Annotated in this window: 220 protein-coding genes, 1 tRNA gene and 3 pseudogenes (2 of these 224 cut by a window edge); 99 read left to right on the top strand and 125 right to left on the bottom strand. The window is 57.5% G+C overall.

What is annotated here, in order from left to right; genetic code table 11:
* The 8 genes from topA to ALP8811_RS04430 form a co-directional block, all read left to right on the top strand.
* A protein-coding gene (gene topA / locus ALP8811_RS04465; RefSeq protein WP_108855965.1) for a type I DNA topoisomerase crosses the window boundary here: on the top strand, positions 1–2,512 show its 3' portion. The gene continues 41 nt to the left of window position 1, outside the view; the window shows 2,512 of its 2,553 coding nt (coding positions 42–2,553); the start codon falls outside the window, past its left edge; its stop codon occupies positions 2,510–2,512.
* Between the two features lie 135 nt (positions 2,513–2,647).
* Positions 2,648–3,109 carry an MAPEG family protein gene (locus ALP8811_RS04460; protein WP_245924560.1) on the top strand — a complete coding sequence of 154 codons (462 nt, stop codon included), beginning with the start codon at positions 2,648–2,650 and terminating at the stop codon, positions 3,107–3,109.
* A 122-nt stretch (positions 3,110–3,231) separates the two neighbouring features.
* Positions 3,232–3,927: a CoA transferase subunit A gene (locus ALP8811_RS04455; protein WP_108855963.1), complete on the top strand. Its 696-nt coding sequence runs from the start codon at positions 3,232–3,234 to the stop codon at positions 3,925–3,927.
* 3 nt (positions 3,928–3,930) lie between these two features.
* Complete coding sequence (locus ALP8811_RS04450; protein WP_108855962.1) at positions 3,931–4,560, top strand: 3-oxoacid CoA-transferase subunit B; 630 nt, start codon at positions 3,931–3,933, stop codon at positions 4,558–4,560.
* A gap of 133 nt (positions 4,561–4,693) precedes the next feature.
* Positions 4,694–5,830 (top strand): PQQ-dependent sugar dehydrogenase, encoded by a 1,137-nt coding sequence (locus ALP8811_RS04445; RefSeq protein WP_108855961.1) that lies wholly within the window; start codon positions 4,694–4,696, stop codon positions 5,828–5,830.
* A gap of 131 nt (positions 5,831–5,961) precedes the next feature.
* Positions 5,962–6,987 carry a lysylphosphatidylglycerol synthase transmembrane domain-containing protein gene (locus ALP8811_RS04440; RefSeq protein ID WP_245924558.1) on the top strand — a complete coding sequence of 342 codons (1,026 nt, stop codon included), beginning with the start codon at positions 5,962–5,964 and terminating at the stop codon, positions 6,985–6,987.
* Complete coding sequence (locus tag ALP8811_RS04435) at positions 6,968–8,290, top strand: FAD-binding oxidoreductase (protein ID WP_108855959.1); 1,323 nt, start codon at positions 6,968–6,970, stop codon at positions 8,288–8,290. Before ALP8811_RS04440 ends, ALP8811_RS04435 begins: the two co-directional genes overlap by 20 nt.
* Positions 8,287–9,024 carry an SDR family NAD(P)-dependent oxidoreductase gene (locus ALP8811_RS04430; RefSeq protein WP_108855958.1) on the top strand — a complete coding sequence of 246 codons (738 nt, stop codon included), beginning with the start codon at positions 8,287–8,289 and terminating at the stop codon, positions 9,022–9,024. Before ALP8811_RS04435 ends, ALP8811_RS04430 begins: the two co-directional genes overlap by 4 nt.
* A 43-nt stretch (positions 9,025–9,067) precedes the next feature.
* On the opposite strand, the gene ALP8811_RS04425 is transcribed toward ALP8811_RS04430, so the two are convergent.
* The 3 genes from ALP8811_RS04425 to ALP8811_RS16540 all read right to left on the bottom strand — a co-directional run bounded on the left by ALP8811_RS04425 (position 9,068) and on the right by ALP8811_RS16540 (position 11,393).
* Positions 9,068–9,337 (bottom strand): hypothetical protein, encoded by a 270-nt coding sequence (locus ALP8811_RS04425; protein ID WP_108855957.1) that lies wholly within the window; start codon positions 9,335–9,337, stop codon positions 9,068–9,070.
* A gap of 135 nt (positions 9,338–9,472) precedes the next feature.
* Positions 9,473–10,921 carry a UbiA family prenyltransferase gene (locus tag ALP8811_RS04420; protein WP_108855956.1) on the bottom strand — a complete coding sequence of 483 codons (1,449 nt, stop codon included), beginning with the start codon at positions 10,919–10,921 and terminating at the stop codon, positions 9,473–9,475.
* Positions 10,914–11,393, bottom strand: coding sequence for a lytic transglycosylase domain-containing protein (locus ALP8811_RS16540; RefSeq protein ID WP_306418705.1), 480 nt, complete (start codon positions 11,391–11,393; stop codon positions 10,914–10,916). Before ALP8811_RS16540 ends, ALP8811_RS04420 begins: the two co-directional genes overlap by 8 nt.
* Positions 11,394–11,476: 83 nt before the next feature.
* On the opposite strand from ALP8811_RS16540, the gene ALP8811_RS16535 reads away from it, so the two are divergent.
* The 13 genes from ALP8811_RS16535 (at position 11,477) to ALP8811_RS04355 (ending at position 23,127) form a co-directional block, all read left to right on the top strand.
* Positions 11,477–11,647: a hypothetical protein gene (locus ALP8811_RS16535; RefSeq protein ID WP_306418704.1), complete on the top strand. Its 171-nt coding sequence runs from the start codon at positions 11,477–11,479 to the stop codon at positions 11,645–11,647.
* 433 nt (positions 11,648–12,080) lie between these two features.
* Positions 12,081–12,272 (top strand): Flp family type IVb pilin, encoded by a 192-nt coding sequence (locus tag ALP8811_RS04410; RefSeq protein WP_108855954.1) that lies wholly within the window; start codon positions 12,081–12,083, stop codon positions 12,270–12,272.
* Between the two features lie 42 nt (positions 12,273–12,314).
* Complete coding sequence (locus ALP8811_RS04405) at positions 12,315–12,506, top strand: Flp family type IVb pilin (RefSeq protein ID WP_108855953.1); 192 nt, start codon at positions 12,315–12,317, stop codon at positions 12,504–12,506.
* A 297-nt stretch (positions 12,507–12,803) separates the two neighbouring features.
* Complete coding sequence (gene cpaB / locus ALP8811_RS04400) at positions 12,804–13,640, top strand: Flp pilus assembly protein CpaB (protein ID WP_108855952.1); 837 nt, start codon at positions 12,804–12,806, stop codon at positions 13,638–13,640.
* A gap of 235 nt (positions 13,641–13,875) precedes the next feature.
* Positions 13,876–15,294, top strand: a complete 1,419-nt coding sequence (locus ALP8811_RS04395) for a type II and III secretion system protein family protein (RefSeq protein WP_108855951.1) — start codon at positions 13,876–13,878, stop codon at positions 15,292–15,294.
* A 10-nt stretch (positions 15,295–15,304) separates the two neighbouring features.
* The gene (locus ALP8811_RS04390) at positions 15,305–15,967 is read left to right on the top strand and encodes an OmpA family protein (RefSeq protein WP_181363687.1); all 663 of its coding nucleotides are present in this window, start codon (positions 15,305–15,307) and stop codon (positions 15,965–15,967) included.
* 411 nt (positions 15,968–16,378) lie between these two features.
* A complete protein-coding gene (locus ALP8811_RS04385; RefSeq protein WP_108855950.1) occupies positions 16,379–17,623 on the top strand; it encodes a CpaE/TadZ family protein in 1,245 nt (414 codons plus the stop codon).
* A 16-nt stretch (positions 17,624–17,639) separates the two neighbouring features.
* Positions 17,640–19,115 (top strand): TadA family conjugal transfer-associated ATPase, encoded by a 1,476-nt coding sequence (locus ALP8811_RS04380; RefSeq protein ID WP_245924557.1) that lies wholly within the window; start codon positions 17,640–17,642, stop codon positions 19,113–19,115.
* Positions 19,116–19,117: 2 nt separating this feature from the next.
* Positions 19,118–20,086 carry a type II secretion system F family protein gene (locus ALP8811_RS04375; protein WP_181363686.1) on the top strand — a complete coding sequence of 323 codons (969 nt, stop codon included), beginning with the start codon at positions 19,118–19,120 and terminating at the stop codon, positions 20,084–20,086.
* 12 nt (positions 20,087–20,098) lie between these two features.
* Positions 20,099–21,073 carry a type II secretion system F family protein gene (locus ALP8811_RS04370; protein ID WP_108855949.1) on the top strand — a complete coding sequence of 325 codons (975 nt, stop codon included), beginning with the start codon at positions 20,099–20,101 and terminating at the stop codon, positions 21,071–21,073.
* 102 nt (positions 21,074–21,175) lie between these two features.
* Positions 21,176–21,724: a tetratricopeptide repeat protein gene (locus tag ALP8811_RS04365; protein WP_370738898.1), complete on the top strand. Its 549-nt coding sequence runs from the start codon at positions 21,176–21,178 to the stop codon at positions 21,722–21,724.
* A 30-nt stretch (positions 21,725–21,754) separates the two neighbouring features.
* The gene (locus tag ALP8811_RS04360) at positions 21,755–22,621 is read left to right on the top strand and encodes a tetratricopeptide repeat protein (protein ID WP_108855948.1); all 867 of its coding nucleotides are present in this window, start codon (positions 21,755–21,757) and stop codon (positions 22,619–22,621) included.
* Between the two features lie 5 nt (positions 22,622–22,626).
* Complete coding sequence (locus ALP8811_RS04355) at positions 22,627–23,127, top strand: A24 family peptidase (protein ID WP_108855947.1); 501 nt, start codon at positions 22,627–22,629, stop codon at positions 23,125–23,127.
* Between the two features lie 85 nt (positions 23,128–23,212).
* On the opposite strand, the gene ALP8811_RS04350 is transcribed toward ALP8811_RS04355, so the two are convergent.
* Positions 23,213–24,901, bottom strand: a complete 1,689-nt coding sequence (locus tag ALP8811_RS04350; protein ID WP_108855946.1) for a hypothetical protein — start codon at positions 24,899–24,901, stop codon at positions 23,213–23,215.
* Positions 24,902–25,027: 126 nt separating this feature from the next.
* Between ALP8811_RS04350 and ALP8811_RS04345 the strand changes: the two genes are divergently transcribed.
* Positions 25,028–26,341, top strand: coding sequence for a DUF8689 domain-containing protein (locus tag ALP8811_RS04345; RefSeq protein ID WP_108855945.1), 1,314 nt, complete (start codon positions 25,028–25,030; stop codon positions 26,339–26,341).
* Positions 26,342–26,427: 86 nt separating this feature from the next.
* Here the strand turns inward: ALP8811_RS04345 and ALP8811_RS04340 are convergent, their stop codons facing one another.
* Entirely contained in the window at positions 26,428–26,922 is a 495-nt protein-coding gene (locus ALP8811_RS04340) for a DUF4405 domain-containing protein (protein ID WP_108855944.1), read from the bottom strand.
* Positions 26,923–27,027: 105 nt separating this feature from the next.
* Between ALP8811_RS04340 and ALP8811_RS04335 the strand changes: the two genes are divergently transcribed.
* The 4 genes from ALP8811_RS04335 to ALP8811_RS04320 all read left to right on the top strand — a co-directional run bounded on the left by ALP8811_RS04335 (position 27,028) and on the right by ALP8811_RS04320 (position 31,519).
* A complete protein-coding gene (locus ALP8811_RS04335) occupies positions 27,028–29,475 on the top strand; it encodes a ligase-associated DNA damage response DEXH box helicase (protein ID WP_108855943.1) in 2,448 nt (815 codons plus the stop codon).
* Positions 29,476–29,490: 15 nt separating this feature from the next.
* Complete coding sequence (gene pdeM, locus ALP8811_RS04330; RefSeq protein WP_108855942.1) at positions 29,491–30,156, top strand: ligase-associated DNA damage response endonuclease PdeM; 666 nt, start codon at positions 29,491–29,493, stop codon at positions 30,154–30,156.
* A gap of 67 nt (positions 30,157–30,223) precedes the next feature.
* Positions 30,224–30,667, top strand: coding sequence for a PaaI family thioesterase (locus tag ALP8811_RS04325; protein ID WP_181363685.1), 444 nt, complete (start codon positions 30,224–30,226; stop codon positions 30,665–30,667).
* 57 nt (positions 30,668–30,724) lie between these two features.
* A complete protein-coding gene (locus tag ALP8811_RS04320) occupies positions 30,725–31,519 on the top strand; it encodes a crotonase/enoyl-CoA hydratase family protein (protein WP_108855941.1) in 795 nt (264 codons plus the stop codon).
* A 271-nt stretch (positions 31,520–31,790) separates the two neighbouring features.
* On the opposite strand, the gene ALP8811_RS04315 is transcribed toward ALP8811_RS04320, so the two are convergent.
* From ALP8811_RS04315 to ruvC, 20 genes are all read right to left on the bottom strand, one after another.
* Entirely contained in the window at positions 31,791–33,302 is a 1,512-nt protein-coding gene (locus ALP8811_RS04315) for an autotransporter outer membrane beta-barrel domain-containing protein (protein WP_146183988.1), read from the bottom strand.
* Between the two features lie 234 nt (positions 33,303–33,536).
* Positions 33,537–34,226, bottom strand: coding sequence for a c-type cytochrome (locus ALP8811_RS04310; protein WP_245924553.1), 690 nt, complete (start codon positions 34,224–34,226; stop codon positions 33,537–33,539).
* 380 nt (positions 34,227–34,606) lie between these two features.
* Positions 34,607–35,497, bottom strand: coding sequence for a bifunctional methylenetetrahydrofolate dehydrogenase/methenyltetrahydrofolate cyclohydrolase FolD (gene folD / locus ALP8811_RS04305; protein WP_108855939.1), 891 nt, complete (start codon positions 35,495–35,497; stop codon positions 34,607–34,609).
* Positions 35,498–35,514: 17 nt separating this feature from the next.
* A complete protein-coding gene (locus ALP8811_RS04300) occupies positions 35,515–36,408 on the bottom strand; it encodes a bifunctional 5,10-methylenetetrahydrofolate dehydrogenase/5,10-methenyltetrahydrofolate cyclohydrolase (RefSeq protein ID WP_108855938.1) in 894 nt (297 codons plus the stop codon).
* 77 nt (positions 36,409–36,485) lie between these two features.
* Positions 36,486–38,162 carry a formate--tetrahydrofolate ligase gene (locus ALP8811_RS04295; RefSeq protein ID WP_108855937.1) on the bottom strand — a complete coding sequence of 559 codons (1,677 nt, stop codon included), beginning with the start codon at positions 38,160–38,162 and terminating at the stop codon, positions 36,486–36,488.
* Between the two features lie 213 nt (positions 38,163–38,375).
* Entirely contained in the window at positions 38,376–38,963 is a 588-nt protein-coding gene (locus ALP8811_RS04290; protein ID WP_108855936.1) for an MOSC domain-containing protein, read from the bottom strand.
* A 113-nt stretch (positions 38,964–39,076) separates the two neighbouring features.
* On the bottom strand, positions 39,077–40,993 hold the full coding sequence (ftsH, locus tag ALP8811_RS04285; RefSeq protein ID WP_108855935.1) for an ATP-dependent zinc metalloprotease FtsH: 1,917 nt from the start codon (positions 40,991–40,993) through the stop codon (positions 39,077–39,079).
* An 88-nt stretch (positions 40,994–41,081) separates the two neighbouring features.
* Positions 41,082–42,320 (bottom strand): tRNA lysidine(34) synthetase TilS, encoded by a 1,239-nt coding sequence (gene tilS, locus ALP8811_RS04280; RefSeq protein ID WP_503089942.1) that lies wholly within the window; start codon positions 42,318–42,320, stop codon positions 41,082–41,084.
* On the bottom strand, positions 42,317–43,150 hold the full coding sequence (ybgF, locus tag ALP8811_RS04275; RefSeq protein WP_108855933.1) for a tol-pal system protein YbgF: 834 nt from the start codon (positions 43,148–43,150) through the stop codon (positions 42,317–42,319). The genes tilS and ybgF overlap by 4 nt, the downstream gene beginning before the upstream one ends.
* A gap of 27 nt (positions 43,151–43,177) precedes the next feature.
* Positions 43,178–43,687, bottom strand: a complete 510-nt coding sequence (gene pal / locus ALP8811_RS04270) for a peptidoglycan-associated lipoprotein Pal (RefSeq protein ID WP_108855932.1) — start codon at positions 43,685–43,687, stop codon at positions 43,178–43,180.
* A 113-nt stretch (positions 43,688–43,800) separates the two neighbouring features.
* Positions 43,801–45,117: a Tol-Pal system beta propeller repeat protein TolB gene (tolB, locus tag ALP8811_RS04265; protein WP_108857419.1), complete on the bottom strand. Its 1,317-nt coding sequence runs from the start codon at positions 45,115–45,117 to the stop codon at positions 43,801–43,803.
* A 193-nt stretch (positions 45,118–45,310) separates the two neighbouring features.
* Positions 45,311–46,345 (bottom strand): cell envelope integrity protein TolA, encoded by a 1,035-nt coding sequence (tolA, locus tag ALP8811_RS16310; RefSeq protein WP_181363684.1) that lies wholly within the window; start codon positions 46,343–46,345, stop codon positions 45,311–45,313.
* Positions 46,346–46,352: 7 nt separating this feature from the next.
* On the bottom strand, positions 46,353–46,835 hold the full coding sequence (locus tag ALP8811_RS04250) for an ExbD/TolR family protein (protein WP_108855929.1): 483 nt from the start codon (positions 46,833–46,835) through the stop codon (positions 46,353–46,355).
* A gap of 1 nt (position 46,836) precedes the next feature.
* Positions 46,837–47,532 carry a protein TolQ gene (gene tolQ / locus ALP8811_RS04245; RefSeq protein ID WP_108855928.1) on the bottom strand — a complete coding sequence of 232 codons (696 nt, stop codon included), beginning with the start codon at positions 47,530–47,532 and terminating at the stop codon, positions 46,837–46,839.
* A 111-nt stretch (positions 47,533–47,643) separates the two neighbouring features.
* Positions 47,644–48,027 carry a tol-pal system-associated acyl-CoA thioesterase gene (gene ybgC, locus ALP8811_RS04240; protein WP_108855927.1) on the bottom strand — a complete coding sequence of 128 codons (384 nt, stop codon included), beginning with the start codon at positions 48,025–48,027 and terminating at the stop codon, positions 47,644–47,646.
* Positions 48,028–48,052: 25 nt separating this feature from the next.
* Positions 48,053–48,589, bottom strand: coding sequence for an RNA 2',3'-cyclic phosphodiesterase (gene thpR, locus ALP8811_RS04235; protein WP_108855926.1), 537 nt, complete (start codon positions 48,587–48,589; stop codon positions 48,053–48,055).
* Positions 48,589–49,263 (bottom strand): hypothetical protein, encoded by a 675-nt coding sequence (locus tag ALP8811_RS04230; RefSeq protein WP_245924551.1) that lies wholly within the window; start codon positions 49,261–49,263, stop codon positions 48,589–48,591. The genes thpR and ALP8811_RS04230 overlap by 1 nt, the downstream gene beginning before the upstream one ends.
* 56 nt (positions 49,264–49,319) lie before the next feature.
* Positions 49,320–50,381 (bottom strand): Holliday junction branch migration DNA helicase RuvB, encoded by a 1,062-nt coding sequence (gene ruvB / locus ALP8811_RS04225; RefSeq protein WP_108855925.1) that lies wholly within the window; start codon positions 50,379–50,381, stop codon positions 49,320–49,322.
* Positions 50,382–50,399: 18 nt separating this feature from the next.
* Positions 50,400–51,086, bottom strand: a complete 687-nt coding sequence (ruvA, locus tag ALP8811_RS04220) for a Holliday junction branch migration protein RuvA (RefSeq protein WP_108855924.1) — start codon at positions 51,084–51,086, stop codon at positions 50,400–50,402.
* Positions 51,083–51,589 (bottom strand): crossover junction endodeoxyribonuclease RuvC, encoded by a 507-nt coding sequence (gene ruvC, locus ALP8811_RS04215; RefSeq protein ID WP_108855923.1) that lies wholly within the window; start codon positions 51,587–51,589, stop codon positions 51,083–51,085. The genes ruvA and ruvC overlap by 4 nt, the downstream gene beginning before the upstream one ends.
* A 357-nt stretch (positions 51,590–51,946) precedes the next feature.
* Here ruvC and ALP8811_RS04210 point away from each other — a divergent pair, with 357 nt between their 5' ends.
* Positions 51,947–52,141 carry a DUF1127 domain-containing protein gene (locus tag ALP8811_RS04210; protein ID WP_108855922.1) on the top strand — a complete coding sequence of 65 codons (195 nt, stop codon included), beginning with the start codon at positions 51,947–51,949 and terminating at the stop codon, positions 52,139–52,141.
* Positions 52,142–52,275: 134 nt separating this feature from the next.
* On the opposite strand, the gene ALP8811_RS04205 is transcribed toward ALP8811_RS04210, so the two are convergent.
* The 6 genes from ALP8811_RS04205 to rpiA form a co-directional block, all read right to left on the bottom strand.
* Complete coding sequence (locus ALP8811_RS04205) at positions 52,276–53,805, bottom strand: Do family serine endopeptidase (RefSeq protein ID WP_108855921.1); 1,530 nt, start codon at positions 53,803–53,805, stop codon at positions 52,276–52,278.
* Positions 53,806–53,916: 111 nt separating this feature from the next.
* A complete protein-coding gene (locus ALP8811_RS04200; RefSeq protein WP_108855920.1) occupies positions 53,917–54,108 on the bottom strand; it encodes a DUF2065 domain-containing protein in 192 nt (63 codons plus the stop codon).
* The gene (gene hflC, locus ALP8811_RS04195) at positions 54,108–54,977 is read right to left on the bottom strand and encodes a protease modulator HflC (protein ID WP_108855919.1); all 870 of its coding nucleotides are present in this window, start codon (positions 54,975–54,977) and stop codon (positions 54,108–54,110) included. Before hflC ends, ALP8811_RS04200 begins: the two co-directional genes overlap by 1 nt.
* Positions 54,977–56,137: an FtsH protease activity modulator HflK gene (hflK, locus tag ALP8811_RS04190; RefSeq protein WP_108857417.1), complete on the bottom strand. Its 1,161-nt coding sequence runs from the start codon at positions 56,135–56,137 to the stop codon at positions 54,977–54,979. The genes hflC and hflK overlap by 1 nt, the downstream gene beginning before the upstream one ends.
* Before the next feature lie 129 nt (positions 56,138–56,266).
* Positions 56,267–57,634 carry a glutathione-disulfide reductase gene (gor, locus tag ALP8811_RS04185; RefSeq protein ID WP_108855918.1) on the bottom strand — a complete coding sequence of 456 codons (1,368 nt, stop codon included), beginning with the start codon at positions 57,632–57,634 and terminating at the stop codon, positions 56,267–56,269.
* A 137-nt stretch (positions 57,635–57,771) separates the two neighbouring features.
* Entirely contained in the window at positions 57,772–58,554 is a 783-nt protein-coding gene (gene rpiA, locus ALP8811_RS04180) for a ribose-5-phosphate isomerase RpiA (protein WP_108855917.1), read from the bottom strand.
* A gap of 129 nt (positions 58,555–58,683) precedes the next feature.
* On the opposite strand from rpiA, the gene ALP8811_RS04175 reads away from it, so the two are divergent.
* The 3 genes from ALP8811_RS04175 to ALP8811_RS04165 all read left to right on the top strand — a co-directional run bounded on the left by ALP8811_RS04175 (position 58,684) and on the right by ALP8811_RS04165 (position 61,263).
* A complete protein-coding gene (locus tag ALP8811_RS04175; RefSeq protein WP_108855916.1) occupies positions 58,684–59,367 on the top strand; it encodes a glutathione S-transferase family protein in 684 nt (227 codons plus the stop codon).
* Between the two features lie 68 nt (positions 59,368–59,435).
* Positions 59,436–59,789, top strand: a complete 354-nt coding sequence (locus tag ALP8811_RS04170; RefSeq protein ID WP_108855915.1) for a YbaN family protein — start codon at positions 59,436–59,438, stop codon at positions 59,787–59,789.
* Between the two features lie 94 nt (positions 59,790–59,883).
* Positions 59,884–61,263: an L-serine ammonia-lyase gene (locus ALP8811_RS04165; RefSeq protein ID WP_108855914.1), complete on the top strand. Its 1,380-nt coding sequence runs from the start codon at positions 59,884–59,886 to the stop codon at positions 61,261–61,263.
* Positions 61,264–61,280: 17 nt separating this feature from the next.
* On the opposite strand, the gene ALP8811_RS04160 is transcribed toward ALP8811_RS04165, so the two are convergent.
* Positions 61,281–61,964, bottom strand: a complete 684-nt coding sequence (locus ALP8811_RS04160) for a thiamine diphosphokinase (RefSeq protein WP_108855913.1) — start codon at positions 61,962–61,964, stop codon at positions 61,281–61,283.
* Between the two features lie 145 nt (positions 61,965–62,109).
* Here ALP8811_RS04160 and ALP8811_RS04155 point away from each other — a divergent pair, with 145 nt between their 5' ends.
* Positions 62,110–64,173: a hypothetical protein gene (locus ALP8811_RS04155; protein WP_108855912.1), complete on the top strand. Its 2,064-nt coding sequence runs from the start codon at positions 62,110–62,112 to the stop codon at positions 64,171–64,173.
* Positions 64,174–64,225: 52 nt separating this feature from the next.
* Here the strand turns inward: ALP8811_RS04155 and ALP8811_RS04150 are convergent, their stop codons facing one another.
* Positions 64,226–64,504 carry a DUF2842 domain-containing protein gene (locus ALP8811_RS04150; protein WP_108855911.1) on the bottom strand — a complete coding sequence of 93 codons (279 nt, stop codon included), beginning with the start codon at positions 64,502–64,504 and terminating at the stop codon, positions 64,226–64,228.
* 4 nt (positions 64,505–64,508) lie between these two features.
* On the bottom strand, positions 64,509–65,804 hold the full coding sequence (locus ALP8811_RS04145; RefSeq protein ID WP_108855910.1) for an adenylosuccinate synthase: 1,296 nt from the start codon (positions 65,802–65,804) through the stop codon (positions 64,509–64,511).
* Between the two features lie 183 nt (positions 65,805–65,987).
* Between ALP8811_RS04145 and secG the strand changes: the two genes are divergently transcribed.
* The 12 genes from secG to ALP8811_RS04085 all read left to right on the top strand — a co-directional run bounded on the left by secG (position 65,988) and on the right by ALP8811_RS04085 (position 75,996).
* On the top strand, positions 65,988–66,356 hold the full coding sequence (gene secG / locus ALP8811_RS04140; RefSeq protein WP_108857416.1) for a preprotein translocase subunit SecG: 369 nt from the start codon (positions 65,988–65,990) through the stop codon (positions 66,354–66,356).
* A 270-nt stretch (positions 66,357–66,626) separates the two neighbouring features.
* Positions 66,627–68,270: a CTP synthase gene (gene pyrG, locus ALP8811_RS04135; RefSeq protein WP_108855909.1), complete on the top strand. Its 1,644-nt coding sequence runs from the start codon at positions 66,627–66,629 to the stop codon at positions 68,268–68,270.
* Positions 68,271–68,365: 95 nt separating this feature from the next.
* Positions 68,366–68,755: a tellurite resistance TerB family protein gene (locus tag ALP8811_RS04130; RefSeq protein ID WP_108855908.1), complete on the top strand. Its 390-nt coding sequence runs from the start codon at positions 68,366–68,368 to the stop codon at positions 68,753–68,755.
* Positions 68,752–69,429 (top strand): hypothetical protein, encoded by a 678-nt coding sequence (locus ALP8811_RS04125; protein ID WP_108855907.1) that lies wholly within the window; start codon positions 68,752–68,754, stop codon positions 69,427–69,429. Before ALP8811_RS04130 ends, ALP8811_RS04125 begins: the two co-directional genes overlap by 4 nt.
* 14 nt (positions 69,430–69,443) lie before the next feature.
* Positions 69,444–69,737, top strand: a complete 294-nt coding sequence (locus ALP8811_RS04120) for a DUF1330 domain-containing protein (RefSeq protein ID WP_108855906.1) — start codon at positions 69,444–69,446, stop codon at positions 69,735–69,737.
* A gap of 49 nt (positions 69,738–69,786) precedes the next feature.
* Positions 69,787–70,227, top strand: coding sequence for a tellurite resistance TerB family protein (locus ALP8811_RS04115; RefSeq protein WP_108855905.1), 441 nt, complete (start codon positions 69,787–69,789; stop codon positions 70,225–70,227).
* A gap of 230 nt (positions 70,228–70,457) precedes the next feature.
* Positions 70,458–71,261, top strand: coding sequence for an ABC transporter ATP-binding protein (locus tag ALP8811_RS04110; RefSeq protein ID WP_108855904.1), 804 nt, complete (start codon positions 70,458–70,460; stop codon positions 71,259–71,261).
* 39 nt (positions 71,262–71,300) lie between these two features.
* On the top strand, positions 71,301–72,014 hold the full coding sequence (locus tag ALP8811_RS04105; protein WP_108855903.1) for a transporter substrate-binding domain-containing protein: 714 nt from the start codon (positions 71,301–71,303) through the stop codon (positions 72,012–72,014).
* 70 nt (positions 72,015–72,084) lie between these two features.
* Positions 72,085–72,969 carry an ABC transporter permease gene (locus tag ALP8811_RS04100; protein WP_108855902.1) on the top strand — a complete coding sequence of 295 codons (885 nt, stop codon included), beginning with the start codon at positions 72,085–72,087 and terminating at the stop codon, positions 72,967–72,969.
* Positions 72,966–73,772, top strand: coding sequence for an ABC transporter permease (locus ALP8811_RS04095; RefSeq protein ID WP_108855901.1), 807 nt, complete (start codon positions 72,966–72,968; stop codon positions 73,770–73,772). The genes ALP8811_RS04100 and ALP8811_RS04095 overlap by 4 nt, the downstream gene beginning before the upstream one ends.
* A gap of 89 nt (positions 73,773–73,861) precedes the next feature.
* Positions 73,862–74,533, top strand: a complete 672-nt coding sequence (locus ALP8811_RS04090; protein WP_108855900.1) for a type 1 glutamine amidotransferase — start codon at positions 73,862–73,864, stop codon at positions 74,531–74,533.
* Positions 74,534–74,766: 233 nt separating this feature from the next.
* Positions 74,767–75,996, top strand: coding sequence for a DegT/DnrJ/EryC1/StrS family aminotransferase (locus tag ALP8811_RS04085; protein ID WP_108857415.1), 1,230 nt, complete (start codon positions 74,767–74,769; stop codon positions 75,994–75,996).
* 76 nt (positions 75,997–76,072) lie between these two features.
* Here ALP8811_RS04085 and ALP8811_RS04080 read toward each other — a convergent pair whose 3' ends face one another.
* Entirely contained in the window at positions 76,073–77,035 is a 963-nt protein-coding gene (locus tag ALP8811_RS04080) for a LysR family transcriptional regulator (RefSeq protein ID WP_108855899.1), read from the bottom strand.
* A 61-nt stretch (positions 77,036–77,096) separates the two neighbouring features.
* The gene (locus ALP8811_RS04075) at positions 77,097–79,139 is read right to left on the bottom strand and encodes a ComEC/Rec2 family competence protein (RefSeq protein WP_181363683.1); all 2,043 of its coding nucleotides are present in this window, start codon (positions 79,137–79,139) and stop codon (positions 77,097–77,099) included.
* Positions 79,140–79,266: 127 nt separating this feature from the next.
* Here ALP8811_RS04075 and gltX point away from each other — a divergent pair, with 127 nt between their 5' ends.
* Positions 79,267–80,673 (top strand): glutamate--tRNA ligase, encoded by a 1,407-nt coding sequence (gene gltX, locus ALP8811_RS04070; protein WP_108855897.1) that lies wholly within the window; start codon positions 79,267–79,269, stop codon positions 80,671–80,673.
* Positions 80,674–80,728: 55 nt separating this feature from the next.
* Positions 80,729–82,024 (top strand): citrate synthase, encoded by a 1,296-nt coding sequence (gene gltA, locus ALP8811_RS04065; protein WP_108855896.1) that lies wholly within the window; start codon positions 80,729–80,731, stop codon positions 82,022–82,024.
* 133 nt (positions 82,025–82,157) lie between these two features.
* Here the strand turns inward: gltA and ALP8811_RS04060 are convergent, their stop codons facing one another.
* From ALP8811_RS04060 to ALP8811_RS04005, 12 genes are all read right to left on the bottom strand, one after another.
* The gene (locus ALP8811_RS04060; protein ID WP_108855895.1) at positions 82,158–82,934 is read right to left on the bottom strand and encodes an enoyl-CoA hydratase-related protein; all 777 of its coding nucleotides are present in this window, start codon (positions 82,932–82,934) and stop codon (positions 82,158–82,160) included.
* 93 nt (positions 82,935–83,027) lie between these two features.
* Positions 83,028–83,486, bottom strand: a complete 459-nt coding sequence (locus ALP8811_RS04055; RefSeq protein WP_108855894.1) for a cytochrome c-type biogenesis protein — start codon at positions 83,484–83,486, stop codon at positions 83,028–83,030.
* Positions 83,483–85,453, bottom strand: coding sequence for a heme lyase CcmF/NrfE family subunit (locus tag ALP8811_RS04050; RefSeq protein ID WP_108855893.1), 1,971 nt, complete (start codon positions 85,451–85,453; stop codon positions 83,483–83,485). Before ALP8811_RS04050 ends, ALP8811_RS04055 begins: the two co-directional genes overlap by 4 nt.
* Positions 85,454–85,542: 89 nt before the next feature.
* Entirely contained in the window at positions 85,543–85,968 is a 426-nt protein-coding gene (locus ALP8811_RS04045) for a hypothetical protein (RefSeq protein ID WP_146183984.1), read from the bottom strand.
* Between the two features lie 133 nt (positions 85,969–86,101).
* Positions 86,102–86,293 (bottom strand): hypothetical protein, encoded by a 192-nt coding sequence (locus ALP8811_RS04040; protein WP_108855891.1) that lies wholly within the window; start codon positions 86,291–86,293, stop codon positions 86,102–86,104.
* Positions 86,283–86,888, bottom strand: coding sequence for a holin family protein (locus ALP8811_RS04035; protein WP_181363682.1), 606 nt, complete (start codon positions 86,886–86,888; stop codon positions 86,283–86,285). The genes ALP8811_RS04040 and ALP8811_RS04035 overlap by 11 nt, the downstream gene beginning before the upstream one ends.
* Positions 86,879–87,490, bottom strand: coding sequence for a holin-associated N-acetylmuramidase (locus ALP8811_RS04030; protein ID WP_108855890.1), 612 nt, complete (start codon positions 87,488–87,490; stop codon positions 86,879–86,881). Before ALP8811_RS04030 ends, ALP8811_RS04035 begins: the two co-directional genes overlap by 10 nt.
* A gap of 65 nt (positions 87,491–87,555) precedes the next feature.
* Positions 87,556–88,008 (bottom strand): cytochrome c maturation protein CcmE, encoded by a 453-nt coding sequence (ccmE, locus tag ALP8811_RS04025; RefSeq protein ID WP_108855889.1) that lies wholly within the window; start codon positions 88,006–88,008, stop codon positions 87,556–87,558.
* A 27-nt stretch (positions 88,009–88,035) separates the two neighbouring features.
* Entirely contained in the window at positions 88,036–89,064 is a 1,029-nt protein-coding gene (gene argC, locus ALP8811_RS04020) for an N-acetyl-gamma-glutamyl-phosphate reductase (protein ID WP_108855888.1), read from the bottom strand.
* A gap of 54 nt (positions 89,065–89,118) precedes the next feature.
* Positions 89,119–89,931: a glutamate racemase gene (gene murI / locus ALP8811_RS04015; protein ID WP_108855887.1), complete on the bottom strand. Its 813-nt coding sequence runs from the start codon at positions 89,929–89,931 to the stop codon at positions 89,119–89,121.
* A 16-nt stretch (positions 89,932–89,947) separates the two neighbouring features.
* On the bottom strand, positions 89,948–90,820 hold the full coding sequence (locus ALP8811_RS04010; protein WP_108855886.1) for a lysophospholipid acyltransferase family protein: 873 nt from the start codon (positions 90,818–90,820) through the stop codon (positions 89,948–89,950).
* A 69-nt stretch (positions 90,821–90,889) separates the two neighbouring features.
* On the bottom strand, positions 90,890–94,306 hold the full coding sequence (locus ALP8811_RS04005; protein WP_108855885.1) for an indolepyruvate ferredoxin oxidoreductase family protein: 3,417 nt from the start codon (positions 94,304–94,306) through the stop codon (positions 90,890–90,892).
* Positions 94,307–94,473: 167 nt separating this feature from the next.
* Between ALP8811_RS04005 and ALP8811_RS04000 the strand changes: the two genes are divergently transcribed.
* The 5 genes from ALP8811_RS04000 (at position 94,474) to grxD (ending at position 99,266) form a co-directional block, all read left to right on the top strand.
* Entirely contained in the window at positions 94,474–95,367 is an 894-nt protein-coding gene (locus tag ALP8811_RS04000; RefSeq protein WP_108855884.1) for a LysR family transcriptional regulator, read from the top strand.
* 467 nt (positions 95,368–95,834) lie between these two features.
* Positions 95,835–97,994, top strand: a complete 2,160-nt coding sequence (gene purL, locus ALP8811_RS03995; RefSeq protein ID WP_108855883.1) for a phosphoribosylformylglycinamidine synthase subunit PurL — start codon at positions 95,835–95,837, stop codon at positions 97,992–97,994.
* The gene (locus tag ALP8811_RS03990; protein ID WP_108855882.1) at positions 97,995–98,534 is read left to right on the top strand and encodes a hypothetical protein; all 540 of its coding nucleotides are present in this window, start codon (positions 97,995–97,997) and stop codon (positions 98,532–98,534) included.
* Positions 98,535–98,594: 60 nt separating this feature from the next.
* Positions 98,595–98,831, top strand: a complete 237-nt coding sequence (locus ALP8811_RS03985) for a BolA family protein (RefSeq protein WP_108855881.1) — start codon at positions 98,595–98,597, stop codon at positions 98,829–98,831.
* Between the two features lie 72 nt (positions 98,832–98,903).
* Entirely contained in the window at positions 98,904–99,266 is a 363-nt protein-coding gene (gene grxD, locus ALP8811_RS03980; protein ID WP_108855880.1) for a Grx4 family monothiol glutaredoxin, read from the top strand.
* Between the two features lie 121 nt (positions 99,267–99,387).
* Here grxD and ALP8811_RS03975 read toward each other — a convergent pair whose 3' ends face one another.
* The gene (locus ALP8811_RS03975; protein WP_108855879.1) at positions 99,388–99,777 is read right to left on the bottom strand and encodes a cell division protein ZapA; all 390 of its coding nucleotides are present in this window, start codon (positions 99,775–99,777) and stop codon (positions 99,388–99,390) included.
* Positions 99,770–100,273 carry a hypothetical protein gene (locus tag ALP8811_RS03970; RefSeq protein ID WP_108855878.1) on the bottom strand — a complete coding sequence of 168 codons (504 nt, stop codon included), beginning with the start codon at positions 100,271–100,273 and terminating at the stop codon, positions 99,770–99,772. Before ALP8811_RS03970 ends, ALP8811_RS03975 begins: the two co-directional genes overlap by 8 nt.
* A 261-nt stretch (positions 100,274–100,534) precedes the next feature.
* Here ALP8811_RS03970 and tkt point away from each other — a divergent pair, with 261 nt between their 5' ends.
* Positions 100,535–102,559, top strand: coding sequence for a transketolase (gene tkt / locus ALP8811_RS03965; protein WP_108855877.1), 2,025 nt, complete (start codon positions 100,535–100,537; stop codon positions 102,557–102,559).
* A gap of 210 nt (positions 102,560–102,769) precedes the next feature.
* Entirely contained in the window at positions 102,770–103,588 is an 819-nt protein-coding gene (locus tag ALP8811_RS03960) for a DMT family transporter (protein ID WP_245924636.1), read from the top strand.
* On the opposite strand, the gene ALP8811_RS03955 is transcribed toward ALP8811_RS03960, so the two are convergent.
* On the bottom strand, positions 103,585–104,547 hold the full coding sequence (locus ALP8811_RS03955; RefSeq protein WP_108855876.1) for a DUF808 domain-containing protein: 963 nt from the start codon (positions 104,545–104,547) through the stop codon (positions 103,585–103,587). The two genes, ALP8811_RS03960 and ALP8811_RS03955, sit on opposite strands and share 4 nt — an antisense overlap.
* Before the next feature lie 281 nt (positions 104,548–104,828).
* On the opposite strand from ALP8811_RS03955, the gene gap reads away from it, so the two are divergent.
* Together gap and ALP8811_RS16305 are read left to right on the top strand one after the other, a co-directional pair.
* The gene (gene gap / locus ALP8811_RS03950; protein ID WP_108855875.1) at positions 104,829–105,827 is read left to right on the top strand and encodes a type I glyceraldehyde-3-phosphate dehydrogenase; all 999 of its coding nucleotides are present in this window, start codon (positions 104,829–104,831) and stop codon (positions 105,825–105,827) included.
* Positions 105,828–105,957: 130 nt separating this feature from the next.
* Positions 105,958–106,101, top strand: coding sequence for a hypothetical protein (locus ALP8811_RS16305; protein ID WP_181363681.1), 144 nt, complete (start codon positions 105,958–105,960; stop codon positions 106,099–106,101).
* 40 nt (positions 106,102–106,141) lie between these two features.
* On the opposite strand, the gene ALP8811_RS03945 is transcribed toward ALP8811_RS16305, so the two are convergent.
* From ALP8811_RS03945 to ALP8811_RS03935, 3 genes are read right to left on the bottom strand one after another with little or no spacing between them, the layout of a single operon-like run.
* Positions 106,142–106,864 (bottom strand): amino acid ABC transporter ATP-binding protein, encoded by a 723-nt coding sequence (locus ALP8811_RS03945; RefSeq protein WP_108855874.1) that lies wholly within the window; start codon positions 106,862–106,864, stop codon positions 106,142–106,144.
* Between the two features lie 4 nt (positions 106,865–106,868).
* Positions 106,869–107,708, bottom strand: coding sequence for an amino acid ABC transporter permease (locus tag ALP8811_RS03940; protein WP_245924547.1), 840 nt, complete (start codon positions 107,706–107,708; stop codon positions 106,869–106,871).
* A gap of 16 nt (positions 107,709–107,724) precedes the next feature.
* Positions 107,725–108,540 carry an ABC transporter substrate-binding protein gene (locus tag ALP8811_RS03935; protein ID WP_108855873.1) on the bottom strand — a complete coding sequence of 272 codons (816 nt, stop codon included), beginning with the start codon at positions 108,538–108,540 and terminating at the stop codon, positions 107,725–107,727.
* A 181-nt stretch (positions 108,541–108,721) separates the two neighbouring features.
* Between ALP8811_RS03935 and ALP8811_RS03930 the strand changes: the two genes are divergently transcribed.
* Entirely contained in the window at positions 108,722–110,098 is a 1,377-nt protein-coding gene (locus ALP8811_RS03930) for a glutamine synthetase family protein (protein WP_108855872.1), read from the top strand.
* A 103-nt stretch (positions 110,099–110,201) separates the two neighbouring features.
* Here ALP8811_RS03930 and ALP8811_RS03925 read toward each other — a convergent pair whose 3' ends face one another.
* On the bottom strand, positions 110,202–110,564 hold the full coding sequence (locus tag ALP8811_RS03925; RefSeq protein WP_108855871.1) for a YrdB family protein: 363 nt from the start codon (positions 110,562–110,564) through the stop codon (positions 110,202–110,204).
* Between the two features lie 133 nt (positions 110,565–110,697).
* A complete protein-coding gene (locus tag ALP8811_RS03920; RefSeq protein WP_108855870.1) occupies positions 110,698–113,487 on the bottom strand; it encodes a bifunctional aconitate hydratase 2/2-methylisocitrate dehydratase in 2,790 nt (929 codons plus the stop codon).
* A 299-nt stretch (positions 113,488–113,786) separates the two neighbouring features.
* Here ALP8811_RS03920 and ALP8811_RS03915 point away from each other — a divergent pair, with 299 nt between their 5' ends.
* Both ALP8811_RS03915 and ALP8811_RS03910 read left to right on the top strand, forming a co-directional pair.
* Positions 113,787–115,100 (top strand): NAD(P)/FAD-dependent oxidoreductase, encoded by a 1,314-nt coding sequence (locus ALP8811_RS03915; RefSeq protein WP_108855869.1) that lies wholly within the window; start codon positions 113,787–113,789, stop codon positions 115,098–115,100.
* A 14-nt stretch (positions 115,101–115,114) separates the two neighbouring features.
* The gene (locus tag ALP8811_RS03910; RefSeq protein WP_108855868.1) at positions 115,115–115,477 is read left to right on the top strand and encodes a DUF5368 domain-containing protein; all 363 of its coding nucleotides are present in this window, start codon (positions 115,115–115,117) and stop codon (positions 115,475–115,477) included.
* 49 nt (positions 115,478–115,526) lie between these two features.
* Here ALP8811_RS03910 and ALP8811_RS03905 read toward each other — a convergent pair whose 3' ends face one another.
* The gene (locus ALP8811_RS03905) at positions 115,527–116,684 is read right to left on the bottom strand and encodes a cation:proton antiporter (RefSeq protein WP_108855867.1); all 1,158 of its coding nucleotides are present in this window, start codon (positions 116,682–116,684) and stop codon (positions 115,527–115,529) included.
* A gap of 252 nt (positions 116,685–116,936) precedes the next feature.
* On the opposite strand from ALP8811_RS03905, the gene acsA reads away from it, so the two are divergent.
* The 9 genes from acsA (at position 116,937) to ALP8811_RS03860 (ending at position 126,672) form a co-directional block, all read left to right on the top strand.
* Complete coding sequence (acsA, locus tag ALP8811_RS03900; protein ID WP_108855866.1) at positions 116,937–118,676, top strand: acetate--CoA ligase; 1,740 nt, start codon at positions 116,937–116,939, stop codon at positions 118,674–118,676.
* Complete coding sequence (gene pdhA / locus ALP8811_RS03895) at positions 118,673–120,667, top strand: pyruvate dehydrogenase (acetyl-transferring) E1 component subunit alpha (protein ID WP_108855865.1); 1,995 nt, start codon at positions 118,673–118,675, stop codon at positions 120,665–120,667. The genes acsA and pdhA overlap by 4 nt, the downstream gene beginning before the upstream one ends.
* Before the next feature lies 1 nt (position 120,668).
* Positions 120,669–121,835: a dihydrolipoamide acetyltransferase family protein gene (locus tag ALP8811_RS03890; RefSeq protein WP_108855864.1), complete on the top strand. Its 1,167-nt coding sequence runs from the start codon at positions 120,669–120,671 to the stop codon at positions 121,833–121,835.
* The gene (locus ALP8811_RS03885) at positions 121,832–122,080 is read left to right on the top strand and encodes an acyl carrier protein (protein WP_108855863.1); all 249 of its coding nucleotides are present in this window, start codon (positions 121,832–121,834) and stop codon (positions 122,078–122,080) included. Before ALP8811_RS03890 ends, ALP8811_RS03885 begins: the two co-directional genes overlap by 4 nt.
* 180 nt (positions 122,081–122,260) lie before the next feature.
* Complete coding sequence (locus tag ALP8811_RS03880) at positions 122,261–123,595, top strand: 8-oxoguanine deaminase (RefSeq protein WP_108855862.1); 1,335 nt, start codon at positions 122,261–122,263, stop codon at positions 123,593–123,595.
* A 350-nt stretch (positions 123,596–123,945) separates the two neighbouring features.
* Entirely contained in the window at positions 123,946–124,176 is a 231-nt protein-coding gene (locus ALP8811_RS03875; protein WP_108855861.1) for a hypothetical protein, read from the top strand.
* 26 nt (positions 124,177–124,202) lie between these two features.
* Positions 124,203–124,964 carry a LamB/YcsF family protein gene (locus tag ALP8811_RS03870; protein ID WP_108855860.1) on the top strand — a complete coding sequence of 254 codons (762 nt, stop codon included), beginning with the start codon at positions 124,203–124,205 and terminating at the stop codon, positions 124,962–124,964.
* 2 nt (positions 124,965–124,966) lie between these two features.
* The gene (locus tag ALP8811_RS03865) at positions 124,967–125,656 is read left to right on the top strand and encodes a 5-oxoprolinase subunit B family protein (RefSeq protein WP_108855859.1); all 690 of its coding nucleotides are present in this window, start codon (positions 124,967–124,969) and stop codon (positions 125,654–125,656) included.
* Positions 125,653–126,672 carry a 5-oxoprolinase subunit C family protein gene (locus ALP8811_RS03860; RefSeq protein ID WP_108855858.1) on the top strand — a complete coding sequence of 340 codons (1,020 nt, stop codon included), beginning with the start codon at positions 125,653–125,655 and terminating at the stop codon, positions 126,670–126,672. Before ALP8811_RS03865 ends, ALP8811_RS03860 begins: the two co-directional genes overlap by 4 nt.
* A gap of 151 nt (positions 126,673–126,823) precedes the next feature.
* On the opposite strand, the gene ALP8811_RS03855 is transcribed toward ALP8811_RS03860, so the two are convergent.
* The 6 genes from ALP8811_RS03855 to ALP8811_RS03830 all read right to left on the bottom strand — a co-directional run bounded on the left by ALP8811_RS03855 (position 126,824) and on the right by ALP8811_RS03830 (position 132,847).
* Complete coding sequence (locus tag ALP8811_RS03855) at positions 126,824–127,819, bottom strand: ABC transporter ATP-binding protein (RefSeq protein WP_108855857.1); 996 nt, start codon at positions 127,817–127,819, stop codon at positions 126,824–126,826.
* Positions 127,816–128,850, bottom strand: a complete 1,035-nt coding sequence (locus ALP8811_RS03850) for a Gfo/Idh/MocA family protein (protein WP_108855856.1) — start codon at positions 128,848–128,850, stop codon at positions 127,816–127,818. Before ALP8811_RS03850 ends, ALP8811_RS03855 begins: the two co-directional genes overlap by 4 nt.
* Complete coding sequence (locus ALP8811_RS03845; RefSeq protein ID WP_108855855.1) at positions 128,847–129,686, bottom strand: carbohydrate ABC transporter permease; 840 nt, start codon at positions 129,684–129,686, stop codon at positions 128,847–128,849. Before ALP8811_RS03845 ends, ALP8811_RS03850 begins: the two co-directional genes overlap by 4 nt.
* Positions 129,687–129,698: 12 nt before the next feature.
* Positions 129,699–130,613, bottom strand: a complete 915-nt coding sequence (locus ALP8811_RS03840) for a carbohydrate ABC transporter permease (protein ID WP_108855854.1) — start codon at positions 130,611–130,613, stop codon at positions 129,699–129,701.
* Positions 130,614–130,677: 64 nt separating this feature from the next.
* Positions 130,678–131,931, bottom strand: a complete 1,254-nt coding sequence (locus tag ALP8811_RS03835; protein ID WP_108855853.1) for an ABC transporter substrate-binding protein — start codon at positions 131,929–131,931, stop codon at positions 130,678–130,680.
* Between the two features lie 22 nt (positions 131,932–131,953).
* Entirely contained in the window at positions 131,954–132,847 is an 894-nt protein-coding gene (locus tag ALP8811_RS03830) for an N-acetylmuramic acid 6-phosphate etherase (protein WP_108855852.1), read from the bottom strand.
* Positions 132,848–133,006: 159 nt separating this feature from the next.
* On the opposite strand from ALP8811_RS03830, the gene ALP8811_RS03825 reads away from it, so the two are divergent.
* The 4 genes from ALP8811_RS03825 to nagA are packed head-to-tail and all read left to right on the top strand — an operon-like array spanning position 133,007 to position 136,851.
* Positions 133,007–133,903: a glucosamine kinase nucleotide-binding domain-containing protein gene (locus ALP8811_RS03825; protein ID WP_108855851.1), complete on the top strand. Its 897-nt coding sequence runs from the start codon at positions 133,007–133,009 to the stop codon at positions 133,901–133,903.
* Positions 133,890–134,645 (top strand): GntR family transcriptional regulator, encoded by a 756-nt coding sequence (locus ALP8811_RS03820; RefSeq protein ID WP_108855850.1) that lies wholly within the window; start codon positions 133,890–133,892, stop codon positions 134,643–134,645. The genes ALP8811_RS03825 and ALP8811_RS03820 overlap by 14 nt, the downstream gene beginning before the upstream one ends.
* 26 nt (positions 134,646–134,671) lie before the next feature.
* Complete coding sequence (locus ALP8811_RS03815) at positions 134,672–135,715, top strand: SIS domain-containing protein (RefSeq protein ID WP_108855849.1); 1,044 nt, start codon at positions 134,672–134,674, stop codon at positions 135,713–135,715.
* Positions 135,712–136,851, top strand: a complete 1,140-nt coding sequence (gene nagA / locus ALP8811_RS03810) for an N-acetylglucosamine-6-phosphate deacetylase (RefSeq protein ID WP_108855848.1) — start codon at positions 135,712–135,714, stop codon at positions 136,849–136,851. The genes ALP8811_RS03815 and nagA overlap by 4 nt, the downstream gene beginning before the upstream one ends.
* Before the next feature lie 121 nt (positions 136,852–136,972).
* Here nagA and ALP8811_RS16415 read toward each other — a convergent pair.
* The 16 genes and pseudogenes from ALP8811_RS16415 to ALP8811_RS03730 all read right to left on the bottom strand — a co-directional run.
* Positions 136,973–137,125, bottom strand: a pseudogene (locus ALP8811_RS16415) (IS6 family transposase); the annotation flags it as partial.
* Positions 137,126–137,282: 157 nt separating this feature from the next.
* Positions 137,283–138,212 carry a carbohydrate kinase family protein gene (locus ALP8811_RS03800; protein WP_108855847.1) on the bottom strand — a complete coding sequence of 310 codons (930 nt, stop codon included), beginning with the start codon at positions 138,210–138,212 and terminating at the stop codon, positions 137,283–137,285.
* A gap of 68 nt (positions 138,213–138,280) precedes the next feature.
* A complete protein-coding gene (locus ALP8811_RS03795; protein ID WP_245924542.1) occupies positions 138,281–139,747 on the bottom strand; it encodes a mannitol dehydrogenase family protein in 1,467 nt (488 codons plus the stop codon).
* A 29-nt stretch (positions 139,748–139,776) separates the two neighbouring features.
* A complete protein-coding gene (locus tag ALP8811_RS03790; protein WP_108855845.1) occupies positions 139,777–140,550 on the bottom strand; it encodes an L-iditol 2-dehydrogenase in 774 nt (257 codons plus the stop codon).
* Complete coding sequence (locus tag ALP8811_RS03785) at positions 140,547–141,551, bottom strand: ABC transporter ATP-binding protein (RefSeq protein WP_108855844.1); 1,005 nt, start codon at positions 141,549–141,551, stop codon at positions 140,547–140,549. Before ALP8811_RS03785 ends, ALP8811_RS03790 begins: the two co-directional genes overlap by 4 nt.
* Before the next feature lie 9 nt (positions 141,552–141,560).
* Positions 141,561–142,394 carry a carbohydrate ABC transporter permease gene (locus ALP8811_RS03780; RefSeq protein ID WP_108855843.1) on the bottom strand — a complete coding sequence of 278 codons (834 nt, stop codon included), beginning with the start codon at positions 142,392–142,394 and terminating at the stop codon, positions 141,561–141,563.
* A gap of 12 nt (positions 142,395–142,406) precedes the next feature.
* Complete coding sequence (locus ALP8811_RS03775; protein ID WP_442319888.1) at positions 142,407–143,282, bottom strand: carbohydrate ABC transporter permease; 876 nt, start codon at positions 143,280–143,282, stop codon at positions 142,407–142,409.
* 216 nt (positions 143,283–143,498) lie between these two features.
* Positions 143,499–144,785 carry an ABC transporter substrate-binding protein gene (locus ALP8811_RS03770; RefSeq protein WP_108855841.1) on the bottom strand — a complete coding sequence of 429 codons (1,287 nt, stop codon included), beginning with the start codon at positions 144,783–144,785 and terminating at the stop codon, positions 143,499–143,501.
* Positions 144,786–144,903: 118 nt separating this feature from the next.
* Entirely contained in the window at positions 144,904–145,935 is a 1,032-nt protein-coding gene (locus ALP8811_RS03765) for a LacI family DNA-binding transcriptional regulator (protein ID WP_108855840.1), read from the bottom strand.
* A gap of 472 nt (positions 145,936–146,407) precedes the next feature.
* Positions 146,408–147,277, bottom strand: a complete 870-nt coding sequence (locus ALP8811_RS03760; RefSeq protein WP_108855839.1) for a dioxygenase family protein — start codon at positions 147,275–147,277, stop codon at positions 146,408–146,410.
* A gap of 11 nt (positions 147,278–147,288) precedes the next feature.
* On the bottom strand, positions 147,289–148,593 hold the full coding sequence (locus ALP8811_RS03755) for a TRAP transporter large permease (RefSeq protein WP_108855838.1): 1,305 nt from the start codon (positions 148,591–148,593) through the stop codon (positions 147,289–147,291).
* Positions 148,590–149,141 carry a TRAP transporter small permease gene (locus ALP8811_RS03750; protein WP_108855837.1) on the bottom strand — a complete coding sequence of 184 codons (552 nt, stop codon included), beginning with the start codon at positions 149,139–149,141 and terminating at the stop codon, positions 148,590–148,592. Before ALP8811_RS03750 ends, ALP8811_RS03755 begins: the two co-directional genes overlap by 4 nt.
* 30 nt (positions 149,142–149,171) lie before the next feature.
* Complete coding sequence (locus tag ALP8811_RS03745; RefSeq protein WP_108855836.1) at positions 149,172–150,245, bottom strand: C4-dicarboxylate TRAP transporter substrate-binding protein; 1,074 nt, start codon at positions 150,243–150,245, stop codon at positions 149,172–149,174.
* A 39-nt stretch (positions 150,246–150,284) separates the two neighbouring features.
* Positions 150,285–150,722, bottom strand: a complete 438-nt coding sequence (locus ALP8811_RS03740; protein WP_245924540.1) for an OsmC family protein — start codon at positions 150,720–150,722, stop codon at positions 150,285–150,287.
* A 37-nt stretch (positions 150,723–150,759) separates the two neighbouring features.
* Positions 150,760–151,425 carry a malonic semialdehyde reductase gene (locus ALP8811_RS03735; protein ID WP_108855834.1) on the bottom strand — a complete coding sequence of 222 codons (666 nt, stop codon included), beginning with the start codon at positions 151,423–151,425 and terminating at the stop codon, positions 150,760–150,762.
* Positions 151,422–152,303, bottom strand: a complete 882-nt coding sequence (locus tag ALP8811_RS03730) for a fumarylacetoacetate hydrolase family protein (protein ID WP_108855833.1) — start codon at positions 152,301–152,303, stop codon at positions 151,422–151,424. The genes ALP8811_RS03735 and ALP8811_RS03730 overlap by 4 nt, the downstream gene beginning before the upstream one ends.
* Before the next feature lie 83 nt (positions 152,304–152,386).
* Here ALP8811_RS03730 and ALP8811_RS03725 point away from each other — a divergent pair, with 83 nt between their 5' ends.
* Genes ALP8811_RS03725 through ALP8811_RS03710 form a run of 4 tightly spaced genes read left to right on the top strand, consistent with a single transcriptional unit; the run spans position 152,387 to position 156,264 of the window.
* Positions 152,387–152,773, top strand: a complete 387-nt coding sequence (locus tag ALP8811_RS03725) for a YciI family protein (protein WP_108855832.1) — start codon at positions 152,387–152,389, stop codon at positions 152,771–152,773.
* Between the two features lie 32 nt (positions 152,774–152,805).
* Complete coding sequence (locus tag ALP8811_RS03720) at positions 152,806–153,471, top strand: GntR family transcriptional regulator (protein WP_108855831.1); 666 nt, start codon at positions 152,806–152,808, stop codon at positions 153,469–153,471.
* Position 153,472: 1 nt separating this feature from the next.
* Complete coding sequence (locus ALP8811_RS03715; protein WP_108855830.1) at positions 153,473–154,771, top strand: malonyl-CoA decarboxylase domain-containing protein; 1,299 nt, start codon at positions 153,473–153,475, stop codon at positions 154,769–154,771.
* Complete coding sequence (locus tag ALP8811_RS03710) at positions 154,768–156,264, top strand: malonate--CoA ligase (protein ID WP_108855829.1); 1,497 nt, start codon at positions 154,768–154,770, stop codon at positions 156,262–156,264. The genes ALP8811_RS03715 and ALP8811_RS03710 overlap by 4 nt, the downstream gene beginning before the upstream one ends.
* Positions 156,265–156,336: 72 nt before the next feature.
* Here ALP8811_RS03710 and ALP8811_RS03705 read toward each other — a convergent pair whose 3' ends face one another.
* The 4 genes from ALP8811_RS03705 to ALP8811_RS03690 form a co-directional block, all read right to left on the bottom strand.
* Entirely contained in the window at positions 156,337–157,068 is a 732-nt protein-coding gene (locus ALP8811_RS03705) for an IS6 family transposase (protein ID WP_108855828.1), read from the bottom strand.
* Between the two features lie 132 nt (positions 157,069–157,200).
* Complete coding sequence (locus ALP8811_RS03700) at positions 157,201–158,772, bottom strand: sulfatase family protein (protein WP_108855827.1); 1,572 nt, start codon at positions 158,770–158,772, stop codon at positions 157,201–157,203.
* Positions 158,769–160,694, bottom strand: a complete 1,926-nt coding sequence (locus ALP8811_RS03695; protein WP_108855826.1) for a TRAP transporter permease — start codon at positions 160,692–160,694, stop codon at positions 158,769–158,771. Before ALP8811_RS03695 ends, ALP8811_RS03700 begins: the two co-directional genes overlap by 4 nt.
* A 75-nt stretch (positions 160,695–160,769) precedes the next feature.
* Positions 160,770–161,774 carry a TAXI family TRAP transporter solute-binding subunit gene (locus ALP8811_RS03690; RefSeq protein ID WP_108855825.1) on the bottom strand — a complete coding sequence of 335 codons (1,005 nt, stop codon included), beginning with the start codon at positions 161,772–161,774 and terminating at the stop codon, positions 160,770–160,772.
* An 86-nt stretch (positions 161,775–161,860) separates the two neighbouring features.
* On the opposite strand from ALP8811_RS03690, the gene ALP8811_RS03685 reads away from it, so the two are divergent.
* Positions 161,861–162,760: a LysR family transcriptional regulator gene (locus ALP8811_RS03685; protein ID WP_108855824.1), complete on the top strand. Its 900-nt coding sequence runs from the start codon at positions 161,861–161,863 to the stop codon at positions 162,758–162,760.
* A 276-nt stretch (positions 162,761–163,036) separates the two neighbouring features.
* Here the strand turns inward: ALP8811_RS03685 and ALP8811_RS03680 are convergent, their stop codons facing one another.
* The 16 genes from ALP8811_RS03680 to ALP8811_RS03605 form a co-directional block, all read right to left on the bottom strand.
* A complete protein-coding gene (locus ALP8811_RS03680) occupies positions 163,037–163,732 on the bottom strand; it encodes an RraA family protein (RefSeq protein ID WP_108855823.1) in 696 nt (231 codons plus the stop codon).
* Positions 163,732–164,424 carry an alpha/beta fold hydrolase gene (locus ALP8811_RS03675; RefSeq protein ID WP_108855822.1) on the bottom strand — a complete coding sequence of 231 codons (693 nt, stop codon included), beginning with the start codon at positions 164,422–164,424 and terminating at the stop codon, positions 163,732–163,734. The genes ALP8811_RS03680 and ALP8811_RS03675 overlap by 1 nt, the downstream gene beginning before the upstream one ends.
* Positions 164,421–165,545, bottom strand: a complete 1,125-nt coding sequence (locus ALP8811_RS03670) for a cobalamin-independent methionine synthase II family protein (RefSeq protein WP_108855821.1) — start codon at positions 165,543–165,545, stop codon at positions 164,421–164,423. The genes ALP8811_RS03675 and ALP8811_RS03670 overlap by 4 nt, the downstream gene beginning before the upstream one ends.
* Before the next feature lie 20 nt (positions 165,546–165,565).
* Positions 165,566–166,525 (bottom strand): cupin domain-containing protein, encoded by a 960-nt coding sequence (locus tag ALP8811_RS03665; RefSeq protein WP_108855820.1) that lies wholly within the window; start codon positions 166,523–166,525, stop codon positions 165,566–165,568.
* Positions 166,526–166,675: 150 nt separating this feature from the next.
* Positions 166,676–167,650: an ester cyclase gene (locus ALP8811_RS03660; protein WP_108855819.1), complete on the bottom strand. Its 975-nt coding sequence runs from the start codon at positions 167,648–167,650 to the stop codon at positions 166,676–166,678.
* Positions 167,647–168,666 carry a LacI family DNA-binding transcriptional regulator gene (locus ALP8811_RS03655; protein ID WP_108855818.1) on the bottom strand — a complete coding sequence of 340 codons (1,020 nt, stop codon included), beginning with the start codon at positions 168,664–168,666 and terminating at the stop codon, positions 167,647–167,649. The genes ALP8811_RS03660 and ALP8811_RS03655 overlap by 4 nt, the downstream gene beginning before the upstream one ends.
* On the bottom strand, positions 168,663–169,427 hold the full coding sequence (locus tag ALP8811_RS03650; RefSeq protein ID WP_108855817.1) for an SDR family NAD(P)-dependent oxidoreductase: 765 nt from the start codon (positions 169,425–169,427) through the stop codon (positions 168,663–168,665). Before ALP8811_RS03650 ends, ALP8811_RS03655 begins: the two co-directional genes overlap by 4 nt.
* On the bottom strand, positions 169,424–170,470 hold the full coding sequence (locus ALP8811_RS03645) for an ester cyclase (protein ID WP_108855816.1): 1,047 nt from the start codon (positions 170,468–170,470) through the stop codon (positions 169,424–169,426). Before ALP8811_RS03645 ends, ALP8811_RS03650 begins: the two co-directional genes overlap by 4 nt.
* Entirely contained in the window at positions 170,470–171,780 is a 1,311-nt protein-coding gene (gene hisD, locus ALP8811_RS03640; RefSeq protein ID WP_108855815.1) for a histidinol dehydrogenase, read from the bottom strand. Before hisD ends, ALP8811_RS03645 begins: the two co-directional genes overlap by 1 nt.
* A 14-nt stretch (positions 171,781–171,794) precedes the next feature.
* Positions 171,795–172,322, bottom strand: coding sequence for an ester cyclase (locus ALP8811_RS03635; RefSeq protein ID WP_108855814.1), 528 nt, complete (start codon positions 172,320–172,322; stop codon positions 171,795–171,797).
* Entirely contained in the window at positions 172,319–173,836 is a 1,518-nt protein-coding gene (locus tag ALP8811_RS03630; protein ID WP_108855813.1) for a GMC family oxidoreductase, read from the bottom strand. The genes ALP8811_RS03635 and ALP8811_RS03630 overlap by 4 nt, the downstream gene beginning before the upstream one ends.
* Positions 173,833–174,819 carry a hypothetical protein gene (locus ALP8811_RS03625; RefSeq protein ID WP_108855812.1) on the bottom strand — a complete coding sequence of 329 codons (987 nt, stop codon included), beginning with the start codon at positions 174,817–174,819 and terminating at the stop codon, positions 173,833–173,835. The genes ALP8811_RS03630 and ALP8811_RS03625 overlap by 4 nt, the downstream gene beginning before the upstream one ends.
* 175 nt (positions 174,820–174,994) lie before the next feature.
* Positions 174,995–175,876, bottom strand: a complete 882-nt coding sequence (locus ALP8811_RS03620; RefSeq protein WP_108855811.1) for a carbohydrate ABC transporter permease — start codon at positions 175,874–175,876, stop codon at positions 174,995–174,997.
* Between the two features lie 7 nt (positions 175,877–175,883).
* The gene (locus ALP8811_RS03615; protein ID WP_108855810.1) at positions 175,884–176,906 is read right to left on the bottom strand and encodes a carbohydrate ABC transporter permease; all 1,023 of its coding nucleotides are present in this window, start codon (positions 176,904–176,906) and stop codon (positions 175,884–175,886) included.
* An 81-nt stretch (positions 176,907–176,987) separates the two neighbouring features.
* Positions 176,988–178,214: an extracellular solute-binding protein gene (locus ALP8811_RS03610; RefSeq protein WP_108855809.1), complete on the bottom strand. Its 1,227-nt coding sequence runs from the start codon at positions 178,212–178,214 to the stop codon at positions 176,988–176,990.
* A gap of 80 nt (positions 178,215–178,294) precedes the next feature.
* Positions 178,295–179,344 (bottom strand): ABC transporter ATP-binding protein, encoded by a 1,050-nt coding sequence (locus ALP8811_RS03605; RefSeq protein ID WP_108855808.1) that lies wholly within the window; start codon positions 179,342–179,344, stop codon positions 178,295–178,297.
* A 122-nt stretch (positions 179,345–179,466) separates the two neighbouring features.
* On the opposite strand from ALP8811_RS03605, the gene ALP8811_RS03600 reads away from it, so the two are divergent.
* Positions 179,467–180,546 carry a nuclear transport factor 2 family protein gene (locus ALP8811_RS03600; protein ID WP_108855807.1) on the top strand — a complete coding sequence of 360 codons (1,080 nt, stop codon included), beginning with the start codon at positions 179,467–179,469 and terminating at the stop codon, positions 180,544–180,546.
* A 7-nt stretch (positions 180,547–180,553) separates the two neighbouring features.
* On the opposite strand, the gene ALP8811_RS03595 is transcribed toward ALP8811_RS03600, so the two are convergent.
* Positions 180,554–181,261 carry an IS6 family transposase gene (locus ALP8811_RS03595; protein WP_108855806.1) on the bottom strand — a complete coding sequence of 236 codons (708 nt, stop codon included), beginning with the start codon at positions 181,259–181,261 and terminating at the stop codon, positions 180,554–180,556.
* Positions 181,262–181,319: 58 nt separating this feature from the next.
* Between ALP8811_RS03595 and ALP8811_RS03590 the strand changes: the two are divergent.
* The 3 genes and pseudogenes from ALP8811_RS03590 to ALP8811_RS03580 all read left to right on the top strand — a co-directional run.
* Positions 181,320–182,018 (top strand): annotated as a pseudogene (locus ALP8811_RS03590) (BCCT family transporter); the annotation flags it as partial.
* Positions 182,019–182,089: 71 nt separating this feature from the next.
* Positions 182,090–183,226 carry a mandelate racemase/muconate lactonizing enzyme family protein gene (locus tag ALP8811_RS03585; protein WP_108855804.1) on the top strand — a complete coding sequence of 379 codons (1,137 nt, stop codon included), beginning with the start codon at positions 182,090–182,092 and terminating at the stop codon, positions 183,224–183,226.
* Positions 183,227–183,318: 92 nt separating this feature from the next.
* A complete protein-coding gene (locus ALP8811_RS03580) occupies positions 183,319–184,242 on the top strand; it encodes an alpha/beta hydrolase (RefSeq protein ID WP_146183983.1) in 924 nt (307 codons plus the stop codon).
* 775 nt (positions 184,243–185,017) lie between these two features.
* Here ALP8811_RS03580 and ALP8811_RS03575 read toward each other — a convergent pair.
* The 7 genes from ALP8811_RS03575 to ALP8811_RS03545 form a co-directional block, all read right to left on the bottom strand.
* The gene (locus ALP8811_RS03575) at positions 185,018–186,397 is read right to left on the bottom strand and encodes an FGGY-family carbohydrate kinase (RefSeq protein WP_108855802.1); all 1,380 of its coding nucleotides are present in this window, start codon (positions 186,395–186,397) and stop codon (positions 185,018–185,020) included.
* A complete protein-coding gene (locus tag ALP8811_RS03570; RefSeq protein WP_108855801.1) occupies positions 186,394–186,711 on the bottom strand; it encodes an L-rhamnose mutarotase in 318 nt (105 codons plus the stop codon). Before ALP8811_RS03570 ends, ALP8811_RS03575 begins: the two co-directional genes overlap by 4 nt.
* Positions 186,708–187,709 (bottom strand): ABC transporter permease, encoded by a 1,002-nt coding sequence (locus tag ALP8811_RS03565; RefSeq protein WP_108855800.1) that lies wholly within the window; start codon positions 187,707–187,709, stop codon positions 186,708–186,710. Before ALP8811_RS03565 ends, ALP8811_RS03570 begins: the two co-directional genes overlap by 4 nt.
* The gene (locus ALP8811_RS03560) at positions 187,706–188,686 is read right to left on the bottom strand and encodes an ABC transporter permease (RefSeq protein ID WP_108855799.1); all 981 of its coding nucleotides are present in this window, start codon (positions 188,684–188,686) and stop codon (positions 187,706–187,708) included. The genes ALP8811_RS03565 and ALP8811_RS03560 overlap by 4 nt, the downstream gene beginning before the upstream one ends.
* Positions 188,683–190,224, bottom strand: coding sequence for a sugar ABC transporter ATP-binding protein (locus ALP8811_RS03555; protein ID WP_108855798.1), 1,542 nt, complete (start codon positions 190,222–190,224; stop codon positions 188,683–188,685). The genes ALP8811_RS03560 and ALP8811_RS03555 overlap by 4 nt, the downstream gene beginning before the upstream one ends.
* A gap of 87 nt (positions 190,225–190,311) precedes the next feature.
* On the bottom strand, positions 190,312–191,307 hold the full coding sequence (gene rhaS, locus ALP8811_RS03550; protein WP_108855797.1) for a rhamnose ABC transporter substrate-binding protein: 996 nt from the start codon (positions 191,305–191,307) through the stop codon (positions 190,312–190,314).
* A gap of 25 nt (positions 191,308–191,332) precedes the next feature.
* Positions 191,333–192,145 (bottom strand): DeoR/GlpR family DNA-binding transcription regulator, encoded by an 813-nt coding sequence (locus tag ALP8811_RS03545; protein ID WP_108855796.1) that lies wholly within the window; start codon positions 192,143–192,145, stop codon positions 191,333–191,335.
* 186 nt (positions 192,146–192,331) lie between these two features.
* On the opposite strand from ALP8811_RS03545, the gene ALP8811_RS03540 reads away from it, so the two are divergent.
* Positions 192,332–194,434 (top strand): bifunctional rhamnulose-1-phosphate aldolase/short-chain dehydrogenase, encoded by a 2,103-nt coding sequence (locus ALP8811_RS03540; protein WP_108855795.1) that lies wholly within the window; start codon positions 192,332–192,334, stop codon positions 194,432–194,434.
* Positions 194,435–194,456: 22 nt separating this feature from the next.
* The gene (locus tag ALP8811_RS03535; protein ID WP_108855794.1) at positions 194,457–195,695 is read left to right on the top strand and encodes an L-rhamnose isomerase; all 1,239 of its coding nucleotides are present in this window, start codon (positions 194,457–194,459) and stop codon (positions 195,693–195,695) included.
* A gap of 164 nt (positions 195,696–195,859) precedes the next feature.
* Here the strand turns inward: ALP8811_RS03535 and terL are convergent, their stop codons facing one another.
* From terL to ALP8811_RS03520, 3 genes are read right to left on the bottom strand one after another with little or no spacing between them, the layout of a single operon-like run.
* Complete coding sequence (gene terL, locus ALP8811_RS03530; RefSeq protein ID WP_181363680.1) at positions 195,860–197,278, bottom strand: phage terminase large subunit; 1,419 nt, start codon at positions 197,276–197,278, stop codon at positions 195,860–195,862.
* Positions 197,268–197,675: a DUF5681 domain-containing protein gene (locus ALP8811_RS03525; protein WP_108855792.1), complete on the bottom strand. Its 408-nt coding sequence runs from the start codon at positions 197,673–197,675 to the stop codon at positions 197,268–197,270. Before ALP8811_RS03525 ends, terL begins: the two co-directional genes overlap by 11 nt.
* A complete protein-coding gene (locus tag ALP8811_RS03520) occupies positions 197,672–198,988 on the bottom strand; it encodes a site-specific DNA-methyltransferase (protein WP_108855791.1) in 1,317 nt (438 codons plus the stop codon). Before ALP8811_RS03520 ends, ALP8811_RS03525 begins: the two co-directional genes overlap by 4 nt.
* 561 nt (positions 198,989–199,549) lie before the next feature.
* Here ALP8811_RS03520 and ALP8811_RS03515 point away from each other — a divergent pair.
* Positions 199,550–199,960, top strand: coding sequence for a DUF2924 domain-containing protein (locus tag ALP8811_RS03515; RefSeq protein WP_108855790.1), 411 nt, complete (start codon positions 199,550–199,552; stop codon positions 199,958–199,960).
* Positions 199,957–201,642 carry a recombinase family protein gene (locus ALP8811_RS03510; protein ID WP_108855789.1) on the top strand — a complete coding sequence of 562 codons (1,686 nt, stop codon included), beginning with the start codon at positions 199,957–199,959 and terminating at the stop codon, positions 201,640–201,642. Before ALP8811_RS03515 ends, ALP8811_RS03510 begins: the two co-directional genes overlap by 4 nt.
* A 360-nt stretch (positions 201,643–202,002) precedes the next feature.
* Here ALP8811_RS03510 and ALP8811_RS03505 read toward each other — a convergent pair.
* The 8 genes from ALP8811_RS03505 to ALP8811_RS03470 form a co-directional block, all read right to left on the bottom strand.
* Positions 202,003–202,077 (bottom strand) — tRNA-Gln (locus tag ALP8811_RS03505).
* A gap of 141 nt (positions 202,078–202,218) precedes the next feature.
* The gene (locus tag ALP8811_RS03500; RefSeq protein ID WP_108855788.1) at positions 202,219–203,661 is read right to left on the bottom strand and encodes a phosphomannomutase/phosphoglucomutase; all 1,443 of its coding nucleotides are present in this window, start codon (positions 203,659–203,661) and stop codon (positions 202,219–202,221) included.
* A gap of 2 nt (positions 203,662–203,663) precedes the next feature.
* Positions 203,664–204,506 (bottom strand): 3-deoxy-8-phosphooctulonate synthase, encoded by an 843-nt coding sequence (gene kdsA / locus ALP8811_RS03495; RefSeq protein ID WP_108855787.1) that lies wholly within the window; start codon positions 204,504–204,506, stop codon positions 203,664–203,666.
* 1 nt (position 204,507) lies between these two features.
* Positions 204,508–206,220: a KpsE/RkpR family capsule polysaccharide export protein gene (locus ALP8811_RS03490; RefSeq protein ID WP_108855786.1), complete on the bottom strand. Its 1,713-nt coding sequence runs from the start codon at positions 206,218–206,220 to the stop codon at positions 204,508–204,510.
* Positions 206,198–206,857 carry an ABC transporter ATP-binding protein gene (locus ALP8811_RS03485; RefSeq protein WP_108855785.1) on the bottom strand — a complete coding sequence of 220 codons (660 nt, stop codon included), beginning with the start codon at positions 206,855–206,857 and terminating at the stop codon, positions 206,198–206,200. The genes ALP8811_RS03490 and ALP8811_RS03485 overlap by 23 nt, the downstream gene beginning before the upstream one ends.
* A gap of 208 nt (positions 206,858–207,065) precedes the next feature.
* Positions 207,066–208,364, bottom strand: coding sequence for a Na+/H+ antiporter NhaA (locus ALP8811_RS03480; RefSeq protein WP_108855784.1), 1,299 nt, complete (start codon positions 208,362–208,364; stop codon positions 207,066–207,068).
* A gap of 159 nt (positions 208,365–208,523) precedes the next feature.
* A complete protein-coding gene (locus tag ALP8811_RS03475; RefSeq protein ID WP_108855783.1) occupies positions 208,524–209,564 on the bottom strand; it encodes a permease in 1,041 nt (346 codons plus the stop codon).
* Complete coding sequence (locus ALP8811_RS03470) at positions 209,557–209,898, bottom strand: ArsR/SmtB family transcription factor (protein WP_108855782.1); 342 nt, start codon at positions 209,896–209,898, stop codon at positions 209,557–209,559. The genes ALP8811_RS03475 and ALP8811_RS03470 overlap by 8 nt, the downstream gene beginning before the upstream one ends.
* Before the next feature lie 96 nt (positions 209,899–209,994).
* On the opposite strand from ALP8811_RS03470, the gene ALP8811_RS03465 reads away from it, so the two are divergent.
* Together ALP8811_RS03465 and ALP8811_RS03460 are read left to right on the top strand one after the other, a co-directional pair.
* Positions 209,995–210,582: a uracil-DNA glycosylase family protein gene (locus tag ALP8811_RS03465; RefSeq protein ID WP_108855781.1), complete on the top strand. Its 588-nt coding sequence runs from the start codon at positions 209,995–209,997 to the stop codon at positions 210,580–210,582.
* A gap of 12 nt (positions 210,583–210,594) precedes the next feature.
* Positions 210,595–211,383, top strand: a complete 789-nt coding sequence (locus ALP8811_RS03460; protein WP_108855780.1) for an SseB family protein — start codon at positions 210,595–210,597, stop codon at positions 211,381–211,383.
* Positions 211,384–211,610: 227 nt separating this feature from the next.
* Here the strand turns inward: ALP8811_RS03460 and ALP8811_RS03455 are convergent, their stop codons facing one another.
* Positions 211,611–211,853 (bottom strand): accessory factor UbiK family protein, encoded by a 243-nt coding sequence (locus ALP8811_RS03455; protein WP_108855779.1) that lies wholly within the window; start codon positions 211,851–211,853, stop codon positions 211,611–211,613.
* 94 nt (positions 211,854–211,947) lie between these two features.
* On the opposite strand from ALP8811_RS03455, the gene lgt reads away from it, so the two are divergent.
* Genes lgt through pgeF form a run of 3 tightly spaced genes read left to right on the top strand, consistent with a single transcriptional unit; the run spans position 211,948 to position 214,683 of the window.
* The gene (gene lgt, locus ALP8811_RS03450; protein ID WP_108855778.1) at positions 211,948–212,844 is read left to right on the top strand and encodes a prolipoprotein diacylglyceryl transferase; all 897 of its coding nucleotides are present in this window, start codon (positions 211,948–211,950) and stop codon (positions 212,842–212,844) included.
* Positions 212,841–213,935 carry a class I SAM-dependent methyltransferase gene (locus ALP8811_RS03445; RefSeq protein ID WP_108855777.1) on the top strand — a complete coding sequence of 365 codons (1,095 nt, stop codon included), beginning with the start codon at positions 212,841–212,843 and terminating at the stop codon, positions 213,933–213,935. Before lgt ends, ALP8811_RS03445 begins: the two co-directional genes overlap by 4 nt.
* Positions 213,925–214,683: a peptidoglycan editing factor PgeF gene (gene pgeF / locus ALP8811_RS03440; protein ID WP_108855776.1), complete on the top strand. Its 759-nt coding sequence runs from the start codon at positions 213,925–213,927 to the stop codon at positions 214,681–214,683. The genes ALP8811_RS03445 and pgeF overlap by 11 nt, the downstream gene beginning before the upstream one ends.
* A gap of 69 nt (positions 214,684–214,752) precedes the next feature.
* Here pgeF and ALP8811_RS03435 read toward each other — a convergent pair whose 3' ends face one another.
* Complete coding sequence (locus tag ALP8811_RS03435) at positions 214,753–215,253, bottom strand: Lrp/AsnC family transcriptional regulator (RefSeq protein WP_108855775.1); 501 nt, start codon at positions 215,251–215,253, stop codon at positions 214,753–214,755.
* 243 nt (positions 215,254–215,496) lie between these two features.
* Here ALP8811_RS03435 and trxB point away from each other — a divergent pair, with 243 nt between their 5' ends.
* A complete protein-coding gene (gene trxB, locus ALP8811_RS03430) occupies positions 215,497–216,438 on the top strand; it encodes a thioredoxin-disulfide reductase (protein ID WP_108855774.1) in 942 nt (313 codons plus the stop codon).
* 232 nt (positions 216,439–216,670) lie between these two features.
* Positions 216,671–218,746, top strand: coding sequence for a bifunctional sulfate adenylyltransferase/adenylylsulfate kinase (locus ALP8811_RS03425; protein ID WP_108855773.1), 2,076 nt, complete (start codon positions 216,671–216,673; stop codon positions 218,744–218,746).
* 60 nt (positions 218,747–218,806) lie between these two features.
* On the opposite strand, the gene ALP8811_RS03420 is transcribed toward ALP8811_RS03425, so the two are convergent.
* Both ALP8811_RS03420 and ALP8811_RS03415 read right to left on the bottom strand, forming a co-directional pair.
* Entirely contained in the window at positions 218,807–219,913 is a 1,107-nt protein-coding gene (locus ALP8811_RS03420; RefSeq protein WP_108855772.1) for an endonuclease/exonuclease/phosphatase family protein, read from the bottom strand.
* A gap of 90 nt (positions 219,914–220,003) precedes the next feature.
* Positions 220,004–220,417, bottom strand: a complete 414-nt coding sequence (locus ALP8811_RS03415) for an Hsp20 family protein (protein WP_108855771.1) — start codon at positions 220,415–220,417, stop codon at positions 220,004–220,006.
* 162 nt (positions 220,418–220,579) lie between these two features.
* On the opposite strand from ALP8811_RS03415, the gene ALP8811_RS03410 reads away from it, so the two are divergent.
* The 4 genes from ALP8811_RS03410 to ALP8811_RS03395 all read left to right on the top strand — a co-directional run bounded on the left by ALP8811_RS03410 (position 220,580) and on the right by ALP8811_RS03395 (position 223,379).
* On the top strand, positions 220,580–220,798 hold the full coding sequence (locus tag ALP8811_RS03410; protein WP_108855770.1) for a YdcH family protein: 219 nt from the start codon (positions 220,580–220,582) through the stop codon (positions 220,796–220,798).
* 75 nt (positions 220,799–220,873) lie between these two features.
* A complete protein-coding gene (purE, locus tag ALP8811_RS03405; protein ID WP_108855769.1) occupies positions 220,874–221,362 on the top strand; it encodes a 5-(carboxyamino)imidazole ribonucleotide mutase in 489 nt (162 codons plus the stop codon).
* Positions 221,355–222,431, top strand: a complete 1,077-nt coding sequence (locus ALP8811_RS03400; RefSeq protein WP_108855768.1) for a 5-(carboxyamino)imidazole ribonucleotide synthase — start codon at positions 221,355–221,357, stop codon at positions 222,429–222,431. The genes purE and ALP8811_RS03400 overlap by 8 nt, the downstream gene beginning before the upstream one ends.
* 234 nt (positions 222,432–222,665) lie before the next feature.
* A complete protein-coding gene (locus ALP8811_RS03395; protein WP_181363679.1) occupies positions 222,666–223,379 on the top strand; it encodes an outer membrane protein in 714 nt (237 codons plus the stop codon).
* A 43-nt stretch (positions 223,380–223,422) separates the two neighbouring features.
* Here ALP8811_RS03395 and ALP8811_RS03390 read toward each other — a convergent pair whose 3' ends face one another.
* On the bottom strand, positions 223,423–223,908 hold the full coding sequence (locus ALP8811_RS03390; RefSeq protein WP_108855766.1) for a DUF2937 family protein: 486 nt from the start codon (positions 223,906–223,908) through the stop codon (positions 223,423–223,425).
* A gap of 147 nt (positions 223,909–224,055) precedes the next feature.
* Positions 224,056–225,408, bottom strand: a complete 1,353-nt coding sequence (gene proS, locus ALP8811_RS03385; RefSeq protein WP_108855765.1) for a proline--tRNA ligase — start codon at positions 225,406–225,408, stop codon at positions 224,056–224,058.
* A 161-nt stretch (positions 225,409–225,569) separates the two neighbouring features.
* Between proS and ALP8811_RS03380 the strand changes: the two are divergent.
* A pseudogene (locus ALP8811_RS03380) lies at positions 225,570–225,944 on the top strand (FAD-dependent oxidoreductase); the annotation flags it as partial.
* Between the two features lie 11 nt (positions 225,945–225,955).
* Complete coding sequence (locus ALP8811_RS16550) at positions 225,956–226,093, top strand: FAD-dependent oxidoreductase (RefSeq protein ID WP_108855764.1); 138 nt, start codon at positions 225,956–225,958, stop codon at positions 226,091–226,093.
* Here the strand turns inward: ALP8811_RS16550 and ALP8811_RS03370 are convergent, their stop codons facing one another.
* Positions 226,094–226,285 carry a hypothetical protein gene (locus ALP8811_RS03370; protein WP_108855763.1) on the bottom strand — a complete coding sequence of 64 codons (192 nt, stop codon included), beginning with the start codon at positions 226,283–226,285 and terminating at the stop codon, positions 226,094–226,096. It abuts the gene before it with no gap.
* 179 nt (positions 226,286–226,464) lie between these two features.
* Between ALP8811_RS03370 and ALP8811_RS03365 the strand changes: the two genes are divergently transcribed.
* The 3 genes in view from ALP8811_RS03365 to ALP8811_RS03355 are tightly spaced (at most 41 nt apart) and all read left to right on the top strand, a layout consistent with a single transcriptional unit that may run on beyond the window.
* Positions 226,465–227,553, top strand: a complete 1,089-nt coding sequence (locus ALP8811_RS03365; protein ID WP_108855762.1) for an AI-2E family transporter — start codon at positions 226,465–226,467, stop codon at positions 227,551–227,553.
* Positions 227,553–228,236, top strand: coding sequence for a P-loop NTPase family protein (locus tag ALP8811_RS03360; RefSeq protein ID WP_108855761.1), 684 nt, complete (start codon positions 227,553–227,555; stop codon positions 228,234–228,236). The genes ALP8811_RS03365 and ALP8811_RS03360 overlap by 1 nt, the downstream gene beginning before the upstream one ends.
* 41 nt (positions 228,237–228,277) lie before the next feature.
* A protein-coding gene (locus tag ALP8811_RS03355) for an RNA degradosome polyphosphate kinase (RefSeq protein ID WP_108855760.1) crosses the window boundary here: on the top strand, positions 228,278–229,264 show its start. It continues 1,212 nt past the right edge of the window; 987 of the gene's 2,199 nt are visible here — the first part of the coding sequence; its start codon is at positions 228,278–228,280; its stop codon lies off the right edge, out of view.

Below are 229,264 nucleotides of genomic sequence, written 5' to 3'. Positions count from 1 at the left end.
CATCAACAAATATCTTGGGTCGGACTACACGGTGCTCGCCTCGTACGGTCACGTGCGCGACCTTCCCCCCAAAGACGGGTCGGTCGATACCGACAACGAATTTGCCATGAAGTGGGAGATCGGCCGCGACAGTGCCAAGCACGTGCGCGCCATTGCCGACGCCCTGAAAGACGACAACAACCTCATTCTCGCAACCGACCCCGATCGCGAGGGGGAAGCGATTTCGTGGCACTTGGAAGAGGCGCTTCGCAAGCGTCGTGCGGTCAAGAAGGACACACCGGTCAGCCGCGTGGTCTTCAATGCGATCACCAAATCCGCCGTGACCGAGGCGATGCAGAACCCACGCGACGTGGACAGCGATCTGGTCGAGGCTTATTTGGCCCGCCGTGCGCTGGACTACTTGGTGGGGTTCAACCTGTCGCCCGTCCTATGGCGCAAACTGCCCGGTGCACGCTCGGCTGGTCGCGTGCAGTCGGTCTGCCTGCGTCTGATCGTTGAGCGCGAAGAAGAGATCGAGGCGTTCAACGCCCGTGAATACTGGTCGGTGAAGGCCCTGCTTTCGACCCCGCGTGGGAAAGAGTTCGAAGCGCGCCTGACGGTTCTGGGGGGCCAAAAGCTCGACCGTTACGACCTTGAAAACGAAACTGCCGCCGAGCTGGCTGTACAGGCCATCACATCGCGCGATCTGTCGGTGCAGTCGGTGGAAGCGAAGCCTGCGACCCGCAACCCCTCGCCGCCCTTCATGACCTCGACCCTGCAGCAGGAAGCCAGCCGCAAGTTTGGCTTTGGTGCACGTCAGACCATGTCGACCGCCCAGCGCCTCTATGAAGCCGGCTACATCACCTACATGCGGACAGACGGGATCGACATGGCACCCGAGGCTGTGACCGCTGTGCGCGACGCGATCACCGATCGCTATGGCAAGGAGTTCATCCCCGCCAGCCCACGGATCTACAAAAACAAAGCCAAGAACGCCCAAGAAGCACACGAGTGTATCCGCCCGACGGATATGACCGTGTCCGGCAGCGATCTGGCCAAGCTGGAACCCGATCAGCGCAAGCTCTACGACCTGATCTGGAAGCGGACCCTCGCCAGCCAGATGGAAAGCGCACGGTTCGAGCGCACCAGCGTCGATGTCGGCTCGGATGACGGTCAAGTGGTGCTGCGCGCCACGGGTCAAGTTGTCGTTTTTGAGGGCTTCCTGAAGGTCTATGAAGAAGGCCGCGACGATCAGGTGACGGATGACGACGACAAACGTCTGCCCCAGATCATGGAAGGCGAAGCCGCCGAGAAAAAAGGCATCACGCCCGAACAGCACCACACCCAGCCTCCGCCCCGTTACACCGAAGCGACGCTGGTCAAACGCATGGAAGAACTGGGCATTGGCCGCCCGTCGACCTATGCGTCGGTGATCACGACCATTCAAGACCGCGAGTATGTCCGCAAGGACAAGAACCGCCTGTTCCCCGAGGATAAAGGGCGGATCGTGACGATCTTCCTGATGAACTTCTTCCGCCAGTATGTGGGCTATGAGTTCACCGCGAACCTTGAAGAAGAACTTGACGAGATTTCGGCTGGCGACATGGATTACAAAGAAGTGCTGGCGCGCTTCTGGCGGGATTTCTCGGCTGCGATTTCCGAGACGTCCGAGCTGCGAATTTCCGAAGTGCTGGACAAGCTGGACGCCGCCCTTGCGCCCCAACTGTATCCGCCGCGTGAAGACGGAACTGATCCGCGTGTCTGCCCGAAATGTGGCACCGGACAGCTACACCTGAAAACCTCGCGCACTGGCGGGTTTGTCGGCTGTGGGAACTATCCGGAATGTAACTACACCCGCCCGATCGCGGGTGAAGGTGCCGAAGGTGAAGAGAAGCTTCTGGGCACCGATGGTGATGACGAGATCTGGCTGAAGGATGGCCGTTATGGCCCCTATGTGCAGCGTGGGGAAGCCACGCCTGAGAACAAGCGCCCCAAGCGCACCTCGCTTCCACAGGCACGCAATGGCGGCTGGCCGAAAGAGGAAACCGACCTTGAACGTGCGCTGCAGCTTCTGTCGCTGCCGCGCCACGTGGGTGACCACCCGGAAGGTGGGCGGATCACGGCGAACTTGGGGCGTTTTGGTCCCTACCTGATGCACAAGTTCCCGGATGACGAAAAACCTGTTTATGTCAGCCTCAAGCAGTGGGCCGAGATGTTCGACGTGGGCATGAACCACGCGGTCGAGCTTTTGGCCGACAAACGCGCCAATCCGGGACGTCGCGGGGCCGCGACGGCCAAGCCGTTGAAAGAACTGGGCGAACACCCGGAAGATGGCGGGCCGGTGAATGTGCTGGAAGGTCGCTATGGCCCTTACGTGAAATGGGGCAAGGTGAACGCTACGATCCCGAAAGAGGTCGAACCTGCCGACGTCACCATGGAAATGGCCGTAGGCTGGATCGCCGAGAAGGCCGCAAAGAAAAAGCCCGCTCGCAAAAAAGCTGCGCCGAAGAAGAAGGCCGCAGCCAAGAAGTGATGCTGTACAGCCGGAGCCGGGTGACCGGCCCGGTTCGGCACGCCGCGATTTGCCAGACTTGAAAGTTGCCCCTATCGTTGACCCGGCATGTGGCCATTGCGCCATGCGATGCCGTATCTCAGGGATAGATTGAACATGCTGGATTTAACGAACCCGGTCTTCGAGACCTATGTGATCGCGGCCGCACTCATGGTACTAAAAATCATGGGACAGGGCTGGATGACAGTCTATCGCATGATGAAAAGCAACAGCGGCCTTGCCAGCCCGGAAGACGTGCAAAAAGGCATTCTCAACACCGACCCGCGCCCAGAACAGCTGGAGGTGAACGACTATGTCGACCGGTCGCGCAGAATGCATCGCAATGATCTTGAAAACATACCTGGGTTCTGGATCGCTGGCCTTCTCTTCGTGGTGACCGATCCCAGCCTGCTCTTGGCGCAGGTGATGCTGTATGGCTTTGTTGCGGCGCGTCTGGCACATTTCATTGCCTACGCCACCAAGCAGACACATGAAGTCCGGGCGACGTTCTACACGATCGGCTCTCTGATCGTGATCTACATGGCCGCGCACGCGCTTGTCGTGGCGCTTGCGGGCTAGAAATTCGCGCTACGTAGTCTCGTAGGTAGAAATACCTTTGCCCCCTTAAAACCAACGTGTTTCGTTGACTCCGCCCCTCCCCTTCGCCAGAAAAGCAGCGAAATAGACGAGAGGGAACTTTCATGAACAAGGTATATGGCAGCGCCGCCGAAGCTCTAGACGGGCTTTTGACTGACGGCATGCTGATTGCCGCAGGCGGCTTTGGCCTGTGCGGCATTCCGGAACTGCTGATCGACGCACTGGTCGAGAGCGGTGTTAAGGATATCACCATCGCCTCAAACAACTGCGGCGTTGATGGCTTCGGTCTTGGCAAATTGCTGGACACAAAGCAGATCAAAAAGATGATGTCGTCCTATGTTGGCGAGAACGCCGAGTTCATGCGCCAGTACCTCTCGGGTGAGCTGGAGCTGGAATTCAACCCACAAGGCACCTTGGCCGAACGCATGCGCGCGGCGGGTCACGGCATCCCCGGTTTTTACACAAAGACCGGCGTGGGCACTGTGATTGCCGAGGGCAAAGAAGTGAAAACCTTCAACGGCGAAGACTACATCCTTGAAGAAGGCATCTTTGCCGATCTGTCCATCGTGAAAGCCTGGAAAGCCGACGAGACCGGCAACCTTGTTTTCCGCAAGACCGCCCGCAACTTCAACCCGCCGGCTGCCATGTGTGGCAAAACCTGCGTAGTCGAAGTCGAAGAAATCGTGCCGACCGGCTCGCTGGATCCTGACTCGATCCATCTGCCGGGCATCTACGTGCATCGCATCATTCAAGGCGAGCACGAGAAGCGCATCGAACAACGCACCATCCGGGAGGCTTAAGACATGGCTTGGGACCGCAATCAAATGGCCGCTCGCGCGGCACAAGAACTGCAAGACGGTTGGTATGTGAACCTCGGCATCGGTATCCCGACGCTGGTGTCCAACTACATTCCCGAAGGCGTTAACGTAACGCTTCAGTCGGAAAACGGCATGCTGGGCATGGGCCCCTTCCCGACCGAGGACGAGATCGACGCCGACCTGATCAACGCAGGTAAGCAGACCATCACCGAACTGCCCCAAACCGCCTATTTCGACAGCTCGATGAGCTTCGGCATGATCCGTGGCGGCAAGATCGCCATGGCCATTCTGGGCGCGATGGAAGTGGCTGAAAATGGCGACCTCGCCAACTGGATGATCCCCGGCAAGCTGGTTAAAGGCATGGGCGGCGCGATGGACCTTGTGGCCGGCGTTGGCCGCGTGGTGGTCGTGATGGATCACACCAACAAGCACGGCGTCTCGAAAGTGCTGAAAGAATGCACCCTACCCCTGACCGGCAAGTCGGTTGTGGACCGCATCATCACCAATCTGGGTGTACTGGATGTGGTCGAAGGTGGCCTGAAGATCGTCGAGACCGCCGATGGCGTGACCGAAGACGAACTGCGCGCCGCGACCGAGGCGTCCATCGTCAACTAAGCGATCGAACACTTTTCTGAAAAGCCCCCTTAATGGGGGCTTTTTTTGTGCGCTCTCGTCTTTTTGACTTGGGAAGATGGCACATCAGGGTTCATCATTCCCCCAATCGCTTTCCGCTAGCCATTGGTACGATATGAAACGTCTTCTTGCCCTAAGCTCCTACCTACTCTGCCTGATGCTAACGCCAATCACGGCGAAAGCATTTCAGATCGACGGTGATCACGGTGGGCAACTGAAGGCCCGGACCATCACCAGTTTCAATCACCCTTGGGCGATGACATTTCTGCCCAACGGACGGCTTTTGGTGACCACAAAGCCGGGGCGAATGTGGCTGGTCCAACAGGATGGAGCGCGGTTTCAGGTCGCAGGGGTGCCACCCGTACTGGATGGTGGGCAAGGCGGGTTGGGGGACGTGGTGCCGCATCCCGATTTTGCAAATAACGGTCTGATTTACCTGTCTTACGTCGACGAAGGTGATCAACCCGGCACACGGCAAGCTGTAGTGATCCGCGCGCGTTTGGACCTGACCGAGACGCCGAAACTGACACGCCATGAAGAAATCTGGCGCCAGTTTCCAGCCTATCCGGGACGCGGGCATTTCTCGCATCGTTTGGCGTTTGGCCCTGCGGGCGGAGCGCACGCTGGCAAGGTTTTCATTACCTCTGGCGACCGGCAGGAATTGGACCCAGCACAGGACATGGCGCAGGCGTTGGGCAAAATCATTCGACTGAACGATGACGGCACAGTGCCGGCGGACAACCCGTATCAAGACGACGGGGCGCTTGCCCGCAGCTTCTGGACCATCGGCCACCGCAACGCATTGGGCATCGCCTTTGATGCCAAGGGACAACTCTGGGCGCATGAGATGGGGCCGCGACACGGGGATGAGCTGAACCTGATCGAGCCGGGCCGCAACTATGGCTGGCCTCTGGTATCTGAGGGCAACCACTATAGCGGGGTTAAAATCCCCAATCACGACACGCGCCCGGACCTGACCGCGCCCAAAGCCGCATGGGTGCCCAGCATCGCGCCGTCCGGGCTGGTGATCTGGGCAGATGGGCTGTTTCCCGAGTGGCAGGGGCAAGCGCTGATCGGAGGCTTGGTCAGCCGCGCTTTGATCCGGGTGTCCCTCGACAATGGCAACGCGCAAGAAATGGAACGCTACAGCTGGGGCGAGCGTGTGCGCGAGGTGGAACAGGGACCGGATGGCGCAGTGTGGGTGCTCGAGGATGGACGCAGAGGTCGTCTGCTGCACCTGTCGCCACTCTAGACTGCACACGCTTTGTACTGAGACCACACCTAGTGGCGCGCATGCGCGATTGGGCTTACTTTTCCCCTCGTAATTGCTGTGCAGCTTTCATAATCTCGCCTCAATCCCCGGCCATAAGTCGGGCAATGACAATGAGCAGTGCGAATATGGCATCGTCCACACAAGGGAAACAATCAGCCCGCACAACCGCCAACAAACGGTTGCGGGATACGCTTGTTTTGCTGGGTCTTTTCGGGCTGGTGCTGGCTGGCCTAATCGCGCTGGCAGCGGCGACCGGTTGGGAAGAAACCCGCGCGCAATTGATGAAACTCTCTTGGGGCCAATTCGCCATTCTTCTGGCGCTCAGTCTTGTGAACTACCTGTTCCGTGGCCTGCGCTGGCACGTCTTTGCCCGCAAGCTGGGCCTGACCACAGGGCTGATGCAGGATCTGCGCCATTTCCTTGGCGGCTTTGCCATGTCCGTCACGCCGGGTCGTGTGGGCGAGCTGGTACGCATGCGTTGGTTGCGTCGCGAAACCGGCTGGAGCTTTGAGCGCACCGCCCCTCTGGCCTTGATCGACCGGGCGTCGGATTTAACCGCGATGGCCTTGATCCTTGGTCTTGCCTTGGCCTTTTCGACAACAGGGATCGCGGGCGGTCTTCCCGTCACGATACTGGCCCTGATCGCAGCCTTTGCCGCCACCCGCCCCCGCCTTCTGGCGGGTTTTGCGACACTGGGCCACCGTCTGACGGGCCGCCTTCCGCGCCTTTGGGCCAAGCTGCGCCGCGCAGCACAGTCGCTGTCGGCCTTCACCTCGCCCACTCTGATCGCCGTTGCCGCACTGATCGGCGTCGTAGGCTGGATTGCCGAGGGCTATGCCTTCCATCTGCTTCTGATGTGGATGGGCGCCGATATCGGCTTTGCCAAAGCCGTGGCCATCTTCGTCTTCTCGACATTGGCCGGCGGCCTGACAGGGGCACCCGGCGGCGTGGGCGGGGCCGAGGCAGCCATGATCGCGTTGCTCGCGCTCGAAGGCGTACCGCTTGAAGTCAGCCTGCCCGCCACCGCCATCATCCGCGTAACAACACTTTGGTTCGCGATCGGGATTGGGCTTCTGATCTTTCCCCTCGCAGAGAAAATTTCACTGAGACATCATCATGGTTTGGAAAACAACTGAGTATTCAGGCTGGGGCCGCGTGCGCACAGCGACGGCGGAACTGGCACGGCCTGAACGTGCCAGCACGCTGAAAAACGCCTTGGCAGACACCTCTTGTCCGGCGATTGGCAACTGCCGATCCTACGGCGATGCGTCCTTGAATGACGGCGGCCGCGCGATCGACATGACACGCATGAACCGCATTCTGGACTTTAACGGCGACACCGGCGTTGTCACCGTCGAGGCTGGTGTGACCATTGCCACTTTGGCCAAAGTGTTCGCGCCCCAGGGTTGGCTGCCCGCCGTTATGCCCGGCACCGGTTTTGCCACTGTGGGCGGCTGCATCGCGCAAGACGTGCACGGCAAAAACCATCACAACGAAGGCAGCTTTGGGCAGCATGTACTGTCGGTCACGCTGCTGAACGGCGAAAAGCGCACGGTGGCAACACCGGATCGCAACGCCGGTCTTTTCCGCGCCACCATGGGCGGCATCGGCCAGACTGGAGTGATTTCCGAAGCGAAACTGCAGCTGAAACCCTGCCCCGGCGACGTGATGATGGTCACAGAACGCCGCGCCGCGGATTGGGACGAACACCTTGCACATCTCGACGGCAGCCAAGCCACCTATTGTGTAGGCTGGATCGACGCCACCGCGACAGGTGCGAGCCTTGGGCGCGGCATCGTGGAAGAGGCCGAACTGGCCGCTGGCCTATTGCCGAAAGCGAAGCCCGCCAAAAAGGTACCGCTTGATGCACCGAACTTTGCCCTGTCTGGCCCGATCGTGCGCAGTTTCAACAACGCCTATTACCGGCGCGTGCCGACCTCTGGCCGATCATCAGTCAAGCGGATTGACGAATTCTTCTTCCCGCTGGACAAGATCCACGACTGGAACCGCCTCTATGGCAAGCGCGGCTTCTATCAGTTCCAAAACGTAGTGCCACTGGATCAGGCCGACGCGCTGAAAGCGATGTTGAAAGAAATCGCTGGGGCTGGCCTTGCCTCCCCGCTGGCTGTGCTCAAACGCATGGGACCGGGACGCGCGGGCCCTATGAGCTTCCCGATGGAAGGCTATACGCTTGCGGTGGATTTCCCTGCCCGCGATGCCGCACCCGAGCTGATCGCAATGCTGGAAGACATGACCGTCGATGCGGGCGGACGCCTGTATCTGGCCAAGGATGCGCTGGCCACCGGCCCCGCGATCAAGGCGATGTATCCCGAACATGGCGATTGGGTTAAAGCGGTGAATAAGGCCGATCCTGAACATACCCTTGAAACCGACATGGTGCGGCGGCTTGATCTGCGCACAGCAGGAGGTGCGTCATGACACAGAATTGCTGGATCATTTTGGGGGCGACGTCCTCGATGGCGCGGGGCTTTGCCAATGCGGTTGCCGATCAAGGCGCCAGTGTCATTTTGGCGGGCCGCGACATGGAAGATTTGAAACGCTCGGCCGCCGATATGTCAGTGCGCGGGGTAGATGCCGTCCCGATCAAATTCGACGCCCGTGACAGTGCCACGTTTGGCCCAATCATCGCGCGCGCCGAGAAGATGGAGGGCGTGATCAACGCAGCTGTCTTTGTGGGCTCGATGCCGCCACAAGAAGCAATCGACGCCGACCCTCGTCTGATCGACGGCGTTATCCAGGACAGCCACACCGGCCCCGCCACGTTCCTGTCACTGCTCGCCCCGGTGATCGAGGCGCGTGGCGCCGGCACTGTGGTCGGCGTCGGGTCTGTCGCTGGGGATCGCGGGCGGATCGGGAATTACGTCTATGGCTCGGCCAAGGCAGGTTTCGCCACCTATTTGTCAGGCCTGCGCAATCGTCTGACCCGCGCGGGTGGGCATGTAGTGACGGTAAAGCCGGGCTTCGTGGATACTGCCATGACATGGAGCATCGAGGGGATGTTTCTGGTTGCCTCGCCCGAGGCCGTGGCCAAGGATATTCTGAAAGCGGTCGAGAAGCAGAAGAACGTGATCTACACGCCGTTTTTCTGGCGCTACATCATGCTGATCATCCGGCACATACCCGAATTTATTTTCAAGAAGATGTCGATCTAATGTTAAAGCCCCCACTGTTTCGTGGGGGCTTTGCTTTTGAAGCTTAGCGTCCCGATACAGACTTTCCGGGCGTGCCTGTCAGGGTCGATCCGACATTACCCCAGCCGCCATTTCCACCACCGGATACAAACTTGGCGACGCCGCCCTTGCCTTCAAGGCCAAGCGCGTCTTTCAGGGGCGAGTTATTGCCGCCTCCGCCCTTCTTCAATGCCGATGCCATAGCCTTGGCTTCTTCGGGGTTGTTCTTTCCGGCCAGCGCAGGCGAAGTAGCCAGCAAGAGCACAGTCGATACGCAAATCGTCAGGTTTTTCATAGGTTCACTCCAGTTTCTGTTGGTAACTGGGTTACGTGACCAAGTTCAGGTTGGATCAAAAAAATCGGCGGGATCCCTTAGGGATCCCAGCCTGTGTCGATCGGATAATGTTGCTATGGGGTGCGACCGCCATGGTCAGCCAATGGCGCCAAACCACTGCTGCCAAAGACCGGCTGCATAGAACATGATGGACAGCGTCATCAGGATCAGTCCGATGCCGCGCTTGTCCTTCATGGCAAAAACAATCGGGTCGTAATCTTGCTTGCCATGCCAGCCCAACGACACCATGCGAATAAGCCACCAAGCCAGCGGGATTTCAGCCACCCAAATTAGCCAACGCGTTTTGTAAAGACCGATGGCTTGCTCGGTGAAGGAATACAGGAAGAAGGCCACCAGCGCCGCGACAACGCCAAGCGCGGCGACGTTCAGTAAGTCGGGACGGTCCGGACGGCCGTACCCTCGTCCGGGCAGGCGTTCGTCCGAGGTGGCCAATGTCAGCTCAGTCAGCCGTTTCACGCAACCGAGCGCAAGAAAGACCGGGAAAATGAAGACCAGAAGGTATCCCGAGACATAGATCCCAGTCGCCGCCGCGCCCGCGACGACACGCAGGGTATAAAGTGAAGCCAACACGGCAATATCGATCCAGCGCATCCGCTTAAGCTTGAGCGAATAGGCCAACGACAGCGCCATATAGAACGCCACCACCCCAAGAAATGCCCAAGACAGCACGGCGGCTACGCCCAAGGCAATGATGGACAGAAGCACGAAACACAGCATGCCAATCTGGATTGGCACCGCACCCGACGCGAAGGGACGGTTTTTCTTGGTGGCGTGCAGGCGATCCGCTTCCAGATCCAGCAGGTCGTTCACCAGATAGATCGACGAGGCCGCCGCCGAAAAGGCAACAATTCCAAGGAATGCGGCGAGTACTGTTGGCACGTCAAACGCATGGGCTGCGATCATGGGCAAAAGCAGCAGCACGTTTTTGACCCATTGATGTGGACGGAAGCTCCGCATCACATCGGCCATCTGCCAGCCGCCTTCTACGCGGGTAATAACCTGTCCGCGGCCCTCGATCTGGCGGGCTGATGCATCATCGCCTACGACGATAGCGTGATCCGCCATTGACCAAATCGCCCTATCGACCGGCGCGTTTCCAGCATAGTCAAATCCCTGCTCGCCAAACGCGGCTACAAGTGCAGAAGCCTTACGTTCACCTTTCAGATTGGTCTGCCCGTCTGATGCGAACACACGCGGCGATAGATCATGGTCGCGCGCCAGTTGTTCGACCAATGGCTGGTGCGAGGCCGAGGCCAGGATGACTTCGCGCCCGTCAGCCTTGGCTTGGGCAACCAACTCAGAAACCTCGGGCTCGACCGGAAGAAGATCTGTGCGCAGGGTCGCGATTTGGGCCAGCTCAGCCTTCAGACGCGCGGGCTTTTTCAAGTTCAAGAAGCTTGCTTTTATAGCGCGGATTGGGTCTTTTCCCAAAGCGGACCAAAAGCATTCGAACAGGATATCGGTGCGCAAGAACGTACCATCTACGTCCAGAACCAATGGCTTCTTTTGAAGTTCGTCACCCATTTGAGGGGGCTCCCATAACGGTAAACACGCAACCATCTGTCAATAGTTCTGGCGGCGTAATACACAACCCCCGCGCGACATTCCATGCGGCCAAGACTTTGGGCACATAGGCGCGGGTCTCGGGGTAAGGCGGGATCCCGCCATGATCGCCAACAGCGTTCTCGCCGGCGTTATAGCCTGCAAGGGCGAATATCGGATCGCCCCTAAAATGCTTGATCAGCCATTCCAGATACGCCACGCCACCTTCGATGTTTTGCGATGGATCGGAACTGTCCGTGACGCCGAACCGTTCCGCTGTCGCCGGAATCAGCTGCATCAATCCCTCTGCCCCTGCCTCGCTGATGGCCTGCTTGTTCCCTGCACTTTCAACCGAGATCAGAGCGACTACGAGCGCAGGAGAGACCGACGTGCCGACAGTAAAGCGTAGAATATCTGCGCCATGAACACGTGCGATGTCTTGCAGATGCTGCAATCTTGGCTGAGGTAGTCCGTCGCGTTCCGCAATTGCACTGATGGCATTTTGGATATTCGCGGGCCCCGTGTCTGATAGTTTCGGTGACACTTCTTGCCAAAACCAATCCCAAGGGCTTGGTGCTGGCAACGCAAATTCAGGATCAGGCACGGCTTCGGAAACCGGTTTTTCTGGAACCGCAAGGGCCGCCGCCTGTTCTTCAGGATCTATCTGAACCGTCAAACGGCTATTCGTACCCGCTTGCGGGACAGTGACGCGTTTGAATGTAAAGTCCGGGTATGGCGGTGGGGTATCCTGCCCAAAGGCAACACCCGCCAATCCAAGCGCCCAAACCGTTCCGATATACGTTAATAGCCGCATTTTGCGGTTCTCTGCTCTATCTCGTTAACTGATTCACTTCTCGCAGATTGAGGTAAAAAGCGCTAGTTTTTCCTCAATTTCATAGAGTTCGGCCTGATAAGTCACCAAAATCATTCGGAGTTTCCCTTAGGGAACTTTCTAATTTAACAAGTATTAACAATATATTACAAAACGTGCCAAAAAAAATCCACACCAAGCGAGAAATCGTACGAAACCTGCCCAATTCTCGCCCCATTCCAAAGGCTTATTGTTGCCATGTTGAGCGGAATGTAGGAATGAGCCTGCAAACGTTTACAAAATCTGAACGCCCAACCTGAGGAAGAAATTATGAAACTGTTCGAGATGATCAAGACTTTCAAAGCCGACGAAGACGGCGCTGTAACTGTAGACTGGGTTGTACTGACCGCGGCTATCGTTGGCCTTGGTATTGCCGTGCTGACGTCGGTATCCGGTGGTACCACTTCGCTGGCTGACAAAATCTCGTCCAGCCTGTCGGCAATGAGCATCATGTCTCACTAAGACCTCTGGGCTTGGCGTTATTTACTAGTAAAGGATAGTTGAATGAAAATTTTTGATATGATCAAAACCTTCAAGGCCGATGAAGACGGCGCTGTAACTGTAGACTGGGTTGTCCTGACGGCAGCTGTTGTAGGTCTGGGTATTGCGGTGTTGACCTCGGTTTCGGGCGGAACAACGTCGCTAGCCGACAAAATTTCGTCAAGCCTGTCGGCAATGAGTGTGATGTCACACTGATAATGCCGGAACAAGATCACGAAAGCCGCGCCCTCGGGTGCGGCTTTTGTTTTTGGAAGTGTGCTCTGGATCACTTCAGTTACGCGATCAGCCCTCCCCTCCCTCAGTTGAAGGGTTGGCACTCTGAGCACATAGTCGATTAAATTCAGTTACTCATATTTATGGGCTAGAAATTATTGCCGTTTCCTGTGATTTTCGCTCTGACGCAGCGTATTGTCTCTGATCTGGACCAAATCCTCGGATGCATTCGGGTTCAGATACGCAGACGGCTGATTGATATGCACGAAAGGAATTCGGATGCGCTTGATTTTCGGACTGGTCTTGGTGGTCGGAGTCGGCCTGGCTGGCTTTGCTGTTTACATGGCGCGCGATTTCATTGGGGGGTATCAGGCACAATTGGATGCCGAACGCGCGGCGCGCGGAGCAATCGTCCCTACCGTTGATATCTTCGTGGTCAATAGAACCCTGCGGTATGGCCAGCAAATCACAAGCGAAGACATTCGTGTAGTGAGATGGCCCGAAAACGCCATCCCGGAAGGGACGTTCCAAACCATCGAAGAGATTTTCCCTGAAGGCGAGCGTAAGTACCGCACCGTGATCCGCGCGATGGAGAAGGACGAAGCCCTGTTGGCAGTCAAGGTTTCTAAACCCGGTGCTGATGCTGGTGTTTCGTCACGCTTGTCTCAAGGCATGCGTGCTTTCGCCATTCGCGTCGATGTGAGCTCGGGCGTGTCAGGCTTCTTGAGGCCCGGTGACCGAATCGACGTCTACTGGTCGGGCAGCGGCGTGAATGAACTCGGTGCGACCGAGGCTATAACCAAATTGATTCTCGCCAGCGTACACCTGATTGCCGTGGATCAGATCGCCGATAGCGACCGCGCAGCACCCACGATCGCAAGAACTGTCACAGTCGAAGTGACACCTCGACAGGTTGCCGCGTTGGCCCAAGCCCAAAGCAGCGGGCGTTTGTCACTGTCTTTGGTTGGCGCTCAGGATGAAACAACAACATCCGCCGTTGAAGTAGGGCAAGGCGAACTGATTGGTGAGGTAAACGCACCCAAGCAGGAAAGCTGCACGATCCGCACCCGCCGTGGCGCCGAGATCATCGAAACTCCCATTCCTTGCCCTAACTAAGGCAAGTCAAAACGGACCTAGACGGGGCGCAAAACGGAATAAGTGTTGCGTGAGGCACACATAAGCCCCGGCCTTCACGTTATTGAATGTTGATTTTTCATTCAATCCGACGCAGTCTTGCGACTAATAAGCGGTGATTGCCCCAACAAGAGGGCTACATTGTCAACGAGCAAAGGGGAATTCCCGCCTGAAACGGGCTTCCCGGACACATACGTGATCAGAGAGGCAGGATCACATGAAGATCGATCGTTTTATCAAGGCAGCGCTATTGGGCCTGTCATTAGGGGTTGGAACCGCTCCCGCAATGGGCGTAGCGGAAACACTTCGTGTTACTGACACCGGCCCTTCGCGCGCATTAAAGGTTCCGATGAACCGCGCAGTGGTTGTGGAAAGCGACAATCCATTTGCAGAGCTTTCCATTGCAAACCCCGGCATTGCAGACATTTCGACACTGTCTGACCGCACAATCTATGTGCTGGGCAAAACACCCGGACGCACCACGCTGACCCTTCTGGGGCCTGATGGTAAGCTTCTGAGCAACGTCGAAGTGCACGTCACCCCGGACATCAGCGAATTCAAAGAGCGTCTGCGTCAGATCCTTCCCGGTGAAGGGATCGAAGTACGCACAGCCAATGACGGCATCGTTCTGTCGGGCGTTGTCAGCTCTCCGAACCGGATGACGCTGGCACTTGACCTGGCGAACCGCTACGCGCCCGAGCGCGTCTCCAATATGATGAGCGTCGGTGGTACTCAGCAGGTAATGTTGAAAGTACGCTTTGCAGAAATGGGTCGCTCGGTGCGCAAAGCACTGTCCAGCTCGGTAACGCTTGGAAATCCAGTCGGCAGCGGCGTGAATATCGGCGCATCGGCAGGTACTTGGCTGCAAAATGGCAATAACCTCCCTGATTCTGAGGTAATTACCGTCAGCGGCGACCAGGAAGGTGTGATGAGCATCGGCTTCGGTGCCGGCAGCTTCCGTGTAGGTGTTCTTCTTGAAGCCCTTGAAGCAAAAGGTGTCGTCCGCACTCTGGCCGAACCAAACCTGACAGCACTTTCGGGTCAGGAAGCGGCGTTCCTAGCGGGCGGCGAATTCCCGATCCCTGTTGCCCAAGAAGAAGGCGCCATCGCCGTTGAATACAAACCCTTCGGTGTCGAACTTACGTTCACCCCGACTGTGTTGACGGATGACGTGATCAATCTTCAACTTAAGGCCGCAGTATCCGGCTTGGACAGCTCGGTCAGCTACCAGAATGGTGGCTTGATCCTGAACTCGTTCCGTCGCCGCGAGACTTCGACAACAGTTGAGCTGCGTGATGGTGAAAGCTTTGCCATTGCTGGCCTGATCGAAGATGACTTCCAGGACGCCATCGGTTCGGTGCCGTGGCTTGGTGATCTGCCGGTTCTCGGTGCCCTCTTCCGTTCAACGGAATACGAGCGTCGCCAGTCTGAATTGGTCATCATCGTGTCGGCCCATCTGGTTACCCCCACCCGCGGCGAATTCCTGGCTGTACCGACCGACCGCATTCGCCCCCCGTCCGAAAAAGACCTGTTCCTGTTTGGGAAAACCGCTGCATCCTCCACCCCTACGGTTGGAGTTGCCGCAGAAGTCGCCAAGCAAGACTTCTCGGGTTCTTACGGCTACGTGATGGAATAAGGATCGCGACATGAAACGGATCAAACCAATTCTCGCCGCTACGTCGGTTATCGCAGTTCTCTCAGGATGTGCAGACAACCCACAGGCGATGCACTTCTGGCTAAACGAAGCAGGTGGCAGCCTGGACGAAGGTGGCTTCGGCGCACCAACCGCCCACAACATCGGTGTGCATACCGGACAGATCAACGTCGTTCAGGCGCTGGCCGAGCGCTTCAGCCGCGAAGTAGGCGATACGGTGAACTTCGAGTTCAACAAAGCCGACCTGTCGCCAGAAGCACGGAGCATCTTGGACACGCAGGCCAAATGGATCCTGCAGTTCCCGGAAATTCGCTTCCGCGTCTACGGTCACACCGACCTTGTCGGTTCGACCGCCTATAACAATCGCTTGGGTATGCGCCGTGCGCGTACTGTTGTGAACTACTTGGTATCGCGTGGCATTAGCCGCTCGCGCCTTGAGGCTGTCGTAAGCTACGGCGAGACCCGCCCGCTGATCCAGACCGATCAGCGCGAATTGCGCAATCGTCGCACCGTGACCGAGGTCAGCGGTTTTGCCAACAACCGCAAAGCCACTCTGCTCGACGGAAAATATGCCGAGATCATCAACCGCGAGTATATCGAGAGCGCGACGACCGCGACCGAGGTTGCGAACGGAAACGTGGGCACGGTTGAGTAATCTCACGTCAAATCTTTCCGAAAAGGGGCGCAACTTGGTTGCGCCCCTTTTCTTTTGCCACATCGTGGCCAATTCGCCCCAATCGCGATCTGTTTTGCTGCCCAGATTACGCACACATTCTGTTTATTTCATTCGTTATCAATGCTATAGTATGACTTGATGAGGTAAGAGCGGCTCTGCGGAGTTGCCAATTTTAGTTTGCTAAAACGAAACAGATCCTTACAAAAGGGGTCGACCGTCCGTAATATCCGGACAATCAAGCCTTAGGGCCGCATTCTTGCCCAGATTCCCTGCGACGGTTCATTCTTCCAGGGCGCTTTTTATTAGTGTGTTTGCGATTCGCAATTAACGAGAGAACCCGGTCGCCCGATCCTAAAGGAACGCAAAGCCGGATATGAAAGGAACAAGGAAATGAGTGGCAGCGCCGCGCTACAATCTGATCCGGAACCAATCACCGCGTGCACCGTTTCGCGAGATGTGCAGAATTTCGACCTTCTCATTGAAGACATGGAGGCCGAACTGGGCGAAGCATGGGGCGATCTTCCGATCGACGACGCCGTCGCCTTTTTCGAACAGCCCGATGCCAAAGATCTCGAATTCATCGCCATGGCGCTGGACGATCAGGACGAAGCAGATCTAAGCACCGTCGCCTCGGTCATCAAGGCAGCCGTGCAGCGGAACATCAAAGTGATCGTCATCGCCGAAGAGGTCAGTCCGATTGCGTTGCACCAGCTACTTAAACTTGGTGCGGAAGAATTCGTCCCCTATCCCCTTCCCGACGGTGCCCTTCACGACGCGATCAAACGTCTTCGCGTGAAAGAGGTCGAGCCCGTCCCCGTCGCAGCCCCCGAAAACACTCCCCGTAAATCTTCTGGCGGTCGCGAGGCCGTCATTCTGGCCGTTCAACCTATGGCTGGTGGTACCGGAGCGACAACCTTTGCCGTCAATCTGGCATGGGAGCTGACGCAGGTGAACGGCGGCACACCTCCGCGTGTTTGCTTGCTTGATTTCGGCCTCCAGTTCGGTTCGACAGCAACTTATCTAGATCTGCCGCGACGCGACGTGGTGTACGAACTGCTTTCGGACACCGAGATGATGGATCAGGAAATCTTCATGCAGGCACTTCTGACCTATGAAGATCGCCTGAACGTTTTGACCGCCCCACCTGACATCCTTCCACTAGACATGGTTACCGTAGAAGATGTCGAACGGATCGTCGAAATGGCGCGAACGAATTTCGACTACGTCATCATCGACATGCCCAACACTTTGGTGCAGTGGACAGAAACCGTTCTGCACGCTGCGCATGTCTATTTCGTGACCTTGGAGCTTGATCTGCGCTCGGCTCAAAATACGCTGCGGATGATCAAAGCGCTGAAAGCCGAAGAACTGCCGGTAGAAAAGCTGCGCTATGTGCTGAACCGGTCCCCTAAATTTACGGACCTCTCGGGCAAATCGCGCGTGAAACGTCTGGCCGAAAGCCTCGATATCTCAATTGAATTGATGCTACCCGACGGTGGAAAGCAAGTTCCGGAAGCCGGGGATCATGGCGCTCCGCTTGCCAACTCTGCGCCCAAGAACGTCTTGCGCAAAGAGATGCAAAAGCTTGCCAAGTCCGTGCATGAACTGAACCAAGCTGACATAGCAGCCCAGTAAATCTATCGGAGGCGACATGTTCTCGCGTTACAAGAAACCTGCAAAGCCTCAGGAAAAAGGGCCTCGTGAGCTCGCAACGATAGACAGCGGGCGAATTGAGGAAGGCATCATCTCGTCGCCTCCCAAGCAGTCCGCTACTCCGAAGGTGAGTGCGCCCGAGCCTGCCAAGTCTCCAACCTCAACTCCCGCAACTCCGGCGTTGTCCGACAAGGAACGCAAACGCAAAGAGCGGCTATCCGAGATCAAGACAGAGCTTCACAAAGAGCTGCTGGACAACTTGAACCTTGGTGCCCTTGATGCGGCGACTGAAAAGGATCTTCGCGCGGAAATCACTGATATTTCATCAGAATTTCTGACAACGCGCGATGTTGTTCTCACCCGCGACGAACGTCTGATCCTGAACCAGGAGCTTTATGACGAGGTTAAGGGCCTGGGTCCGCTTGAACCGCTTTTAAAAGACGAGACCGTCAACGATATTCTGGTTAACGGACCACAACAGATTTTCATCGAACGCGATGGCAAACTAGAGCTGACCGACGTTACCTTCAAAGATGAACGTCACCTTCTGCGCATCATCGATAAGATCGTGTCGGCCGTCGGCCGTCGCGTCGACGAACAGAACCCGCATGTTGACGCCCGTCTTGCCGATGGTTCGCGTTTCAATGCAATGGTTCCACCGATCGCGGTGGACGGCTCGCTTGTCTCTATTCGTAAGTTCAAAAAAGATAAGCTTGGCATCAACGAGCTGGTGAACTTCGGCGCTTTCTCGGAAGAGATGGCGGCCTATCTGCAAGCCGCCGTGGCCACCCGGCTGAACATCATCGTCTCAGGTGGTACCGGTTCGGGTAAAACGACCACTTTGAATGCCTTGTCTTCTTTCATCGACGACAGTGAACGCATTCTGACGATCGAAGATACTGCGGAACTTCAGCTGCAACAGACCCATGTGGGCCGGATGGAAAGCCGCCCCGCCAACGTCGAGGGCAAAGGTGCAGTCAGCCAACGCGACTGTCTGAAAAACGCCCTGCGTATGCGCCCTGACCGCATCATCGTGGGTGAGACCCGCGGCGAAGAGGTGATCGACATGCTGCAGGCTATGAACACCGGCCACGATGGATCGATGACGACGATCCACGCGAACTCGGCCCGTGATGCTGTATCGCGTCTGGAAAACATGGTGTCGATGGCCGGGATCGAAATGCCGATCAAAGCCATCCGCAGCCAGATCGCCTCTGCTGTGAACCTGATGGTGCAGGCCAGCCGTCTTCAGGACGGATCGCGCCGCATGGTCTCGATCACCGAGATTACCGGCATGGAGGGCGAGGTGATCTCGATGCAGGAAGTATTCCGCTATGAACGATTGGGGCTCGCACCAGATGGCAAGATCATCGGTCGCTTCAACGCAACCGGCGTACGTTCGCACTATGCAGAGCGCTTCCGCCAGTGGGGCTATGACCTGCCCGCATCGATTTATGAGCCCTGGAGCGACTGATCATGACGATCTCTGCCGAACCTATTATCTATGGTTTGATCTTTCTAGCAGTCTTGCTGCTGGTCGAAGGTATCTATCTGACTCTGTTCGGGAAATCTATTAGCCTGAATAGCCGCGTCAACCGACGCCTCGACATGCTTGAAAAGGGCGCTGCCCGCGAAGAAGTACTGGAAAAGCTTCGCAAGGAGATGAGCCAGCACGTCAAGGCTCAGGGGATTCCTTTCTATTCGCTTTTGGCCACCAAGGCGCAAAAGGCCGCGTTGGCCTTCACTCCGGCGCAATTGGTCATCATCATGGCTGGCCTGTCGGTCTTTGCCTTTTTCGGACTGAGCGTCGCGACAGCCGCCGGCCTGCCCGTACGCATTGGTGTTTCAATCGTGATGGGCGTTGGCGGTGTGTTTTTCTGGGTGAGCAACAAAGCCAAAAAGCGGATGTCGATGATCGAAGAACAACTGCCAGATGCCGTTGAGCTTATGGTGCGTTCGCTACGGGTCGGTCACCCGTTCACGTCAGCCGTACAGATCGTTGCCAAGGAAGTTCCAGATCCGCTGGGCACCGAGATGGGCCTGATCGCCGACGAAAGCGCCTATGGGCGCGATGTGGGCGAGGCGCTGGCCAACATGGCCGAACGGATGGACAACCAGGATATGCGCTTCTTGGCGGTCGCTGTAACGATCCAGCAAACCTCGGGTGGTAACCTAGCCGAGATTTTGGACGGTCTGGCCAAGGTGATCCGATCGCGCTTTCGTCTGTTTCGCCGGGTGCGCGCTATTACGTCTGAAGCCAAGTGGTCCGGCAACTTCCTGTCCGGCTTCCCACTTGTGGCGCTGGTCATGATCAATCTGATCCAGCCCAACTATTACGACGACGTACGCGAGACATCCTATTTCATTCCGGCATGCCTTGTCGTTGGCGGCTTCCTAATCGCCAACATCATCGTGATGCGTATGCTTGTGAACATCAAAGTCTAGGTTGGCGAAACTATGCAATCCATTATCGACTTTCTGACTGAACAGCTTGGACCCGCGGGACCAATTCTAGCCCTTGGTGGTGCTGGCATTGTCTTGGTCGTCATCACGTTGCCCTTCGTCCTGCGCAAGCAGGTTGATCCACTGGACAAAATCAAAGAGCTGCGAGAGGGCAACACGAAACGCTCCGAGAAGGCTGACCTGCGTGTTGCTAAGGGCTCAACGAAGCTGGAGAAGTATTCAGCGTTCCTCGAACCTCAAGACGCTGCCGAGTACTCTGCGGTGCAACTTAAACTGCTTCAGGCAGGCTATCCGGGTAAAAACGCGGTTCAGACATACCACTTTTTGCAGTTTGCACTGGGTATTGGCCTTTTGGCGTTTGGCGTGTTCTTGACCATCCTGAAGACTGCCAATGGTCAGGAAATGACCACACAGGCCCGCGTTCTGTGGATCCTGTTGCCGGGCGTCTGCGGATACATGTTGCCGAAATACTGGGTTACCCGCCGTGTAGAAGAGCGCAAGGAAGAGATCATCAACGGTTTTCCCGACGCCCTAGACATGATGCTGGTTTGCGTTGAAGCGGGCCAATCCCTTGATCAGGCAATCTTGCGTGTCGCTAAGGAAATTCGCCCGTCCTATCCTGCTCTGGCAGATGAATTCTCGATCGTTTCGAACGAGATGAAGGCTGGTAAAGACCGTGTTCAGGTTTTGCGAGACATGTCCGATCGTTCGGGCGTGCCGGACGTGGCCAGCTTTGTGACCGTGATGATCCAGTCCTCGACATTCGGTACGTCCATCGCCGAAGCCCTTCGGGTTTATGCCGGCGAGATGCGGGACAAGCGCGTTATGCGCGCAGAAGAAAAAGCCAACAAGCTGCCAACCAAGATGACGCTGGCAACAATGATGCTGACCGTGCCGCCACTGCTGATCATTCTGATCGGCCCTTCTGTTTACGAGATCTACCTAACCCTCAAAAACGTCAGCTTCTGACGCCGCTTCCGAATTGGAAAGGAGCACCAAGTGATCCAGCGCCCTGCCCTTCCGAGGCATACCGGCTTTCGTGCGGGTATGGGGCGCCTGAGTGTGCTGACGATGTTCACATCGGCCATGTTGTTGGCCGCGTGCGAGAACAACGCAACTGGATTTGAGTTCGCTCCTGACAGCCCATATGCCCCTGGTACTTTCGGCGGGCTGGACAACTCGGTCGATGGGTTGACAGTCGGTCACCGACTGACCGCTGCTGGCGAGCACGAACTTGCCTTAAAGGCCTATAAACGTGCCGCGGCTGAGCAAGGCATCACTGTCGATGTGCTGTCAGCCATCGGGTCGGCAAACTTGCAGCTTGGCCGTCTGGGTCAAGCCGAGAAGTTGCTGCGCAAAGCCACACAGATGGATGTGAATTTTGCGCCTGCATGGAACAATCTGGGCGTTGTGTTGATGGAAACCGGTCAGGTCAACGAAGCCGCCCGCGTTTTCCAAATCGCATTTGGTCTAGATCGTGGCCAATCTGCCGAAATTCGAGAGAATTTACGCCTTGCGCTCGCCAATCAAAGCAATCCGGACTATGATCCAGCCAATAATGATACATTTTCGCTGGTTCGGAGAGGTTCGGGTGACTACCTGCTTCTGTCCGAAATCTAGACGGAGAGACGAGCAGCAGAGGACGCGAACATGCGCCACCCCATTCTACTTGTGCTTTGCGTAAGCAGCGCTATAGCCCTGTCGGCCTGTCAAAAACCCAAGGACGAAGGCGAAGACGTCGAACGCGCCATGGCAGATTTGAATGTTATCGACGAAAGCAATCTGAACGACATCATGTTGACCGTCGGAGACGCCGACGAAGCCGCAGCTTATTTCCGCGGTGCCGTTCAAAAAAATCCCGATCGAATTGATCTCCAGCGTGGCTTGGGCCAATCACTGGTACGTGCCAAACGCCCCGCCGAAGCTGTTGGGGTCTGGAAGAAGGTTGTGTCACTTCCTGGTGCCACCAATGAAGACCGCGTTTCACTGGCCGACGCGCTGATCCGCGCCGGTGATTGGGATCAGGCTGAGGTCGAACTAAACAAGGTTCCCCCCACACACGAAACCTTCCGTCGTTACCGTCTGGAAGCCATGATTGCGGACAGCAAAGAGCAATGGAAGAAAGCAGACAGCTTCTATGAAACAGCTGTGGGCCTGACGACAAACCCGGCGACCGTACTGAACAACTGGGGTTACTCGAAACTGACGCGCGCAGACTATGAGGGGGCAGAGGATCTGTTCACCCAGTCGCTAAGCTACGATACCAAGCGCTTCACTACGAAGAACAATCTGGTTCTGGCGCGCGGTGCACAGCGTAAATACGACCTGCCTATTATTTCGATGACTCAGATCGAACGTGCCCAGCTTTTGCATACGTTGGCTCTCTCCGCCATCAAGCAAGGCGACGTCACCATTGGCAAAGGTCTGCTGCAAGAAGCGATCGACACTCATCCTCAGCATTTCGAAGCCGCAACGCGTGCGCTTGAAGCTTTGGAAAGCAACGTGTCCAACGGGTAAGGCGCATGGACATCACCCTGACACAATGGGCAGCGATGTTGTTCCTGCCCCTCGCCCTTCCGGTTTCCGCATGGGTTATGTGGTCTGACTTGTCGCGGATGAAAATCCCGAACAAGGCCGTCATGGTCATGCTGATCGGCTTCGCAGTCCTTGGCTTCTTCGCATTGGACCTGACCGAGTATTTGTGGCGGTGGTCACATTTCGCGGTCATCCTTGTCGCTGGTTTCCTGATGAACATGGCGCGGATGCTGGGGGCTGGGGATGCAAAATTTGCCGCTGCCGTTGCCCCCTTTGTAGCATTGCAGGATACCATTCTGGTGTTGATCATTTTTGCAGCGATGATCGTTGTGGGTTTTACCGCACATCGGATCCTTCGTCGCATCAAGCCTTTGCGCGAACTGACACCGGATTGGGAAAGCTGGTCACGGCGCGACTATCCAATGGGGCTGAGCATCTGCCTGACATTCCTGACGTATCTGATCTGTGGCGTGCTTTACGGCACCTAACAACCACGCATCACGCTATTAAAAAATGGCCCGTAGCATTTCGCTGCGGGCCTTTTTTGTTTTGTTCGTCGGTTTGACATCTAACCTATGATGCTTCGTCCTCGACCTCGCTATCGCGCTTCACAGGCACTGCCTTTTCCCCGGGAAGAGCATAGAGTGTATAAAGCTCGGTCCGGCGCACCTCTTGCACCTTGTCTGACCAGCTTTGGGCCGAGATCTCATCAAGAATGGACTTGCGTGTCGGAGCTGACAGCGGACATTTGGGAACAAGCAGATAATCCGCATTCTCGATCCCTGAGAGTTCGCCATAGTACCAAGGTGCGCCGCGCTTCAGAGGCGCCAGATCGGCATAGAGCCAATAGCTGGACAAAAGATCTGCCGTGAAGATTGCAGCCCCTTCGCCCCCTTCCCAACCAGCGATGTCATTGGCCACGGTTTCGAACCAACCGACCAGCCCCAGCTCTAGCGTGCAGTATGACAGGTCTTCACCTTGAAATGTCACCTCCAGCTTATCCCGATCCGTATATTCGGCGTAGTGCGCAAAGGGCGTTCCCTCGCCATCCATCGCGGCGCGATAGTCCAACTGGAACGCACGCGGAGCATAGGTTTGCAGATCCTCATGCGCGCCTGATCCCGGCATTAACGGCTCGAATTTTTCGACATCGGTGGCCAGATGTCGTAACGGGCTTGCCGCCAAGTTCAAGAAACTTGGGGTCGCAAGTGCAAACGCAGCGATGGCGCAAAGGGTCACGGCTTGCCTCAGATCCCAACCGAACCCATTTCGCAATCCGGCATCTGGAAGGCGCATGAACAGCAACAGTCCCAGCAACCACAACCATTGGGGATCATTGCCGAAATTCTGATAGGTGACATAGAAGAACGCAGGCGCAAGCAAAAGCAGCATCAATCCTTCCTGCTTGCGATCTGCCTGCCGCATCAGGACAACTGACATCAGGATGACAATCGACCCCCCAAGATATGCCGGTGCGCTGATCACATAGCCAAAGTCATGACCCGGTTGAGGACGCACGTCAGATCCTGCGACGTTTAGAAGATCCTGAAGATAGGCTAACCAGAACACTGGCGTGCCAACGGCCAGCGTCGCCAGGCCCGCAGCGATCAGCCCGCTGACAACAGCCCAGAATACCGTGCGCCCTGCCCCACGTGCAAAAAGTCCGATGAGAAGCGGAAAAAAGAACGCTGCAAAATAGGTCACTTTGATCATCGCCATGAAGACCACCATCACACCGATCACAGCCCCATCTGCAACCGAGGACGCCCCCCCGGTTCGTGCAGGCAGCATTGCGGTGGCGATGGCCAAGAACGCTGCGGCCCAAGCCCAGCGATTGTAATGCATTGAGATCGAAACAGAATCCATCGCCTCTCCATGCACCAGTGCAACGCAGAAGATCAGGATCGTGGCCGCGAACAGATAGGCCCAGCCTCCGGAAAACCGGCTTCTTGCGACCCACCACACGAACGGGAAAAACGCTAGCGCCACAAGGAACTGACCGGCCAAGATCGCCTGTCCTGCGCCAAATCCAACCTTCAGGAAGACGACAATCGGGGCGAATGCCAGAATGCCGATTGGGGTTACGAAATCGAAATGAGGCCAGTCTCCGCCCTGCATACGAAACAGCATTTGCAGCAGATGCAGCGTGTCCCCTTCATGCTTGCCGATATAGAACCCACCCTTCAAAAAGGTCAGGGCCGCATAGACCGCCAGAAGCACGGCCATGAAGACCGCCAAAATCTTACCACTATTTGCGCTCATACCTGCCCTCATTCTTTTGTAGCCAGATTAGCGTCAATGCATTCACAGGCAAGGCTTTGTAAGCTGGACAAGTACATATATACACGGGTTAATAGAACCATCTGAACCAAGGATTGGGTAAAGACGATGAATGTGCAACAGTCTGATATGATTGCGCCTCCGGGCCTGAAGACCGCAAGCGACCTTGGGCTGACCACGGTTATGATGCGGGACATTCTGCTGAAGACCATGTTCCGCACCAATCTGGAACGGATCACCGATCTGGAGCGCGTGCTCTGCGTGCCAGCCCGGGTGGTTCAGGAACTGATCGACATGGTCCGCGACCTTAGCTTGGTCGAAGCCATGGGCACCATGCATGCCGGCGCTCAAAGTTCTGAAATGGGCTATCGTCTGTCAGACACAGGCAAAGCGCGCGCATTGGATGCGTTGTCGCAATCCGAGTATTTTGGCGCCATGCCGGTCCCGATGGAAGTTTACGCCAAGCAGGTCAAGCGCCAGTCGATCCGCAACATCACGATGACCCGCAATCAGCTGACCGGTGCCATGGGGCACCTTATCCTGCCTGATAACCTTTTGGACCAATTGGGGCCAGCGGTTGGCTCGGGCCGATCGATCCTGATGTATGGCCCGCCCGGAAACGGGAAGTCGTCCATCTCAAACGGGATCCGGGACGCGCTGGGGGACAAAATCTATGTCCCGAAAGCAATCGAGTATTCCGGCCAGATCATCACGGTTTATGACCCGATCGTGCATTCCTCGGCGGAAGAAGATTTCGAGAACCCAGACTCTTTGCGCCGCAAGGCCAAGAAATATGACCGCCGTTATGTGCTGTGTGATCGCCCAACTGTTATCACCGGGGGTGAACTGACGCTGGACATGCTGGACCTTGTCTATAACCCCACGGCGCGGACCTATACGGCCTCGCTGCAGCTGAAGTCCACCGGCGGCGTCTTCATCGTGGACGACCTTGGTCGTCAGTCCGAGCCTCCTCAGGCGCTGGTCAACCGATGGATTGTTCCGCTGGAAGAAAACAAGGACATTCTGGCCCTGCAATCGGGTGAGAAGTTCGAGGTGCCCTTCGACACGCTGGTCATCTTCTCAACCAACTTCCACCCAAACAAGATCTTCGATAGGGCGGCACTGCGCCGGATCTTCTATAAGATCAAGATCGACGGTCCGGACCAGGAAGACTATCTGAAGATCTTTGCCATGGTCGCAAAGAAACGGAAAATGCCCCTGTCGCAAGAGGCCTTGATCCACCTTCTGAAGAACAAGTACCCGACCATCGACAACATCTATGCGAACTATCAGCCGATCTTCCTGATCGACCAGATGATCTCGATTTGCGAATTCGAAGGCATTCCCAACCAGATGTCGCCCGAGTTGATCGACCGCGCTTGGGAAAACATGTTCGTAAAAGAAGAAGAGATCATTCACTAGGCGAGTGTTCCAAAACCGGGCGGGCTTAATATGTTAGCCCACCCGGCTTTCTTGCCGGTCAGGGACGGAACCGGCAAATTCTGGGCTTAGTGATCATCACCTGATGTAAACAGCGCCGACATGGCAGCCGATTGAAGTCCGAAATCTCCGTCGGTCGCTGCGGCAAGGCTTTGACCCGGTTGCAGATCGACACCAGCCCCGGACAAAAGCGCGCGGCCTTCTTGCAGGTCATGTCCTGACAAGGCCATCAACGTTGCCTCGTCCGCCTGCGCGACAGCCATTACCATGCTGCGGACTGGCGGCTCGACAGCGCCTCCGATCGGAAGCACCGTCGCGATCGTCAAAGCCGCACCAACGCCCATGATCCACTGCGCCAGAGGTCGTTTGAAATAGGTGGTCAGCGCGCGCCAGTTCAACACGATATGCGCGCCAACACCGACCAGCATCAGCCACCCAGCCCATTCATGAATTACCTTCCCCACCATGGTGTTCAGGTGAAAGAACATCAGCGTGCCCGTCACGCCCATCACAAGAAATGATCCCACCGTCAGTGGCGTGGCCCATTTGCGCAGTGTCGACATCGTATTACTCCTTTGGTCGTCCTGAGTGATACGAATTCCCACCGAATTTCCGTCGCGCCAAAATGAGCAATTTCACCCCGCCGCGGAATTTCCTATCCTGCCCTCATGACGCCCCTTCCCGCCGAGTTTCAAAGTTGGTTTTCCGCCCGCAACTGGTCGCCGCATCCGCATCAGGTCGAGATGCTGGAGCGCGCGTCCGATCCCGCCTTGATGCTGATCGCCCCAACCGGAGGCGGTAAGACTCTTGCCGGTTTCCTGCCCAGTCTGGTCGAGCTTGGGTCAGAGCCAGAAGCTGGGCTTCACACGCTCTACATCTCGCCCCTGAAGGCGCTGGCGGCAGACATGCGACGCAACTTGACGACACCGATCAGCGACATGGGTCTGCCCATCCGGGTCGAGGACCGATCAGGAGACACCACCCAGACCCGCAAGAAAGCCCAACGCGCCGACCCGCCGCACATCCTGCTGACGACGCCTGAAAGCTTGGCCCTGCTGCTCAGCTATGAAGACGCGCCGCGTATTTTCGCTGGCCTGAAACGGGTTGTTGTTGATGAACTGCACGCATTGGCGGAAAGCAAACGGGGCGATCAGCTGATGCTGTGCCTGTCGCGTTTGCAGGCGATGTGCCCCGGACTGCGGCGCGTCGGCCTGTCCGCGACGGTCGAGGATCCCCCGGCTCTGGCGCGCTTCATCGCGCCCCACCCTGCCCCCTGCCACATCGTGCAGGCAGATCCCGGACCTGATCCAGACATCGGCATGCTGACCACGGACACTCCGCCCCCGTGGTCGGGCGGCGGCGGGCGCTATGCCATCCCCGAGGTGCTGGAGCAGGTCGCACGCCACAAGACGACGCTGATCTTCCACAACACCCGCGCGCAGGCCGAGATTTTCTTTCACGAACTGTGGCTGGCCAATGCCGAAGGATTGCCCATCGGCATCCATCACGGCTCGCTTGCCCTTGAACAACGCAAAAAGGTCGAGGCAGCGATGGTCGCGGGCCAACTCCGCGCGGTGGTGTGTACCGGATCGCTGGATCTGGGGCTCGACTGGGGCGACGTGGATCTGGTCATTCAGGTCGGTGCGCCGAAGAACGTGAAACGTCTGGTGCAACGCATCGGCCGCGCCAATCACCGCTACAACGCGCCCTCCAAAGCGCTGATCCTGCCCGCAAACCGCTGGGAGGCTATTGAATGCCACGCCGCGATCGAGGCCGTGCTGGCCCATGATCTGGACGGAGATCCGCGCGACCTCGGCCCGCTCGATGTGCTGTGCCAACACATCCTAATTACCGCCTGCGCTGCCCCCTTCGATGCAGACACTTTGTATTCCGAAGTAACCGGCGCTGGCCCCTACTACGACCTGACACGCGCCGAGTTTAACACCTGTTTGGACTTCGTGGCGACAGGTGGCTACGCGCTAAAGGCCTATGATCGCTGGCAGCGTTTGATGCAGCGCGACGACAGGCTATGGCGACTGCGTGATCCGCGACTGGCGCAACAGGTGCGGATGAACATCGGCACAATCATCGACACGGATACGCTTAAGGTGCGGATGAAGGGACGGTCCGGGGCATCTGCTGGCAAACCCTTGGGCGAGGTCGAGGAAAGCTTCGCCGCCTCTCTGGTGCCGGGCGACACCTTCCTGATGGGCGGACAGATCGTCCGGTTTGAAAGCCTGCGCGAGATGGAGGTGCAGGTCAGCCGGGACCGAGGGCGCAAGCCGAAGCTGGCCGTGTTCTCGGGCACCAAGTTCGCTACGTCGACACAGCTTTCCGTCCGCATCCTCGAACTGCTGCACCGCCCCACTCTGCCCGATCTGCCCACGCACACGTTGGATTGGATCAGCCTACAGTCTCAGGTCAGTCAACTGCCGCGTGCGGGCCGCATCCTTGTGGAAAGTTTCGATCACGAGGAACGCGCCCACACCTGCATTTACGGGTTCGCAGGCAAGAACGCGCAGCAGACGCTCGGTCTGATGGTCACGCGCCAGATGGAGGAGCTGGGCCTTGGCCCCTTGGGCTTTGTCGCCACCGATTACGCCACGCTGATCTGGTCCATCGCGCCCGTGACGAACCCCGCGCAGGTGCTGAATGCAGATCAGCTGCAAGACGGGTTGGAAGGCTGGCTGGCGGACAACGCGCTAATGAAACGCAGCTTCAAGGGTGCGGCCACCATCGCCGGGCTGATCACTCGAAACCTGCCGGGCAAAAGATCTTCGGGGCGGCAGGCGACGTTTTCCTCCGACATCCTTTATGACACGTTGCGCAAATACGATCCTGATCACCTGCTGCTCCAGATCACCCGAACCGAAGCGATGCGCGGCCTGATTGGCTTCGGCCGCATCGACGAAATGCTGACACGCACCCAAGGCCGGATAGATCATGTCACGACGCAACAGGTCACACCGTTTGCAGCCCCCCTGTTTCTCGAGGTCGGCAAGGTGCCCGTGGACGGTGCCGGTCGCGAGGCTCTGCTTCAGGCCGAAGCCGATCGCCTGATGGAGCAATCCGGCCTTGCCACGCTGGTCGCAACGGGCCAGAACGCCAATGGATAAGGCGTACGAGGGGCCATGACACAAGGGTTTCAGTTCCATTTCGCAGGCACCCAATTAACCCTGCTTCCCTCTGGCGCACTGTGGTGGCCGTATCGGTCACTTTTGTGCGTGTCGGACCTGCATCTGGGAAAATCCGAGCGGATCGTACGCCGGTCAGGCGACATGCTGCCCCCATACGAAACACGCGATACACTGGGGCGGCTGGAAAAGGATCTACGTTCCACGGGTGCGACCACCGTGGTGTGCCTTGGCGACAGTTTCGATGACCTGCTTGCAGCGCAGAATCTGCCCGAGGCCGAGATGCTGTGGATCACCCGCCTGATGGCCGGGCGGCGCTGGGTCTGGATCGAGGGTAACCATGACCCCGGCCCGGTCGAATTCGGCGGCACGCATCTGGCTGAACTGCACGACCCGCCTTTGACCTTCCGCCACATTGCGCGCGAAGGCGCCAGCGCCGAGATCTCTGGACACTATCACCCCAAGGCACGGTTACAGCTGCGCGGAGGGTCCGTCAGCCGCCCCTGTATGCTGTTTGACGCGGAACGCATAATCCTACCCGCTTATGGGACCTATACGGGTGGGCTGCGTTCGGATGACGCCACCCTATCGGGCCTGATGCGCGACGATGCGATCGCCGTTCTGACCGGCACGCCCCCAAGGCCAATTCCGATGCCCCGCTAAGTCATGACGTGGCGTTTCAATTTCGAAACCAACCCCTAGGGCTATGCTGAACGCAAAAGGAACCACCATGACCGACTTGTCCAATGACGCCGAAACACGCCTGCGCAACAGCTTTGCAGCCCAGTCCTTGATGACATTCGCGGGGGCCGAAGTGGACCGCTGTGCCCACGGGCTGTTTCGCATCTCAAGCCCCATCCCGAATGATATGCGCCAGCAACATGATTTCGGTCACGCCGCGCTGACCTTCGCCTTGGGCGACACGGCGGCAGGCTATGCGGCCATGTCCGTCATGCGCCCGGACCAAGAGGTGCTGACCGCCGAGATGAAGATCCAGCTTCTGGCGCCCGCCAAGGGCCAACGACTGGTCGCCGAAGGGCGCATCATCAAAGCCGGGCGGCGCCTGATCCCAGTCGAGGCGGATGTCTGGGCCGAGGATGGCGACAAGACCACCCACATCGCACGGCTGATCGGCACTATGATCCCTGTCGACATCCCAGTTGCCGCAACGTGACACTTGCCCCTCTCTGACCAGACAGCGCAGGTTTCGACGAACACAAAGGAAGTAGACATGTCAGATCGCGTTTCCATCACCGAAGAAAACCAAGTCGCCACCGTCACGCTGACCCGCGCAGACAAACGCAATGCACTGGATCTGGACATGATCCGCGCCATCGTCGACGCGGGCGAAACTTTGGCGGCACGCAAGGACATCCGCGCGGTGGTGCTGACCGGCGACGGACCTGCGTTTTCCGCCGGGCTGGACCTGAACGCCATGCCCCAAATCGCGCAATTTGCGATGCAGGGCGGCGTGTTTCTGGAACGCACCCACAACAACTCGAACCTCTTCCAAGCCGCCAGCATGGTCTGGGCCGAAATGCCCCAACCGGTGATCGCCGCGGTGCATGGCTATGCGTTTGGGGGAGCCTTCCAGATCATGCTGGGCGCGGACATGCGCATCGCCGCCCCTGACACCCGCTTTTCGATCATGGAGGGCCGCTGGGGCATCATCCCTGACATGGGCGGCATGGTCCTGATGCGCCGACTGGCGCGGGGCGACGTGATCCGCAAGCTGACCTATTCCGCCGAGCAATTCGAAGCCCCTGCCGCGCTGGACTGGGGCTTTGTGACTGAACTGTCCGACACGCCGCTGGAACGCGCCCACGCCATCGCCGCCGAGATCGCATCGAAATCCCCCGACGCCATCCGCGCCGCCAAGGCCCTGATCCGCGACACCGAGTTGCTGGAAACCCGCGAGACGCTGATTGCTGAAAGCAAAGCGCAAGAAAAGCTGATGGGCACGCCCAATCAGATGGAGGCGGTAATGGCCGGAATGCAGAAGCGGACGGCTGAGTTTCAGGATTAACGGGCAGCCGTTGCCAAACGAAAGTCAGCATAGAGCCCTGTCGGGTCCAATACAGCGTCAAACCTAGTCGCTAGTTTCAAAACCCACAGGATTATATCGCATCGTTGCTTAGAGAGCTTTCAAACCAACCCAAGCATCCCGAAGTCGACACAAGCCTTCCTGACAATGCTACAGTTGGCCGCCTTTGATCAACCGAACCAGATAGGCCAAAAAAAATCACCCGAACGCCTGAAAACGTCCGGGTGATTGAATTGGTTTGCGATCAGTTGGGTCAGAACTGGAAGTCTAGCGTCAGGCTTAGACCGTAGCTTTCCAGATCATCTTCGCCCAGACCATCGACAAAGGCGTTCAGTCCCGCGTTCAGGCCTGCTCCATTCGAGTAGTTCAAGCCTGCATCGATCCGGCCACGCCAGCCATTATGATTGCCGATTACGGAGGACGAAGCGACATCACCATCGGTATCCGACCAGATACCTGACAGCCCCCAGGAAAGCACTAGATCACGCGACGGGATCGGTTTTTCAAAGTCCAAACTGAGGGCAACCTCGGTCTGTTCAATGCCTTGCGAAGCGACGTCAACATTACTGCTGTTGGTAAAGGCGTCCTGCATATCACGCACATGGCTGACAGCGACGACCGGGAACATGGTGAAATGCTCCATCTCAACGCGGCCTTTCAGATTCACCATGGCTAGCCAGCGATCACCGTCAAAGCTATCGGTTGCACCACCATCGGGGGTGAACTTGTTGTCGGTTTTACCGTAAAGCAGTCGACCATCCAAAAACAGCGGGTGTTCCGAGATTTGCGCAGCGAAATACGGACCGACCAACCAGCCGGTGCCCTCGACCTTGTCTCCGTTAGAAAACTCTTGCACGGCCTTATCCACCTGCAACATCGCACCAATGATACTGTTGTTGCCAAAGGACAGATGTGTACCAACAGAGCCAAGGAAATAGCTTTGGTCGTTGCCCGCTTCAAGTTTCGTGCTGCTGCCGGTCAGGGTCGCCCAGACAGGACCACGCCCGCCAGTAGCAAAATCAATGCTGCCAGACCCTTGGGATACTTCGACATTAAGCCGCCCACCAGTGCGGCCATCGACAAAACGCATCACGTCGGGCTGGTTTTGAACCAGCGCACGCGCGCGGTTTTCCATGAATCCCGCGATCTGTTCCTCAGCAGCGGGGCCCGTTACGCCATCATAGGTGATGGTGCCACTCACAACGAAACTAACACCGCTAGGGCTTCCATTGTAGGATCCGCAAAAATTGTTTACTGAACTCGACGCTTGATAAGAGACATCAAGCTGACCATCCGCAATAAGCGGCGCAAGTGTCGCCTGATCCACTGCCAAGTTAAAATTCACTGCAGAACCACAATCGATTCCTGTAGGGCCAATCACACCTACATTCACACCATCCACAAACACGGTTAGTGTTTCTGCGGGGGTGCCGCTACCTCCAGACCAACTGAAGTCACCATAAAGACTCAGATCTAGGGTAGCATCCCCATTGGTTTCAGTCGGCAAACCAACGATCGTCGTACTTGCCGAACCTGCGTTGTCTGTGCTGTGAACCTGCTGAATGCTCGTCGTTTGCGCATTCGCTGCTGTTGCAGCCAACAAGAATGGAACCGCAAGCATCCCCATTTTTGCCTTGTTCTGGATGGCATGATCGCCGCGTGTTAACTCATTTTTAAGAATTTTGTGGTAAGTTTTCATTTTTCCCCTCAACGCAAAAAACATTCCCCAAGGGAAACCTACAGACAACTGTGCGTAATTATACAAAAAAGAGAGAAATTAAACTTTTAGAAGATCGAAATGGCACCTGCGCAACATAGAATGTTCGATCCAGACATAGCTCAAGAGGGCAATGTCTAGAATGTCTCACATCCTGCCCCCCCAAAAACAAAACGGCGCCAAGTTCCCCTGACGCCGTTTAAAACTTCAAAACCCGCTAATTTACGCTGTCAGCCCATCCGGTCGGCCAGACCGTTGGCGCGGCAGCAGGCGGCCAGAAGACTACTTAGGATCAGGCAGCGGAGGGATGGTTCGCAGATACATCAAAACGGCCTCAATGTCCTCGGGCGAGAACATCGCGTAGTACCCATATCCCATAGGTGGCAACATGTGACTTCCGTCAGGGCGTTTGCCTGAAGTGATCATGGTTTTCAGCTCATCGTCGGAATACCCAGCCAGACCGTCTTCGTGGCTGGTTATGTTCGGCGCAACGGATACCCCCCATGGTCCATGGAACTTGAAACCCCCAGCACCAAAGTGAGTGTCAAACAATGGACCTTGTGGTCCGAAAGTTGTGTGGCACTCGGTACAATGCGCGACCGGCCCGGCAAGATAGGCACCGTATTCTACAGTCGCGCCACGGGGTGGCGCGGAAACAGTTTCAACCGGTGGGCCGTAGGCCGGAGGAAGTGGGAAATTGTAAGTAGAAGCAGGCGTTTGATTGTCACTGGCAGGTATGGTTCGAAGGAATGCCACAATCGACATTAGGTCGTCATCACCTAGTCCACGATAGAGGCCAATTGGCATAGGAGGGCCGATCACAGAGCCGTCCGGGCGAATGCCTTCGCGTATTGCGCGGGCGAATTCTTCGTCACTCCAATCCGCAACGCGGCTGCCAGGTGTGATGTTCACTGCCCATGATTCCATCATATCGTTTTTCTCGACCATCATTCCGCCAAGCTCGTTCGACATATCAGGTCCGTTTGGACCTTGCGGAGTATGACAATTGCCACATGCAGCCGGTCCGCGTACCAGATATTCGCCGCGCTCCAAACTTGGTTCGGCTATGGCGCAAAATGGAAATGTCACAACTGAAAACGCGAATAGAATTCTATTCATAAATATTCCCCCCAATTCTAAGTGCTAGTATTCCTTCTTAAAAAACAAACCGATCAGCACGCCTCGGACGTGCTGATTTGATATCCTACTATATCTCGCTGAATTCTCAAAACTGGGTGCGAACAACCCACGTTCGCAAACAAGAATTGTCTGCCTTGCCACGTGTCTTGCCGTCCAAAAACAAAAACGGCGCCAAGTTTCCCTGACGCCGCCTCAATGCTTAAGCCCTCAGCTTACGCCGTCAGCCCATCCGGTTCGGCCAGACCATTGGCGCGGCAGCAGGCGGTCAGGGTGTTGGCCAGAAGGCAGGCGATGGTCATCGGGCCAACGCCGCCCGGTACCGGTGTGATGGCTCCCGCCACTTTGGAGGCGCTTTCGAAGTCAACGTCACCGACCAGCTTGTTCTTGCCGTCACGCTCGATGCGGTTGATGCCCACGTCGATCACGGTGGCACCTTCGCGGATCCAGTCTCCGGGCACCATTTCTGGGCGACCTACGGCGGCGACAACGATGTCCGCGCCGCGCACGACCTCGGGCAGGTCTTTGGTGCGGCTATGCGCGATGGTCACGGTACAGCTGTCGCCCAGCAGAAGCTGTGCCATCGGCTTGCCCACGATGTTCGAGCGGCCGATGACGACGGCGTTCAGCCCCGACAGCGACCCGTGGTGGTCACGCAGCATCATCAGGCAGCCCAGCGGGGTGCAGGGCACCATCGACTTCTGACCGGTGCCCAGAAGGCCCACGTTCGAGATGTGGAAGCCGTCCACATCCTTGGCCGGGTCGATCGAGTTGATCACAAGGTCTTCGTTCAGGTGACCGGGCAGTGGCAGCTGCACCAGAATACCGTGTACGGCAGGGTCATTGTTCAGCTTGTCGATCAGCGCCAGCAAATCCTCTTCCGAGGTGTCGGCATCGAGCTTGTGCTCATAGCTGTTCATGCCAACTTCGACGGTCTGCTTGCCCTTCGAACGGACATAGACCTGCGACGCGGGATCTTCGCCCACCAGCACCACGGCCAGACCGGGCGTGATGCCGCTTTCTTCTTTCACACGGGACACATGGGCGGCGACCTTCTCGCGGACAGTTGCCGCAAACGCTTTGCCATCAATGATCTGAGCCGTCATCACGCTCTCCTTATCTGTCAGTCAAACTCGGAACGCGCATAGGCGTCACGATAGTGATTCATCTGCATTTCAGTTGCCAATACCGCGTTGGACATCAGGGTCGCAACCGTCACGGGGCCGACGCCGCCGGGAACCGGGGTGATCCAGCCGGCAACTTGGCTGCAGCTTTCGAAATCCGCGTCGCCTACGGTCTTGCCGTCGACGCGGTTGATGCCAATGTCGATCACCGCGCAGCCGGGCTTCAGCATCTCGCCGGTCACCAGACCGGGTTTGCCGACAGCGACGAACACGGCATCCGCGGCGCGGCTATGCATCGCGACCGAGCGGGTCATGTGGTGGCACACGGTGACCGTCGCGCCCAGCCCCATCAGCAAGAAGGCGATGGGTTTGCCAACGATCTCGGAATGGCCAATCACGGTGACGTTCAGCCCTTCCATGTCCAAGGGCAGGGTTTTCAGGATCTCAACAGCCGCCACAGCGGTACAAGGGCCAAGCGCCAGATCGTTATAAACAATGTTCCCGATCGAGGCCGGGTGCATCCCTTCAACATCCTTCAGCGGATGGACCAGCTTTTGCAGCGTCTTAACCGGAATATGGTCAGGCAGCGGGCGCTGAATGATGATCCCGTTCACGCGTGGGTCGGCATTCAGGCCTTGGATGATACCCGTCAGTTGTTCCAGCGAGGTCTCAGAGGGATAGTTGCGCGCTTCAAACTCGACCCCGGCGCTTTCCGCCGATTTCTGTTGGTTACGCACGTAAAGCTCGGCTGCGGCGACGTCACCGACGGACAGCGACACCAGCTTGGGCGACCAGCCTTTATCAGAAAGCTCGGCTGCACGGGCGGCCACATCCTTGCGCATACCTGCGGCAATAGCCTTGCCGTCGATCAGAGTGGCAGTATTGCCAATCATGGCCTCTCCTTCTTCGCGGGAATTGTTGGGGGTCGTAAAAGTGAAGGGCGGGTAATCCCCGCCCTTCTTGATAGTTCTTAGAACAGGCCTTCGATCTCGCCTTCGGCATTCAGGCCGATGGACAGAGCCGCAGGTTTGCGTGGCAGGCCAGGCATGGTCATGATGTCGCCGCAGACGACAACGATGAAGCCAGCGCCAGCCGACAGGCGAACCTCACGCACCGGAACCGAGTGGCCGGTGGGCGCGCCGCGAAGCGACGGGTCGGTCGAGAACGAGTACTGTGTCTTCGCCATGCAGACCGGCAGATGGCCGTAGCCAGCTTCTTCCCAGTCACGCAGCTGGTTGCGCACTTTGGCGTCAGCCAGAACTTCGTCGGCGCGGTAGATGCGCTTGGCGATGGTCTCGATCTTTTCGAACAGCGGCATGTCGTCCGGATAGATTGGAGCGAACGATGCAACGTCTGCATCGGCGATTTCAGCAACGCGAGTAGCCAGCGCTTCCGAGCCTTCCGAACCCAGTTCCCAGTGACGCGACACGATGGCTTCAGCACCGTGGCCGTCCACGTAGTCTTTGACCGCAGCGACTTCGGCGTCGGTGTCGTTGACGAAGTGGTTGATGGCAACCACAACCGGCACGCCAAAGCCCTTCAGGTTCTCGATGTGACGACCAAGGTTGTCGCAACCGGCGTTTACGGCGTCGACGTTTTCGTCGCCCAGATCGGCCTTGGCAACACCGCCGTTCATCTTCATCGCGCGCACAGTGGCAACCAGTACGACCACCGAGGGGGCCAGACCAGCCTTGCGGCACTTGATGTTCATGAACTTCTCGGCGCCAAGGTCAGCACCGAAACCTGCTTCGGTCACGACATAGTCGGCCAGTTTCAGGGCAGTTGTGGTCGCGATGACCGAGTTACAGCCGTGTGCGATGTTGGCGAACGGGCCACCGTGGACGAAGGCCGGGTTGTTTTCCAGCGTCTGCACAAGGTTCGGCTGCATGGCGTCTTTCAGCAGAACGGTCATAGCGCCATCTGCACCGATGTCGCGGCAGTAGATGGCTTTGCGTTCGCGGGTGTAGGCTACGATGATGTCGCCCAAACGCTTCTGCAGATCTTGCAGATCGTTGGCCAGACACAGGATCGCCATCACTTCCGAGGCAACGGTGATGTCATAGCCAGTCTGACGCGGGAAGCCGTTGGCGACGCCACCCAGCGAACATACGATGTCACGCAGAGCGCGGTCGTTCATGTCGACCACACGACGCCAAGCGACGCGACGCTCGTCGATCTCCAGCTCGTTACCCCAATAGATGTGGTTGTCGATCATCGCCGACAGAAGCGAGTGCGCCGAGGTGATAGCGTGGAAGTCGCCGGTGAAGTGAAGGTTCATTTCTTCCATCGGAACGATCTGCGCGTAACCGCCACCAGCAGCACCACCCTTCATACCGAAGTTCGGGCCCAGCGAGGCTTCGCGGATACAGACCATGGCATTCTTGCCAATGCGGTTCAGGCCGTCGCCCAGGCCTACGGTGGTGGTGGTCTTACCTTCACCGGCCGGGGTCGGGTTGATGGCGGTCACCAGGATCAGTTTGCCGTCCTCTTTGGACTGGACCGAATTGATGAATTCCTGGCTGACTTTGGCTTTGTCGTGGCCATAGGGCAGCAGGTGCTCGGTCGGAATGCCCAGCTTGTCGCCGATTTCCTGAATCGGGCGTTTCTTGGCTTCGCGGGCAATTTCGATGTCAGATTTATAGCTCATGGCAGATCCTTCAGAAACGAGAGCATGTTCAAGGCGGCTGCATCCCTGTTAGCGCTGCAGCCAAATGTCTTCTTCTGCATAACGATCCAAATCCCGACTCACAGGGTGAAATCCGACATGTTTGCCGCCGATTTCGTCGGATCGGTGACGCAACGTTTCTGATCCGCCCCGAAGGTTCTTGAAAGGCTCCAAGATTTCCGCCGTAAAGACCCGTTAGGCTGGCCTAGGGTTCCATGCTGGCTGATCCGGCACGAACAAGCGCAATTGATCCCCAGTTTTCAAGGCTCCGGCGTGCTCAACCCAAGCAGTCACGCCCCGTTTGCCCCGTGCTGCCTGCTTGTATCCGATGCCATGGCCGGGCATGGCGCGCTCTACCTCGCGCCCTGCAATGTTGCAGGGGCGGTTTTCCATGTCGACCACAAGGCAGGTGCCGTTTTCGGACATGAGACGCGAGGATGGCGGTACATGGGTAAAATCAGGAATGCCCTCAATGATCAGCGACGCGCCAAGCCACGCGGGGTCGATCGCATCCAATTGCAGCGTTCTCGCCACATCCGCAAGTTCCTCGGCTGACAGGATCGAGATTTGCCGCGTGTTGCGAATTTCAGTCCCTTGCGGGTACTGGTTGGTCACGCGGGGGCAGGATGCACGCATCAACCCTGCACGCGCCTCGCCCACGATCCCGTCATAGGTCACGTCCACCGCATCACGCGCCATGCTGCGCATTGTCGCGTCGCGGTCGGGTGTAACCCCAAGCCATGTGATCGTTCCAGAATAGTCAGTGGGGACCAAAGCGGGCATGGTTGCTCCTATCGTTTTCAGGAACCCTGCCAATTTGCGCTCTCAGCGGCAAGACACGCCTTGTGTCAGCCTGAAAGAAAAACCCCAGAGCATCGCTTTGGGGTTTTCTCGTTTTATGCGGTGGGTTCTGGTTCCATCCCGCCATCGTCTGAAGACTTCTTGCGCGGTTTGGTCTTCGGGATGGCCGCGACCGACGGGGCGTTGCCTTCGTCCGGCGTATCATCGTCATCGGACGCATGGGGCGGTTCGCCCTTCATCACACGCTCGATTTCCGCACCGGTCAGGGTTTCGTATTCCAACAGACCCTGCGCCAGATTTTCCCATTCCTGTTCATACTCTTTCAGGAGTTTGAACGCAGTCTCATAACCGCTCTGGATGAAGCCTTTTACTTCACCCTCGATCAGCTCTTTCGTATTCGCGGACACCGAGAAGCCAGCGGTGTTGCCCTGATATCCCTCATGCGCTTCGGCATAGTCGATATTACCGACCTTGTCGGACATACCCCAGCGCATCACCATGGCCCGTGCTAGACCGGATGCCTGCTGAATATCCCCAGCTGGTCCGTTCGACACATTCTCTTCGCCGTATTTGATGATTTCTGCCGCCTTGCCCGCCATAGTCATGGCCAGCTTTTCTTCGCATTCCGACTTGTGCCAGTTCAGGCGATCAATCTCGGGCAAGGACACAACCATACCCAGCGCACCACCGCGCGGGATGATGGTCGCCTTATAGACCGGATCACATTGCGGCAGTTTCAGACCGACAACAGCGTGACCAGCTTCGTGATAAGCGGTCTTTTCCTTCTGGTCGTCCGTCAGCACCATCGAGCGGCGCTCGGGGCCCATCATGACCTTGTCTTTCGCGTTCTCGAAATCTTCCATGGTCACGAAACGACGACCAACACGGGCAGCCATCAGCGCGGCCTCGTTCACGAGGTTCGCAAGATCTGCACCCGAGAAGCCCGGCGTACCACGCGCGATGATGCGCATGTCAGCATCGGGGCCCAGTGGCACCTTGCGGGCGTGGACGCCCAGAATTTTCTCGCGACCTTTGATGTCGGGGTTCGGCACGGTGACCTGACGGTCGAAACGGCCGGGACGCAGCAGGGCCGGGTCCAGCACGTCACGACGGTTGGTCGCGGCCAGAATGATTACGCCTTCATTGGCCTCAAAGCCGTCCATCTCGACCAGAAGCTGGTTGAGTGTCTGCTCACGTTCATCATTGCCACCACCATAGCCAGCGCCACGCGACCGGCCAACGGCGTCGATTTCGTCGATGAAGACAATGCAGGGTGCGTTTTTCTTGGCTTGTTCAAACATATCGCGGACACGGGATGCACCCACACCGACGAACATCTCGACGAAATCCGAGCCCGAAATGGTGAAGAAGGGCACGCCTGCTTCGCCTGCAATCGCGCGCGCCAGCAGCGTCTTACCGGTACCCGGAGGGCCCACCAGCAGCGCACCTTTGGGGATCTGACCGCCAAGGCGGCTGAATTTCTGCGGGTTGCGCAGGAATTCGACGATCTCTTCCAGCTCTTCCTTGGCTTCGTCGATGCCGGCCACGTCGTCAAAGGTCACACGGCCTTCGCGTTCCGTCAGCATCTTGGCCTTCGACTTGCCAAAGCCCATGGCACCACCGCCCCCGCGACCTTGCATCCGGTTCATCATAAAGAACCAGAAACCGATCAGCAGAGCCACTGGCAGAAGCAATGTGATAATGCTCATGAAGCCAGATTGCTGTTGCGGTTCGGCAGTCACTTCGACGCCTTCTGTGATCAAATAATCCGTCACAGCCGCATCACGCGGTACAATGGTTTGATAAATCTTGCCGTCGGCTGCCTGATAGACCAGCTTTTCGCCATCAAGCGTGACGGACTTCACATTGTCGCCCTCAACGGCGGCGATAAACTCCGAATAGGTTGCCTGAGACGATGCAAGGCCGGACTGACCGTTCGAAAACAGATTGAACAAGGCCAGGATCAGCACGAACAGTACAATCCAAAAGGCGAAATTTCTCGCGTTGCCCAAGGGGGATCTCCTTTAGATGCCATAGCGACAGAGCGCTAAGCAGGAAGCTTAACGCTGTTTCCTTAAAATAGGGATGATTGGCCAAGGTTCAATGCGATAAAATGGTGTTTAGGAAATCAGCCATTCGCGGCCCATCCAGTTCGACGCCTTTGCAAAAGAAACCAGCTGCTGGGGCAGCCAATAAGGTGTCCCCATCAAACAGCGCGGGCGTGGTCATCAGACGATCACGGGGATGACCCGTCGCACGCCAGTCCTTGCAATCTGTGATGGCCTGCCCCAATGCGCAAACCTGAGCGGTTTCAGGGCCTGTCACAACCCAACGCCCATCCCAACTGTGACCGGGCTGCGCGATTTCGGAACGGATCGCATTCAGTTCCCGCCCAACAATGACTTGCCCTGCCTTCCGGTCCAGAGTGCAGCCCGACAAGGTTCGGCGTTGCCCGTCAAGCACCTGTGCCTCGACCTCTCTCAACGCGTCATAGCGCGGACGATACGTGGCCCCGGACACAAACCGGATAGCTGCAGTCAACAGGCGGTGGCGAGTCTCGGTCGGCAGCGCCACATAGGCCGCGGCGTCAAACACGACGTCCCCCAATGCGACATTGGCACAGGTTTTGGCAGCGTCTACTGCGGCCTGTGTCAAAGCAATGCGCGCCTCGCTCATGCGCTGTGCGGTGCTGACCAGCCGGTCACGGTCCAAGCCCAAACGGGCCAGATCATCCATAGCCTTGCGCACCCGGACCCGTTCAAACCGTGGGTCGGAGTTCGAGGGGTCATCAACCCACCCCACCCCCTGTTCGGTCAGGTACAGTCGCAGGTCATCACGATTTGTTGCCAGCACCGGACGCAACCAGCGCATATTCTGGGCGACCCAGTCATCCCGCATCGACGAAAGGCCGTCCACGCCTGACCCGCGCGCCAGTCGCATCACAAAGGTCTCGGCTTGATCATCGGCGGTATGGGCCATGGCCACGGCGTCCAGTTTGTGGCTACGCGCCCAACTGGCCAACAGGTCATAGCGGGCCGTGCGGGCAGCATTTTGGACATTGCCACTGGGGGCGTCCGCCCAAATCAATGTGTCATGCTGCAAACCAAGCTCGGCGCAGTGGGCCTTGACCCAGTGGGCCTCGTCCGCGGCTTCATTGCGCAGCCCGTGATCCAAAGTGGCAACCCGCAGCTCGCCGCCGTGCGCCTTGGCCCACGCGACTGCCAAAGCCAACATCGCCATGCTGTCGCTGCCCCCTGACACGGCCAGCCCAAGACGCGAAACGGGCCCGCGCTGGCGGGCCCGGTCTAAGGCAGTTTCAAATGTCTGCTCGGGCGTCACGGGCAACCCAGCGCCTGACGCGACGCTGTTGCATCCGCCACAGCGGGTGCGCCCGGGAAGCGTTTGCCGACTTCAGCCAAAGTGGCGCAGGCTTCATTGATTTGCCCAAGCCCGCCCAGCGAATGCCCCAAGCGATACAGCGCATCCGGTGCACGGTCGCTGTTTGGGGCGCCCGAGAAGGCGTTCAGATAGGAACGGGCCGCGTTCTTGATGTCGCCTGATCCGGTCAACGCCTCGCCACGCTGGAAATGTGCTTCTGACGTCAGCGGGCTGCCTGGATAGTTCTCGACAAACTGCGTGAACAGCGTCGCAGCCTGGGCGTAGTCGCCAGCCTCGAGTGCTGCACCTGCGGTGTCGAAATCCTGTTGCTCGCCGACGGCAAGCTCAGTCGCTGGTCCTGTCGACGGCGAAGGAGTCGCCACGGGACCTTCCGGTGCTGCTCCACCCCCAAGGGTCGAGGTTTCGCCCAATTTGGAAATGTCGCCGCCTTCCAGCTCGACCAGACGGAACTCTAGATCACCGATCCGATTGGTGCCGTCTTTGACGATCGAGTTGATGCGGAATTCCAACTGCTCGGTCTTCGAGGTCAGACGCGACAACTCTCCTTCAATCGCAGCCATGCGCTGAGACAGGCTGCCCACACCGGTGGTTACATTTGCGCTTCCGGTGGTCGACAACTCGGTCTTCAGCTTCTGAATCTCAACATAAAGAACAGTCATCTCCTGCCGGATATCCGCCAGCGATTGTGCACGGTCCTGCGCCGACGCCAAAACTGGCGCCCCAACGAGTACCGCACCAAGCAACAAAGCTTTCAAGGATCTTGCAACCATATCTCAGGCCCTCTCAGTCCAGTTGGATCAGCTGGTGATCGCACCAGCGGCCAGCACGGTCACAGCGCGACGGTTCTTGGAATAGCACAGCTCGTCCGAGCAGATCTCGAGCGGGCGTTCTTTACCATAGCTGACGGTCTGCAAACGGTTCGGCGCAACGCCGCGATCAATCAGGAAGTTCTGCACGGCCGAGGCACGGCGTGCGCCCAGTGCAAGGTTGTACTCGCGCGTGCCTTGTTCGTCGGCGTGGCCTTCGATCACAGCGGTATAGCTGGTGTTTTCACTCAGCCATGTGGCCTGCTGGGTCAGCACCTGCACCGCTTCCGGGCTGAGAGTCGACTGGTCAACGGCGAACAGTACGCGATCCCCGACGGTCTGGTTGAAATAGGCCGGCGAGCGCGGGTCAGATGGGCTGCCTGCTACAAAGTCGCCGCCTGCTCCGGCGCCACCAAAGCGGCCATTTCCAAAGCGGTCGTTCGAACAGGCCGACATGGCCAGTGCGCCCACGAACAGCGCAGTCATCGCAATATGTTTCATGGTCTTTCCTGTATTTTTTTGCCCTGTTTGGGCGTGCTCTTTCATGTTCTTTCCGGAAGCTTAGCATTTCACCGTCCGTTTGAAAACGGAGCGCGCTTTTATGCCTCGCTTGGTTAGTTCAGCAAGGGTGACCATGCTGGATCAGATGCGGCCCCTTCGGTCAGAACCCGACGCAGGTTGCGGCCCGTGATGTCTACCGAATACAGCGCCGCCTCGCCCGAGGCTCCTTGGCTTTCGCGGGTAAACATGATGACGCGGCCATTCGGAGACCACGTCGGGCCTTCGTCCAAGAAGGATGCCGTCAGAAGACGTTCTTCGGACCCGTCTGTGCGCATCACGCCGATGTGGAAACGGCCAGCATTTTGTTTGGTGAAAGCAATCAAATCCCCGCGCGGAGACCAGACCGGCGTGCCATAACGACCTTGACCGAAGCTGATCCGCGTTGCCTCGCCGCCTGTGGCGGGCATGACGTACAGCTGCTGGTTGCCCGAGCGGTCGCTTTCGAACACAATCTTCGACCCGTCGGGCGAGAAGCTGGGCGCGGTCTCGATTGACGGCGCTTGTGTCAGACGGCGGGCCTGTCCGCTGGCAATGTCCATTATATAAAGGTCGGTGTTGCCGCCTGCCGACAGCGAATAGACCACGGTGCGCCCATCAGGCGAAAAGCGCGGTGCGAAGGTCATGGTGCCCTCTTGGCTGGACAGAACGCGCCGTCCCACTGTCGCGACATCCAACAGGTACACTTGCGGGAAGCCGGTCTCATAGCTGGTATAGAGCACCCGATCCCCTTGGGGCGAAAAGCGCGGGGCCAGTACAAGGGCCGAGCTGTCGGTCAGGTACTGCACATTCGCGCCGTCATAATCCATGATCGCCAAACGCTTGCGACGGGCGTTTTTCGGGCCGCTTTCGGCGACAAACACCACGCGACTATCAAAATACCCGCTTTCGCCCGTGATGCGGCTGTACACAATATCAGCGACCTTATGCGCCATGCGACGCCAGCCACCTGCTGCGCCCGCGAACTGCAAACCTTCCCCAAGCGGTTGGCCCGAGAACACGTCGTAGACGCGGAACTTAACGTTGATATTGCCGCCTGAACTGCTGACTGCACCGGTGATCAAGGCCTGTGCATTGATCGCCTTCCAATCGGCATAGGCCACAGGGCTGGAGAAATTGGAAACACCCGAGATGAAGGCGTCTTGCGGGATCTCGCGAAACAACCCCGTGCTGGCCAAATCTGCGGCGATCACACGTGAAATGGATCGGGCAATGTCAGAGGATCCACCATCTTCTGCGACGAACTCAGGAATGGCGAAGGGTAAGGGTTCGATGACACCGTCAGTGATCTCGATCCGCAAAGGGCCACCTGATTGCGCAGCCGCCGCCGTCGGGGCTAGCCCCCCCACCGCAAGCAATGCACAGGCTGCCATCAGGCACGAGAGTTTTTTCACACCGGATTTCATCTGTTCAGACGTCCATTTCATTGCTCGAATGCCCCTTTGATTAGGTTTAGCTTAGGCATAGTTTGCGCCCCCCCTTCAACGACAGGGGAAAAATCTGTGAAAACTGGCGTGAAACTGACCATTCGTCCCTTACTGGACTGTAACGCTCTGCTTTTCCGCATCACTTGATCCTCATCTTGTCGGGGTTGAAGGTCATCTCGATTTCACGCCACTGGCCGTATTTCTCGGTGGGCAGGTCAAAGCCACGCGCGCCGCAGCGGATGATGGCACGACGGGCCGCTTGGAACGCGGTGTTCGCCGCCGCTTGGTTTGGGCCGTCCCAACTGTCCAGTTTGATCCCTTCGGGTTTGCCGTCGCGGCTCATCGATACCAGAACGACAACGGTCGTGGTCAGCGCATCGGTCGAGGATGATCCAAGGTTCCAACACTGGCTGACCGCCACACGCAGCCCATCTTTTTCACCGCGCGTCAGCGGCGGGCCCAGAGGGATGTCTTGTGCAGGCGTATCCTGCGTGCCGCCGGCCACCTCGTTTGCAACGGCATTTGCTACCGCATTGGCATCAGCGGCGGGGGGCGTTTCGGCGGGCGTTTCCGGCTGTGCCACCTGCGGGCGCGGGCGGTTGGGGCGCGATTTCGGACGTTGCGAGGTCGCAGGCGCCGCGGATGGTTCGTCCGCTGGCTCTTCTGCCTCGGTCACGATCTCGGTCGTGGCTTCGGGGGGCGCAGCTGGCGTGACCTCTTCCGGGGTCGGCGCTTCCTCGGGCGTCGGCTCGGTCGTCACAGCTTCGACCGGCTCGGGCGCTTCTTCCACCGGGGTTTCGGGTTCTGGTGCGGCCTCGGGGGCGACACGAGGCGCGGCTTCGGGCGGCGCGACTTCGGTGACCGGGGCGGGTTCTTCCACCGGTTCAGGTTCGGGCTCGGGTTCTGGCTCTGGTTCAGGTTCCGGCACGGGCTGAGGCTCAGGCTCAGGGGCAGGCTCAGGCTCTGGGCGCGGTGCAGGTGCTGGGCTTTCCTCGGGCGCATTGGCCTCGCCTGCTGGCGCACTTAGCGCGGCAAACTCATCTTCAGAAATGAACGAGACATCAGACACCTGCACAAGCTCATCGTCGCGGTCCCATTTGAAGACCCCGCCGAAAAGCACCCACAGGATCAGAACCCCATGAGCGGCTGTCGAGATATACAGCCCCTTACGCATCCTGACCTCAGTTCCCCTGCCCGGTCAGCGTCGGGCCACCGCCTTCGGTCACGAAGCCGATCTTAGAGAAGCCTGCCGCGTTCAAAGCACCCATGATCTGGGCCGTGGTGTCCCATTCGACCTGACCGTCGATCCGCAGGAAGATCTTGTCATCCACACGTTCAGCGGCGATGGCGCGAAGACGTGGGATCAGATCGTCACGCGAGATTTCGGTTGTTTGCAGGAAGACTTGGCCGTCGGCGTTGATGGTGATGGCCAAGGGTTCTTCTTCGGGAGCCTCAAGTGATTTGGCCGCCGTCTGTGACAGCTCGACCGGTACGCCGACCACCGACAAGGGGGCCGCCACCATGAAGATGATCAACAGCACCAACATGACATCCACAAAGGGCGTCACGTTGATTTCCGCCATCACGCGGCGATGCTTGCCCCGACGGCGCCCACGACGAGCGCGCCGATCGGCACCCCCGCTGGCTTGCACATTCGCGCCCATCTTAACTGTCCAACTGACGGCTGAGGATGGTTGCGAATTCGTCCGCGAAGGCTTCGTAACCTGAAAGGATGTTGTCGCTGTCCACGCTCAGCTTGTTGTAAAAGACCGCTGCGGGGATCGCGGCCAGAAGTCCTAGACCGGTCGCCAAAAGTGCCTCGGCAATGCCGGGGGCAACAACGGCCAGGTTGGTGTTCTGCTGCTGAGCGATTTCGATAAAGGCGTTCATGATGCCCCAGACGGTGCCGAACAGGCCAACAAAGGGTGCGGTCGCGGCAACCGTGGCCAGAAAACTGAGGCCCTTATTCAGCTCTTCGCCCTCTTTGGCGATCGACACATCCATCGAGCGGTCAATCCGGGATTGCGCGTTGGCAATCAACCCACCATCCGCGCGATGCGACCGCCGCCATTCCAGCATTCCTGCTGCAAAGACCTTTTCTGCCGACCCTGATGGGCTGGGACCGATTTGGTCGAACAGCTCGTCCAGCGGTTCGCCCGACCAGAATTTGCGGTCAAACACATCCGCCTCGGCGCGGGCGCGCCGGAAAGCCATGAATTTCGTGATAATGATCGCCCAAGACCAGATCGACGCAACAATCAGCAGAAGCATCACCAGCTTCACTGTGAATGTCGCACGTAAAAATAGGGCTAAGAAGGAGAAATCAATCTCCGCCGCTGCCGAAAGCGCTTCCGTTTCCATAACTCTGCCTCTGTACCGCCGCCTCTTTGGGCCGCTTTTCTGCACGAATATTAGCCCATGCACAGGATGATGGCTATCAAAACCGCGTCATCGGCAGGATTTGCAGTGATTTCAATGCACCAACAGGCGAATATTTGCCGGAAGGCGCGCGGGCGCACCTGTGTCCGCAATGCAGACAATGGTCACAACCGCCTGAAACAAGGGCTGTTCGTCGCGTTTGACCACCTGCTTCAGCACCAGACGTGCCGCGGTCACTTGCTCAACAGATGTTTCAACCTGTAACTCATCGTCAAATTTTGCGGGCGCGATATAATCCGCCTCGACCCGGCGCACGGCAAAAACCAGCCCCTCGTCCCGCATGGCATTCTGATCAATCCCGATCTCGCGCACCCAATCAGACCGCGCCCGTTCGATATAGCGCAGATAGTTGGCGTAGTAGACAATCCCGGCCATATCGGTGTCTTCATAGTAAACGCGAACGGGGAAATGATGCATGGGGACCTCGTTATTTTTGGGCAGTCTAGGACGTGAGAGGATAGTCCGCCAAGACCTCGTATCGCGCGCCATCTGGATGCAACTCGGATTGATACATCGAAAGGGTGTTCAGCTGGACGGCCGGGAAGCGCACTGCCCCATGGGTTTCCAGCGCATGGCCCAATGCGGTCATGTCATCAGGCAAAGGTTTGCGCGGCAATCTTGCCAATGTCACATGCGCACGAAACCGGCGATGTGGCAGCGTGATCCCTGCCCGACGCGCACAGGACAAGACTTGCTTTTGCACCCCGTCCACGCCCGACACCATCAGACCCAACACCGAAGGCTGCTTGCCGCCCAACGGTTCAAGCCCTGTAAACTCGGCATGGATTGCGGGAAGCGGAGTTGCGTCTAAAACCTCGTGCAAGTCCTGAAGCGCCTCTTGCGGCTGGTCCCCCAGAAAGGCCAGCGTGATATGCAGGTTCTCGAAGGGTTGCGGGCGCCCAAGCTTAAGCCGCGCCGCAAAACGCTCCAACTGATCCGCAAGGTCGTCGGGCAAGGGAAGTGCGATAAAGCTGCGCATTAATGCTGCGTTTCGCCGTCCGGTACAGCAATCTGCATCCGCGCAAACATGCGCAACGCATGAGACGCATCGCCCGCACAAGGCGGCAGGATCGGATCATAAGCCGCTTTGATCAGCGCGGCGATTTCTGGGCGCAGGATAGTCTGACCATCGGGCAGCAAGGCCAAGGGACTTTTCGCGCCAAACGCGCCCTCGCCCCACAAAATCACCGCCTGCACCGCCTGTGCCAAGGCAATGCTTTCGGCGGGTTGCTCGGCCATGTCGCCCGACATGCACACAAAGGTGAAACAGGCCTGAATGGCCCCGTCATTGTCGAACCGGAAGGCGCGGTATTGGCTGGCTCCGGCAGCCTTCAGACGCGACACAAGAGGCTCTAGATCCGGGATCATTTCGCCCAGTTTCGGAACATCCAAAAGTTCGTCCCAATCCCGGAAGAAGAATACCATCAAGTTGGCGCCCAGCTCGGGATCGGTCTCGGCCATTTTGTGACCGGCCAGAACCACAACCGCTTCGATCGCGCCTTTGACGATTTCAAGCGTTTCTTCCTCGACGCCAAAGACCACCGGCACAATTGGACGGCCCCAGCGGGCAAAGGTGAAACTGCCATCGGGCCGCGTGAAATGCGCGGTGACATCTTCGGGGGTCATAAGCGTCATCTGTGGGGCGTCGGTCATGGGCGGTCTCCTTACTCGGCGCTGTGTGTCGCGCAGGCAGCGTCCCGTTGCAAGACTTATCCCTCGAACAATTGCCCTTGAGTCTTCTGCTCGGCCTTCGGCGCCTCAAGACCAAGATGCCGCCACGCGCGCTGCCCCAGCATACGCCCTCGCGGCGTGCGCTGGATCAGGCCTTGCTGCAACAGGTATGGTTCGATCACCTCTTCCAGCGCATCGCGGCTTTCCGACAGGGCAGCAGAAAGGGTCTCAATTCCCACGGGCCCACCACCATAATGTTCGGCCATCAGCCCCATATAGCGCCGGTCCGCACCATCAAGGCCCAGATTGTCCACACCCAATCGGGTCAGAGCGTTATCCGCTATGTCGCGCGTGATACGCCCATCGCCTTCGACGACGGCGAAATCCACAACGCGGCGCAACAGACGACCCGCGATCCGGGGCGTGCCCCGGGCGCGTTTGGCAATCTCGTGCGCACCATCGACATCTGCAGGTGCACCCAACTTCACAGCATTGCGCGAGACGATCTCGTGCAGTTCATCCACGGTATAAAACTGCAACCGTGTCGGAATGCCGAAACGGTCACGCAGGGGCGTGGTCAACAGGCCCAGACGGGTGGTCGCGCCGACCAGCGTAAACGGCTGAAGCTCAATCCGCACGGTGCGCGCGGCAGGGCCTTCGCCAATCACCAGATCCAGCTCAAAATCTTCCAGCGCGGGATAGAGCACTTCTTCCACCACCGGGTTCAGGCGGTGAATCTCGTCAATGAACAAGACATCATTGGCTTCCAGATTGGTCAGGATCGCCGCCAGATCGCCCGCCTTGGCCAACACAGGCCCCGAGGTCATGCGGAAGTTCACCCCAAGCTCACGCGCCATGATCTGCGCCAACGTGGTTTTACCCAAACCGGGCGGGCCGTGGAATAGCACATGGTCCATCGCCTCGTTTCGGCGACGGGCGCTTTCGATGAAAATGCGTAGGTTCGCACGGGCCTCGGCCTGACCGATAAAATCGCCAAGCGCTTGCGGGCGCAGAGCACGATCCACTTCCGCACGCTCTTGCGGCGTAGGCGCGGGACGCAGCGTAGGATCAGGGCTGAAGGCGGGGTCCGAATTCGACATAAGTTAATCCTTCAACCCTTAGCCTTTGGGCGCAAGCAGTTTCAGCGCCGCACGGATCAGCCCGGCGGTGTTCAGCGTAGGTTCATCACCCAAGGCCTGCGCCACGGCCGAGGCAGCCTCGCCGGGGGCGTAGCCCAGATTGGTCAGGGCCGACAGGGCTTCGGCCTGCGCGGCAGGATCCGCATTGGGTGTATCAGGAACGGTAGGTGCAGGCGCGGGCGTTGCGACTTCGATTACGGCGTCGTCTGCATCAACAACCAGTGCAGCACTGGTGCTGCCCCCTGCCCCCGCCAGTGCCATAACACTTGCCGCTTTGTCTTTCAGTTCGTTCACCACGCGCTGCCCGGTTTTGGGACCAATCCCCTTGGCCGCTTTCACCGCGTTCCAATCCCCTAAAGCAATCGCGCGGCTGACGCCATCCGCACCCAGCGTGCCCAGAATGGCCATCGAGGCTTTCGCCCCCACGCCCTGCACGCTCATCAGAAGGCGGTGCCACTCTTTCTCGACCAGCGATGTGAAGCCGAAAAGCTGTAAGTTATCTTCCCGCACCAACAGGTCGGTATAGAGCGCTACGGCCTCGCCATTTCCCGGCAGCGCCGACATGGTCCGGTCCGAGACATAGACCAGATAGCCTACGCCCTTCACGTCGATCAGCACGTGATCCTCGGCCCGATAGTCAATACGTCCTGCGATCCGTCCAATCATGCTGTCGCCCTTTTCACTGCGGCCTCAAGCCGTCCTGCGCTCTGTGCGTGGAAGGAATGGCAAATTGCAATCGCCAAAGCATCCGCCGCGTCCGGCCCGGTAATCTGCACGCCGGGCAATTGCATCCGCACCATATGATCCACTTGCTGTTTGTCCGCGTGCCCCACACCGACCACGGCTTTCTTCACCGCGTTGGGGGCGTATTCTCCGATGCTCAGCCCGGCCTGAGCAGGCACCAGCAGCGCAATCCCGCGCGCCTGCCCCAGCTTCAGGGTGCCAACCGCATCTTTGTTCACGAATGTCTGTTCAACCGCAGCCGTATCCGGCTGAAACTGTGCCACCACTTCGGTCAATTGCTCGTGCAAAGATAAAAGCCGCGACGCCAAGTCACCCGTGCGCGACATGCAAACGCCGTTGGCGACATGAGACAACCGCGTCCCCGCGGTGTCCACCACACCCCAACCCATGTTCCGAAGTCCCGGGTCAATGCCGATGATACGCATGTCCTGCCCTGCTCTGCTGTTTTGCGACCTTTTCGGCGCGTTATTGTTGCGCCTTCAGAATTAGCACGAAACAAGAACATAGACCAGCGGGATTTGCATAGGTAACACCCTACGATCCAGGTCAATGTCCGTGATCGGTAAAATACGAACAAAAAAATTGCCGGGCTGAACGATGATCCGCTCGAAAAATGGTCCAATTCCGACCAATTTCGACCTCGTGTTTTCTGAAAACGACCCGTTGCAAAAATTGCATATGGGACATGCAAAAACCATGCTTGTCGGAAGGGTTTTTCGGTCCTAGATGCCGCTTCAGAGCAATTCAGCTCGCCCAACCTCTTTTTTGTGAAGGACACGAAAATGGCTGCTTTCGAAACCATGACTCCCGTAACCGCCGGTGTCTTCGGGGGCCGTCTGTCCGACGCCATGCGCGGCATTTTTGCCGCCGTGGTCGCCTGGAATGACGCTCGCGAGACCCGCAACGCACTGTCGAAGCTGACGGATCGCGAGCTTGAAGATATCGGGCTTTGCCGCGCCGATATCGAAGTGATCTAAGACCTCGCCACTCGCGTGCGCGTTTGCACTGAACAATCAGATTTAGTGGCAGACATAAAATAAAACCCGCGCTTATCTAGCGCGGGTTTTGTTTTGCCCGCCGGAACCAGTCCGGCGGGATATTTCTTTTCCGCTTACTCTTCCAGCGACAGCGCCACGAAGCGCGGGTTGCCTTCACGACGGACCAGAAGCAAAACCGATTTGCGACCACCATCACGGGCAACCTCGAGGCTTGCCTCAAGGTCTTCGATCGAGGTGACAGGCTGCTGACCTGCTTCCGAGATCACGTCGCCCGCACGGATGCCCTTCTCAAAGGCCTCAGTGTCTTCGTCGATGTCCAGAACGGCCAGACCCTCTTCGCCCGGGTTCAGACCCAAAGCTTCGCGAGTGCTGTCATCCAACGGTGCTAACGACATACCAAGCAGCTTGCTGGGTTCGGCAGGGGCCGAGGGCTCTTCGTCAGTCGTAGTCGACGCGGCAACGGCATCTTCGCGACGACCAAGCGTCACCAAAATGGTTTCGGTCTTGCCATCACGCAGGATCATCACGCGCACGGCGCTGCCGACAGGCGCGTTGCCAACGGTGCGCACCAGCTCGCCCGAATCCGTCACATCTACGCCGTCAAAGCTGAGGATCACGTCATTGACCTGAATGCCTGCCTCTTTGGCGGGACCTTCCGGTACGTCGGTCACCAGCGCACCATCGGTACTTTCCAGCCCAAGCGCTTCAGCAATATCATCCGAGATGTCCTGAATGCGCACGCCCAGCCAACCACGGCGGGTTTCACCGAATTCCTTCAGCTGATCGATCACACGATCGACCACGGCCGAGGACATAGCAAACCCGATCCCGATCGAGCCACCATTCGGGCTGAGGATCGCAGTGTTCACGCCAATCACCTGTCCATCCATGTTGAACAGCGGGCCGCCCGAGTTGCCCCGGTTGATGGCCGCATCGGTCTGGATGTAGTCGTCATAGTTGCCCGATAGCTCGCGGTTGCGCTGCGACACGATCCCGGCCGAAACCGAGAAGCCCTGCCCCAGCGGGTTGCCAACGGCCATCACCCAATCGCCAACGCGCATGATATCGCTGTCACCAAAGCTGACATAGGTCAGTGGCTCGTCGCTTTCGACTTTCAACAGGGCGATGTCAGTATTCGGATCGGTGCCAATCACTTTGGCTTCCAGCTGTTCTTCACGGTCAAAGAACTCGATCAGGATTTCATCCGCACCTTCAATCACGTGGTTGTTGGTGACGATGAACCCGTCTTCGGAGATCACAAAACCCGAGCCCAGCGCTTGACTGCGACGTTGGCGCTGTTGCTGCTGACCACCGTTTGGACCTTCTTGGTTGCGTTCAAGGAAATCACGGAAGAACTCTTCAAAAGGGCTGCCTTCCGGGATCATCGGCTGCGGGCCGCCATCGCGCCCCGCGACGATTGTCGAGGTTGTGATATTCACAACGGCGGGGCTGACCTGTTCTGCCAGATCGGCAAAGCTTTCTGGCGCACCGCGCGCGTCCGCGCGAAGGGATGTTGCCAACAATGTGGCGACCGCAAGGATCAGGGCAACAAACCCCCGATAATACTCTGACTGCCCTTGCCTAAGGGCGTATGCCTGCGCTCTCACACTACTCTCCTTTTCGATAACTATCGGATGAAGCATCCGTTTAAATGATAGTCTCTAGATAGGAGCCGGAAAGCGCAACGCAAAGTTTGAGAGGCGACCTCACCGCTATGTGAACACGCGTAACACAGCGTGAGCGATCTGGCGGGGCTAGAACCCAGCCCCGGACAGCCAAACCAGCACCACGCCAAGTGCCAATGCGACCAATCCGATCAGACGCCTTTGGTCGCGCGTCATGGCAGCCATCATCGCGACCAGATCATCAAGACGCGAAGGGGCCAGTGCGAACACTAGCCCCTCGATCACGAGCACAAGCCCGATACCTAAAAGGATCGTAGACATTACCGTCCCGTATCCGATTTCAGATAGTCAAAGAACTCGCTGTCCGGCGTGATGACCATGGACGAGTTACTGCCACCCAAAGCGTTCTCGTATGCCTCCAACGAGCGGAAGAACGCATAGAACTCTGGGTCACGGCCCAGCGCGTCGGCCAGAATACCGTTGCGGCGGGCGTCAGCCTCACCCCGGATGATCTGGGCCTGCTTGCGAGCTTCAGACACGGTTTCAACAACGGTACGATCTGCGGTCGCACGAAGACGCTGTGCGGCTTCGTTACCGCGGGCGATTTCGTCCGCAGCCAAACGCTGACGTTCTGCACGCATCCGCTCAAAGGTAGCTTCAAGGTTTTGCTTAGGCAGGTCCGCGCTTTTGATCCGTACGTCGACGATATCAACACCAAGCGACAATGCCTGCGATCTGGCCTGATCACGGATCTGGTTCATCAGAACCACACGATCCGCAGACAAGACCACGCCCGAGTTCACTTTACCCAGAACCTCACGCAGCTCGGCGTTCAGGATACGCTCCAGACGCGGGACTGCGCCTGCGATCGAGCTTGCGCCAACCGCACGACGGAACTGTTTGGCATCCGCAATGCGCCAGCGCGCAAATGCATCCACTTCCAAACGACGCCCGTCCGCTGGTGTAACTTCCAACTTGCGGGTGTCCAAAGGCAGAATACGGTCGTCATATTTGATGATCTCATCAAACACCGGCACCTTGAAATAGAAGCCCGGATCACGAACTTCATCTCTCACTTCACCAAATCGCAGTTTAAGAGCCGTCTGACGCTCATCTACGATGTAAACTGCCTGCAAGGCGCCAAAAACGATGGCGATCAGAACGAAAAGACCGATTTGTGATCGTTTCATCAGTTTGACCCTCCGCTGGATTGGTCCGTTTTGCGCGACAGTTCATTAAGCGGCAGATAGGGTACTACGCCCCCACTTCCGCCGACGCCTTCGTCAAGGATGATTTTGTCGACATTGGACAGAACTTTTTCCAGTGTCTCCAGGTACAGGCGTTTGCGCGTGATATCCGGTGCCTTGGCGAATTCATCATAGACGGCGATAAAGCGCGCGGCTTCACCTTCGGCTTCGTTCACCACACGGGCGCGATAGCCCTCGGCTTGTTCCAGTTGCTGAGCGGCTTCACCACGGGCCGCAGCCACAACGCGGTTCGCATAGGCGTCCGCTTGTTTCTGCAGCGTATCGCGTGTCTGCTCGGCGGCCTGGACTTCGCGGAAGCTGTTAATCACTTCGGCCGGCGGGTCAGCACGGTCAAAGTTTACACGAACGATGTTCACGCCAGATTGATACCCATCAAGCGTCGCTTGGATCAGCTCTTCCAGCTCCTGAGCAATCACGCCACGATCTGACGTCAGCACAGGGGCAAGAAGCGAGCGCGCAATAATCTCGCGCATAACCGATTCCGAAACAGCCTGAATGGTGTCTTCAGGTTCGGCAAGGTTGTACACAAAGGCTTCGATGTCCGAGATGTTCCACACCACCTGGAAGTCGATATCGACGATGTTTTCATCACCGGTCAGCATCAGCCCTTCGGACGTGCCGTCGCCAATGTTGATGACGTTTTCGCGGGTGACCGAATAGATCTCTTTGGTCACGACGGGCCAAGGGGCGAAGTTCAAACCCTCTTGCCCAACGCCATACCGCTCGCCGAACAGCAGTTCGACCGATTGTTCGGACGTGTCCACGCGATAGAAGCTGGCATAGACCCAGACCGCTGCCGCCACGAGCGCGATCAGCAGGATCGAGCCGCGCCCAATGCTGGGACCGCTCGCGCCTTGTCCGCCCTGACCGCCGCCTTTGCGACCGTCACCGCGGCCACCCATGAGCACACGCAGTTGCTCTTGGCCTTTTTTCATCAGCTCGTCGATTTCGGGGATCTGCGGGCTATCGCCTCCGGGGCGGTTATTACCGCCGCGATTGCCATCATCGTTCGAGGGGGGACGCCCGCCGGAGCCGCCGCGGTTTCCACCGCCGCCCCAGGGACCGCCATTATCACTGGCCATCTGGTCCATTTCCTTCCGTGTTAAAAACAGGGTTTCGCGGTCATAACTGGCCCTTTGGACGGTGAATTTCAAGGCAAAGGGGACGCATTGCGCCCCCTTTTCATACCTTTGCACCTACAAAAGGCCTGATCAGTCGCTGCGCGCGGGTGACTTCATCAAAACAATTTCCTCTGACATGGTCGGGTGAACGGCCACGGTCCGGTCGAAATCTGCCTTGGTTGCGCCCATTTTGACAGCCACGGCTGCCAGCTGGATCATCTCGCCTGCGCCGTCGCCGACAATATGCACACCCAGCACTTTTTGGGTCTCTTGGCTGACGATCAGCTTGAACAGAACACGTTCATTCGACCCAATGAAGCTTTTTTGCATCGGGCGGAACGCAGCGGCATAAACGTCGATCTTTTCCTGCGCACGGGCGTCTTCCTCGGACAGGCCCACGGTGCCGTACTCCGGCTGCGTAAACACGGCCGAGGCAACGTTTTCATGATCTGGCTTCGTCGGGTTGCCATTGAAGACAGTTTCGACGAACGCCATGCCTTCGCGGATCGCAACTGGGGTCAGAGTGATCCGGTTGGTCACGTCGCCCACCGCATAGATCGACGGAACCGAGGTCTGGCTGTAGTCGTCCACGACGACCTCACCGCCACGACCCAGATTGACACCAGTCTCTTCCAGACCCAGCCCATCAGTGTTCGGCACACGACCGGTGGCAAAGAGCACCTGATCGAACATTTCTTCACGCCCATCGGTGCCTTTGACCCAGATGGCGCCGTCACGTTTCTCCATCTGCTCGACTTCAAGGCCGACATGCAGGTCGACACCACGCTCGCGGATGTGCTCGGCCAAGAAGCCGCGCACTTCGTCGTCAAAGCCACGCAGGATCTGCGCACCGCGATACCATTGGGCAACGTGACTGCCTAGGCCGTTGAAGATACAGGCAAACTCGGTGGCAATGTAACCGCCGCCCACGATCAGAATGCGCTTGGGGAAGTCCTCCAGATTGAACACTTCGTTCGAGGTGATGCCAAGTTCCTGAGCACCCGGAGTGTCAGGAATGAAAGGACGTCCGCCGGTGGCCACAAGGATGTGCTTGGCGGTGAAGGTCTCACCCGTCGACAGCTCGACCGTATGTGCGTCTTTCACAACGGCGCGCGCGTTGTAGATATCCGCGCCCGAGTTGCCAAGGTTGCGGGTATAGATGCCTTCCAGTCGCTCAAGTTCGGCATGAAGTGCAGGGCGGAACGTCCCCTTCCAATCGAAGGTCCCGCGTTCGTTACCCTGCCAGCCATAGGCCGCGGCGTCCGCCGCCGCTGGACCATGTTGCGAGGCAAAAACCATCAACTTCTTCGGCACACAGCCACGGATGACACAGGTGCCGCCCATCCGGAACTCTTCGGCCAGTGCCACTTTCGCGCCACCTTCAGCAGCCACACGGCCAGCGCGCACGCCACCCGAACCGCCACCGATTACAAAGAGGTCATAGTCAAATCCGCTCATATCCATTGCCTTTCACGTCCCACCCGGTCGGGTGTGCATCACATCGGGGTTTGCATCCGCTGAAAGCTAGGGGCTTGCAGCCGGGCTTTCCACCCCCGCAATTGTCACATTGATCACGTTTTCGCGTCTGATCCCAATCAGATATCCGCGAAAATGTTGGCGTCTTGGCCAACATCCACCTGAACCTCTTTCAAGGTGCCATCGCTGAGATCGGTCACTTCGATCCGCCCATCTCCGTGACCCGAGATCACCATGTCGCAAATGTCTATGAACAACCCATTTTCAACGACACCCGGCACTTGGTTCAACGCAAGTGCCAGATGGCGCGGGTCGCCGATCCGTTTCAGGTGTAAATCGATGATGTGGTTGCCTTGGTCCGTCACGAAGGGTTGGTCGTCAATCGTCCGCAAGACCGCTTCCCAGCCCAGCACATCCATCCCATCCAACATCGCCTCGACCATGGCGCGCGTGGTTTGCAGCCCGAAGGGAATGACCTCGATCGGCAAGGGGAACGCCCCGAGATGCGCAACAGATTTCGAGTGATCCGCAATCACGATCATACGATCCGATGCCGAAGCGACGATCTTTTCATGCAGCAAAGCCCCGCCGCCGCCTTTGATCAGGGTTAGCTCGGCGTCGTATTCGTCTGTGCCGTCGATGGTAATATCCAGCCACTTGGCTTCATCCAGCGTGGCAATCCGCAGACCGGCCTCTTGCGCAAGCACGGCAGTTCGACGGCTGGTAGGCACGCCTACAATATTCAGCCCTTCTTGCTGCACCCGTTCGCCAAGATACCTGACCATCCAAGCCGATGTTGAACCCGTCCCCAGCCCAACGCGCATACCATCTTCTACGAACTGAACGGCGTATTTGGCCGCAATGCTTTTTGCCGTATCGATAGGTGAGAGTTCTGCGCTCATAACTACGAATCCCTTAAACCAAGCAACTGTTTCGCATTTTATACGGCTCTGCCCCCATGTTGGCGAGTACCGAGCCCGACACGCATCTTTTTTCTGGTCACTTTGCTTTGCATTTGGTTCTGTCGCTGCATGTTGAAACTTCACTATGCCCCCGATAACGCATCGCTCATCATCCGGCTTGTGCTTGAGGAATTGGGCGTGCCCTTTGAGACCGTTCTGGTAGACCGTGGCAGCAATGCGCAGCAAAGCGCGGCCTATCTGAAGGTCAATCCAATGGGGACGATCCCTGCGCTTGAGACACCCCATGGCGTGATTTTTGAAACCGCCGCTATCTTGCTGTGGCTCGTGGATCGCGCCGGGCGGATGGCCCCCGCAGTGGGCAGCCCGGATCGTGGGGCGTTCCTGTCGTGGATGATGGTGGCCTCGAACGGGTTGCAGATAGATCTGCGCCAGCATTTCTATGCTGAACGTTTCACCTCTGGACCCGTTGAGGATCACCGCCGCATCGTGTCCACGCGCCTTCGCGGGCATCTGGATCGCTATGAGGCGCTGTTGGGCGAAGGGCATGCTTGGTTTGGGTCGCAGGATCCAACCGCGCTGGATTATTATATTGCTACCCCCCTGCGCTGGTTCGCACTTTATCTGCAAGGCGAGCATTGGTTTGATCTAAGCCACTGGCCGCGCCTAAAATCCCTTGCCGAGCGGATCGAGGCGCGCCCAGCGATGCAGGCTGCCATCATCGCAGAAGGGCTTGGGGCCACGCCGCTGAGCAACCCTTCCCCCGCCATTCCTCCTGAAGGTGTGGCGCTTTAGACAAGCGGCATCTGGACAATCTGACCGCGGCACCTGACACTGCGCGTTTAGCAACTTGGGCGCAGGTCATGGGCAAATTCTTCTATCTCGCTCTCGGATGGAGCGCCGTCGCGCTTGGCCTTTTAGGGGTCATTTTGCCTGTTCTACCCACCACACCCTTTTTGCTGGTCGCAGCTTTCGCCTTTGGCAACAGCAGCCCGCGCGCACGGGCCTGGTTAATCGATCATGCCCATTTCGGACCCGCAATTCGAGACTGGGAAGAACGCGGCGCGATCTCGCGACGGGCGAAAACTCTGGCGGTCAGTATGATGACGCTTGTGCTTGTCGTCTCTCTGATCCTCGGCGCCCCATGGTGGGTCGTGTTGGCTCAAGTCTTGTTGATGGGTGCGGGCGCGGCTTTCATTCTGACCCGTCCAGACTGATCCGCAACGCGATTGGCGTAAAAACTGTCGCTTTTTCACGCACCTACTGGCGGAAAATCCGCACAATGGTCTGACGAAACCAAGCGAGGTCAAAATGTTCCTGTCTGTATTTGACATGTTCAAGGTCGGGGTCGGTCCCAGCTCATCCCACACGATGGGGCCCATGGTAGCAGGTGCACGGTTCTTGGATCTGCTCCGCAGCCAGCCTTTCAAGGTGCATGGGCTGAAAGCCTCGTTGCATGGATCGCTTGCTTTTACCGGCGTTGGCCACGCCACCGACCGCGCCACCATTCTGGGACTGGCTGGGTTCTTGCCCGACAGCTATGACCACGCCAAAGCCGAAGCCACTATGGCAAATATCGAGGCGACCGGCACGGTATCCCCGGAAGGACTGGGCACCCTGAAGTTTGCCCCGAAGACTGACCTGATTTTCGACTATGAACATTCCCTGCCCGGCCACGCCAATGGCATGCAGTTGATGGCAACCGATGCTCAGGGCGACATTGTGGTGCGCGAGACCTATTACTCGATCGGCGGCGGGTTTGTCGTGACCGAGGCCGAACAGGCCCAGGAAGCCAAACTGGATGCGCAAGACGCCAAAACCCATCCCTATCCTTTTGAAAACGCTGTGCAGATGCTTGAGATGGCCAAAGCCTCGGGCAAAAGCATCGCGGACATGAAGCGCGCCAACGAACTGGTCCATATGGGCCCCGCCACACTGGCCGAAAAGCTCGACCGGGTTTGGGAGGTCATGCAGGACTGCATCGAGCGCGGACTGGCGAGAGATGGCATCCTGCCCGGCGGCTTGATGGTCAAGCGCCGCGCCAAGGCCATTTATGACAGCTTGGTTGCCGAACAGGGCCTGAACCTGACCGCCCCGCATACGATCAACGACTGGATGAGCGTCTATGCCATGGCGGTGAACGAAGAAAACGCCGCAGGTGGGCAGGTTGTGACCAGCCCGACCAATGGCGCGGCAGGCGTATTGCCTGCCACGATCTATTATTGGCTCAATCACGTGCCGGGTGCATCGTCTTCGCGCATACACGACTTCCTGCTGACTGCCTCGGCCATCGGGGCCATCGTGAAGCACAACGCGTCGATCTCGGGAGCCGAAGCCGGGTGTCAGGCCGAGGTCGGATCGGCCAGCGCCATGGCCGCCGCAGGTCTGTGCGCCGTAATGGGTGGCACCGCCATGCAGGTAGAGAATGCAGCCGAAATTGCGCTAGAACACCATCTTGGTCTGACCTGTGACCCGGTGCGCGGTCTGGTTCAGGTTCCCTGCATCGAGCGTAACGGTCTGGGTGCGATCAAAGCGGTATCTGCCGCATCCCTCGCGCTGCGCGGAGACGGCACGCATCTTGTGCCGCTGGACGCGTGCATCAAGACCATGTTCGAAACCGGTCAGGACATGATGGCGAAGTACAAGGAAACGTCTCTGGGGGGATTGGCGGTCAACGTCCCCAACTGCTGAGACTTCGAACCGCTAAGCTATGGGCAGAGCGCCGGGTCGCCCTGCCACAACACGCGCACAGCTTCTCGCAGGAACGCGCGGGGCAGGATCACCAGAAGCCCGGCCCCTTCAGCTGACAGGGTGACGGGACTGCCCGTCGCCTCGTTCGAGGTCCCAAACTGTCCCCAGGGCGCGAACTCCAATCCGTCGACAGGCCAGCGCAAACCGCTGCAATGCGCCACCACACGGGCCATCGGAAACAAAGACACCCGCGTGCCTGTGGGGAGGTCCAACGAGACGTCATGGGACAGATGAAAACAGATGTCTTCGTCACCCAGAAGAATCGCTGGTTTGCGCGCCTGACGCACTAAAACCGAGTAGCACGCCAACTGATGATCCATGCGTTTGCCTGTGAAGCCCGTACACAGGATTACAGGGGCCTCGATCAGGTCCAAGGCCTTGTCGAAATCTGTTCGATTCTGGTCAGCAGTTTCGATCAAAATCGAGGGGTCCAGTGCCGTGCGCGTGGCATCGGAAATGGAATCGAAATCCCCCGAAACCCCCAACAAATCAAGGCCCAGCGACACAGCACGGTTGGCCCCGCCATCGACGCCAAACAGATTGGGCGCCACTGTTAACGATTCAGCGATGTCTTGCGCGGAAGATTGACCTCCACCAAGCAACGTAACACCCGCGTCCAATCGCAAAACTCGACAACTCATGGTTAGTAAATCCACCTCATTCCACACAATCGCCACATTTCCGCCACAGTAAAATACCAACCGCATCGCGCTTTTGCGCAATTTACGTAGCATATGTAGTTAAATGTATCGTTGTCGTCGTTCTGGTTGAGAAGGTAAGTTTTTAATGGTTAACAACAACAAGATCCTTACGGTTTCCTATGGCACGTTTTCCTGCACGCTGGAAGGATTTGATGATCCATTCGGCGCAATGAAATCCATTGCCGAGTATTTCCGTGGCTTAGCGGAGCATGACCGCTCTTTCGGCGCAGAACCCGTGACGCCTGATGCTGCGATGTTGCACCGGATTGCAGAACGCGAATCCCTGAAACAGGTTGATGCCGAGATCGAGGATCAGGGTATTATCCTGCGCCAAAGCGGCGAAGACTTGAAAGCTAAGGCCGCGAATGCGCCTGAGATGGGCGCAGATGCTCCAACCAAGCCGGGCGGCCTGTCCACCAAATTGGCACCAGAAGACATTCAGACCGACGATCGCGAAGAAGAAGCCGGCGCTGCACATGATCTGAACGAAGATGATGCGCTCTCGAAATTGTCTCGTCTGCGTGCTGCGGCGATGGACGATCAGCAGATCTCGGACGAGTTCTTGGAAGATGAGCACGCCGCTGGCTCGGCGAAGTCGGCCGTGACGGATCTGGATGATCTGGACGAGTTTGAAGAATTGATCAGCAACCATGCGCTGGCAGCTGATACCGAGGCGACTGAAGAATCCGTTTCCGAGACCGCCGATCGCGTGGCCAAGCGCCAGCGCGTGAAAGATCAGATCGCGATGAATGACGATGGAGCGCCGAATGTTGGGGAACCGCTATCGGCCTCCAACCTCCGTGAAGATCGCGCGCCAACTCCGCCCACTGTACTCACCGGTGCTGCTTTGGCTGCCTCCGCGGCCGAAGATGAAAGCAATACTGATAACGCGATCGACGAGACCGCGCAGGTATCACGTGTTCTTCGCGTGAAACGCAAGCGCAGTGACGATGGGCAAGAAAACGTCGTCGTGTCGCAGACCAATACGCTTGGCAGCGACAGCATTGAAGACGCGGCCGAGATTGAAATTGATGCTCATCAGGATGCAGCGCAGGAAGAAATGCCTGTTTTGACCGCCGAGGAAGAGGCTGATCTGGCCGCTGAACTGGCCCTGGTCGAGGCCGAATCCCGCGCCGAACTTGACGCGCAGGCGCAACCCGAACCGGTTACCGAACGCGAATTCGCAGCCGTTGCTCCGATGCCGCCTTTGCCTTTGGACGATTCACTTCGCGTGGCTGTGCAAGAAGTGTCGACCAAAGTTGTCGCTGACATTGCTGGCAAACAGTTGGAAAACGCCCATCAAAGCGAACTTCACCACGAAATTGAGGCGCTTTTATCGACGATGGAGGCTGAAAGCCGCATGGATGCGCGCCGCGAGCGCCGGGCACAGGTCTTCGACGAACAGGAAGCAGCTCGTGACGATACGGCGTTGGAGCGCATTCTGGCCGAAACCAACACCCAGATGGACGACCAGGGCGCCTCGCGCCGTCGTAATTCGATCAGCCACTTGAAGGCCGCGGTACAAGCTACGCGTGCGGACAAATCCAGTGGCTCGGCCGAGTTCGAGGAAGAAGGGCAGGAAACGCCCTATCGCAGCGATCTGGCTCAGGCTGTTAAGCAGCCCAGCCCTGAAGCGACTTCGACCAAATCACCGGAACCGCACCGCGCCTCGCCGTTGGTCTTGATTTCCGAACAGCGGGTCAATGAGACTGAAGCAGAGCAAGACCCCTCTGCGAGTGCGTCGCGCGACCGCTTTGTTCGCCCTCGTCGCGTCAATGTCAGCACAACTCGCAAGCGCCCGGACGCCACCGACGCAGATCCGGACGCAGAGCCTGCCAATGCCGACAATCCCGAGCTGATTGCCTTTACCGCCTTCGCTTCTGATGTCGACCAGAACGATACGGCAGGCTATCTGCGCGCTGCAGCTTCGTTCGTCACGCAGTCATCGGGGCAGTCGCATTTCAGCCGCCCTCAGGTGGTCAAACTGGTGACCAAGATGAATGTTCCCGGTGGCATCTCGCGGGAAGACGCCCTGCGTGCCTTTGGCCGTCTTTTGCGGGAGGGTGACATCATCAAAGTGGCTCAGGGGTGCTATTCGCTGACCAATGTGACTACCAATGTGGATCAGGGCGGGCTGCAAACAGCCTGATCCATCCAAAGCACTGGAAACGAAAAAGGCCCCGATTTCGGGGCCTTTTTCTTTAGTTATCTTTTTTGTCCTTCAGGGCATATTTCCCTGCGGGATCATGGGGATAGCTCGCCTCGTCTTCATCGGGGTCAGCTTTTCCGACCCCCAAAAACACTTGCTTCAACGGCAGCATCCACACGAAACCAAGCACCGCATAGACGATGAACTCGAGCCAAATGGGCGGACGGTTGAACAGGCTGACCACAAACACCGCGGCAACGATGTAAAGCGGCAGCCCGACGACCAGCACCAAAAGTGCCAGCCGCTTGCGAGCCTTATATCCCAGCGCCATCAGATCAATCCGCGAACGGGTCAGTCACCAGAATGGTGTCATCCCGTTCCGGGCTGGTGGACAAAATCGCGACAGGGCAGTCGATCAGCTCTTCCACGCGTTTCACATATTTGATCGCGTTGGCGGGCAGATCATTCCAGCTGCGCGCACCCTCGGTCGTTTCAGACCAGCCGGGCATCTCTTCATAGATCGGAGTACAGCGCGCCTGCTCATTCTCTGCGGTGGGCAAGTAATCCAGGCGCTTGCCATCCAGCTCATAGCCGACGCAGATTTTCAGGGTTTCAAACCCATCCAAAACGTCCAGCTTTGTCAACGAGATACCGGTCACGCCAGATGTTGCGCAGGTTTGACGGACCAAAGCCGCGTCAAACCAACCACAGCGGCGCTTACGCCCGGTGGTGGTGCCAAACTCGTGCCCACGCTCGCCCAGACGCTGTCCGTCCGCATCATCAAGCTCTGTCGGGAACGGGCCTTCACCCACGCGGGTCGTATAGGCTTTCACAATGCCCAGAACATAGTCGATCGAGCCCGGCCCGATGCCCACACCAGTTGCCGCCTGCCCTGCGATCACATTCGACGAGGTCACGAAAGGATAGGTTCCGAAATCAATGTCCAGAAGTGCGCCCTGAGCGCCCTCAAACAGGATTCGTTTGCCGGATTTGCGCTTTTCGTTCAGCACTTTCCAGACCGGAGCGGCAAATTTCAGGATGGACGGTGCGACCTCTTTCAGAAGCGCAACCAGCGCGTCGCGGTCGATCGGTTCAATGCCCAACCCTTTGCGCAGCGGATCATGGTGCTGAAGCGCACGGTCCACGCGCGCCTCAAGCGTTGCATGGTCTGCCAAATCCGCAACGCGGATGGCGCGACGACCCACCTTATCTTCATAACACGGACCGATACCGCGTCCGGTAGTGCCGATCTTGGTGCCTTTCGACGCGGCCTCTTCCCGAGCCCGGTCAAGTTCACCGTGGAACGGCAAGATCAGCGGGGTATTTTCCGCGATCATCAGCGTTTCAGGTGTGATTTCAACACCTTGAGCCGTAACCGTTTCGATTTCTTTCAACAGGTTCCACGGATCCAGCACAACGCCGTTTCCGATCACGCTCAGCTTACCGCCGCGCACAACACCCGAGGGCAGCGCGTGCAGCTTGTAAACCGCTCCGTCAATAACAAGAGTATGGCCCGCATTGTGCCCCCCTTGGAATCGGCAGATCACATCGGCACGTTCGCTGAGCCAGTCAACGATCTTACCTTTTCCTTCATCGCCCCATTGGGCGCCTACGACAACGACATTGGCCATGGTCTTTTTCCTATCTCAAAGAAAACCCGGCCCGGTATAGCTGCACATCTGCCCCAGCGAAAGGAGTATTTGCTGCGAATGCAGAAAGGTCTCGATCCTGCCTGCTGCGGCTTGCACCCTGCGTTCTTTTCGCCTACATACCCCGGCAGATCGAACGAACCCAAATCACGGGAAACGCCCCATATGGAAAACGTCATCCTCGTCATTCACCTGATCTTGGCCCTTGGGCTGATCGGGATCGTGCTTTTGCAGCGCTCTGAGGGCGGCGGCCTTGGCATTGGTGGCGGCGGCGGTGGTGGCGTTATGTCATCTCGCGGTGCAGCCACGGCTTTGGGCAAACTGACCTGGGGCTTTGCGATTGCCTTTCTGGTGACATCGATCTCGCTGACGATCATCTCGGCAAAGAACTCGGCTGACAGCTCGGTCGTGGATGCGTTGGGCCTTGAAGCCCCCGCTGCCGATGAAGAAACCGCGCCTGCGGTTCCTGATGTCAGCAATCTGCTGCCGCCGGTCAACACCGACGACAGCCTGACGCCGCCGCGCGCGGATTGATCAACGGGCAGGTTTGACTGCCCTACATCATGTATCGAACCGGTTTTCGCTTAGATAACCGGGCGATAAACAACCCACACAACACTTAGATGCGGTGCGCTACGTCGCCCCATTATCTAGACGATCCGGTTGCGCGGGAGCCCGGAATCGGTTATGTCTTGAATCCCGTGAGGATCGGATTCGCAGCGGTGCTTTCTGCTTGCTTTTTGCGTATCTACTTACCAGCTTTTTCGGCGCAACGACGCCAGTATCACGGGGGCAGCCAACCACATGGCACGTTACATCTTCATCACCGGCGGTGTTGTTTCATCCTTGGGCAAAGGGCTGACCTCGGCTGCACTTGGGGCTCTGCTTCAAGCGCGCGGATACACCGTTCGTCTGAGAAAGCTTGATCCCTATCTGAACGTCGACCCCGGCACGATGAGCCCGTTCGAGCATGGCGAAGTGTTCGTGACCGATGACGGGGCCGAGACCGATTTGGATCTGGGTCACTATGAACGTTTCACGGGCGTGGCTGCGCGCAACACGGATTCGGTCAGCTCGGGCCGCATTTATACCAACGTGCTCGAGAAAGAACGTCGTGGTGATTATCTGGGCAAAACCATTCAGGTGATCCCGCACGTTACAAACGAAATCAAAGAATTCATCGAAATCGGTGACGACGAAGTTGATTTCATGCTCTGCGAAATCGGCGGCACCGTGGGCGATATCGAAGCCCTACCCTTTTTCGAAGCCATCCGTCAGTTCAGCCAAGAACGCCCACGCGGTCAGTGTATCTTCATGCACCTGACCCTGCTGCCCTATCTGGCGGCATCCGGCGAGCTGAAAACGAAACCAACCCAGCACAGCGTGAAAGAACTCCGTTCGATCGGCATCGCCCCCGACGTGCTGGTCTGCCGTTCCGAGCACCCGATTCCCGACAAGGAACGTGCCAAGATCGGTCTGTTCTGTAATGTCCGTCAGGAATCGGTCATCCCGGCCTATGACCTGAAGTCGATCTATGAAGCGCCGATGGCCTATCACAATGTGGGTCTGGATCAGGCAGTGCTGGACGCGTTCCAAATCGCCCCTGCCCCGAAACCTGACCTGAGCCGCTGGGAAGACGTCGAAGACCGCATTCACAATGCTGAGGGCGAAGTCAAAGTCGCCGTAGTGGGCAAATACACCCAGCTTGAGGACGCCTATAAGTCGATCAAGGAAGCGCTGACCCACGGCGGAATGGCCAACCGGACCCGCGTGAAACTGGAATGGGTCGATGCCGAGCCTTTCGACAAAGAAGACCCTGCCCCGTATCTAGAGGGCTTCCACGCCATTCTGGTCCCCGGCGGCTTTGGCGAACGCGGCACTGAAGGCAAGATCAAAGCGGCACAATATGCCCGCGAGCACAAGATACCCTATCTGGGCATCTGTCTGGGCATGCAGATGGCCGTAGTCGAAGCCGCGCGCAATGTTGCTGGGATTAAAGATGCCGGATCGGAAGAATTCGATCACGAGGCAGGCGAGACCCGTTTCACGCCGGTTATCTATCACCTGAAAGAATGGGTGCAGGGCAACTACAAGGTCAAGCGCAAGGTCGGGGACGACAAAGGCGGCACCATGCGTCTGGGTGCCTATTCCGCGACGCTTGCGGAAGGGTCGAACGTGGCGCGGATCTACGGCGGCACCGAACTGGAAGAACGTCACCGTCACCGGTACGAGGTCGATGCAAAGTACCGCGAGCAGCTTGAAGCCTGCGGGCTGAAATTCTCGGGCATGTCACCGGATGGGCGTCTGCCCGAGATCGTCGAGTGGGAAGATCACCCGTGGTTCATCGGTGTTCAGTTCCACCCAGAACTGAAGTCGAAACCGTTCGATCCGGCTCCGCTGTTCGCCGACTTCGTACGCGCAGCAAAAGACATCGAGCGACTGGTCTAAGCCACGTTAAAGTTCGGAAGACGGGCGGGGTTTTTCCCGCCCTTTTCTTTGCGCAATCCGTGTTCTAGGTTTCTTCCGACCACGAAGGAGCCCCCATGTCGCAAGCTGATAAGATCTGTTGGACAGAAGATGCGCAACGGGCGATGGGCGTTTTGCTGGTGCGTCTGGCGCGCGCGGATGCAGATTATGCCCAGACCGAGATCGCACGGATTGATCGCCTTTTTGCCCGTCATTACGACCTGAATCCGATCAAGGCGGCAAAACTGCGCGCCGTATGCGAGGGGCAGGAAAGGCAGGCTGGCGCGACCGAGGATCTGGCAAAAGCCGTACAAGACATGATGCCCTTAGAGCAGCGGGTGAAAATCATCACGGCCTTGTGGCAGGTATCCTTGGCAGATGGCGTTCTGCGCGACGAAGAGGCCGATCTGGTTTCGCGCGTTGCCGACGCCGCAGGCGTTCCACGCAGCAACATCGCAGTCGAATGAAGCTGAGGGCGCTTTTTGCAGCATGCCTTGGCGTTACGCCGGTATATGCCGAAACCATTACACAAGCGCCCTATGACTTTGTTGCCGAAACCGCTTCAGGCCTGATTGATTTCGAGAGCTTTCCCGTTCTTCCGGAGCCCGGGCAGGTCATTGCAGACACACTCCGCGCGCCCGGTGCGACTTTGGGGGCCGCCCTCGCCGGTCAAACCCGTGGGGCAAACGAAACCTTCGCAACCCTCAACGGTCCGCCGTCAGCACCCGCGCGCGTTGAGCAAAACCCGCCGCTTCCCCCAATGGCCATCGCCTTTCATGCGGGCTTTGGATCGAATGCGGCCTTTCCTTTGGGACCGAAGGGTTTCGCGCAACGATCCGGTCGAGGGGAGGGCTCGTTGGCCTTTAGCTTTGATGCACCGATCCGGTCTTTCGCGCTGCGCCTGCATCTCGACTATGCCGATCCGCTTGGCAGCCGCCCTGCCCCCGGCCCGGTTTGGCTGCACTTCTACGGGTCGGATGCAGCATTGTTGCAGGCCGAAACCCTGACCCCCAAGCAAGGCGTGCAAAGTTTCGGGTTTCTCAGCTCGGCTCCGATCACCGCGATCACCCTTTCGCATCAAGATCCCGGTGGAATTGCAATTGACGACATCCGTTATTCGCTGGACAGTCACACGAACTGAAAAAGGAGCCACTCGTGGCCAAAGGATATTGGATCGGGCGCGTCGATGTGGACGACCTTGAGCGTTATCAGGACTATATCAAAGCCAACGGTGCAGCATTCGAGGCGCATGGCGCACGTTTTTTGATACGGGGTGGTCAATTCGAATCCGTCGAAGGGCAGTCGCGTACACGCAATGTTGTTATCGAATTTCCCAACTATCAGGCCGCGCTCGATTGCTATAACAGCGAAGTCTATCAGGCCGCAAAATCCTTCCGCGATCCGGTTTCAGAGGCGGATATCATCATTATCGAAGGCTATGACGGATAAGTGAAGGGAAAGGGCTTGGCATTCACCGTGTCGCGCCCACATTAGACAAATGCTGCGATCACTTCTTGAGAAATTGACCCAACCCGCACCCCAGCCTCTTCAGGATGGGGATGCCCGTCTAGCCGTGGCTGCCATTCTTGTCCGGCTGGCAAGGGCGGATCACGATTATGACGCCGCCGAAAAGCGCGCAATCGACCGAATTTTAGCGCAGCGGCACACCCTGTCAGACGAGGATGCAGCATCGCTCCGCACCGAGGCGGAAGCCTTGGAAGCCACGGCCCCCGACACGGTCCGCTTTACCAACGCGGTGAAAGATGCGGTGCCGCTGGATGATCGCATTGCCATTTTGGAAGCCGCTTGGACTGTCGTTCTGACCGATGGGGAACGTGCCTCGGAAGAAGATGCGCTTATGCGTATGATTCCGCGTTTTCTGGGGATCAACGATATCGACAGTAATTTGGCCCGACAACGCGCTGCAAAAAGCCTGTAAGGCCTTTGGTCCCCTTCAGTATTTGATTCCACCTCGATCCTGACGCGCCAAGCAAAAAGCGCCCGCGCTCTACCCCGTGTTGATCATCACGACACAAACCGACATTTTGCAGCACGAACCGACCTTCCACCCAGATTTACGTAACTTCCCCGTCATTTCGCCGTTGCAATCCTAATAGATTTGTTTCCTACTCGGGCACCACAAAACCCTGTTTTAAACCGGAACCACTCGTGCCACGCGATATCCCTGACCAGAACCCTATCGACCCTGCGTCGGTGATCGAAATCCGCGACCTGCATAAAAGCTATGGTGCGTTGGAAGTGCTGAAAGGCGTTGATCTGGTTGCGCCGCGCGGGCATGTCGTCTCGCTGATCGGCTCTTCTGGCTCGGGCAAATCCACCCTGTTGCGCTGTGCCAACCTGCTTGAAGAAAGCCAGCAGGGCGATATTCGGTTCGAAGGCGAGCCAATCACGTGGAAGGGTCAAGGGCTGAACCGTCACCCTTCTGATCGTGCTCAGGTGACACGGATCCGCACCAACCTGTCCATGGTATTCCAGCAGTTCAATCTGTGGTCTCACATGACCATTCTGCAAAATGTAATGGAAGCCCCCGTCACCGTCCTTGGCCGCGACAAGGCCGAGGTCGAGGAAAAAGCGCGCGAATATCTGGCGAAAGTCGGCATCGGCGACAAATGTGACGTCTGGCCTGCACAGCTTTCTGGTGGACAACAGCAGCGCGCCGCGATTGCGCGCGCTCTGTGCATGGAGCCGAAAGCCCTGCTGTTTGATGAACCCACTTCGGCGCTTGATCCCGAACTTGAGCAGGAAGTGGTCAAGGTGATCAAGGATCTGGCTGCCGAGGGTCGCACCATGATCATCGTCACCCATGACATGCGCTTGGCCCATGACGTGTCCGATCACGTGGTGTTCCTGCATCAGGGGCTGATCGAAGAAGAAGGCGCACCTGCCGAGCTGTTCGGCAATCCAAAAAGCGAGCGCCTGAAACAATTCCTGTCTCACTCGCATCCCGTGTGAGACCAACTTTAAACCAAAAAAACAACCTGGGAGTAAATCATGAAAAAACTGATCGTCTCGACGGCGGCGCTGGCCCTGACAGCCGGCTTCGCACTTGCCGAGGACACCGTGCGCCTTGGCACAGAGGGTGCCTATGCCCCGTGGAACTTCGTGAACGATGCCGGCGAAATTGACGGCTTCGAGCGCGAACTGGGCGACGAGCTGTGCGTACGCGCCGAGCTGACCTGTACATGGGTGAAGAACGAATGGGACACCATTATTCCGAACCTGGTGTCGGGCAACTATGACGCCATCATCGCGGGCATGTCGATCACTGACGAGCGTGACGAAGTCATCGACTTCACTCAAGCTTACACCCCGCCAGATCCCTCGGCTTATGCTGCCATGTCGGCAGACGTAGACCCCGCTGGTGGTGTTGTGGCTGCTCAGGCGACCACCATTCAGGCCGCTTTCGTGGCTGAACAGGGCTGGACGCTGGTCGAATTCGCAACTCCGGAAGAAACCGTTGCTGCTGTGAAAAACGGCGAAGCTGACGCAGTTCTGGCTGATAAGTCGTTCCTGGACACCATGGTCGGTGCAGACGGTCTGGTGATGCTGGAGCGCATGGAGCAGATCGGCGGCGGCGTTGGCATGGGTATCCGTGAAAGCGACGGCGACCTGCGCGCCAAGTTCGACGCTGCCATCCAGTCGATGAAAGACGACGGCACGCTGAACACCATGATCGCCAAATGGGAAGTTGCTTCTCAGTGGTAATTTAATGGCCGGGCCCGTGTGTAAACACATGCGGGCCCAGCTTTTTTCTAGCGGATAATCTGCACGCGCGATGTTTTCCTATTGCACCGATCCTTCCACGCTTGAGGGCCTGAGCTGGCTCAGCTGCTACCTGACCACAGGGAAGCACATGGCGTTCTATCAATCCTTCGGGATTGTTCTGGTGCTGTTGGCAATCACCGCGCCGGTGGCGTTGATGTTTGGCTTTGCAGGCGCGACTGCCGCCCGGTCCCGTATCTGGCCCATCAGCCTTCTGGGCAAGTCCTATACCGCGATTGTACGGGGCGTCCCCGACATTGCGTTCTTCATGTTCTTCGTGATCGCACTGGATCAGGGGTTCGAATACCTGCGCCACAAAGTGAAATGCTCGGACTGGTCTGAACCAGTGCGTCAAGGCAATGACTTCGTGGTCTGTGCGCAGGCCAAGCTGCCGCTGTCCACCAGCCCGCAATGGGTGCATGAAACTTATGGCTTTGCACTGGCCGTGCTGACCTTTGCCATCGTATTCGGTGCCTTTGCCGCCAACGTGCTGTTCGGCGCCATGAAAGCCGTGCCCCGTGCCCAGCTTGAAACCGCCGAGGCCTATGGCATGTCGACCCGCCAGACCTTCTGGCGCATTTTGGTTCCGCAAATGTGGGTCTTTGCACTGCCCGGCCTGTCAAACCTGTGGATGATCCTGATTAAGGCCACGCCGCTTCTGTTCCTGCTTGGGGTCGAAGATATCGTGTACTGGGCGCGCGAGCTTGGCGCGACAAAAGCCGCCAAGTTCACGGACTATCCGCATGGGAACTGGAACGCCTATTACTTCGGCGGGCTTTTGGTCTTCTACCTGATGCTGACCTCGATCAGTGAACGCGTCTACAAACGGCTGTCCACCCGCCTATCGCACGGTCAGGCCACCGCTGCCGGCGAAGCCCAACGGAAGGCCGCGACATGAGCTGCGTTCAGACCATTCAGGACTATGCCTTTCGTTCAGTCGGGTTCGGAGAACGCCTGCTACCGCGCGAAGATTATACCCTGTGCGAGCACTTCACGCTGATCGGCTCGGGCATGATCTGGAACATCTATTTCGGCCTTGTGGCAATCCTGTTTGGCTTCTTCGCCGCCACGGGACTGGCCATGGCAAAGAACAGCCGCTCGGATAGGCTGCGCAAACCGGCCGAGTTCTTCATCTATGTCTTCCGCGGCTCGCCCCTGTTCATCCAGATGTTCTTTGCCTATGCGGTGTTTCTGTCGATCAAACAGAGCGTCCCGGGCTTTTCGCTTCTGACATCAGCGTGGCTGGGCGCAGCGATCGTTCTGTTTCTGAACACCACCGCCTATTCGGCCGAGATCTTTTATGGCGCGCTGCAATCCATTCCCAAGGGGGATCTTGAAGCCGCCGACGCCTATGGCATCACAGGTTGGACCCGCTTCAAGCGCATTGTCTGGCCGTCGATGATGCGTCTGGCTTGGCCCGCCTATACGAACGAAGCGATCTTCTTGTTTCACGCTACGGCGCTGGTCTTTTTCTCGGGGTTTCCGGTGTGGCAGCAACGCGGCGACGCGCTGTATTACGCCAGCTATTTCGCAGACAAGACCTTTAATCCGTTCGTCCCCTACCCGATTTTGGCGTTCTATTTCATCCTGCTGACGCTGGTCGTCATCACGATCTTTGGCCGCATCGGCAAGCACCTGAACCGGCATCTTCCGCAAGCCATGGTGCGTCGCCCCAGCTTCATGCGCACCTTGTTTCGCTAACTGATCACAAAAAATTGCCCTTGCCCCGGCGTTAAGGCTCGGGTAGGTCAAATATAACTGTGCAATAATTTGATCAAATTTGGTGACGCATGAAAATCGGCATTCTGCAAGCAGGCCATTCCCCCGACGAACTGCGCGACAGCGTCGGCGACTATGGCGAGATGTTCACCCGCCTTCTCGACGGGCATGGGTTCGACTTCCAGATCTTCTCGGTCGTGGATGGTGAATTTCCCTCTGGTACCGAAGACGCGGATGGCTGGCTGATCACCGGCTCGAAACATGGTGCCTATGAAGACCATGACTGGATCCCGCCGCTCGAGACATTGATCCGTGACATTCGCGACGCAGGCCAACCGCTGGTCGGTGTCTGTTTTGGTCACCAGATCATCGCCCAAGCCCTTGGCGGCAAGGTCGAGAAGTTCGACGGCGGCTGGTCCGTAGGCCGGACCGAATATGATTTTGGCGATCAGACTATGGCCCTGAACGCTTGGCACCAAGATCAGGTGGTCGACCTACCGGAAGGGGCCGAGATCATTGCCTCAACCGACTTCTGCGCCAATGCTGCCATGATGATCGGAGACAAGATTCTGACCATCCAGCCCCATCCCGAATTCACCGCCCCGCTTGTCGCAGGTCTGATTGAACATCGCGGACGTGGCAATGTGCCAGATACGTTGCTCAATGCAGCGGAAGATGCGTTGAGTACGGCAACGGACAACGCCAAATTCGCTGATAAAATGGCGGCCATTCTTAAAGGCTGAACCTTCAGGAACTGGAACCTAAACACATTGAGGCCACGCTGATCACCAGCGTGGCTTTTTTCATGTTCGCCCCCATCACACCCCGCAGTTTCGTAACAGCCGTACTACAAATCCGAAAACTAATCCGCGCCAACGGTGCTGAAACCTCTGGCCAGACTCACCTTGCTCTTTTATATTTTCTGAAATGTATTTTCGAGAAAGCCGAAAAGGTGACGCTCGAAAAAGGAGACAGCATGACCCTGGACCAGAACGCCGCGCCGAACGTCCATGACGCCGAACCCATCCCCGAAGCCGCCCGGGCCGAGATCGACCGGCTGCTGCAATCGGGTGATCTGTTTCGCTACACCGCCCCGGAAGACGCCCCTGTCGCACTTCTGGAAGCCGAGTTCGCCGAGATGATGGGCGCGAAATATGCACTTGCCGTGGCCAGCTGCTCGGCCGCGCTGTTTCTATCCCTGAAAGCCCTGAACCTGCCGCGCGACTCCAAGGTTCTAATCCCTGCCTTCACCTTTGCGGCTGTCCCCAGCTCGATCGTACATGCCGACTGCAAGCCGGTTCTGGTCGATGTGCAAGACAACTACCGCATCGACATGGCTGACTTCGCCGCCAAGCTAACACCGGATGTGGGCGCAGTGATCATCAGCCATATGCGTGGTCATACCTCGGACATGGATGCGATCATGCAGCTGTGCGACGCGGCGGACATCCCTGTTGTCGAAGACGCAGCCCATTCGCTCGGCACGCTTTGGCATGGGCGCAAGATCGGTACGATCGGCAAGATCGGCTGTTTCTCGTTCCAGTCCTACAAAATGCTGAACGCGGGCGAAGGCGGCATTCTGATCACCGATGACGCCGAGCTGGCGGCGCGCGCCGTGATTATGTCCGGTGCCTATGAGCACAATTGGAAGAAACACAAATCACCGCGCGGCGAAAACTCGACCGATCTGGCAGACGCCTTTGCGCGCTGGCAGAACAAGCTACCGCTTTACAATACGCGCCTGTCCAACCTGTCTGCCGCCGTCATCCGCCCCCAACTGCCCGAGCTTGAGCGTCGCGTGAACGATGGTCTGCGCAACCACGACTATGTGGCCGCGAAACTGGAACAAAGCCCCTGGATCACCGTCCCGGCACCGCTGGCCCCGGAAACCCGCGCGCCAGATTCCATCCAGTTCAATCTGGTCGGCGTCAGCGACGAAGACACGATCGCCTTCCAAGCCGCTGCTAAAGCCCGAGGCGTTAGCGTTCAGGTCTTCGGGATGAGCGAAGACAATGCCCGCGCTTTCTGGAACTGGCAGTTCATCGACGATCAAGGCCCACTGCCGCAAACTCGTGCGATGCTCTCGCGCGCCTGCGACACCCGCCTGCCCGTGCGTCTAAAACAGCCTGAGCTCGATTTCATCGCCAATGCCATTCTGGGCGCGATTGAAGAGGTTAAAGCCGAAAAGACGGAAACCGCCGCGTAACGCTCTGCGCATTTTCTTGCCATAAGTATCCTGGGGTGAATTGGCCAATGGCCAAGAGGGGCAACGCCCCTCCGCTTCACAACACCCGCAACGCGCCTTTCAGCCACGGATACTCTTGCACCGCAGGCTCAACAATCAGCGAATTCAGGAGGGTCCGGCACTCCGTAGCCAGATCGCGCGGTAGATCCCCCAACATCTCGGCCCGAGCGACCAAGTTGATACGGCGGGTGAAGGGGGCAAAGGGCAACTCGATCAGGTCTGCGGCCTCTCGGAAACGGTGGGCGCGCAGGAACCCCAATGGCGTGATGATCGTCCAGCCAGCCCCGCTTGCTACCATCGCCATGATCGCGTGATAACTGTCCAGCTCGAACCGGTTGTCCAGCTTCAGGTTCTGCCGCGCCAGATGGTCCGAGATTACCCGGCCCATATGATGACGCGCCGTGTATTGCACCAGCGGAAGGTCTTTCAACAGCTCTCTTGGATCACGATCACCGATAAGCCCTTTGGGTACTGCGGCGACAAAGGGCTCTTCCATCAGGGGATGGACCTCCATCCATGGAGCAGAGGCACCAGTATCTGCTGCCACGATCACGTCCAAAGCACGCGCATCCAATTGATCATGCAGCCGGTGCGAGGCGCCGGTCTCCAGCAAAAATCGCGTATTTTCAAACCGTCGCGCGGCCTCGGACAACAGGCGTGGAGTTACGTCTGCGTCGAAATCCTCGATCATGCCAAGGCGTAACCGAGACAACTGAGAGAGCGCGCCCAACGTCAATTCTGCTTTCGCCTGTTCAGCCTCGTTCAAGATGGCTTGTGCGCGTTTCAGGAACAACGCCCCCGCTGCGGTCAACGACACTGGACGGGCCGAACGATCCAGCAAGCTGGTCCCCAACGCGGCCTCTAGATTGGTTAATTGTTGGCTGACCGAGGACGGGCTGACCCCCAAACGCCGCGCAGCCATGGAAATCGATCGCTCATCCGCGATGGCCACGAACACCTCGACCCCCCAAAGTGTGATCCGCCCGGCAGTTTCGACCATGGTGCTCTCCTTTCGTCAGAAGCTATGGGCAAAGCCCGGGCCGAGCAACATCCAATCCCGTCTAACGTGTCCAAAGGCGCGCGCGGTCCTCTGGGCGGGACGGTTCGATGGACCAGCCATCGGGCTCTAGATGCACTGCGACCGCACCGCTTTTGGCAAGCGCCTTGCGATCCAGCACTGCACATCCCTCTGGCAGGGCGTCGTCGCGCCATGCGGCCAGAACGACCAGATCTGCACCCGCACAAACCTCGGCCAAGCGGTCTTCTGCGCCGCGACCTGTCAGGTGAGCCAACGATAGCCCCGAAAGGTCCACCTCCAGCTGACCTTTGCGCCCGTTAAAACCATCACGTTCGAATGCAACCTGTTGCGAGGCAGCATCTCCGTCATTTTCCAGCCAGGATCGGGCGGCAAAGCCCTCGCCCCGCGGCTTAGACAGCACGCGCCCCTGATCTGTCATCACCCCGACCAGCCCGCCAGATGAACTGATCAGAATCTCGGGGCGGTCGACATTGGCCCAGCCGGCAAAGACCACGGCAAAAGGGGCAAGTGCGATCCATCTTTCCCGGCCACGCAACAAGACCAGCAAGATGCCCGCAACAGCCAATACAGGCAGGACGAAACCGGGGGGAGTCGGCACCTTCCCCACGGCCCCATCCAGCGATGACACGGTGTCGGCCACCCAAAGGATCCAACGGATCGGCCAGTCCATCAGCCAGAGCGCCAAGACCTCTAACCGCACCACAGCCAGCAGCGCTGCCAACACCGCAAGCGGCATGATAACGGCCCCCATGATCGGTACGCTTAAAAGATTGGCGACCAGCCCGTAATGGCTGACCTGATTGAAATGTGCCGCTCCTATGGACGCAGTGGCCAGCCCCGCCACGGCCGAGGAGATGACCACCGTCACCACAGGCCGCAGCCAACCGGGCAAACGGCGTGGTGTCTCGTCGCGTGATCGATCTCGGATCCATGCAAACACAGCGACAAGCGCTGTGGTCGCGGCAAATGACATCTGGAACCCCGGCTCGACCAAGGCTTCGGGCGTCAGGATCAGGACGATCATCGCCGCCATGGCAACCGCGCGCAGGGTCAGGGCCCGTCGGTCAAACAGGATGGCAACGAACATCGTGGTCACCATGATAAAAGCCCGCGTGGTCGCAACCGCACCGCCGGACAGCGCCAGATAAAACACCCCGGCCCCAATGGCAGTCACGGCGGCCAGCTTCTTTACCGGGAAGTTTAGGACCAGTCTGGGCCAGAATCCCATCAAGATGCGCATGGCCTGAAAAACAAAGCCGGTCAGCAGCCCCATGTGCAGACCAGAGATCGCAAGAAGATGTGCAAGGTTCGATCCGCGCAGCGCGTCGATTGTGGCACGTTCCATCGAGGATCGGTCACCCGTCGTAATCGTGGCTGCAAACGCCCCACTTACGCCTGGAAGGACCGCACGTACCCGATGTGCAATCACCTGCCTGAGCCGTCCGATGGCCAGCGACAAGTCGCCCGTGGGCGGGGACAACAAAAGCGCGGGGCTGCGTGTATAGCCCACTGCCCCGATTCCGCGAAACCACGCCATGCGCTGGAAATCAAACCCGCCGGGCTCGACCGGGCCGTTGGGACCAGACAGATGTCCCGTCAACGCAATCCGCTGACCGATGGCGGGGGACAGATAGCCCTGTTCCCCGTGAAGTGAGACCCGCACCTGGTCGGGACGCTTCCTTGGATTCACATCACTAAGGCGAACCTGATCCAAGGTCAGGCGCACCGCATCGGACTGCGAGCGGTCCATTGCGATTATCCGCCCTTCGACCGGGCCGTAGTATCGGAAATCCAACACAGGTCCGGCAACCCAATGCGCGCGCACACCGGCAATCCCAAATCCGAGGGCGATGCAAATTACCGCGCGCGCCAGCGGCCCAATGCCCCAGGGCCAGCGCCATGCGATACCGGCGCAAAATAGCCCCAGAATGGCCAGAGCCGTATAGATGCCAATGTCCGGTTCGCGCGACGGCACAAAATAAAGCCCAATGCCTGCACCAAAGAACAGCGGAGCCCAAATCAGGAACCGTCCGCGCTCTTCTTCGATCCGGGACAAGAGTTTCACGGCCAGCACCCTTGTTCAAAACCTCCCTTTTGTTAAAAGCATCTCAACGAAGCTTGTTTTCAGGTCTCGCCTGAAACGCATCCCCTCCTGCGTAACGCGCGCATGGTTTCCAAAAGGTTAATGACCGATGTCTCAGACGCCCCAGATTGTCACCCGTTTCGCCCCCTCGCCCACCGGCTATTTGCATATTGGCGGCGCCCGTACGGCGCTGTTCAACTGGCTCTATGCCCGTGGCCGTGGTGGTAAATTCCTGCTGCGGATCGAAGATACGGACCGCGCCCGGTCGACCCCCGAGGCAACAGCGGCGATCCTGAAGGGCATGGCCTGGCTGGGTCTAGACCATGACGGTGACGTCGTCAGCCAATTCGACCGCGCCGATCGCCACGCCGAAGTTGCGCTTGAAATGCTGGCAAATGGACACGCCTATAAGTGCTTTGCCTCGCAAGACGAAATTCAGGCCTTCCGCGAGGAAGCCCGCGCCGAGGGTCGTTCGACCCTGTATCAAAGCCCGTGGCGCGATGCTGATCCGGCAACCCACCCGGACGCGCCTTACGTGATCCGCCTGAAAGCCCCGCGCGAGGGCAAGACTGTCATCCGCGACGAGGTGCAAGGTGACGTCACCATTCGCAACGACCAGCTGGATGACATGATTTGTTTACGTTCGGATGGCACACCCACCTACATGCTGGCTGTTGTCGTTGATGACCATGATATGGGCGTGACACACGTGATCCGTGGGGATGACCACCTGAACAACGCCGCGCGCCAGACGATTGTCTATCAGGCAATGGGTTGGGACCTGCCGGTTTGGGCACACATCCCACTGATCCACGGACCCGATGGCAAGAAGCTGTCCAAACGCCACGGTGCTTTGGGAGTCGAAGAATACGAGGCGATGGGCTATCCTGCCACCGCCATGCGCAACTATTTGGCCCGTCTTGGCTGGAGCCACGGTGATGACGAGTTCTTCTCGGACGCGCAGGCGCTGGAGTGGTTTGACCTGTCGGGCATCGGCAAAAGCCCCGCGCGGTTCGACTTCAAGAAGCTGGACAACCTGTCGGGACAGCATCTGGCCGCAATGGAAGATGCGGACGTTCTGGCCGCTCTTCAGGGGTATATGGAGGCTGCTGGCGAAATTTCTTTGCAGTCGCAGCAAATTGATTTGGTTTCATCGGCCATGTATGTGCTGAAAACCAGCGCCAAAACCTTGCCGCAACTCCTTGAAAAAGCTAGATTTGCAACGGTTTCACGCCCCATTGACCGGGACGAGAAAGCCGAGAAGGCTCTGGACGAAGTATCCCGTGGTATACTGAAAGAATTGACGCCGCAGCTGCAAAATGGTAGCTGGGATCGCAACACGCTTGAGGACACTCTCAACGGCCTCGCCGAGGCCCATGACCTCAAGTTCGGCAAACTCGCAGCGCCTCTGCGCGCAGCCCTTGCCGGACGGGCCGTCACGCCCAGCGTTTTTGATATGATGCTTGTTCTCGGGCGCGACGAAACCATCGCGCGACTGGAAGACGCAAGCGCCTGAAGCATAAGCGACCGGCCAACCGGGGCGGTCGCTTTCTAACACGAAGGGAAAATACATGGCTGAACAAACCGGAACCGCAAAGCTCTCGTTCGGAGACAAAGAGCTCGAGCTCCCCATGTACTCCCCGACTGCCGGTCCTGATGTGATCGACATCACCAAGCTGTACGCTCAGGGCGGTGTTTTCACCTACGACCCGGGCTTCACGTCGACCGCAAGCTGTGATTCGACCATCACTTTCATTGATGGCGGCAAGGGCGAGCTTCTGTATCGCGGCTATCCGATCGATCAGCTGGCCGAGAAATCGCATTACCTCGAAGTCTGCTATCTGCTGCTGTACGGTGAACTGCCCAGCGAAGCCGAACTGGTGGATTTCGAAAGCCGCGTGACCCGTCACACGATGGTACACGAGCAGATGATCAAGTTCTTCTCGGGTTTCCGTCGCGACGCACACCCGATGGCGATCATCACCGGCGTTGTTGGCGCGATGTCGGCCTTCTATCACGACTCGACCGATGTGAATGACCCATGGCAGCGCGAAGTGGCTGCGATCCGCATGATCGCCAAGCTGCCCACCATTTGCGCGATGGCCTTCAAATACTCGGTTGGTCAGCCGTTCGTTTATCCGAAGAACGACCTGGATTACTCCTCGAACTTCCTGCGTATGTGCTTTGCCGTACCGGCTGAAGAATACGAAGTGAATCCGATCCTTGCCAAGGCAATGGACCGTATCTTCACGCTGCACGCCGACCACGAGCAAAACGCCTCGACCTCGACTGTGCGTCTGGCCGGTTCGTCGGGCGCCAACCCGTTCGCCTGTATCGCTGCCGGCATCGCCTGCCTGTGGGGCCCTGCCCACGGTGGTGCAAACCAAGCTTGCTTGGAAATGCTGCGTGAAATCGGCTCGGTCGACAACATTCCGGAATACGTGGCCCGAGCCAAGGACAAAGACGATCCGTTCCGCCTGATGGGCTTCGGTCACCGCGTCTACAAGAACTTCGACCCACGTGCGAAGGTCATGAAGGAAAGCGCTGACGAGGTTCTGGGCCTGCTGGGCATCGAGGACAACGAAACGCTGAAAGTTGCCAAGGAACTGGAGCGCATCGCGCTGGAAGATCCTTACTTCGTTGACAAGAAGCTGTACCCGAACGTCGACTTCTACTCAGGCATCATCCTCGAAGCGATGGGATTCCCGACCTCGATGTTCACCCCGATCTTCGCGCTGTCGCGCACCGTCGGCTGGATCTCGCAGTGGAAAGAGATGCTGGGCGATCCGGGTCAGAAAATCGGTCGTCCGCGCCAGCTGTACCTAGGCGACACCGAGCGCGACTATATCGACGTCGAAAAGCGCTAAGCCTCACGAAATCAGAGAAAAGCCGCCCAATTCGGGCGGCTTTTTTTCGTTTATGGGTAGCCGTCTTTCAAAGGGGCTAAAGCAACAAAAAAAGGAGCCCGAAGGCTCCTTCCTGATCGCGATCCGTTTGGGATCAGCGGCCTTCGTATTGCGGCGCGCGTTTCTCGAGGAATGCCATGACGCCTTCCTTGAAGTCGCGTGATTTACCGCATTCACCTTGCAGGCTGGCCTCAAGCGCAAGCTGTTCGTCAAGCGTGTTGCTCAGCGAAGCGCGCAGGGCTTTCTTGATGTTCCGATAGGACAGCGTCGGCCCTTTCGCCAGCTGTTCGGCCCGTTTGCGCCAAGTGGCTTCAAACGCATCGTCAGCGACACATTCCCAGATCAGGCCCAGATCAGCCGCTTCTTTCGCGGGCATCTTTTCAGCGAACAGAGCAGCGCCCATCGCCTTAGCAAAGCCCATCTGACGTGGCATCCAATAGGTGCCGCCCGCATCCGGGATCAGTCCAATGCGCGAGAAAGCCTGCATGAAGAACGCGCTTTCCGAAGCGATCACCACATCCGCAGCCAGAGCGATATTGGCCCCAGCCCCGGCAGCCGCGCCATTGACGGCCGAGATCGTTGGGATCGGGCTGTCATAGATGGCGCGCAGCAGCGGTTCGTATTCGTCACGCAAGGTGCGTTCCAGATCGACCTCGGCCGCATTGGCACGGTCGCCCAAATCTTGGCCCGAACAGAAAGCGCGGCCCGACCCGGTGATGACCAAAGCGCGGGCATTTTTGCCAGCTTCTTGCACCGCATGGGCGATCTCGGCGCGCATCTGGGTATTCAGGGCGTTCATTACATCAGCGCGGTCGAAGGTCAGAACCGCCAAGCCATCAGTGATGTCCAATGTGATCGTTTCGTAAATCATGTCATCCTCCCGGAGTTTCGCCCAGTTTATCCGACCAAGCGGTCAGGTAAAGATAAACGCCCCGTCATTTTGGAAGTTTCCTGCTGCCGCGCCTTATTCGTCCAGCAATTCATTCAGCCGATTCTGTTCGTCCTGCGTCAAAACCTGCGCCCCGTCCTGCGCCTGCGCGCGGCGGCGCAGATACAGTCCGCCCGACAGCAGCGCAATCAGGAACAGTGCTGGACCGGTGGCCCATAGAATCAGGTTTGCGCCCGAGCTGTTCGGCTTCATCAGAACATACTCGCCATAGCGTTCGACGATGAAACCTACGACCTCATCATTGCTGTCGCCTTCGACCAACCGCTCACGCACCAAAAGGCGCAGGTCACGGGCAATCGAGGCGTTGCTTTCATCAATATTCTCACCCCGGCAAACCACGCATTTCAGATCAGCCGAGATTTCGCGCGCGCGCTCTTCCAGCATCGGATCCGCAAGCACCTCGTCGGGATTCACGGCGTAAGCAGGCGCGGCAAGGCAGCCCATCACGGCCAGCGATGCAATCAAGCGTTTCATTCGGCAGGCACCCCTTCCATGCGGGTTTTGGCCGCCCCGGCAGCAACGCGGAATCGACGGTCAAACAAGCTGAACATACCTCCAAGCGCCATGATGATCGAGCCGGCCCAGATCCAGTTGGCGAAGGGCTTGATGAAAGTCCGTACAGCCCAGCCGCCGCCCTCTTGCGGGTCACCGATCACCAGATAGATGTCGGTCCAGAATCCGTTCGATATCGCCGCCTCTGTGGTGGGCATAGCCTGCACAGGATAGACGCGTTTTTCAGGATAGAGTGTGGTCAGCTGACTGCCATCACGATCCACCCGAAGTTCAGCCTTGGTCGAGATATAGTTCGGCCCTTGCTCGCGCCCGACGTTCACTAGCGTGATATCGTACTCGGCCACTTGGAAGGTTTCGCCGATCTGAGCGACGCGAATGTCTTCGACTTCCCATGCCATCAGACCGGAAATCCCCATCATCGTGATCCCAAGGCCGGCATGGGCGGCAAACTTGCCCCAGTCAGCACCCGGTAGACGGGTCAGGCGCGACAGGCGACCCGTGATGGCCCCACGTCCCGTACGGCTGAAGATGTCCGTCATGGACCCAGCCACCAGCCACGTCCCAAGGAACATACCAATCGGACCCAAAGCAGACTTGCCCGTCTGCATTGCCCAGACCAGCGCCAGAACGGCAATCGACAAGACCATGGCGGGCACCAGTTGTTTCACCGCGCGCCCGATCTTGGCGCGCTTCCACGGCAGCATGGCGCCGATGGGCATAACCAGTGCCAACACCACCATGAAGGGGGTGAAGGCGGCCTCAAAGAAGGGTGGGCCGACCGAGATCTTGCGGTCAAATGCCTCTCCCACCAAGGGCCAGATCGTACCAACGAAGACGACGAAGGACGACACGGCCAGCAGGATGTTATTCACGACCAAGGCGCTTTCTCGACTGACGAAACCGAAGACGCCCTTGGCCTCCATCGAACCAGCACGGGCCGCGAACAGCGTTAGCGCACCGCCAGTAAAGAACAGAAGGATGAACAGGATGAAGACGCCCCGATCGGGGTCGGATGCGAAGGCGTGGACCGAGGTGATGACACCCGAGCGTACAATAAATGTGCCAATCAACGAGAACCCAAAAGCAAGGATCGCCAAAAGGATCGTCCAGCTTTTGAGGCTTTCACGTTTCTCGACCACGATGGCCGAGTGCAACAAGGCCGCTGCGAACAGCCACGGCATGAAGGATGCGTTTTCAACTGGGTCCCAGAACCAGAAACCGCCCCAACCAAGCTCGTAATAAGCCCACCAACTGCCCAGCCCAATGCCAATGGTCAGGAAAACCCAAGCCGCCAGCGTCCACGGGCGCACCCAGCGCCCCCAGGCAGCGTCAATGCGGCCTTCAATCAGGGCGGCGACAGCGAAGGAAAACGCCATCGAAAGCCCCACATAGCCCAGATACAAAAACGGTGGGTGGAAGGCCAAGCCTGGGTCTTGCAGCAGCGGATTCAGATCCTGTCCGTCAAACGGAGGCTGAGCCAGACGCAGGAATGGGTTGGACGTAAAGATGATGAAGCACAAAAACGCCACCGCGATCGAGCTTTGCACCGCAAGCACGCGCGCTTTCAGCGTTCTGGGCAGGTTCTGCCCAAACCACGCCGCCGTCGCCCCAAATCCAGCAACGATCAGAACCCACAACAGAATCGACCCCTCGTGGTTCCCCCAAACGCCTGAGATTTTGTAAAGCATCGGTTTGGCGGAATGCGAGTTCAGCGTCACCAGCCGGACCGAGAAGTCCGAAGTCACAAACGCGTATGTCAGCGCCATAAACGAGGCGAGGATCAGAAGGAATTGTATGGTCGCGGCAGGTACCGCCATCTCCATCCAGCTGTTCCAGCCCTTGTGTGCCCCAATCAGCGGCACAATGGTTTGCACCACGGCCACGCCCAGCGCCAAGATCAGCGCAAAATGTCCAAGCTCTGTAATCATGCGCGGGACTTTATAGAGAGTCGCCCCCAGTCACTAGCCCTTGCCGCGTGATGCGGCACCGGGTCACGGTCTTTTGTTTGCATTCGGCCCTAGTGCACCAACAGATAAATCGTAGTGGAGCACATGACAGCCCCGAGAACCGGTGCGAGGAACGCCGCCCCATGCAACCCAAAGGATCGGTGAATCACGCCAAAATGCAGTACGGCCCCCGACAAATACACGGCAAGCGGCGCGAAATGCAGCGCGCTTGCAGCCATCGCCTCGGGTGCGCCCAGAAGTGCATAGATCCACCACCAACCCAGCACCAGACTTGCCCCGCACCAGCTGTAGGCCATTCCTAGCGCCAATGGGGTAGCGCGTTGCAAGTACAGCCACAGGAATGTCAGTGCAATCATCAGGCCCATCAACGTGATCGCGCCAAAGCCAATCTGGAAAATCGCTTGATACCCGACAGCCCAGTACCCAGCCTGAAGCATGACGGCCATCACAGCCACTAAAAGAGATGCTTGTTTCATTTCTGCAAGATACTCCTCACAACTGCATCCAATTCTGCTGCAGCTTGTTCGTTTCGTGAAAGTGCATGTTGAAATCGGTCCGCTAGGATAACGTCCTTCAGACGCTGTTTCACACATAGATACAGGCGCCGGATCATCGTCGCGCCCCAGCTGCAGGCAGCCTTTCACGGATGATGGTTGTGATCTCGATCAGGATGGATGAGTTCTTGTCCAGCACCGCCCGCGTGGCCTGATCCTTCTGCAAATCTCGGTAAAGCAAATAGAAGACCAGCAAGACCCATGGGCCATGCTCGGCCACCAGTTTCAGGATCAGATCACTTGTCATCACGACGCCTTACCCAGTCTTCCAGGGCCGCATTGTCGCTGGCATCCACGCGCCCGGTCGAAGAAGACGTGTCCCCTTCAGGCTGCGACCTAAGCTTCATTGGGGTCAGAGCAGCCGAATCTAGCGCTGCTTGCCCGGCAACCAAGGGATCAGAGAGAGCCTGTACTCCGTTCGCTCTAACCAGCACCTCGGCAATCGAGCGCTGGAACTCCTGCCCTTTGACCTGCTGACGCGCACCGAAGTAGAAGCTGACGATCGCGCCCATCAACCACCAAAGCGGCTCAGGCACCAAGGCGACACCTCGCATTCGATCTGCAAACCAAGCCGGGTCCACCATCGCCGCAGCGAACAGCCCCAGTGTCGCCAACGCCAAAGCTGGACGCGGGACGCGGTTCAGCCCATCCATGAAGCGGTCAAACCGCCCTGTGCGCGCATGCGCGAACTCGGCCGCGAAGGCCTCGACTACGGCCATTTGAAATCCGGCTTCACGCGCCGAGGCTGCCTCGGCGTTCTCGCGAAATACTTCCGCCGTCTCGCGCACCACATTCCCGCGCCCGCCGAACAGCACTTTGATCACGTCGCCCATCAGCCCCATGCCCGCACCCGTTGTTTGTGATCTGCATCCGTGAAGTGATAGCGGGGCGTGATGAATTCCTCGGCGCGCGTGATCCAGCCGCCTTTCCCACCATCCCGCCGGCGCGCATATTTGCGCGAGGTCGGTCGGCGATCCGCCAGACGATAGTAATAGTTGCGCCGTTCGATCCCATAGGCATCCACCAGATGATCCGGCGCGGCCTTCATTGCATCGCGTGCAACGCCCAAGGTCTGTGGCCCAAGCGCTCCATCCACAGCCAGCGCATACCCCATCTTAGCAAACAACCGTTGCAAGACCCGCACCGCATTTCCCCCTGCGTTGACATACATGTCAAAGACCGAAGCCTGTAGTGGCTCGGGCAGCTCTCCGATCCGGGGCTTGTGGAAGTAGTGCTTTAGGAAGATATCTCGCGCCTGCGCTTGGGTCAGGCGCTTCACATCGGACGGTGTGACCTTGCCATCACCGTCCAAGTCCAGCCCCAACCGGCGCATGGTGTGGATCGTGACCCCGTATTTGGTCGCCCCGCCGGGATCATCGGGATCGTTCACATAGCCACCTTCACGGGCGACAATCTGATCTGCAATTTCGGTGACACTCTGCATCCGGACCTTCCCCGCGTTTGAAACACGGGGACAAGGCTGCAGAAGTCAGGTTAACAATGTCGAAATCAATAGTCCGGTTCGACGTAGACACCCGTTTCCTTCAAGCTGTCCACGACCTCTTTCGGCATGTATTCCTCGTCATGTTTGGCAAGGATTTCAGTGGCTTCAAAGACACCTTCCACATAAGTTCCCGTGCCAATCATACCTTGGTTTTCGGAAAACAGATCCGGCAATACGCCTGTGTATCGCACCGGTACAGTTTCGGCCCCGTCGGTCACCGAGAAGCTGACCGTTTCCCCCTGCCCACGCACAATCGAGCCGTCAGACACCAGCCCGCCCATGCGGAACACCTCGTCCGCGCGGGGCGGTTCGGCAATCACTTCGGAGGGCGAGCGGTAATAGTTGATCCCGTCTTGCAGCGCATAGCCAATCAACCCCGTCGATAGGGCAAGTGCCACGAACGCCAGAATGATGATCTGGATACGACGAGTTTTCTTCAGGCTTTTAAGACCGGCCATGGGGGGCTCCTTCTTAAGGGCGATGGGTTACGGGAAAACCGGGGGCATCATCAGCCCGGTGGTTTCGTCTTCACCCAGCATCAAGTTGGCGTTTTGCAGCGCTTGGCCCGACGAGCCTTTGCACAGGTTGTCCAAGGCCGACACGACCAGCGCGCGCCCCGGGATGCGGTCGCCAGCGACTCCGAGGTGACATTGGTTTGATCCCATCACCTGTCCCATACCGGGCAACTTGCCGAAAGGCAGAACGGTGACAAAAGGTTCGTCAGCATATTGCTGGGCAAGGGCTGCATGGATCGCCTGCGGATCACCGTCTACATAGCAATCAGCCAGAATGCCCCGGTTTACCGGCACCAGATGCGGCATGAATTGGATACGCACATCACGCCCAGCAAGCATCGAAAACTCTTGGTCGAACTCACCCAGATGGCGGTGGGTGCCGCCCTGCGCGTATCCCAACACATCAGTCGAGCGCTCGGCAAACAGCATGTTCTCCTTCAGCGACCGTCCAGCGCCCGAGATGCCGTTCTTCAGGTCACAGATGATCCGGTCTAGATCAACGAGCCCGCCCGAAATCAAAGGACGCAGCGCATATTGCACTGTCGCAGCATTGCAGCCGGTGCCAGCCACCAGACGCGCACCCTTGATATCATCGCGATAGAACTCGGTCAGACCGTAAACAGCGGTTTTCTGCAGCTCGACCGCCACATGCGGCGCGCCATACCATTTTTCGTATTCGGCCGGATCGCGCAAACGGAAATCCGCGCCTAGATCAACGACTTTCACGCTTTCCGGCAGATCACGTACCAGCGCCTGCGACAGGCCATGCGGCAGCGCTGCAAAGGCAAGGTCTACGTTTGAGAAGTCGATCTCGTCCATCTTGACCAGCTTCGGCAGATCCAGATGGCGCAGATGGGGGTAGACGTCAGACATCTCTTGCCCAGCCTTGCGATCAGCGGACAAGGCAACGATTTCCATCGACGGATGGGTGGCGATCAGACGGACAAGCTCGGCGCCAGTATAGCCGGACGCACCAAGAATGGCGATTTTGTGGGTCATTCAGACCTCCTGCGAATTCGACGGATAGATAGGTGTTTTGTGCGCGCCTTGCAATCAGGCGGCTTCGAAAGCGATCTTTCGTCGCAGAAACTGGGTCGCGCGATTGGACACTTGGGCCGGGTTGCCGGTGGTCAGGAACTTCGACACAGTCCCTGTTCCGCGCATCTTGGGATGGCGATCAAGATAGTCCGCAAGGCTGTCAGCCACCAGATTTGCCTGACTATAGACCTTCACATCGGCGCCCAACGCGTCCTGGAATTCCTTTTCCATCAGCGGATAGTGGGTGCAGCCCAGAATAGCGGCCTCGGGCTTGGGCATTTTACGCTTCAACGCGTCCACATGGCTGCGCACCAAAGCTTCAGCCAAGATCAAGTCACCGTCTTCGATCGCATCCACGACACCGCCGCAGGCCTGCGCCTCGACATCCACGCCGATGGCGCGGAAAGCCAGTTCCCGCTGGAACGCGCGGCTCGAGACAGTGGCGGGCGTGGCAAACAGCGCGACGTGCTTCACCTCGACCTCGCGCGGGGGCGAGTTGTCGCCCCATTGGCGTTCTGTCAGCGCTTCGATCAGAGGGACAAACACGCCCAACACCCGCTTTTCGGTGGGGATCCAGCTTTCCTGCATCCGCCGCAGCGCTGCAGCCGAGGCGGTGTTACAGGCCAGTATGACAAGATCACAGCCCTGATCCCACAAAGCCGAAACAGCCTTGGTTGTCAGGTCATATACGTCATCCGCATCCCGCACCCCGTAAGGCGCGTGCGCATTGTCGCCGTAATATACGAAGTCCACATCCGGCAGACGTTTCGAGACCGCATCCAGAACCGTCAATCCGCCCAGACCACTATCGAAAATACCTACTGCCATCGTCCTATGCCCCGTCCTAAGACCTGTGTTTTTCCTCGAACTCGAACCCATAGGCACCCGTGGCACCGGGGGTCTTGGACAAGGCATAGGTCCGATCGCGCAGGAAATCCATCATGGATTTAGCGTCTTGCGCATATTCGCCCCATTCACCGGGTAAAATCGGCTGACCGATAGACAGGCTTACTGGCTGGTCTGTCCGTTTGCTAAATTCTCGGATCAGAAGCGCCATGCGCAACGTCGTGTGCAAATGACTTGCCACCTGAAAACTGCGCGAGTTGTGACCATGAAAACAAATCGGAACGACGGTCGCGTTGGATTTCGCAATCATCCTTGCCGTAAAGCGTCGCCAACCTGGATCCAACGGCAGTCCGAAGGGTTTTTGCGCGGTCGAGACCGTGCCGCCGGGAAAAACCCCAATAGCACCGCCATCATTCAGGTAAGAGCGCGCGGTGTTGCGCGTCTGAAGATTTACATTCATTGCCGCACGGGTTTCAGCGAAATCGACAGGCAGGATCACCCGGCTCAGGTCCTCGGCCTTGCGAAACACCTGATTGGCCAGAATGCGAAAATCACCACGTTGGCGGCTTAAAATATGCCCCATAACCAGCCCGTCCAGAATGCCATAGGGGTGGTTGGCGACCAAAATCAGCGGACCGTCACGTGGGATCAGATTCAGACTGCCTTCGACTACATCCAACGACAGCCCATAGCGATCCACCATCACCTGCCAGAAGTCCCGCCCATCGGCCACCTCGGCGTCGTAGCCATGGGCGCGTTTGATCAGGCGCAGACGACCCGTTGCGTTTTCCATAGCTCTGATAACGGCGCGGCCCTGACGGGTTTGCGCACTATGGGCATAGGTGAGGTCGCGGGCGACGTGTCTGCTCATGCTCTGGTCCTTGGTCGGAGGTCTTATTTGCCGCCGCTAAGTAACAGCCTTATGTCACAGGTTGAACAGTTACTCTGCCGCCTCCTGAACTTGACCAGATCCGTCAAGCTTCGACCAAAGCGCGCGACCGCGCGTCTCAGCGGCGGCGACGCTGGCCTCTTTCACCGGGCCAAAGCCGCGGATCGACAAGGGCAGCGACGCAATTTCCAGCGCAACTTCGGTATTCGCCTCGGTCAAGCTGGCCGCCAGACGCTGCATGTCGGCTTCGTAATCAGCGATCAGCTTGCGCTCGGTCACGCGTTCATCGGACCGGCCAAAGGGATCAAGCGCGGTGCCGCGTAGCCCTTTCATCTTGGCCAACAGCGGCGCGGCACGTTCGAACCAACCACTGAACCCGCGTTTCTTAGGACGACCATTTGGATCCGTGCCCCCCAAGAGCGGCGGCGCAAGGTGATAGGTCAGCTTCAGATCGCCATCGAACTCGGCTTCAGCCTTTGCACGTGTTTCGCACAGCAGGCGCGCGACCTCGTATTCGTCCTTATAAGCCAACAGCTTGTGATAGCCTTTCGCCACGGGTTCCTGCAGCACTTCCGGCATAGCAGCCACGAATTCGCGGTACTTCCGCGCCAGTGCTTCATTTTGGTATTTCGCCAGATGATCAGCCCGGAAGGCAACGATCTCGGCCAAGGTCTTGGGAAGGTCAATCACATCTTCCTGCGTGAACTTCGCCGCCTCCTCGGGGAAAGCAACCGCCCAGCGCCCCAGTTCAAACGCCCGCTTGTTGCGGTCAGGGGCCTGCCCGTTCAGGTCAATCGCGTGCATCAAGGCTTCAAAGGTCAGCGGCACATACCCCGCCTGCCAAGACGCCCCCAACACCATCATGTTGGAAAAGATGCTGTCGCCCATCAGTACCCGCGCAAGTTCGCTGGCATCGAACATCGCCAGACGATCCCGCAGGCGCGCCTGCAATGACAGCTGCAGCTGATCGCCCGGAATGGTGAAATCCGTGTCCCGGGTGAATTCACCGGTCACGGTTTCATGACTGTCTACTACGGCGCCAGTACGCCCGGTTTTGGTCAGACCCAACGTGGTCGACGCGGCCGAGACCACCAATTCGCATCCGATCAGCGCATCACATTCTCCAGTCGCCACACGAATGGCCGAGATATCCTCTGGCTTTTCAGCCAGCCGCAGATGGACCGTGACCGCGCCGCCCTTTTGGGCCAGCCCCGCCATCTCCATCATGCCGGCACCTTTGCCATCGATATGCGCCGCCTGTGCCATCACGGCACCGATGGTCACAACGCCTGTACCGCCAACACCGGTGATCACCGTGTTGAACGTGCCGTCTATCGTGGGCAGCACTGGCATCGGCAGGTCGGGCAGCTTCACTTCTGCCGTAGCGGCCTTCTTCAACTTCGCACCTTCAACCGTCACGAAGCTGGGGCAGAAGCCGTTCACACAGCTGAAATCCTTGTTGCAGCTGGACTGGTCAATCGCACGCTTACGGCCCAGCTCGGTCTCGACCGGGACGATGGACACGCAGTTTGACTGCACGCCGCAGTCACCACAGCCTTCGCATATATCCGTGTTGATAAAGACCCGCTTGTCGGGATCTGGGAACAGCCCGCGCTTACGGCGGCGACGCTTTTCGGCGGCACAGGTCTGGATATAGAGGATGATCGACACCCCCTTCAAATTTCTGCATTTTTCCTCGATCGGCAACAGCTCGTCGCGTGAATGGAGGCTCACCCCTTTCGGGAAGGCAGCAGGGTCCACATCCTCTTTGTCATCATAGACGACGAAGATGTTCTTGGCCCCCATCGCCAACACTTCACGCGCGATCCGGGGCGCATCCAGATCCCCTTCGTTGGTCTGCCCGCCGGTCATTGCGACGGCATCGTTGTAGAGGATCTTGTAGGTGATGTTCACATCCGCCGCCAAAGCCGCGCGGATCGCCAGAATGCCCGAATGGTTGTAGGTCCCGTCGCCAAGGTTCTGGAATACATGCTCGGTTTTCGAGAACGGTGCCTCGCCAATCCAGTTCACGCCCTCGCCGCCCATCTGGGTCGAACCAAGCGTCGAACGGTCCATCCACTGCACCATATAGTGACAGCCGATCCCGGCATACCCACGGCTGCCATCGGGTAGCTTGGTCGAGGTGTTATGCGGGCAACCCGAGCAGAAATAGGGCAATCGCGCCGCGATATTGGGCGCATTGTCTGCCCCGCGTGCTTGCGCCAGCGCGTCCAACCCGGCTTTTACGGCCTCGGTCCCGCGTCCTTCCTCGACTAGAATATCACCTAACTTCTCAGCAATCATGATCGGGTCCAGCGCATAGCGCGTGGGGAACAGCTCCAGCTGGCGTCCGTTTTCCCATGTGTCGCCCTTGTGCCAGCCATAGACGCGGCGGCCTCGGCGATCATCAAAGATCGCTTCCTTGATCTGCACCTCGATCAACTTGCGCTTCTCTTCCACGACGACGACCAGATCCAGCCCTTCGGCCCATTCATGGAAGGACTGCATGTCCAAAGGCCAAGTCTGCCCGACCTTATAGGTGGTGATGCCAAGACGTTCGGCCTCGGCCTCGTCAATGCCCAACAAGTTCAACGCATGGACCAGATCCAGCCAGTTTTTGCCCGCCGCGACGAAGCCGATCTTCGCCCCCGGCTTGCCCCAGACACGCTTGTCGATGCGGTTGGCGCGGGCGTAAGCCTCGGCTGCGAACCGCTTATAGTCGATCATCCGCGCTTCCTGCGGAATGCGATCGTCCATCAGACGGATGTTCAGCCCGCCTTCGGGCATGTCGAACTCGGGCGTGACAAGTTTCATCCGGTCGACGCGGCCATCCACGACCGAGGTCGCCTCGACTGTGTCTTTCATCACTTTCAAGCCGGCCCAAAGACCCGAGAAGCGGCTCAACCCATATCCGTAAACACCAAAGTCGATGATTTCCTGCACACCCGCAGGGCTGAGCACCGGGATATACGCATCCACCATCGCCCAATCAGATTGATGCAACACGGTTGAGCTTTCGCCCGTGTGGTCATCCCCCATCGCCATCAAGACACCGCCCTTAGGCGCGGAGCCCGCCATGTTGGCATGGCGCATCACATCGCCTGTTCGGTCTACGCCCGGCCCCTTGCCGTACCACAGCCCGAACACACCATCGCGCGCACCTTCACCGCGCACTTCCGCTTGCTGGCTACCCCACAGTGCCGTAGCTGCCAGATCTTCGTTCAGGCCCGGTTGAAACAGAATGTCGTTTTCGCTCAGCACGCCTTGCGCACGTGACATCCAAAGGTCCACGGCCCCCAAAGGAGACCCCCGATACCCGGTCACATAGCCAGAGGTCTCAAACCCCGCGCGCCGATCCCGTTCCCTCTGCGTCAGCATCAAGCGCACCAAAGCCTGCGTGCCATTCAACAAAACCTGATCCTTCGACAGATCAAACCGGTCATTCAGAGTGATTTCTGGCTTGCCCATGCCGTACCTCCCAATACGAATAGCTTGCTGGAGATTGGTCTCCATTTTAGGTCATAATATATGACCCATCAAAACAAATCCAATCACAATCCGTTCTAGCTTTCATCACGATTCTGATGGTAACAGTGTGAACAGATTACACGCTAACAGGGATTGGTTCGTACGTCATGGACTGGGATAAACTCAGAATATTTCACGCCGTGGCAGATGCAGGGTCACTCACTCATGCTGGCGACGCGCTCCACCTGTCCCAATCCGCTGTGTCGCGCCAGATCCGCGCACTTGAGGAAGGGCTGAATGCCACTCTGTTTCACCGTCATGCGCGAGGACTGATTCTTACCGAACAGGGTGAGCTGCTGTTTGACGCCACCAAAGCCATGAACCACCGCCTTGAAGCTGCAGTCGCCCGCATTCGGGACAGTAAAGAGGAAGTGTTCGGTGAACTCCGCGTCACGACGACGACCGCATTTGGATCGATGTGGTTGGCCCCGCGCCTGCCGAAGCTTTACGAAAGCTATCCCGATCTGCGCATTGACTTGATGCTGGAAGAGCGCGTTTTGGACCTGCCAATGCGCGAGGCCGACGTGGCCATTCGCATGAAAGAGCCCAGCCAGGCGGACCTGATCCGCAAGCGGTTGATGGATGTGCACATGCGCCTTTACGCGACCCCCAGCTATTTAGAGGCCAACGGCACGCCCGAAACACTTGAGGATCTGTCGAAGTTTCGCTTGATCTGCCAAAACACTTCGGCGGCACAAGTCAGCGCAGGGGCTGCATTGGTACGCGAGTTGTTGACCTATGATGTCGGGTCTCTTCTGACGGTGAACAACTATTTCGGCGTCCTGCAATCAGTCCTGAGCGATCTGGGAATCGGTGTCCTGCCAGACTACATCACGCAAGACTTCCCCCAATTGACGCGCGTCCTGCCGGAAGTCGAAAGCAAAGACATCCCTGTTTATCTGGCCTATCCCGAGGAATTGCGCGCCTCGAAACGGATCGAAGCGTTCCGAGACTTCGTCACGTCGGAATTGGCTGCGCAGCGCCGCAGCATGGCAAGCTGATAAATACATTCGCAATCAGTGATGCGTTCAAGCAACACTCGGGCCAGCATGACCCAACGGAAAGTACCCTTTCCGGCAGGACTTTTACCACGTTAAGTTTATATAATCATTAGACTATCCCAAGGCGAGCTGCTCAGAATGCCGTCAGATAGGCGCAAAACACGCTTTAGACATGCGGAAAATGCATAGCTGCAATGCAGCATTTTACCTTGATGCGACTCATTCCCCCCCCTAAATCAGGTTCAAAGCCGATGGTTGAGCATCGCTCTAGTCGGTTTTTACCTCCCTGTTGGACTTGGCCGGGCTCTGCCCGGCCTTTTTTTTGCCTGAACGCCCAATGTTCCTGCAAAACAAGGCAGGCAGACCCTTCCCCAAAGCTCACCCTTCCCCTAAAAGGCGCAGCAACAGACATGGGTATTCGCCACGTATGCGAGTCGATGTCGCTGCAACGCCGAAGGGGACCGAGCATGAGCGAGCCGAAAATCACCACCGATCTGATTGAAGCACACGGCCTGAAACCTGATGAGTACGAGCTGATCCTCGAAATCATAGAACGTGAACCAAGCTTCACCGAACTGGGCATCTTCTCGGCTATGTGGAACGAGCACTGCTCGTACAAGTCCTCGAAAAAATGGCTACGCACGCTACCGACCGAAGGCCCGCAGGTTATCTGTGGTCCGGGTGAAAACGCAGGCATCGTAGATATTGGCGACGGTCAGGCCATCGTGTTCAAGATGGAAAGCCACAACCACCCGTCCTACATCGAGCCCTATCAAGGTGCTGCGACTGGCGTGGGCGGCATTCTGCGCGACGTCTTCACCATGGGCGCCCGCCCGATTGCCGCGATGAACGCCCTGTCCTTCGGCGAGATTGATCACCCCAAAACCAAACAGCTGGTCAACGGCGTGGTCGAAGGCATCGGTGGTTACGGCAACTGTTTCGGGGTTCCCAATGTGGGCGGCGAAGTACGCTTCCACCCGGCCTATAACGGCAACTGCCTTGTAAACGCCTTTGCAGCAGGTCTGGCAGACGCAGACAAGATTTTCTATTCGGCTGCGTCGGGTGTCGGTATGCCAGTTGTATATCTGGGCGCGAAAACCGGCCGCGACGGTGTTGGCGGCGCGACCATGGCCTCGGCCGAGTTCGACGACACGATCGAAGACAAGCGCCCCACCGTTCAGGTTGGCGACCCCTTCACCGAAAAACGCTTGATGGAAGCCACGCTAGAGCTGATGCAGACCGGCGCCGTAATCTCGATCCAGGATATGGGGGCCGCTGGCCTGACCTGTTCGGCGGTCGAAATGGGCGACAAAGGTGGTCTGGGCGTCAAGCTGAACCTTGAAGATGTGCCGCAGCGCGAAGACGACATGACAGCCTACGAGATGATGCTGTCCGAAAGCCAAGAGCGGATGCTCATGGTTCTGAAGCCGGAAAAAGAGGCCGAAGCCCGCGCCGTGTTCGACAAGTGGGACCTCGACTTTGCCATCGTGGGTGAAACCCTTGCCGAAGACCGCTTCCTGATCATGCACCATGGCGAGGTAAAAGCCGATCTGCCGCTGTCGCCCCTGTCGGGCCGCGCACCGGAATATGACCGCCCGTGGGTCGAAACCCCGGCAGCCGAAGAACTGGCCGACGTACCGGAAATCGATCCGATTGACGGCCTGAAGGCTCTGATCGGTTCTGCAAACCACGCTGCAAAGCAGTGGGTCTATGAACAATATGACCACATGGTTATGGCAGACACCGTGCGCGCACCCGGTCTGGGTGCAGGCATTGTGCGCGTGCATGGCACCGATAAAGCCGTGGCCTTCACCTCGGACGTGACGCCGCGCTACGTGAAAGCGAACCCGCTGGAAGGTGGACGTCAAGCCGTGGCCGAAGCTTATCGCAACCTCACCGCCGTGGGTGCAAAACCGCTGGCAACTACTGACAACTTGAACTTCGGCAACCCCGAAAAGCCCGAAATCATGGGCCAGTTCGTCGGCGCCATCAAAGGCATCGGTGAAGCCGTAGCCGCTTTGGACGTGCCGATCGTTTCGGGCAACGTCTCGCTTTACAACGAGACTGACGGTCAGGGGATCCTGCCGACACCGACCATCGGAGCCGTGGGCCTGCTGGACAGCTTGGACGACATGATCGACGGCGTGGCCCGTGACGGACACGTCGCGATGGTCGTGGGCGAGACCCAAGGCCATTTGGGTCAATCCGCACTGCTGGCCGAGGTCTTCAACCGCGAAGACGGCGACGCTCCGCATGTGGATCTGGACGCTGAAAAACGCAACGGCGAATTCATCCGCGCCAACCGTGAACTGATCAAAGCGTGTTCAGACCTGTCGGATGGCGGTCTGGCACTTGCGGCTTTTGAGATGGCCGAGGCCGGTGAAGTTGGTGTTCAGCTGGACGCCTCGGACACCCCGACGCTGTTCGGTGAAGATCAGGCACGCTATCTGGTGGCCTGTAACTTCGATCAGGCCGAAGCGCTTATGATCGAAGCTGGCCGCACTGGCGTTCCGATCACCACAGTTGGCCGTTTCACCGGTGACAGCGTGAAGATGGGTGGCTCGGAAGCGTCTCTTGCAGAACTGGCGCAGATCTTCCGCACCGGTTTCGATCAGGCGCATTCGTAAATGACAGGTCCGGTGCCGCTGGCGCAGGATCCCTCGACACTGGTCGCCGATTGCGCGACCTGCATGGGGCTGTGCTGTGTGTCTCCGGGCTTCGACGCGGGCGATGATTTTGCCTTTGACAAGCGCGCCCTTGCGCCGTGTCGTCACCTTGGCCGGGACAATCTGTGTCGCATCCACGAGACCTTGACGGATCAGGGCTTTCCGGGCTGTGCCAAATTCGATTGCAAAGGCGCGGGACAATACGTGACCCAACAGATCTTCCCGCGCAAACGCTGGCGCAAAGACCGCGAAACGCTGGAAGCCGTGTCCGAGGCCTATCGTCGGATGCGCGCCATTTGTGACATGGCGGAGCTGCTGCATCTGGCCGCGCGTCTACCCCTGTCAGTCTCGCAAGAGGCCGCCCGGCAAGCCATGCTGGACCGCCTTCTGCCCGAGCCCACTTGGACAGACGAAACGCTGGCCCAAGCCGAAGAAGCAGGCATTCTGTCCGACGCCCGCGCAGTCCTGACCAGTTTTCGTGATGCCGCAATGCGCCGCTAACCCTTGCGGCTGCCCTGCCCCACACATAAGTTAAACAAAACAGACAAAAAGGTTTCGCCAATGTCCATGGAAGCATCCAAAATCGAAGACCTGATCCGCGCAGGTTTCCCCAACGCCCAGATCACCATCACCGATCTTGCTGGCGACGGGAACCACTGGGCGGCCGAGGTCGTGGATGAAAGCTTTCGCGACATGAACCGCGTACAGCAGCAACGCGCCGTAAACGCCACCGTGCGCGAACAGATTGACAGCGGAGAGCTGCACGCACTGGCGCTGACGACCAAGGTGCCTGAATAATCACTCCTCCGCTCAACGGGCGGCACGATACAACCGATCAACGAATGCGCCACGGCGCGTAAGGAAAATGACATGACCGACGCAAAAACACGCATCGACGAAACCGTCAAAGCCAATGACGTGGTGCTTTATATGAAGGGCACGAAAGAGATGCCGCAATGCGGGTTCTCGTCCCGCGTGGCTGGCGTTCTGAACTACATGGGCGTGGATTATGCCGATGTGAATGTGCTGGCGGATGAAGAAATCCGCACGGGCATCAAGGAATATTCCGACTGGCCGACCATCCCGCAGCTTTACGTCAAGGGCGAGTTCGTGGGCGGCTGTGATATCGTGACCGAGATGACCCTGTCGGGCGAACTGGACACACTATTTGCTGACAACGGCGTGACCTTTGACAAAGACGCTGCCGACAAAATCCGCGAAGCGAACGCTTAACGGTCTGGGGATAGGGGCACAGCCCCTCGCCCTTGTCGGGCTCACCCCGGGATATTTGAGACAAGAAAAAGGCGCGTCGATTGTTCGGCGCGCCTTTCTAGTTTGGATATAGCGACCAAGGTCAGCCGGATGTGAGCCGCTCTTCGACAGAAGCGGCCATCGCTTCGGTCCGGGCAGCGATTTCGGCCAGAGTATCGGTGACTGCAGCGGGCACAACCGGTACTTCAACCTTTTGAGGTTCTGCGTTTTTCAGCGCCTCAAGTTCGCGCTCCAATTCGGCCACGCGGCGCTCGGTCAGTTTGACCTTGTCTTCCATTCCAGCGGTCTTGTCCGCCAGCATCAGTCCCGACATTAAAAGCAATCGGCTTTCGGTCAGGTTCGAGATCTGGCTGACCAGTACGGCGGCTTCCGTATCCAGCATCGCGGCAGCTGATTTCAGGAAATGTTCTTCGCCTTCCTGGCAGGCCACCTCGAAACTGCGACTTCCGATCGTGATTGTGACGTTAGGCATGCGTATCCTCCTCGCTCACGTTGGTGGTCTGTGCAGCAGTCATTGCAGCCAGTTCGGTCAACACAACTTCAAGCTCAGCGCGATCGGCCTGTTGCGTGGCCTTTAACGCCGAAAGTTCTGCAACCATGGCATCATTTATCAGCTCAGCTTCGACAACTCCGGAATTTGCCGCCTGACGCAAGGCATCATTCGCGCTTCGCAGCTCTTGATTGGATTTGCGCAGTGTATCGGCAGTGGCTTCTGACTGGGCCAGTTGATCATGCAATCGAGCAACCTCAACTTCGACAGTTGCGACCTTGTCAGTGATCTGGGTTTTCAACGCAGAGAGCCGCTCGCTCAGCTGCGCGTTGGCCGTGCGTTCGTCTTCAAGCTGACGGGTCAGTTGGTCGACTTCATCGGTAACGGCCGCAGGCCGATCGGCCCACTTGTCCAGTCCTGCATTGATCCGTTCCAGCGCCGTGGTTATGCGGGTCTCTAGTTCGGAAATATCACTCATAATGTGCCCTGTTTAATCCTCTTGGCCTGATCTTGTCACAAGGATGCAGAACACTCAACGCCCTGTGGACGTATCGCAGCCTCAAACGCGATTCGTTGCCATATGCGGCGCAGCCCCCTTAATCGGCCTCCAGCGACACGCAGTGCCGTATGATTACAGATACTTGCGCCCTCCTACACCCTGCAAAGCCTTGCTTTGCTTGACCCAAGCGGCAGGACTGCTATCAGGGGCCAATCTTTACTTAGCCAAAGGACTCGGACCTTGGATATCGCTGCACTTGCCAAAGCCCACCCTGACCACTGGAAAAAAGCCGCCGCCATCCGCGCCTTGACGCTGGATGCCGTTGCCGCCGCCAATTCCGGCCACTCTGGCATGCCGATGGGCATGGCCGATGTGGCAACGGTGCTGTTTGAAAACCACCTGAAGTTTGACCCCACCGCACCGCGCTGGGAAGACCGCGACCGGTTCATCCTGTCCGCAGGTCACGGGTCTATGCTGATCTATTCGCTGCTCTATCTGACGGGCTACAAAGACGTCACGCTGGACCAGATCAAAAACTTCCGTCAATGGGGGGCGATTACCGCAGGTCACCCGGAATACGGCCACGTTTCCGGCGTTGAAACCACCACCGGCCCCTTGGGTCAGGGTATTGCCAACGCAGTTGGCTTCGCGATGGCAGAAGAAATCCAGCGCGCCCGTTTCGGCAAGAAGATCGTTGATCACTTCACCTATGTCATCGCAGGCGATGGTTGCCTGATGGAAGGCCTCAGCCAGGAAGCCATCGGTATTGCAGGTCGTCACGAGCTGTCAAAGCTGGTCGTCCTGTGGGACAACAACGACATCACCATTGATGGCAAGGTATCGCTGTCGGACCGCACCGATCAGGTTCAGCGCTTCAAGGCGTCTGGCTGGCACGTGCAGGAAATCGACGGCCATGATCCCGCGCAGATCGACGCGGCCATCACCAAGGCCAAATCGACCAACAAACCGTCGATGATTGCCTGCAAAACGCATATCGCTTTGGGCCACGCCGCACAGGACACATCGAAGGGCCATGGCGCGTTGACCGATGCCGAACAACTTGCTGCCGCAAAAGAAGTCTACGGCGCACCGCAAGGTGCCTTCGAAGTCCCCGCCGACGTGAAAGCACAATGGGAAGCCATGGGTGCCCGTGGTGCAGCTGCGCATGCTGACTGGGATGAACGCTTCACATCGATTTCGGACCGCAAGCAGGCCGAGTTCAAGCGCGCCTATGCTTTGGACGCCCCGAAGAAGCTGGCCTCGGTTGTGCGCAAGCTGAAAAAGGACGTTGCAGAAAACAAGCCCTCAGTTGCAACTCGCAAGTCCTCGGAGATGGCGCTGGCTGTGATCAATCCGGTGATGCCGGAAACCGTTGGCGGCTCGGCCGACCTGACCGGATCGAACAACACCAAGACCGGTGATCTGGGCGTCTTTGACACCGACAACCGTGGTGGTCGTTATATCTATTGGGGTATCCGCGAGCACGGCATGGCTGCTGCGATGAACGGTATGACCCTGCACGGTGGCATGCGCCCCTATGGCGGCACATTCTTCTGCTTTACCGACTATGCGCGCCCGTCGATGCGTCTGGCATCTCTGATGCGGATCCCGACCGTGTTCGTAATGACCCACGACTCGATCGGTGTTGGCGAAGACGGCCCGACCCACCAGCCGGTCGAGCATCTGGCGATCTGCCGCGCGACCCCGAACAGCTATACGTTCCGTCCTGCCGACACGGTGGAAACTGCCGAAGCATGGGAGATCGCGCTGACCACGAAAGAGACGCCGTCGACCTTGGTTCTGACACGCCAAAACCTGCCGACCCTGCGCACCGACTACAAGCAGAAGAACCTTACCGCTCAGGGTGGGTACGTGCTGGCCGATGCCGAGGTTGGCAAGCGTCAGGTGATCCTGATTGCTACCGGTTCGGAAGTGTCGCTGGCAATGGAAGCGCGCGCTGAGCTGGAAGCCCAAGGAATCGGTACCCGCGTTGTCTCGATGCCCTGTATGGAGCTGTTTGCCGAGCAAGACGAAGCCTATCGCCGCAAGGTTCTGCCCGCAGGTGCCGTGCGCGTTGGCGTCGAAGCTGCTGTACGCGATGGCGGCTGGGATCGCTTGCTGCTGGGCGAACGTGGCCGAGAAAACAAGCAAGCCTTTGTCGGCATGACCGGATTTGGTGCCTCGGCTCCGGCCGGTGTGTTGTTCGAGAAGTTCGGCATCACAACCGCCAACGTGGTGACCAAAGCCAAAGAGCTTCTGGCTTAAACCCAGCCAGCTAAAAGATTTAGACCTGAAGTCTGCTTAGATTTTTGGTCAGCATCATCAAAAACGCCCCGCCCGATTGGTGGGGCGTTTTCTTTATGCCTTTCAAACCCGCCCCGGATCGGACAGTCTGCGCCTGTTTTGTCAAAGGATGCCAACGTGCTGTCAGCTCTAAGCGAAAATCATCGAGGCGCAGTTTTCATGGTCTTTGCTATGGGAGCATTCGCGCTTGAGGACATGGCATTGAAGGCCGCAGCGCGCGACATCCCAATCGGTCAAGCAGTTGCACTGTTTGGCTTGGGTGGGCTGGTTGTGTTCGGGGCGTTGGCGCGCGCGCAAGACGCACAGGTTTTTCACCCAGATCTGCGCTCGCCCGTTTTGATTTGGCGGTCCCTGTCCGAGATCGCGGGCCGTTTATTCTATGCGCTGGCCATTGCACTGACTCCTCTGTCCAGCGCCTCGGCCATTTTGCAGGCCACGCCACTGGTCGTGGCTTTGGGCGCTGTGATCGTATTCAAGGAACGCGTCGGACTGCGACGTTGGCTGGCAATTCTCGTGGGGTTCATCGGGGTCTTGATGATCTTGCGGCCCGGCTTGGATGCATTCGATCCACTGTCAGTATTCGCTGTGCTGGGAATGCTCGGTTTCGCCGGGCGTGATCTTGCAACCCGCGCCAGCCCTTCGACCCTATCTGGCGCACAGCTTGGCGTGGCGGGTTTCGCGGTGCTGACCGTATCGGGGCTGGTCCTCGTTGCCGTAGGGGGCGAGCTGCGCGCCCTGACGCCAGCGGCCAGCGGGTTCCTTGTACTGGCAACCGTGTTCGGCGTCTTGGCATATGGTGCGCTGACATTCGCGATGCGGACCGGAGAGGTCTCGGTCGTCACCCCATTTCGCTATTCGCGGCTGCTCTTCGCGCTTGTTCTGGGCGTCGCGGTATTCCACGAACGCCCAGACATGATGACGCTGGCAGGCAGCGCCGTCATCGTGCTGAGCGGGCTGTTCCTGCTCAGCCGATCGAAGCCAAGGACTTAGGCTTTTCCCTTAAAGATCGCGCCCCAGATCGGCCCGATTACCCATGTCGCGACAGGAATGATCAGAACGCCCAGCGCAAGGCCAAGAACACCGTCCAGCGCAGCCGTCACGACCCAATTCACGAACCCCGCAAATTGCGGCACCGCATGCGCAGCCGCTTCAGCCATATGGTGAATAGTGTCATAGGGCAGATGCCAGCCCAGTTCATGGAAACCATGAACGATGATCGATCCGCCGACCCAGATCATCGCCGCGGTACCCACGATGGTCAGAAGCTTCATGACATAAGGCATCGCTTTCACGATCCCACGGCCCAGCGCCTGCGTCGCGCCCAACCGCGCGTTATTGGCCAGATACAGGCCGAAATCGTCCGCTTTCACGATCAGCGCTACCGAGCCATAGACCGCAACGGTGATACCTACGGCAGCAACGGCCAGAGTGGCGGCCTCCATCCAGAAATTGCTGTTCGGGATGCCTGACAGGATGATGGTCATGATCTCGGCTGACAGGATGAAGTCAGTCTTGATCGCACCTGCGATCTTGGCCTCTTCCAGATGCGCCGGGTCGCCTTCTTCATGTTCGGCGTGATCCCAAGTGTGATCATGCGGGAACAGCGTGTGCCAGACCTTCTCAGCCCCTTCAAAACACAGGTAAGCTCCACCCAACATCAGCAGTGGTGCGATCGCCCAAGATGCAAAGGCTGACAGAAGCAATGCGATAGGCAGAAGGATGATCAGCTTGTTCTTGATCGACCCCCAGGCAATGCGCCCGATAATCGGAAGCTCGCGCTTGGCTTCAAACCCTTGCACGTATTTCGGCGTCACGGCGGCATCGTCGATCACCGCACCCGCTGCTTTCGCGCTGGCCTTGGCCGCCTGCCCCGCGACATCGTCGATCGAGGCTGCCGCGACCTTCGCGATGCCTGCCACGTCGTCCAGTAGTGCAATCAAACCGCTCATCGTACCGCCTTCACTGTCATTGTACTCATCTGAGGCGAATCTAGCGAAACCACCCTGAAGGGCAAGGGCAGGACGGCCCGACCCTTGGAATAATTCAGCCCCGTGAAGGTTTGCGCTAACTTACACACACCCCTGCGCTGGATGATTGATGTTTTCGCTATCATGCTGCTACGGAAGGTGTTTTCTGGGTTGGGTGGCCACGCCGTCAGCGATATACCGCGTGCAAGTCTGAACAACTCTCGCGGCCAGCGATTGCCGCCTTGTGAAAGAGGAAAACACCCATGACCGTCAAAGTCGGTATCAACGGATTTGGTCGTATCGGCCGCTGCACCTTGTCGCAGATCGCTGCTTCGGGACGCGAAGACATTCAGGTTGTGAAGGTCAACGCGACCGGCCCCTTGGAAACCGCAGCGCATCTTCTGAAATACGACAGTGTGCATGGGCGCTTCCCGAACGACGTCGTTCTGGGTGATGGGACCATGGATATTGGCCAAGGCCCGATGCAGATGATGTCGACCTATGACATGAACGAACTGGACTGGGATGGCTGTGATGTTGTTCTGGAATGCACCGGTAACTTCAACGACGGCATCAAGGCCAAACCGCACCTCGAGCGTGGCGCGAAAAAAGTTCTGCTGTCGGCCCCCGGTACCAACGTGGACAAGACCATTGTCTGTGGCGTGAACGAAGAGATGCTGACCGCCGACGACGTGATGGTGTCGAACGGTTCGTGCACCACCAACTGTCTGGCTCCGGTTGCCAAGGTTCTGCTGAACGCTTTCGGCATTGAAAGCGGCATCATGACCACGATCCACGCTTATACCGGCGACCAGCCGACGCTGGACCGTCGCCACAAGGATCTGTACCGCGCTCGCGCCGCTGCGATGTCGATGATCCCGACCTCGACCGGTGCTGCCAAAGCTTTGGGCGAGGTTCTGCCCGCCCTGAAAGGCAAGCTCGACGGATCCGCCGTACGCGTGCCGACCCCGAATGTTTCGGCTGTGGACCTGACGGTTGTGCTTGAAAAGGATGTGACCGTGGCGGACGTGAACGCCGCGATGAAGGAAGCCTCGCAAGGCGCCATGAAAGGCGTTCTGGGCTATACGGAAGAAAAGCTGGTCTCGACCGACTTTAACCACACCGAAGAAAGCTCGATCTTCGCAGCTGACCAAACCAAGGTCATCGGCGGCCGTCTGGTGCGCGTTCTGGCGTGGTATGACAACGAATGGGGCTTCTCGACCCGCATGGGCGATCTGGCCGTAAAGATGGCCACGCTGTAGTCCATCAGCAATAAGACGTCAAAAAACCCCCGAAGGCCCGGCCTTTGGGGGTTTTCTTTAACCAGCCTGTTTTACCTTGCCCCCACCGGTGCGGCTTGCATAATCGCTGAAAACAGGCAGGAGCTTCTTCGTGACAAATCAGCTGGCCATTATTCTGGGCGCTATGATCCTGCTTTTGGTCGGGCTGGATGTGTTTGTATGGGATGCCGAGAACCTTTTGTTCCTCGCCAAGAAATTCCTTGATCTAACCGAGTGGGCAGCCTTCTGGCGTTGAGCTCGTGGTTGTGAAGCAACCCGATCTCGTTGCCACCGTCCTACAGCACCTGAGACAGAAACTGCCGCGTGCGGTCCTCGCGTGGGGCGTCGAAGATCTGAGCAGGCGTGCCTTCTTCCAGAATGCGCCCGCTTTCCAAGAAACAGACCTTGTCCGCCAGCTCGCGCGCGAAACCCATTTCATGCGTGGCAAGGATCATGGTCATGCCTTCGGCCCTCAGGCTGCGCAGCACGTCCAACACCTCGGCCACCAGTTCGGGATCTAGGGCGGATGTAATCTCGTCAAACAGCAGGATGTCGGGTTGCATCGCCAACGCACGGATGATCGCCACGCGCTGTTGCTGGCCACCTGACAGCTGGTCGGGGTAGTGGTCGATACGCTGACCAAGACCGAAACGCTCGAAGAGTTCCTCGACCCGGCCCCGCTGCGCAGCACGGGACAGCCCTTTAACCCGGCGCGGGGCAAGCATCACATTTTCAGCCGCCGACATATGCGGGAACAGGTTGTAGGACTGGAAGACCAGCCCGATACGCTGCCGGATCGGCTGAGGGTCCAGCCCCGGTTCGGCGATGTCCACACCGTCAAACCAGATCTCGCCATCATCGACGGGATCAAGCAGGTTCACCGCTCGCAAAAGCGTTGACTTGCCTGAACCCGATGCCCCGATCAAGCAGATCATCTCGCCCTTTGCGACCTCAAGATCGATCCCGCGCAACACGTGATTATTGCCAAAGGTTTTTTGGATATTTTTCAACGACAGCATGGGCTTACTGCTCCTGCTTACGGCGTTTGTTCATAAGGTAATCGGCAAACCGTGTCATCGGGATGGTAATCGCCAAGAAGATGAGCGCCGCCCCCACATAGGGCGTGAAATTTGCATAGAGCGACTTATAAACGCCCGCCTGCCGGAAGATCTCAACCGGACCAACGAAAGACAGAAGAGCCACGTCTTTTTGCAAGGCGACCACAAGGTTCATATTGGCGGGCAGCACATTGCGCAGGGCCTGCGGCAGGATCACATAGCGCATTGTGTCGGCGTTCGAGAGCCCCAACGACAACGCCGCCGAGCTTTGGCTTTTGTGGATGGATCCGATGCCCGAGCGAATGACCTCGGCCACATAGGCGGCATAGACGAGGATCAGCGCCAGAGAGCCCCAGATATAAGGCGAATTCCAAGGGCGCGGCAGGCCCAGACCGGGAATGCCGAAGCCCACAAGATAGATGACCAGAATGACCGGCAACCCGCGAAACACGTCGGTATAGACCGTCGCGAACAGGCGCAGCGGGTAAAGCGCAGGTTTCTGGATGTCACGACAGATCGCCACAAACAGACCCAGAAGCGCAATTAGCGGCGCGCACCATGCAAAGATCGCGATGTCCAGCAGGAAGGCGTCCAACAGCCCCGGAAAGGTCTTTGAAAAGACGCCCCAGTTGAAGAAGCTTTTCTTGACCGCTTCCCAGCCGGGCGCCAACGGCACCAGCACCAGAATGGCCAGAAAGACCAAACTGGTCGAGATGCCCGCGACCCACATAGAGCGGCGGCGCAACGCAGCTTCATACTGCGCGCGCCGCCCCGGCATGGCCGGGTTTTCGTCTGCCTTTGTCATTCTGTGCGTGTCTGCCTTATTGGATGACCGGAACGCCGGTGGCACCTTGCAGCCATTCGGCCTCGATTTCGGCCAGCTTGCCTGATGCAGTCAGGGCTTGGATGGCCTCATCCACGCAAGGCTTCAGGGCGCTTCCATCTGCCATCAACATGCCAAACTGATCCGGGTTTTCCGAGCGCTCGGCCGGGAACTGTCCCAGAAGTGCACCGTTCTCAACCACGACAGCCGAAAGATACAGCGCGGTCGGCAGGTCAAACAGCGCCGCGTCGATCTGGTTGGCTTGCAGTGCAGCCGTCACGTCGGTGTTGTCGTTGTAAAGCAACACGTCCTTCTCGGGTGCAATCACCTGGCCGACCATGGTTGCGCCGGTATGCGAAGCCCCTGCCCCCCAAAGAAGCCCCTTCAGGGCCTCCATGGTCGGTTCACCAACCTTGTCGGCCACCGACTGGGTGGTCAGAACGGCCATGGCCGAACTGTAGTAGGGCAGCGAGAAATCAATGGTTTCTTCCCGCTCGGGCGTGATCGAATACTGCTGAAGGTTGAAATCAAAGCTTTTGGCGCCGGGCTGGATCGCCTCGTCGAACGAAGTGCGCACCCAAGTGACGGCATCGTCAGCAAAGCCCATTTCGTTTGCGACTGCATAGGCCACAGCGGCCTCGAACCCTTGTTTGCTTTCGGGGGCATCATCCATGACCCACGGATAATAAGCGGGATTGCCGGTCGCGATGGTCAGAACGCCGTCGGTCAACGTTTTGCCCGCCGCACAATGATCCGCTGCAAAAGCCGCGCTGCCTGCCAGAGACGCGCAGAGGATGGTCATCAATGTCTTCATGTCTCAAATCTCCCCAGATTGGATATTTTATCGGAGCCTAGCGCGAAGCTTTCGCATGTTCGAGCGAAAAGCGCTGTCAGAAACGGCCATTGACCTTCCTCATAATTTGATCAAATATCCAGCACCAACTCTTTTTATGAAAACCGGCGTCGGATGACACCCGTCGCTGAAGGAGGTTTTGATGTCACCAAAGCGCCCCTTGGATTGGGCCAAGAACTTGTCCGCTGATTTTGTCGCCTATGCAAATGGGGGTCGTATCGAAGAGGTGGAGTGCATCATCCCCGACATTGTCGGAACCTCGCGCGGGAAGGCAATGCCTGCCGCGAAGTTTGATCCTGCAACAGATCTGGCCCTGCCCATATCGCTCTTCTATCAGACGATTTCTGGCGAATATGTCGATATGGATATCGAAAACCAATGGGTCGAACGGGATGTCGTGCTGCGTGCCGACATGTCCACGGCCTGTGCTGTGCCTTGGTCCGAGGATGTAACCCTGCAGGTCATTTGTGACATGTATAACCGTGACGGTTCAGCCCTGGCGATCGCGCCGCGCGGCCTTCTGAAGCGAATCGTCGATCTATACACGGCGAAAGGGTGGAAGCCCGTCATTGCGCCAGAGCTTGAGTTTTACCTGACCAAGCCCAACCATGATCCGAACGAACCGATCGAGCCGCCCATCGGGCGTACAGGGCGCAAAGGCGCCAGCCGTCAGGTGTATTCGATGTCTGCCGTGGATGAGTACGGGCCCGTCATCGACACGATCTATGACTTTGCCGAGGCGCAGGGGCTTGAGATCGACACCGTCATTCAAGAAGGCGGCGCTGGTCAGATTGAGATCAACCTGAACCACGGTGATCCGGTAAATCTGGCCGATCAGGTCTTCTTGTTCAAACGCACGATTCGCGAAGCCGCTTTGAAGAACGGTGTTTTTGCCACGTTCATGGCCAAGCCGATCCGGGATGAACCCGGCAGCGCTATGCATGTGCATCAAAGCATTGTCGAGATTGATGGCAGCAAGAACATCTTCTCGAACGAAGATGGCTCGGCGTCGGACCTATTCAGGTGGTTCATCGGCGGATCGCAGAAGTACATCATGGATGTAATCCCGCTTTTGGCGCCATACGTGAATTCGTTCCGCCGGATCACGGTCGACGGGCAATCGGCCCCGGCAAACCTTGAATGGGCAAGCGACAACCGGACCACCGGCCTACGCGTCCCCCATTCCAGTCCCGCCGCCCGCCGTTTGGAAAACCGGGTGATCGGCATGGATGCCAATCCCTACATCGCGATCGCAGCCTCGTTGGCCTGTGGCTATCTGGGCATGATCAACAAGGTCGAGCCCCGCACGGAAGCCGTGAAAGAGGTCTGGGAAGTGGAAGAGCCGCTACCCGCCTCTCTGCGTGCCGCGCTGGAGCTGTTTGACGAGGCCAAAGACATGCGCGCAGTTTTGGGAGAAGAGTTCTGCAAGCTCTATTCCGACATCAAATGGGCCGAGAATGAAGAATACCAGCGCGAGATCTCGCCGTGGGAGCGTCAGCATTTGCTGCTGAACGCTTGATCCATAAACGAAATTCAGGAAACGACGCAGGGCGGGGAAATCTCCGCCCTGTTGTGTTTTGGGGATTGATGCAAGTGACAGTCCGCAGAGCGCCAAACCCAGCCTAGTTCTGCAAAAGCCAAGCAATGCGACTTGTCCAAAGTAGATAGTGGACCACAGTAAGCGTAGCGAGCCAGAACCCCGGCCAAGAGTACCCAATCGCATAGAACGCCCATGCACCGCCGAAAAGCACCGCCCACTCCAGAACGAGGCGAACCACTCCGGGCACCGGCACGGGTGCATTCCCCGAACGACTGGGGTCATCTGGCACCGCGAATGTCGCCCAAAGTGCACCAATCGTGAAAACGGTTACTCCCACCGCGATGAAGCGCCAAAACCCTTCGCTCAAACTCCAGGCAAGAACGCTGAACCCGGCCAACGCCGCGAGTTCCAATAAGAACCGAAGGGCTAGATTTGCGGTGTACATGATCTAAAGCCTCACATGACGGTTCAAGCGATACAACCAGTTTCAGATCGTCTCGTAGGAACGCCGGTGCACCTTAAATGCAAAAAAGGGCGGGGAATTTCCCCGCCCTTTCTGTGTCTCACCGTTGCCGGCTTTAGAAATGTGCCGACTTGGTGGTCGACGGAACAGCCAGCGGCGGAGCAAATTTGGTCAGGTCGATACCTTCCACAGCCGCTTTGTATTCTTCCAGCGTGGGCGTGCGGCCAAGGACGGCAGCCAGCACAACAACCGGGGTCGAGGCCAGCAGGCTTTCACCTTTTTTCTCGGGCAGATCGCCTACAACGCGGCCTTGGAACAGACGGGTCGAGGTGGCCAGAACCGTGTCACCCTTGGCAGCCTTTTCCTGGTTACCCATGCAAAGGTTACAACCGGGGCGTTCGAGGTACATGATGTTCTCGTACTCGGTACGCGCCTGCGTTTTTGGGAACAGGTCGTCGAACTCGAAGCCCGAGTACTTCTCGAGGATCTCCCAGTCGCCTTCTTCCTTCAGCTCGTCGACAATGTTGTAGGTCGGAGCAGCCACCACCAGCGGTGCGTTGAACTCAACCTTGCCCATCGTCTTCTCGAGGTTCTTCAGCATCTGGGCCACGATCTTCATGTCGCCCTTGTGAACCATGCACGAGCCAACAAAGCCCAGGTCCACCTTCTTATCGCCACCGTAGTAGGACACAGGGCGGATGGTGTCGTGGGTGTAGCGCTTGGACACGTCATCGTTGTTCACGTCCGGGTCGGCGATCATCGGTTCATCGATGGCGGCCAGATCCACAACGACTTCAGCGAAGTAGTTGGCGGTATCGTCCGGGGTCAGGGCTGGGTTCGCACCCGACTTGATGTCGGCGATACGCGCATCGGCTTTGTCGATCAGGCCTTGCAGCAGCTGGGCTTTGTTGTCCATGCCCTTTTCGATCATGATGTTGATGCGCGACTTGGCCAGCTCCAGCGAACCGATCAGTGTGTCATCGTTCGAGATACAGATCGAAGCTTTCGCCTTCATCTCGGCCGTCCAGTCGGTGAAGGTAAAGGCTTGGTCAGCCAGCAGCGTGCCGATATGCACTTCAATCACGCGGCCCTGGAAGACGTTGTCGCCATGCTGGTCCAGCATTTGCGCCTGCGTAGCGTGTACCACGTCACGGAAGTCGAGGTGATCGGCCATCTTGCCCTTGAAGGTCACCTTGACCGATTCCGGGATCGGCATCGACGCTTCACCAGTGGCCAGCGCCAGCGCCACAGTACCCGAGTCAGCACCGAAGGCTACGCCTTTGGACATACGGGTGTGGCTGTCGCCGCCGATGATGACATCCCAGTCATCCACGGTGATGTCGTTCAGCACCTTGTGGATCACGTCGGTCATCGCGTGATAGACGCCTTTCGGGTCACGTGCGGTGATCAGGCCGAAATCGTTCATGAACTGCATCAGTTTCGGAATGTTGGCCTGAGCCTTCTTGTCCCAAACGGATGCGGTGTGACAGCCAGACTGATAGCCAACGTCAACCGAAGGCGAAATCACGGTGGCGGCCATCGCCTCCAGTTCCTGAGCGGTCATCGGGCCGGTGGTGTCCTGCGAACCAACCACGTTCACTTTGACGCGCACGTCCGATCCGGCATGCAAAACTGCGCCAGGCGTGACGCCCAGAGCGTTGCGGTTGAAGATCTTTTCAACTGCAGTCAGACCTTGGCCTTCAGCGGTGATCTCTTTCGAAGGCGCATAGGCCGATTTCAGTTCCTGACCCAGCGCTTCTGCTGCAAATGTCTGAAGCTTCTTGCCGAAGACCACAGCGTACGAGCCGCCAGCCTTCATGAACTCCATCTTCTGCGGAGTGAACGCAGCAGCGACGCTTTTCAGCTCTTTGCCATTCGCGTCATGCAGGGTCTTGGTTTTCGAATTGATGGTCAGGACGGTGCCGGTTGCGACCGAATAGGCCTCTTCCAGAATGGCTTCGCCATCTTCGTCTTCAACCACGTTGCCATCGGCGTCCAGCTTCTTAACCCAGTTGTCCAGGTCGATGCCGATCCCGCCGGTCACGCCTACGGTGGTCAGGAAGATCGGCGAAATGCCGTTGGTGCCAGCCACAACCGGGGCGATGTTGATGAAGGGCACATAGGGGCTGGCTTTCTTACCAGTCCACAGCGCCACGTTGTTCACGCCCGACATGCGGCTCGATCCAACACCCATGGTGCCTTTTTCAGCGATCAGCATGACGCGTGCGTCCGGATGCTGTTTCTGCAGCTCTTGGATTTCGACCTGAGCTTCAGGTGTGATCATGCACTTGCCGTGCAGTTCGCGGTCCGCGCGCGAGTGTGCTTCGGCACCCGGCGACAGAAGGTCGGTCGAGATGTCGCCAACGCCGGCGATATAGGTCACAACCTGGATTTCTTCTTCGACTTCCGGAAGCTTGGTGAAGAACTCGGCCTTGGCATAGCTTTCCAAAATGTCGGCGGCAACGGCGTTGCCAGCTTTGTAAGCTTCATCCAGACGCGCGGTGTCAGCTTCATAGAGGAACACCTGAGTCTTCAGCACTTCAGCAGCCTGCGCAGCGATTGCGGCGTCATCACCCAGTGCCAGATCCAGCAGAACCTTGACCGAGGGGCCGCCCTTCATGTGCGACAGCAGTTCGAAGGCAAACTCGACCGAGATTTCCGCGACCGAAGCTTGGCCAAGGATGATCTCTTTCAGGAAGGCTGCCTTGACGCCAGCAGCGCTCGTGGTGCCCGGCAGAGTGTTGTAAATAAAGAAGTTCAGCGATGCTTCGCGTTCGGCGTTCCCGGTGTCCCTGATCTGTTCGATCAGTTCGCCCACCAGTGCGCCGTCGTCGATCGGCTTGGGGTTCAGACCCTCGCCCTTACGCGTTTCAATCTCATTTAGGTAGTCGGTGTACAAGCTCATGACGATCCCTACGATTTCGAGTTTGATGCAGCCCGTGAACCCGGCAAAACAGAATCTTCTGGGGCCGGATTTGTCTGCGGTATGCCGCTGTATACCAAATATACGCGCGCACTGCAATATCTACAAAGGCGACAGAAATCCGCCCTGCGCGTTTCATACACAGCTTTGCGGTGTGATCCCACTGCTAATTCACTGCGTCATTAGGCCACTCCCTATCGCTTAACACATTCATAGACCTGAATGCTTAACGGGCGTAGAGAGGCGCCTAGAACGAAGCATTGCCTGATTGGAGGTCGCTCATGCCACACAACTTCAACGCAACACGCCGCGGATTTCTTGGATTTGCCGCTGGCGCAGGTGCTCTTATGGCTGCGGGCGCTGGCGCTACAGCCGCCCCCACCCCCATCGACACCAAGGCCCGGATCGTCATCCTTGGCGCTGGTGCTGCAGGCACCGCGCTAGCCAACCGCTTGTCCCGTCGCCTGAACGGGGCCGAGATCACCATCATCGACCCGCGTAAAGAACACTGGTACCAGCCCGGCTTCTCGCTGATCGCAGCGGGTTTGAAACCGGCCAAGTACTCGGTCTCGCAAACCGGCGACTGGTTGCCCAAGAACATCACCTGGATTTCCGAACGTGCCGCCGAGATTGATCCGGACGGCAACAAGGTGATGACCGAAAGCGGCAAGACCGTACCCTATGACTTCCTTGTGTTGGCCACCGGCCTTGTCCTGAACTACGGCGCCATTGAGGGCTTCGAGATGGACATGATCGGCAAGGACGGCATTGGTTCGCTCTATGCTGGGCCGGACTATGCCGCCAAAACATGGGAAGCCGCTGGCCGTTATACCGAAGACGGCGGCGTCGGCATCTTCACCCGCCCCGCGACCGAGATGAAATGCGCAGGCGCACCGATCAAGCACACCTTCCTGATCGACGACATCGCCCGCAAGGCTGGGACCACCAAGCTGGACATCAACTATATGGCCCACAACAAGGGTCTGTTCGGTGTTCCCATCATCTCGGAAAAGCTGCGGATGCTGTTTGGACAACGCGAGATCACGCCGCATTACAGCCATGTGCTGAAGTCGGTGGATGCGGGCAAGAAGATGGCCACCTTCACCACAGAAAACGGCGATACAGAAATGCCATATGACTATCTGCATATTGTACCGCCGCAGCAGGCCCCGGATGTGGTCCGCAACTCGGCCCTGACCGATCCCGGAAGCTGGGGTGGACGAGGTTGGGCCACAGTCGACAAGCACACACTGCGTCACAACTTCTTCGACAACGTCTTTGCCGTGGGCGACATTGCAGGCGTACCGAAGGGCAAGACGGCCGCCAGTGCCAAGTGGCAGGTGCCGGTGGTCGAAGAGCATCTGATCGCGCAGATCACAGGCACCAAAAGCGACGCGAGCTATAACGGCTATACGTCCTGCCCGCTGATCACCCGCGTCGGCCGCGCGATGCTGATCGAGTTCGACTACAACAACGACCTGACCCCCAGCTTCCCCGGTATCATCGCACCGTTGGAAGAATTGTGGATCAGCTGGTTGATGAAAGAAGTCGCCCTGAAAGCCACCTATAACGCCATGATCCGTGGCGACGCGTAAGGAGGAACTGACCGATGAAAGAACTTACCTTTGGCACTCTGATCGCCGTCTTTGAAGAGATCTTCGGCGCTGGCCTGTTCTGGTCCATGGTTGTGGTGGCCGCGGTCATCACCTTGGCCTATCTCTATGTGTTGATCCGCGATCGTGCGGTCAGCTGGCACAAGTTCCTACGCGCTCAGCTGTCGATGCCCTTTGGGGCCGTGATCGCCGTGGTGTTCGTGCAGAAGATGACGCATTCCAGCTTCTCTGACATTGGTGGGCCGATTGACCTGATCATCCTGCTGGGCATTGCCGCCATGGGCGCGGTTGGCGCGGCTATTTTGGTCTATACGTTCGACGCACTATTCTTGCAAAAACCTGGCAAGCGGGTCGACTAAATCCCGGCGACAGACACAAGAAAGGGCCGCGCTTTGCGGCCCTTTTGATTCAGCTTTCTTTTGACACCCTGCGAATTGCCATAAGCGTCAGCGGTGGGCCGATGATTTCGAAAACAACGGTGCTGGCGATTGTGAAGGCCATGATGACCGATGCCCATTCTGGAAATCGCTCGCCCGCGACCAGCGCCATCCCCACGGCAACACCTGCTTGAGGCAAAAGCGCGGGGCCGTACCAAAACAGCTCGTTTCGTCGAACCTTGCCGAGATGAGCACCAATCGCGCCTCCGATGACCCGACCAACAATTCGCAGAAGAAGGAAGCAGACACCCGTCCACCCCAAAAGCAATAGCGCATCCACCTCGAGCAAAGCGCCCGCCAACAGGAAAAACAGGATCATGAACGGCCATTGGATGTGTTCGATCTCGTGAAAAGCTCGATCATGGTGCTTTGCGAAATTCGCGATCATGGCACCGGCCGTCATGCCGGCAATCAAGAACGACACCTCCAACCACAGTGCAAATCCCGCCACAAGAAACACAATCCCCATAGCCTCGGCCTGCTGTGGTTCGCCTGGTTTTAGTCGACCAGTTAAGAAAGCTGCTGGGGCACCCAAAATGCCTCCTAGGACAATCGCACCACCCAGATCCCATGCGGCCCCACTGACAACGCCTCCCCAACCGTTTGTTTGATCCATCAGGACCAACACAACACTAAACACGATCAGCCCCCAGGCATCGTCAACAGCGACAATGCCTTTGAGTGTTTCAGTGAACCCATTTTCGGCCCCGGATTGGTGGATCACGTCCGCCATTGCAGCAGGCGCCGTCGCTGTCGCGATGGCTGCAAGAAGCAGGGCCAATCCCGGCGCCACTCCGACAAATGTCAATCCAAGTGCGACGACGATAAGGGTGGCAAACGCAACGGCCAGAGAAATCGTGAAGATCGCAAGCCCATGGTTTGTGAGGTTCTTCCGAGTCAATGATCCCCCCAGAAGGAACGCCACCATCGTGAGGGCAACGATTGATAGCTCGTCAAACCACTTGGCAACGTCACTCGGCACCAGATCAAGACCGGCATTCCCAATCGCGACACCAAGAAGCAAAAGCAAGGTGACCCGTGGAAGGCGAGTGACACGGCCCAGCTCGTCGGCCGCAAGGCCCGCCAAGAAAAGCGCGCCCAAAGTCAAAAGAAATCCAGCAAGTTCCATTCTAGCCATTCCAGCACTACAGAACCGCCCGGACCTTGATCCGGATCATGTCTGCACATCTCTTTTTCGCCCGATCACCGCTGCCGCATACCTACAGCAGTTGATGAGAAATCAAACTGTGACCAGCGCGTTAATCTGCGCACGAGGTCTGGGGCTGCATCGCGCCGCACCCGACAGAAGAAGCCGTTCTTGATTTGAATCATTGCCTGCCACGGCTTAAAGCCGCCAAGCTCGCAGTGGGAGGATACCACTATGGGCATTATCGGGAAAACACCCGAGGATTGCACGGTGGCATGCTGGCGCCCCGCAGAGCTGGGCGAAGAACGCTCGGCGCACGACCTTGGCCGCGAACTTCTGACAGGGCTGCCAGACGATGCCATCAACATCGGGTTTGAAGCCGTTGACCGACACGTCGAACAGGGGCATGGCGATCAGATTGCGCTGATCTGGCTATCGAAGACAGAAGGACGCACGGCGATCAGCTATCGCGATCTTGCGGATATGTCGTCGCGCTTTGCCAATCTTCTATATGCACACGGACTAACGAAAGGCGCACGTGTCTTCGTCGCCATGGGGCGCAGGCCCGAGCTTTATGCCGCTGCTCTGGGAACGCTGAAAGCTGGTATGGTGTTTACCCCGCTGTTTGCCGCGTTCGGTCCCGAGCCCATTCGAACACGGATGGAGATCGGTGACGCAAATGTGCTGGTCACGACAAAATCGCTCTATAAACGCAAAATAGCGGCGTGGCGGAAAGACATCCCCTCCCTGCAACTTGTCTTGATTGTCGGCGATGACGCGCCTGAAGGATGCTTGGCCCTTGGCCCCGCGCTCGAAGATACTTCATCCGACTTTCAAGCCATCCCGACGCAGCCAGAAGACCCTGCCCTGATCCACTTCACTTCGGGCACAACTGGGAAACCAAAGGGGGCTGTTCATGTGCATGAAGCAGTTTTGTATCATGCGATGTCCGGGCGCTATGCCTTGGAACTGCAACCCGGCGTGACCTATTGGTGCACCGCGGATCCGGGCTGGGTGACGGGAACCACTTATGGGATCATCTCGCCGCTTGTGAACCGCGTGACGATGATCGTCGACGAAGCCGAGTTCAACCTCGACCGCTGGTACGGGATCCTCCAACAAGAACAGGTCGCCATATGGTATTCGGCCCCTACCGCCATTCGGATGATGATGCGCGCGGGCAAAGAGGCCACGGAAGGCTTCGACTTCAGTGCGCTTCAGTTTTTGGCCAGCGTGGGCGAGCCCCTGAACCCCGAGGCCGTCATCTGGTCGAACGAAGTGTTCGGCCTGCCCTTCCACGACAATTGGTGGCAGACGGAAACTGGCGGCATCATGATCGCCAACACGCGCGCCCAAGACATCAAGCCGGGGTCCATGGGCAAACCCATGCCCGGCATCCATGCGGGGATCGTCGAGAAAGACAATGGCGGCCTGCGCGAGATGAATGACGGCGAGATCGGAGAGCTTGCCCTACGGCCCGGATGGCCCTCGATGATGCGGACCTATCTTCACGAACAGGCGCGCTACGACAAATGCTTCCAAGACGGTTGGTATCTGTCCGGCGACCTCGCCATGCGGGATGCGGATGGGTATTTCTGGTTCGTCGGGCGTGCAGATGACCTGATCAAGTCCTCGGGCCACCTGATCGGCCCGTTCGAGGTCGAGAGCGCGTTGATCGAACATGACAGCGTGGCCGAAGCCGCAGCGATTGGCATCCCAGATGAGACAGCAGGCGAAGTCGTGAAAGCCTATGTGACGCTGAACCCCGGCCAGACCCCCAGCGAAGAACTTGAACGCGACATACGCGGCCTTGCACGCAAACGCCTTGGAGCCGCCGTCGCCCCGCGCGAAATCGTTTTCCGTGAATCTCTGCCCAAAACCCGGTCCGGCAAAATCATGCGCCGACTATTGAAAGCGCGTGAATTGGGCCTGCCCGAGGGCGATATCTCGACATTGGAGGTGGATGAGAAATGACCGCCAGCAAACCAAAACTGGACCGCACCCATGTGCGTCGGCTGTTGCAGGACATGGTCCGCATCCGCCGTTTCGAAGACAAATGCGCCGAACTGTACACGCAAGAGCACATCCGCGGGTTCCTACATCTCTATGATGGAGAGGAGGCAATCGCGGCCGGCATCATTCCCTGCCTGACCGCAGACGACCGCGTCGTAGCCACTTACCGCGAACACGGCCATGCGCTGATGCGGGGGATCTCGATGTCGTCGGTTCTGGCCGAAATGTATGGCAAGGCCGAAGGTTGTTCAGGCGGACGTGGCGGGTCCATGCATCTGTTTGACGCAGCGACGAATTTCTATGGCGGGAATGCCATCGTGGGCGGCGGCCTTCCCTTGGCGGCAGGTTTGGCGCTGGCCGACCATATGCGGGGTAACCCTTCGGTGACGGCCTGTTTCTTCGGCGAAGGCGCCGTGGCCGAAGGTGAGTTCCACGAGTCTCTGAACCTTGCATCCCTGTGGCAGCTTCCGGTGCTGTTCGTCTGCGAAAACAACGGCTACGCCATGGGCACCGCGCTAGAGCGGTCTGAATCTGAGACCGATATCAGCGTCAAAGCCGCCGCCTACGGCGTTGAAGCTCGCGTGGTGGACGGCATGGATGTCGTCGCGGTCGAGGCCGCTGCGATGCAGGCACTGGACTACATTCGCACCACCGGAAAGCCGGTTTTTCTGGAATGCCGCACCTATCGCTTCCGTCCGCATTCGATGTTCGATGCCCAGCTTTACCGCGACAAGGACGAGGTCGAAACATGGCGCGCAAAAGGACCGATTGTCAGGTTCCAAAGCTGGCTCTTGGTCAACGGGTTGATCCACGAGGACGAGATTGCCGCGATTGAAGAAGAGGTGAAGGCCGAAATCGACGAGGCCGTCGCCTTTGCTGCAGCAGGCACTTGGGAACCCGTCTCCACGCTAACCAAGGATGTCATGGCCCCCTCTTCGCCCCCGGCCGAGGTCACCGCCCCCGCAGGCACTCTGGTCGACACCACCTATCGCGAAGCCGTGCGTGCTGCGATCTCTGACGCCATGACGCGCGATGAACGTGTCTTCCTGATGGGCGAGGACGTCGGCGCCTATGGTGGGTGCTATGCGGTGTCGAAGGGCTTGATGGAGACGTTTGGCGCGGATCGCATTCGGGATACGCCCTTGTCTGAATCCGGCTTCACCGGGGCCGGAATTGGGGCGGCCTGTGCAGGAATGCGCCCGATTGTCGAACTTATGACGGTGAATTTCAGCCTGCTGGCGCTGGACCAGATTCTGAACACAGCCGCAACCCTGCGTCACATGTCTGGCGGTCAATTCGGCGTGCCTGTGGTCATTCGGATGGCGACCGGGGCGGGCAAGCAGTTGGCAGCACAGCATTCGCACAGCCTTGAAGGCTGGTACGCCCATATTCCGGGCCTCAAGGTTCTGGCGCCAGCCACACTGGAAGATGCACGCGGTATGTTGTGGACCGCCCTGCAGGATCCCGATCCCGTGCTGATTTTTGAGAACGTGATGCTGTACAACAGGTCCGGCAAGATCGACGCAAACGCCGGGCCCGTTGAGATTTCGAAGGCCGCGATCCGCAGGCCGGGCAAGGACGTGACGCTGATCACCTATGGAGGATCGCTGTACAAAACGCTCGAGGCCGCAGAGGCGCTCGCAAACGACGGGATCGACGCCGAGGTGATCGACCTCAGATCGCTGCGCCCCTTGGATGACGAAACGATTATGGCGTCTGTGTCCCGCACCCGCCGCGCCGTCATCGTGGACGAAGGTTGGCGCAGCGGCTCGCTCGCCGCAGAGATCTCGGCGCGGATCACAGAACAGGTGTTCTGGACGCTGGATGCGCCGGTTGGGCGGGTCTGCGCCGCCGAAGTACCAATCCCCTATCCAAAACACCTTGAAGACGCGTCAGTCCCGCAGGTGCCCGCGATTGTCGCGGCGGTAAAAGCAACCATGGGGCGCGAGTGATATGAGTGTCTTTCGGATGCCCTCGCTGGGTGCAGACATGGAAGCCGGAACATTGGTCGAATGGCTAATCAAGCCGGGAGACGAAGTTCACCGGGGCGATGTCGTCGCCGTGGTCGAAACGCAGAAAGGCGCGATCGAGATCGAAAGTTTTGAGACCGGCGTCGTGACCGAGCTGCTTGCCAGCATCGGGCAAACCGTTCCGGTGGGGGAAGAGCTGGCCCGGTTCGGCCCGGATGACGCGCCCGCCAGTCCCCCTGCCCCTGCTCCGACTGAAAAACAGCCGCGTGTGGCGGACACTCCCGAACCCGCTGCGCAGACGATCCGTCCCGCCGCACCCATCCTTGCGACAGGGACCCGGGCAAGCCCCGCAGCCCGACACGCGGCACATGATCTGGGACTAGACCTGTCCACCTTGCAAGGCAGCGGCCCGGAAGGGGCTGTTGTTCTGGCGGATGTTGAGGCTCAGGCCCCATCCACGCCCCAAACCCCTCCGGCGAAGGGTGGCCTGTCAGAAATGCGCCAAGCGGTTGCTGCCGCGATGGTCCGATCCAAGCGCGAGATCCCTCATTTCTCGGTCTCGCATACAATCGAAACGCAGGTCGTTTCCGATTGGCTGGCCTTGCGCAACGCCGATCGCCCCCCATCCGAACGGGTGTTGCTGGGGGCCGCGATTGTAAAAGCTACTGCGCTTGCCGCGCGTTCCGTCAAAACGTTGAACGGGCACTTCACCGACGGTGCGTTTGTCGCGTCGGACGAGGTTAACATTGGCGTGGCCATTGCGTTGCGTGGTGGCGGATTGGTGGCGCCAGCCCTGCAACGCGCCGACACCATGACGCTGGATAAGGTCATGACCGGGATGCGCGACCTTGTCACCAGGGCACGCGCCGGGCGCTTGCGTGGATCGGAAATGACCCGTGGGACGCTGACATTATCCAGCCTTGGCGAAAAAGGCGCCGAGACGATGACCGGCGTGATCTTCCCACCGCAAGTCGCACTTCTGGCCGTCGGAGCCCCTCAGGTCCGGCCTTGGATCGATCAGGGCAGTGTTGTTCCGCGCGAGGTAACAACGTTTACGCTCTCTGCCGACCACCGTGTCTGTGACGGGCGACAAGGATCAAAATTCCTAACCACCTTAGAAGACCTACTTTCAAACCCGGAGGAGCTATGAACAACGAAGATATCAGAAACGCCTTTCTGGACGAGATCCACAAGATCGCACCGGATATCGATCCGGACGATGTGTCAGACGACGATTACCTGCAGGATGACCTAGAGCTGGACTCGATGGATATCCTGAATCTGGTTACCGCCCTGCACGAACGTCTTGGCGTATCGATCCCCGAGACCGAGTACCCAAACATCGAAACACCAGCCATGGCTGTAAGGTATCTTGCCGGCAAGCTTGGCGGATGAGACGGAGAAGCTGCGTACAAGTCAGTGCGGGATCGAAGGTCCCCCCTTCCGCAACTCACGGCGAAAAGATTTGACACCCTCAGAAGAATTCACCTTACTGGCGTGACAGAGGTGGTTCTTGCCCCGTTTTCCATCGCCTCTGACACATTCCTTCTGAGACGGGCGGATCAAGGAGGGAATATGACCGAAATTCTTATTCGAAATGCAGACACCATCATCACGATGGATGATATCCGGACCGAGCTATCGGGCGCGGATATCCGTGTTCGTGATGGGGTTATCGTAGAAATTGGTACCGGGCTGACAAGCGACGGCGACATCCATGACGCACAAGGATGCGTCATCACACCCGGGTTGGTGAACACACACCATCATCTTTATCAGACCCTGACCCGTGCAGTTCCCGGCGGACAAGACGCCTTGCTGTTCGGTTGGCTTCAGACGCTCTATCCAATCTGGTCCCGCTTCGGACCGGAAGAGATGTTTATATCGGCCCAAGTGGGGCTGGCCGAACTGGCCCTATCTGGGTGCACGCTCAGCTCGGACCACCTGTATCTCTATCCCAATGGCGCGCGGCTGGACGACACGATTGCCGCCGCGCAAGAGGTCGGACTTCGGTTTCACCCGACACGTGGCTCGATGAGCATCGGGGAAAGCGACGGCGGATTGCCCCCGGACAGTCTGGTCGAAAAAGAAGCCGCCATCTTAGAGGACTCGATCCGCGTGATCGACGCGTTCCACGACGATCGCGACGGCGCGATGGTCCGCGTGGGGCTTGCGCCGTGTTCTCCGTTCTCGGTCAGCCGGGACCTGATGCGCGACGCCGCCCTGCTGGCGCGTGACAAGGGCGTCATGCTCCACACCCATCTGGCTGAAAATGACGAAGACATTGCCTATTCCCTTGAAAAATTCGGCTGTCGTCCCGGCCAATATGCCGAGGATCTGGGCTGGACCGGGGATGACGTCTGGCATGCGCATTGCGTGAAGCTGGATGGGCAAGAGATAGACCTTTTTGCCCGCAGCAAGACCGGCGTGGCGCATTGCCCGTGCTCGAACTGCAGGCTGGGTAGCGGGATCGCTCCAGTACGCCAGATGCGCGATGCGGGCGTGCCCGTCGGATTGGGCGTCGACGGATCTGCCAGCAATGATGCAGGGAACCTGATACTGGAAGCGCGGCAATCAATGCTGTTACAGCGCGTGGCCAACGGAGCCGATGCCATGTCCGCCCGCGAAGCGTTGGAGATCGCCACCCGTGGTGGTGCGGATGTCCTCAACCGCAATGATTGCGGACGACTGGCTGTTGGGAAACGGGCGGACATCGCTGTTTGGGATGTTTCAGGCGTCGAAAGTGCCGGAAGCTGGGATCCGGCGGCATTGCTTCTTGCCGGTCCGACACGCGTCAAACACCTGTTTGTCGAAGGACGGCAAGTCGTAAAGGACGGCCAAATGGCGACTGTCGATCTGCCAAAGGTGATTGAGCGCCAAAATCAGCTGGCTCTGGCTTTGCAAGCTTGAAGTCCTGAAGGTTCTTATACGCCCTCTCGCTGGGCGCAAGACGTCCGCAATGCCTCGGTTATTGCAACTCTGATACCCTAGTGTCAGCGCGGGTTCTGATTTCGATCAGAGCCCGTAAGCCATATCCGTTAGCAAGACTTTCCCGGTGCATAGGATGTATCTTTTGCTTTCCGCCGACCATGGCCCGTCACACAGCGGCACAAAAGGGCGGCGTTGCTAAGCTGTTTGCGATCCGAAGTTTACAATCACTCGGCCCTTCCCCTTCGGACGGGATCGTATTGCAAACAATCGCCCGTTCTTAGAGACTGTCGTCATTTGAACGCGACCGGACACTGATCTTGGAAAGAACAATGAAAACCAAGGGTAATGCTGCATTCGTTCCCCGTGTCCTGCACGGGACCGGTCGGGCCACTGCAGAATACCTGCTGGCTGTTGGCGCCTTTGTGGTTCTGGCGGACAAGATCGCTTCGCTCGCATCCGCCCTCGCCAGCGCCAATACTTCGCATTTCACTGGTAAAACCATCTGTCCAGATGGTGGACGTGGGGTGCAGAACTGTGGTGTACCGGTCAAGGATCAGTAAAAGTTTGATGCCAAACGGAGGATGCTATGCGGATTGACCTGAATTCGGACCTTGGCGAAAGCTTTGGCCCCTGGCAAATGGGTGACGATAAAACGATGCTGACCTTGGTCAACAGCGCGAATATCGCCTGTGGCGGCCATGCAAGCGATCCAGACACGATGTATGAGACGCTCAAACTGGCTGCGAAGCATGGTGTCACCGTCGGGGCGCATCCGGGGTTCAATGACCGCGAAGGGTTCGGCAGGCGTGACATTCCGATGTCCCCTCAGGAAATCGCCCGCATGGTGGCCGCGCAGATTGGGGCTTTGGTTGCCGTCGCCAAACTAGTTCCTGTCGAGGTGCGCTATGTGAAACCGCATGGAGCGCTTGCCAATCTGGCGGCACGTGACATGGACGTTGCCGTCGCCATCTCCCAGGCTGTTCGCCAGATTGATGGGAATTTGGCCGTTCTCGCCATCTCGGGAACCTGCATGGAAAAGGCCGCGCGTGATGCGGGCATGACTGTCTTTTCAGAGATTTTTGCCGACCGGGGATATCTGAGCACAGGACAGCTTGTCCCTCGCGGGACAACCGGGGCCATGATCCATGATGCGGAGGAGGCAGCCGAACGTCTGGTCGCGTTTCTAAAGACCGGTGAAATGCCCGTCATCGATGGCAACCCAATCCCGCTACAGGCGCATTCGATCTGCGTACACGGGGATAGCCCCGGTGCCGTAGAAATGGCCCGCGAAATCCGTGTGCGCCTTAAAGCAGAAGGCGTGGACCTAAACGCGTTCCTCGCGCCGTGACCATGCAGACCCCGTCCTTCATTCCTGTCGCGGACCATGCGCTGCTGGTGCAGTTCGGGGAAGATATCTCGGACGCCGTGATCGCCCGTGTTCAGATGCTGGACAAGGTGATCAACGATGACGCCCCCTTCGGCATGCGCGAGACCGTCCCCGCCTTCATCAACCTGTTGGTCGAATTCGACCCGTTGGTCACAGACCATGACGAGATGGAACAGGCGCTCCGGGCACGTTTGGATGCAGAGGTGGCGCTGAGCCGCGACGGCATCTTGCACGACGTTCTCGTTTGCTATGACGAGGATCTGGCGCCCGATTTGATGGCCGTAGCACAAGCAACTGGCCTAAGCCCGGACGCGGTGATCAACACGCATCTGTCCGGCGCGTACCAAGTCGGAATGTACGGCTTCGCGCCGGGATATGCCTATCTTTCAGGAGTTCCCGAAACGCTTCAGGTTCCGCGCAAAGCGGCAGCCGTTCGTGATATTCCCGCCGGGAGTGTCATAATCGCTGGGCCGCAATGCCTGGTGACAACCCTGACGATGCCGACAGGCTGGTCGATCCTTGGTCGTTCCCCCACCGAAATTCTGCGCAATGACCCCGAACGCCCTTTTCTGTTCGACGTAGGAGATCGTGTGAAATTCAAGCGCATCGACCGGGCGCAGTATGAAACCCTGCGCAAGGGGGGAACGACATGACGGATGCCGCTCTGCGTGTCAGTTTTGCTGGCCCCCTTGTGACGTTTCAAGACGGAGGTCGCCACGGACAGATGCGATTTGGCGTTTCAGCCTCGGGCCCGATGGATCGCCTTTCAGCATCCGCCGCCAATGTTGCCTTGGGCAATATGCCCGAAGCCACGCTGATCGAAATATCCATGGGTGGACTGGTGCTTGAATGTACCTCGGGCGCTTTGTCTGTTGCGGTGGCAGGGGGTGACTTCGCGGTCGAACGCTCTGGCGAGACGCTTTCTGGGTGGAGTGTGTTTGCCCTTGAACAGGGCGATAAACTCTCCATACGTCCCGCCAAATCCGGAAGCTGGACCTATCTGGCCTTTGCGGGAAGTGTCGAGGCGACCACCTGGCTGGGAAGCGCATCCACACATTCGACGTCTGGGTTTGGTGGTGGTCAACTTACCACCGGCCAGGACATAAAAGTCGCGAATGCGCGTATCCATGAGGACCGACATGGCAGCATTGAACGCCCCAGTTTTCTGCCCGAGACTGAAGAGATCCGCGTTGTCCTTGGCCCGCAAGACCTGCATTTCTCGAAGGCGGCACTTGCCGCATTTCAGTCGCAGCCCTTCGCCCTGACCAGTGCCTTCGACAGAATGGGCGTGCGCCTTTCAGGGCCGGAATTATCGTTGAACGGGGCGTTGTCGATCCCGTCCGAGGCAATCACCCGCGGATCAATTCAAGTCGCCGGGGATGGCGTGCCCACGGTGCTGCTGGCAGATCATCAAACCACTGGCGGATACCCCAAGATCGCGACAGTCATATCTGGTGACATTGACCGGATCAGTCAGATGCGTGCCGGAAACCCGGTGCGTTTTGTGCCTGTAAGCCCGCAAGAGGCCATTCAGATCACCCGCGAAACCGCGATGCATACCGATACCTACCTTGCCGCCGTTTCCGAACCCAAGGGAACACTGGCACAACGTTTGATGCGGACAAATCTGATCAGCGGCGCCATCGCTGATGATGAGATCACCGAGTGATCAGTGTTGTGCTGTCAAACCAATTCTAGCCAGTCGCAGCTTGGCCAGCATGATCGATCCTAACCAAAGCCCAGACCACAACACTCGGAGTAAGCGGAAGAGTGGACAGCAACTTTGCTCTGCAAGCTCTCTGCGATGCGTCTTTTGAGGATCAATAAACGCGTTCGCCATCCGAATTGAAGAAATAGGCAGAGTCAGCGTTAAAGCCGAGCGTCAAGGACTGCCCCTCTGCAATGTCATGCTGGCCGAACAGTCGTGCTGTAATCTGTTGGTCCTTGAGGTTGGCGATGACGTTGGTATCCCCGCCCAGCTTTTCAACGTGGCTGACATGCACCGATAGTGCGCCATCCTTTGCTAAAAACAGATCTTCAGGCCGCACACCCATGATCCGTTCGTCACCGTCGTGAACCAAACTTGCCGGGAAGAGGTTCATCGCTGGGGACCCAAGGAACCCTGCCACGAACTGGTTTGCAGGGTTGTTGTAAAGCTCCATCGGGCTGCCGATCTGCTCGACCCGCCCGTCACGCAGGACAACAATCTTATCGGCCAGCGTCATCGCCTCGGTCTGGTCATGGGTCACATAGATCATCGACGTGCCAAGCTGCGAATGAAGGCCGGCGATCTCGATCCGCGTGTTCATGCGCAAGGCTGCGTCAAGATTCGACAATGGTTCATCGAACAAGAAGATCTTCGGGTGGCGTACGATGGCCCGGCCAATGGCAACGCGCTGACGCTGCCCCCCAGAGAGCTCGGACGGGAAGCGGTCCAGATAGTCATCCAGGTTCAACATCCGGCTGGCTTCCGCAACACGTTCTTCGATCACGTCCTTGGGTTGCTTTTCCTGCTTAAGTGCCAGCGACATGTTTTTGCGCACATTCAGGTGCGGATAGAGCGCGTAGCTTTGGAACACCATCGCAAGACCGCGCTTGGAAGGTGGCGTCATATTGACCACGTCGTCTCCGATGCGGATTTCTCCTGAGCTTGCATCCTCAAGCCCCGCAATCACACGCAGTAGGGTGGACTTGCCGCAACCAGACGGCCCGACGAAGACAACAAACTCGCCTTCCTCGATCTCGATATTGATATCTTTCAGCACGTGAACTTTGCCGAAGGACTTATTTACGTCGGTCAGGGTCAGCGCCGTCATGGCGTCACCTCCATCAGGTTTACAGGTTGTCCGGAACGAACGCTTTCATCAGCGGCCAAGCAAATGGCCAGCGACTGAACGGCGTCCTGCATATGTCGTGTCAGGTCGATATCTTCTTGGATTGCGCGAAGCATGTAGGCTTGTTCAGCATCACATAGCGCTTGGTGGCCGGGCTCATCAGGTAGGTCGATCAATGTATCGCCGCCGGGACGGTGGACCAGAAGCCCACCGACCTTGGTGTGGCCGTCCACATCCGCAGATCCCGCCTTGTCAGCCTCGGTAATGGAAACAGACCCAGCGGGCGAGATCACGTCTTTCACGAAGAACGCGGTCTCGGACATCATCGGGCCCCAGCCAGCTTCGTACCACCCGACCGAGCCATCATCGAACGTGACCTGAAACTGGCCATAGTTGTACATGTCCGGCGCAATTTCGTCTGACAATCGCAGGCCCATCGCGTTTACCCGCAAGGGCTTGGCATCAGTGATTTGGCACCAGACATCCACGTAGTGCACGCCGCAATCGACGATCGGTGCCGTGGTCTGCATCAGCGCTTTGTGGGTCTCCCACTCGGCGCCTTTGCTTTGCTGGTTCAGGTTCATGCGAAACACGTAAGGCCCGCCCAGCGCGCGCGCTTCGCTGATCAGGCGCACCCAGCTGGGATGGTGGCGCAGGATATATCCCACGACCAGTTTCCGGCCCAGCCCGGTCGCCGTTTCAACCACCCGGCGCGCATCTTCGACGGTCGTGGCCAGTGGCTTTTCGACGAAGACATGCGCGCCAGCTTCCATAGCAGCTTCTGCGAATGCCGCGTGGCTGTCGGAATAGGTGGCGATAATCACGAGGTCGGGGTGAGTGGTGGCAAGGGCCTCGTGAAAATTTGTAAAGGTCGGATATGCGCGCAGCTCGGTCTGCTCGACTTTGCCAGACCGATTGACCAGCCCCACAATTTCGGCGTCGGGGTGATGATGGAGCGCCAGCGCGTGGCTCTGCCCCATATTCCCCAGCCCTGCGACCAAAGCCCGTATCATTTCACGGCTCCTGAGGTGATGCCGCGAATAAGCTGACGCGAGAAAATCACATAGAGCACCAGCACCGGCAAGATGGCCATGGAAAGCGCAGACAGCACCGCGTTCCAATCGGTCACAAACTGACCGATGAAGACCTGACTACCCAAGGTGAGCGTTTTGGTTTCTTCGGCAGGGGCTAGGATCAAGGGGAACCACAGGTCGTTCCAGATTGGGATCATGTTGAACACCGCAACTGTCGCCATAGCAGGGCGCACCAGTGGCAGCACCAATTTGAAGAAGATCGCGTATTCCGACAGCCCGTCGATCCGGCCCGCGTTTTTCAGGTCGTCCGAGACCTGTCGCATGAACTCGGACAGAATGAACACCGCCAGCGGAAGACCTTGCGCCGTATAGACCAAGATCAGCGCCCACAGCGAGTTGACCAGCCCAGTCGCCACCATCATCTCAAGGATTGCCACGGTGCCGATACGGATCGGGATCATGATACCAAGCGCTAGGTAAAGCCCCATCAGCGTGTTGCCCTTGAACCGATATTCGGCCAACGCAAAGGCTGCCATAGCTCCGAAAAGCAACACAAAGAATAGCGATGCCACGGTTACGATCATCGAGTTCTGGAAATAGAGGAAGAAATCCCCCTGCTTCATCACCGTCTGGTAACCGATCATCGAAAAACTGTCTGCATCCGGCAGTGCCAAAGGCTCCCGAAAGATTGCCTTGCGTGTCTTGAAACTGTTGATCAGGATCACGAAGACAGGGAACAGTGCGATCAGCGTGTAAAGGATCAGCGCGCCGTGCATCGCGACTGTATTAAGCGGGTTTCTGCGGGCCTGATTCATGGTCCTAACTCCTTACAGCTGATACCGGCGCATCCGGGTTTGGATGCCGAAGAGATAGATACAAACACCAATCAGAATGATCGCGAACATGGCGCCAGCGATGGCCGATCCCATATGCGGGTCACCAAGTTGCAGCTGGAAGCCAAAGAAGGTGCGATACATGAAGGTGCCAAGGATGTCGGTCGAGAATGCCGGACCCGCCAGTGCGCCTTGGGCGGCGTAGATCAGGTCGAAGGCGTTGAAGTTGCCCACGAAAGTCAGGATCGAGATGATGCCGATTGATGGCAGGATCAGTGGCAGTTTGATCTTCCAGAAAGCCGACATGCCAGTGATGCCGTCAATCTCGCCCGCTTCAAGAATTTCTTCGGGGATCGACAGAAGGGCGGCGTAGATCAGCATCATCGGGATGCCGACGAACTGCCAGACCGAGATCAGCGCAAGCGTGGTCAGCGCGTATTCTTCTTTGCCCAACCAAGGCGCAAAGAGGGATTTAAGGCCAACCGCGTCCAGCATCGAGGGCGCGATGCCCCAGATGGGTGACAGGATCAGTTTCCATGCGAACCCGACGATCACGAAACTCATGATCGTGGGAATGAAGATAGCCGAGCGGTAGAGGGCGGCAAACCGCAACCGGGGATGGCTGAGGATCGCGGCCAAGGCGACTCCGATTGGGTTTTGGACCACCATGTGGACCAGAAAGAACCAGAAATTGTTGCCCAGTGCGTTCCAGAACTGCTCTGACCAGATTGGGTCGCCAAACAGGGTCTGGAAGTTCTGAAGCCCGACATAGACACGCTCCTGATCCACCTTGCTGAACAAGGACAGGCGCAACGTGTTAAAAAGCGGGAAGATCATCACCGCCGTGTAGACCAACACCGCAGGTGCAAGGAACACGGCAATATGCCAGCGAATTCGAGGCTTTTGCATGGGAAACTCCGGTTGAGTGCCCGGACGCCATCAAAGCGTCCGGGTCGTTTGCAACAGAGGGAGGTTACTGCTGCGGTGCGTACCAGCTGGCCAGACCGTTTTGCAGCTTCGCGCCAAGATCTTCTGGCGTCGAAGTACCCTTGATGGCAGCGACAGACGCGCCCCAGGTGTCGTTCTCAAGGTTCGGCGTGCCACGCGACAGGATCTGATAGGTCGAGCGGATGGTGCTTTCACACTCGCCGCGCCATCCGACAATTTCCTTGGCCAGCGGGTCTTCTAGATCCACTGGCGTCTTGGACAGTGGGAAGAAACCCGGCAGTGCATTGCCGAAGATCGAGGCAAATTCCGGGCTGGCCACCCAAGACAGGAAGGTCTTGGCGGCTTCCGGGTTGGCAGTTTTGGTATTCATGCCAATGCCGATGTCGGTGTGATCCGAGATGTAGCAGGTGTCGCCTGCATTCTGGACTGGAGGCTTGAAAGCGCCCATTTCGAAATCAACCAAGGCGTTGAAGCCCGAGATCTCCCACGAACCTGCCGGATAGACGGCAGCACGACCCAGCGTGAACAGGTTTTGGCTGTCCGGATAGGTCTGGGCTTCATACCCGTCACCCAGATAACCGCCCCATTTGGCCAACGTCGCGTAAGGAGCAACCCACTGCGGATCAGTCAGTTTCTGTTCGCCATTGATCAGCGCCAGACGACCTTCTTCACCTTTCCAATAGTTCGGACCGATGTTGTTGTAACCCATGGTCGCCGCTTCCCACTGGTCGTTGGTGCCCATCGCCATCGGGATATAGCTGCCGTCTTCTTTGATCTTGTCGAGGGCGGCAAAGAACTCGGCTTCGGTATTCGGAACTTCGATGCCCAGTTCGGCAAACGCATCCTTGTTGTAGATGAAGCCGTGGATCACCGATGCCATTGGCACACAGAAGCTGGCCGAACCATCGTCCGTCTGCCAGGCAGACTTCGCAACATCCGAGAAGTTGCCCATGGCTTCCATGTCGCCCAAATCAGCAAGATGTCCGGCGTCAAACAACGCCAGCGAGGCATCAAACGGGCGGCAAGTGATCAGATCACCAGCAGACCCAGCGTCCAGCTTCGAGTTCAGCACAGCGTTGTATTCTGCTGGTGCCGACGGGGTGAACTTCACCTTGATGCCGGGGTGCTCGGCCTCGAAGGCCGGGATGATTTTGTCCTGCCACAGGGTCAGGTCATCGTTGCGCCAGCTTTCGATGATCAGCGTGGCGTCTTCGGCATAGGCGCTTGTCGCGACCAGTGCGGTGCCGGCCAGTGCCAGCGAGATGATATTGCGTTTCATTTTTTCCTCCCAGAAATTTAACTTATTGGTTCTTGAGTTTCTCCAGCACAGGACGAAGACGTCCGTTGCTGGCATTCAAAAGCGCGTTTGCCTCGGTCAGGCTTTCCGCGCCGGATGCAATCAGAATGGCGGGTTTGACGGCGCCACCTGCATGCGAAAGGGCACGTTCAGCACTGGCGTCGTCCACGCTCGCGATTTTCGCCACAATGCCACGCGCGCGGCCCAGCAACTTGGCGTTATCCGCGGTCAAGTTGACCATCATTCCATCATGCACGTGACCCAGTTCCACGGCCATCAGCGTCGACAACATGTTCAGCGCAATTTTTTGGGCCGTGCCTGCACCCATCCGCGTTGAGCCGGAAAGCAGTTCGGGCGGAGTGGCCAGCAAAATGGGATGATCACTGAGGCGTAGCAGTTCAGCCCCTGCATTGTTGGCAATACCGATCACCGTGGCCCCCGCGGTCTTTGCCATGCGGGCCGCTTCATTCGTGTATGGGGTCGACCCGCTGGCCGAAACTGCGATCACCGTATCCGAAGGCGTGACCCCAGCAAGGCTTTCGCGGATTTGGTCAGTTTCATCTTCTGTGCCGCCAGGCATTTCAGCGCCAGTTGGCAACCCGCCCGCCATATGAATGCGAATTTGCGAGGGGCCGATCGAGAATGTACCACCCAACTCCATCGCATCAGCCGCGGCCATCAAGCCCGAGGATCCAGCGGCAACGTAGTGCAGCACTGCGTTTTGGGTAATACTTTGCGCCATGGCCTGGCTGGCGTCAGCAATCTGGCGCGCTGCATCCTCTACACAGACTGCAGCCTTGCCCTGCCCCTTCGACAGAAGCAATGCGATCTCGTTCAGAGGGAGGCAATCAAGCCCCTCTGCCCTCTCATGCAATTGCTCCGTGACTCGTAGTGACACGCGATTCCCCCCTTGGACTGCCAATTAACATACCTTTTAGATACCATTTGTCTACCATTTTGTTTCAGGGCCCTCAATTTGCATGATTTGACCCCTAAATTGGGCGTATGGACCGATTTTGGTCTTTCAATACGCATATAGGTATTATAAAGGTATCAAATGACTTACTCGTCCGCGCACATATCCAGCCCGGTTGTCGCCATTGATGGGGGCGGCACGCGCTGCCGCCTCGCCTTGCGCGAAGGGCGCGCCAACACAGTGGTCGAGCTCGGCTCCGCCAATGTCACGACGAACTTCGACGCAGCTATTTCCGTTATCATACACGGGCTGGAGCTGCTGAGCGCGCGCGCTGGGATCACCTTAGACATCCTGTCCAGCTTTCCAGCCTACGCCGGATTTGCAGGAGTAGCAGGGCCTTCGGTTGCCAAGAACGTCACTGAAGCACTCCCTTTCTCACATATACGCGTCGAAGATGATCGCCCCTCTGCACTGGTTGGCGCATTGGGCATGCGTGACGGAGTGGTGGCACACTGCGGCACCGGTTCATTTTTGGCGGCTCAAATCAACGGAAGCCAGAGATTTGCTGGTGGCTGGGGGCCGGTTCTGGGCGACGCGGCGTCGGCACAATGGGTTGGACGACGCGGTTTGGCGCTTACGCTGGAAGCCGTGGATGGATTCTGTGAACACAGCGCAGTGTCCCGGCATTTTCTGGAAAAGCTATCTGGCGCAGCAGGCATTGTACGCTTCGCATCCACTGCCAGCCCTGCGGATTTCGGGGCGCTCGCTCCGGCGATCACCGCCCATGCAGCACAAGACGACCCACTTGCCCTGCAGGTAATGCATGAGGCTGCAAACAGTATCGCAGATCTGCTGCCAACCTTGGGGTGGAAGCCCGGCATTGCCATCTGCCTTACCGGAGGGATCGCCCCGCACTATGCCTCTTATTTGCCCGACACCATGCAAAGCTGTGTAGTCGCCCCAGCGGGCGAACCCCTCAGTGGGGCGTTGTCATTGGCCCAATCGTTCAGCGAGGAAATTGCACATGAACATCTCTGAGTTTCTGGATCCTCAGGAATGGTTGGGACACCGCTCGGGCCCGCGTTACGTACAACTGCGTCGCAGGATTGAAGAAGCGATCGAGAAAGGTATTTTGCCGCCCGACAGCTCTCTGCCCCCGGAACGAGAGGTCGCAGAGATTACCGAGTTGTCCCGTGTCACCGTGCGCAAAGCCATTCAGGAGCTGGTGAAGCTTGGCGTGGTCGAGCAACGTCAGGGATCAGGATCATTTGTCCGAGCGCCCGTTGCACGGGTCGAACAGTCGCTGTCACACCTGACTTCATTCACTGAAGACATGAAGCGGCGCGGCCTCGAAACCACCTCGCGCTGGCTGGAACGTGGCGTCTTCATCCCGTCGCCGGAAGAGGTTTTGACACTGGGCCTTGCCACCGGAGATTCCGTCGCGCGCATTTATCGACTGCGCGAGGCAGACGGCCAGCCGATGGCGCTGGAACGCGCTTCGCTTCCGCTGGACATCCTGCCCAACCCGATCGACGTTTCGCGATCACTTTACGAAGTGCTTGAGCAATCCGGCAATCGCCCGGTGCGTGCGGTGCAAAAAATCTCGGCGGTCAATCTCGAGCCCGGCGATGCCGAGCTTCTGGGCGTAGCCGAAGGCACAGCAGGGCTGAGTATCCAGCGCATTTCCTATCTCGACAGCGGCCGTGTGGCCGAACTGACCAAATCCGTCTATCGCGGTGACGCCTATGACTTTGTGGCTGAACTGCGCCTTTCAACGTGACCTGACAAACATGAAGGCTGCCTGACATGTCCCAAGACACGACAACGCGCATGCGACGCGAAATCAATGAAATTCCTGACGCCGTAGAACGGCTTTTAACAGAAGGGCGCGACGGTGTTCTGGCAACAGCGGCTGAAATCCGCGAGCAGGATCCACGGTTCCTGTTGTCGGTGGCACGCGGCTCGTCAGACCATGCCGCCACATATTTGAAGTACGCCAGCGAGCTGTTGCTGGGATTGCCGATGGCATCCGTCGGACCGTCTATCAAGTCCATCTATGGCGTGGATGTTGCGGGTGAGGGCTCGCTGTGCATTTCCGTGTCACAGTCAGGTCAAAGCCCTGACATCGTCCGGCTGACCGAAGCCTTTGCCAAAACCGGCGCCTATACCGTGGCCATAACCAATGATGCGACATCTCCCTTGTCGCAGGCAACCACCGCCACACTGCCGATCCATGCAGGACCCGAGCTGAGCGTTGCGGCCACAAAGACTTTTGTGACATCGCTTGTTGCGGGGCTTTGGCTTCTGGCGCAGCTAAAAAATGATGCCAAGCTGATCGCAGCAATCCACGCCCTGCCCCGGCATCTGCAAAAAGCAACCGAATGTGATTGGTCTCCGGTCGTAGAGGCCGTCGTTGGGTCTGGAGAATGCCAGTCACTCTTCACCCTTGGGCGCGGGCCCAGCTGGGCGATCTCAAATGAAGCAGCGCTGAAGTTCAAAGAGACCTGCCAGATCCATGCAGAAAGCTATTCCTCGGCCGAGGTGTTGCACGGCCCTGTCTCGATCGTCGAGCCGGGCTTCCCGGTGATTGCCTTCGCGGCCCGCGATGCCGCTGAAGACAGCATTGCCAGCGTGGCCGATGCGCTGGCCGAAAAGGGTGCGCTGGCGTTCACGACCTCGGACAAAGCCAAGGTGGCAACCCACCTGCCCCATGTTTGCACGGATCATTGGATCACTGATCCTGTGGCCTCGATCGTGTCTTTCTATGGCATGGTGGAAACTGTCGCTGCCCGGCGCGGGATCAACCCGGACACGCCCCGCCACCTGAAGAAAGTGACGGAAACGGTATGATGCATGGCACGGTGACATTTCGCGGCGGACGGCTTTTCGACGGGGCGCGGCTGATTGACGGTTACGCGATCAGTTTCAAAGACTGGCAGCGCGTGGCGTATGGCCCCGACGCGGATGTGCCTAACTTGGGCGAGGTCATTGACCTTGGCGGAGACATCCTAGGCCCCGGCTATGTGGATCTGCAGGTGAATGGCGGGGACGGGATCATGTTGGGGGACGATCCGTCGGTCGAGACCCTCACGCGGATCGCGCGTGCCCATCGCGCGCTTGGCGTAACGCATCTGTTGCCCACCCTGATCACCGACACACCCGAAATTACACGCGCGACCATTGCGGCGACCATCGACGCCATTGGCCAAGGCGTCCCCGGAATTGCAGGGCTGCATCTTGAGGGTCCGCACCTGTCAGTTGCCCGCAAAGGCGCACATGACGCAGAGCTGATCCGGCCGATGCAGGGCGGTGATTTGGCCGAGTTGCTGGCCGCCGCCGCCGCCCTACCCTGCCTGAAAGTCACCATCGCACCTGAAAACGTAACCGAAGCGCAGGTCGCAGCTATGGCACAGGCGGGCATACTTGTATCGCTGGGCCATACGGATGCGGACTATGATACCTGCCGCAGCTATATGGCTGCCGGAGCGCGCTGCGTTACCCATCTGTTCAATGCGATGAGCCAACTTGGCAATCGCGAACCGGGGCTTGTGGGTGCCGCCCTCGCTTGCGGTGAGGTGTCCACTGGGCTGATCGCCGATGCGGTTCATGTCCACCCGCAATCCATCCGCACTGCATGGGCTGCTAAGTCCGAACCGGGCCGGGTATTTCTGGTCAGCGACGCAATGGCCGTAGCAGGTTCCAACAAAACGCAATTCACGTTGAAAGACCGCACCATACATCGTCAAAACGGTCAGTTGACGCTGGCGGATGGCACATTGGCTGGGGCGGATCTGGAATTGACGACCGCCATCCGGGTGATGGTCGAACAGGTCGGCCTACCGCTTGAGGCCGTGCTTGGCGCGGCAACGACTGCGCCGGCGCAGCTTATCAATCTACCATTGCCCACACCAACTGCAGCAACCTGCCGCCTTTCGAATCTGGTCCGTATCTCTCGTGACCTGCGTGCGGTGTCGGGTTTGGGATGAGAAAGCTGAACCTCTTTCGAAGCGCGACATCGCGCTTTCTTCTCGTCGAAATGGGATATGTGCGTTCCTAATTCGGTTACTCAGACACCGAACAGTTGCCTGCGCTTCGTCATCGCTAGATTCTCGCGGTTTCGTGGCTGAAATCGATCCCACGTTCGCGCAGCAAAGCCTCGACGTTTTGCAACGAAACTGGAAACCGAACATACATCATCACCGTAAGGCGGATGATGTCGGGACTGGTTTTAAAATGGTGAAAGGGAAAGGGTTTGGACAGGGAAAGACGCCAAGTCAGCCCCCTACCTGTCTCAAGCAGGTTTCCTTCTGACAGAGCCGTCTCAGCAAATCTGAGCCCACGAAAGAACAGTCGTGTGTTCGCCGATGGCTCGCTTACATTGTGTGTTGAACAAGTTTTATTTGCTCGTTCTACCGCTTCAATATAGCTCATCACGCCACGGTGGGTTTGCCCCCGCTCGGCTGACAGTAATTGCAGCGGCACGTGCACCGAAACCAATTGCCTCAGCGACATCGTTTTCTTGCACCGTTTGAATAGCAGTTTTCGTAAGCAGGCCTGCTTCAGAAAGGCTTGCGAGCACGCCGGCATTGAAGGTGTCACCCGCACCGACAGTGTCGACGACATCGACTTTCTGACTGGCGACAAAGATTGATCGTCCATCCGGCAACCATGCTTGAGCACCTGAGCTGCCGCGGGTCAAAAGGACAACGGAAGGTCCAATTTTCTGTAATTGCGCGACTTTCGCTTCAAGCGAGTCCGTACTCTGAATGATCCAATTCAAGTCTTCGTCAGAGACTTTCACAATATCTGCCAACCTGAGCATCCGATCAATGCGGTCTCGAAATTTCTGTTCATCTCCAATGAAACTGGGCCGTATATTGGGGTCAACCATCACGACACAGTTGCGCGCATGCGCTACAGCAAATTGCACGTAAGTTTCAGCGCCCGGATCGCAGGCCAGACTGATGCCGCCGAAAAACATGGCGGAAACGTCTCCTATTTCGGCAGGCAAATCACGAGCTTCGATCATCCGGCCCGCGGAATTCTCGTCAAAAAATGTATACGACGCCTGACCGTCGGACAGTTTGACGAATGCCAATGTCGTAGGACGATCTGACCGAATGACATAACGGGTATCGACATTGCTTGCCCTCAGATCGGCCATAAGCTGATGTCCGAACACATCTGTCGATATGCCACTCAACAGACCAGTGCGACACCCCAGACGACCCAAGCCAATAGCCGTATTGAATATCGCACCGCCCGATCGCGGCACGTAGCCATCCGGACCCTGAACTGTTTGCTCAGGGATCATGTCGATAAGGGCTTCTCCACAGCAAAGGATCATAGGGTTTCCTCAATGAACACAGGGGCATATTCCAATAGCACGCGTAGCATTTCAATATGGGCCATGTCTTAGGTTTCTAGGTAGGTCGAGATCGCCGCTTCCAACCCGTCTTCCCAAATCAAGCCGAGCCATCGCGCGAGGCTGTCGGTGAACCGATGCTCGTCTACAAGATCCCCGTATATTTTGCGCATCTCAAACCACGCGTTTGGGTTTTCGCGGGCGTCCAATGCCTTGGCATTCAAGTCGTCCCAGTTTGGATCATTGGGCTCAATCTTGCTGCCATCTTCACGTGTACCTTCGCACATACGTGCCCAGGCTGCTTCGACCAGGGCAAGCCCTTCGATTGGACTGCCCTTCGCCAGACCTTCACGGATTGAAGGGATGACAAAGCCGGGATGACGAGAGGAGCCGTCGAAAGCTACCCGACGGGTTGTGTCAATGATCTTGGGGTTCGAGAACCGCTTGTGAACCAACCCGACATATTCATTTGTGGCCATGCCCGGGACAGGTTTGACCAGCGGGGCGATTTCTTCTAGCGCGACTTTGGTAAAGAACCGACTGATCAGATCGTGCCCTATACAATCTGCAATCGTCTTGACCGAGAGAACTTCGCCTGGAACTGCGATCACCTGATGACCGCCGTTCAAAATTCGTATCTTCATCGCTTCGTAACTGTGGACATCATCCGTAAAGATCGCGCCGACGTTTTCCCAGTTCGGGCGTCCCGCGCAAAAGTCGTCCTCCATCACCCATTGGCGGAAGTTCTCATGGGTCACGGGGGTCATATCATCGATCCCCAGTTGATGCGCCAACGCCAACTCGTTCGGGCCGGTGGCAGGTACAATGCTGTCGACCATGGAATTTGGGAATGTGCAGTTTTCATCAATCCAGTTTGCAAGATCTGGATCTGCCAAACGCGCCAAAGACACAATAGTTTGGCGCAGCACATCCCCGTTGCCCTGCAGGTTGTCGCAGCATAGGCACGTAAAGGGGCCAATACCGTTTTCGCGGCGCAGACGAAGGGCTGCAACAATCGCTCCGAACGCGGTTCTTGGTGTAGCTGGGTTTTGATAGTCGTGGACAATGTCTGGGTGCGTCGGGTCAAATCCCTTAGTAGCTGGGTCGATAAAGTACCCACCCTCGGTCACGGTCATCGCTACGATACGGATGTCTGACCGCGCCATTCGTTCGATCAGTGCGCCATTGCCTTCCTCAATGGGAAGGTAATCAATCATTGAGCCGATTACTTCCGCAGTCGACGACGATGGGTCCAGTTCAATCAGCGTTGTCAGACAGTCCTGCGTCAGCAGCTTTTCCCGCATGCTGGCGTCATATTGACGAACTCCCGCGCCAATGATCGCCCAATCAAGCGCGTCGCCCTGTTGCATCAGGCGATGCAAATACCATGCTTGGTGGGCACGATGAAAATTGCCAACGCCTATGTGAACAATCCCGGGTTTCAGCCGCGCGCGGTCATAGCGCGGACGCAGGACGGACTCGGGGAGCTGACTAAGTGTAGCGTTGTTCAATTTCATTAGATCGGTTTCCCGCGCGAGATCTACCATCAGCTCATCCAGTTTCCGCCATCGACATTGTAGGTCTGTGCAACGATGTAGTCGGCGTCTTGTGAGGCGAGAAAAATCGCCATCCCGGTTAGGTCTTCGGCCTGTGCCATGCGCCCGAATGGGACGGCTTCGCCAACTTCCTTTTTCTTTTGCCCCAAGGCCTTACCCTCGTATTTGGCAAAGAAGGCATCAACACCATCCCAGTGTTCACCGTCCACGACCCCCGGGGCGATCGCATTCACGTTAATCCCGTGCGCGATGAGGTTCAGACCGGCGGATTGGGTCAAACTGATGACGGCAGCTTTGGAAGCGCAATAGGTGGCAACTAAGGGTTCACCCCGACGACCAGCCTGACTGGCCATGTTGATGATCTTGCCCCTAATGCCTTGCTCGATCATGTGACGAGCAACGGCCTGCAGGGTGAACAAGGTTCCGGCAACATTGATGTCGAAGACCCGCGCATAGTCTTCACGCGTGATATCGACGATCGGTGCAGCGGTGAACACGGCAGCGTTGTTGATCAGGATGTCTATCTGACCAGAGGCCGACACCGTTTCATCAATTGCAGCATCAATGCTGTCTTGTCGGGTGACATCCATTTCAACGGCAAATGCTGCGTCGCCGATTTCGGCTGCGGCATCACGCGCCCGTTCAAAGTTGATGTCCGCAATGGCAACCTGCGCCCCCTCGGCCGCATAGGCTTTGGCGAAGGCCAACCCGATCCCCCGGGCGGCCCCCGTTATCAGTGCAGTTTTGCCATCCAGACGGTTCATTCGATCCGCAGTCCTTGTGCGTCGAATTTGTGGATCTGGTCGGCTTGTGGGGTCAGGTAAATATCATCCCCGTGTTTTACCGAGATATCCCCGGTGATGCGCACAGTGATCATGTCCGCCAGCCCGGTGTCGTGAACGTGGATAAATGTGTCTGACCCAAGGTGTTCCGCAACACCCACGGTGCCCTTCCAGGTGCCTTCAGTCATGCTGACGTCAGTGTGCTCTGGACGGATGCCGATGGTGTGCGCACCCAGTTTTTCAGCCTCTGGACCAGAGAAGATGTTCATCTTCGGCGAGCCGATGAAACCTGCCACGAACACATTCTGAGGTTTGTGATACAGCTCTAACGGCGAGCCGACCTGCTCGATCACACCAGCCTGAAGCACGACGATCTTGTTGGCCATTGTCATCGCTTCGACCTGATCATGCGTCACATAGATCATGGTCGTCTGCATGCGTTCGTGCATCTCGCTGATTTCCAGACGCATGCCGACGCGCAATGCGGCATCAAGGTTCGACAGAGGTTCGTCAAACAGGAATGCCGAGGGGTCACGTACGATCGCGCGTCCAATGGCGACCCGCTGACGCTGACCACCTGAAAGCTGCCCCGGTTTGCGGTCCAGATAGTCGTTCAGGTTCAAAGACTGTGCGGCGGCTTCGACACGTTTGTCGATCTCGTCCTGAGGCATCTTTTCCATGCGGAGCGGGAAACCGATATTCTTGCGCACCGTCATATGCGGATAAAGCGCGTAGGACTGGAACACCATGGCCAAGCCACGTTTCGACGGCGGAACCTCGGTCACGACCTCGCCGTCGATTTCGACGTTGCCGGACGTCAGATCCTCAAGACCCGCAATCATGCGCAGAAGCGTGGATTTACCGCAGCCCGACGGGCCGACGAAAACAGCAAACTCTCCATCTTCGATGGTCAGGTCCAGCGGCGGGATGACTTCGACGTCACCGAACTTTTTGGATACTTGATCGAGTACAATACGTCCCATGATCTTTCCTTATTTCACAGCGCCGAAGGTCAAGCCTTGGACAAGTTGTTTCTGGCAGAACCATCCTAGGACAACGATTGGTCCGACGGCTGCGGTTGAGACTGCTGAAAGGCGTCCGAAAAACAGACCTTCAGGGGCCCGGTTGCCTTCAATGAGCTTAGAGAGTGTCGCCGCGTCGATGGTGGTGAGGCGAACCGTCCAGTAGGCTTCGTTCCAGCAAAAGATGAAGACCAAAAGCGCAGTTGACGCGATGCCGCCCCATGCAAGGGGAACAAGGATCTCTTTGATCTCGCCCCAGGTGTTCACGCCGTCCATCTTGCCCGCTTCGATGATGTCCTTCGGGATTTCCTTGAAGTAGGTGAACAGCATCCAGATTGCGATCGGCAGGTTGATCAGGCTCAGCACGGTGATGACCAGGATATGCGTGTCATACAACCCGATGCTTTTGGCGAGAAAGATCATCGGATACAATACCGCTGCTGCAGGAAGCATCTTGGTCGACAACATCCACATCAGAACGTCTTTGGTCGCACGACTTGGATTGAACGCCATCGCGTAAGCTGCGGGGACGCCAACGAACAATGTAAATACTGTCGCTGAAACGGCCGAGATGACAGAGTTACGGGCAAAGCGCCAATAGTCGTAGTTCTCGGTCATGTTGAGATAGTTCTCAAGCGTTGGGGTGAAGAAGAACAGGAATTCAGGCTTCACCGCGTCGGCGTCTGTTTTGAAGCTTGTCAGAACCATCCAGAAGATGGGGAAGAAGAACAGAAGTCCAACAGCCCAAGCCAAAACTGGCCGTCCATAGGTACTGAACTTCGAGGATTGTGCAACGATTGCCATGATCTAGCCCTCCTATTCCATCAAGGTCTTGCCAACCATGCGCAGCAGGAAGATCGCGACGATGTTGGCGAGGATTACGGCGAAGATGCCGGTGGCACTGGCTGCGCCGATATTGTTGTTGGCGAATTCGCCGATTAGGTAAGGCAGGTTCTTGTTTCCGTTGCCTCGGCTTACGATTTCGATTTCCGCATATAGCGACAGGTGAAAAATCGCCTGGATCATAACCACGATGGCAATCGGGCGCCCCAGATGCGGCAGTGTCAGAAACCGGAACTGCGACCAGGTGCTTGCGCCATCCAGAACAGCAGCTTCTTTTTGTTGCTGGTCCTCGGATTGAAGCGAGGTCATGAAGATAAGGACCGCAAAGGGCGTCCATTGCCAGGTCACCATCATGATCACCGCGATGGCGGATGTTTGGGTTGCGCGGAACGAAATCGGTTCAAATTCCGGCCAAAGCGAGAAGAAGCCGCCGAGAACGGGCATTTGTCGTAGCCCATCCAAGATGTCGTTTATCCCGCCAACTGCGATCCCCTGCAAACCCAGAACAGGATCAAGGATCATGTTGATCCAAAGGACTGCATTAACCGCGGGCATTACGAAGAACGGTGAAATCAGCAGTACGCGGACGATCCCTTGTCCCGGAAAGCTCTTGTTGATCAGGACCGCAATCAGCACGCCTAGAATGACGGTTAGAAACAGGATGCTGCACACGATGAAGAGGCTGTTTTGAATGGCGAGCAGGAAGTCTTTGGATTTCAGAACAAATTCATAGTTACCGAACCCACGCCAGTTGCTCAGACTTGGCGACGTCCATTCCGGGCGGCGAAGGCTATTCAGCACATACCGGATGAACGAGAAGTAAAGCGTCATCCCAAGTGGGATAAGCATCCAAACCAAAAGCAGAAGTACCGCTGGAGCTTGAAGAAGCCTTGGAAGCTTTCTGTCAGACATTAGTCTATCCTCCCAGCAAAACGAGGCCATCGTTCAGCTTGTGACGTGTTGGTTGCGAATGTTTGAACTTTAAGGGCCGCAGGGTCGTTAGTTCAACAAAAGCGGCTGAGTAGTGAGAGGGCCCGGCGAGACCAGGCCCTCCTAACTGTGTGGTTACTCGTAGTAACCCGCTTCACGCATGATCGCATCAGCTGCGGCTTGCGATGCTGCTAGGGCATCTTCAACCGACTTGGCGCCGGACAGAGCAGCGGCCATTTCCTGAGCAACAGCCGAACCCACTTCCGGGAATTCCGGGATGGCGGCGAACTGAACGCCGACGTAAGGCTTCAGATCGGTTGCTTCAGGTGCGGCGCTGTCGATCGCTGCCAGTTCAGCAGCTGCAAAACCCGCTGCGGCCTGGAACTCAGGGATCGCATAGGTCGATGCACGCTGACCGGTCGGAACAGAACCCCAACCGAAGTCCGGGTGGTTACCAACGGCTTTCACATAGTCTTTCGACGTTGCCCACTCGATGAAGTCACCAGCGGCTTCAGCGTTCGGCGAACCGGCGGGGATCGCCATTGCCCATGCCCACAGCCAGTTGGCCCCAACAGGGTTGCCAGCGTTCGGCGATTGAGCGTAGGCAACACCGTCAACTTCAAGGAACGAAGCCGCGATGGTCGCGTCGATCCACATGCCACACTTGCCTTCGTTATAAAGCGCAAGGATCTCGTTGAACGAGTTGCCTTCCGAGCCCGGAGGGCCATAGTTGCCAAGCAGGTCGACGTAGAAGTTGATGGCGGCATTCCATTCGGCGCTATCCAGAGCAGGCTTCATGTCCGCATCGAACCAAGCACCACCGAAAGAGTTAACAACTGTGGTGATGAACGCCATGTTGTCGCCCCAGCCCGGCTTGCCGCGCAGGCAGGCACCGTAAACGCCATTATCCGGATCGTGAATTGCAGCCGCAGCGGCTTTGACGTTGTCCCAGCTGTCGTTGTCGGCAATGGTCACTCCGGCTGCGTCAGCCAAGTCTTTGCGATACATAACCATCGACGATTCACCATAAAACGGCGCGGCATAAAGCGTGCCTTCATGCGACAAACCATTGCGCATGGCAGGCAGGATATCGTCCACATCGTATTCGGCGCTGAAGCTCAGCGGTTCGATCCATCCAGCCGCACCCCAGATAGGTGCTTCCTGCATGCCGATGTTGATGATGTCATACTGACCGCCACCTGTCGCGGTGTCCGAGGTGACCTGCTCGCGCAGGACGCCTTCTTCCAGAGAAACCCAATTGAGTTCGACCCCGGTTTCCGCAGTATAAGCCTCGGCGACTTTTTGCATGTTGATCATGTGACCGTTGTTTACGATCGCGATTGTCAGGCTGTCAGCGGTCGCAGCTGTTCCCCCCAAAAGGGCAATTGCGCTTGCTGCGCAAAGTGCATTCTTAAAAGACATCCGGGTTCCTCCCTAGATTGGATGTGATGCTTTAACGCTACCAATCATTATTACTTCGCGTCAATCTAATTTTTTACTCGCGTAAAATTAGAGGTTCAAATCTAATATTTACAACCCCTTATGCGGAACCACGCATAACCAACTTGCCCTCGAATAGTATTTCTTCGCGCGTTTTTGGACGTTCCCTAGAATCGACCAAGGACAAGACCGTCTCGACACTTCGTGCGGCGATGGCCTCATAATCTTGCGAGACTGTCGTCAAACTTGGGCACGTAAAGCGCGAGAATGGGTGATCATCATGCCCCGCAATTCTAAGGGAAGCCCCCGCATCCAGGCCGACCTTTAGACCGTTTTCAAATGCAGCCGACAGCAGACCAATTGCGAGCCGGTCGTTTGAGCACAAAATCGTGTTTGAGGGGAGCCGTTGATTTGTTAGGATCCGTTCCCCCTCGCGAAAACCGATCTCTTCAAAGTTCCACCCCTGTCCATCGACCTGGATCAGGTTTGGTTCATGCCCCAACCGCTCCATCGCGTCGATATAGGCGGTGCGCCTTTTGTATGCGTTTGGGTTGATTGGTGCCTTCAACTCAAAGAACACCGGCGGTTCTCCTGATCGACACAGATAATCTACAATCAAGCTGATACTTTGATTGTTGTCCGAACCAAAGAACGCCTCTCCAATTCCTTCAAGGTTGGCGTCAAACAACACGGTTGGGACTTCATTGGTGAACTCCGCAACCCGCTCTACCAGCGATGCCCGACCAAGTGGTGCCATCAGAACAGCAGCTGGTTTGATGGATCGAAGGCTGTCGAGGTTGGCAAGCTCTTGCTCTGGTCCACCATGAGAACTGAGAAGCAGCGGATTAAAACCAGCCTCGACAACTAGCCCTTCAATTGTTCGAGCAAACCCGGCGAAAAAGGGGTCGGTCAAATTGGGGACCACCAAACCAATGTTCTTGGTCTGACGTCGGTTCTGATTGACCGCATAAATGTTCGGCCGATAATCGTGTTTCTCTAGCGCAGTCTCGATTTTCTCGCGGGTGGACTTCCGCACGCTATCCGGATCATTGAAATACTTAGAAATCGTCGGACGGGAGATCCCGCTAACCGCGGCAAAGTCCTCCATGTTCTTGATTTTTTGATCCGTCATTGGCGAACCCTTCCGTTGCCACGTTGATAGTTGTGACTTCCAAGGATGCCCAGTAAACTGATTTCTGTAAAGTTAGTATTTGTCGCGCGTAAAATTATTTCTTACGGGGACCACGCGATCACGGCAAAGTAAAGGTTGGTCACAGCGTTTCGTGACAGAGCTCAAGGGCCTGCCTGACGTCACCAACTGCGTCGCTGCGGACAACCTGCTGCAGGTTCCGAGAAACGCACATCAAGCAATGGGTGCGTGCGAAAAAGGCGGGTGTGTCCCGCACTACAAACCCTGAGGCTGAACGCAACGAACCTCCGGGAGCAGCCGATTGCTGACCCGGCCGTAATGATGCTTCATGCACATGCTAAAGCTAGTCACCGCCGCCAGTACTAAGGTGACGGCTGAAAAGTGGATGATACACAATCATTCACAGGGCGCGCATCAAGGGCTTGACCGTTGGACGGCATGAAGCCTTCGCGCGCTAGTCTTCAGACATCAAAGTGACGTCAAACTCTACATGCAAAAAGTCCTCGGCAACTGCGCCTGAGATTTCCATGCCTTCTGGGAATTCCGATGCTGGCTTTTTGACGTATGTCATCACCAGATCGTCACGGACTCCGAAGACGGTATCTTGATCCAGATAAGGGTCGTCGTCTGGGAAAATCTCGGTGACCAGCGATCGGTAACCGGGGGCGGTCACGATGTAGTGCAGATGCGAAGGACGCCATGGATGGCGACCGCATATGTGTAGAATATCGCCAACAGGGCCATCGTCGGGAACAGTGTATTCAACCGGCTTCACGGTGGTGAACGCATAGCGACCATCATCGCCGACGGTCATAAGGCCATGGAACGAATAGGTGTCCTGCTCTTCGTCTTGGCTGGCGTATTTGCCATTAGGTGCGGTCTGCCAAATATCCAGCTGTGCTCCGGCGATTGGGTTACCATCGGTGTCTTTGATCGTACCCTCAGCCAGCAGAATGGGGCCGCCATAGTGGCGCTTCATGTCGCCACCAAACGCAAGGGGCGGAGCACCAGACACATGAAATGGACCAAGCACAGAGGACGACGTTGCTTCCGGGCTGGAATGCAGCATGTCAACCAGAGACGACAGGCCAAGCACATCAGAAGCGAGAACAAACTCGTGACGTTCTTCGCTCTCAACCGCCGCGCAGCCTTGAAGGAACTCGATGCCTTTGCGCCACTCGTCATGGGTCAGGTTGGTTTCGCGTGCGAACTCGTGCAGGTGCTTGACCAGTGCGCCCATGACCTCTCGTACGCGCGGATCGCTGTCCTCGGCCAGATAGCTCATAAAGACGTCGGTGATATTATCTTTGGTGACGTTGCGCATGATGTAGCTCCTTAAATCAAGGCGAGGCTGAGGACCGGGAAGGCGATCAGGATGAACAGGACGATGAGCATGACAAAGGCGAAGGGCAACGCACCCATGAAGACGTCTTTAAGCGAAATGCGGTCATCGTTGATCGTCGACTTGATCACGAAACACGATATCCCAAGCGGTGGTGTTAAAAGTCCGATCTCCGCGCCGACCACTGTGATGATGCCGAACCAAATCAGCGACAGATCAAGCGCTTCGACAAGCGGCAGGAACAAAGGAACGACGATTAGGATGATCGATGCCGTATCCAGCAAAGTGCCAAGGAACAGCATCAGCAGCACATAGACCAACATGACCGTCCAGAATGACGCGGCATTTCCTGCTAGGATATCCTGTAGTTGGTTAGGCAAGCCGGCCAGACCCAGCATTCGGCTGTAAATCGACGCGGCGGTGATAAGGAAGAGGATCGCTGCGGTGATGTGACCTGTTTCAAGCAAGGCCTCCCAAAACGATCTGGCGGACATCGACTTGCGGAAGGCCGCAATGATCAGGGCGACAAGAGCACCGGTCGCGCCTGCTTCAACTGCTGTCAGCCAGCCAGTATAGATCCCACCCAGAACGATGGTAATCAGTCCGAGGGTCGGAAGCGTTTTCGACGCGATCTCTCGCCCAGACATCCATTCGGTATCTTGGACAACGCGGCCGCCAACAAAATTCGGGGTGTAGCGCCCCATGAACCAAATTGCGCCGACATAGGCGATGGCCAGCATGATGCCCGGAATAACGCCTGCAAGGAACATATCCCCAACCGACTGCTCCGACACAAATGAGTAGATGATCAGCATTGCCGAGGGCGGAATGATCATACCCAGAACTGACGACCCAGCAACGACGCCAACGGCAAAGCGCGGGTTATAATCTTGGGCCAACATCTGCGGCACTGACACTTTGGTGAACACAGAAGCCGACGCAATCGACGACCCAGTGACAGCTGCGAAGACCGCGTTTGCCCCGACAGTCGCCATGCCGATACCGCCTTTGACCTTGCGAAAGCGCATGGTCATGACTTCGTAAATGTCCCTGCCCAACCCCGCTTTGGAGACTATGAGCCCCATAAAGGTAAAGAGCGGGATCGTCGCGAAGCTGTATTCCATCGCGCTGTCGCCGACCGCGATTTTCAGTAGGTTCAAGGCGAGCGTGAAGTTGTCCCGCATCAGCCAGATCGACACAAAGGACACCATGCCCAATGCGATCGGAATGTAGACGCCTGCGTAGATCAGAAAGACAATGGCAATGACCGAGATGAGGCCAATCTCAATAGGGCTCATTTGGACGGCTCGTCATGTTCGGGGGCGCGGATCAGCTGAGGGCGATCCTGCGCGGTGATAACTTTAAGGACGAAGATAAGGCAGGACAGCGCGGTCCCGACCGATATGACCAGCTTCACCGGCCACCAGGGTAACGTGAACAATCCGGGCACTCCGAAATAATCCTGCGTATCCCACATGTGTAGGAATTCCGGGAAGGTGATATAGGCGACCAGTCCCATGAAAATCGCAGACAGCGCATTGATGATGCGTCTCAGATTTGCCGTAAGCCGAGGGCGGCGATCATGCAGCAAGTTGAGAAAGCCGTCTGATCGGGTCAAGCGATCAACGCGAACGACATCAGCAAGCTGTAGAAAAACGATCAGGACGACCGAGAACTGGACCATCTCGTAGGTGCCCTTGATGGGGGCCGAGAAGACGCCTCGTGCAATCACGTCAACGTTGAGGACGACCACCAACGCCAGCACGACAAGCGTGCCTAAAGCGTTGGCGGCGATAGCAAATGTGTTGGCGACCCTAGAGAGGCCAGCGATAGCCGAAGTTAACATCGGATGACCCTTCCTGGGGTTGCCAATTGGTTACTCTGCAGTCCAGTCACGGACGCCGACGAAGCCAGCAGCTTCAAGCTTGCCAAGATATGCGGCCAGCATTTCAGTTCCCTGCTCGCCATTTCCGTTCAGCGTTTCGGCCCATTCTGCTGCGATGTTTGGCATCGCGCCCGCCCATGCGGCGCGGTCATCAGCCGAGACTTCAACGATTGTTCCGCCAGCTTCGGTATAAGCCGCATGTGCAGCAGCTGCGCGGTCCATTGCGATACCGGCAAGGTGATCGCGGTATTCGATCGCGACGTCCTGAAGGGTGGCTTTCACCTCGTCAGGCAGCTTTGCCCAATAGTCCGCATTCACGGTGACGGTTTTCGAGTTCACGGCACCAAGGTCCGCTTGCAGCATGTAGGGTCCAACTTCTGCGATCTTGAACGTGACCGCAGCCTCGGGCCACAACATCGCGCAATCAGCCAAGCCGGTCTGCAACATGTTGTAGAAGTCTGTCAGACCGCCACGAACACCAGCGGCGTCTTTGATGCCTTCAAGATAGCGCAGGTTCAGACCCGCACCCGCAATCTTGCGACCTTCAAGATCTGCAACCGAAGCGACCGGCTGCGAGCAGAACACCTGATAGGTATCCAACACGACGCCCGTCGCGAGATAGACTTGGTTCTGAGCCGCAAATTCGTTCTGCATTGCGGGGTATTCTCGCGCAATCTCGTCTACCGCCTTTGCAACAGCGCGGGCATCCGAAGACACAAACGGTGTGGACCCCGAGATGCCTTGGCTTGGCAGCTTCGATGAATGGAAAATGGTTGTTACGATGCCAATATCGCCAAGACCCAACTGCACGCCTTCCAGCACGCCCTTGGGCTTCACGATTGATCCACCGTAGTTTTCCTGCCAGTTAATTTTGTAGTTTCCGGCGGCCTCAAGGCGGCTATCCATCTGTGGGATAAAGAAATTCGAGAACTCTTTCACCCAAAGTGCGCGGTCGGGATAGCCATCGATGACCACTGCCGAAACGCTTTCTTGCGCGGTAGCCGGTAGAGCCACCATCGTCGCAAGCGCTGCGCCCACCATTGTCTTCTTCGTCCAATTCAACATTGTCTTCCTCCCAGAGATGTAGGCTTTCGCCCTGTTGATTTATGCGTTCGTCTTCACCCAATTCACGGTCAGATCTGTGCCGGCTGCTTCAAACAGTTTTGCGATTGCGCAAAACTTTGCTGTTTCCACCCCGACCCTTGTCAGGTCATCCTGACTGGCCGGGGTATCGCAGTTCACCGTGAGTGTGATTTCGGGGAACGGCACGTCGATCTCTTCCTCCAAGAGAACACCGCGCCGATCAAATTTGCAGTTTGCGTCAATACTTATCGTGCCAAGATCCACACCAAGTTTTTTGGCGCATTTATGACCGATGACATTGGTGCAGGCGATCAATGACGTCATTGCTGTCTCGGTAGGAGAAGGCCCCAAGTTGGTCCCACCACGTTCTAATGGTTCATCAATCACGACATTTAGGTCGCGTACTGGAATTTCCGTGCGCGCATGGGTCGGGCAGGCTGCCTTGGCACGATAGGTCACAACAGTTTTCATCTTAACGGCCATTGCAGGTTCCCCTTCAGGCAAATGTGCAGACTTGGTCGAACGCAAAACGCGGCAGTTTTTGAAACAGCGCGGTTTCATCAGCGTAACCAATGTTGCACAGGAAATTTGATTTCAGGGTCGTGCCGGCAAAGAACTCTTCATCGACAATTTTGTTGGAGAATCCTGACATGGCACCAACATCCAGCCCGACGGCACGCGCCGCGATCATGAAATATGCGCCCTGAAGCGTGCCATTGCGATAAGCTGTGTCTTCGCAATACTCGGGCTTGCCATCAAACAGGTGGCGACGATCTTCGTGCGGGAACAGAAACGGCAGTTCATGCCAGAAATCCATGTCATAGGCGATAATCGCTGTGACAGGCGCGCCCATCATCTTCTTCACATTCAGAGGCTTCAGCGATTTCGCAAGACGCTCTTTGCCTTCGGGTGTTTTCACAAACACGAACCGGGCGGGCAGCGTGTTCATGCTGGTCGCGCCATTGATTGTGATGTCATAGATCTCTTCAAGCAGTCCGTCCGGGATCGGCTTGTCCGTCCATGCATAATGGGACCGAGCCCCCCGCAGGATCAGGTCAATCGCGTCATCTGACAGCCGGTCAATCCGCCCGCGCAAAGCACGGTGATCTTCCTGTGCTTTGGCGCGTAGAACCGCAAGCTCTTGTCCGGTTGGCGCGTTCATTCAGCAGCCTCCGAGGCATGGTCTTTCTCGTCCACGATAGGGCTGGCGCAAATGCCGATCCCTTCAATTTCGATTTCAACCGTTTCACCTGGCACCAACCAACGCGGGTTGGGCTTCTTCGCGTGCCCAACGCCCGGCGGAGTACCAAGCGCGATCAGGTCGCCGGGTGCTAAAGTGGTGTATTCCGAGACGATCGAGATGATTTTGCGCACGCCCCAAATCATGTTCGCAGTGTTTGAGCTTTGCAGGATCTCGTCGCCAACGCGGCTTTCGATCTTCAGGCCAGCTGCGCCTTCTGGCACTTCATCTGGTGTCACAACAAACGGACCAATCGCGCCAGTGTCGTCAAAATTCTTGCCCGGCGTCCATTGATGCGTCTTGCGTTGATAGTCCCGCACGGACCCGTCGTTAAACACCGTGTAGCCAAACACATGATCCAGCGCGTCGGCTTCCGAGATGTGGCGGCCACCCTTCCCGACGATCAGCATCAGCTCTGCTTCATAGTCGAGCTTCTCCGAGCACGTCGGGCGCACCAAGGGCTTGCCTGCCGCCATGATCGACGCTTTCGAGCGCATGAACAATGCCGGGTAATCCGGGATGTCGTAGCCGCCTTCTTTGATGTGATCCGTGTAGTTCAAACCGACGCAAATAATCGCGCCCGGATCTGCGATGGGCAGCGCGGGTGTGATCGAATCGACAGGCACCGTCGGCGCCGTGCCCAGCTGATCAGAAAGAGATTCGACACGGCCGCCTTGACTAGCAAGCACAGCCAAGTCGCTGCCAATTTCAGGGTCAAGCGCCGTAATATTAACGGCATTCTCGCCAATTACGGCAAAGACCGCAGTCCCGTTTGATGTCTCACCCACCATGTATTTCATGAATGCAATCCTTGTCAGTTCCCCTAATTTCTGCCTACAATATTATCAGATGTCAAATAATATCGATATTTTTGGAGGGCACGATGGTAACTTGGGCGGATTACAAGGCAGAGGCGAAGGGCCGTGGTGCATTGGCACTTGAGCTTTATGTGGCGCACAGCACGCCTGCAAAAGCACCCGAAGATGTGAAGGCATCCCTGCCTGATCATCTGGCCTATCAGGCGAAGCTGGAACGCGAAGGGAAACTTGCGTTTGCAGGGCCTATGTCGGACGAAACCGGTGAACACATGCAGGGCATGGGGTTGATCATCTACCGGGCGGACAGCCTTGACGCTGCACGCGCCCTTGCCGAAGACGACCCGATGCATAAAAGCGGTGCACGGACCTTCGTTTTGCGGCGCTGGATGATTAACGAAGGGTCAGTCAGCGTTTCCGCCAACCTCTCGACAGGTGGCGCAACGCTTAGCTAAAGGGCTTTGCGAACAGCAGTAGGAGAAGCCAGATGAATATGGTGACAGAGACGGCGACCAAAGAATCTTCGGCCACGCGTGGGGCATATCTTAAGCTGCGTGAGATGATCCTGACGGGCGAGATCGAGCCCGGCTTCAAGCTAAAGATCGAACAGTTGCGCCGTCTGCTTGACTTGGGCTCAAGCCCGGTGCGCGAGGCGCTAAGCCTTTTGACGTCAGACAAACTGGTCGAACGGATTGATCAGCGCGGGTTTCGCGCGGCACCGGTCAGCAAAGCCAACTTTGAAGAAATTCTCATGCTGCGGTGCACGCTTGAAGACATGGCGCTGCGCGCCTCTATCGCCAATGCGGATGCGGCTTGGGAAGAACGGCTTATCCTCAAACACTACCACATGAACAAGGCCCGAGGCGGAGAGGTCGTCACCTTCGAAGCCGCCCACAAAGCATTTCATATGGCTCTGTTGGATCAATCTGGATTGCCGATGCTCGAGGGGTACTGCTCGCAGCTTTACGACCTGAACATCCGCTATCGATACCTCGCCGCGGGCGGCAAAAGTTATCAGAAACGGTCCATTGAAACCGAACACCAAGAGATCATGGACGCAGCCCTTGGCAAAGATGCAGACAACGCCTGCAAATTGCTGCTGAACCATTATCGCCGGACAGGCGAGTATCTGAGCAGCCAGATGGACACATAAGATGAAGCGCAATCGTTTCCTAGGAGATCTGCTGGCGCACCTGTTCGACCGGCCCAATCAGATGCGTGGAAAGCAAGATGATCGCAGCATCGTCGACCTTTGCGAGGCGCTTTTGTCTGCCGAAGGTGAAGTGTCGGGGTATCGGCTCGCTGCAACAGTGCTGGAACGCTACAACGCCTTGGATGACGACGGAAAACGCGCGTTCTTTGAATACCTCAATGATGAACTTGAGATTGACGCAGCCCATGTTGCGGAACTTGCGCACCAATACGCAAAGGATCCAAGCGTCGAGCATTTTAGCGCATTGAGCCAAGCCTCCGAGCCACGGCGCCAAGAATTATTGCGTCGGCTAAACCAGCCTACAGGGGCGACGCCGACCTTGGTGTCGATGCGTGTCGACTTGCTGCGCTTTTTGAAAGATCAGCCTGCGCTAAGGCGAACTGATCTCGATTTTGTCCACTTGCTGCGAAGCTGGTTCAACCGGGGCTTTCTGGTCTTGAAACAAATCAGCTGGGACACCCCGGCGCGGATCCTCGACAAGATTGTCGCCTATGAAGCCGTCCACCAAATCAATGATTGGGATGATCTGCGACGCAGGCTTTACCCGCCTGATCGCCGTTGTTTTGCGTTCTTTCACCCAGCCATGCCAGACGAGCCGCTCATTTTTGTAGAGGTTGCCTTGACCAAGGGCGTCCCCGGATCAGTTGACAAGCTGCTATCCGAAGGGCGAACGCCCATCGACGCAGAACAGGCAAACGTCGCCGTATTCTATTCAATTTCGAACTGCCAAAAAGGCCTTCGCAACATCAGCTTTGGCAACCTGCTTATCAAACAGGTGGTCGCTGAGTTGGCACTGGAAGCCCCAACGCTTGAGACTTTCGTCACCCTCTCGCCCATTCCTGGTTTGAACGCATGGCTTAAACAGCAGGTCGAGGATGATGAAATCGGACACGCCGCAACCGCGATGCTTGGCGGTGAGGCCACGGATGACGGCTGCAAAGCCTTGGCCGCGCGGTATCTGTTGTTGGCAAAACGCGCGGACGGCTCTCCTGTTGATCCTGTGGCACGGTTCCATCTTGGCAATGGCGCTGAGGTGTACGGCCTCCATGCCCAAGCAGACTCGTCAGAGAATGGGCAGGCGCAGTCAAGCGGCGTGATGGTCAATTACCTCTATGATTTGTCACAGACCGAGCTTCAGCACGAAGGCTTTGTCTTGAACAACATTGTTGCCGCTTCGCCATCCGTAACGGCGCTTTCAAATGCACTGCTGACGACAATCCCCAAAGGCATAAACACATGACAAACCCGCTTTATGATACGTTGATCGCGCCGCACGCTGGCAATAGCTCGACTTTTCTGGAGTGCGATGACGGCACGCAGCTAAGCTATGACGCCTTTGTGCGCCGCGCCGCGCAAATGGCCCATGTTCTTGTTGCGGCTGGTGTCGCGCCCGGTGATCGTGTGGTCGTGCAGGCCCCCAAGCTCAGCGACACCATCGCGCTTTATGCTGGTTCGGTGCAGGCCGGTGCGGTCTATTTGCCGTTGAATACAGCCTATACAGAAGCCGAGATGGAGTATTTCGTCGCGGACGCACAACCCAAACTGATCGTATGTGACACGAAAGACGAGACCGCGATCAATGCAATCGCCACCAAGATCGAGGCAAAGGTCCTGACCCTTGATGGTGCAGGCGGAAGCCTGTCAGCCACAGCAAACGAAATGCCCGAGGTCTTTGAAACTGTTCAGCGGGATCCAGATGATCTTGCATCCTTGCTTTACACATCGGGTACGACCGGCCGTTCAAAAGGCGCGATGTTGAGCCACAAGAACCTGTTGTCCAATGCCGAAGTTCTGACAGAGCTTTGGCAGATCACAGATGATGATCGGTTGGTGCACGCTTTGCCGATCTTTCACACGCACGGTCTTTTCGTTGCGATGAACACCGCGCTTTTGTCAGGCGCGTCAGTTCGGTTCATGGAGAAATTCGACCTTGATGCGGTTCTGGACACATTGCCCACCGCAACCTTGATGATGGGCGTGCCGACGTTCTACACGCGCCTGCTGTCTGATGAACGCTTTGGCAAACCCACCGTCGCGAATATGCGACTATTCATATCGGGCTCAGCCCCTTTGTTGGCAGAAACACATGTGGCGTTCGAAGACCGCACCGGCCATCGCATCTTGGAGCGATACGGCATGACCGAGACCAACATGATCACATCCAATCCGTATAACGGCGAGAGGATTGCGGGAACGGTTGGCTATGCCCTGCCCGGGACAGAAGTGAAAATCACCGATGCGGCAACCGGCGATGCCTGTGCGACCGGTGATATTGGCGTCATCGAAGTGCGCGGCGACAACGTGTTTCAAGGCTATTGGCAGATGCCAGAGAAGACGGCTGAAGAGTTGCGGGATGATGGATTTTTCATCACTGGCGACCTTGGGATGATGGCCAAGGATGGCCGCGTCTCGATCGTGGGTCGACAAAAAGATCTGATCATCGCAGGCGGCTACAACATCTATCCGAAAGAGATTGAGGACGTCATCAACGACGTTCCCGGCGTATTGGAAAGCGCAGTCTACGGCGTTCCGCATCCTGACTTCGGCGAAAGCGTGATTGCGTCGATTGTGCTGGAAGACCCTGCCTTGTCCACGGATAGGATTATCTCAATGGTCGAGACCAATCTTGCCCGCTTCAAACATCCGCGTGAATACCAGATTACGGAGGCGCTTCCGCGCAATACGATGGGCAAGGTTCAAAAGAACATCCTGCGAGAGTTGCACCAAGAATGACGATACAGGAAACCAACCTTACGAAATAAGGATCACGCGGGACTGTGCTGTCAGACAAATTCGAACCAGTCTCTACTCAGCTGGCATAGCTGTCCCTTTTGCTGTGCAGAGACCGCGCCACTCGACAAGAGCAGCGGTGCGATTGAGCTTGAATTGATCTCTGTTTGACAGGCTGCGTTCATGATTGAAGTGATTGAAGATGGAGACGTGAACGGCGACAAATTTCTGCAAACTTCGCATTCGTCTAAAGCGGGACATCTCCCGTTCTCGTCGTCGGAAAGGAAGATGAGAATTCTCGATCCGGTTGTTCAAGTAACGGCCGGTAGCTTGTTTGTCCCCGTTTCCGATTTCTCGCATCGCGGCCGCGTAGGACCTCAATCGGTCTGTGACGACAAGCTCGGGTTGGCCGTATCGCTTCATTGCTTTCTTCAAGAATTTAAGGGCAGCACGCTTGTTCCGACGTTTGGTAACATAGCTTTCCAAGACTTCACCTTCGTGATCCACGGCCCGCCAAAAACAGTACCGCTCCCCGTTGATCTTCACGAAGACCTCGTCCAGGTGCCCCTGCCAGTTTGAATACGAGCGCAGCCGGCTGACCCTGTTTCTCCGGATCTCAGCGGCAAACAATGGGCCGAACCTGTTCCACCAAAATCGAACCGATTCATGGCTGATTTCCATCCCGCGTTCGTGCAAAAGATCTTCAACATTCCGAAGCGACAATGGAAACCGCACATACATCATCACTGCCAGCTTGATGATCTCCGGGCTGGTTTTGAGATATTTGAAGGGGTCGCGTTTTGACATGGAAGGACGCTAGATCAGCGCCCTCCCCGCCTCAAGCTGGTTTCTTCTGACAGAGCCTGCTGTTCGGTGCATGATTTCGGAACGTCTGCTGCTACTTTTGGGATCGCATGCAACTTGTTGGGCAAGCAGTTGTCAGGCTCTGTAGGCTGGGAGTGGAGATCGGTCTTGTAAGTTTATGATCCGTCTCAGCATCGCCTCAGTCACCGAATGCCTGACGCTTTCATAGTTTGGATCGTCATATTGGTTTGCAAGCTCATATGGATCACTCTCAAGATCATACAGCTCATGCCAGTTTTCACCTTCCCGCAACGACATCCGATAGCGGTCTGTAACCACGGTACGTACACGCTGCGGCTTGTCGAAGCCGGTCATTGTACGCTGGCTGTCCTCTTCAACGATGATGGCTTCTGGAGGATCAGATAAGAAAAGATCCCGCCCCTGAATGCCGTTGAAGGGCTGAATGCCTGCGCGCGACAAGATGGTCGTGGCAATATCGATGGAAGAAGCCAGCCCTTGATCCGCATTCGCGGGCACGGGCGTCGTCGGATCATTCCAGATGAACGGCACACGAATGGTGCCCTGATAGTGCAAAAGCAGTTTCAGCATCAGCCCGTGGTCGCCCATATAGTCGCCGTGGTCGGTGGTGAAGATAACCACCGTGTTGTCCGCCAGCCCAAGGTCTTCCAGACGCTTGAGCACACGGCCAATCGCATCGTCGATCATGGTGATCATGCCATAGGTCAGCGCGATGATGGCACGGGCCTCGTCCTCGGTCACAGCAAACGGGTTCTGGTTATCACGCGGGTCAGTACCCTCTTCCATCGCCCTTTGCATCGCTTTGATCGGAGGCAAGTTCCCTTTCCCGAACGAACTTGGCAGCTCGATCTCTGCTGGGTCGTACATGTCCCAGTATTTTCCCGGCGGCGTGAACGGGTGATGTGGGTCAGGAAAGGACATTTGCAGGAAGAATGGAGCATCTTCCTGAGCACGCTCAGCAAGCCAATCTTCCGACCGGTCTGCGATCCATGATGTCGAGTAGAGCTCTTCCGGAACTGCGGTCCTCCACGCTTGAGGGGCATTAATACGATTGTCGGGAAGGGCATTGTCCGGTCCCACAAGATCGTCAAAATCCGAACGCTGCTCGCGCGCCCAAAGAAGATAATCTCCTGAGGCCTGATCGGCGTGGTCAGCGGCAATTTCGACGTGCTCGAAGCCATAGAAATCGCCCGTCAGCCGCTCAGAAATAGGCCTATCCCAATCCGGCACAAGCTCAAGCTCGTATTCTTCTCCCTGGCGGTTGTTTTTGTACGCATCCTGAAGATGTGCCGAGGGCGCTCGTTTGCCTTCTTTCGGTTCAAATTGGTTGGTCGCGGGAAGACCCGTAAAGCTCTGCAAATGCGATTTGCCAATCAGACCCGTCCGATAGCCTGCGTCGCGCAGTAACTCGACAAATGTCGTGTGGTCCTTTGACAGCGGTATGCCGTTGTGGCGGGCACCATGAGCCGAACACATGCGTCCGGTCATGATCGACGCCCGGTTGGGCATGCAGATCGGATTGGCCACATAGAACCTGTCAAACCGAGTGCCGGTTTTGGCGATGCTGTCGATGTTTGGCGTCTTCACAACCGGGTTTCCATAGCAGCCCAGATGATCTGCGCGGTGCTGATCGGTGATGATGAACAGGAAGTTGGGTTGCTTGCTCATGATGCGACCTCTTGTTGGGTGGTGCGGCTACGGCGGATGTCAAACAGGATCAGCGCCACGCCAATAGCCAGTGCGGGCAGATGCACCACAGGGCTGATTGCAAGTAGCGTGAATGCTGTGAGGAACCTCAGCACAATTTCCGGAACTGTCAGTTTGGTGCGGTCAAAGCCGGATAGGGCTGAGGAAAAGAGCCAGATGCAGAAGCAGGTCCGTGCGACAATCCACAGGAAGGGCAGCAGGCTGAATTCCTCGATGATCAGGATTGTTGGATAGAAGGCGAAGATGAACGGGATGATGAACTTCGACATGCCCAGTCGGAATGACATCAGCGCCGTCATCAACGGGTTTGCCCCTGCAATCGGTGCGGCAGCATATGCCGCGATTGCCACTGGCGGGGTCAGCGATGACGCGACGCCATAGTAGAACACGAACATGTGCGCGGTCAGCATCGACACGCCCAGTGCTTGGATCGCAGGGCCCATGACCAAGATAATGATCAGGTAAGCCGGCAAGGTGGGCATACCCATCCCCAGCACCAGCGCGCCCAGCATTGCAACCAGCAGCGCCGAGAACAGGCTTTCCCCCCGAACTGCGCTAATCACATTGGCAAGCTTCAGACCAAGACCCGTGGAGTCCAAGGATCCCACAAGAATACCAATCGCTGCGATGGCAATCAGAAGGGTCGCGCCGGACTGTGCGCCTTTGACAAAGCTGTTCCAAAGACGTTTCGGATCATTTCGCACATCAGGATTGATGACCGACAGAAGCACAAGGACGATGACCGCATAAAACCCCGCTTTCGAGGTCGAGACACCCCCTATCAGCGACGCGATCACGGTCGCAATCGGACCGATGAACAGAACCGAGTTGATCATGTCCACTCGGGTGATTTTGTCCTCGACGGTCAACGCCTGCACCTCGATGCCTTGGCGGCGCGCCTCTACCGTCACGGCCGAGAACAGGCTGAAGTAATAGAACAACGCCGGGAACAGGGCCGCGACGATCACGTTCAGATAACCAACACCGGTCAGGTCCGCCATGACCAGCGCAGCAGCGCCCATGATCGGCGGCATAATCTGCCCGCCCGACGAAGCCGTTGCCTCGATCCCTGCCGCGAAGGTTGGTGAAAAGCCACGCTTCTTAATCATGGGAATGGTGAAAGTTCCTGTGCCCACAATGTTGGCCACGGTCGATCCGGACATAGTGCCAAACATGGACGAAGCTAAGATGGCTGCGTGCGCTGGTCCTCCTCGAGTACGTCGAGTGGCCAGAAAGGCGAATTTCAGAAGGGTGTCGCCTGCGCCAGTTCCTTCCAACAGAACGCCAAAAATGATGAAGATGAACACTGTCACCAGAACGATGTTTGTGATCGATCCAAAGACACCTTTGTTGGTGTTGTACCAGAGTGCTTCAGCCACTTCTTTCAGGGTAAAGCCAGTATGCTCCATAAGCCCAGGGGCATGCTGTCCCACGAACAGATATATGACCGCAAGCGAGCCGACAGTGAACAATCCCCAGCCCCAAATTCGGCGGCAAAGTTCCAAAAAGACCGCAAGCCCAGCAAGTGCTGGCCACGCATCTCGGTTCGAGACGTCATAGAGCGCTTCCTCCATCTGAGTCTGTACGAAGAAAAAAGACCAGATCGCCCAGATCCCCACCGCTACAAGTGCAATATCGATGGTCAGATGCAAACCCTGCAGAGGCTGGTGGCTGTCCTTGTGCTTTGCTGCGCGTGTTTTTTGCGACAATGCGACACCAACAATTAGCGCCAATGCAAAGCCTGTTGCGCGGTGCAGTTTGGGGTCCAAAAGCCCGAGGCCAGAGCTGTAGAGGGCAATCACCCCAAGTGCGGCGCAAGCCAGAACTGAAGCGATTGAGAATACGCGGTTGATCCCGCCGAATGAACTCATCAGGGCAGACATGGCAGTCTCCAAATGGTGCGGATCGTGAAAGGAGTCTATCGGGCGACTGAACGGCCCGATAGAGCTGCGAGGGTGCTACGGACGCAGATTACCCGGAACGTCAAAACCTGCTTCGTCATAGTAACGCAGCGCACCGGGGTGCAGCGGGACGTTGACCGATGTGAATGCGGTTTCTTTTGTGACGCCCTTCAAGAAGAACGCGGTCGCCTGGACTTCTTCAATATTTTCCCAGAACGCTTTGGTCGCGTTATAGACTACGTCGTCCGACACGCCAGCATGGGTGCCCACAAACTGGAAGAACCCCAAAGCGGTGATGGTGCCTTCGGTCAGTTGCCCCTTATAGACGCTGCCATCAAACTGCATCATGCCGCGGCCGGGACGACCGAACAAAGCTTGCATCGCTTCGTCTTCGATCGACGCCTCTGGGATGGACAGAACGCGGAACTCGCCGGACAGACCGAATTGCTCGATGCGTGCTGATCCGATTTCAGCCGGGCGGACCATCACGTCGATCTTGCCATCGGCCAAGGCCGTGTAGCCCTCGCCCCAGCTCAGACGCACCGAGGTATAGTCCGTTCCGGCCTCAAGACCCGCGATGTTCTTGATTAAGGCTTCCGACGTAGCCGAAGCCGACCCGGCGGGTGGGCCCGTGAACACAGTTTTGCCCTTGATACCCGCCCAGTCCTCGATGCCAGAACTTGCCAGTGTGACAGGGTGATATGCACCCGCTTTGAACCCAAGGATCGCGCGAAGGTTCTTTGAAAGTTCTGGCGCGTCGTCAATATTGGCATACATCGCCTTTTGACCCGCCATCAGGTTCACCAGTGACGGCACGCTCGAGAAGAAGTCGATCTCGCCCTTAGCGCCTTTCAGCATCGATTTGGTCAAGGTTTGCCCGGCATTGACCTGAATTTGGACATCCGATTTGCCCGCCTGATTGGCAAATGCCACGAACATTGTGTGCACCGGATCACCAACGCCCGCGGTTTCGCCTTTGAAGATGTCGGCCGATGCAGTTGTTGCAGAAATCGCCGTGACGGCTGCAATCGCCACCCCTGCGAGTGCTTTGAAGTGAAACATTTTATCCTCCCTAGTTTGAAAGGAGTTTAACAGGTTCAATACTTCATATATAATCAAACATAGCCACCAATAGATAACAAATTGATATGAAACTTGACCCCAAACACCTTGCCCAGCTTTCTGTGATAGTTGAGGCAGGTTCGTTTCAAGCCGCAGCGGATCGATTGGCGCTGACGCAACCCGCGCTCAGCCGGAACATGCGAGCCTTGGAAGACAGGCTTTGCGCGCCAGTTTTCAAACGTGATGGGCGCAGATCGGTACCCAATGACTTGGGGCTTAAGCTCGCGCGCAACGGGCTGGCGATCCGCATTGCCGAAGAGCAAGCAGGTAACCTTGCCGATCTGGCCGCCGCTGGTGCCGCCGGTCAGCTAAGGATCGGGGCCCCACCTATCGTTGCTGGGCGTTTCCTGACGGACACTCTTTCCCAGTTCATAGCGGACAACCCCAACTGCAATGTCGAGCTTCGCACCGGGCTGGTGCATGAACTCCGCAGCATGCTGCAGCGCGGTCAAATCGATGTGGTCTTTGGTCCTCAAAGTCTGGCGGACCCCGTCGATGGGCTTGAGTTCATCCCCATGATTGATGACCGCGTGGCGATCATGTGCCGGATGGACCACCCGCTGACCCACAAACGCAATATCTTACCTTCTGACCTGATGTCTCAGTCCTGGCTTGCCCATTCACGAGGAAGCCTTCTGAGGCAACAAACAGAGGCCGCGATGATCGCTTCAGGCGTTCATCATATGCACATCGTCTGCGAAACCGACTCAATCCGTTCCGCACTAGAGATCGTGTCCGCAACCGACCTGATCACCTCGATGCCGATTGAAACCACCCGCACATACCTTTTTGATCAACTGTGTTTTCTTCCCTTTGATCACCCTCAATTTCACAGGCCGATAGGCGCAATTTACCAAGGCAACATGCCTACAAATCCGATCGTGGATGGTTTCTTGAAACGACTTTTGAAAGTCGTCCGTTTGTAGATTCACAGGTCGGTGAAATGCGCGGGCTCGTCGATCTTGTCTTTATGACTGGTGCGACCGGCACAATGCGGTCATTCAGGCTTATCGCGGCAAATGACGGCATCGAGCCCATCATATCTAGTGCTGCGATCACTACAAACGTCTGGTTTGCTGAAAACACGCTGTCTGAGCGTGCCAGACAGGTAGGCGTGGTGCGTACTCCGAAGGCAAAAAAGTGCGACATTGCAGATGTTTCGTCGAAAATCACCCTGTTGTTTGCAACACAAGAGGGGACTTCTATGTTCGCGCCGCTTCAAAGGCTGCCCATGCGGCTTCGAAGGCGTCGAAATCAAACCCGTCCTTGCGTGCGGGATCCAGTACCAGCTTTTCGGTGTCGAGCAATCTGCGGATGGCCATTTCCAAATCTGGCAGCACCTCGGGTGGAATGACAAGCGCACCATGCCGGTCGGCGTGAACCAAATCTCCATCAGCGATTTCCAGGCCGAATATGGTTACTGTTGTTGCGATTTCTTTGACATGTACAAATCCATGGCTGGGGCCAATGGAACCAGCCACAACTGGGAAACCGTCGGGCAGGTCACCTAGATCGCGCATTACTCCGTTTGTCAGAGCCCCCGATACGCCAAAGCCTTTGTGAACAGTCGTGTTGATTTCGCCCCAGTAGGCCCCGATGCAATGTGGGAAATCGGTATCTTCCACCACAGTGATGGCGGGGCGTGGTCCTTCAGCCATGTGGCGGTAATAGTCCATGCGGCGGGCCTTGATGATTTCGGGCGGTTCATCTGGTGGCATAACAGCCGCAATCTTCGCGGTACGGGCGTATCCGACCATCGCGGACGCTTCGGGATGCGAGGCCAACATGGTGCCACGCGTGAAAGCGTTGAAACCGCGTTTTCCTTGCGCGACTTCGATGGCGTTGCAAACTGTCGGCGTGTCGACCTGCTTGAGCAGGTTTAGGAGTGTGTCGTCCATTATTCCTCCAGCCAGCGGGCAAGCGCTGCATTGGTTTTTTCGGGTTGTTCCAAAGTCGGCAAATGTCCCGCACCATCGATGATCTCCAGCCGTGCGCCTGGGATCAGACCGGCCATCATTTCGTGGCGAGCGACCGGGCATAACGTGTCTTCCCGCCCGCACAGGATAAGCGCTGGAACGGTAGCATTGCGCAAGGTTTCGGTCTGGTCAGACCGATCCATCAAGGCACGGGATTGGTTCAAAAACACGTGCGGGCCGAGATCAAGTGCCATGTCCATACACAGATCAAGCACTTCGCCACGCCGTGGCCCCTCGCTTAGGTAATTCGGCTTCATTTCATCACGCATGATCACCGAGAGCTTCCCCACTTTCACGGCCATCATCTGGGGAATTCGGCGGGCTTTGACCTCGTCAGTTTCTGCCAATGGGTTGGTGTCGAGAAGCGCAATCCGTTCTACCCGCTCAGGAGCTTGACGCAGGATTTCCATCGCGACGATCCCGCCCATTGACAGGCCCGCCAAAGCGAAACACTGGGGCGCATCGGCAAGAATGTCCAAAGCTAGTTCCTCGACGCTGGAGCGTTCCGCCAAAGAAGCACAAATCACTGTCCTGCACCCAGATAACGCAGCGACTTGCGGTGCGAACAACCGCGCGTCGCACATCATTCCAGGAAGCAGGACCAGTGGTGTCATTTGACCAGCGCCGCCCCTTCAGACAGGGCTGACAGTTTGGCGTAAGCAATGTCAGGGTCGACCGCGCCGAAGCCCGCAAAGGTACCAAAGCCGCAATCGGACCCGGCGATCACGCGATCCGCGCCGACGATATCCACAAAACGTTCGATCCGCTGGGCGACCAGTTCAGGGTGTTCAACGAAATTGGTGGTGGTGTCGACGACACCGGGCACCAGCACCTTGTCGTCCGGGATGTCAGCTTTGCGATCACGGAAGGTGGACCATTCATGCCCGTGGCGTGGGTTTGAGGTTTCGAACAGAACATAGCGCGATTTCGTGGCCATCAACGTATCGAACATCTTCGACATGGGGATGTCACAGCAATGCGGCCCTTCGTAATTACCCCAACAGATGTGCACCCGGACCTTATCGGCGGGCACGTCTGATAAAGCGTGGTTCAGAGCCTCCACATGCATATTTGCGACCTTGATGAACTCGTCATCAGACAAGTCGGTGAAGAGCATGTGGCGTGACAGGGCCAGATCCGGGCAATCCAGCTGGAGGTCCAATCCTGCGGCCACGATAGTTTCGTATTCCGCCTTCATTGCATCAGCCAAAGCGGCCAAATAGGCCTCGCGCGATTTGTAGTAATCATTTTGCAGGAACAGCGAGATCACACCGGGGCTGGCCGCGTTCATAAAACCTCGTTCTGCGCCATGGTCAGCCATCGCCGCCTTGAGGTTCGCGATGTCCTTCTCTAGCTCGCCCTGACCCTTGGACCGCACCTCACCCACGCACATTGGGCGCGCATATTTAGGAGTGCCGCCATCATCGGCCAAACGCTCAAGAAATCCCGGGAACATCTTCAGATCCGCTGGCGCGTTGCGCGGACTGTCTCCACCAAATCCGGTGTAGCGGTCTTTCACGTAGGTGGCGTAAGAAATCTTGGAGGTCTCACCATCTGACACAATGTCGATGCCTGCCTCGACCTGCTTGCGCACGGTTTCTAACACCGCTGACGTCATACAGGTGTCGAATTCGGCTTGATCAAATGGTTTCTCATTCTCACGGGCAAAAATGAAATCCACCACATCCTGCGTGCGTGGCAAAGAGCCCACATGAGTTGTTTTTACCTTGGTCATAATGGGCCCTTTCCCTTGTGTTAAACTGCGCCGGTCAGGCCAGCAGGATCGTCGGTGGCGCGGATACGGTAAAGGCTTGCCTCGCCCGTCATGGACGGCGTGATGGAATGCGCCTCGCCCGCTTTGATCAGACATGTGTCACCCGGATTCAACGCAGTCTCCGCGCCTTCTAAGCTGACCTTCCAATGTCCGCGCACAGGCATCAGAACTGTATTCTGATCGTGAGTATGCACATCGGCCGAGATGGAATTGCGTGACAGAAAATCGACCTCGAAACCGGGGCGGTCGCGCAGAATTGCATCGGCCCCGATCACCTTGGCAGATTGGTTGTCCGACAGTGCCATCAGGTCCCAATAGCGGGCAACGTGATTTGGCAGGACGTCCGCTGTGGTCGGCTCTGCGCGCTTGGCCAGTTCTTCTTCTGACATCAGGGGCATCGGGTTGACGTTGTGAGGCAACTTATCGCCCTTCTTGCTGTCATAAAGAACGCCGTTTTCACCCAGCACAAGGCCATGGTCTGCAGCATCCTCGATCACCTGAGGAGCCCAATGCACGCCGCCGCCAGCATCATTGCCGCCAAGAACGGCCATGATCATTCCATAGTCAGTGCCGATGTTTTCAAAGCCACGGAAGATGCCGGTGGGGATGTTGAAAATGTCGCCTTCCTCCAGCGTCACCTCACCTGCATCACCCCAACGGCCCCAGAAGAACCGCCACTTGCCTTTGAGGACAAAGAACACCTCGGCTGTGTTGTGGTCGTGCAGCGAGTTACGGCAGCGCGGAGGTTGCCCAGCAGCCCCAATGTTGAACCCGATTTGGTCGGCGATGTGCACATGCTGGTCGGGGCTTTCAGACACGCCACCACCGATGATGGTGAAGTTTTCTTTCTGATCCGACCCCGGCGTGTGCGCGTCGATAAACGCAGTTTTGCAGGGTTTCAGGTCGCCGTAGCGAACGATGCGGTTTTCAATGTTGTTCATTTTCATGTCTCCTTTGGTTTGGGTTTGAGTGGTTCAAACCCAACCGCTGGGCGGGCGGTTATTCAGCCGACGCGCGCGTAGACTGGCGCGGTGGGTGTGAAACCGCTGCGCCGCCTGACTGGAATCCAGATATGATTGTCGTACTGCCATTTAGCACGCACCCGTCTGCATCAGGATCTGCTTCCAGATCGAAACGTGGTCAAACAGCGTCCATTCGCGGCGCAACCCATAGGGGCCAAACTCAGCATGGGTGAAGCCCATCACATAGACATCAGCGCCGGTCGGTTGGCCAAACATGCCCCAGCCGTCATGCTTGCCGTGTAGGCTCCATCGAACGGCGGCACGGGGCGATAACATCGGGTCTTCTCGCCCGATCTGGTGCTCAATCTTGAACTCGGCGTTCGGAAACGATGCGCGCAGACCCATCCACAACTTTTCAGTATCTGCCCAAGAATGCACGGTGGTCGAGGCTGGATGCTCGGTCTGAACCGCCCGGTCATATTCCGCGCGGATCACCGCGAAGTCTTTGTTCATCATCCGGGTCAGAATGTCTGACATCCGAGCGCCCCATTCATTGTCATTGCCCCGCCCTTTGTAGGGGCCTTCGACATCGACAGCGGGGCAGAATGGCTTGACGCAATGCGCTGGCCCGCCTTCTCGCGCAATCAGATTACGCGCGAATTTCTTCGGCTTCATTCCAAGTTGCAGAACGATACCTGCCGTGTCGCGGATCAGCCATTCATCGTTGATCTGATCATTGATCGCGGCGCAATCGGCAATGGCGCGGATCACAAACCGCTTGCCAGTGGCTGGGCCGAAAAAGCCACCGCCAGTGTGTGTGCCCATAGTCAGCAGACGGTGCGAGGACAGGAACCCATCTTCCTCGTTACCAGACCAGATCACGTCTTCACCGGTCAGCTCGCGATCCGGGAACTCCGCCAACGTGGCCAGCGTGCCGTTCATGGTCTTCTGATTGCCCATCGAGACGCCCTCGGGAAAGCGCATCGGAATGTCTTCGGTGTAGTAGTGGTTGAGCGTGGCGATACCGCGATCCTCCCAGATCTCGCGGGTGATCTTCAGGATGTAATCTGGGAAATCGGTGAATTTCGGGGCAAAACCCTTCATGCGGTCCATCCTTCTGGAATGCGGGCCGATCCGCGCAGGATCAGCGGCCCGTCAATGGCGATGCGGCGCGGTTCGTCGCTTTTGTTTTCAATCTGGTCGAGCAGGATTTCGACCGTGTCGGCCACCATTCGGTTGGCCGGCTGGCGGACAGTGGTCAGATTATAGGCGGGCCATCCGGCGGCTGGCACATCATCAAAACCCACAACCGATACGTCTTCGGGCACCTTGAACCCCAATTCAAATCGCAACGTGTCCATGACAGCCACGGCCATATGATCGTTGGCGACAAAGACGGCTTCGGGCGGGTCAGATGTGAACATTTTGCGGGTGGCCTCTGCGGCCTTCTCCATAGTGAAATCACCCTGAGCGCGCGAGTGTAAGGCGACACCCGCTTCGGCTAATGCCGAGATAAACCCAGCCTCGCGATCACGCTGGGTCGAGGCGCCTTCCCACCCGGCGATATGCCCGATTTTACGATGACCGGCGGCCAGCAGAAATTCTGCGATTTTACGCCCACCTGCATAATTGTCCGAGGTCACAGCGGACATATTTGGGTCATCTTGGCTACGATTGAATAGCACCATCGGTACGCCTGCCGCCCGGCACCGATCGGATAGATCCGAGGACATAGCGACCGAAGCCGCAATGATTCCATCCACTTGATAATCAAGGATTTCCTCGACGACATCGTCAATATTCCCAGCGGTTTGCTCAGCCAAAAAGATCAGCACGTGATAGCCGCGCTGCTGAAGCTCGTTCGACAGTTTTTCCAGCGCTTCGGGATAGAATTGGTTCTCAAGATAGGCGACGACCAAACCGATGATCCGGCTTTTGCCAGACACCATTGCGCGCGCCAGAACGTTGGGGCGGTAGCCCAGTTCGGCTGCCGCTTTTCGAACCTTCTCGACCGTCTTCTTCGAGGCCGACGCGCCCGGAGTGAACACCCGGCTGACAGCGGATTGGCTGACGCCAGCACGCTCGGCAACTTGTTGGGATGTGACTTTGGCTGTGCTCATTCTGCTGTCCACCCGCCATCAATCATCAACGCCGTACCTGTCACCAAAGACGATGCGTCCGAGGCCAGATAGGCCACGGCCCCCATGATGTCCTCGACCTCGCCCACACGGCCCAGCTTGATCTTGTCTTCGATCCACGCGCGTTTGTCGGGCTGTTCGAATGTCGAGCGGGTCAGGTCCGTCAGGATAAAGGTGGGGCAGATCGTGTTGACGCGAATGCCCGCCTTTCCCCACTCGATTGCCATGGATTTCGTGAACCCCTCAACAGCATGTTTGGTGGCGCAATAAACCGCGCGATCAAGCCCGCCGACATGGGCCATCTGCGAAGATATGTTGATAAGGCTGCCGGGCTTGCCCGCGGCCAGAAGCCCTTTGGCGACAGCCTGCGTCAGAAAATATGCACCTTTGATGTTGAGGTTCGAAACCGCGTCGAAATCGTCCGCGGTCGTTTCACTGGCCGGGCTGTGGCGCGCTAGTCCCGCAGAGTTCACGAGGATATCAAACGGGCCATTGTCGGCGATCGCTTCCCGCGTGCCCGCCACATCGGCAACGTCCAGAGGGAGCGCGCGTGCCGTCATTCCTGCTGCCTTCATTTCATCGACCAAACCGGCCAGTACATCGGCCCGGCGTGCGGCCAAAGTGACCTCGGCCCCAGCCTCGCCCAAAGCTGTGGCACAGGCCAGACCGATGCCAGAACTGGCACCAGCCACCAGCGCGCGTTTGCCATCAAGGCGGAAGGATGGGGTCTTAGGCAGGGTCATCTGGCGGCTCCTATCGGGAATGGAATACGGCCCGGAACGCGTGCTTTGTTGAACTCTCGCAGTCGGGCAAACACATCTACGCCCAGCTGGGCATAGACGTCCAGCAGATCGACCAGAACCCAGTTTTCACGGATGCGGTCCCCTTCGACGCGCCAGAAGTCGAGGCTTTTCATTGTGATCTTCTGGTCCGCAGGTGCGATGCCCAGCCAACCGTCTCCGGTCACAGACATTTGCATGTTGGGCCAGCCGGTCACGGCGACGAAATTTCCATCGGCAAAGAAGTGCGAATTCAGGGTGCCGGTCGTGCCACCCTTGCGATCAGGTAGTGCTTTCAAAAACGGGATCTGGTGCCAGTTGCGAAAGCCTGCAATGCCACGCGCGGTGCCGATGCCCGCAGGACCGTACCAGTTCATGCGTGGATGCCAGAAGCGCTCCGCCTGCATAATCTCTGGCCCGCCTTCAGACGGATGGCGCGACAGGTGGGTTAGCATGTCGATCACCAGATCATGACTCGCCTGACTGACATTGGGGTCGTGCTCTGACAGTCCATCTTGCGTCATCGGCGCTGGCACACAAAACTCGCGCCCTAGGCTTGGCACCATCGGCCAAGCCCCGGCTTGCATCATCAGCTCCGGCAAGTCCCAGATTGCCTGCATCTCGACGACGCGATCCCCTTCGATGCGGTAAAACTCATGATACCGCATATGTGCCAGGTGACCAGTTGGCGGGATATCGAGAAACGGAGCTGCGAATGTGCCCATATAGTGCCCCATACAGCCGACCCAGCCGCCACCATCCCCATCATTCCCGGCAACGACGATCAGGTCGCGTCGCTCGAGGTCTGGCATCGCCTCAAGCAGCGGTGCATAGGCGCGGTCGTAAAACTCTGCGCCGGACATCTCGCCCAAGGGATGCGAGAGCCGCACCGTTGCATCGTCGGCCAGAACACTATTCAACGCCGCGCGCACCCCAACCTCGGAGAACTCCGCCATTGCTGCGCGTAGGGGCGCGATCAGGGATTTGAGGTGCGCGGGCAAGCTCATTACTCGGCGGCCTCACCGTAAGGTACGTTTTGTCCGCCGTAACGACGTACACGCAGGTTGCATTGCTCGGCGTGACCCACGAACCCTTCCAGTAGGCATAGACGCGAACCGTATGCGCCAATCTTGGCGGCAGCCTCATCTGTCGTGATTTTTTGATAGCTGTGCGTTTTCAAATACTTGCCAACCCAAAGTCCGCCGGTGTAGCGCCCTGCCTTTTTGGTGGGCAACGTGTGGTTTGTGCCGATCACCTTGTCCCCGTTCGAGACATTGGTGCGTGGCCCAAGGAACAGAGCGCCATAGCAAGTCATGCTTTCAAGGAACCAATCGTCCCGGTCGGTCATCACTTGAACATGCTCGGACGCAATGTCGTCAGCGACCTCAAGCATCTCGTCATAGGTGTCACACAGGATGACCTCGCCGTAGTCTTGCCAGCTGACGCCAGCCGTGCCTGCGGTGGGCAGAATTTTTAGGATGCGATCGATTTCGCTCAGCGTACCTTCGGCCAATTTGCGTGAGTTTGTCACCAAAACCGCGGGGGAGTTGTAGCCGTGTTCGGCTTGGCCCAACAGGTCGGTCGCGCACATCTCGGCATCGACGGTCTCGTCTGCGATCACCATGGTCTCGGTTGGACCTGCGAACAGGTCAATCCCGACGCGACCGAATAGCTGCCGCTTGGCTTCAGCCACAAAGGCATTGCCGGGTCCGACCAGCAGGTGAACTGGGTCGATGCTTTCAGTGCCAAGGGCCATCGCGCCCACGGCTTGAATGCCGCCCAAAACGTAAATCTCATGTGCGCCGCCCAGATGCATCGCAGCAATCACGGCTGGGTTGGGTTCACCGTTGAAAGGTGGCGTGCAGGCGATAATTCGCGGGACGCCCGCCACCTTGGCGGTGGCGACCGACATATGGGCCGAGGCGACCATTGGGAACTTGCCGCCGGGTACGTAGCAGCCGACAGATTGCACGGGGATGTTTTTGTGGCCCAGAATGACGCCGGGCATGGTCTCAACCTCGATATCCAACATGCTGTCGCGTTGGGCTTGGGCGAAGTTAACCACCTGCGCCTGTGCAAACTTGATGTCTTCAAGGTCGCGGGGGCTGACCTTGGCGATCAGGATGTCGATCTCGTCTTGGGTCAGGCGATAGCTGTCGCGATCATACCCGTCGAACTTGTTGGCCAACTCGCGTACGGCGGTGTCTCCACGGGTTTCGATGTCCTTCAACGTCGCGGCCACAACGGCGGCGGTTTTCGCATCATCCTCGGCGCGATCTGCTTCGGGTTTGCCACGTTTGAGGTATTCTATTGTCATTGCTTTTTCCTCGTTTAGTTCGGTCGTGGGGTTTCGCGCTCGCCCCGGTCATATGCTTCCCAACCTTCTCCGTTGAACAGGTCGACGCCCAACTGGGCGGCCACATGGGCGAAGTCCACGTTCACCCAGTTGTCGACGATTTTGCCGTCCACAACTTTCCAAAAATCCATGTAGCGGATTTCGACCCGTTTTCCGGTGGGGGCGATGCCAAGAAATTCGCCTGAATGGGTGGCTTCCTGACGGCCAAAGGCGGCGGCCCATTCGCCCATATAAAGGCGGGCCTCGTCGATGCAGGTTTTGTCGGAGAACGCCGCCTGAAAGGGGCGCTGCCAGTTGTCCTGAAACTCTTCTAGGCCAGTTTTAGTGCCGCAGCCCTGATTGCCCATCCAACGAAAACCTTGGCTGAAAAACTCGCCGATATCGTTGATGCGGTGGTCATTCAGACCATCCACCATGGTTTCGATCACCCGGCGAGTATCTTCGGTTTTCGACATATCCGTGTCGCGGGTTAAGACCGCTTGTTCTGGACGAGAACCCTTCATGCGCAATCCTCTGCTATAAATTCTCCGGCGCGATGGCCGATCATCATTGATGGGGCGTTGGTGTTCGCGGATGTAACGGCTGGCATGACCGACGCGTCGGCCACCCAAAGCCCCTGAACACCGCGCACTGTTAAGCGGGGGGTCACTGGCGCATCGCCCTCTCCCATCCGCAGGGTGCCGACAGGGTGATAGGCCGTCGCACCGCGATCACGAATATGATCACGCAATGCCTCGTCGGACTGGACCGTTGGACCTGGGAAGGCTTCTGGGGCATGACGCGTGCCGAAATCGACCTGATCCATGAGGATCCGCAGCCGTTTCAGGCCCGCCACCAGCGTGTCCATGTCCGAGCTGTCATTGAACACACCCAGATCGATCTCTGGTGCAGCTTTCGGAACACGGCTGGTCAGCCTCAGCGCACCGCGCGATTTGGGACGACAGACACACACATCTGCGAAATAGCCCGAGCCGTAAACGTACCGTTTGCCTTCCCACCCCAACATGAAGGGGATGAAGTGGCTTTGAACATCTGGGGCTTCGTCCAATCCGCGTGCGTTGAAAAAACCGCCGCCTTCAACTGTGGGCGAGGCAAAGCGCCCCCTGCGTGTCATGAGGTATTGGAAAGGCGCGGCAGCCCACCCCGGCATCTGCGCAGGTGTGATGCCGTATCCAGATCCGGGTCCGGCAAAATGTAGACCGGCGGCCGGATGATCATGCAGGTTTTTACCAACCTCTTCTGAGTTGTGGCGAACTTCTATACCGAGGGCCGCTAGATCCGCCCGAGGGCCGACACCTGAACGCATCAAAATTGATGGCGAGCCAATCGAACCCGCTGACAGTATCACGCCCTTGTTGGCGTTCAGTTCAGTGCCATCCACAAGACGTATGCCGCGGGCAGTATCGCCATCGAAAAGAACCCGATCCACTTCTTGCCCGGTGACCAGTGTCAGACCAGGCGGGTTGGGTTTTATGAAGCCGTCTGCAGCCGAGCGACGACGCCCATTCACCATGTTGAACGCAAAGACACCTGCGCTTTCGTACTCCGGCGACGGTGGCGTTGTTCCGTGTTCTGGAAACAGGCTGTGCAGGGCTTCCGTCACAGGATGCGCGCCTTGCATTCTATTGGGTGTAAGGCGGGCTTCAATGGACTCAAACGCGGGTTCAACATAAGCCCATGACCAGCCAGGCAGCTGCCAATTGTCAAAATCGTCTTTGCGGCCCCGGAACCAAACCATCGAGTTTATTGAACCCGATCCACCAACCATGCGTCCGCGTGTGACGTTCAACTGACGCCCGCCAAGATGCGTTTGTGGGGTCGATTTGTAGCACCAATCCCGGTGGCGCTTGCCCATCATCCAGACCAGACCGAAGGGCATCTTCACCACTGGAGAATTGTCTGTGGGGCCGGCCTCAAGCAACAGCACCGAACCGGCTTCACGCCGGATCAGCTCAGCAGCTGCAATGCAACCTGCCGAGCCTGCGCCTACAACGATGAAGTCGGCCCGTGATGTCATCCCGCGTTCTCCAAGTCAGCAAACAGATCAAAACCGAGCTGCTTGAGCACGTGAGGAACATCTACAAAGACCCAGTTTTCCACCAGCAGATCGCCTTCGCGACGCCACCAGTCGCAGACACGCATGAAGACACGCTCGCCGGTCGGGTCCTGTTCAAGGAATGATTTGACATTGACGCCAGTCAGCGACGGCCACCCCCCCGAGCAGGAGTAGTTGCCTTCACCCATGCGGGTGAAGTGGCGGGTCATACCATTGTTCTTCGACCCACCCGACCATTCGTCGAACTGGCTTTCAAAAGGCACCTGAAAAGAGGCGAAATCATCGATGCCAATGAATGACCCGAATGCGCCGGGGCCATACCACATCATGTTCTCGTGCCAATAAGGTCGCCAGGCTTCGTCTTTGGTCGCCAGCTTAAGCAACATGTCCGAGGTGATCTGGTAGCTTTTCGCACTCTCTGCCGGATCCTGCAGCGCGGTCATGACACCATCTTGTGTGGCCGGTCCTTGGATCAGACCGGTATACCCACGTTTGTCGCCCGGGCCGGTTGCGATGGGCCATTGACCCGATGCGATCATCAATTCCGGGAGGTCCAGAAAGATGTAGCTTTCCACTGCTGCACCATTCTCCATCCGGTGAAACTCGCCGTATCGCAGATAGGCCAACCGTCCTGTGGCACGAATACCGATCCAGTCATTGGCAAAACAGCCGCAGTAATACCCGGTGGCGGTGATCCAGTCGCCATTTTCAAACTGTCCTGCCATAACGATATCGTCGCGGCGATACAGTCCGGTAAAGGCTGCCTGAAGCGGTGCAATCACCGCATCATGATAGCCGCTGCCGTTGCCGGTTTCGTTGAACGGGTGCACCACGTTGATTTGGGCCGTGGAAGAAAAGAAACGCTCGATTGTCGGGGTGAAGTCGCCGGGGTGGCGTTGCACGGCAGCGTATTCAAGGTAAGGGGTTCGGTCGGGGTAGCTCATTGGGCTGTCCTCTCAATCTGGAATTCTATTTACGTCGACGGTGCGGGCAGCTGGCCCGGCCCGCGTCGATGCAAATGGAATCCGCCCCGGTCTCCGTGCCCGGCGCGCAGCGACATTCAAGCTGGCGCTGCGTACGTGGGCATAGACCGATTGAGGGTTACAGCGCCCCACAGCGTCACCCTTTAACCGCGCCGGCGGTCAGACCACCAACGATCTGACGTTGGAAGAACAGAACCATGACGAACAACGGCGCTGTCACCGAGACAACAGCCGACACCGCAAACATCACGTTGCCCTTGGTCTGTGTCGTGCCAAGGAAGCTGTTGATCTTAGGGATCATGGTTTGGTTTTCTTTCGACAGCAGCATCGTCGTAACTGCAAAGTCGTTGTAGGCCAGCAAAAACGAAAAGAGGCCCGTGGTGATCACACCTGGCCACATCACCGGGATGATCACGTTGCGGAAGGCCTGAAAGCGGGTGCATCCATCGACCATCGCGCTTTCGTCAAGCTCGGCCGGAATGTTCTTGAAGAACGAATGCAGCATCCAAAGCGTGAAGGGCTGATTGATCGCTACCAAAACGACGATGGTCGTCGCGGTGTGCCCCCAAAGGTTCCACTGGAAAAATACCGGCAGATAACCCGACACCAGCGTGATTGGTGGCATCGCGCGAAAGATCAGGGCGGCAAGCAGGAACCAGAATGCATAGCGATAGGTTGAACGGGCCAGGGCATATCCGCCAAGTGTGCCAAGCGTCAGGGAAATCGAAACCACAAAAATGCAGACGATCACTGAATTCAGTGCAGCGCGCCAGAACTCTTCCTGAACCCATGCCCCTTCATATCCGTCGCCAGTAAACCGGCCTCCGGTTTCGACCTGCGTTAGCGTGCCCTTGATGGCGTTAGACCAATCGGCTTTGGAAAAGAAGTCACCCTCGACCTTGAAAGACCCCCATAGCGTCCAAAGGAACGGAAAGGCTGCTAAGATCATCCAGATCGCCAGAACGGCAACGACCATCAACGTAACGGCGGGGGGCTGGCGTTTTAATTTGCTAGACATATTTCACCTACTTCCGATCGAATTCGCGCCATGTGCGCACGAGGACTGGTGACAACAGAATGGCCACACCAAGAATTGTCAGAACCGAGGTCGCAGCCGCAGACGAAAGCTGTCGGGTTTCCCCACCAAGGTCGTTGTAGATCGCCCAGCTAAGCGACGTCGCATGCGCGCTGGCGGCAAAACTGACGATCGGCTCAAACACTCTGAAATTGTCCATCAGCTGCATCAGCGCGATGAAGGTTGTGAGGGGCAGAAGATGTGGGATGATCACATGGCGGATCTGTAGCCACCGGTTGGCCCCGTCTACCCGAGCGGCTTCTAGTGTGTCCTGATTTACAGATTGCAGACCCGCGTAATAGACGATGAAGGCAAAGGGCACAGCGTGCCACACGCCATAGACCATCAGCATGATCCACATCATCGGCGTCGATGCCTTGACGGACAAACTTGGATCCCCTGCCAGATATTGCAGAGTGGTGCCAACGATCCCGCGCGCGTCCACCATCCAGAACAAAATCAGCGCACCGACCAAAGGTGTGATCATCATTGGCAAAAGCGAGAAGAAGATCAGCACACCGCGCAACCGTTTGGCTGCACCATTGACGGCGACGGCGACGATAAAGCCGAGAATGATCACCAAAGGCGTTACGACAAAGGTAAAGGTGAGCGTGAAACCTATCGCCTTATAGAACGGCAGGTTCAGCATCTGCGACCCGAATTCGCGCCAACTGTTGGTTCTGTTCCAGGTCGAGCTAACCTCGGTCGTTGCCAGATGATTTCGGTCTAGATAAGTTTTGAAACCCGAGAATTGACCCAAAGGCTTTGCTTCTTTCAAAGCAGCGGTGGCTTCCTGATCAACAGTCGTGGATTCTTTGCACCCAAAAAGGTCACAGGATTCGACGACTTTGATGACCTGTTCATGCTCGACGTGAACCGACTGAACGATCACCGAGATGATTGGAAAAAAGATAAACAGCATCATCGCCAAGGCTGACGGCAGAACAAACCAGAAGAACGATTTATGTTTCATTGTCCAATTGCCCCCGGGCGTTTGGTGTTGATGCTTGGGACGTCCGGGGCAATCAATGTCGCCCCAGACTGATCGCATTCCTTACTTAAGGAACCCTTTTTCTTTCGCCGCAGCTGTGTACGCGGCTTCAGAGTCTGCCAAAGCTTGTTCAGCACTCTCTTTGCCCAACAGGAAGTCGGACAGGTTGTCGCCAATTGCTGTGTGCAGCAGACCTACATACGGCAGCATTGGGTACGACTTGGTCCCCGCAGCGATGGCTGCGAAGACGCCATCATTCACCGGTGCCGGTTTGTACCCATCGATAATCCAAACGGCTTGACCCATGGTTTCGTCGTTCAGGATCGCTGGGCTAGTGCCGTGCTTCATCGCCAGGAATGTCGCAACCGCATCTTCGTCCGAGATGTTTTTGGCAACGGTCCAGCCATCCCACCACAGTGTCGAGGCCGGGGTTGTTCCACCTCCAACTGTCAGAGGGGGTCCGACGGTGATGTTGGAATAAACCTGCTCTTCCGCGCCTTCGTCATCCATCAGAGGTCCCATGCGAGAGCCCCACATATTCATCAGCATGACGTTGCCTGCTTCCATTTCAGCGCCAGTAGCGTTTGAATCATGGGTCAGGAAATCGGGGTTCATATAGGCGGTCAGCGCCTTCATCATCTCAAGTGCTGCGACACCTTGCTCGTTGTTGATCGCAACTTCGGCCGAACCGGGAACGAAGAATTCACCGCCAAATCCGGAATACATATTCACGAATTCTTCAGCGAGGTTCCAGCCAGCCTTGTAAGCGCCACCGACCGGGTATTCACTGATGCCTGCCGCACGAATTTTCTCAGCGGCTGCCAGCACGTCTTCATAGGTTGCTGGAACGCCTACACCGACCTCTTCAAGAACATCCTTGCGATATGCCAGCGTCTGGGCGTTCGCCATAAAGGCCACCGCCATGATCTTACCACCGATGGTGATCAACTGGTTCTTGGGGATGTCCTGACCGTATTCAGCGACCAGATCGTCCAGAGGCCGGATGACATCTTCGTTCATCAGGGCGACCACGGACGAGTTCGCGATGATGGCAGTAGAGTATTCCGCAGGATTGCCTTGCATACCCGCGACATTGATTTTCTGGTGGTCAGCTGTGAGGTTCGCTTTCACCTCTCCACCTGTGCACATAGCCGCGCCTTTGGCGACGGTATGAATGGCTGGGAATTCGTTGCCAACAATGCTGACATTGCCGGGAATTTCACATTCCGCCAATGCTGTGCCGGCCATCAAGGCCAAACCACTGGCCAGTGCTGCGTGTTTCAGAAACATATTGTCTCTCTCCCTGTTTGGATGGATGCACCTTCGAAGTCTGCACCCTATTGTCCCGTCATGCGGGAAGTTGCGGGGGCTTAGCCCCCGATACGCTCACCTGTTTCGGCGTCGAACAAGTGGCAGTGATCTTTGTGAACTTGGATGGATACGGCGTCGTCGATCTCGGCGCGGAAAAGCTTGTCGGCCTTTACACTGACCAAGGCGCCGCTGATGCGAACGGACACCATTGTTGCATCGCCCAACAGCTCCATCGTGTAGATGGGGGCGTTGATCTCGCCGTCACTTTCTACAACGTTCGCGTCTTCGGCTCGGAACCCAAGCGTGACCTTTCCATCAGGGCCGCTTAGGCCAGTAATTTCGGTGTTTTTTGCACGAAACACGCCATCTTTCAGCTCGCCATCCACAAGGTTCATCGCCGGGCTACCAATGAAGCTGGCGACAAAGGCATTTGCGGGCGCGTCATAAATATCGGTCGGGCTGCCGACCTGTTGGACCACGCCTTGTTTCATCACGACAACGCGGTCGGCCAATGTCATCGCTTCGATTTGGTCATGGGTCACATAGATCGTGGTCACAGCCAGTTCGTGGCTCAGGTTCTTGATCTGCGCACGGGTCGAGACACGCAGTTTCGCATCAAGGTTTGACAGAGGTTCATCCATCAAGAAGACATTCGGTTCGCGTACAATCGCGCGTGCCAAAGCCACTCGCTGACGCTGCCCACCTGACAGCTCGGCGGGTTTGCGATGCAGGAACTCATCCAACTCCACCATGGCGCTTGCGCGTCGGACTTTCTCGTCATGGGTACTGGGATCAATGCCCCGGACTTTCAACGGAAAGCGGATGTTGTCGTAGACATTCATGTTTGGGTAAAGCGCATAGCTTTGGAACACCATCGCCACGTCGCGGTCTTTGGGTTCCAGGTCATTCACCCGTTTGCCATCGACAAGAATGTCGCCTTCGGTGGCGTCTTCAAGGCCGGCGATCATCCGCATGGTCGTGGTTTTGCCGCAACCCGACGGACCCAGCAGAACCAAGAATTCCTTATCGGCAATTGTCAGGTCAAAATTGTCGACTCCGACGAAGGCTCCCCAGCGCTTGGACAGATTGCGCAATTGAATTTCGGCCATGGATGTTCCCCCGGGTGGAATCGCTTGCATACGTTTGCAATATGCTAGACTCGGGTGCGGCGTCTTGGCAATGTATTTTTGCAAACGTATGCAAAAGCGACTCAAGCAAGGCAAAATTGAAAATGAAAGACAACGATTTTCAGGCGGCTAAACAATTGGTTAGGGACTACTATACCCAACTTGACGCCGCTTCATCTGATGATTTGATATCCGTGCAGGACCGTTTTATCTCGTCAGAATACCTGTGGCGTGGCTTTCATCCGTTCCACGAATTGCGCGACAGAGGCGAGGTGGCAGATCAGTTCTGGACCCCGCTCAGAACGGCCCTTACCCATATGCAACGCCGCATGGATGTGTTCATGGCAGGTCGGAATACGATTGAGGATCACGGTGGCGTTTGGGTGGTGTCGATGGGGCATCTGATGGGGCTGTTTGATCAGCCCTGGCTGGGCATCCCCCCAACGGGCAAAATCGCCATGCTACGATACTGCGAGTTCCATCGGGTCGACGGAGACAAGATCACCGAGACGGCGATGTATTTCGACATTCCTCATCTCATGATGCAGGCGGGCCTTCAGCCCTTTCCGCCACAAACCGCAGCCCATCTGGTGCAACCGGGACCAATGACACACGAGGGTTTGATGTTCGACGCTCAGGACCCCGACGAAGGGCGCCAGACGCTGGCTGCCATCGACCACATGGTGAATGATATCAAGACGTGGCGTGGCGGCGCCGAAGAGCCTTTGGTTGACGAGCTTAGGCGCAGTTGGAACGAGGATATGGTCTGGTGGGGACCCGCCGGGATCGGGGCGAGTTATACCATCGAGCGGTACGCAAAGCAGCACTCTGGCCCATTCCGCGCAGGACTAACGGATCGCACTTTTAATGGTCATGTTTGCCGCATTGCCGAGGGGCACTTCGGCGGATTCTTTGGCTGGCCCAACCTGACGCTCACACCCTCGGGCGGATTTATGGGGATGCCTGCCACCAACACGCCCGGCGATATGCGCGTGATCGACATCTATCGGCGCGACGGAAGTAAACTGACCGAGAACTGGATTTTCATCGACCTTCTGCATTTCTGGAACATGCAAGGTATTGATGTTTTGGCTCGGACGACCGGCATTTCTGCGGGACGAGAAACAGGTGTACTTGGTGTGCTGTCAGACAAATTCCAACCAGTCTCTACTAGGCCAGCATAGCTGTCCCTCATGCCGCGCAGAGACTGCGCCACTCGGTCAGAGCAGCGGTGCGATTGAGCTTGAATTGATCTCTGTTCGAAAGACTACGATCCTGGTTGAAATGGTTATAAACTGAGGCGTGGACGGCAACGAATTTCTGCAAACTTCGCATTCGGCGGAAGCGGGACATGGCTCGTTCTCGTCGTCGGAAAGGAAGATGAGAATTCTCGATCCGGTTGTTCAAGTAACGGCCGGTAGCTTGTTTGTCCCCGTTTCCGATTTCTCGCATCGCGGCCGCGTAGGACCTCAATCGGTCTGTGACGACAAGCTCGGGTTGGCCGTATCGCTTCATTGCTTTCTTCAAGAATTTAAGGGCAGCACGCTTGTTCCGACGTTTGGTAACATAGCTTTCCAAGACTTCACCTTCGTGATCCACAGCTCGCCATAAGTAATGTCGTTCCCCGTTGATCTTCACGAAGACCTCGTCCAGGTGCCACTGCCAGTTTGAATATGAACGCAGCCGACTTACCCTGTTTCTCCGGATCTCAGCGGCAAACAATGGGCCGAATCTGTTCCACCAAAATCGAACGGTTTCGTGGCTGATTTCTATCCCGCGTTCGTGCAAAAGATCTTCAACATTCCGAAGCGACAGTGGAAACCGCACATACATCATCACTGCCAACTTGATGATCTCTGGGCTGGTTTTGAAATACTTGAAGGGGTCGCGTTTTGTCATGGCGGGACGCTATGTCAGCGCCCTGCCCGCTTCAACCTAAGTTCTTCTGACACTGCCTCTTGTGTCGCTGCCATCGAGCATGTTTACCGTTTGGACCGACGATGGTACAGAAGTTGGCGCTGCACTTGCTGGATGGCAAGGCGGTTGGACCATATTCTATTGGGCCTGGTGGATCGCATTTGCGCCCGCAGTCGGTGTGTTCCTCGCTCGCGTTTCACGTGGTCGGACCGTGCGCGAATACGTCATTGGCGCGATGATCGTTCCAGGTACAATGTGCTTTATCTGGTTTGCTATTGTTGGCGGGACGGCGATTGATCTTGAATTGACCGGTCGAGCCGCTGGTAGCATTCTGGAGGCGGGCCAAGCTGACCAGTTGTTTGCAACCCTCTCTGTCTTGCTAAGCGACAATCTCGCTTGGGTCATGTCGCTAATCGTAGTCATTTTGTTGATGACTTATCTTGTGACGACGGCAGACTCGGCTGTTCTTATCATCAACACAATCAACGCAGCTGGCGACGAAAGTCCAAAAGCGAAGCCACATATCCTTTTCTGGGGTGGTGCATTTGCTTTTGTTGTGGGCGGCCTTATCTTGGCGGGAGGCCTAAATGCAATCCGCTTTGCGATGGTTATCGGTGCGCTTCCATTCAGCTTCATAATGGTGCTCATGGGGATCGCGATCCTGAAAGCAGTTTACCGGGATAGCAAGCGCGAAGCTAACGGCATTGAAACTTCGGTTTCCGAATCCCCGGCAGAGTAAGACTAGGTAAATGATCGGGACCGCTCACTGCGCGGCCCCGAATTTGCAGCTATGAGTACGAGATCGTCAATATGAAAATTACCGATATTGGTGTCATTGAGCTCTACGCTCCGTGTCCTGAGAGCGACCGAGGTCACGACACTGCATTTAGCATCTGCTTGATACGGGTCAACACTGATTCTGGCCTGATGGGAATCGCTGAAATTGACACCATACCCTCTATCGCGAACGCCATCATTTCAGCACCGTTTCGTTCCTCCAAACAATGCGGCTTGCGCGAAATACTGATCGGGACGGATCCCCTTGAGTTAAGTGACCGTTGGCATGACATGATCGAGCAGACCAGCCTCATCGGTCGGAGGGGGGTTGTCATGCACGCAATTTCCGGGATCGATATCGCCCTTTGGGATTTGAAAGGAAAGGCTCTGGGGCAGTCAGTTACTCAGATGCTGGGCGGTCCGAAACATAATCGCATCCCTGGGTATGTCACCATTTATCCTTTGGGGCGATGTCCTGATGATGCGCGTCGCAAGATCGACAAAGCGTTAGACACCTACAACCCACGCGGAGTTAAGATTGCAGCTGATCGCTTCTGGCATACGGATCCGGATCTTGCTGAAACATTGATCAGGACAGTTCGAGAGCATCTGGGACCGGATCATCCGTTGATGGTGGATGCAATCTCGGCTTTTGATACTGTCGAGGACGTCCATCGTATGCTGCCCGTTTTGCGTGAATGTAACATTCATTGGCTGGAAGCGCCTTTGCCTCTTGATGATATAGACGGACATGCACTGCTGAAAGGCTGTGGCCTGCCAGTGGGTGTCGGCGACCTTGGACTGACAGTGCCACTTGAATGGCGGCCCTATTTTGAGACCGGAATCGTGGATATTGCTCAGCCGGATCTGTCTCACGTGGGTGGACTATCTGGGTTGGTAAAACTGGACGAGATGGCAGCGAAGTTTGGTTGCTCGCGCATTGCTCCTCATGGTTGGAATTCGAATTTGACCTTGGGGGCAAACCTGCATGTACTGGCCAGCAGAGATACACTGGAACTTGCAGAGTTTTCGACCTCGAACTCCCCGCTTCGCTGGCAAGTGACGAAAGAGAATATTCCGTTTGATGATGACGGATATCTTTGCCCACCAGAGGGTCATGGACTCGGTCTTGAAATTGACTGGGAAAAAATCGAACAATACAGACGTTAATACGCCTCTATTCAAAGTGACTTGCGATTCAGGTTTGCAGAAGCTTGCGCAGAGTCGTTGGGGATTAAGGCTTTGGCCTCAGGCGGCCAAGCTTGGAGACAACAATGGAATCACAATACGGTGTCAGCGCCGAAGCTCTTCAGTTTCTCAAAGAGAGCACGTTTTCGGGAACCGACCGATCCGCTGCAAACCTTCCTGTTCTGCGACAGCAGATAAGGGAATATATGACGCCCATAGTCGAACGGTTGCTTCAAAGCAGCCGCGTTCGTACGCATGTCGCGGACATTGCAGGCGTGACCTGTTTGGTGGTGGAACCTCCCGAACTGTTGACCGGTTGTCCGGTTCTGTATGGGTTCGGTGGTGCTTTCGTCAAAGGCAGCCCTTTTGAGGATTTGGCCGTCGCAGCACCGCTGTGTGCGCTGACAGGCGCAAGGTTCATCATACCTGACTATCGCCTTGCACCCGAACACCCTTGGCCTGCCGCCATTGATGATGGGTTTGCTGTCTATCGGGCGTTGGCCGACAAATCCTTTGCTTTGGTCGGAGGGTCTGCTGGTGGGAATTTTGCGCTTTCCTTGATGTTGCGAGCAAGAGTTGAAGGCCTACCACTTCCCTGCGCGCTGGCCTTGTTGTCGCCGTGGTGCGATCTAAGCAATTCGGGTGAGAGCCTGGCATCCAATGACGGACGGGATCCAACGCTTCGGTTGAGCGATCTTGAAATGTCTGCGCCACATTATGCGGGTGACAACGATGTCAAAAACCCACTCATTTCCCCACTCTTCGGCACGTTTGATGCCCATTTCCCGCCTTGCCAGATAACCACAGGGACACGTGACTTGCTGCTGAGTCAGTCTGTCAAACTGGCCAACGCGTTGATTGACAGCGGCGTGGTCGTAGACCTGCATGTTTGGGAAGGTATGTGGCACGTCTTCGAGTGGGATGACCGCATACCGGAAGCGAGGCAATCAATCTCGAGGATTGCGAAATTTCTGTCCAAGCACATGAGACTGGAATGATACTTTATAAAAGGAACGTAGGGTGTCGTACATCCTTCACAACGGAAGTCTCTGCCATTTCATTCAGTAGCTTTGCAGGTAACCCGTACGGCGAATCGCAGTTTCCATACCGACCTCTACTGCGACAAGGCCGTATCGGTGTCGAGCACAGCCAAGCGAAACGGTCTTCCATCGCCATGCGAAGGAAACCGTCGGTGCTGGCTTCGAACTAATTGTTCATTCTAAGACCTTCGCAAATCTGCAGAAGCGGCCGAAAAACCACGCTCCTCGATGGTCCGTACTTGTTACGGCGAATGTATGGTTTCAAGTTGGCCCTGATCGAAGCTCGCGAAGGGCCGGTTCGGCGACATACACCATATAGATGCAATAGATATACTGAGATGCGAACAGATGCTGCGTCAGCAAACGCCCGGAATGGCAACGACAGCAAAGTCCGCGTCTCGATCGTCCAATCAGCGCGCCCCGAAAGGGTGGTCTAAATTTTGCCGATTTCTACCCTTTGGAATGTCCGCAAACGGGAAATCCGCTGCAACGCCGAAATTTCGTCGCTGCGGATGCGAGCATTTTCTGCGTAAGCAATAGCGGCGCGAGCAAAAGTCGGGATTGTCCCGCGCTACGGCCTTTCGCGCGACGCGCAGCTAAGGTCTGCAGAGAGCCCAGAGTGTCGAATGCTGCGTAGCGCCTAGATGTCAGCTTCGGTGGGGAAGCGGACATTCGCTGTGGTGGCGAAATCATCATCCAACCGACTGTGACTGTCACTCCGTACCTCACGTGGCTACTCGGCGCCGGCCTGCCCTGTCCACAGATCGGCATAAGTCCTGAGCGCGTCCAAAGGCAAAGCTGTCTCAAATTGGTCTAGCTCAGGTCGAAACTCATCACCGCCGAGCAACATGGCTGCGCCGATGCTCGTACCCGTTACAGCTGAGTTCGTGAAAACGGGGCGTGCAGTGACGGCATGCAGCATTGCGAGGTATTCGGGGTTTCTAGCGAAAGGCCCTTCCACGATCGTGGGTCCGGCACCTTCGACGAGGTTCAGGCAGGTGCCTGTCATCAAGGCTAGATAAAACGAAAGCGCGGCCGAGCGTTGGCCCGTTGCGACCGCAGGTTCACCGCCGTGCCATTGCATCTGCCGCCCCTGAAACGGGCCTGAACCGATTTCGACAGATGGCAATAGCATGCGAGGCCCGTTCAGCACAACGAGCACGTCTTGTTCAGTTGGTTCGACCCGTTGGCCCTGTTGGATCACTTCGAATTCACGTCCACCCATAAAGCGCGCGCTGGCCACAGCATGTTTGTACGCGTTGACGTTGACGAGGGTATCGCGGGCCGGGTCGAGTGTGGCCGCACCACCCGTTTTCATTGACATGACGATCACCCACGTCCCAGTTGAGACCACTGAGACTGGCCCGTCCCGCGACACAACGTGCGGATAGAGCGAGGCGTTAGAGTCGTGGATGCCGACGCAAACTGGCGTATCGCGCGCAAGACCGGTGGCCTTTGCTATCTCTGGCAAAATTGGCCCTAAGATGTCGCTGGGGCGGCGCACGGGCGCGATTTTGTCGCGAATACCGAGCTTCTCCGGTAGATCGGAGAACGTCCCGTCGTAGGGGTTCCACAGGTCAGTATGGCAGCCGATGGATGTTACATCCGTCGCGGTCACACCTGTCAGGCGGTGCCCCCAGTATTGCGGGTAGGTCACGATTTGCGCGGTGCGGCTTTTGAGGGTCGGATTGCTTGTAAAAAGCCAGTGCAGCTGTGCGCCAATGTTCAGACCGCCCGCAAGTTTGGGCGATCCGGTTTTTGAAAAATCGGGTTTGATCGCATCGTAGGCATTAACAGTCTCGGCGGGATAGGTGTGTTCGTAGTCAAGGATGGGTGCAGCGAGGGCGCCATTCGAGTCTAGCAGCGCGATACAGGCCCCGTGGGTGGTCACGGAAATCGCGTCGACACGGTGATCTCGATGGAACGTCGCCAATGCATCCAGAAGAAACGCCCAGTGCTCATCGACATCATAATGTGGATATGGAGGGGCGGATTTCACGATGTTCGGGCGCGTGACGACGGCCATTTCTGTCAGGGTCGACAAATCGACCAGCGCGAGTTTTGCGTTGGTCTTGCCGATGTCGATGACTGCAATGTGGCGCGGCGTGGTCATGGCATATGAAACAGCGGAGTGAGGGGCGCGGCGACGGGCGAGTGATCCTCGTTCGTTTCCATGATGTCCCCCATATGGGTCCACCATTTCTGCATGACAGGATGGTCTGGCAAGGCCTCCATCCCGTGATTTTCCGTTCGCGTAAGAACGCCAATGAGGTGGCCCGTCTCCTCGTCCAGATGAATCGAATAGTCGCTGACGCCGGCGTCGTGTAGCAAGTCGACCAAATCGGGCCAGATGGCGTCGTGACGTCGTTTGTATTCTTCGGCCATTCCGTCGTTTAGCCGCATGCGAAAGACGTAACGCTCGCTCATGACTTGCGCCGCGCAGCAGCCATCGCCCAGAGGCGCGGCAGGGCAATCACCCCGATTAGAAGCAGGCCAATGAAAATCGACATCACGATGCCGGGCACGTTCAACAGACCGAGACCAAAGGTGACCAAGCCCATCACGAAAGCCGCTATCACCACACCGGGGATGGTGCCGGACCCGCCCAGGATATTGACGCCGCCAAGGACAACCATTGTCACCACCTCCAGTTCCATTCCAGTTGCAATGCTGGGCCGGGTTGACCCAAGGCGGGACGTCAGACAGACAGCGGCGATGCCTGACATCAGGCCCGTCAAAAGGAATAGGATGAACTTGACGCGTTGTACACGAATACCGCTAAACAATGCCCCCGTCGGGTTGTTGCCGATAGCATAGACAGCGCGGCCAAAGTTGGTCTTGTGTAGAAGCACGCCGTAGATGATCGCAATGATCACGAAGAGCAGCATCTCGACTGTGAAGACCCAATAGATATAGCCCTGCCCGAACCACGAGAAGCTGGATGGATATCCACGGAAGGCGTCATCGCCGAGGATGATGAAACTGATGCCGCGGAACAGGCTCATGGTGCCGATGGTCACCACGATAGACGGCAGACCAAGCACCGTGACGAAGAACCCGTTGAAGGCACCGCAGAGCACACCAACCGTCAGGCCGATGATAACAAGCTCCGGCGTGCCAGCCCCGTATTGTAGGGCCAGACCCATCGCCGTGCTGGCCAGCGCGATGATCGACGCAACAGACAGGTCGATTTCACCTGAGATGATCAGCAACGCCATCGCGAAGGCGATCATCGCTTTTTCGGTGAAATTGAATGTCGCGTCGCTGAGGTTCCATGCGCTCAGGAAATAGGGCGAGGCGAAGCTGTTGATCACGAAGATTGCGATGGCCACGGCAAGCAGTAGGGCCTCCCAGCTTTTGAAGATACGTGCAGCACGGCTGTTCAAGCGATCAGGGACGTGGCGGGTTTGGGTTGCGTCCGTCATTGTGCGGCCTCCGCCTCTTTGAGGATAATTCGGCCCTTGGTGCGGCCTGCACGGGCGTTGAAGGCGACGGCAATCAGGATCGCGCTGCCAGAGATGGCGAGCTGCCAGAAGGGTGAGATATTAACGACCGGAAGCGCGTTTTTGACGACGCCAAGGAAGATAGCGCCCAGCACCGCGCCGCCGACAGAGCCGACGCCGCCAGCGATCGAGATACCCCCGATGACGCAGGCTGCGACAACCTCAAGTTCGAACCCGCCCGCGATATCTACGTAAGCCACCGCAAATCGCGACACCCAAAGGTATCCCGTCAGGCCAGCCAATGCGCCAGACACAACGAAGGCCCAGAACTGGGTTTTGCCAACGTCGATGCCGGTGTAAACGGCAGCATGTGGATTGCCACCCACCGCGAAAATCGACCGCCCGAACTGCGTGCGCGCCATCATGATTCCGAACAGGATGATCGTGATGATCGCGGCCCAAGACAACACAGGCAGGCCCAGGAGCAGCATGCGCGGGAAGTCGGTGAAGGCTGGAGACATTTCGTGGGAATTCACCCATTTGCCGTCAGAGATCAAAAAGATAATGCCGCGGAAGATGGTCATGGTGCCAAGGGTCACAACGATCGGCGGGATCGCCAATTTCCAAACCAGCACGCCGTTGATCGCACCCATGATCGCACCCAGCAGAACCGCAATCGCGATGATCACAGGGATCGGCAGGCCCGGCATAGCGACGTTGATCATTGCCACCGCCATGCCCGTTAAAGCAAGGTTCGCGGCCACAGATAGATCAATGCAGCGGGTCAGGATCACGACCATTTGCCCAAGTGCGAGGATGATCAGCGGGGCCGTATCATTGAACACATTGGCCAGATTTGACGGCGCAACGAAGCCGGAAAAGCGCGACGAGATCAAAAGGAGGAGCACCAAGATGGCACCGCCCAAAATCGTTTCGCGTACGGGTATATATCGGGTCATGCTGCCGCTCCGTCAGTAGTGATGCCCGCTGCGTGGCGCACAAGGGTTTCAGGGGACAAATCGTCTTTCGCCAGTTCGGCGGCAATGCGACCGTCTCGCATGACGATCACTCGGTCTGACATGCCGATAATCTCCGGTATTTCCGAGCTGACCATGATGACGGACAGGCCCTGCGCGGCCAATTCAGACATGAATTCATGCACGGCCGCCTTGGATCCGATGTCGATCCCCTTGGTGGGTTCGTCCAAGATAATCACCTGAGGCTGGGTCGCCAGCCATTTGGCGATGACGACCTTTTGCTGATTGCCGCCTGACAGATTGCCCACATCTTGATCGAGAGCCGCTGCGCGAAGGTCCAATCGCTGCGAATACTCGCGCGCCAGCTTGAATTCTTCGGCGAGCTTCAAAAAACCACTTCGGGACGTCTTACCCAAGGATGGTAAAGTGATGTTCTGGAAGATCGGCAGACCAATGATCGCGCCCTGTTTGCCACGATCCTCGGGGACATAGACGATCCCGTTAGACACCGCATCCGCCGGAGAGCGGATTACCTTGATGTCGCCATTGACCCGACACACGCCTTTGGATGGTCTCGTGATCCCAAACAGTGCTTGCATAAACTCGGAACGACCAGCGCCCACAAGACCATAGAACCCAAGGATTTCACCGCGATTAAGAGTAAAATTGATGTCAGCAAATTCAGTCGGGTGTTCGTATCCCACGACTTTGAGAACTTCCTCACCGATCTCATGATCGCTCTGTGGGAAGATTTGATCGACGGATCGACCGACCATCATCGTTACCAACTCCCCTTCGGAGATGTCATCGATCCGGCCATCGCCAACGAACGCGCCGTCGCGAAAGACGGCATAACGGTCGGCGATGCGGAAAATCTCGTCAAACTTGTGGCTGATGAACAGGATCGCCTTGCCCTGCGATTTCAGGGCTTCGACTAACTCATACAGCTCTTCGATTTCTTTATGGGACAGGGCCGCAGTCGGCTCGTCCATGATGACCACGCGGGCGTCGACAGACAAGGCGCGGGCAATCGCCACGAGGTGTTTGTTGGCAATGCCTAGGTCGCGCAATTGGGTGTGTGAACTGAAAGGCGCGCCAATGTCGGCCAGCAGCTTGGCGGCAGAGCGGTGCATTTGCACGGTATCAATGAGACCAAACCGCGTGCGGGGGGCATGGCCGATATAGATATTCTCTGCCACGGAAAGCTCATCGAATAGAACGGTCTCTTGGTGGATGGCGGTGATGCCCGCTTTTGCCGCGTCATTTGGGGTGGCAAAGGAAATCGGATCACCGTCAATACGGATCGTACCACCGTTCGGTTGGTAGATGCCTGTCAGGATTTTGACGGTCGTGGATTTACCGGCGCCGTTCTCACCGACAAGGGCGGTCACTTGACCGGGGTAAAGGTCCAGTTTGACTTCATCCAGGGCTTTCACCCCAGGAAATGTCTTGGTGATCATGTCCATAGAGACCATGGGGGACACGTCAGGCGATATGGGGGGCGCGGGGCGAGTCGACATCCGAACACTCTCTCAGGATTGGGGATTGGGGATTGGGGTAGTTCGGCCCGACGCGAGTGGTGCGCCGGACCGAGCTAGGGAGAAGCTTTAGAAGATCGACTTGAACTGGTCGATGTTGCTTGCGTCATAGACGAACGGGTCCGCCATCGCCCCTTCGCTGTTCTCATCCAACGTCAGGCTACCCATGCGGCCCATTGGCACTTCGGCACCTGCGGTGGCTTCGACGCCGTTCTGGCTCAGTTCATAGGCGAGCATCGTCGCAGAATAGCCCAGATCGATCGGGTTCCAGATTGCGAAAGACTTCGAAGCACCGGATTCAATGGCACCGGCCATCTCGGACGGCAGGCCAAGGCCCGTGACATTCACTTCGCCAACTTTGCCTGCATCCACAACAGCCTGTGCGGCTGCCACAATGCCAACGGAAGTTGGAGCAATGATTGCGTCCAGATCGGGATAGGATTGCATCAGGCCAGTAGCTTCGCGGTAGGATTTATCGGCAAGATCATCACCGTAAACCGTAGCCACAACTTCGATGCCTGGATAGTTGCCCATTACTTTGTTCATCTCTTCCATCCAGATGTTCTGGTTGGTGGAAGTGGTTGTCGCGGAGAGCAATGCCACGTCTCCTCCATCTGGGAGATGGTCAGCTGCCAGCTTGATGATCATGTTACCGATCAGCGGGTTGGACGACGGGTTGAGATGCAATTGACGGCCTTCGGGAGCCACGCCGGAATCCCAGCTGATAACGGTGATGCCGCGCTGCATGGCGCGCTGAAGGGCCGGAACCAAGGCGTCCGTGTCGTTTGCAGAAATCGCAATCGCATCGACTTGCTGTGCGATAAGTGCGTTGATCACTTCGATCTGGCCTTCGGCAGTTGTATCGGTTGGGCCGGTATAAATGATCTCGACGTTGCCGAGCTCTTCTGCGGCTTCTTTGGCACCTTCGGCGGCGGCTTCAAAGAAGCCGATGCCAAGTGCTTTGACGACCAGCGCGATGCGGACATCATCTTCGGCAAATGCTGGCGTGGCGACCATAGCCGCGGTCATTGCAGCTGATGCTGCCAGTTTCTTCAGTACACTCATGGTTTCCTCCCTGGAGTGGTAGTGGTCAGGCTGGCAGGTTCGCCACCCCCTCTTTCTGCGCTGTGCCAGAAGGCACTACGATCAGTGTCACATCCGCCGATTCCAGCATGGCCGCAGTGCGGTCATCGATCTTGTCATCGGTGATGATTGTGTCGATCCGCTCAAGTGGGCACAGCACAAGGCTGGAGCGTTGTTCAAACTTGGTGCTGTCCACTAGGACAATCAATTCTTCGGTTTGCCCGATAAGCTTTTGTTCAGCCTGAATTAGCAACGGATCGCCTTCCATCAGACCCAATGGTCCAATGCCTTGCGCGCCCATGAACATGCGTTTGGCATAGAAATTCCGAGTCACATCATTCTCGAAAGGCGAGAGGATGATATTCTGTTCTCGGTAAAGGATGCCTCCCGAAACCATGACGGTGTTGCTTGTGTTTTTCAGCAGGTGTTCCGCGATCGGGAACGAATTGGTGAAGACCTGCATTCGACGTGATGCGAGCGGGTGTACCATCTGGAAAGTCGTTGTCCCGCCATTGATGATAATCGGCTCGCCGTCTTCGCAAAGATCTACAGCAGCTGCAGCAATTGCCTGCTTTTCTGCACTGTTTAGCGTTTCATTGACAGAGAACGGTCGCCCGGCAAGGCCGACGAAAGGAGTTGAGGTCAAGGCCTCAGCACCTCCGCGAACACGGCGAAGCTGTTTCTTTTCATCCAGTGTGTTGATGTCACGGCGAACCGTCGCTTCGGACGCACCAGTCAATACACACAGGTCAATAACGGTCACAAGAGACCGATCTTGAACGGCGGATAGGATGACTCTGTGGCGATCTTTTTCGTGCATGGAATGTCCCTTTGTTGCTCTGAACGTGGAGCGAGTCGCGACAGTTTGTCAATCATTATTTGTCAAAAGCAATCATACTGCAGCGCAGCATGATTGCTTTTGATCGAAAGTGATTGACTTACCTGTGCTGTGTCGTCACGTTGAAATCCAATAGTTAGTCTTAACCTGTCGCCCACGGAGACACACATGACATCTTCCCAGAATAGCCAACGCCTTGAAAATAAATGGGATGAAGCCCAAGCCAGTAAGATGAGCGAGCCGGAGAAACTGCTCTATCGGTCAAATCTTTTGGGGTCTGATAAAAGAATCACGAACTACGGCGGCGGCAATACGTCCGCGAAAGTGATGCAAGATGATCCGTTGACGGGTGACTTGACAGAAGTGCTGTGGGTCAAAGGTTCAGGCGGGGACGTTGGGTCGATCAGGATGGACGGGTTCTCGACACTCTATATGGACAAGCTGAATGCGCTGCGCGGGCTTTATCGCGGGGTCGAATTCGAAGACGAGATGGTGGCCTACCTGCCGCATTGCACGTTTAACCTTAACCCGCGCGCGGCGTCCATCGACACCCCGTTGCACGCTTACGTGCCAGCCAAACACGTCGACCACATGCACCCCGACGCGATCATCGCAATCGCTGCAGCCAAGGACAGTAAGGCGCTGACGCAAAAGATCTTTGGCGATAGCATCGGCTGGTTGCCTTGGAAGAAACCGGGCTACGAGTTGGGCCTTTGGTTGTCGGATTTCTGCGAGAAGAACCCAGATGCGAAGGGCGTCGTTCTGGAAAGCCACGGGCTGTTCACGTGGGCGGATGACGCGAAGGACTGCTATGAGCTGACGCTGGACGTCATTCAGACGGCGATGGATTGGTTTGCCAAGGAAACCGCTGGCAAGGATGCGTTCGGCGGGGCGGTTCACACCAGTCTTGATGCGGACACACGCCGCGCAACAGCCGCGCGCCTGATGCCAGCCATCCGTGGATATGTGTCCGGCCAGCAGCATATGTTGGGCCACTTCACAGACAGCGACGCTGTTCTGGAGTTCGTCAACGCCAAAGACATGGAGCGGCTTGCCGCCTTGGGCACATCCTGCCCCGATCACTTCCTACGCACGAAAATCTGCCCATTGGTAGTCGATTTTGATCCTGCAAAGCCGGACGTAGATGCCACTATCGCTGGCCTCGATGAGGCTATCGCTGAATATCGCGTCGGCTATCAGGCCTATTATGATCGCTGCAAACACGACGACAGCCCCGCCATCCGCGACCCCAACGCGGTCGTCTACCTGATCCCCGGTGTCGGTATGATTACCTTTGCCAAGGATAAGGCAACGGCACGTATTTCGGGTGAGTTCTATGTCAACGCCATCAACGTGATGCGCGGCGCCGATGCGGTGTCGGAGTATCAAGGCCTGCCGGAACAAGAAGCGTTCGACATCGAATACTGGCTTCTTGAAGAGGCCAAACTGCAGCGGATGCCCGCGCCGAAATCTATGGCCGGCCGCGTGGCTTTGGTCACAGGCGGCGCAGGCGGGATCGGTGCCGCGACCGCAGACAGATACCTGCGCGAGGGCTCCTGTGTGATGCTTGCAGATATCGACGATGCTGCACTTGCTGAGACGTTAGAAGGCCTCAGCGCGAAGTACTCCTCAGATGTCGTGCGCACGGTCAACATGAATGTCACCGATGAGGCCGCCGTGGCCTCCGCCTTCGACGAGATAGCGGCCGAGTTCGGTGGTGTCGATATCCTTGTGTCCAATGCTGGCATCGCCAGCTCAGCCCCGATCGAGGACACAACCCTTGATCTGTGGAACAAGAACATGTCGATCCTCTCTACAGGCTACTTCCTTGTCAGCCGCGAAGCGTTCAAGCTGTTCAAGGTTCAGGACATGGGCGGCGCTGTGGTGTTTGTGGCCTCCAAAAATGGCCTCGCCGCTTCGCCGAATGCGTCTGCTTATTGCACTGCAAAGGCCTCAGAATTGCACCTCGCACGTTGTCTTGCCCTCGAAGGTGCCCCGATGGGCGTTCGGGTGAACGTGGTGAACCCTGATGCCGTGCTGAAAGGCTCCAAGATCTGGCAGGGTGAATGGCTCGACCAGCGTGCGGGCACCTACGGAACCGACAAAGACGGGCTGGAAGAGATGTATCGCGATCGCTCCATGCTGAAGCGCTCTGTGCTGCCCGAAGACATCGCCGAAGCCGCCTATTTCCTTGCGTCCGATCTGTCGGCCAAATCCACGGGCAACATCATCAACGTCGATGCCGGCAACAAAGAAGCGTTCACGCGTTAAGGCGTCCAGGGGAGGACACGACATGAGCTATGACAGCGCGAAAGCCGCCTTCGCCGATTGGGGCGTCGATACTGAAACAGCCTTGAGCAAACTGGCGGAGATCCCGATTTCCATGCATTGCTGGCAAGGGGATGACGTGGTGGGTTTCGAGGCCAAAACCGGCAACTCTGGCGGCGGCATTCAGGCCACGGGCAACCATCCGGGTCGTGCGCGCACGCCAGATGAGCTGCGCGCCGATCTTGAGTTTTCCTACTCGATGATTCCCGGCAAGCACCGGCTCAACCTGCATGCATGTTACCTTGATACCGACCAGAATCCTGACAGGGACGAGATTGAATACAGCCACTTCGCACCCTGGGTCGATTGGGCGACGGACCAAGGTCTTGGCCTCGATTTCAACCCGACCTTCTTTGCCCACGAAAAGGCGGACGACAACCTGACGCTCAGCCACCCCGATCAGGGTATCCGTGAGTTCTGGATTGAACACGGCAAACGGTCACGCGATATCGCCGCCCAGATGGGCGCGGCTCTAGGCTCACCTGTCGTGAATAATATTTGGGTTCCCGATGGCTATAAGGACACGCCCGTTGATCGCATGGAACCACGCCAGCGTTTGGAAAACTCGCTCGACACCATGATGGCCACGAAACACGACAAGGCGCAGATGCTTGATGCAGTCGAAAGCAAGTTATTCGGGATCGGCGTGGAAGCCTGCACTGTCGGCAGCCACGAATTCTACATGGGTTACGCGACCCGCAAAGGCACCTTGCTGTGCCTCGACATGGGGCATTTCCACCCGACCGAGAACGTCGCCGACAAACTAAGCTCGGTAGCCTTGTCCGTCGATGAAATCCTGCTCCACGTCAGCCGCCCCATGCGATGGGACAGCGATCATGTGATCCTTCTGGACGACGCGATCTTGCAGATGGCGCAAGAATTGGTGAGCGCTGGCCTGCTTGATCGCACTCATATCGGGCTTGATTTCTTCGATGCCACAATCAGCCGGACAGCGGCCTGGGTAATCGGGACTCGTAACATGCAAAAGGCACTATTGCGCGCGTTGCTGGCCCCTTGGGATAGGCTGAAGTCAGCGGAAAACAACCTCGACTACACGTCTCGTCTGGTTGTCACCGAAGAGATCAAGGATTTGCCCTACGCAACGGTCTGGGCGGAGTTCTGCGACCGGATGGGCGTCCCTTCCGGCCAATCTCTTATCTCGGACCTTCACCAATACCAAGCGGGTGTCTCCGGTCGCGGCTGAGTATGCTGAAACACAAAATGTTTGGCGATTTCGAGAGGCGGCTTTGGGTCGGAGAGCCGACAATCGAGACAAATCGTACTTCGGCAGCTTTGTCCCGCATAGCGGTCCTCGGCACAATTTGCAGCGAAGGTCCGCTTCCCGCCCTAACCAACCAGCCCCCTCCTTCACAACTTAAACCTGACGTATCCCGATTTATGCTTCGGTCTGTCATGCCAGTTGAGGAACTGCGAGAGGCTGTCGACCTGATCGTCGTGCTTTCCATTTGGAAACAGGAGAAGCTCGCGTCGGAAGTCGGCCAACCAAGGGGCATCTTGGGGGATCGCAATACGTCCCCCTTCGATCATCGGGGTCACCGCCAAAAGACGGGTTGCTTTGTCATCTTTGGGAATGATGCCTTTGACCTTTAGACCGGTGTTTTGCTTGAGATCCTGGATCAGATGAATGCCGGATCCCGCTTCTTCAATCAGGATCAGGTTAGCACGCACTCTGCGCCCATCTTCTTCGATGCGCCGTCGTAGCGCCGGAAACTCGAGCTTCGCGCGATAGACATGCAGAAGCCAAGCGTCGTTACCTCTGACCTGCCAGGTCGTACAGACCGAGTAGTCATTGGCCTCAGCAGCCTTGCTGGCCGTATCCCAGCTCTGCACGATCTGATCCCCGGGCACCCTATCGGGCGGCGTGTCATAGGTCTTGAACCAATCCCACTTTACCAAGCCGCCGCCCAGCGGCGCAGGACGTTGTTGGTATTGCGCCGCGAAGACATAGGAGCCCAACTCGTCGCGACGGCGATCCAACAGGTCACGTGGCAACCGCTCCGCGTGGAGAAGATCCCCCAGCTCACGTTGAATGCAGCGCCCTTGGGTCAGAGCGATCTCAACAGGGTCCTCCGCGATCGCCTGCAGATCGAGATGCTCCCATCCGCCCTGTTCCAGCAGCATTCCCGCCAGATCTGCCTCATGAACACGTTGCTGGATCAAAACGATCGGCCCGTTCTTTGGATCATTCAATCGGCTCAACAGCGTCGAGCGATACCAGTCCAGAACCGTCGTGCGCTTTGCCTCCGACCCCATATCCTCAGGCTTGTGGGGATCGTCGATCAGAATGATATCCCCACCGCGCCCGGTGATCGTCCCCCCGACCGAGGTCGAGAAGCGACCACCCCCTCGCGAGGTCTCAAAGTCGCTGCGCGCAGTTCGACTGCGGGCAATCCGTGTCGCCGGAAAGCAGGACTTGTACCAGGGCGCGTCCAGTACCTTAAGACAATCCAGTGCTAGCTTGTCGGACAGACCTTCCGCATAGGACACCGCAAGGATCCGTTTTTGCGGATCTCGCCCCAAGAGCCAGGCTGGGAACGCCACCGAGGCCGCAATCGACTTCAGGGATCTGGGCGGCATCGTGATGATGAGCCGGGTGATCTCTCCCCGCTCCACCCGCTCAAGCTGATGCGCAATCGCGTCGATATGCCAATTGTGATGGTAGGTGCTGCCCGGATCCACTGTAGCAAAGACACGTTGAATAAAGCTCGAGAGGTCATCGCGCATCAGCGCATTGAACACACGGATGAGGTCCAGATCATTCGCCATCGCTCTGACCCTCCGCGCTTGAGGCAACGGCGTGCACATTCACAAAGCGCTCCAGAATATCCACTTCATCGCTAGACAGGTGGCGCTCCTTGTTTTGCGCCTCTTTATCCGCAGATCGTTCGTCCGCCATCGACAGCAACCGATCCAGAGCACGGATCTCTCCATTCAGGGCTTTCTCACGCAGGCGCATTAGAGCCGCCTGCTGTGCCGAGACCTTTCTGGGCTTCCCGTTCTCATTCACCGTCATCTTCGCCTTCAGAACCTCATCGAGGTCAGTGGCGAAGTTCCGGCTTCCCTTGGGGCGCCCCTTCGCATTGCCGGATTGCCCTTTCTTGAAACGGGTGGATTTGGGGGGCTTACCGTAGCCGATCTCGTAATCGTCGCGATCCTTACTCATTGGGCCACCTCCGCGTCATTCGACTGTTCGAGCGAATAGAGCGTGGCCTTGTCAGTCGCGCGAAGCGGCTGCTGCCCAGTCTCATCACGCCAGCGGCGTAGGATCACATCCACATAAGCTGGATCAATCTCGAGCCCATAGGCGATGCGTCCGCATCGCTCTGCCGCAATGAGAGTGGAGCCGGATCCCAGGAAGGGGTCCAACACAATCTCACCGCGTTTGGAGACATCAAGGATGGCGTCTTTCACCATCTCCACGGGCTTTGCCGTCGGATGCGCCTGTAGCTCCTCCATCCGGCCATTTCGGAAGGTGTTCACACCGGCATAGGTCCAGAGATTGGTGCGATTGCGACCGAACCGGCCCAACTGCACATTGTTGCGATGAGACGCCCTGCCTTTTCGAAAGACGAAGACCAACTCGTGCTGCGACCGATAGAGGGATCCCATGCCCCCATTGGTCTTGGCCCAGACACACATGTTCAGCCAGTCATCAAAAGCTGACAATCCGGCTGATCTGATCTCGCCAATATGACGCCAATCCATGCAGGCAAACCAGACAGCCCCCTCCTGGCTGTGAACGGCGCAATATGTGAGTGTGTCTCTTAGAAAGGTTTCAAAGGCGTCTTCGCTCATTTCGCCTGACGCTTCCACGAACTCACGATGCTGGACCTTGCCACTGCCACATACATGGCCCGAGATCGGGACATTGTAAGGTGGGTCGGTAAAACCGACATGCGCCTGTGCCCTACCCATCAATCTGTCATAGTCATCCCCATTGCGCGCATCGCCGCATAGGACGCGATGTTGCCCGAGCAGCCACAGATCCCCGTGCTGGCAGATGGATGGGGCTGCGGCGTCGGGTTCAGGCGCAACTTCCTCTGGCGGCGTCTCATCATTCGCACCCTCGATGATCAGATCGATTTCCGGAACTTCAAAGCCGGTGATTTCCAAGTCGAAGGCTAGGTCCATCTCCGAGAGGTCTGCCAGTTCCGAGGCCAACAGCTCCATGTTCCAACCGGCATTGAGCGCGATCTTATTGTCCGCCAGCATCAAGGCGCGTTTCTCGGGATCGCTGAGATGGGCAACTCTGATCGCTGGCAACTCCGCCAGCCCCAGCTTTTTGGCGGCCTCCAGTCGACCGTGTCCAGCGATGATGCCACCGGCTTCATCGATCAGTAGCGGATTGGTAAAACCGAAGGCCTGAATGCTATCGACGATCTGCTGGATTTGCCTCTGGTCATGCGTACGCGCATTGCGCGGGGAGGGTATGAGGGTGTCGATGTCAACGACAGCGTAATGGTGAACATGCTCCATATCGGAGTTCCTTATTCTGGACATTCAGAGCACGTGAATGACATGCGCCCCGAAGCGTTTGACTAGATTTGAAAGATTGTAGACAGGCAGCATCCGCTGCCTCGTCTTACTGGCTTAGACATCTCGTCTTCGTCAGTTCGCCTCGGACATCTCATCCGGACTTGCCATCCCGGCCGTGCGACCATCCACCCATAATGGTGATGGACATCTCCTCATCCGAGGCCCTTCTGCCACAACCCTCCCGGTCGGGGACTTTTGCTAGGGGCAGGGTGTGCATCTCGCACCAACACCTGCTAGCCTAGCCTCAACAGGTGTTATTCCCATGCGCACACAATCTCACATCTGTCGGCGAGTGCAAAGCGATTTCTTGGCAGATATCCCCCACCACCCCCATCGCACTACCATATGTTGTGTCGCACCTTTCCGCGCCACCGCTGTTCGCAATCCGGATATTCCACTGGACTGTGCGCCCCAACCACGCATCACTGGTCTCACGCCCGACAAGATCGGGCGCTCCTCGGTAGCGGCTGACAGCCGCAATCAGACCCAAGGAGATCCATCATGCCCCTTCCCAAGATCGACACGCTGCCCGCGCTTGATCGACGTCGTTTGGAACAAGTCTGGCGGGAGGTGGTGGGAACACCCGCTCCCACCCGCATGAGCCAGAACCTCATGCGGCGCGTCATCGCCTTTGAGATTCAGGCCCTCGCACAGGGCGGCTTGTCTAAATCGCTGCTCAAGTCGGTCACAGCAGCGGCCACGCCAGCCTCTAAGCCCACGCCTCGCGTTAAACCGGGCGGGCGTTTGCTGCGCGAATGGAATGGCACAACCCATGTGGTGGATGTGGTAGAGGGTGGGTTCATCTGGAACGGCCAGACATATCGTTCCCTCTCGGCCATCGCGCGCGCCATTACCGGAGCACATTGGTCCGGGCCTCGCTTCTTTGGGTTCACCAAGGGGCTGGGCAAATGAACTCATCCCGCAAGACCCGCTGCGCCATCTACACGCGCAAATCCTCGGAAGACGGGTTGGAGCAGGAGTTCAATTCTCTTGATGCACAACATGAAGCCTGTGCGGCCTATATTGCTAGCCAGAAGCATGAGGGTTGGAAGCTCCTTAAGACCCGTTACGACGATGGCGGCAAGTCTGGCGGCACATTGGAGCGCCCTGCCCTACAACAGCTATTGCATGATATCGATGCAGGCCGCATCGCCATGGTGGTGGTCTATAAGATCGACAGGCTTACCCGGTCACTTGCAGACTTCGCCAAGCTGGTAGAGCGGCTAGAAGAGGTGAACTGTTCCTTTGTCTCGGTCACGCAGGCCTTCAACACCTCATCCTCCATGGGGCGGCTCACCCTGAACGTACTCCTCTCTTTTGCCCAGTTTGAACGCGAGGTCACAGCCGAGCGCATTCGCGACAAGATTGCCGCCTCGAAGAAGAAAGGGCTGTGGATGGGAGGTGTCCCGCCACTTGGCTATGATCCGCATCCAGACAAGATGCGTCGAGAGCTGGTGTTAAACGAAGGTGAGGCCGTCACCGTGCAGCGCCTATTTGTCCTCTATGAAGAGCTTGGCTGTCTTAGTGCTGTGACACGTCAGGCCGAACAGGAGGGATTGCGCTCAAAGCACCATGTCTTCGCGAGCGGAAGAGAACAGGGCAGTTGCCCACTCAGTCGCGGGCAGATCCATCACATCCTCTGCAACCCGATTTATAATGGCATGATCCGGCACAAACAGAAGATTTGGCCCGGGCTTCATGAGGCCATTATTGAGCGGGAACAATGGGAGCGGGTGCAAGAAGGACTACAGTCCGCGGCCGCCAAACGGCGTGGCGTGCACACCGCCAAAACACGATTGGGCGACTCACATATGAGTGCCCCGCTGCTTGGCACGTTCCGAGACAAGACAGGAGATATCCTGACGCCCTCCCACACAACAAAGCAGGGCAGGATCCATCGGTACTACCTCTCAAACAGGTTGCTCTCTAAGGGCACCGATCCGGCCGGATGGCGCTTGCCCGCAAAACCCTTCGAGAACGCGGTGGTTCAGGCCATCTGCCAGCATCTCTCCCAGGCGGCACAACGCCATGAGCTGCTAGTCGTTCCCGATGTCATTGCATCAGGCCGGGCGCAATCTGCTGCGGAAGCGTTTATTGCCAAGGTGCAGTCTGAGGGGCTGGGCAGCAGCGCTCACATCATCAAGGAAGGGACAGTTTCCCATGAGCAGCTGCAGATCGAACTTTGCTTGGAAGCATTATCCGAAGTGCTGGACGTTTCTCCAAAGGACATTCAGCCCTCTTTGCGTCAGATCACGGTGCCCTTCGTCTGCCGTCGGCGCGGGGTCGAGATGAAGATCATCGCCGGGGAGCGCGAACCAGTCCCTGACCCAACGCTCAAGCGTGCGCTGCACAATGCCCACATCTGGACAGATCAGCTCAAGGCAGGCGAGACACTAAAACAAGTCGCGGCACATGTCGGAAAGACGGAGAGCTATATTCGGCGGATCACACCGCTAGCCTTTCTCTCGCCCCGCATTCAAACCGCCATTATGGAAGGCATCCAACCTGTGGAACTGACCTTGGAGATTCTGGTCAGAACGTCCCTACCCCTTGATTGGAGCGCGCAGGAAAAACTGCTCGGGTTTGCAAAGTAGCCGTTCCCTGATCCCCTCTAATCGTTCCCTGTTTTCTGAAACGGTTTCCCTGTTATCGCGATTAATTTCCCTGTTCCATTGAGTAGGGAAAACGCTCTCTAAGCGCCTGTTTTAATGCGGGAATAACGGCACTTAATCAGCCAAATCCGGTCGAAAACGCAAAAATTCCCTGTAAATTCCCTGTTATCAGGGAAATCACAGCAATCCGCACCGCCGCAATTGCGCGCCTGAGACTTTAGGGGAATGTCGAGGAAGTTCGTCCGGGAAATGCGTCTCAGGGAAAAACCCAACGCCGCAACGCACGGAAATCGCGCGATGAATTCGCAAGAAACGCGTGACGGGATTTGAGACGGGAATGATTGGCTGGGGTGGTAGGATTCGAACCTACGGTACACTGTACCAAAAACAGTTGCCTTACCACTTGGCTACACCCCAACCGTGCGCGATTAATTAGACAAAGCCGATACGGGGTGCAACCCCAAAAATTTCGGTTCTTGCAGGAATTTCGGTGGGCCAACAACTTGCGCAAACACTCTGGAACCACCCCTATCTTATGAGCGGATGAACAGCGCTGCTTTAGAGGCGTTGATCATAGGGACCGATCTCAGGCGCACTGCGTATAATCTTGTCGAAATCCTTAAATATCCGCTTCAAATCAGCTTCACTGACCAGGCTCTCGCAGACCACAACCAGATTTGGAGTGTTTGAAGACGCGCGCACCAACGCCCAGCTTCCGTCCTCCAGTTGCACCCGCGCTCCGTTCACTGTCAGAACATCCATGACCCTACGCCCAGCCATGCTCTGCCCTGCCGTTTTCATCGCGAGGAATACGCCTGTCAGCCTGTCCACCACCTGATACTTCACCACGTCATCGCAGTGTGGAGACATAGTGGGCGAGATCCAGCTTTGTCCCAGCCCGGCAATTTCGCCCTTCAAGGGGCGCGCGTCAGGCAGGGTCAACGCACGACACAGTTCGACGGCGACGCGCAAACCACAATCATAACCACGCCCTATGGGAGGCGCGAGAAAGTGATGCCCGGATTTTTCGAACGCGGCCAATCCGCCAGTATCACGCAGGCGGCGTTTCATGTGGCTGTGTCCGGTTATCCAATATTCGACCTGAGCCCCTGCCGCCTTCAGCACCGGATCCGTGGCAAATAACGCCGTAGATTTAACATCGGCCAGAAAACGGGCGCCGCGATGCTTTTTCGCCAGCGCACGGGCTAGAAACAGCCCAAGCTTGTCGGACGAAATCGCCTGCCCTTGTCCATCGACGACACCACAGCGATCCCCGTCACCATCGAAGCCAAACGCCAGATCGGCACCGGTTTCCTGAACCGCTCGCGCCATGTCGCGCTGCATTTCCATGGCCTCGGGATTTGGATTGTAGTTGGGAAAGCTATGATCCAGATCACAATGGAGTTCGATCACATCAACGCCGATCCGCCGAAGAAGATCAGGCGCAAATACCCCTGCAGTTCCATTCCCTGTGGCCACCACTGCACGCAGCGGGCGTGGCAGCGGACCGGCCTGTGACAGATCATCCAGATAGGCTTCTTGAACGCCAAGCACCTGTTCCGCACGCCCATGCGGACGCGTTTCCCCGCCACCTTGCTCCACAAGTTCCTGCAGCTCCCGAATATCTTCGGGACCATGGGTGCATGGGCGATCAAATCCCATTTTCACGCCAGTCCAGCCATTGGGATTGTGGCTGGCGGTCACCATGGCAACCGCAGGAGAATCCAGATGAAACTGGGCGAAATAGGCTGTAGGCGACAGGCACAAGCCGATGTCCAGCACATGCGCGCCCGAGGTAACCAACCCCGACACCAGCGCGTCCTTCACCCGGGGCGCATAGCTTCTGTAGTCATGCCCAACGACGATCCGGCGGCCTAAGTCACGGCGTAGAAGCTGCGTGCCAAGCGCCAATCCAAGAGCACTCACCCCTTCTAGGTCGATCTGATCCGGATAGCGCCAGCGCACATCGTATTCGCGAAAACCTGAAGGACAGATGCGCATGGTCAGGTCGCCCGATCCCCCAAGGGCCGCGCCTTGGCTACGGCATCTAGCGCCGCCAAGTCCGCCAGCAATGCGGGCATCTGGTCGATCAGGATCATGTTTGGGCCGTCCGAAGGCGCGTTGTCAGGATCCTGATGGGTTTCAATGAAGACGCCTGCCACTCCGACCGCCACCGCCGCCCGCGCCAGCACCGGAGCATAGACCCGCTGCCCCCCCGAGGACGCACCTTGCCCCCCCGGCATTTGCACGGCATGGGTCGCATCCATGATCACCGGGTGCCCAAGTTCGGCCATCTGCGGCAATCCCCGCATATCGGTGATGAGTGTGTTGTAGCCAAAGCTGGTGCCCCGTTCCGTCAGCAAGATCTGCGAACTGCCAGCTGAAATCAGTTTGTCCGCCACGTGAGCCATATCCCACGGCGCCAGAAACTGACCCTTCTTAACGTTCACAGGCTTTCCAGTTTCTGCAGCAGCCGTCAGCAAATCCGTCTGGCGGCACAGAAAAGCGGGGATCTGCAGCGCATCGACGACCCCAGCCACCGTGGCACACTGGTCTGGTGAATGCACATCTGTGATGACCGGCACACCAATTTCAGACTTTACCGCCGCCAACATATCAAGCCCGGCTTCAAGCCCCGGGCCGCGCTTGCCACCTGCAGACGTTCGATTTGCCTTGTCGAAGGAGGCTTTAAAGACAAAGCCCACCCCAGCGTCAGCGCAAGCTTGTTTCAGACGGTCAGCCAGAAACAACGCATGTTCACGTGTTTCCAGCTGGCAGGGACCAGCGATCACCGACAAGGGAAGGTGATTGCCAAATCGTACTGGGCCAATAGCTACGTCGTTCATATCAGGACGAGATCTGTTCACGCAGGATTGTCGCGGTCAGTGACAGCATCAAATAGATACCCGAGAAGATCAGGAACGCCAGAAGCGTGTTTTCAAACGCCTTTGGATAGGTTGGCTGATCCGGCGCCACGGGGCTAACATTGGTCGATAAATAGCGGGTCTGCTTGTTGGCCTCGATACGGGCAACTTCGAGCTGTTGCAGAGCTTGCTGCATCAAAAGCGTCCGCGTTTCGAGGTTGGTCTGCGCGATCCGTAGCTGCCCGCTGATCGATGCCAAAGAGCCGTTTTCACCGCCTGTATCGGTCAGCTTCCCGCGCAGTTCAGCAATCAGAGTTTCAAGCCGTGTGATGTCGCCCTGCACACCATCCACGCGGGCCTGGTTCGGGGACGCGTTATCCAGCAGCTGATCCAGCCGCAACCGTTTGTCCTGCAGTTGAAGTTCAAACGTGTTGATCTGCGACATCAGGGACGAAGCATCCGAGGTCGCATCGAACACGCCCACATCTTCCTGCAGCTTCAAAACGCGGTCCTGTGCGGCCAACATCTCAAGCTCAGCATCTTCATAGCTGTCCAGAGCGCCTTGCATCTGGTCTTCGCGCTTGCGCTGGGTCAGCTTGTCCACACGCTCTTCCGCGTAAGCAATCAGCGATTTCGAGTACTGTTCGCTCACCTCCGGCGAAGCTGCGATCACCTCCATCTTGATGATGCCTTCGGTCGGATCGAAGCCGATCTTCACCCGTTTCCGGTAGACCTTATAGGCGGCCTCATTGCTCGCATCCGGATCAAGCCTTTGAACGACATCAATCGAGGGGTCATTGAAATGCGCCTTGAAACCCACATCGCCGTCCAGCCGCAACATTGCCTCGCGAGAGGTCAGATAGCCCTGCACGCCGATGCTGTCCTGACTTGAAGCAAGGCCTGTCCCCGCAAACAGTCCAGCTGCAGCGCTGCCTCCGGCCCCGTCGGCCTGCTGGATCACAAATTCGGACTTGGTCGCGTACATCGGGGTGGCAACGTTGAAATAGTAGTAACCAGCCACGATGGACGGCAACACAACGAAAAAAGCCAGACGCAGAAGCAGCATCCGCAAATTGCGGCGGCGACGGCGTGCGATGTCACGCTGAATGTCCATGACCGAGCGCGCACGCTGGGCCGCGTCAATAACGCCGGGTCCGGGGCCTTCAGGCGGCACAGCCGGTTGTGGCAGATTGGCAGCCCTTCGATCGCCCTCTGCTTCCACCAGCTCAAGCATATTTGCCCGCTTGAACGGGTCAATCCCAGCCCGCCGCAAGCGATAGACCGCTTCCTGATCGCTCTCTGCATGAATGCCGTGTTTTTGTGCGACGCGCCGTGCCATGCGCAGCTGTCGCCCAGTCAGCCCTTCCTTGCGCACCTTATCAACCTCGGCGGTTTCGTCGGCTGCCGGCGGATTGGCGTTGCGTTGAACCCTGACCTTTGGCCGACCCCCAGCAGAAGGCAGACCATCCTCTTGCGGTTCGGCAGCCATTTCCTCTAACGGGTTCATGGCAGGCTTCTGCGCACTGGCGGCGTTCTCATCAGTCTTTGCTTTGCGTGTCACAGCCTGCTCGGTCTGGTCCGGCACATTATCATCCCGATCTTGCGGTACCTGCCCCGCGCGAGCCTGCCCTGTCTCCGATACAGACCCGGAGCCACGGCGGATGCGATATCGGTTAGCCTTGGGTTTGATAGTCATAGAGCTGTTTCGCTTCTTCCAAAGTCTCGAACTGGTAAAACTGGCCATTGGTCAGGACGGCGGCCGAACTGCATAATTTTTCCAATGTCTTCGCTTGATGAGATACCACGATCACCGTGGCGTTTTTCAGACGATCCTGCAACACCGTCCCCGCTCGGCGGTTGAACTCGGCATCGGTTGTGTGCGGCATGCCCTCGTCGATCAGATAGATATCAAATTCCATCGCCAGTAAAAGCGAGAAGGTGAACCGCGCTCGCATACCAGCACTGTAGGTGGCGATCGGAAAGTCATAGTATTCTTCGAGATTACAAAGCCAACGGGTGAACGCTTCAAGGTAATCCGGATCAAGTCCATAGAGCCGCGCAATGTGCCGGGCATTGTCACGGGCAGACAGCTTGTTCACAACACCGCCCATAAATCCCAGTGGAAACGAGATCCTGCAGCCGCGTACAATCTCACCTTCGTCCGGCTTTTCCAGCCCAGCCATCATGTTGATCAGCGTGGTCTTTCCTGTGCCATTCGGAGCAAGGATGCCAAGCGAGTTGCCAAGCTCGACCCGAAACGACGCCTGGTCCAAAATGACCTTGCGCTGTTTCCCGGTCCAGAAGGACTTGCTGACATTCCTGAATTCGAGCATTCGCGCTCCGGTATCTGAAGTGGTCCCACTACTCTTAGGCCGACTTTCTTAACTAAGAGCTATAGGTCGCCATTTCGGCGAAAATATGTCGGTTTCCCGTAAGATCTAGCGCGTATCGCTAAGGAAAAAAGGGGAAAGCGCCAGAAAATCTGACGCTTTCTTTGGGTATCGACCGACTAGACTTGCGGCCGCATATCTTGGTTTTGGGTCAGCCGTGCTGTTTTTCCACGCGCAAAAGCTTGCCTGCGATGAAGGACAGAGCCACGGCCCCGAAGCTGAACAGCGCGCCCATCTTGGCGGCGTCCTGAACCGGACCCGCCGGGAAAGCGACCGAGGCCACGAACAACGAAACGGTAAAGCCGATGGCGGCCACAAAGCCGATTACGATCAGATCAACCAATCGCATGCCCGCAGGAAGGCCTAAGCGCATTGGCCCAACCGCGATCCATCCCATGATGAAGACCCCAATAGGTTTGCCGATGATCAGACCGGCAAGCACCAGCCAAGTCGCTTCACCAATCGCCCCGAACTCGACGCCCGCATTCAGCAGGCCAAAGAAGAACAGTACGATGTCTACCGGGATGGCCAGCGAGTGCTCCATCTGGTTCAGTGTATCGGTCAAGTATTTCTCGGCCTCTGCGAAGATGCCGAAGGCACGGTCTGCGTGCGGAATGGCCGGGATCACCGGAAGTAGGCCCAGCGCCGGGTGAATGCCCGCCTGCGCAAAACCATACCAGCTGAGGCAGCCCGCGATGGCATAGGGGATCCAACCCAGTCTTTTGCGCACGAAAGTCGAATACCGACGCAGCTGGTCGCCACGGTCCTTGCGGCGCGGCAGCCAGTTGAACAACACGAACACCATGACCGAGGCCGCGACAGAAAGAAGCAACCATTCCGGTGCGAGCTCGCCCGAGGGATAGAAAATCGCCAGAATAATCAGGCCCGCTGCATCGTCGGCAATGGCCAAAAGCAGCAAGAAGCGCACGGCGGGGTGGCCGGCACCAAAGACCAGACGCCCGACCAAATAGCTGAAAGCAATGTCGGTGGCCGTTGGAATGGCCCAACCGCGCGACACGGCATCGAAGGTGCTGGAGCCCAAGAAATAGGCAATTCCCAGATAGACCGCGATCGGACCCAGCATACCACCAGCGGTGGCGACCAGAGGCGTCGCAGCCTTCTTTCCGCGCAGGCTTCCGTTTTTCAGGATGACAGCTTCCCAGACCTCTTTGCCTGCAATGGCAAAGAACAAGGCCATCAGCACATCATTGATGAGGTAATGGAATGTAAGTACTTTTTCGACATCACCATACTCAAAATGGTGCGACGCCTCGCCATACGCCTTTTCCCAGTACCCGATATCAATGCCGATCCAACCGTTAAACCAAAGCGGATACTCGACAAAATGGTGATAGGAGTGGGGATCAACATTTGCCCAAACCAACGCAATCAAAGCACCGCTAATCAGAAGAATCGAATAAGTGGTGATGAAATTCCACACACGATACATGGCTATCCCCGTAGTTCTGTTCTTGTAAACAGATCGCGTCCCGGCGATGAGACCAGAACGCGATCGTTTCTTGTTACAATTGGAAATAATGCAATCCGTGTCAAACAACAACAGGAGGCCAGCAAATCTCTGCTTATCTGCTGACCCCGATGTTCACGTTCACGCGATGGCGTTCCAGCTGATACCCGCCAGAACTGCGCCGACAACCGCGATACCCAGATAGGCCGCGAAGACCCGCGGCTTGACCAGCGCCCAAACCGCGACCGCCGCAGGGATTGAGCTGATGCCCCCTGCTATGACAAAGGCCATGGCTGCTCCGTTCGACATGCCTTGCTCTAACAATGCATCCACCAACGGGACAGCGGCGTACCCATTCAAGTAAGCCGGAGCCCCAACGATGGCCCCCAACAGGATCGGGCCCAATCCGGTTCCACCAAGCACCTGAGCAATTAGTTCGGCAGGGATATAGCGCAGCATTAGCGCCTCGATCATATAGGCCAGGGCCAGCCATTTACCGAGGAAGAACAGGTTCTCGAGCGCGGCCTCGCGGAACGAAGCGCGACGATGTGCCTCGCCCCAGAATTTCCATTTCACGGCGCCCGAGAAGCTATCTTCATCCTCGCCACAGCTGGACGAGCAGCAGGATTTCACCTGCGCCTTTTTCAGCGGGTTGGAAAACAGCGCACTGGACGCGAATGCCCGCACGGTAAATCCACCCAACAGCCCGATTGCTACGGCGAACCCCAGTTTGGCGGTCGCAAAGCCAATCCCAAGCGTGCCTGCGGTGATCGAAAACATCGCCGGATCCATCAGCGGCGAAGACAGCCAGAATGCCATAACCGCCGACAACGGTGCGCCCATCGCCAGAAGCGCCGCGATAAAGGGAATAACTTGGCACGAGCAGAAGGGGGACAGCCCGCCCACCAGTGCTGCCAGAACGATCATCCGTACCTCGCGCCCTTGAAACGCGCCCGACAACAGGTTCTCGGCCCCGGTCGCTTTCATGTAGGCGACGGCGAGAATGGCAAACAGAATGAAAGGCAACGTGTTCAGAAACGCTGCAGTGGCGAAACGAATAGTCGGCTCGATCTGGCCCGGATCAAAGACGGCCAACACGATTGGGATCAGCACGATTACGGCCACGGCTTTGTCAATTTTCCAACGTTTCGAAGGGGGCTGGACCCCGGATATGTCAGCCATGATCGGCGTCCTTTTCTGTCGGGCAATCGGCGCAGCACTCGGATAGAAGATAGTCCGACAGCGCCCGCATCACATCCATTTCAGCCGCCACACAGATAATCGAGCGCCCTTGCTTTTCCTGTGTGACCAAGCCTGCAGCAGCAAGGATCTTCATGTGGTGGGTCAGGGTTGACCCGGTGATCCCACAGCGTTCGCCCAGCGCGCCGATGGACAGCCCCTCGGGACCTGCCCGCACCAAGGTACGCAGCACACTTAGACGATGTTCTGACCCAAGGGCCGCAAACTGCGAAGCAAAGACATCAACGTCTTCGGGGGAATGAGATTCGTGTTTCATATTTCTAGAAATATCGAAATATCTGCATGGCGCAAGCCTTATTTCGACAAAACTCGAAATATTGAAGTCTCTACACGACCACTCTACGCTCCCCACATGAAAGCCCTGCACGACGCCATCAGTTCCTGCACCCTGTGCGCCGCGCGTTTCGCGCAGACCGAAACCGCACACGCCCCACGCCCAGTGGTTTGGTTCCAGCCCAGCACACGGATCAGGATCATCGGCCAGGCGCCGGGGATGCGGGTGCATAAATCGGGCGTGCCCTTTGACGATCCGTCAGGCGACCGACTGCGGCAATGGATGGGCGTGGATCGGGATGCTTTCTATGACCGCACACGCGTCGCCATCACACCTATGGGGTTTTGCTTTCCCGGGTATGACGCCAAGGGATCAGACCTGCCGCCCCCCAAGATTTGTGCAGACACATGGGCCGATCAAGTAGATCAGGCATTGGGCGACATTCCCCTGACTTTGGTGGTCGGAGGCTACGCGCAGGCCCGTCATTTGGGTCGTGGCAATGGCGTCACGGCCACGGTGAAGGGCTGGCGCGCCCATGCGCCGCGGCTCTTCCCCTTGCCTCATCCGTCTTGGCGCAATACGGGTTGGCTGAAGAAAAATCCGTGGTTCGAGGCCGAGCTTCTACCCGAACTGCAAAAGCAGGTCGCCATTGCGCTGACCCCATAGTCGGAGATTTCCATGAGCGAGCTGACGCAACTGGACCAAGCCCACGCTGCCATGCAGGCAGACCTGAACGATGACGCAGCCCGGATGCGGTTCTACGAACGCCTAGCAGATCGCGAACTGTTTCTGCTTCTATCCAGTGAACCGCAGGGCGAGGATATCGAACCGGAACTGTTCGAGCTTGAGACCGAAAAATATGTACTGGTCTTTGACCGCGAGGATCGACTTGCCGAATTTGTTGGCGTCCCTGCCCCCTACGCCGCCCTTCCGGGACGCATCATCGCTGGAATGCTGTCGGGTCAAGGCATTGGTCTTGGCGTCAATCTGGGGGTCGCACCATCATCCATCCTGATCCCGGCCGAGGCGATGGACTGGCTGGCCCAGACCCTCAGCAGTGCCCCCGACGAGGTCGAAGCACAGATCACTGAGATCCTGCCCCCCTCGGCCCCCGAAGTGTTGCTGACCGCTTTGGCAGAAAAGCTGGGATCGGCCGGTGGGTTGGCCCAATATGCCTGTCTGGCAGGCGTAGGCCATGCGGACGGTCGGCGCGGGCATCTTCTGGCGTTCATCAATCCCGCCGAGGGCGCCGAACGCGCATTGGCCGGTGCAGCGAACGAAGCGCTTACCTTCTCGGGCATCGATGTTGGAGAGTTGGATGTGGGGTTCTTTGCCGAAGCGGACGAAATCGCACAGAAGCTCACGGCAATCGGTTTGCGCTTTGACTTACCGGCCCCTGAAGCCCCCCAAACGCTTGCCCCTGTCGCGCCCGGCTCGGACCCTGAGAAGCCGCCAATTTTGAAGTGACCGACAGACAATCGCGCCTTTTGGATGCGTCTATTCAAAAGAAAAGGGCGCAGGTAACCCGCGCCCTTCCCTCACCAGAAACGCCCCCGGCATAGCCGTGTTTCCAGATTCGTATTCTGTCCAATATTGGGAAAAAGTGGCAATCTGATGACACCACTAAGTGGCATCCATCCCGCCGCATGACGTACCGTGGCGCGGCGCCCAAACGGCGCCCGCCAAGTCTTAGTTCACTTCTTGGCTTCCAACGCGTCCAGACGTACCTTCAGCGCTTCGTTTTCCTCGCGCGCTTTCTGGGCCATCGCGCGCACAGCGTCGAATTCTTCGCGGGTGACGAAATCACGATCTGCCAGCCAGCGATCCATCCAGCTTTTCATCGCAGTCTCGGCTTCATCTTTTGCGCCCTGCGCCACGCCCATGGCATTGGTCATCATCTGGGAAATGTCGTCAAAAACCTTGTTGCGCGTCTGCATCTGCTTCTCCTCGCTTGAGCTGCCCCCTATATGGGGCTTTGCGCAGACAGAGACAAGGTTGACTTGCCCCAAAGAAGAGGTTCAACAACGCAATATGTTTATGGCTATCCCCTTCCCCAATATCGGGCCCGAGATCTTTTCGATCGAACTGGGCAGCTTCACCTTCGCCCTGCGCTGGTACGCAATGGGCTATCTTGTGGGCATCGCATTGGGGTGGTGGATCATCGCCCGCGCACTGGCCCGGCCAGCGCTGTGGCGGGGCGAGCCACCCATGACGCGTGCACAGCTCGAGGACTTGGCCACATGGATCATCGTCGGCATCATCGCTGGTGGCCGTCTGGGTTTTGTCGCCTTCTACCAACCGGAATACTATCTTGCGAACCCACTGGACATTCCAAAGATCTGGCAGGGCGGCATGTCCTTCCATGGCGGGTTTGTGGGTGTGATCGTGGCAGTCTGGCTGTTTAGCCGCCGCAAAGGATTGCCCACAGCGTCTATCGCGGATCTTCTGGCCATCGCAGCACCCATTGGCATCGGCCTTGTACGCGTCGCGAACTTCATCAATGCAGAACTTTGGGGCCGCCCGACCACCGCACCTTGGGGCGTCATCTTTCCCGGCGAATACGCACAGCATTGCCCCGGCTGGGACGCCACGCTTGGCGCCTGTGCCCGCCACCCCAGCCAGCTTTATGAAGCGGTGCTTGAAGGTGCTGTCTTGGCGATTGCCCTTCTGTATCTGGCCTATCGCCGCGGCTGGTTGAAAACGCCGGGCCGCCTGACCGGACTATTTTTCCTAGGCTATGGCCTGTCCCGCTTTGTGGTCGAGTTCTTCCGTCAAGCCGACGCGCAATTCATCACCCCAGATAACCCATGGGGCCACGTGATCCGCGTGGGCGATTGGGGCATCACGATGGGCCAGACCTTGACGCTTCCCATGATCGCTATTGGCATCGCCACGCTGATCTGGGCCAACCGGCGCAAACCGGAATGAACGCGCTTAAGCAGGTCCTGATCCGCCGGATCGCCAAAATTGGCCCCATTTCGGTGGCCGACTATATGGCCGAGTGCCTGCTGCATCCCGAGCACGGATACTACGCCACGCGCGATCCGTTCGGCGCACAAGGTGACTTCACCACAGCCCCCGAGATAAGTCAGATGTTTGGCGAAATGCTGGGGCTTGCCTTGGCGCAGACGTGGCTGGATCAAGGCGCGCCGTCACCCTTTACTCTGGCCGAGCTTGGGCCAGGACGCGGCACGCTGATGGCCGACATTCTACGCGCCACCAAGAGTGTGCCGGGGTTTCATGCCGCCGCACAGGTGCATCTGGTCGAGGCCTCGCCCGTGTTGCGTGCCCGTCAGATCGATCGCCTTGCCCCGACCCCTGTCACTCATCACGACAGCATTGGCAGCCTGCCCGATGCCCCACTGTTTCTGGTCGCAAACGAGTTCTTCGACGCCCTGCCCATCAGGCAATACCAGCGCGATGGCGACGGTTGGCGGGAATGTCAGGTGGGTCTTGAAGGCGATACGCTTGCCATGGGCCTGACCGCCCCCCTGCCCGTCCCAGCGCTGGATCACCGACTGGGTGACACGCAGGACGGCGACGTGGTCGAGATCTGCGCCCCGGCCCAAGGCGTCATGTCAAAACTTGGCGGTATAATCGACGCATATGGCGGCGCAGCCCTAATCATCGACTACGGCGATTGGTGTTCCGTCGGGGATACATTTCAGGCGCTGAAGGATCACGCACCGGTGTCGCCACTGGAAACACCCGGCGAGGCGGACCTGACCGCCCATGTGGATTTCGAGGCGCTAAGCCGCGCGGCCGCCCCGCTGACCCCCCACCTATTGACCCCGCAAGGCATGTTTCTAGAGCGGCTGGGCATCACCGCCCGTGCGCAGACTTTGGCTGGAAAACTCAGCGGCGACGCGCTGGACAGCCACATCGCTGCACACCGACGCTTGACGCATCCCGATGAAATGGGGACGCTCTTTAAAGTGCTGGGACTGACTCGCGCAGACGCGCCTGATCTTCCCGGCCTGCACCGCAACCAAACACAGGCCCACCCGGATGGCACTTGAGATCCTGACCTCTGACGCCCTTGGCCAGACACGGCATGGGTTCTTCACCCGCAAGGGTGGCGCGTCTTCGGGTGTCTATGCCGGGCTGAACTGCGGCAGCGGCAGCAAGGATCAGGCCGAGCTGGTGCAGATCAACAAGGACCGCGTGGCACAGGCGCTGGATGTGGCCCCAAGCCATCTATGCGGCGTCTATCAGGTGCATTCCCCTGATGTGGTCATCGCGGACGGCCCGATCATCGGCGACAAACCCCACGCGGATGCGGTTGTGACCGCCACGCCGGGGCTTGCCCTGTCGATCCTGACCGCAGACTGCCAACCGGTTCTGTTCTCGGATCCCGAGGCCAAGGTGATTGGTGCGGCGCACGCGGGTTGGAAAGGCGCTATTGGAGGCGTACTGGAGGCGACGTTAGAAGCTATGGAAAGCCTTGGCGCGACCCGCGCCAACATCACAGCAGTGATCGGCCCGACCATCAGTCTTGGAGCCTACGAAGTTGGCCCCGAGTTCCGCGAAGAGTTCACCGGGCACGACAGCAGCTATGACCGCTTCTTCACCGATGGAAAGGGTGACCGCGCCATGTTCGATCTGCCCAGCTTTGGCCTGCATCGGCTCGAGGCCGCAGGTGTCGGGCGTGCGGAATGGACCGGGCATTGCACCTATTCCGACCCCGATCGGTTCTATTCCTATCGCCGCACCTGCCATCGCAGCGAACCGGATTACGGAAGACTGATTTCGGCCATCCGGCTATAACCGATTCAAAAGAAAACGCCGCCAGCAACAGTGCGGGCGGCATTCCAAATCTCGTCAAAATCGAAAATCTTACGGCGTGTCTTCCATCCGGGCTTCCAGCACGTCGAACGGCACGCCCGGTTCATCTTTGGCCCCGCGAATGACCAGCGAGGTTTTCACAGACGCGACGTTTTCGGCTGATGTCAGCTGTTCGGTCAGGAAGCTCTGGAAGGTCGACAGATCGGGCGCCACACATTTCAGGATGAAGTCCACCTCTCCGTTCAGCATGTGACATTCGCGGACCAGCGGCCAGTCGCGGCATTGTTCCTCGAATGCAGACAGGTCGACCTCGGCCTGGCTGAGCAGTCCGACCATGGCGAAGACCTGAACCTCGAAGCCCAGCGCGCGGGCGTCAACATCCGCATGATAGCCCCGGATCAACCCATGTTCTTCCAGCGTGCGCACACGTCGCAAACAGGGGGGTGCCGAGATCCCGACACGCTTGGCGAGTTCCACGTTGGTCATGCGACCGTCGGCCTGAAGTTCGGCCAGAATCATACGGTCGATAGGGTCAAGTTTGCTTGCGGACATTGAGTTGCCTTCTGATGAGCATCCGGTCGCGCGCCAATGGGCGACATCTGTTCGGAAATTGCGCAGAGATTACATCTACATGAAGCATTGCGCAACAATCTTTCGCACTTGCGCAACATCATTTCTCGATGATTTCGCCAACCAAGCTGTCACGGCACGGTGATGTGTTCCGGCTCGGGCCTTTCAATACAGGTCCGGCTCGCTTATATGCGTCACGAAACAAGATTGCTCAAGGAATTCTCTATGTCCGAGACTCGCCACACCAAAGTTCTGATCATCGGTTCCGGCCCCGCAGGCTACACGGCCGGCGTTTATGCCTCGCGCGCGCTGTTGGACCCGATCCTTGTGCAAGGCATGGAGCCGGGTGGCCAGCTGACCACCACGACCGAGGTCGAAAACTATCCCAGCTTCATCGACATCCAAGGCCCCGAGCTGATGATGAAGATGGAAGAGCACGCCCGTGCGATGGGGACCGAAGTGATTGGCGATCTGATCGTGGATCTGGACATTTCCAAGCGTCCCTTCACTGCGAAGGGTGACAGCGGCACGACCTATACCGCCGATGCGGTCATTCTGGCCACCGGCGCACGCGCCAAATGGCTGGGTCTGGAAAGCGAAGAAAAGTTCAAGGGCTTCGGCGTCTCGGCTTGTGCGACCTGTGACGGGTTCTTCTATCGCGGCGACGAAATCGTCGTCGTCGGCGGCGGCAACACCGCTGTGGAAGAAGCACTGTTCCTGACCAAGTTCGCCTCGAAAGTAACGCTGATCCACCGCCGCGACACGCTGCGCGCGGAAAAGATCCTGATCGACCGCTTGATGAAAAACGAAAAGATCGTCCCACTGTGGGATCATCAGCTGGAAGAGGTCGTCGGCGACGAAAACCCACTGGGCGTGACCGGCGTACGCGCCAAACACGTGGAAACTGGCGAGATCACCGAGATCCCGGCCAAGGGGGTCTTCATCGCCATCGGTCACGCGCCGGCCAACGAGCTGGTGAAGGACACGCTGGAAACCCATATGGGGGGCTATGTGGTCACCAAGCCGGATTCGACCGCCACGTCCGTCCCCGGTGTCTTTGCGGCAGGCGACCTGACAGACCACAAGTATCGCCAAGCCGTCACATCGGCCGGGATGGGCTGCATGGCTGCGCTGGAAGCCGAGCATTTCCTGTCTGAGAACGAATAAGCGGCGAGCATATCCCCACCAATTCGTGAAGGCGGCCTTTTTGGCCGCCTTTTTTCATGCACTACTGGGCGCGAATGTCCTGCCTTCACTCTCCATTGCGAAACACTGTTCCCCAATCCACACAGTCCCGGCGACTTTCCCCCCAAATTAGAATTCACCCCAAATACCCTCTTTGCCCAGCGACCATTTTATGCGAAGCGTTCACGCGTGAACACACTTTGAGTCGTATGACATGTCGTCAACCGAAACAAAACCCAGCCCCGAGGAAGAGGATCAACTCTTTCGCCTCCTGCGCCAGCTAGACACGGCGCCGGGAGCATCGCAACGCGCGACTGCTTCGGCCATCGGGATTTCATTGGGTCGGTTGAACGCCCTGTTGCGCGCAGCGGTCGATGCCGGGCTGATCACGATCAGCGAACGCAGCGGCCCGGACAAACGCCAACGGTTTGCCTATTCGCTGACCGCGCGGGGTGCCTCGGAAAAGGTGCGACTCACAGACATATTTTTGAACCGCAAGCTTGCTGAATATAATGCATTGCACGCGGAACTAACCGGTACAACCAGCGGCATGGTTCCGCTTAAACACAGGACCAATCTTATGGAACAAAACCTCGCTCCGATCCCAGAGCTCTATGTCAGCCACGAAAGTGCGCAGAAGCTGAAAGTTGAAGCTGCCGATCTGACCAGCCACGACCTTAGCCCGCGCCAGATTTGTGACCTCGAGCTGCTGATGAACGGCGGCTTCAACCCGCTGAAAGGCTTCCTGACCGAGGAAGACTATGACGGTGTTGTCGAGAATATGCGCTTGGCAGACGGGTCTCTGTGGCCGATGCCGATCACACTGGACGTGTCTGAAGACTTCGCCCAGTCGATCGAGCTGGGTCAGGACATCGCCCTGCGCGATCAGGAAGGCGTCATTCTGGCCACCATGACCGTGACCGACCGCTGGGAGCCCAACAAGGCCCGCGAAGCTGAAAAGGTCTTCGGCGCTGACGACGACGCCCACCCGGCTGTGAACTATCTGCACAACCAAGCTGGCAAAATCTATCTGGGTGGTCCGGTTGTTGGCATCCAACAGCCTGTTCACTATGACTTCCGCGGTCGCCGCGACACCCCGAACGAGCTGCGCGCCTATTTCCGCAAGCTGGGCTGGCGCAAGGTTGTAGCCTTCCAGACCCGTAACCCGCTGCACCGCGCACACCAGGAACTGACCTTCCGCGCCGCGAAAGAGGCTCAGGCCAACCTGCTGATCCACCCGGTTGTCGGCATGACCAAGCCGGGCGACGTTGACCACTTCACCCGCGTGCGCTGCTATGAGGCCGTGCTGGATAAATACCCGGCATCGACCACCTCGATGAGCCTTCTGAACCTCGCCATGCGCATGGCTGGTCCGCGTGAAGCTGTTTGGCACGGTCTGATCCGCGCCAACCATGGTTGCACCCACTTCATCGTTGGCCGCGACCACGCTGGCCCCGGCAAGAACTCGGCCGGTGATGACTTCTACGGCCCTTATGACGCGCAAGATCTTTTCCGCGCAAACCAGTCGGAAATCGGCTGTGAAATGGTCGACTTCAAGCACATGGTCTATGTGCAGGAACGCGCCCAGTACGAACCCAATGACGAGATCAAAGACAAAGACGACGTCACGATCCTGAACATCTCGGGTACCGAACTGCGCCGCCGCCTGTCCGAAGGGCTGGAGATCCCCGAGTGGTTCTCGTTCCCCGAAGTCGTCACCGAACTGCGCAAGACCAAGCCGCCACGCGCCAAGCAAGGCTTCACCGTGTTCTTCACGGGCTTCTCGGGTTCGGGCAAGTCGACCATCGCCAACGCGCTGATGGTGAAGCTGATGGAACAGGGCGGTCGCCCCGTGACGCTGCTGGACGGTGATATTGTTCGTAAGAACCTGTCGAGCGAGCTTGGCTTCTCGAAAGAGCACCGCGACCTGAACATCCGCCGCATCGGCTATGTCGCGTCTGAGATCACCAAGAACGGTGGCATCGCGATCTGTGCGCCTATTGCGCCTTATGCAACCACCCGTCGCGCCGTACGTGAAGACATCGAAGCCTTCGGTGCTTTCGTGGAAGTGCACGTCGCAACCTCGATCGAGGAATGCGAGCGCCGCGACCGCAAGGGCCTGTATAAACTGGCCCGCGAAGGCAAGATCAAAGAGTTCACCGGCATCTCGGACCCATATGACGTGCCCGTAAGCCCGGAGCTGTCGGTCGAGACTGAAAACGTCGACGTCGACAACTGCGCCCACCAGGTTCTGCTGAAACTGGAAAGCATGGGTCTGGTGAAAGCCTGATCGCTTTGAAATCCAAGGAAAAGCCCGGCCATCGCGCCGGGCTTTTTCGTTAGTTGGGTGTTAGCTGCTCAGCCCATCCGGCATCGGGTTCCAGTCGAAATAGGCTTTGACGATCCCGTGGTCGGACGCACCCAGCGCTTCTTCAAAGCTTTCGCGGTTCAGGTGGTCGTTGATCACTTCCATCTCGCGGAAGGACCACAGGCGTTTGCGCGAGTGGTCATAGAACTCTTCACTGACCAAAATGTGGTCGAGGCTCTCGCGCTTATGCTTATAGACATGGGTGTAATAGACATGCCGCATCGACCGGTACTGTTGTAGGCGCTCGACGGAATAGAGCCCCTTGTCGGCCGACAACCCGGCCCGGCTTTTCTGGATAACGCGATATGTGGGCTGATCGGAAATCAGCTCGTTCGTTACCGACATCGTGTCATCATTCAGGTCGCCCATGACGATAGTGGGTGAAATGTCGTCTTCGTCCTCGGACTTCATCCAGCCATCCAGAAGCACCCGAAGTGCGCCAGCCTCCATCACCCGACGCATATGAGACAGCGTGGATTTCGCGTGTTTGGCGTGGTGTTGCAGGATGATCGGTTGCGGCTGGGCAAAGGACACGCGGGCCGGGCCTTTGGATTTCAGATGGGCCACGACGACGGTGATTTCCGGCGGGGTCGGACCGTCCCCTTCCGGCTGGATCTTGGCGATTAACAGCGGGCGAGAGAATTTGTTGATGGTGATGGTGATCTCTTCTTCGGCGCCTGCGGTCTCGCGCACTTTGTCGAACCGGAACTGAGGTGGGAAGTCGGCGTGCCAGCCACCCTCGACCAGTTGTGTCCCACCGTGCCGATCCTTGCGCACTGCCAACGCGACCTGAGGCCGCCCCCGGCCCGGTGCATCGCGCGCCACAAGGTCATAGTCATTGGTCAATCCTGCCTCGGCGAAGCATTCGCGCAGGGCCAGAACGGACCAGAGCTCTTGAAAGGCGATAATCTCGGCATCGACCTCTTTCAGGCGTGCGGCAGTCCACTTGATTTTGCGCTGATAGTAAGCGCGGCCTTCCGCATCGTCTTCGATGTGGGGACGGTTGGAATAGGTGATCCCGCCGGGGACCTGCAGGTTGAAAAGATTGATTGTCGCAAAGCTTAGATCACGCATATTCGCACGGGCCATGGCAAATTCCTCCTGAAATCAACTTTTGGAAGAATAGCATGATTCTGCGATGTCGCGTGACAGTGGGCCGATTTCGCCCGAACGCGGGCTTTACGCTTTGTTGATCGTGATCGTCTGCACCACCGTTTCCGGCTCGGCGCGTTCAAGGTCAATGTGCAGCAGCCCGTTTTCGGTCTTGGCACCCATCACCTCGACCCCATCAGCCAGCACGAAGCTTTTCATGAACTGGCGGGCGGCAATACCCCGATGTAAAAATACCCGGCCGTCACCCGTGTCGCCCTGAGATCCGCGGATCACAAGTTTGGCGTTTTCCACCGTGATCGACAGATCCTCATCCGCAAATCCAGCCACGGCCAGCGTGATCCGATAGGCCCGGTCCGAGACCTGTTCGATATTGAAAGGGGGATAGCCATCTTTTCCGGATTTCGCGGCCTGTTCGACCATGCGTTCCAGCTGCTCAAAGCCCAACAAAAAGGGATGCGTTCCCAAGCTTACCTTAGTCATAGACACGTCCTTGAAGAAGCGACACGTAACATATGGCCCCCGCAGGCGACCACATCATGAATATGGTTGTCCCTCCAACTGGTTGCAAGGCGGCTTTTACTTGGCGATTGGTCCCGGCTGACGTTATGGTCGGGCAACCACTCGACGAGAACGACTCAAAAAATGAGCAATGCCAAAGAAATGAAGACCGACGACGTGCTCCGCGTGGAGCTCGAGGTCTTCCGCGCCGAACACCGCGATCTGGACGAAGCCATCCATGCGCTTGAAGAAAGCGGGCGGGCAGATCAGTTGCGCCTGCGTCGCCTGAAAAAGCAGAAACTGGCCTTGAAAGACAAAATCGCCCGGATCGAGGACAAATTGACCCCCGATATCATCGCCTGACGCAACGCAGCATTGCATCAAGGGGCGTGAAGCCTGTATGGAAACGCCAACTGACGCAAGGGATGCGAGGACAGCATGACGGACGTGAAAGTCGGGATCATCATGGGCAGCCAGTCGGACTGGCCAACGATGAAAGAAGCCGCCAACATTTTGGACGAGCTGGGCATTGCTTATGAGACCAAGATCGTCTCGGCGCACCGCACCCCGGACCGTTTGTGGGATTATGGCAAGACCGCCGCGGATCGAGGACTTCATGTGATCATCGCAGGCGCTGGTGGGGCGGCCCACCTGCCCGGCATGATGGCTTCGAAAACCCGTGTGCCTGTCGTTGGCGTCCCCGTGCAAACGCGCGCGCTGTCAGGCGTCGACAGCCTGTACTCCATCGTTCAGATGCCCAAGGGCTTCCCGGTCGCAACGATGGCCATCGGCGCTGCTGGCGCGGCCAATGCAGGCTTGATGGCCGCGGGCATTCTGGCCGTGTCGGACGCTGATCTTGCAACCCGGCTGGACGCGTGGCGCGATGCGTTGTCGGCCTCGATCCCGGATGAACCAAGCGATGACTGATATGCTTCCTACCGGTGCCACCATCGGCATTCTTGGCGGCGGACAACTGGGCCGTATGTTGTCGGTCGCGGCGTCCCGCCTGGGCTTCAAGACCCATATCTTTGAACCGGGCGCGAACCCGCCTGCCGGCCAAGTTGCCGACCGCGTGACCACTGCAGGATATGACGACATTGCGGCTTTGGAAGCTTTCGCGGATTCGGTCGACGTCATCACCTATGAATTCGAGAACATCCCGACCACAGCACTGGACGCACTGGAAGCGCACAAGCCCATTCGCCCCGGACGCGAGGCGCTGCGCGTCAGCCAAGATCGCCTGACCGAAAAGGACTTTCTGTCCGGTCTGGGCCTGAAGGTTGCGCCCTATGCGAATGTGGAAAGCCCCGATGATATGGCTTCGGCGGTTGCCCAGATTGGTGCGCCCTCGATTCTGAAAACCCGGCGCTTCGGCTATGACGGCAAGGGACAGGCGCGGCTAAAGTCGGGCGCAGATGCAGATGCCGCACTGGTGGACATGCAAGGCGCACCTGCCGTGCTGGAGGGCTTCGTGACCTTCACTCACGAGGTCAGCGTGATCGCTGCGCGTGGCATCGGCGGCGACGTCGCCTGTTTTGATCCCGGCCAGAATGTGCACAAAGACGGCATTCTGGATACGACAACAGTGCCCGCAAACCTGACCGCCTCGCAGCGGATGGACGCGGTGCTTCTGGCCGCCAACATATTGAACGCACTGGATTATGTGGGCGTCATGGGGGTTGAGCTGTTTGTCACACAGCAAGGGCTGATCGTGAACGAGATCGCTCCTCGCGTGCACAATTCCGGTCACTGGACCCAGCAGGGCTGCACCATTGACCAGTTCGAACAGCACATCCGCGCTGTTGCAGGTTGGCCCCTGGGCGACGGATCGCGCTATGCCGACGTGGTGATGGAAAACCTGATCGGCGATGATATGGACCGCGTTCCCGAGATCACGCGCGAAGGCAATGCCTCGCTTCACCTGTATGGCAAAGCCGACACCAAACCGGGTCGCAAGATGGGTCACGTGAACCGCATCACACCGCGCCAGAACTGATCCACTTTTCCACCCAACAGACACATCGCCCGCAGGACCCCTGCGGGCGATTTTCGTCTTCACCTATGATTTCAATCTATTCTTTACTTTCAACCAATAAGTTTGGCGCACGCGTCCCAAAAGGACGCCACGCCATGCCACACTAGATCTGGAAAAAAAGTTGTATTCACTCCCACATTTTGTGGATAGAAAGGGTCAATCTTTTTCTACGATTAAATACGAGTTTTACCGATGATGAAATCTGCCAGCCTGGTAACCTGCCTGACCGTACTTATCGCAACCGGACACGCGCATGCGGGTTCCCTGCATGATCCAGTGATCGAAACGCCTGTCACGGCCTTTGCCGTAGAGGACCTCAAACCTTGGCATGGCGCCTATATTGGGGGAACCATCGGGCATCACTTCAGTGGCGGTGACCAAGTGGGTATCGATCCCACTTCAGGTAGTTCGTTTGACGTCGGAGATTTTGATATCAGCGGCTGGACCGGATCCTTGCGCGCAGGCTATCGCTGGCAGTTCTCAAGTTTCGTCATCGGCGGTGAGCTTGCAGTTGAGGGTGGCCCGGTCGAAGACGCCTTTAGGAATGGCGATGTCCGTGGATCAACCAAGTTGAACCACGCGCTTTCGTTTCGCGTGAAAGCCGGTTCTGTTTGGAGGGTTTGGGACTCGTTCGTCTATGGAACTGTTGGTGTGACGCGTGCCGAATTTGACTACAACGTCACCAGCAACAATCCGATCCGCCCACTCGCCATCGATGAAACCTATTCCACCAACGGTTATATTCTTGGCCTTGGTTTCGAGCGCCCGATTTCGGACCGCTGGACGCTGACCGGCGAGTATGAATACACAAATTTTGGAACAGACAAACTGACCGGCGGGAATGGGAACAGCACCTTGGCGACCCCGTTGTTCCATACGGTGAAACTGGGTGTGAACTACAACTTCTAAGCCCGCCAGCCCAAGGCAGCTTGCTTGGGCCACTTGGGCGGTATCAGGCCATTCTGCGGAAGGGGCGTAAAAACGCGCCCAGAAGCAGCGACACGATCAGCCAACCGCCCACATACCCGATCCCTGCACATAGAATGCCATCGGCCGTCACCGGAACGGCCGGGCGGTATTCGTTCCACGTGCGTTCGACCAGATCCACATCACGGAAGTGCCAAAGCTTGGTCAGACGCAGCAGGGGCTCGGTGCCTTGGAGCGCCGCATAGGACGCATCCAGCCGGTCAAAACGATTGAAGTTGTCCTGCATTTGATCACGTAGATCATTCTGGAAGTCCGATCCGCTCATCTTTCCCAGCGCTTCGTCACGGGTGTAGCCCGCCGCCTTTGCGGTCAGATCGAACCCGGTGGTGATCACTTTCAGCTCCGTCCGTGCGCCAGACAGGCGCTGCATGTATTGCTGCGTGAACTCGGGGAATTGGCTGAGCGCCACGGCGCCTGCCAAACCACCCATCATGGCCAATGTTCGGATCATGGTCTGCTCTCACTTGTGTGTTGTGTTTTCCCGAACACTAGCGCAGTGCAGCTTCCCCCGTCAAAGGGGCCATTTTTCAACTTGGTCCCCGCCCCCAAGAAAAAAGCCCCCGGAGATCCGAGGGCTTCTCAATCTTTCAGGTCTTTCTTACAGGCCCGAGACGCGATGTGGCTCGTAGATCTCGATGATCTTGGCAACGGCCGCTTCCGGCGTCATCTCTTCGCTTTCGCCGGTGCGACGGCTGGTCACTTCGACCACACCATTTTTCAGACCACGCGGCCCCACGGTGATGCGCCACGGCAGTCCGATCAGATCCATGGTGGCGAACTTGCCGCCTGCACGTTCCTTGCGGTCGTCGTAAAGCGGCTCAAGCCCTGCATTGGTCAGCGCTTTGTACAACGCTTCACAGGCCTCATCGGCAGCCTCGTCGCCTTGCTTCAGGTTCACGATACCGCAGTGGAACGGGGTCACACCTTCGGGCCAGATGATGCCGTTATCGTCATGCGACGCTTCGATGATCGCGCCCAGCAGACGGCTGACACCGATCCCGTGCGAGCCCATATGGACTGGCACCTGTTTCTGTTCGCTGTCGATCACCTTGGCGCCCATGCTTTCGGAATACTTGGTGCCGAAATAGAAAATCTGCCCCACTTCGATCCCGCGCGCGACGCGGCGGCGCTCTTCTGGCACCTCGTTGAAGATGGCTTCGTCATGGGTTTCATCGGTGCGCGCATATTTCGAGGTGAACTCTTCCAGCACACCCTGACACTGCTCGACACTGTCATAGTCGATCGCGCGATCGCCGAAGGTCAGATCGGTGACGGCGCTGTCATAGAACACTTCGCTTTCGCCGGTTTCGGCCAGCACCAGGAACTCGTGCGTATAGTCACCACCAATCGGGCCACCATCGGCGCGCATCGGGATAGCTTGCAGGCCCATACGCTCGTAGGTGCGCAGGTAGCTGACCAGATGACGGTTATAGGCGTGCAGCGCATCTTCCTTGGTCAGATCGAAGTTATAGCCGTCCTTCATGTAGAACTCGCGCCCACGCATCACGCCGAAACGCGGACGGATCTCGTCGCGGAATTTCCACTGGATTTGGTACAGGGTCAGCGGCAGATCCTTATAGCTCGACACGTTCGAGCGGAAGACGTCGGTGATGACCTCTTCGTTCGTGGGGCCATACAGCATGTCGCGGCCGTGGCGGTCTTCGATGCGCAGCATCTCTTCGCCATAGTCGTCATAGCGACCGCTTTCGCGCCACAGGTCGGCGGGCTGGATCGTCGCCATCTGCATCGGGATGTGACCCGCGCGGATCTGCTCCTCGTGCACGATGTTCTCGATCTTGCGCAGGACTTTGAAGCCCAGCGGCAACCAGGTGTAAATCCCGGCGGCTTGCTGTTTGATCATGCCGGCCCGCAGCATGTAACGGTGACTGACGATTTGGGCGTCAGACGGGGTTTCTTTCAACACGGGCAGGAAATAGCGGGACAGGCGCATAGTGACCTCTGTTCATTCATTCATCCCAAGCGGTCTACGCCATCGCGCGAGCTGGGGCAATCGCCCAATATGACTTGTTTGAACGTGACCTGAAGCGTCGCAATCCTGCTTGGCTTTACGCGTGCGCCCGGTCACTCTGCCCGGACCAACAGGAGACCCGCATGACAAACACCATCATGGAACCCGCGCGCAGGACGCCTGTCATCCACCGTACCGATGTACTGGTGGTGGGGTCTGGCCCCGGCGGGTTGGCCGCAGCCTTGGCGGCGGCGCGCGCCGGGGTAGAGGTGACGCTCTTGGATCGGTTCGGCTGTTTCGGTGGAAACATCACCACGGTCGGGGTCGAAGGCTTTGCCTGGTATCGCCACGAAGAGACCGTCGAGGCAGGCGGCATCGGACGCGAGTTTGAAGACCGCGCAAAGGACATGGGTGCCGCCGTTCCAGAAAGCCAATCACTGAGCTATGAGCTGGACAGCGAAGGCTTCAAACTGGTGGCTGACCGTCTAGTCGAAGAGGCCGGCGTGCATCCCATGCTGCCACTCGCAACATGGCCTGCTGCGCCGTAGCAGGACAAGGCGCCGGAGTGGCCGCTGCCCTGTCGATCAAATCAAATGTATCGCTGGATCAGGTGGATATGTCTTCAGTTCAGACTGAATTGACTCGGCAAGGGGTACGGATCCTCTGATCAGAGTGATCCGCCCATGCTGACACTCACCGTGGTTGTGGTGTGCGGCTTGGTCTTGCCATCTTCATAGACAACACCGAACCCTGCTTCACCCGACACGGTCACCCCCGGCGTACTACGCTCGTACTGGTGCCCCTCGCAGGCGGCAAGCAGCAGGGACATGGCGATGGCAGAAACTGCAACCTTGTTCATGGATCGTCCTTTCAGGGTCTGACGGGCCATATTGACCCTGACAAGCTGGTCAAGCGCAAGCGGAATTAGAAAACTGGCGCAAGAACCGGCCGATGGCTTCAGTAGCCATATTTCGCCGTACCCTTGAAAACCCCGTTGGCTTGGGCGACATAGAAGAAAGTTCATTTACCGGAGCCCATATGCCGCTTCCCGTTCAGACACAGGCCAAGTACTGGTCGATTGTCATCGCCATTTTCGCCCTTGCCCTGTGGTTTCTGGGTGATGTGATCATGCCTTTCATTCTCGGGGGGGCGATTGCCTATTTTCTGGACCCTGTCGCAGACCGGCTTGAAAAAGCTGGATTGTCGCGTGTGGTTTCAACGGTGGTGATCTCGCTTGTTGCGGTTCTGGTCGTGATCTTGGGTTTCCTTCTGGTGATTCCAACACTTGTGTCGCAAGCTGTCGCGCTGGCTAATTCCGCCCCGGACCTGCTGCGTGAACTGCAAGCTTTTCTAACCGAACGCTTCCCCGCGCTGATGGACGAAAGCTCGACCATGCGACAGTCGCTGGAAAGTCTGGGCCAGAAAATTCAGGAACGTGGCGGCGAGCTGGTCGGCACGCTGCTGTCCTCGGCGATGAGCGTCATCAACGTTGTGATCCTGTTGGTGGTTACGCCCGTTGTGGCCTTCTACATGCTGCTAGACTGGGACCGGATGGTCGAGAAAGTTGACAGCTTTTTGCCGTTGGATCACCGTCCTGCCATTCGCCAAATCGCCAGCGAAATCGACCGCACCTTGGCCAGCTTCATTCGCGGGCAAGGGTCGGTCTGCATTGTGCTGGGTACCTACTATGCCGTCGCTCTGATGCTTGTCGGGCTGCAATTCGGCCTCGTCGTGGGCTTCATCGCCGGCCTGATCACCTTCATCCCATATGTCGGCGCGCTGGTCGGTGGCGCTTTGGCCATCGGGCTGGGTCTGTTCCAGTTCTGGGGTGAATGGTGGAGCCTCGGTGCGGTTGCCGTGATCTTTGCGCTGGGACAGTTCTTTGAAGGCAACATCCTGACTCCAAAACTGGTGGGCAGTTCCGTCGGGCTGCATCCGGTCTGGCTGATGTTCGCCCTGTCGGTCTTTGGGTCGCTCTTTGGGTTTGTGGGAATGCTGGTCGCTGTTCCTGTCGCCGCCTCCATCGGCGTTGTCGCCCGCTTCTTCATCGCCAAGTACCAAACCGGACGGCTTTACCAAGGCATCACCGGGCAGCAAGCCGCGCTGGACGAGGACGTAGCCGACTGATGCCCGAACAACTGACCTTTGACCTGCCCGCGCACCCCGCGCAGGGGTTGGATGATTTTCTTGTCACCCCATCGAATGCCAATGCCATGGCGACGATCGAAAGCTGGCAGAACTGGCCCAATCGAAAGCTTGTCTTGGCAGGGGACGCCGGTACCGGCAAGACCCACCTGACCCATGTCTGGGCGGGGCTTTCGGGTGCGCAGATTCTTCAGGCCAGCTCTCTGCCTGACCTTCGGATCGAAGATTTGGCCGGCCAGTCCGTCGCCCTTGAAGACGCTGACCGAATTGCTGGAAATCCCGAGGCAGAGAAAGCGCTGTTCCATCTGCACAATCTGGTTTTGGCCGAAGGTGGCGCGCTGCTGGTCACTGCCCGCTCGGCCCCGTCTCGTTGGGGGGTGACCCTGCCCGACCTGAAAAGCCGGATGGAGGGCACAACCTTGGCTCGTCTCGACCCGCCTGACGACATGTTGCTCTCGGCGGTGTTGGTCAAACTGTTCCATGATCGCCAGATCACGGTTCCCGCCAACCTGATCGACTATCTGCTGCCGCGCATGGAGCGGTCGCTGGCAGAAGCCGCGCGTCTGGTCTCGGTTCTGGATCAGGCGGCTCTGTCAGAAGGTCGCGCTCTTACCCGAGTATTGGCGGCACGCGTTCTGGACAAAGACCCGGAAACCGAGGCATAACGTCACCTTCCCGTCACAGTTTCCCGCGATATAGTGCAGCCATGAATACACCCAAGACGCCCGAACTCCCACTGGCCGACTTCTTGTCCGCCGATTTCCCGCCCGCGACAGCGCTGCCTGCGGATGATTTTGCAGGCCCAAAACGGTTCTTCAACCGCGAGCTCAGCTGGCTAGGGTTCAACTGGCGTGTGTTGGAAGAAGCCGAAAACAACCGCGTTCCGCTGTTGGAGCGTCTGCGGTTTCTGTCGATTTCGGCGGCAAACTTGGACGAGTTTTATACCGTGCGTGTCGCAGGTCTGCGCGAGTTGGTTCGCGAAGGCGTATCGACCCCAGCAGCCGACGGCCTTAGCCCCAGCGAACAGCTGAAGCTGATCGACGCGGATGCCCGCGCGTTGATGGCGCGGCAGCAATCCGTGTTTGAAATCCTGTCGGGTGAAATGCGCACGGAAGGTATCATCATCGCCCGCCGTGAAGATCTGACCGATGCAGACCGCACCCATCTGGACCATGTCTTTCTGACTCAGGTTTTCCCGGTTCTGTCCCCGTTGGCCATCGACCCAGCCCACCCGTTCCCCTTCATCCCAAACACCGGCTATTCGCTGGCGTTGCAATTGGAACGTGCCAAGGACAAGCAAAAACTGAAGGCGCTACTGCCGATCCCGCATCAGATTGACCGCTTCGTCCCCCTGCCCGCAGGCGACGGCCAGTTCCGTTTCCTGCCGCTGGAAGACCTGCTGCTTGAGCATCTGAACCAGCTTTTCCCCGGATACGAAGAAAAAGGTCATTGCGCCTTCCGTATCCTGCGCGACAGCGATCTTGAGGTCGAAGACGAAGCCGAAGATCTGGTTCGCGAATTCGAAACTGCCTTGAAACGCCGCCGCCGGGGCGGAGTTGTCCGTCTGAAGATCACCGCTGGCGCCCCCTCTGCCCTTCTGTCCATGATCAAACGCGAGCTGCGTATCTCGAGCCAAGAGATCGTCGAGGCAAACGGCATGATTGGCATGGCCGATCTAAGCGAGCTGGTCTTG

Origin of the sequence: Aliiroseovarius pelagivivens (assembly GCF_900302485.1) — a bacterium.
GTDB lineage: Bacteria > Pseudomonadota > Alphaproteobacteria > Rhodobacterales > Rhodobacteraceae > Aliiroseovarius > Aliiroseovarius pelagivivens.
Note: the sequence above shows the minus strand (reverse complement) of the source record. Positions and strands in the feature narration are given on the sequence as shown.

Bases quoted from the DNA above. Each gene is read 5' to 3' on its own strand.
- ALP8811_RS03845 (WP_108855855.1), bottom strand. From the start codon at position 129,686: ATGAATCAGGCCCGCAGAAACCCGCTTAATACAGTCGCGATGCACGGC.
- ALP8811_RS03500 (WP_108855788.1), bottom strand. From the start codon at position 203,661: ATGCGCATCTGTCCTTCAGGTTTTCGCGAATACGATGTGCGCTGGCGC.
- ALP8811_RS04460 (WP_245924560.1), top strand. From the start codon at position 2,648: ATGCTGGATTTAACGAACCCGGTCTTCGAGACCTATGTGATCGCGGCC.
- ALP8811_RS03840 (WP_108855854.1), bottom strand. From the start codon at position 130,613: ATGCAAAAGCCTCGAATTCGCTGGCATATTGCCGTGTTCCTTGCACCT.
- ALP8811_RS03975 (WP_108855879.1), bottom strand. From the start codon at position 99,777: ATGCCTAACGTCACAATCACGATCGGAAGTCGCAGTTTCGAGGTGGCC.
- ALP8811_RS03480 (WP_108855784.1), bottom strand. From the start codon at position 208,364: ATGTATCGTGTGTGGAATTTCATCACCACTTATTCGATTCTTCTGATT.
- ALP8811_RS03875 (WP_108855861.1), top strand. From the start codon at position 123,946: ATGAAAACCAAGGGTAATGCTGCATTCGTTCCCCGTGTCCTGCACGGG.
- ALP8811_RS04440 (WP_245924558.1), top strand. From the start codon at position 5,962: ATGAGCAGTGCGAATATGGCATCGTCCACACAAGGGAAACAATCAGCC.
- ALP8811_RS04090 (WP_108855900.1), top strand. From the start codon at position 73,862: ATGAAAATCGGCATTCTGCAAGCAGGCCATTCCCCCGACGAACTGCGC.
- ALP8811_RS03665 (WP_108855820.1), bottom strand. From the start codon at position 166,525: ATGAACAACATTGAAAACCGCATCGTTCGCTACGGCGACCTGAAACCC.
- ALP8811_RS03400 (WP_108855768.1), top strand. From the start codon at position 221,355: ATGACTGATATGCTTCCTACCGGTGCCACCATCGGCATTCTTGGCGGC.
- ALP8811_RS03485 (WP_108855785.1), bottom strand. From the start codon at position 206,857: ATGCTCGAATTCAGGAATGTCAGCAAGTCCTTCTGGACCGGGAAACAG.
- ALP8811_RS04150 (WP_108855911.1), bottom strand. From the start codon at position 64,504: ATGGCGCTGGGATATAAGGCTCGCAAGCGGCTGGCACTTTTGGTGCTG.
- proS (WP_108855765.1), bottom strand. From the start codon at position 225,408: ATGCGCCTGTCCCGCTATTTCCTGCCCGTGTTGAAAGAAACCCCGTCT.
- ALP8811_RS03940 (WP_245924547.1), bottom strand. From the start codon at position 107,708: ATGACAAAGGCAGACGAAAACCCGGCCATGCCGGGGCGGCGCGCGCAG.
- ALP8811_RS03770 (WP_108855841.1), bottom strand. From the start codon at position 144,785: ATGTCTTTTAAGAATGCACTTTGCGCAGCAAGCGCAATTGCCCTTTTG.
- murI (WP_108855887.1), bottom strand. From the start codon at position 89,931: ATGGCAGTAGGTATTTTCGATAGTGGTCTGGGCGGATTGACGGTTCTG.
- ALP8811_RS03620 (WP_108855811.1), bottom strand. From the start codon at position 175,876: ATGTCTAGCAAATTAAAACGCCAGCCCCCCGCCGTTACGTTGATGGTC.
- ALP8811_RS04035 (WP_181363682.1), bottom strand. From the start codon at position 86,888: ATGGGGCTGATGGGCGACGTGATCAAAGTGCTGTTCGGCGGGCGCGGG.
- ALP8811_RS04375 (WP_181363686.1), top strand. From the start codon at position 19,118: ATGACGATCTCTGCCGAACCTATTATCTATGGTTTGATCTTTCTAGCA.
- ALP8811_RS03525 (WP_108855792.1), bottom strand. From the start codon at position 197,675: ATGAGTAAGGATCGCGACGATTACGAGATCGGCTACGGTAAGCCCCCC.
- ALP8811_RS03465 (WP_108855781.1), top strand. From the start codon at position 209,995: ATGAAAGCCCTGCACGACGCCATCAGTTCCTGCACCCTGTGCGCCGCG.
- pdeM (WP_108855942.1), top strand. From the start codon at position 29,491: ATGACACAAGGGTTTCAGTTCCATTTCGCAGGCACCCAATTAACCCTG.
- ALP8811_RS03750 (WP_108855837.1), bottom strand. From the start codon at position 149,141: ATGTTAACTTCGGCTATCGCTGGCCTCTCTAGGGTCGCCAACACATTT.
- ALP8811_RS03600 (WP_108855807.1), top strand. From the start codon at position 179,467: ATGAAAGACAACGATTTTCAGGCGGCTAAACAATTGGTTAGGGACTAC.
- ALP8811_RS03475 (WP_108855783.1), bottom strand. From the start codon at position 209,564: ATGGCTGACATATCCGGGGTCCAGCCCCCTTCGAAACGTTGGAAAATT.
- ALP8811_RS03825 (WP_108855851.1), top strand. From the start codon at position 133,007: ATGACTTACTCGTCCGCGCACATATCCAGCCCGGTTGTCGCCATTGAT.
- ALP8811_RS03360 (WP_108855761.1), top strand. From the start codon at position 227,553: ATGCCCGAACAACTGACCTTTGACCTGCCCGCGCACCCCGCGCAGGGG.
- ALP8811_RS03625 (WP_108855812.1), bottom strand. From the start codon at position 174,819: ATGAGCTACCCCGACCGAACCCCTTACCTTGAATACGCTGCCGTGCAA.
- ALP8811_RS03945 (WP_108855874.1), bottom strand. From the start codon at position 106,864: ATGCTGTCGTTGAAAAATATCCAAAAAACCTTTGGCAATAATCACGTG.
- ALP8811_RS04005 (WP_108855885.1), bottom strand. From the start codon at position 94,306: ATGGGCAAGCCAGAAATCACTCTGAATGACCGGTTTGATCTGTCGAAG.
- cpaB (WP_108855952.1), top strand. From the start codon at position 12,804: ATGCGCTTGATTTTCGGACTGGTCTTGGTGGTCGGAGTCGGCCTGGCT.
- ALP8811_RS04115 (WP_108855905.1), top strand. From the start codon at position 69,787: ATGCTGCGATCACTTCTTGAGAAATTGACCCAACCCGCACCCCAGCCT.
- gltX (WP_108855897.1), top strand. From the start codon at position 79,267: ATGTCTCAGACGCCCCAGATTGTCACCCGTTTCGCCCCCTCGCCCACC.
- ALP8811_RS04045 (WP_146183984.1), bottom strand. From the start codon at position 85,968: ATGAAACAAGCATCTCTTTTAGTGGCTGTGATGGCCGTCATGCTTCAG.
- lgt (WP_108855778.1), top strand. From the start codon at position 211,948: ATGTTTATGGCTATCCCCTTCCCCAATATCGGGCCCGAGATCTTTTCG.
- ALP8811_RS03630 (WP_108855813.1), bottom strand. From the start codon at position 173,836: ATGACATCACGGGCCGACTTCATCGTTGTAGGCGCAGGCTCGGCAGGT.
- ALP8811_RS04165 (WP_108855914.1), top strand. From the start codon at position 59,884: ATGTTCCTGTCTGTATTTGACATGTTCAAGGTCGGGGTCGGTCCCAGC.
- ALP8811_RS03690 (WP_108855825.1), bottom strand. From the start codon at position 161,774: ATGTTTCACTTCAAAGCACTCGCAGGGGTGGCGATTGCAGCCGTCACG.
- ALP8811_RS03835 (WP_108855853.1), bottom strand. From the start codon at position 131,931: ATGAAACGCAATATCATCTCGCTGGCACTGGCCGGCACCGCACTGGTC.
- ALP8811_RS03870 (WP_108855860.1), top strand. From the start codon at position 124,203: ATGCGGATTGACCTGAATTCGGACCTTGGCGAAAGCTTTGGCCCCTGG.
- ALP8811_RS04435 (WP_108855959.1), top strand. From the start codon at position 6,968: ATGGTTTGGAAAACAACTGAGTATTCAGGCTGGGGCCGCGTGCGCACA.
- ALP8811_RS03650 (WP_108855817.1), bottom strand. From the start codon at position 169,427: ATGACCCTGCCTAAGACCCCATCCTTCCGCCTTGATGGCAAACGCGCG.
- ALP8811_RS03565 (WP_108855800.1), bottom strand. From the start codon at position 187,709: ATGACGGACGCAACCCAAACCCGCCACGTCCCTGATCGCTTGAACAGC.
- terL (WP_181363680.1), bottom strand. From the start codon at position 197,278: ATGGCGAATGATCTGGACCTCATCCGTGTGTTCAATGCGCTGATGCGC.
- ALP8811_RS03560 (WP_108855799.1), bottom strand. From the start codon at position 188,686: ATGACCCGATATATACCCGTACGCGAAACGATTTTGGGCGGTGCCATC.
- ALP8811_RS03715 (WP_108855830.1), top strand. From the start codon at position 153,473: ATGAAGCGCAATCGTTTCCTAGGAGATCTGCTGGCGCACCTGTTCGAC.
- ALP8811_RS04055 (WP_108855894.1), bottom strand. From the start codon at position 83,486: ATGAAACGCTTGATTGCATCGCTGGCCGTGATGGGCTGCCTTGCCGCG.
- ALP8811_RS03655 (WP_108855818.1), bottom strand. From the start codon at position 168,666: ATGAGCACAGCCAAAGTCACATCCCAACAAGTTGCCGAGCGTGCTGGC.
- ALP8811_RS04210 (WP_108855922.1), top strand. From the start codon at position 51,947: ATGGCTGCTTTCGAAACCATGACTCCCGTAACCGCCGGTGTCTTCGGG.
- ybgF (WP_108855933.1), bottom strand. From the start codon at position 43,150: ATGGTTGCAAGATCCTTGAAAGCTTTGTTGCTTGGTGCGGTACTCGTT.
- ALP8811_RS04125 (WP_108855907.1), top strand. From the start codon at position 68,752: ATGAAGCTGAGGGCGCTTTTTGCAGCATGCCTTGGCGTTACGCCGGTA.
- ALP8811_RS03425 (WP_108855773.1), top strand. From the start codon at position 216,671: ATGTCGTCAACCGAAACAAAACCCAGCCCCGAGGAAGAGGATCAACTC.
- ALP8811_RS03365 (WP_108855762.1), top strand. From the start codon at position 226,465: ATGCCGCTTCCCGTTCAGACACAGGCCAAGTACTGGTCGATTGTCATC.
- ALP8811_RS04350 (WP_108855946.1), bottom strand. From the start codon at position 24,901: ATGAGCGCAAATAGTGGTAAGATTTTGGCGGTCTTCATGGCCGTGCTT.
- ALP8811_RS04395 (WP_108855951.1), top strand. From the start codon at position 13,876: ATGAAGATCGATCGTTTTATCAAGGCAGCGCTATTGGGCCTGTCATTA.
- pdhA (WP_108855865.1), top strand. From the start codon at position 118,673: ATGACCGCCAGCAAACCAAAACTGGACCGCACCCATGTGCGTCGGCTG.
- ALP8811_RS04390 (WP_181363687.1), top strand. From the start codon at position 15,305: ATGAAACGGATCAAACCAATTCTCGCCGCTACGTCGGTTATCGCAGTT.
- ALP8811_RS04355 (WP_108855947.1), top strand. From the start codon at position 22,627: ATGGACATCACCCTGACACAATGGGCAGCGATGTTGTTCCTGCCCCTC.
- ALP8811_RS04430 (WP_108855958.1), top strand. From the start codon at position 8,287: ATGACACAGAATTGCTGGATCATTTTGGGGGCGACGTCCTCGATGGCG.
- ALP8811_RS03725 (WP_108855832.1), top strand. From the start codon at position 152,387: ATGGTAACTTGGGCGGATTACAAGGCAGAGGCGAAGGGCCGTGGTGCA.
- ALP8811_RS03555 (WP_108855798.1), bottom strand. From the start codon at position 190,224: ATGTCGACTCGCCCCGCGCCCCCCATATCGCCTGACGTGTCCCCCATG.
- argC (WP_108855888.1), bottom strand. From the start codon at position 89,064: ATGACCCACAAAATCGCCATTCTTGGTGCGTCCGGCTATACTGGCGCC.
- ALP8811_RS03820 (WP_108855850.1), top strand. From the start codon at position 133,890: ATGAACATCTCTGAGTTTCTGGATCCTCAGGAATGGTTGGGACACCGC.
- ALP8811_RS03860 (WP_108855858.1), top strand. From the start codon at position 125,653: ATGACGGATGCCGCTCTGCGTGTCAGTTTTGCTGGCCCCCTTGTGACG.
- ALP8811_RS03445 (WP_108855777.1), top strand. From the start codon at position 212,841: ATGAACGCGCTTAAGCAGGTCCTGATCCGCCGGATCGCCAAAATTGGC.
- ALP8811_RS03930 (WP_108855872.1), top strand. From the start codon at position 108,722: ATGTCACCAAAGCGCCCCTTGGATTGGGCCAAGAACTTGTCCGCTGAT.
- ALP8811_RS03470 (WP_108855782.1), bottom strand. From the start codon at position 209,898: ATGAAACACGAATCTCATTCCCCCGAAGACGTTGATGTCTTTGCTTCG.
- ALP8811_RS04155 (WP_108855912.1), top strand. From the start codon at position 62,110: ATGGTTAACAACAACAAGATCCTTACGGTTTCCTATGGCACGTTTTCC.
- trxB (WP_108855774.1), top strand. From the start codon at position 215,497: ATGTCCGAGACTCGCCACACCAAAGTTCTGATCATCGGTTCCGGCCCC.
- ALP8811_RS04030 (WP_108855890.1), bottom strand. From the start codon at position 87,490: ATGCAGAGTGTCACCGAAATTGCAGATCAGATTGTCGCCCGTGAAGGT.
- ALP8811_RS03800 (WP_108855847.1), bottom strand. From the start codon at position 138,212: ATGATCCTTTGCTGTGGAGAAGCCCTTATCGACATGATCCCTGAGCAA.
- ALP8811_RS03390 (WP_108855766.1), bottom strand. From the start codon at position 223,908: ATGATCCGAACATTGGCCATGATGGGTGGTTTGGCAGGCGCCGTGGCG.
- ALP8811_RS04365 (WP_370738898.1), top strand. From the start codon at position 21,176: ATGTTCACATCGGCCATGTTGTTGGCCGCGTGCGAGAACAACGCAACT.
- folD (WP_108855939.1), bottom strand. From the start codon at position 35,497: ATGACGGCTCAGATCATTGATGGCAAAGCGTTTGCGGCAACTGTCCGC.
- ALP8811_RS03520 (WP_108855791.1), bottom strand. From the start codon at position 198,988: ATGGAGCATGTTCACCATTACGCTGTCGTTGACATCGACACCCTCATA.
- ALP8811_RS04405 (WP_108855953.1), top strand. From the start codon at position 12,315: ATGAAAATTTTTGATATGATCAAAACCTTCAAGGCCGATGAAGACGGC.
- ALP8811_RS04160 (WP_108855913.1), bottom strand. From the start codon at position 61,964: ATGAGTTGTCGAGTTTTGCGATTGGACGCGGGTGTTACGTTGCTTGGT.
- rhaS (WP_108855797.1), bottom strand. From the start codon at position 191,307: ATGAGTGTACTGAAGAAACTGGCAGCATCAGCTGCAATGACCGCGGCT.
- ALP8811_RS04105 (WP_108855903.1), top strand. From the start codon at position 71,301: ATGAAAAAACTGATCGTCTCGACGGCGGCGCTGGCCCTGACAGCCGGC.
- ALP8811_RS03685 (WP_108855824.1), top strand. From the start codon at position 161,861: ATGAAACTTGACCCCAAACACCTTGCCCAGCTTTCTGTGATAGTTGAG.
- ALP8811_RS04290 (WP_108855936.1), bottom strand. From the start codon at position 38,963: ATGCCCGCTTTGGTCCCCACTGACTATTCTGGAACGATCACATGGCTT.
- ybgC (WP_108855927.1), bottom strand. From the start codon at position 48,027: ATGCATCATTTCCCCGTTCGCGTTTACTATGAAGACACCGATATGGCC.
- ALP8811_RS04455 (WP_108855963.1), top strand. From the start codon at position 3,232: ATGAACAAGGTATATGGCAGCGCCGCCGAAGCTCTAGACGGGCTTTTG.
- ALP8811_RS03795 (WP_245924542.1), bottom strand. From the start codon at position 139,747: ATGAAATTGAACAACGCTACACTTAGTCAGCTCCCCGAGTCCGTCCTG.
- ALP8811_RS04145 (WP_108855910.1), bottom strand. From the start codon at position 65,804: ATGGCCAATGTCGTTGTCGTAGGCGCCCAATGGGGCGATGAAGGAAAA.
- ALP8811_RS03705 (WP_108855828.1), bottom strand. From the start codon at position 157,068: ATGTCAAAACGCGACCCCTTCAAATATCTCAAAACCAGCCCGGAGATC.
- ALP8811_RS03730 (WP_108855833.1), bottom strand. From the start codon at position 152,303: ATGAAATACATGGTGGGTGAGACATCAAACGGGACTGCGGTCTTTGCC.
- ALP8811_RS04050 (WP_108855893.1), bottom strand. From the start codon at position 85,453: ATGATTACAGAGCTTGGACATTTTGCGCTGATCTTGGCGCTGGGCGTG.
- ALP8811_RS04080 (WP_108855899.1), bottom strand. From the start codon at position 77,035: ATGGTCGAAACTGCCGGGCGGATCACACTTTGGGGGGTCGAGGTGTTC.
- ALP8811_RS03670 (WP_108855821.1), bottom strand. From the start codon at position 165,545: ATGACCAAGGTAAAAACAACTCATGTGGGCTCTTTGCCACGCACGCAG.
- ALP8811_RS03605 (WP_108855808.1), bottom strand. From the start codon at position 179,344: ATGGCCGAAATTCAATTGCGCAATCTGTCCAAGCGCTGGGGAGCCTTC.
- ccmE (WP_108855889.1), bottom strand. From the start codon at position 88,008: ATGGCCGGTCTTAAAAGCCTGAAGAAAACTCGTCGTATCCAGATCATC.
- hisD (WP_108855815.1), bottom strand. From the start codon at position 171,780: ATGACAATAGAATACCTCAAACGTGGCAAACCCGAAGCAGATCGCGCC.
- ALP8811_RS04295 (WP_108855937.1), bottom strand. From the start codon at position 38,162: ATGAGCTATAAATCTGACATCGAAATTGCCCGCGAAGCCAAGAAACGC.
- ALP8811_RS03890 (WP_108855864.1), top strand. From the start codon at position 120,669: ATGAGTGTCTTTCGGATGCCCTCGCTGGGTGCAGACATGGAAGCCGGA.
- ALP8811_RS03460 (WP_108855780.1), top strand. From the start codon at position 210,595: ATGAGCGAGCTGACGCAACTGGACCAAGCCCACGCTGCCATGCAGGCA.
- ALP8811_RS03615 (WP_108855810.1), bottom strand. From the start codon at position 176,906: ATGAAACATAAATCGTTCTTCTGGTTTGTTCTGCCGTCAGCCTTGGCG.
- ALP8811_RS04040 (WP_108855891.1), bottom strand. From the start codon at position 86,293: ATGACAAGTGATCTGATCCTGAAACTGGTGGCCGAGCATGGCCCATGG.
- ALP8811_RS03695 (WP_108855826.1), bottom strand. From the start codon at position 160,694: ATGTCTGCCCTGATGAGTTCATTCGGCGGGATCAACCGCGTATTCTCA.
- ALP8811_RS04340 (WP_108855944.1), bottom strand. From the start codon at position 26,922: ATGTCGACACTGCGCAAATGGGCCACGCCACTGACGGTGGGATCATTT.
- purL (WP_108855883.1), top strand. From the start codon at position 95,835: ATGAGCGAGCCGAAAATCACCACCGATCTGATTGAAGCACACGGCCTG.
- ALP8811_RS03970 (WP_108855878.1), bottom strand. From the start codon at position 100,273: ATGAGTGATATTTCCGAACTAGAGACCCGCATAACCACGGCGCTGGAA.
- ALP8811_RS04370 (WP_108855949.1), top strand. From the start codon at position 20,099: ATGCAATCCATTATCGACTTTCTGACTGAACAGCTTGGACCCGCGGGA.
- ALP8811_RS04445 (WP_108855961.1), top strand. From the start codon at position 4,694: ATGAAACGTCTTCTTGCCCTAAGCTCCTACCTACTCTGCCTGATGCTA.
- nagA (WP_108855848.1), top strand. From the start codon at position 135,712: ATGATGCATGGCACGGTGACATTTCGCGGCGGACGGCTTTTCGACGGG.
- ALP8811_RS03680 (WP_108855823.1), bottom strand. From the start codon at position 163,732: ATGGACGACACACTCCTAAACCTGCTCAAGCAGGTCGACACGCCGACA.
- ALP8811_RS03850 (WP_108855856.1), bottom strand. From the start codon at position 128,850: ATGATACGGGCTTTGGTCGCAGGGCTGGGGAATATGGGGCAGAGCCAC.
- ALP8811_RS04200 (WP_108855920.1), bottom strand. From the start codon at position 54,108: ATGTCTACGATCCTTTTAGGTATCGGGCTTGTGCTCGTGATCGAGGGG.
- ALP8811_RS03960 (WP_245924636.1), top strand. From the start codon at position 102,770: ATGGGAGCATTCGCGCTTGAGGACATGGCATTGAAGGCCGCAGCGCGC.
- ALP8811_RS04385 (WP_108855950.1), top strand. From the start codon at position 16,379: ATGAGTGGCAGCGCCGCGCTACAATCTGATCCGGAACCAATCACCGCG.
- ALP8811_RS03585 (WP_108855804.1), top strand. From the start codon at position 182,090: ATGAAAATTACCGATATTGGTGTCATTGAGCTCTACGCTCCGTGTCCT.
- ALP8811_RS04060 (WP_108855895.1), bottom strand. From the start codon at position 82,934: ATGATTTACGAAACGATCACATTGGACATCACTGATGGCTTGGCGGTT.
- ALP8811_RS03755 (WP_108855838.1), bottom strand. From the start codon at position 148,593: ATGAGCCCTATTGAGATTGGCCTCATCTCGGTCATTGCCATTGTCTTT.
- ALP8811_RS04085 (WP_108857415.1), top strand. From the start codon at position 74,767: ATGACCCTGGACCAGAACGCCGCGCCGAACGTCCATGACGCCGAACCC.
- ALP8811_RS03455 (WP_108855779.1), bottom strand. From the start codon at position 211,853: ATGCAGACGCGCAACAAGGTTTTTGACGACATTTCCCAGATGATGACC.
- ALP8811_RS03645 (WP_108855816.1), bottom strand. From the start codon at position 170,470: ATGAGCTTGCCCGCGCACCTCAAATCCCTGATCGCGCCCCTACGCGCA.
- ALP8811_RS03415 (WP_108855771.1), bottom strand. From the start codon at position 220,417: ATGACTAAGGTAAGCTTGGGAACGCATCCCTTTTTGTTGGGCTTTGAG.
- ALP8811_RS03905 (WP_108855867.1), bottom strand. From the start codon at position 116,684: ATGGAACTTGCTGGATTTCTTTTGACTTTGGGCGCGCTTTTCTTGGCG.
- ALP8811_RS04170 (WP_108855915.1), top strand. From the start codon at position 59,436: ATGGGCAAATTCTTCTATCTCGCTCTCGGATGGAGCGCCGTCGCGCTT.
- ALP8811_RS04000 (WP_108855884.1), top strand. From the start codon at position 94,474: ATGGACTGGGATAAACTCAGAATATTTCACGCCGTGGCAGATGCAGGG.
- ALP8811_RS03765 (WP_108855840.1), bottom strand. From the start codon at position 145,935: ATGACGGATCAAAAAATCAAGAACATGGAGGACTTTGCCGCGGTTAGC.
- hflK (WP_108857417.1), bottom strand. From the start codon at position 56,137: ATGGCCAGTGATAATGGCGGTCCCTGGGGCGGCGGTGGAAACCGCGGC.
- ALP8811_RS03865 (WP_108855859.1), top strand. From the start codon at position 124,967: ATGCAGACCCCGTCCTTCATTCCTGTCGCGGACCATGCGCTGCTGGTG.
- ALP8811_RS04175 (WP_108855916.1), top strand. From the start codon at position 58,684: ATGTTGAAACTTCACTATGCCCCCGATAACGCATCGCTCATCATCCGG.
- secG (WP_108857416.1), top strand. From the start codon at position 65,988: ATGGAAAACGTCATCCTCGTCATTCACCTGATCTTGGCCCTTGGGCTG.
- ALP8811_RS03395 (WP_181363679.1), top strand. From the start codon at position 222,666: ATGAAATCTGCCAGCCTGGTAACCTGCCTGACCGTACTTATCGCAACC.
- ALP8811_RS03735 (WP_108855834.1), bottom strand. From the start codon at position 151,425: ATGAACGCGCCAACCGGACAAGAGCTTGCGGTTCTACGCGCCAAAGCA.
- ALP8811_RS04230 (WP_245924551.1), bottom strand. From the start codon at position 49,263: ATGACCGACGCCCCACAGATGACGCTTATGACCCCCGAAGATGTCACC.
- ALP8811_RS03760 (WP_108855839.1), bottom strand. From the start codon at position 147,277: ATGCGCAACGTCACCAAAGATAATATCACCGACGTCTTTATGAGCTAT.
- ALP8811_RS03745 (WP_108855836.1), bottom strand. From the start codon at position 150,245: ATGTTGAATTGGACGAAGAAGACAATGGTGGGCGCAGCGCTTGCGACG.
- hflC (WP_108855919.1), bottom strand. From the start codon at position 54,977: ATGAAACGATCACAAATCGGTCTTTTCGTTCTGATCGCCATCGTTTTT.
- ALP8811_RS03935 (WP_108855873.1), bottom strand. From the start codon at position 108,540: ATGAAGACATTGATGACCATCCTCTGCGCGTCTCTGGCAGGCAGCGCG.
- ALP8811_RS03420 (WP_108855772.1), bottom strand. From the start codon at position 219,913: ATGGCCCGTGCGAATATGCGTGATCTAAGCTTTGCGACAATCAATCTT.
- ALP8811_RS04095 (WP_108855901.1), top strand. From the start codon at position 72,966: ATGAGCTGCGTTCAGACCATTCAGGACTATGCCTTTCGTTCAGTCGGG.
- ALP8811_RS03595 (WP_108855806.1), bottom strand. From the start codon at position 181,261: ATGACAAAACGCGACCCCTTCAAGTATTTCAAAACCAGCCCAGAGATC.
- gap (WP_108855875.1), top strand. From the start codon at position 104,829: ATGACCGTCAAAGTCGGTATCAACGGATTTGGTCGTATCGGCCGCTGC.
- ALP8811_RS04010 (WP_108855886.1), bottom strand. From the start codon at position 90,820: ATGAGCAGACACGTCGCCCGCGACCTCACCTATGCCCATAGTGCGCAA.
- ALP8811_RS03790 (WP_108855845.1), bottom strand. From the start codon at position 140,550: ATGAACCGTCTGGATGGCAAAACTGCACTGATAACGGGGGCCGCCCGG.
- ALP8811_RS03915 (WP_108855869.1), top strand. From the start codon at position 113,787: ATGCCACACAACTTCAACGCAACACGCCGCGGATTTCTTGGATTTGCC.
- pal (WP_108855932.1), bottom strand. From the start codon at position 43,687: ATGAAACATATTGCGATGACTGCGCTGTTCGTGGGCGCACTGGCCATG.
- ALP8811_RS03660 (WP_108855819.1), bottom strand. From the start codon at position 167,650: ATGAAGGGTTTTGCCCCGAAATTCACCGATTTCCCAGATTACATCCTG.
- ALP8811_RS04205 (WP_108855921.1), bottom strand. From the start codon at position 53,805: ATGCTTCATCCGATAGTTATCGAAAAGGAGAGTAGTGTGAGAGCGCAG.
- ALP8811_RS03775 (WP_442319888.1), bottom strand. From the start codon at position 143,282: ATGCTTATCCCACTTGGGATGACGCTTTACTTCTCGTTCATCCGGTAT.
- grxD (WP_108855880.1), top strand. From the start codon at position 98,904: ATGACCGACGCAAAAACACGCATCGACGAAACCGTCAAAGCCAATGAC.
- ALP8811_RS03990 (WP_108855882.1), top strand. From the start codon at position 97,995: ATGACAGGTCCGGTGCCGCTGGCGCAGGATCCCTCGACACTGGTCGCC.
- ALP8811_RS04360 (WP_108855948.1), top strand. From the start codon at position 21,755: ATGCGCCACCCCATTCTACTTGTGCTTTGCGTAAGCAGCGCTATAGCC.
- ALP8811_RS04425 (WP_108855957.1), bottom strand. From the start codon at position 9,337: ATGAAAAACCTGACGATTTGCGTATCGACTGTGCTCTTGCTGGCTACT.
- tolB (WP_108857419.1), bottom strand. From the start codon at position 45,117: ATGGCAGCCTGTGCATTGCTTGCGGTGGGGGGGCTAGCCCCGACGGCG.
- gltA (WP_108855896.1), top strand. From the start codon at position 80,729: ATGGCTGAACAAACCGGAACCGCAAAGCTCTCGTTCGGAGACAAAGAG.
- ALP8811_RS03955 (WP_108855876.1), bottom strand. From the start codon at position 104,547: ATGAGCGGTTTGATTGCACTACTGGACGACGTGGCAGGCATCGCGAAG.
- ALP8811_RS03880 (WP_108855862.1), top strand. From the start codon at position 122,261: ATGACCGAAATTCTTATTCGAAATGCAGACACCATCATCACGATGGAT.
- ALP8811_RS03780 (WP_108855843.1), bottom strand. From the start codon at position 142,394: ATGGCAATCGTTGCACAATCCTCGAAGTTCAGTACCTATGGACGGCCA.
- ALP8811_RS04320 (WP_108855941.1), top strand. From the start codon at position 30,725: ATGTCAGATCGCGTTTCCATCACCGAAGAAAACCAAGTCGCCACCGTC.
- ALP8811_RS03545 (WP_108855796.1), bottom strand. From the start codon at position 192,145: ATGCACGAAAAAGATCGCCACAGAGTCATCCTATCCGCCGTTCAAGAT.
- ALP8811_RS03985 (WP_108855881.1), top strand. From the start codon at position 98,595: ATGTCCATGGAAGCATCCAAAATCGAAGACCTGATCCGCGCAGGTTTC.
- ALP8811_RS04420 (WP_108855956.1), bottom strand. From the start codon at position 10,921: ATGGGTGACGAACTTCAAAAGAAGCCATTGGTTCTGGACGTAGATGGT.
- ALP8811_RS03885 (WP_108855863.1), top strand. From the start codon at position 121,832: ATGAACAACGAAGATATCAGAAACGCCTTTCTGGACGAGATCCACAAG.
- thpR (WP_108855926.1), bottom strand. From the start codon at position 48,589: ATGCGCAGCTTTATCGCACTTCCCTTGCCCGACGACCTTGCGGATCAG.
- ALP8811_RS04380 (WP_245924557.1), top strand. From the start codon at position 17,640: ATGTTCTCGCGTTACAAGAAACCTGCAAAGCCTCAGGAAAAAGGGCCT.
- purE (WP_108855769.1), top strand. From the start codon at position 220,874: ATGACGGACGTGAAAGTCGGGATCATCATGGGCAGCCAGTCGGACTGG.
- ALP8811_RS03610 (WP_108855809.1), bottom strand. From the start codon at position 178,214: ATGTTTCTGAAACACGCAGCACTGGCCAGTGGTTTGGCCTTGATGGCC.
- tolA (WP_181363684.1), bottom strand. From the start codon at position 46,345: ATGCGTAAGGGGCTGTATATCTCGACAGCCGCTCATGGGGTTCTGATC.
- ALP8811_RS03515 (WP_108855790.1), top strand. From the start codon at position 199,550: ATGCCCCTTCCCAAGATCGACACGCTGCCCGCGCTTGATCGACGTCGT.
- ALP8811_RS03700 (WP_108855827.1), bottom strand. From the start codon at position 158,772: ATGAGCAAGCAACCCAACTTCCTGTTCATCATCACCGATCAGCACCGC.
- ALP8811_RS03535 (WP_108855794.1), top strand. From the start codon at position 194,457: ATGAGCTATGACAGCGCGAAAGCCGCCTTCGCCGATTGGGGCGTCGAT.
- ALP8811_RS04300 (WP_108855938.1), bottom strand. From the start codon at position 36,408: ATGATTGGCAATACTGCCACTCTGATCGACGGCAAGGCTATTGCCGCA.
- ALP8811_RS04310 (WP_245924553.1), bottom strand. From the start codon at position 34,226: ATGTCGAACGAGCTTGGCGGAATGATGGTCGAGAAAAACGATATGATG.
- ALP8811_RS03855 (WP_108855857.1), bottom strand. From the start codon at position 127,819: ATGACGGCGCTGACCCTGACCGACGTAAATAAGTCCTTCGGCAAAGTT.
- ALP8811_RS03815 (WP_108855849.1), top strand. From the start codon at position 134,672: ATGTCCCAAGACACGACAACGCGCATGCGACGCGAAATCAATGAAATT.
- ruvA (WP_108855924.1), bottom strand. From the start codon at position 51,086: ATGATTGGACGGATCGCAGGACGTATTGACTATCGGGCCGAGGATCAC.
- ALP8811_RS03510 (WP_108855789.1), top strand. From the start codon at position 199,957: ATGAACTCATCCCGCAAGACCCGCTGCGCCATCTACACGCGCAAATCC.
- ALP8811_RS04410 (WP_108855954.1), top strand. From the start codon at position 12,081: ATGAAACTGTTCGAGATGATCAAGACTTTCAAAGCCGACGAAGACGGC.
- ALP8811_RS03490 (WP_108855786.1), bottom strand. From the start codon at position 206,220: ATGACTATCAAACCCAAGGCTAACCGATATCGCATCCGCCGTGGCTCC.
- ALP8811_RS03635 (WP_108855814.1), bottom strand. From the start codon at position 172,322: ATGAAGGGTTCTCGTCCAGAACAAGCGGTCTTAACCCGCGACACGGAT.
- ALP8811_RS03925 (WP_108855871.1), bottom strand. From the start codon at position 110,564: ATGTACACCGCAAATCTAGCCCTTCGGTTCTTATTGGAACTCGCGGCG.
- kdsA (WP_108855787.1), bottom strand. From the start codon at position 204,506: ATGAACGACGTAGCTATTGGCCCAGTACGATTTGGCAATCACCTTCCC.
- ALP8811_RS04345 (WP_108855945.1), top strand. From the start codon at position 25,028: ATGAATGTGCAACAGTCTGATATGATTGCGCCTCCGGGCCTGAAGACC.
- ruvB (WP_108855925.1), bottom strand. From the start codon at position 50,381: ATGTCGAATTCGGACCCCGCCTTCAGCCCTGATCCTACGCTGCGTCCC.
- ALP8811_RS04325 (WP_181363685.1), top strand. From the start codon at position 30,224: ATGACCGACTTGTCCAATGACGCCGAAACACGCCTGCGCAACAGCTTT.
- ALP8811_RS03540 (WP_108855795.1), top strand. From the start codon at position 192,332: ATGACATCTTCCCAGAATAGCCAACGCCTTGAAAATAAATGGGATGAA.
- ALP8811_RS03910 (WP_108855868.1), top strand. From the start codon at position 115,115: ATGAAAGAACTTACCTTTGGCACTCTGATCGCCGTCTTTGAAGAGATC.
- ALP8811_RS04335 (WP_108855943.1), top strand. From the start codon at position 27,028: ATGACGCCCCTTCCCGCCGAGTTTCAAAGTTGGTTTTCCGCCCGCAAC.
- ALP8811_RS04450 (WP_108855962.1), top strand. From the start codon at position 3,931: ATGGCTTGGGACCGCAATCAAATGGCCGCTCGCGCGGCACAAGAACTG.
- ALP8811_RS04130 (WP_108855908.1), top strand. From the start codon at position 68,366: ATGTCGCAAGCTGATAAGATCTGTTGGACAGAAGATGCGCAACGGGCG.
- ALP8811_RS04250 (WP_108855929.1), bottom strand. From the start codon at position 46,835: ATGGGCGCGAATGTGCAAGCCAGCGGGGGTGCCGATCGGCGCGCTCGT.
- ALP8811_RS16550 (WP_108855764.1), top strand. From the start codon at position 225,956: ATGGCCTGCTGCGCCGTAGCAGGACAAGGCGCCGGAGTGGCCGCTGCC.
- ALP8811_RS03370 (WP_108855763.1), bottom strand. From the start codon at position 226,285: ATGAACAAGGTTGCAGTTTCTGCCATCGCCATGTCCCTGCTGCTTGCC.
- ALP8811_RS03410 (WP_108855770.1), top strand. From the start codon at position 220,580: ATGAGCAATGCCAAAGAAATGAAGACCGACGACGTGCTCCGCGTGGAG.
- ALP8811_RS03710 (WP_108855829.1), top strand. From the start codon at position 154,768: ATGACAAACCCGCTTTATGATACGTTGATCGCGCCGCACGCTGGCAAT.
- ALP8811_RS03720 (WP_108855831.1), top strand. From the start codon at position 152,806: ATGAATATGGTGACAGAGACGGCGACCAAAGAATCTTCGGCCACGCGT.
- ALP8811_RS03435 (WP_108855775.1), bottom strand. From the start codon at position 215,253: ATGTCCGCAAGCAAACTTGACCCTATCGACCGTATGATTCTGGCCGAA.
- rpiA (WP_108855917.1), bottom strand. From the start codon at position 58,554: ATGAGCGCAGAACTCTCACCTATCGATACGGCAAAAAGCATTGCGGCC.
- acsA (WP_108855866.1), top strand. From the start codon at position 116,937: ATGGGCATTATCGGGAAAACACCCGAGGATTGCACGGTGGCATGCTGG.
- ALP8811_RS04100 (WP_108855902.1), top strand. From the start codon at position 72,085: ATGTTTTCCTATTGCACCGATCCTTCCACGCTTGAGGGCCTGAGCTGG.
- ALP8811_RS03675 (WP_108855822.1), bottom strand. From the start codon at position 164,424: ATGACACCACTGGTCCTGCTTCCTGGAATGATGTGCGACGCGCGGTTG.
- ALP8811_RS03575 (WP_108855802.1), bottom strand. From the start codon at position 186,397: ATGACCACGCCGCGCCACATTGCAGTCATCGACATCGGCAAGACCAAC.
- ALP8811_RS03920 (WP_108855870.1), bottom strand. From the start codon at position 113,487: ATGAGCTTGTACACCGACTACCTAAATGAGATTGAAACGCGTAAGGGC.
- gor (WP_108855918.1), bottom strand. From the start codon at position 57,634: ATGAGCGGATTTGACTATGACCTCTTTGTAATCGGTGGCGGTTCGGGT.
- ALP8811_RS03785 (WP_108855844.1), bottom strand. From the start codon at position 141,551: ATGGGACGTATTGTACTCGATCAAGTATCCAAAAAGTTCGGTGACGTC.
- pgeF (WP_108855776.1), top strand. From the start codon at position 213,925: ATGGCACTTGAGATCCTGACCTCTGACGCCCTTGGCCAGACACGGCAT.
- ruvC (WP_108855923.1), bottom strand. From the start codon at position 51,589: ATGCGTATCATCGGCATTGACCCGGGACTTCGGAACATGGGTTGGGGT.
- pyrG (WP_108855909.1), top strand. From the start codon at position 66,627: ATGGCACGTTACATCTTCATCACCGGCGGTGTTGTTTCATCCTTGGGC.
- ALP8811_RS03570 (WP_108855801.1), bottom strand. From the start codon at position 186,711: ATGAGCGAGCGTTACGTCTTTCGCATGCGGCTAAACGACGGAATGGCC.
- tolQ (WP_108855928.1), bottom strand. From the start codon at position 47,532: ATGGAAACGGAAGCGCTTTCGGCAGCGGCGGAGATTGATTTCTCCTTC.